Consider the following 230,686-nt stretch of genomic DNA (forward strand, 5'->3'; position numbering starts at 1 on the left):
CAAGGTCTCGAGCAGCTTCAGCACGATGACGGCGAAGAACAGCCCCCATTGCCAGACATCCACCGATGCGACGGCGAAGAGCGCGGTGCCCGGCTTGGACAGCGGATCGAAAATCAGCCCGCCGGTGATCAGCCGGTAGGGGTAGGTCGCGATGCCGTAAAGCGGGTGATAGGCGAACTTCCAAACGAAGGCGGCCGAGACGCGCGGCAAAAGCACCGGAATGATGAACAGAAGACAGTAGAAATTGCGCAGGCGTGGGCCGGCGACCTCGAACATCAGCACGCCGAGCCCGACCGCTACCACCATCGTCGCGATGACTGTGACGATCTCCCATTTCACCGAGACCCAGACGGCGTTGAGGAAGCGGCGGTCGAGGAAGAGATCGGCGAAGTTCGAGAACCACACCCAGGAATAGCCGGTCGTGCTCAGCTCGCGGTTCTGCAGCGCGATGACGATGGCATAGAGCGTCGGCACCATCGACAGCACCAGAAGGATGGCTAAGGTCGGAACCAGAAATGTGACTGGCAGGGAAGAGCGTCGGCGCATGGCCTATCCTCGGGTGTATTTGGGTCGTTGGTAGAACCCGCGGCGCGGATCCCGGCATTCCTTCGAATGCCGTGGACCGTACGCCGCGGGCGGGAGGATTACTTCTTCTTCACCAGCTCGTTGGCATAGGCCTCGAGCTCGTTGAGGCCGCCCTTGATGTCGGTCCGCGTGCCGGTGACCAACTCCTCCAGGATGATGCCCCAGCGGTCGCCGAGATCGGGCCAGCGCGGATCCTGCCAGAAGTTCACCGCGGTCACCTTGCCGGTTTCGGCCAGCGCCTGACCGAGATCGGCGCCGTAGATGTCGGCGAATTCCTTGCTGGAAAGAATGCTGGTGCGGTTCAGCTCGCCGAACTGATGCGCATCGAGCCGGCGCTTCTCGTTCTCCTTCGACGTTGCCCAGGCGATGAACAGGCCGGCGCATTTCTTAGCCGCGTCATCGGCATTGGCCTTGGTGCCGATGGCGAGCCCATGGCCATAGCCGCCGCCCGGCAACGGCGAGGGCGGCGGCAGGAAGCCGACCTTGCCGACCACCTGCGAGGTCTTCGGGTCGACCGCCATGCCCGACAGCGGCGTCGATTCGACGAGGATGGCGACCTGGCCGGAGAGGAAGGCGCCGGTCGATTCATCCCAGCTGCCGGTCTGCGTGCCGGGCGCCGAGTCCTTGAACAGCTTCAAATAGGTCTCGGTCGCCTTCACGGCGGCGTCCGAATTGAAAGCCGGCTTGTCGCCGTCGAACCACTTGCCGCCATAGGCCTTGAAGAACGGCATCCAGCGCCAGACATTGGCGCCCGAGCCGCGCGCGCCGCGCAGCGCGATGCCGTACATGCCCTTGTCGGCATTGGTCAGCTTCGGCACGTCGGCGATCAATTCGTCCAGCGTCTTCGGCGGCTGGACGCCGGCGGCTTCCAGCACGTCCTTGCGGTAGACCATCAGGTCGCCGCCGCCGGTCAGCGGCGCGAACCAGACCTTGCCGTCATAGGTGGCGACCTTCTGGCGGCCGGGATCGAAATCGGCGTAGTCGTAGTCTGCCGGGTAATAATCGGTCAGCGGCACGATCCAGCCCGAGGAGGCGAACAGAGCCACATTGGCCTCGTCGACATAGTAGACGTTGTAGTTGCCGACGGTGGAGGCATCGGCGCGCGACTTGGCGCGGCGGTCGTTCTCGTTGAGGTAGTCGATCTGGAAGCCAGCGCCGGAGAGCTTCTTGAACTCGTCCTTGGAGTCCTCCAGAAGCGTCAGGCCGTCGCGCGGCTGCGCCAGCACCTTGACCGGCGCCGAGCAGACGGGCGCCTGGGCAAGTGCTGCGGTTGACACGGAAGCGGTAAGCACGAACGCTGCGCCGAGGCTGGCAGCGAGCCGGTTTGAATTCATTGGTTTTCTCCTCCAGGAACACTCGCGAAAAGCGGCAGGTCCTTGGATTAGGCGACCCTCACCGTCGCCCGCAGGACCTTCCACCCGTCGCCAAAATGAGCAGTTGGAGAGGGCGAGGCTAGAAGCCCCGTTGCAGCAGATCTGTACTTTTATGCATTGTGCGGCGCAAAAGATGGCGCGGGCAGAGTCTGTCCGTCACACGAGTATCAGTGCCATCGGAGCATTCGGCTCTCGGCTGTCCTACGCCCTTAGCGTCAGGCGCTGCCGCGACAGCTTGCGATAGGATGACGGCGTCATCTTGTGCTTGCGCAGGAAGGCGCGGTTGAAGTTCGAGATGTTCATGTAGCCGACCTGGAAGCAGATGTYGGTGATCGGGATATCGGTGTCGGSGAGCAGCTTGCAGGCCTGCCAGAGCCTGAGCTTGGCGAGGTGGTCGCTGAAGGAATTGCCGGTGTTCTTCTGGAAGAAGCGGGAAAAACTGCTTTCGCTCATGCCGGCCAATGCCGCGACGTCCGGCAGCCTCAGGTCCTCGGCGAAATGCTGGAACAGGTAGGTCAGCGAGCGTTGCACGATATCCAGCGACTCCGCGTCGAGAAGCGGGGAGAAATCCGGCGACGACAAAAGCTGGTATTCGTCGGTGGTGGCCAGAAGCTCGAGCAGCTCGAGGAACATGCGGAACCGCGCCAGCCCATGCACCTCGCCCATCCGTTCCATCAGCTCGGCGCCGTCGAGCGCCGTCCGGCCATGGAAGACCATGCCGCGCAGCGAGCGTTCCAGGAACGGCTCCAGCTCGCGCAGTTCCGGCAGCAGCCCGGATGAACCGCGCAGCCGCTCGGGATCGAACTGCAGCACGATATCGCGGCCCTCGATCAGTTCGCCGGGCTGCACCGCCGTCACCCAGTCATGCGGCAGCCCGCCGCCGACGATCGTCAGGTAGCCCGGCCCGAACTCGCCGATATGGTCGCCGACCAGCACCACGCCGGACGATTTCCTGAGCAGGTGGATTTCGTATTCCGGATGGAAATTCCAGACATTGCGCTCCCACGGATAGTCGTCCAGCCGCCACAGGAAACTTTCGCTTGCCTCCGTCACGATGTGCTCGAAGGCAGGCGCCGTGCGCGGAATCGCGGCTGTATTTTTTCTGCGCCTGAACGGCATCATTCCTCCCGGCACGGCGCGCCTGCGCATGCTCAGGCCATCCGTAACAGTCGAAGGCCGGCAAATGAAAGGGGCGTCGCGGAATCTGGGCTCCGCCTGGATCAATCGCTGCCCGGACCTCCTCCCTTGCCAAAATGTCGCTTTTCATTCACAAGGCGACGCAAATGGCGCCATTTCGCGCCATTGTTGTGCGGCTTCCGGCCCTTTGGCCGACGCGCCGTGTTCTGAAAGAGCGGAACAATGTCTGCGATCGAAGCCGGCGCTCGCGCGCCGGAAAACCTTTGGCGTCAGGAAATCAGGGCGACGATCGCGCTCGCCTGGCCGATGGTGCTGACCAATCTCGGCCAGACGGCCATGACCGCGACCGACGTCATGATGATGGGCCGGCTCGGGCCCGATACGCTCGCCGCGGGCGCGCTGGGCTCCAACCTCTATTTCATGCCGCTGATCTTCGGCCTCGGCCTGATGCTGGCGACCTCGCCGATGATGGCGACCGAGCTCGGCCGTCATCGACACTCCGTGCGCGACCTGCGCCGCACCGTGCGCCAGGGCCTGTGGCTGGCGATCCTGATCTCGATCCCGATCTGGATCTTCCTTTCGCATGGCGAAGAGGTTCTTCTGGCCATGGGCCAGAAGCCGGAGCTTGCGCATCAGGCCGGCATCTATCTGCACTGGCTGCAATGGGCGGTGCTGCCCTTCTACGGTTATATCGTGCTGCGCTCCTTCATCTCGGCGCTGGAGCGGCCCGGCTGGGCGCTGATCATCGTTTTCGTCGCGGTCGCCTGCAACGCCTTCTTCAACTGGGTGTTCATGTTCGGCAATCTCGGCGTCAAGTCGATGGGCATTGCCGGTTCCGGCCTCGCCACCACCTTGTCCAGCACGCTKATGTTCGTCGGCCTGGGGGCGGTGGTGATGCTCGAGAAGAAGTTCCGCCGCTACCGTCTGTTCGGCCGCTTCTGGCGTTCCGACTGGCCGCGTTTCCGCGGCCTGCTCAGGCTCGGCATGCCGATCGCCGGCATCCTTGCCTTCGAGGTGACGATCTTCAACGCGGCGGCCCTGCTCATGGGCCTGATCGACGCGGATTCGCTGGCCGCCCATGCCATCGCCATCCAGATCGCCTCGATCTCCTTCATGGTGCCGCTCGGTCTCAACCAGGCGGTCACGGTCCGTGTCGGCCTGGCGCATGGCGCCGGCAATCCGGAAGGCGTTTCGCGCGCCGGTTGGACCGCTTTCGTCATCGGGGTTTCCTTCATGGCGCTGATGGGCCTGGTGATGATTCTGTGGCCGCATCTCCTGATCGGCGCCTTCATCGATCTTGCCGATCCGGCCAATGCCAGGGTGATCACGCTTGCCGTGTCCTTCCTTGGGTTCGCGGCGCTGTTCCAGATTTTCGACGGCGCCCAGGCGGTCGCCGCCGGCATGCTGCGCGGGTTGCACGACACCAAGGTGCCGATGATCTATGCGGCGATCGGCTATTGGGGCGTCGGCCTGCCGCTCGGCGTGCTGCTCGCCTTCCATTTCGGCTTCAACGGCGTCGGCATCTGGATCGGCCTGGYGTCGGGACTGGCCGTGGTGGCGGCGCTGCTGCTCGCGCGCTGRCTCAGACGCGACCGCATCGCGCCGGCGCTGTCCTTCGGGCATTGACGAGAAAGGCTGCCGGCATGACCGGCAGTCTTGAGCCGGCTCAGCGCACCGGCGCCTGCTTTTCGAGCCGCCGTGCGTATTGCGTCAGCGGAAAACACATGACGAAGAAGATCAGCGCCACCAGCCCGTAGACCTTGAACGGTTCGAAGGTCGCGTTGTTGATGGCGTTGGAGGTCCTGACCAGCTCCTCGAAGCCGATGATCGAGGTCAGCGCCGTCGATTTGATGAGCTGCACCAGGAAGCCGACGGTCGGCGCGCGGGTGATGGCGAAGGCCTGCGGCAGGATGATCAGCCTGAGTTCCTGCAGATAGTGCAGCCCGAGGCTGGCGCCGGCGTCCCATTGGCCGCGTGGCAGTGCGTCCACGCCGCTGCGCCAGATCTCGGCCAGATAGGCGCTGGCGAAGAAGGTCAAGCCCAGCGCCGCCGCGGTCCACGGCTCGATGCGCAGCCCCAGCATCGGCAGGCCGAAGAACATCAGGAAGAGCTGCATCAAAAGCGGCGTGCCCTGGAACAGCGCGATATAGCCCGAGGCGATGCGCTTCACCCATTTGTTTTTGGCGATGCGGAAGAACAGCACGACCAGCCCGACCAGCGCGCCGCCGATGAAGGCGGCGAGCGACAAGAGCACCGTCCAGCGCGCGGCGAGCAGGAGGTTGCGCACGATATCCCAGAAGGTGAACTCGATCATGACACGCCTGCTCCAAGCGCCCGGCGCCCGCTGGCGACCAGCAGCCGGCGCAGCCCCATCGACAGGCCGAGATAGACCATCGTCACCACGAAATAGGTCTCGAAAGCGCGGAAGGTGCGGGCCTGCAGCATATCGGCCTCGTAGGTCAGTTCGCGTACCGCGATCTGCGACACCACGGCCGATTCCAGCATCATGATGACGATCTGGCTGGTCAGCGCCGGGTAGATCACCTTCAGCGCCTGCGGCAGCACGATCTTGACGAATACTTGGCGGGGCCTGAGGCCGAGAGCCAGCGCTGCCTCGGTCTGGCCGCGCGGCACGGCGTCGAGCCCGGCGCCGACGATCTCGATCGTATAGGCCGCCATGTTGAGCGTCATCGCCARCATCGCGGCCAGGATCGGGTCCAGCCTGATCCCGAGCGTGGGCAGCCCGAAGAAGATGAAGAACAGCTGCACCAGGAACGGCGTGTTGCGCATGACCTCGACATAAACGCCGATGGCCAGCTGAAGCGGCTTGGGGCCGTTTCTTTTGCCGGCGGCGCCCAGGATGCTGAGGAAGGTGCCGGCGAGCGTGGTGACGGCGATCAGAAGCAGCGTCATCGCCGCGCCGCGCGCGATCACGCCCGCCGCACCCGCAAGCCAGCCGAAGTCGAGGCTGTAGCCCATGGCGATTGACCTTGTTGAAGGCGCCCGGCCTAGAGCAATTCCAGGAAAAGTGTGAAGCGGTGAGGTTCGGCTTCGCCGTAACTTTCCGTCCGGAATTGCGTGAAAACAAAGAGAAGGTTCGGCGCCCGTTACGGCGCCGAACCGATCGGCATCAATCCTTGAGGTTGTCGGGATTGAGCGGCGTCTTCAGCCAGGCCTTCGAGCTCTCGTCCAGCTTGCCGTCGGCAAGCATCTTGGCGACGGCGTCGTTCACCGCCTTCTTCAATCGCTCCTCGTTCTTGTTGAGGCCGATATGCGAAGGCGAAGTGAGCAACTGGAATTTCTGTTCGGGCTTCAGCGCATCCTGCTTGGCCAGCACCTGCGCGCCGACATCGTTGCCCACGACCATCAACTGCGTCTGGCCGGAGATGAAAGCCTGGATGACGGAATTGTAGTTGTCGAAGCGGCGGATATCGGCGGAAGCCGGCGCCGCCTGGGTCAGCGAGGTGTCCTCCAGCGTGCCGCGATTGACGGCGATCGACTTGTCGGCGAGGTCTTCCTTGCCTTTGACGGCGAGCTCGGCCGGGCCGATGACGGCGATGTAATAAGGCGCGTAGGCGGCCGCGAAATCGATCACCTCAGCGCGCTCCTTGGAGTAGCCGACGCTCATCAAGATATCGACGCGCTTGTCGGTGAGATAAGGGATGCGGTTCTGGCYGGTGACGCTGACCAGGTTGAGCTTCACCTTCAAGGCATCGGCGATCGCCTGCGCCACGTCGATATCGTAGCCCTTGATGCTCATATCGGCGCTCGCCGAGGAGAAGGGCGGGAAGTCCGAGAAGATGCCGACATTGATGGCGCCGGCCTTGGTGATGTCGTCGACGGCATCGGCCTTGGCGGCTTGGGTGGCGAGACCGGCGCCGAGCATCATGGCTGCCGCGATGGCGGATTTCAGAGCATTGCGAAGAGTCATTTTTGGGTTCCCCTGCTGGAAGCTTGTTTGTTGCGTCCGGCCGCCGGCTCCAGCGCGGCGGCCGTATTGGCTAAGCAATTCCAGGAAAAGTGTGACGCGGTTTTCCGTCCGGAATTGCGTGAAATTACGATGTCTCAACCCTTCTTGATCGCCGGGCTGAACACCATCAGGCTCAGGATCTCGAACAGGACCTGGGCGCCGACATGGGCGGTGTTCGTGGTCGCGTCATATTGCGGGGCCACCTCGACGACGTCGCCGCCGACGATGTTGAGGCCTTTCAGCCCGCGCAGCAATTCGAGCACCTCGCGCGTCGTTAGCCCGCCGACTTCCGGCGTGCCGGTACCCGGCGCGAAGGCCGGATCGATGCTGTCGACGTCGAAGGAGATGTAGGTCGGGCCGTCGCCGACGATTTTGCGCGCCTTCTCGATGATGGCCGGGATGCCGAGCCCGGTTACTTCCTCGGCATGCACGACGGTCATGCCGGACTCGTAGGTGAACTCCCACAGATATTCGGCCGAGCCGCGGATGCCGATCTGGATCGTGCGCGAGGGATCGAGCACGCCGTCCAGCACCGCGTTGCGAAACGGCCCGCCATGGTGGAACTTGGTCATGTCGAACAGCCCGCTGGTGTCGCAATGGGCGTCGATATGGATCATGCCGACCGGCGCCTTCTTGCCGACCGCCTTCAGGATCGGATGGCTGATCGAATGGTCGCCGCCGACTGAGAGCGGCAGCACGCCGGCATCGACGATCTGATTGGTGCGCTTTTCGATGTCCTCATGGCTGATCTCCAGCCGGTAGCGGCTGCGGAATGGCGTGTCGCCGATGTCGGCGACGCGAAGCTCATGCGTCGGCGCGCATTCCAGCACGTGGTTGTAGGGACCGATGCGCTCGATGGCGCGCAGCGCGCGCGGCCCGAAGCGCGAGCCGGGACGGTTGGTGACGCCGAGATCCATCGGCACGCCGATCATCGCCACCTGCAGGTCGCCGAAATCCGGGTTCTCGGCAGCGATTTCGCGATAGGGCGCGGCGAGGAAGGTCGGGATGCCGGAATAGGGGGCAAGCCGCGTGCCCGATTTGTTGAAGATCTTGTCGGYGACCTTGCGGAATTTCGGATCGAACATCTCGCCGCCATGGCTCTYGCCATATTTGCGGCGCAACGCTTCGAGCTTGCCGCGATCGTAACCCATGTCCGGTCTCCTCTGCCTGCTGCCCGCACGGACGATTTGCCAAGCCAGCCTGTTGTCAGGCCAGATCGTTACCCGCTGTCCCTTGCGGATTTTCACGTCTCTTGAAAGCTGTTCCGGACAAAAGTGTCGGGCAGCCGCATTGAAAAATCAATTGATATTGTTAGGGTCACTGCTGTGAGAAAATCTCACAAAGTAGGAGCTATCCATGGCCAAGCGCCTGCCGCCGCTGAATCCGTTGCGCGCCTTCGAAGCCGCGGCGCGGCACGCCTCGCTGACCAAGGCGGCGGGTGAGCTGAATGTCACCCATGGCGCCGTCAGCCACCAGATCAAGGCGCTCGAGCAGTCGCTCGGCGTGAAGCTGTTCGAGCGCACAGGTCAGCGGGTGAAACTGACGCCGCATGGCGCGGAGTTCCTGCCGGCGGTCTCGGCCGCCTTCGAGGGCATCGCCGCCGCCACCCAGCGCATGACCAGGCCGGCGAGTGCTGGCGCGCTCTCGGTCTCCTGCGTGCCGGCGCTGTTGCTGCTGTGGATGACGCCGCGGCTCGGCTCCTTCACGGCGCAATATCCCGACATCCAGCTGACGCTGATCCCGTCCAACGATCCCAAGGACATCCGTGCCGCGGACATCGACGTCTGCGTGCACTATGGCGACGGCGGCTGGAGCGACTGCTGGATACGCAAATGGTCGGGGCTGGAGCTCTTCCCCGTGGTCAGCCCGACGCTGATCAACAACCGGCCGATCCGCAGCGTCCGCGACCTCGCCGACCATGTGTTCCTGCATGGCGACGATGGCCGCGAATGGCACACCTGGCTGGCCGCCGCCGACGCGCTCGACCTGGAGCGCGGCCGCCGCCACCGTCTGGGTGATGCGCGCATGGCGACGGAGGCCGCCGTGCACGGCCATGGCGTCGCGCTCGGCGATTCCGTCACCGCGCGCGCCCTGCTTGCTAGGGGCATGCTCGTCGCGCCATTCACTTTGTCAGTGCCGGCGGTCGACGATTTCTACGTCGTCTGCCGCAACGAGATGCGTTCGGCGCCGATCGTCCAGTTGTTCATCGACTGGCTGTTCGCAGAGAAGGAGCAGGACGAGGGCCGCGCCGATGCCCCCGTGGCCGGCCGCATGCCGAGCCGCAGGAAACGTCCCGCGCTGAAGGTTGTCGGTGCCAGGGCCCTGTCCTGACGGCTGGACTTGCATAGCTGCTTTTTGTCGGGCCAGCTTGCAAAGCTGCAAGCGCGTTCGAAAATACAATGCTAAGAGGCATTCCCGCGGCTCGATCATGATCCCGAAAAGTGGAAACCTGTTTTCGGAAAAGATCGTGCTCCAACAGAAAGCTGGATCAGAAAGGCGATTCAACGAGACGCCATCCTGATCCGGCGAGCAACGAAAGCGCATTGAGACATGGCAAAGACCGATATAGCGCGCCGCGTCTACAACCACACCTGGAAGCTGGACCCGATCGTCCGCAGCCTGCTGGACACCGACTTCTACAAGCTTCTGATGCTGCAGATGATCTGGGGCATGTATCCCAAGGTCGAGGCCACCTTCTCCCTGATCAACCGCACAACTTCGGTGCGCCTCGCCGACGAGATTGACGAGGGGGAACTGCGCGAGCAGCTCGATCATGCTCGTACGCTGCGCTTCTCGAAGAAGGAGATGATCTGGCTGGGCGGCAATACCTTCTATGGCCGCAAGCAGATCTTCGAGCCGGAATTCCTCGCCTGGCTCGAGGATTTCCGCCTGCCCGAATACGAGCTTTCCAGGCGCGATGGCCAGTTCGAGCTCTCTTTCGCCGGCCCCTGGATGTACACGACGCTGTGGGAAATCCCGGCCTTGGCCATCATCAACGAGCTGCGTTCGCGAGCGGCGATGCGCTCCTTCGGCCCGTTCGCGCTCGATGTGCTCTATGCCCGCGCCAAGGCCAAGATGTGGGACAAGACCGAGCGGCTGAAAGCGCTGCCGGGCATCCGCATTTCCGACTTCGGCACGAGGCGCCGCCATTCGTTCCTATGGCAGCGCTGGTGCGTCGAGGCGCTGAAGGAAGGCATCGGCGATGCCTTCACCGGCACGTCCAACGTGCTTTTGGCGATGGATAACGACCTCGAGGCCTTGGGCACCAACGCGCATGAACTGCCTATGGTCTTCGCCGCCCTTGCCAACTCCGAGGAGGAACTGAGGCAGTCGCCCTACAAGGTGCTGCAGGACTGGCAGCGCTACTATGGCGGCAACCTCCTGATCGTGCTGCCGGACACGTTCGGCACCGCCGCATTCCTGCGCGATGCGCCGGACTGGATTGCCGACTGGACCGGCTTCCGCCCCGACAGCGCGCCGCCGATCGAAGGCGGCGAGAAGATCCTCTCCTGGTGGCGTGAGAAGGGCAAGGATCCCAAGCAGAAGCTGCTCATCTTCTCCGACGGGCTGGAGGTCGAGACCATCGAGGAAGCCTATCGTCACTTCAAGGGCAAGGTGCGCATGTCCTTCGGCTGGGGCACCAACCTCACCAATGATTTCGAGGGCTGCGCGCCGACCGAAACCAAAAGCCTCGACGCCATCTCGCTGGTCTGCAAGGTCAGCGAGGCCAATGGCAGGCCGGCGGTGAAGCTGTCGGACAACCCCGCCAAGGCGACCGGGGATGAGAAGGAGATCAAGCGGTATCTGAGGATTTTCGGCGAGAAGGGGCGGGTGGAGCAGCTGGTGAAGGTGTGAGGCTTAAGGCCTGGACGAATGGAATTCCTGGACAAACCGAGTTCCTTCGCGCCCCCCTCTGTCCTGCCGGACATCTCCCCCACAAGGGGGGAGATTGAGCTCTCATTTCCGGTTTCGCCAATTTTCAACGCTGGAAGGAAAGAGCCGGCGCCCCATCAGCCGATCTCCCCCCTTGTGGGGGAGATGTCCGGCAGGACAGAGGGGGGCGCCGTAGAGCGCCAACCCTGGAGACTGGCGTTTCTTGCATCCACCTTCGCCTTCCTTCCCAACCCCGCCTTCGCCCACGCCTCCGATCGCGGCCATGTGCTCCTTCTCCCGACGGGCTACTACATCGCCGGCGGCGCTTTTGCCGTGGCGGTCAGCTTTCTCGTCCTGGCGTTGCTGCCGCCCGCCGCGCTCGACAGTTTCTGGCGCCGGCGCCTGTCGCTCTTCACCCTCGGCGATCGCCCGCGCACCATCGTCAGCCTGGTTTCCTTTGCCGGCTTCGCACTTCTGATCGCCGCTGGCCTTTTCGGCAGCCGCGACCCGCTCTCCAACCCGCTCCCCCTTGTCATCTGGACGCTGCTCTGGGCCGGCTTCACCCTGCTGCAAGGCGTCTTCGGCGATCTCTGGTCATGGCTCAACCCGTGGTATGGGCCTTGGCGCTTCGCCYCTCGCATCCTCGGCCTTCGCGCGGACGTCGCAAAGCCGTCACGCCTGCCGTCATGGCTCGGCTTCTGGCCGGCCTTCATGCTGTTCTTCGCCTTCGCCTGGTTCGAGCTGATCGATCCGGCGCCCGACGATCCGGCCCGCCTGGCCTTTGCCGCCGGCCTCTACTGGCTGGCGAGCTTTGTCGCGATGCTCATCTTCGGCTACGACGCCTGGAGCAAGCGTGGCGAATTCTTGACCATCTTCTTCGCCATGGTCGCCCGTTTCGCGCCGTTCGAGCGCCGCGAAGGCCGCCTCTCGCTCTGCTGGCCCGGCGCCAAGCTGCTGGCCGCCGAGCCGCTGCCGATGAGCGGCACGGCCTTTCTTCTGCTGGCGCTGTCGTCGGTGTCCTTCGACGGCCTGTCGAAAACCTTCCTCTGGCTCGGCCTGTTCGGCGTCAACCCGCTGGAGTATCCCGGCCGCACCGCCCTGATCGGCATCGGCAGCTTCGGCCTCGTGCTCACCTTTGTCCTGCTCGCGGCGGTGTTCGCGTTGRCCGTCTTTCTTGGACAGCGGCTCGCCGGCGATGCGCAGCCGTTCGGAAAAGCCGCCGGCCTGCTGGTCTGGTCGATCGTRCCGATCGCGCTCGCCTACCACATCGCGCATTACCTCGCCGTGCTTCTGGTCGACGGCCAGTATGCGCTGGTCGCGCTCTCCGATCCCTTCGCGCTCGGCTGGAACCTGTTCGGCACCGCCAACAGGATGGTCGAGGCCGGCATCGTCGCCGGCGCTCAGTCGGCCTGGTGGCTGTGGAACCTGCAGGCGGGTGTCATCATCGCCGGCCATGTGCTGGCGGTCCTGATCGCGCACGGGCTCGCCTGGCGGCTGCATCCGCAAGCCTCCCGCGCGGCGCTCAGCCAGCTTCCGCTGACACTCCTGATGATCGCCTATACGATATTCGGCCTTTGGTTGCTTGCCACGCCGACGGCGGGATGAGAGAAGGGCGCCGCTGAATACCGTTGGGGAAGCTCGCTTGCCAGCTCACGGCTTTGGTGATTTAGTTTGTACACATGCAATTTTCGCATCCTCCGCGCGAGGAGGATCGAGCCGCCTTATCGCTGGTCAAAACTGAAAAAACAGGGGAACGGACATGGCTGACAAGAACGGATTTTTCGACCTTTCCAAGACGACGCTGTCGCGCCGCACGGCGCTGAAGGGCATGGCCGCAGGCGCCGGCCTCGCGCTGGCCCCCGGCTTCGTCCGCTACAGCCAGGCGCAGAGCTCGGCGCCCATCAAAATAGGTTTCCAGTCGCACCGCACCGGCATCGGCGCCGCCTATGGCCGCTGGTACGAGAAGACCAGCGCCGCCGCCGTCAAGACGATCAACGACGCCGGCGGCATCGGCGGCCGCAAGGTCGAGCTGGTGATCGAGGATGACGGCACCGATCCGGCGCGCGGCGCCGAGGTGGTCAACAAATTCGCCAAGCAGCACAAGACCGACATCGTCTTCGGCACGCTGTTTTCGCATGTCGTGATCGGCTCGGCGCCGGCGGCCGGCGAGAACAAGATCCCCTATTTCGTGGTCAGCGAAGGCCATCACGTCGCCTCCACCAAGCTCAACCGCTACGTCTTCCAGCCCGGCATCACCGACGTGAAGAGCCAGATCCAGTCGATGGCGCCGTGGATTRCCGCCAACGCCGGCAAGAAGGTGACCCAGATCTTCCCCGACTTCGCCTTCGGCTACGACCATCGCGACTACCTGCCGCCGGCGCTGAAGGCGCAGGGTGGCGACGTGATCGCGCAGATCGCCATCCCGCCGACGGAGTCGTCCTTCACGAAATACTTCCCGCAGATCCCAGCCGAGACCGAGGTGATCTACCACGTCATGGTTGGCCCTGCGGTGCTCACCTTCGTCAAGGAGCTCGGCGAGTTCTACGGTTCGCAAGGGCCGCAGCTCTTCGGCTTCATTGACTCACTCGAAGCCGTCGACATCAACAGCCCCGGCCTCGAATTCCTCGACGGCAGCCATTTCTGGGAAGGCTCGCCGCGCTACGCGCAGGCCGACGATTCGGCCGCGCAAAAAGCCTATCGCGCCGCCGTCGGCATCGACGACAATGGCGCCGCCGTCGGCGACCCCAAGGACGTCTCCACTGCCGCCCACATGTTCGGCTGCTGGGAGACGCTCTATGTCGTCAAGAAGGCGATGGAGGATGCCGGCTACAAGGGACCCGAGGACCGCGCCAAGCTGGTCGAGGCCACCGAGGCGCTGAAGGAATTCGCCGAAGGTCCAGAGCATCCGCAGGGCCCGAAGACCTTCAACGGCAAGATCCACCAGTGCTTCGGCATCCAGAACATCTCCAAGGTCGAAGGCGGCAAACTCAAGGTTGTCCACAAGACCAAGATCGAGGACGGCCTCTACGAGCCGGAAGGGGACTACACGACGCAGGCGCTGTAGGTTCATTCCAACCAGCGTGAGCGCCCAGGCCCCCCTCTCTGTCCTGCCGGACATCTCCCCCTCAAGGGGGGAGATCAGCAGCTTGTGCGAAGGCGGCCATCTATCGGCCTTTGCGATTGGCGAAAGCGGTAGGGACAGCCAATCTCCCCCCTTGCGGGGGGTGAGGAGCGGTCCGCGCAGCGGACGGAAAGCCAATTGCTTGGCTTTCCGAGCGACGAACGCCCGGAGCGATAGCGGAGGGCCGGGCCCGGCAGGGCAGAGGGGGGTGCCTCGCGCATCCGTTCGCGTGTAATGCATTTCGGACCCCATCTCCTCCTCGCCGCTCTCGAAGGCCTCGTCACCTCCGCCGTGCTGGCGCTGACGGCGCTCGGCCTGTCGCTGGTGTTCGGCGTCATGCGCGTCGTCAATGTCGCGCATGGCGAGTTCTTCATGCTGGGCGCGGTGCTCGCTTGGGCGGTCTCGACGGCGATTTCCGGCCATCCGGCCATCGGCTTCGTGGCGGCGCTTGTGATCGCGCCCTTGCTCGTCGGGCTGGTCGCGCTCGTCGCCGAGCGCCTGGTGYTGCGCCGGCTGAACTACAATCCGGAAGGCACCATCGTCGCCACCATCGGCATGCTCTACATCATCCAGCAGCTGGCGCTGACCTTCTACGGCCCCGAGGCCCGCCCCGTGGAGCCGCCTTTCAGCTACCGCATCCTTTTGCCGTGGTTCGGCTATTCCGGCTACAAGCTGTCGGTGGTCGCGGCCTCCGCCATTCTGCTCGTCATCACCTGGCTCGTGCTGACCCGCACGAAGATCGGCCTGATCATGCGCGCCACGCAGTATGACCGCGAGACGGCGCAGGCTTTCGGCATCCCGGTCGAGCGCGTCTATGCCGGCGTCTTCGCCGTCGGCGCCATGCTGGCGGCGATCGCCGCCGTGCTGATCGTGCCGATCAGCCAGGCGCATTACCTGATGGGGCAGGACCCGCTGCTGCTCTCCTTCATCGTCGTCATCATCGGCGGTCTCGGCTCGTTGCGCGGCACCGTGGTCGCCGCCGTCCTGATCGGCCTTTCCGACGGCATCGTCTCGATGTTCTTCTCGCCGACTTTGGCCAAGATCATCGCCACGCTGGTGGTCGCCATGGTGCTGGTGTTCCGGCCGCAAGGGTTGTTCGGGACGACGTCCAGATGAGGGATGCTTCGCCGGCAACGACCTATGCCTTGCATATCGGCGTCATCGCGCTTCTCTTCGCGCTGAACTTCGTCCTGCCGGATTACCACCAGGGCCTCTTCGCCCGCATCATGGCGCTGGCCGTCTTCGCGATGGGCTACAATCTGCTCTTCGGCTATGTCGGCCTGCTCAGCCTCGGCCACGCCATGTTCTTCTCCGCCGGCCTCTATGGCGCGGGCCTAACCGTCTACCACCTCGGCTGGGGCGTCCCGGAAGCTTTTGTCGCCGGTGTCGCCTGTGGCGCGCTGCTCGCCTTGGTCATCGGCCTGCTCGCGCTGCGCACTTCGGGTGTCGCCTTCATGATCGTCACCATGATGTTCGCCCAGGTCTTCTATCTGCTGATTCTTTACTTCGCCGCCTGGACCGGCGGCGACCAGGGCTTGGTCATCCAGCAGGCATCGCGGGTTGTCGCGATCGGCGGCGCCTCCTTCGACCTGACCGATCCGACCGTGCGCTACATGAGCGCGCTGGCGTTGTTCGCGGTCGTGCTCCTCATCACTTTGGCCCTCGTCCGCTCCCGCTTCGGTCGTGTCCTGGTCGCCATCCGCGAGAACGAGGAACGGACCAAGATGCTGGGCTACGACACGGTCGCCAACAAGCTTGCCGCCGTCGTTGCTTCCGGCACCATTTGCGCGGCGTCGGGCGCCGCCTATGCGCTGCTGTTCGGCTATGTCGGCTCGAGCTTCGCGTCCGTGCAATATTCCATCCTGCCCTTGCTCTGGGTGCTGCTCGGGGGTGCCGCGACCACGCTCGGTCCGCTGGTCGGCACGCTGTTCATGTACTATGTCACCGACATCACCAGCGGCTTCACCTCCGCCTATCTCCTGATCGTCGGCGTGGCGCTGATCCTGCTCGTCCTGTTCGCCCCGAAAGGCATTATGGGCAGCATCCGCGAGCGCTGGCTGGGATGGCTGCCATGACGCCGCTGCTCACMACCAAGGGCCTGTCGCGTAATTTCGGCGGCCTGCGCGCCGTCGACGGCGTCGACTTCGCGCTCATGCCCGGCGAGATACGCGCCATCATCGGCCCCAATGGGGCCGGCAAGACCACCTTCGTCAGCCTGCTCTCGGGCCGTATCCGGCCGTCCTCCGGCATGATCGTCTTCGACGGCGCCGACATCACCGCGATGCCGGCTTATAAACGGGTTCGCCTTGGCGTCGCCTATACGTTCCAGATCACCAGCGTCTTCGCCAACCTTACCGCCTTCGACAATGTCGCGCTGCCGGTGCAGCGCACGCTGACCGACGGCCGCTCCAAGGGGCAGGTGAGAAGCGGCGTCATGGCGGCGCTGGAGCGCACCGGCCTTGCCGACCGCGCCGGCACTTTGGCCGCACACCTTTCCTATGGCCATCAGCGCCTGCTGGAAGTGGCGATGGGCCTGGCGCTGAAGCCGCGTTTGCTCATCCTCGACGAGCCGACGCAAGGCCTGGCTGACGGCGAGATCGACAATTTCATCACTTTGGTGCGCGAGATCGCCAAGGACGCCACCGTGCTTTTGATCGAGCACAACATGCCGGTGGTCATGCAGCTTGCGAACCGCATCACCGTCTTCAATTCGGGAAAGATCCTCGCCGAAGGCACGCCGGGTGAGATCCGCGCCGATGCCGAAGTGCAGGACGCCTATCTCGGAGCGACTCATGGCTGAGYCGGTTGGAACCGATGGCGGACTGCTCACCATCTCCGGCCTCGACTGCTTCTATGGCGAGGTGCAGGTGCTGTACGGCCTCGACCTCGTCTTGAACAAGGGCGAAGTGCTTTGCCTCTTCGGCCGCAACGGCGCCGGCAAGACGACCACGCTGAAGGCGATCGTGGGGCTGGTGCCGGCATCGGCCGGCTCGATCAAGCTGGACGGCAGGGAACTGACCGGGCTTGCCGCGCATGACGTGCCGAAGGCAGGCGTCGCCTATGTGCCGCAGGGCCGGCGTCTGTTCGCCGAGATGAGTGTGGCGGAAAACATCGAGATCGGYTTGATGGCGCGGGGCAAGGGCAAGCAGGCGCGTGAAAACGTCCTCGACCTTTTTCCTTTGCTCAGGGAGCGGCTGAAGCAGCGTTCCGGCACGCTGTCCGGCGGCGAGCAGCAGATGCTGGCGATGGCCCGCGCGCTCTGCCTCGAACCGCAAGTGCTCTTGCTCGACGAGCCGACCGAGGGGCTGATGCCGTCGATGATCGCGAAGATCCGCGAGACGGTGGCCAAGCTGCGCGAGCTAGGCGTCTCCACCATCCTTGTCGAGCAGCGTGTCGATGCGGTGCTATCGGTGGCGGATCGGGTTTGCTTCATCGAGAACGGCCGCAACCGCGAAACGGTCGATGTCGAGGCGTTGCGGGCGGATCCGTCGGCGGTGCGGAGATATGTGGGTGTTGGCTGAGGATTACCCTCCCCCTTTGTGGGGAGGGTCGCTGCGAAGCAGCGGGGAGGGGGCAGCGCCGACCCCCACCCGGACCTGCGGTCCGACCTCCCCACAAGGGGGAGGTAAGGCTCCGCGCCGCCTCAGTTGAAAAACAAAAACCCTGCGATCAGAAACGTCGGGATCAGCACCGCACCCGACCACGCCATATAGCCGAAGAAGCCCGGCATCTTGAAGCCGCGATGCCTGGCGATGGCGAAGACCATGAAGTTCGGCGCGTTGCCGATATAGGTGTTGGCGCCCATGAACACGGCGCCCGCCGAGATCGCGGCCAGCGTCGAGGCTGCCTCAGTCATCAGGTGCTGGGCATCACCGCCGGCAAGCTCGAAGAACACCAGATAGGTCGGCGCGTTGTCGAGGAAGGAAGACAGCGCCCCGGTCAGCCAGAAATAGGCGAGATCGTTGGGCTGGCCGTCGGCGGAGGTGACAAGCGCCACCAGCGGCGCCAGCGCGCCGTCATGGCCGGCCCGCAGGATGGCGATGACCGGCACGATGCAGATGAAAATGCCGGCAAACAATTTCGCCACCTCGGCGATCGGCCCCCAGGTGAAGCCGTTGGCCTCGCGGTGGCTCTTGTAGGAGACGCGAAGCGAGAGAAACGCCAGCGCCAGGATGACGGCGTCGCGCACCAGGTTCTGCAGCTCCAGGCCGACGCCGAAAATCGGGATGCTGACGCCCGGCTTCCAGCCCGCCGAAAGTAGGATCGCGCCGATCACGCCGGCGAGCAGCGGCAGGTTGGCGAGCCCGCGCAGGCGCACCTTTGTATCAGGCGTCGGGTCCTTGATCTTCGGCATGCCGCCCTCGCGCCGGTGCAGCACGATATCGAGCGCCAGGAAGACGATGAGCACCAGTCCGCCGGTGAACAGCGTCTCGCGCCACAGGTTAGCGGTGGTCCAGAAGAAGTCGACGCCGCGCAGGAAGCCGACGAACAAGGGCGGGTCGCCGAGCGGGGTCAACGAACCGCCGATGTTGGACACCAGGAAGATGAAGAAGATCACCACATGCGCGTTGAACGGCCGGTTGTCGTTGGCGCGCAGCATCGGCCGGATCAGGATCATCGAGGCGCCGGTCGTGCCGATGACCGAGGCAAGCAGCGCCCCGATCAGCAGCAACCCGGCATTGACGAGCGGCGTGCCATGGATGTTGCCGGCAAGCAGGATGCCGCCCGAGATGGTGTAGAGCGCGAACAACAGGATGATGAACGACATGTATTCGGTCAGCAGCGTGTGCAGCACGGCCTCGCCTGCCGTCGGAATGCCGAAGGCGACCGCCAGAGGAACCGCGACCAGCGCCGCCCAGGCGGCGGCGATCTTGCCGTAGTGATGCTCCCACACATGATGAAACAGCAGCGGCCCAGTCGCGATCGACAAGAGCAGGCCGGCAAAGGGCAATCCCCACCAGAGCGACATGGCGGCGCCCGGCAGTTCGTGGATCTCGGCCGCAAGAGCCTGGGCTGGGAGTAGTAGCAATACGGCAAGCGAAGCGAATGAGAAGAAACTCTTCATTCGGCCGCCGCGCGCCTTCCCCTTCTCCCCTTGTGGGAGAAGGTGGATCGGCGCGTAGCGCCGAGACGGATGAGGGGTGCTCCAGCGGAGTGAGACGCTGGCTTGCCCTGGAGCGCCCCTCATCCGTCGCCTTCGGCGACACCTTCTCCGACAAGGGGAGAAGGGGGAGCCCGCAATCCGGGTGAGGGGGACCTTCCCCACAGTCCGGTCAATCCGCCGAATGATCTTCGAGCCTCACGCCGGCCTCGCGCATGCGCTTCAGCATCGCCTCGACCGAGCCGTTGAGGTCGATGCCGCGGCAGGCATCGAGCCGCACCGTCGTCTTGAACCCCTGCTTAACCGCATCGAGCGCCGAGAAGGCGACGCAGAAGTCGGTGGCCAGCCCGACCAGCGTGATTGTGTCGATGCCGCGTTCCTTGAGATAGCCGCCAAGGCCGGTCGGCGTTGTGTGGTCGTTCTCGAAAAAGGCCGAATAGGAATCGATCGCGGTACGAAATCCTTTGCGGATCACCAGCTCCGCCTTCGTCCAGGCGAGCCCGGAATGGAAATCGGAGCCGAGACTCCCCTGGATGCAATGATCCGGCCACAGCGTCTGCGGCCCGTAAGGCATCTCAATGGTTTCGAAGGCCTGCTTGCCGGGATGGCTGGAGGCGAAGCTCGAATGTCCGGCCGGATGCCAGTCCTGCGTCAGGATCACATGCTCGCTGCGCCGGATCAGGTCGTTGACCAAAGGCACGATCTCGTCGCCGCCGGCGACCGCCAGCGCGCCGCCCGGGCAAAAATCGTTCTGCAGGTCGATGACGATGAGCGCTTCTTCGGCCATGCGGCTTCCTCTCGTTCGGCCCTCTGGTTCAGCATCGGGGCTGCAGTCAAAAGCCGCTGACGCGACCGGAGAGGGAACCTTGACCAGATGGCCGGCGGCGTCAACCTCCGGCGCCATAACAATCGCGTTCAGGTCTTCGCGGCGCCAACTCCGGCCCAACTCCGGCTTTGACAATTCCGACCGGCCTGATATCATTTGCATACGAATGAATTTGACCGGTGTGAAACCGGCGGAAAGCTCGAAGCCAGGTGCTTTGGGAGGGCCAAGTGGGAATGGTCCGTTTCTGGGAAGGTTCTGGAAGGCAAAGCGTGATCCGTTACGCGAAACCCACCACGGTCGACGAAGCGCTCGCTCTGCTCGGCGAGGACCGCTGGCGCATTCTGGCCGGCGGCACGGATTTCTATCCGGCGCAGGGCGCGAAACCTTTCCGCGACAACATCCTCGACATCAATGGTCTCGCTGAACTGCGCGGCATCGCCGAGACCGACGAGCATTGGCGGATCGGCGCCCGCACGACCTGGACCGACATCGTGCGCCAGCCGCTCCCGGCCGCGTTCGAGGCGTTGAAATCGGCCGCGCGCGAAGTTGGCTCGGTGCAGATCCAGAATGTCGCCTCCGTTGCCGGCAATCTCTGCAACGCCTCGCCCGCGGCCGACGGCGTGCCGGCGCTGCTGACGATCGACGCCGATATCGAATTGCGCTCGCTGAAAGCCATCCGCCATCTGCCGCTTGGCGCGTTCATACTTGGCAATCGCCGCACGGCGCTGCAGCCGGGCGAGATGGTCACCGCCATTCGCGTGCCGAAGCGTTCCGCAGCCGGCGCCTCGGCTTTCGTCAAGCTCGGCGCACGGCGCTATCTCGTCATCTCGATCGCCATGGCGGCGGCGCGCCTCGTGGTCGAGAACGGCGTCGTCGGCGATGCCGCGATCGCCGTCGGCTCCTGCTCGGCGGTCGCCCGCCGTCTCGCCGGCGTCGAGGCGGCCTTGCGCGGCCAGCCGGTCACGTCCGCGCTCGCCGATGCCGTGCTGTCGGCGCCGTTCGATGAATTGTCGCCGATCGCCGACGTACGCGGCAGCGCCGAGTACCGGCAGGACGCGGCGCGCGAGATCGTCGTCCGCGCCGTGCGCGATGCGGTCGGCCTCAAGCAAGGCAAGGTGGCGGCATGAGCATGGCCCAATCCGGCATGGCCCAATCGGGCATGCAGCGCGCCGACATCGCCTTTGAGGTCAATGGCGCTGCCGTCAGCGTGTCGGTGCCGCCGGTGCGGCGCCTGTCCCAGGTTCTGCGTGACGAGTTGCGGCTGACCGGCACCAAGGTCGGCTGCGATGCCGGTGATTGCGGCGCCTGCACGGTGCTGGTCGATGGCAATCCGGTCTGCGCCTGCCTGATGCCGGCGGCCTCGGTGTCTGGCGCTTCCGTCACGACCGTCGAAGGCCTCGCCAATGGCCGGCTTTCGGCCTTGCAGGCGTCCTTCCTCGAACATGGCGCCGCGCAATGCGGCATCTGCACGCCCGGCCTGCTGGTCGCGGCCACCGCGCTCCTGGAACGCAATCCCACGCCGAGCGAGGCCGAGACGCAGGACGCGCTGGGCGGCGTGCTCTGCCGCTGCACCGGCTACAGGAAAATCGTCGCGGCGGTGATGCAGGCCTCGCGGCATACGAACGGCGTCGACCTTCGCCTGCCGGAAGCCGGCAACGCGGTCGGCGCCTCGCCGATCCGCCTCGACGGCGTGCCGAAAGTCACCGGCGACGAGAAATTCGGTGGCGATTCCTTCCCGGCCGACGCGCTGGCCATACTTGTCGTCCGCTCGCCGCATTATCATGCCGGCTTCAGCTTCGGCGATCTCGATGCGTGGACGAAAGCTCACGCTGGCATAACCGGCGTCTTCACCGCCAGGGACATTCCGGGCCACAACTGCTTTGGCGCGATCGGACCGTTTGCCGATCAGCCGGCCCTCGCGGAAGGCTTCGTCCGTCTGCGCGGCGAGGCGGTGGCGCTGGTGGCGGGCGAGCGCGAAGCGATCCTCGATCTCGACCTGACGGATTTTCCGATCACCTGGACCGAGCTGCCGCATATGCTGCAGACCGGCGAGGCGAAGGCCGAAGGCGCCGCGCTGATCCACGGCCACCGTCCGGCGAACCTGCTCACCTCCGGCCTGGTTGAGCGCGGTGACCCGGAAGCAGCGCTTGCAGGCGCGGCCGCCACAGTCTCCGGCGCCATCGAGACCTCGTTCGTCGAGCACGCCTATATCGAGCCGGAAGCCGGCTACGCTTATATGGATGGCGACACGCTGGTCGTCGTCGCCTGCACCCAGGCGCCTTATATGGACCGTGACGAGACGGCAAAGGTGCTGGGCCTTGCCGTCGACAAGGTGCGCATCGTGCCGACCGCCACCGGCGGCGGCTTCGGCTCGAAGCTCGATGTCTCGCTGCAGCCGCTTATTGGCCTCGTGGCGATGAAGACCGGACGRCCGGCGGCACTTGCCTACACCCGCAACGAATCGATGATGTCGACCACCAAGCGCCATCCCGCCGAGATGAAGGCGACCATCGGCGCCGATGCCGAAGGCCGCATCACCGGCATGGTCTTCGAGGGCGATTTCAACACCGGCGCCTATGCCAGCTGGGGGCCGACGGTCGCGAACCGCGTGCCGGTGCATGCCTCCGGTCCTTATCTCACGCCGAACTGCCGGGCGACCGGCTACGCCATCCACACCAATGGCCCGATCGCAGGCGCCTTCCGCGGCTTCGGCGTGCCGCAGTCCACCATCATGCAGGAAACGCTCTATGACGAGCTCGCCGGCAAGCTCGGCATCGATCGGCTCGATTTCCGGCTGAAGAACTGCCTGCGCGACGGCTGTGAGACGGTGACCGGCCAGCGCCTGGAATCGGGCGTCGGCATCGGCGAATGCCTGGAGCAGCTTCAGCCGCATTGGGCGCGCGCGCTGGCGGACGCCGAGGCGTTCAACGCGACCCATGCCGCGAGCAAGCGCGGCGTGGGCGTCGCCTCCTGCTGGTATGGCTGCGGCAACACTTCGCTCCCCAATCCTTCCACCATCAAGGTCGGCATCTCGGCCTCCGGCGAGGTCATCCTGCATCAGGGCGCGGTCGATATCGGCCAGGGCTCCAACACGGTCATTACCCAGATCTGCGCCGACGCACTCGGCCTGCCGCTGGACAGGTTCAAGCTGAAGAGCGCCGACACCGCCATCACGCCCGACGCCGGCAAGACATCCGCCTCGCGTCAGACTTTTGTGACAGGCAAGGCGGCGGAGAAGGCAGGCCGCGCGTTGCGCGAGAAGATCCTGCGTTTCGCCAATGTCTCGGAGCAGGCGACGATCGCGCTCGAAGGATCGARCCTGTCGATCCGTGAAGGCGACGCGGCGCGGCGCATCGATCTGGCTGCGCTCAAGGCCGATGACGGCGGCTTGGTGTTCGTCGCCGAGGAAACCTACGACCCGCCGACGCTGCCGCTCGACGCCAAGGGCCAGGGCAAGCCCTACGCGGTCTACGGCTATGGGGCGCAGATCGCCGAGCTCGAGGTCGACCTCAAGCTAGGCACCGTCAAGCTGATCAAGATCACCGCCGCGCATGACGTCGGCAAGGCGATCAACCCGGTTCTGGTCGAGGGCCAGATCGAGGGCGGCATCGCGCAAGGCATCGGCATGGCGCTGATGGAGGAATATATCCCCGGCCGCACTGAGAATTTGCACGACTATCTCATCCCGACCATCGGCGACGTGCCGCCGGTCGAGCACATATTGGTCGAGGTTCCGGATCCGGAAGGACCTTTCGGCGCCAAGGGCCTGGGCGAGCATGTGCTGATCCCGACAGCGCCTGCGATCCTCAACGCCATCCGCCATGCCACGGGCGTCCTGGTCACCAAGGTGCCGGCGACGCCGAGCCGCATCCTGGCGGCGATCCGCGAGAAGGAGGCGCGCCGATGAGCGAGCTTGCCGAACGTTTCGAAACCCACGATCCCGGCGAGAAGCAGGTGGCGGAAAAGATCCGCTGCGATGCCTGTCCGGTCATGTGCTACATCGCCGACGGCCGCACCGGCGCCTGCGACCGCTACGGCAATGTCGGCGGCCGCATCGTGCGCATGGACCCGCTGACCATTCTCGACCACGCGGCCGAGACCGGCGGCGCGGTCGTGCCTTTCGTCGCCGAGGGCGAAGCCTGGAACGGCGAGCTGGTCAACACCGGAAGGCGTTTCGTCACGGCAATCGGCGCCGGCACCACCTATCCGGATTACAAGCCCGCGCCCTTCATCGTCAGCCAGGAAGTCGAGGGTGTCGATCTCGTCACCGTCGTCACCGAAGGCATTTTTTCGTACTGCGGCGTCAAGGTGAAGATCGACACCGACCGCCACATCGGCGACGAGACGGCGACGGTGCGTTCTGAAGGCGAGGCGATCGGCCATGTCACGACCGGCGAATATGGCTCGCAGATGCTGTCGCTCGGCGGCGTCCATCACCTCACCGGCGGCTCGAAGCAGGAAGGCCGTGCCACCTGCGACGCGCTGCTCAATCTCTGCAACAGGAAGCCGGTCGAGCTCACCATCGATGGCGGCGCGACGGTCATCGTCGAGGCAGGCAAGGCGCCGGTCATCGACGGCAAGGTCGAGCACCGTATGCGCGTCGGCTGTGGCTCGGCAACCATCGGCATGTTCGCCACGCAGTGGCGCGGGCTGGTCGACGAGGTGGTGGTTGTCGATGACCACATCACCGGCGTCGTCTCCGAGCATCAGGCCGGCAAGGTGCTGGGCTGGGAGGATACCGGGATAAAGATCGTCGGCCGGCGTTCGACGCCCGGCCGCTACTTCAAGGTGTCGGAGCCCGGCCTCGGCTGGGGCGGCACGACGATTTCCGACCCGCTGTCGATCCTCGGCGACTGGAACGCCAAGAAGGGCGCGCGCCCCGGCCTGTCGCTGCTGATGGTGTCGACCACCGGCGAGCAGTTCGCCTATTACGAGCTGGACGACCAGTTGAAGCCGGTCGAAAAGCCGTTCCCGGATCGGCTGCAAAAATCCGTCGGCCTGATCGAGGACAATTGCGAGCCGGCTTTGTGCACGGTTCTCTTCGTCGGCGGCGCCGGCGGCTCGCTGCGCGCCGGCGTCACCGAAAACCCGGTCAACCTCACCCGCTCGGTACAAGGCCTGAGGACCTATGTGACCGTCGGCGGCGCGCCGGTCTATGTCTGGCCGGGCGGCGGCATCACGCTGATGGTCGACGTCACCCGCGTGCCGGAAGGCGCCTTCGGCTATGTGCCGACGCCCGCCTTGGTGGCACCGATCGAATTCACCATGCGCCGCGACGACTATGTCCGGCTCGGCGGCTATGAGAACGAGATACGCAGCGTCGAGGACATCCTCGCCAAGGGCGGCGAATATCTCAATCCGCGCAGCAACACCGGCGCGCCCGCCGGCAATCCCTGGCCGCCGCTGGCGCAACTGCGGCGCGCGGCGGCGAACGGTGCCGGCTGATGAACGGCCCGCAGGCGCATTGGCTAGCCGACGGCCGGCGGCTTCATCTCAATCATGGGCCGATCGATCTGATTGTCGAGGCCTTCGGCGGGCCGGAGGAGTGCCGCGCCGCTTACGAACAGGCTGTCGCCCGCTTTCAGACGATCCTGATCGAGGTGGTCGAGGAGCTGCCCGAGTTGCGCTTGCCGGCCTTCTTCCTGGCGCCGCGCGACTTCGCCGGCCCGACGGCCCGCCGCATGGAAGCCGCCGTCATGCCGTTGGCGGAATGCTTCATCACACCGATGGCCGCCGTTGCCGGTTCGGTAGCCGACGAAATTCTTGGCGCCATGCTCGCCGGCCGCCGGCTCGACCGCGCCTACGTCAACAATGGCGGCGACTGCGCTCTCCATCTTGGCGTCGGCCAGTCGATGACGGTAGCGATCGCCGGCACCGGCAATGACATGGCCGATCGCGTCGCCATCCGTTCTGAAGATGGCGTGCGCGGCGTCGCCACCAGCGGCTGGCGCGGCCGGTCGTTTTCGCTGGGCATTGCCGACGCCGTCACCGTGCTTGCGCGAACCGGCGCGGAGGCCGACGCCGCGGCGACGCTGATTGCCAACGCTGTCGACCTGCCTGGACATGCTGCCATCGCCCGCGCCGCTGCGCGCGACCTCGCGCCTGACAGCGATCTCGGCGAGCGGCTGGTGACGCAGGGCGTCGGCGCGCTCACGCCCGGCGAGGTGGCGCGGGCGCTGGACAACGGCCTTGCCGTCGCCGAAGATTTTCGCCGGCGCGGCCTGATCGCCGCCTCGGCGCTGTTTTTGGCGGGCGAGGCCCGCATCAGTGGCTCGGTGACGCTCGCCGCGCCCAACAAGGATGCACAGGAGGAATTTGCCGATGCCTGAGTTTTCGATCCGCAAGATCGCGGTCCTGACGGCCCAAGACATCAAGGCATGGGATGGCCTCAGATGAGCGGCGAGGACAATTTGCTGCGGCTGGTCGAGGCCGAAGACGGCGACGAGAGCAACTATCACCTGCAGGACCAGGTCGGCTTCATCCTGCGCAGGGCGCATCAGCGCCATGTCTCGATCTTCGCCTCGCATATCGGCGACCTGACGCCGCCGCAATTCGCCGCTCTGGCCAAGCTCTACGATATCGGCGAGACCTCGCAGAACCAGTTGGGAACGCTGATCGCCATGGACGCCGCCACCGTGAAGGGCGTCATCGACCGGCTGAAGGCGCGCGGGCTGGTCGAGGTCTCCAAGCATGAGGTCGACAAAAGGCGGCTGCTGGTCAACCTGACGCCGGAGGGCCGCCAGGCGATCGAGTGGCTGATCCCGCTGGCGCGCGCCATCACCGAGGAGACGCTGGCGCCGCTGACGGCCAAGGAGGCCGCGACGTTTTTGCGACTGCTGGCGAAGCTGGCGTAGAAGCCGCTTTCGACAGGGTGATATCGTTAGACGCTGGCGGGACAGCACCCCCCTCTGGCCTGCCGGCCATCTCCCCCGCAAGGGGGGAGATTGGCAGTTCCAGCGCCGGCGCATCTCTTCCATCGTTGGCGATTGGCGAAAGCGGCGGCGACATCCGATCTCCCCCCTTGCGGGGGAGATGCCCGGCAGGGCAGAGGGGGGTTGGCGGGAACTCGACCTGGGGCTTTGGCTTGGGTCGCGGCCTATCCGCCTACATGTCCACCCCGAACATCTCCCTGGCCTGCTCGGCCGTATAGTAGCCGAGCCTGATGTCCTCGGCGACCTGCTTCGGATCGCGCTCGCGCGGATCGCCATAGCCGCCTCCGCCTGGGGTGCCGACCCGCACGCGGTCGCCGGCCTTGAGCGCGATGTCCTGCTCCTTGGAAAGATGCGGCGGCACATGGGCTTCGCCACCGCGGAACACGGTCACGCTGTTCGGCGCGCCGTCCCGGCCGCCCAACGCACCCTGCGGACCGAAACGGCCGTGATCCATGACGAAGGACGCGCGGGCTTCACCCCGCAATATCTCGACCTCATAGGCAAGCCCGAAGCCACCGCGATGTTTTCCCGCGCCGCCGGACCCCTCGCGCAGGGCGTAATGCCGGTAGAGCACCGGAAAAGCCTGCTCCATGATCTCGACCGGCGGCGACTTCGAGATGCCGATGGTCGAGCAGCCATTGCTCAGACCGTCATGACCGGCATTGCCGCCATAGCCGCCGCCGGAGATCTGGTACATCACATAGTCGCGGCCGCGCGCCGGATCGTTGCCGCCGAGCGCGAAATTGCCGCTGGAGCCGGCGGGCGCGGCCGTCACCTTTTCCGGCAGCGCCTGCACCATCGCCGCGAACACCGCCTCGGCGATGCGTTGCGAAACCTCCGCCGCGCAGCCCGACACGGGCCGGGGATATTTTGCGTCGAGGAACGTGCCTTCCGGCCGCTTGACGTGCAGCGGTTCGAAAGCGCCGGCGCTGATCGGTACTTCCGGAAAGATATGGCGCATGGCGAGATAGACCGACGACAAGGTCGTCGCCAGCACGCTGTTCATCGGCCCGGCGCATGGCTTCGACGAGCCGGCGAAATCGAAAGTCAGCGTGTCGCCCTTCTTCTCGACGGCGAGATTGATGGTCAGCGGCTCGTTCACCACCCCGTCGGAATCGACGAAGGCCTGCGAGCGGTAGACGCCGTCGGGTATGGCGGCGATCGAGGCGCGCATCTGCTCGGCGGCGCGGCGGCGCAGCTCAGYGATCGCCTCGACGACGGTTTCGTCGCCGTAACGATCCAGGATTTCATTGAGCCTGTCCTGGCCGATCAGCAGCGCGGCGGCCTGCGCGCGGATATCGCCGATGCGCTGGTCGGCGACCCGGATGTTCGAGCAGATGATGGCGTAGATCTCCGGATCGAGCACGCCCTTCTTGAACAGTTTCACCGGCGGCAGCCGCAGGCCTTCCTGCTCGACAGCGGTGGCCGAAGCAGAGAAGCCTCCCGGCACCGAGCCGCCGATGTCCGGCCAATGGCCGGTGTTGGAAAGCCAGCAAAAGATTTTTCCGCCCCGATAGACCGGCATGACGAAGCGCACATCCATCAGATGCGTGCCGCCGAGATAGGGATCATTGACGATGTAGATGTCGCCGGGCTCCGGCGGCAGGCATCGGCCGTCGGCGATCATCTCGATCACCGTCCTGGTCGAATACTGCATGACGCCGACAAACACCGGCAGGCCCTGGCTGCCTTGCGCGATCAGCGAGCCGTCGACGGCCGAATAGATGCCGTCCGAGCGGTCGTTGGCTTCGGCGATGACCGGCGAGAAGGCCGCGCGGGAAAACGTCAAATCCATCTCGTCGCAGACCTGCTGCAGGGCCGCCTGCAGCACCGAAAGCGTGATCGTGTCGAGGTTTGCCATCTTAGGCCTCGCCGATGTCGATGATGATGTTGCCGTCCGCGTCCGAGCGGGCGCGGTCTCCGGGTTCGAGCACCGTGGTGGCGTCCATCTGCTCCAGGATCGCGGGGCCTTCGATTGTTGCGTCGAGCGGCAGCTTTTCGCGGGCATAGACCGGCGTGTCGTGCCAGGCGCCGCTATACCAGACCGGCCGGATCTCGCGCCGCGCCTCTTCGAGCGTCGCCGCGCGCCCTGCCGGGTCGATCAGCCGCGACAGATCGATCTGCGGCCGCACGCCGGTGACCGAGGTGTTTAGGTTGACGAGGTTGGCGCGGATTTCCGGCAGCTCGACCTTGAAGCGGGCGAAATAGGCCTTTTCGAACAGAAGCTGAAGTGTTTCTCGTGAAACCGACGAGGAAGGCAGCGGCACGTTGATGATGTGTGTCTGGCCGACGAACTGCATGTCGGCCGAGTGCGTCACGCGGATCGCGTCCGGCTTCACCGCTTCCTTGGCGATCAGCGTCTCGCCTTCGTTTCGGTGCCGTTCCAATACATCGCGAAGCGCAGCTTCGTCGAGGCTCGCCACGGGCTGGTTGATCGTGTTGACGAAGTCATGGCGAAGGTCCGCGACGACGCAACCGAGCGCGTTTGTGATGCCCGGGCGCGCCGGCACCAGCACCCTCGGCAGGCCGAGCTCACGGGCGAGCGCCGTCGCATGCAGCGGTCCGGCGCCGCCAAAGGCGAACAGCGCGAAATCGCGCGGGTCGTGGCCGCGCGACACCGACACCATGCGGATGGCGCCCGCCATCTTCATGTTGCCGAGCCGAAGCACGGCGCCCGCGGCCTCGACCCCGGAGAGGCCGGTGCGCTTGCCGATCTTGTCCTCGAAGATCGAGGTGACACGCTCGACGGTGACGGGATTGTCAACCGAGAGCAGCTTCTTCGGCGCAAGGCGGCCGAGCACCAGATTGGCGTCGGTGATGGTCGGCTCGGTGCCGCCGCGCCCGTAGCAGATCGGGCCGGGATTGGCGCCGGCGCTCTCGGGGCCGATCTGGATCAGCCCGGCCGCATCGACGCGCGCGATGGAGCCGCCGCCGGCGCCGACCGTGTGCACCGCCACCATCGGCACATGGATCGGCATCGCATATTCGATCTCGATCTCGTTCGAGACGGCGGGTTCGGCATTGCGGATCAGCGCCACGTCGGTCGAGGTGCCGCCCATGTCGTAGGTCACGAGGTTGCCGAAGCCGGCGCGCTTTCCCGTATAGGCGGCGGCGATCACGCCCGACGCCGGGCCGGACATCACCGTCTTGGCCGATTCCAGCGTGACGAAGCGGGCCGAGATCATGCCGCCATTGCCGTTCATGATCAGGAAGTCGCGGGCGTAGCCCTTTGCCGCCAACTCCTTGCGCAGCCGTTCGACATAGCGCTCGAGGATCGGCTGGACCGATGCGTTGACCGCCGCCGTCACGCCGCGCTCGAACTCGCGCGCTTCCGAAAGCAACGCGTGTCCGGTGGTGATGTGGCTATTCGGCCAAAGCTCCGCCGCGATCTCGGCCGCGCGCCGCTCGTGCGACGGGTTGGCGTAGGAATGCAGGAAATGGATGACAAGCGACTCGCAGCCGGCGGCGAGCAGCCGCTTCACCGCGTCGCGCATCTCGTCCTCGTCGAGTTGAATGCGGACAGTGCCCGACGCCTCGACCCGCTCCGACACTTCGAGCCGAAGGTCGCGGGGAATGACGGGGACGAAAGTGCCCGTCATGCCGTAGGCTTGCGGCCTTGTGCGCCGGCCAAGCTCGATCACGTCGCGAAAGCCGCGCGTGGTGATCATGCCGGTCCGCGCCAGCCGGCGTTCCAGCACGGCGTTGGTCGTGGTCGTCGTGCCGTGCACGATGAGGTCGATGCCGTCGATCGGGAAGCCGGTGGCGCCGAGCGCCGCGACGACGCCGAAGGCCTGGTTTTCCACCGTGGTCGGCGTTTTGGCGATATGGACTTTCCCGCCCGCCTTGCCGTCGATCAAGAGCAGGTCGGTGAAGGTGCCGCCGACATCGATGCCTGCTACGACGCTTCCCGCGGACGCCGAAAATTTCTCATTCATTGCCGAAACCCGAAACAGCAGGACTACGGATATGCCTTGGTTTGGAAAGGCATTTTACGTCGCCATCTTGACCTCGAGATCATTTGTATACTAATAAGTTTCGGACACAAGAGCTTACCGCTTGGCAATATGCAGCGGGCACGTCGGAACCTGACCGTTCGGACGCGCAGGAGAAAGTTTGGCGCCCAGTGCGTTTGTCTGGGCCGGAAAGTTGGGTTTGATGAACACGACATCCGCGTTGAACACCGCCGGTGCAAGGCCGCTGCAGTTCCCGATCCCAGCCAATGTCTATGCCGAGACCGTGGTGTCGGTGAAGCATTACACCGACCGGCTGTTCTCCTTCCGCATCACCCGCCCGCAGTCGCTTCGCTTCCGCTCCGGCGAGTTCGTCATGATCGGTCTGCCCAATGCCGAGAAGCCGATCTTCCGCGCCTATTCGGTCGCCAGCCCCGCCTGGGATGATGAGCTCGAATTCTTTTCGATCAAGGTGCCGGACGGCCCGCTGACCTCCGAGCTGCAGAAGATCCAAGTCGGCGACACCGTCATCATGCGGCAGAAGGCGACCGGCACGCTGGTGCTCGACGCGCTGACGCCCGCCAAGCGCGTGATCATGATCTCGACCGGCACCGGCATCGCGCCCTTCGCCAGCCTGCTGCGTGACCCCGACACCTACGAGAAGTTCGACGAGGTCATCCTCACCCACACCTGCCGCGACAATGCCGAGCTTACGTACGGCCAGGAACTGGTGGCGGGGCTCGAGAGCGACCCGCTGATCGGCGAGCTGACCGGCGGCCGTGTCACGCTCTACAATTCGACAACGCGGGAAGAGTCGGCGCGCATGGGCCGCATCACCGCGCTGATCGGCTCCGGAAAATTCTATTCCGACCTCGGCATCGACAAGCTCAATCCCGAGACCGACCGCATTATGATCTGCGGCTCGATGCATATGCTGAAGGACGTCAAGGAGCTTGCCGAAAGCCTCGGCTTCCAGGAAGGTTCTTTGAGCCATCCGGCAAGCTTCGTGGTCGAGCGCGCCTTCGTCGGCTGAAGGTATCGCAGCCCGCTGGTCTGTTGCAGGCGTCAAGATTAGCGACGACATTCGAGCTTCGTCATTCTAGGGCGGAGCAAGGAGCGGAGCGACGCGCGCAGACCCTAGAATCCATGCCGTTACGTTAAAGCGTTGCAGCGGTTATAGAATTCTGCACCGTTGCATTCTGCCGCAGAGGTCACGGCATGGATACTCGGGTCAAGCCCGAGTATGACGAAGCGATGGGCGTTTCGGCCAATCTCCAACGCTGGGAGAGTCTACTCAGCATGATGTTTTGACCATGCGGTCAAAAATCTGCTGCCTGAGCTGGCTTTTTCCGTTATGACGCTTTGAAAGACTCGTGAAGCGTCGCTTCACGGGCTATCTTCATGCTCGTCGCCCAACGACACGCATGAAGGCAAACGAAAGGGCAGGAGATGAGCAGCACGATCCGCGAGGCTGGTGCAGGCGCAGGCGCGTCCAAGGTGATGCCGCTGCCGGCGCGCGCCGCCGCCAACACGCCGCTGCCGCTGGAACACGGCATTGCCCGCAATTCCGGCATGAAGCTCGATCTCGGCTTTCTGGAATCGGTGCGCAGCGTCAACCGCTCGGCGCTGGAGCGTCGCGTCGCCACGCTCACCAAGCGGCGCTCGATCAAGGCCGACAACCAGGCCGCCTGGCTCCTGCGCGCCATCGCCTGCATGGACCTCACCACACTGAATTCCAACGACACCGACGAGCGCGTGCGCCGGCTCTGCGCCAAGGCGATCAATCCGCTGCGCCGCGATATCGTCGAGGGTCTCGGCATATCGGGCGAAACCATCCGTCCGGCGGCGGTCTGCGTCTACCATCCCTTCGTCGCCACCGCGGTCGATGCCCTGCGCGGCACCGGCATCCACGTCGCGGCGGTCTCCACCGCATTCCCGCATGGCTTGACGCCGCTGTCGACCCGCCTGCAGGAGATCGAGGCCTCGGTCAAGGACGGCGCCGACGAGATCGATGTCGTCATTCCGCGCGGCCTGGTCTACGGCGCAAAATGGCGCGAGCTGTTCAACGAGATCGTCGCCATGCGCGCGGCCTGCGGCGATGCGCATCTCAAGGTCATCCTCGGCACCGGCGACCTTTCCACGCTGCGCAATGTCATGCTGGCCTCGATGGTGGCGATGATGGCCGGCGCCGATTTCATAAAAACCTCGACCGGCAAGGAAAGCGTCAACGCCACGCTTCCCGTCGGCCTTGCCATGGTCCGCGCCATCCGCGCCTATTTCGAGGAGACCGGCCATCTGATCGGCTTCAAGCCGGCCGGCGGCATTTCGACAGCCAAGGTCGCGCTCGACTGGCTGGTGCTGATGAAGGAGGAGCTCGGCCGGCCCTGGCTGGAGCCGGACCTGTTCCGCTTCGGCGCGTCGAGCCTGCTCACCGACATCGAACGCCAGCTCGAGCATCATTTGACCGGCCACTATTCGGCCAACCATCGCCACGCGATGGCTTGAGCACCCACCCCCCCCTTGTGGGGGGGTCGCCGCGCAGCGGCGGGGTGGGGGTCGAAAGAACAAAACAGCCTGTCCCTATGAACAAGTCCATCAGCCACTTTCCCCCACCCCGATCGGCTTCGCCGATCGACCCTCCCCACAAGGGGGAGGGTAAAGGAGGCGCCCCATGAACATCCTCGAACGCTATCACGCCATGGAATACGGTCCGGCCCCGGAAGCCCGCAACGAGGCCGACGCCTGGCTGGCCTCGCGCGATTTCTCCAAGGCCCTGTTCATCGACGGCGCCTGGAAAGCGGCGGCCAGCGGCAAGACCTTCGACACCTCCGAACCGTCCTCCGGCAAGCTGCTGGCCAAGGTCTCGGATGCAGGCGCTGCCGATATCGATACTGCGGTCGCGGCCGCCGCTAAGGCGCTGCCGAAATGGAGCGCCAGCTCGGGCTATGCCAGAGCCAAAGTGCTCTACGCCATCGGCCGCGCCATGCAGCGCCATCAGCGCCTGTTCGCGGTGCTGGAATCGATCGACAACGGCAAGCCGATCCGCGAGAGCCGCGACATCGATGTGCCGCTGGCGATCCGCCACTTCATCCACCACGCCGGCTGGGCGCAGACGCTCGACAGGGATTTCCCCGACCACAAGCCGGTCGGTGTCGTCGGCCAGGTCATCCCGTGGAATTTCCCGCTGCTGATGCTGGCCTGGAAGATCGCGCCGGCGCTTGCCGCCGGCTGCACGGTGGTGCTGAAGCCGGCCGAGTTCACGCCGCTTACCGCCATCCTGTTCGCCGAGATCTGCGAGCGTGCCGGCGTGCCGAAGGGTGTCGTCAACATCGTCCAGGGCGGACCGGAGGCGGGTGCTGCGATCGTCAATCATCCCGGCGTCCAGAAGATCGCCTTCACCGGCTCGTCGGAAGTCGGCAAGATCATCCGCAAGGCCACCGCCGGGTCGGGCAAAAAACTGTCGCTGGAGCTCGGCGGCAAGTCGGCCTTCATCGTCTTCGAGGACGCTGATCTCGACAGCGCCGTCGAAGGGTTGGTCGACGGCATCTGGTTCAACCAGGGCCAGGTCTGCTGCGCCGGCTCGCGGCTCCTGGTGCAGGAAGGCATCGCGGAAGCCTTCATCGCCAAGGTCAAGGTCAGGATGAGCCGGCTGCGCGTCGGCAGCCCGCTCGACAAGAACACCGATATCGGCCCGTTGGTCGACCGCACCCAGCTCGATCGTGTCAAGGGCCTGATCGCCGAGGGCGCGAAGCAGGGCGCCGTCTGCTGGCAGCCGGACGCCGCCTTGCCGGCGACAGGTTACTACCACTTGCCGACGCTCGCGACCGCTGTTTCGCCGGCTAATATCTTGGCGCAGGAAGAAGTCTTTGGCCCGGTGCTGGCGACGATGAGCTTCCGCAACACCGAGGAAGCGATCGAGCTCGCCAACAACACGCGCTACGGCCTAGCCGCTTCCGTGTGGAGCGAGAACGTCAACCTTGCGCTGCATGTCGCGCCGCAGCTGAAAGCCGGCGTCGTCTGGGTCAACGGCACCAACATGTTCGACGCCGCCTGCGGCTTCGGCGGTTATCGCGAGAGCGGCTTTGGCCGTGAAGGCGGTCGCGAAGGCATGTTCGAATATCTCGCCGCCAAGCTCCCCGTCGGCCCCGCTATCAAACCGGCCGCGGCCGGCTCGGCGCAGCCGGTCGAGCAGGCCGACGGCACGGCCGTCGACCGCACGGCAAAGCTGTTCATCGGCGGCAAGCAGGCGCGGCCGGACGGCAACTATTCTCTGGCCGTCGCCACCGCCAAGGGCAAGCTGGCCGGCGAAGTCGGCCTCGGCAACCGCAAGGACATCCGCGACGCCGTCGCCGCTGCCCGCGCCTGCAAGGCCTGGCCGGATGCGACCGCCTATAACCGCAGCCAGGTGCTCTATTATTTCGCCGAGAACCTTTCGGGCCGCGCCGATGAGTTCGCCGCGCGCCTCGTCCAGCTCACCGGCGTCACCGCCAAGGCCGCGCGCGAGGAGGTCGAGCAGTCGATCGAGCGGCTGTTCCTCTATGCCGGCCTCGCCGACAAGTTCGAGGGCCGCGTCCATCAGCCGCCGGCCCGTGTCGTGACGCTTGCGCTGCATGAGCCTGTCGGTGTCGTCGGCATCGTCGCGCCGGACAACCAGCCGCTGCTCGGCTTGATCTCGCTGCTGGCGCCGGCGCTCGCCATGGGCAACACCGTGGTCGCCGTTCCGTCCGAGCGGCATCCGCTTCTTGCCACCGACCTCTACCAGGTGATCGAGTATTCCGACATTCCGGCCGGCGCCATCAACATCGTCACCGGTCGCAGCGCCGAGCTTTGCGGCGTGCTGGCCAAGCATGACGATGTCGATGGGCTCTGGGTGTTCGCCGATGCCGACACCTGCGCGAAGGCGGAGGCCGACTCCACTGGCAATCTCAAACGCGTCTGGACCGGCAATGGCCGCACGCTCGACTGGGCCTCGAACGAGGCGGCCGGCGAGGCCTTCCTGCGCCGTGCCATCGAGGTCAAGAACGTCTGGGTGCCTTACGGCGACTGATGCCTCGAGGCGTGTCGCGTCCGGTTGAGCCAGGCAGCGTGACCTATTGTCCTGTTGTCATACAAGCTGTTGCATCCGGGCTGGCGATATGCATTAAAGCAGCCGCGAAGATGATCGCGTTCGGGCTTGACGCTCGTCGGCGTGTTCTTTAACGAGAAAAAACATCTTCATCTGTGAACCGGGAATCTGACCGCACGATGCCGTCTGTCTGGCACACGACGCTGGGGTCAGCCCTCGATAGAGGCGGATGCGCGAGAGCAATTCCAGGAAAAGTGTGAGCGGTTTTCCGCCGGGAATTGCGTCGGACAAGGAGATAGAGCGGTTCGCCGTTTCCGTGAAACAGTGAGACGCTCCGGGCAGGCGAGGAGAAAAACATGGCGGATTTGGCAGGCAAGGTGGTCGTCGTCACCGCGGCGGCGCAAGGCATCGGCCGGGCGAGCGCGCTGGCTTTCGCCAAGGCGGGCGCCACGGTTCATGCCACCGATATCAATGAGTCGCTGCTGGCGGAGCTGGGCAAGACGGCCGGCATCAAGACCCGTAAGCTCGACGTCCTGAACGACGCGGCTGTCGCTTCCGCCTTCGCCGAGATCGGCCGGGTCGATGTGCTGTTCAACTGCGCCGGCTTCGTCCATGGCGGCTCGATCCTCGAGATGAAGGACGAGGATCTCGACTTCGCGGTCAACCTCAACGTCCGTTCGATGATCCGCACCATCCGTGCCGTGCTGCCGGGCATGCTGGAACGCGGCGACGGCTCGATCATCAACATGGCCTCGCTGGCAAGCTCGCAGAAGGGCGTGCCGAACCGCTTCGTCTACGGCCTGACCAAGGCGGYCGTGGTCGGCCTGACCAAAGCGGTCGCCGCCGATTATGTCGCCAAGGGCATTCGCTGCAACGCCATCTGCCCCGGCACGGTCGAAAGCCCGTCGCTGCAGGACCGCATGCATGCCCAGGGCGACTATGAGGCTGCCCGTGCGGCCTTCATAGCCCGCCAGCCGATGGGCCGGCTTGGCACGCCGGAGGAGATCGCCGATCTCGCCGTCTACCTTGCCGGCGCGACTTACACGTCAGGGCAGGCCTACAATATTGACGGCGGCTGGTCGATCTGACGAAAGGCTCGGACATCGGGGCTATCGGATCGAAACGTCTGAAAATCTCGACGATTTGGCCTGCATGGCAGCAAGACTCGCTTGTCGCCGGTGTGGTCGGCGACTAGGGTCCGCGGGCTTTGATGGGAATTTGCAAAACCGGCCCCTGGCCGTAAGGTGGAGAAAGTTGAGATGAAGTTGTTGCGCTATGGCGAAGCTGGCAGCGAGAAGCCCGGCCTGCTTGATGCGGATGGGAACATTCGCGATCTTTCCGCTCATGTCGCCGACATCGCCGGCACGGCGCTTCATCCGGCCTCGCTGGAGATGCTTTCGAAGCTCGATCCGAGGTCGCTGCCGGTGGTCTCCGGCAAGCCGCGTCTGGGCGCCTGCGTCGCCGGCACCGGTAAGTTCATCTGCATCGGCCTGAACTATTCCGATCACGCCGCCGAGACCGGCGCCACCGTGCCGCCGGAGCCGATCATTTTCATGAAGGCAAGCTCGGCGATCGTCGGGCCCGATGACGACGTGCTGATCCCGCGCGGTTCGGAAAAGACCGACTGGGAAGTCGAGCTCGCCGTCATCATCGGCAAGACGGCGAAGTATGTCTCGCAGGACGACGCGCTGGATTATGTCGCAGGCTACGCCGTCGCGCATGACGTGTCGGAGCGCGCCTTCCAGGCCGAGCGTCAGGGCCAGTGGACCAAGGGCAAGTCCTGCGACACGTTCGGCCCGACCGGCCCGTGGCTGGTCACCAAGGACGAGGTCGCCGACCCGCAGAACCTAAAGATGTGGCTGACCGTCAACGGCAAGACCATGCAGAACGGCTCGACCAAGACCATGGTCTATGGCGTGAAGTATCTGGTCTCCTATCTCAGCCAGTTCATGTCGCTGCATCCCGGCGACATCATCTCCACCGGCACCCCGCCCGGCGTCGGGCTCGGCATGAAGCCGCCGGTGTTCCTGAAGGCCGGCGACGTGGTGGAGCTCGGCATCGAAGGGCTGGGTCAGCAGAAGCAGACGTTCAAGGCGGACGAGTAAGCACAGACCTCCCCTTCCCCCCTTGTGGGGGAAGGTGGCCGCGAAGCGGCCGGATGAGGGGTGCTGGAAGGATCTCGGTGCAGCAGGATTAAGCGCCTGGAATCCATCAATCTTCGAGGCAGTACTCCGCTGGAACACCCCTCATCCGTCTCGGCGCTGACGCGCCGATCCACCTTCTCCCACAAGGGGAGAAGGAAAAAGGCGTTCTATTTCAACACTCTTCCATCCGCGCCGAACCGGTACGTCTTCGCCGCATCCGGCGTCGCGTAGAGCGTCGCACTCGGCTCGGCATTGTAGACGCCGAAGATGCGCACGGTGATCAGCCCCGCCTTCTCGCAGTCGAGATAGAGATTGGTGTCGGCGCCGAGATGCTCGGCATGCACCACCGTGCCTTTCCAGGCGCCGGACTTCGCGTCGACGGTGAGGTGTTCCGGCCTCACGCCGATGGTCTTGGCGGTTTCGCCGAGCCTGGCGCCGTCGATGAAATTCATCTTCGGCGAGCCGATGAAGCCGGCGACGAATTCGTTTGCCGGCGCATTGTAGAGCTCCATCGGGCTGCCGATCTGCTCGATGCGGCCGGCATTTAGCACCACGATCTTGTCGGCCAGCGTCATCGCCTCGACCTGGTCGTGCGTGACGTAGATCATCGTCGCCTTCAGCCGCCGGTGCAATTGCGCGATCTCCAGGCGGGTGTTGACGCGCAGCGCGGCGTCGAGGTTCGACAGCGGCTCGTCGAAGAGAAACAGTTTTGGCTCGCGCACCACGGCGCGGCCGATGGYGACGCGCTGGCGCTGGCCGCCCGACAGCTCCGCCGGCCGGCGTTCCAGATAGGGCTCGAGCGACAGCATGGCGGAAGCGATCTTGATGCGCCGCTCGATCTCGGCCGCCGGCGTGCCGGCCTGCTTCAGGCCCAGCGCCATGTTGTTCTTCACCGTCAGGTGCGGGTAGAGCGCGTAGGTCTGGAACACCATGGCGATGCCGCGCTTCGCCGGCGGCGTGACGGAAACATCCGCGCCGTCGATCAGCACGCGGCCGGAGGTCGAATCCTCCAGGCCGGCGATGACGCGCAGCAGCGTCGATTTCCCGCAGCCGGAGGGGCCGACGAAGACGACGAATTCGCCATCCGTCACTTCGAGGTCGATGCCCTTCAGCACCTCGACCGGCCCGAAAGCCTTCTTCACATTCTCGATCTTCAGCGAGCCCACGGCTTCGTTCCTGTTCTAGAGTTTGACGGCGTTGCCGCTGCGCACGCTCTCGTCGGCGRCAAGGCAGACGGCGAGCGATTTCACGGCATCGTCCATGTGGCGGGTGAGGTCGATACCGTCGCKGATAGCCTTGAGCAGGAAAGCCTGCTCCAGGTCGCAGAGCTCCTGGTGGCCCGGCTCGCCCTCCATCGACAGCAGCTGGTCTTCTTTTGTGAACTTGCCGTCCGGCCCGGTTGCCGCGCTGTGCAGCCGGATGGTCGAGGTCTTGGTGTGGGTGTCGATGTCGTCGGACTTGACGCCCTCCTTCATCACGATCGAGACGCAGCCCCTGGGCGACATCACGTCCTTCACGAAGAAGGCCGTCTCCGAGATCATCGGCCCCCAGCCGGCCTCGTACCAGCCGACCGAGCCGTCCTCGAACAGCACCTGCAGGTGGCCGTAATTGTACATCGAGGGTGCGATCTCGTCGGTGAGGCGCACGCCCATGCCGCGCACCTCGACGGGTCTTGCGTCGGTGATTTGCAGCATCACGTCGAGATAATGCACGCCGCAATCGACGATCGGCGAGGTCGTCTGCATCAGCTGCTTGTGCGTCCCCCAGGTATGGCCGGAGGACTGCTGGTTGAGATTCATGCGAAAGACATACGGGCCGCCGAGCTTGCGCGCCTCGGCGATGAGGCGGATCCAGGACGGATGGTGGCGTAATATATAGCCGATCACCAGCTTCCTGCCGTTGGCCTTGGCGGCGTCGACCACGCGTTGCGCGTCGGCAACCGTCGTCGCCAGCGGCTTCTCGACGAAGACATGGCAGCCCGCCTCGAACGCTCGCACCGCGTAGTCGGCATGGCTGTCGGAATAGGTGGCGATCGCCGCCACGTCCGGCTTCTCGTCGCGCAGCGCGTCCTCGAAGGAGCGCCGGATGCCGTAGCCGGAAAGCCCTTCCGGCAGCGTCACGTCGGACCGGTTGACCAGCGCGGCGATCTCGAAGCCGGGATTGGTGTGATAGGCCAGCGCATGGCTGCGGCCCATATTGCCGAGCCCGGCGACGACGACGCGAAGGGGTTTATCGCTCACGGACTGCTCCACTTTCTCTCGAAACGGTGTCACCCCACCCGGCGCTACGCGCCGACCTCCCCATCAAGGGGAGGTAAGGCGTTGGCGCGAAAATCCCCACCGCCAAAGAAGCGGCCCTGAACCGAGGACCCAGGCGGTCGAGAATAAAGCGGCGACCTCCTACCTCCCCTCGATGGGGAGGTCGGCGCGAAGCGCCGGGCGGGGTGAAGCGCCGACCGAATGCGATTAGCAACCCCCCGCTCACTTCACCGCTCCCGACGTGATGCCGCGGATCAGCTGCCGCGAGAAGATGACATAGAGGATAAGCACCGGCAGGATCGCCAGCGACAGCGCTGCCAGGATCGCGTTCCAGTTGGTGACGAACTGGCCGAGGAAGAGCTGGGCGCCGAGCGTCACGGTCTTGGTCTCTTCCGAAGGGGCCAGGATCAGCGGGAACCACAGGTCGTTCCAGATCGGAATCATGGTGAAGACCGCGACCGTCGCCATGGCCGGCCGCACCAGTGGCAGCACCAGCCGGAAGAAGATCGTGTATTCGGAAAGCCCGTCGATGCGGCCGGCATTCTTCAGGTCGTCGGACACCTGCTTCATGAATTCCGACAGGATGAAGATGGCCAGCGGCAAGCCCTGCGCGGTGTAGACCAGGATCAGCGCCGCCAGTGTGTTGACCAGCCCTGTCGCCACCATCAATTGCAGGATGGCGACGGTGCCGAGGCGGATCGGGATCATGATGCCAAGCGCCAGGTAGAGCCCCATCAGCGTGTTGCCGCGGAAGCGGTATTCCGACAGCGCGAACGCCGCCATCGCCCCGAACAAAAGCACGAAGAACAGCGACAGCACGGTGACGACGAGGCTGTTCTGGAAATAGTGGAAGAAATCGCCCTGGCCGAACACCGTCGTGTAGCCGATCAGGTCGAAGGTCTTCGGCGTCGGCGGCGTCAGCGGCGCGCCAAAAATGCCCGCGCGCGACTTGAACGAGTTCATCACCACCAGGATCACCGGGAACAGCGCGATCACCGTGTAGGTGATAAGGATCGCATGCGCGCCGATGGTGCGGGGAAGCGAACGGGTAGCTGTGCTCATGGCGCGCCTCAGAACTGGTAGCGACGCAGGCGCGTCTGCACGAGGAACAGGTAGACGCAGACGCCGGCGAGGATGATCAGGAACATGATCGTGGCGATCGCGGCGCCCATATTGGGATCGCCGACCTGCAGCTGGAAGCCGAAGAAGGCGCGGTAGAGGAAGGTGCCGAGGATGTCGGTCGAATAGTTCGGCCCGGCGAGCGCCCCTTGCGCGGTGTAGATCAGGTCGAAGGCGTTGAAATTGCCGACGAAGGTCAGGATCGAGATGATGCCGATGGAAGGCAGGATCAGCGGCAGCTTGATCTTCCAGAACTGCGCCATGCCGGTGACGCCGTCGCATTCGGCTGCCTCGATCACCTCGTCCGGGATCGACAGCAGCGCCGCGTAGATCAGCATCATCGGGATGCCGACGAATTGCCACACCGAGACCAGGCTGAGCGCGGTGAGCGCATACTGCTCCTTGCCGAGCCACGGCGTGAAGAAGCTCTTCAGCCCGACGAAATCCATCAGATGCGGCGCCACGCCCCAGATCGGCGACAGGATCAGCTTCCAGGCGAAGCCGACGATGACAAAGGACAGGATCGTCGGCACGAAGATCGCCGTGCGATAGAAGGCGGTGAAACGCAGCCTGGGGCTGGAAAGCAGCGCCGCGAGCAGGATGCCGATCGGGTTCTGCACCAGCATATGGATGATGAAGAACCAGACATTGTTCCTCAGCGCATTCCAGAAATTCACCGACCAGTTCGGATCGCCGAACAGCGTGCGGAAATTGCCAAACCCGACAAAGACCTGGGATTGCTCGATGTTGCGGAACAGGGAAAGCTGTAGCGTGCCGAACAGCGGCAGGATCATGAATGCGGTGTAGACCAGCACCGCCGGTGCCAGGAAGACGCCGACATGCCAGCGGATCGGTCTTTTCGCTCGCGTTTCTGCAGCCATGGTTTCGGTGTCCATGAGTTCGGTTCCCCGCGGTCTCTGGGTTCCAGTTCAGGTGATGCTAGCTGATGCCTCGATGCACGGCCTGGCTGTCCCCTCGGGGAAAGACAAGACCAGCGACAGATCGGCTCCGTCTTCCCCGTGGGATCGAGGGTAAGACCGGGAGGCTGCGCCGACAATCGCTATCTGGAGCTTGTTCGAACGCCGGCCGGGCCTGGGCCCGGCCGGCATCGCGATCGATCTGCTTACTTCGCCGGCTTGTACCAGCTGTCGAGGCCGTCCTGCAGCTTCTTGGCCGCGGCCTCCGGCGTGTCGGTGCCGTTGATCACGTTGGCCGATTCAACCCAGGTCTCGTTCTCGAGGTTCGGCGTGCCGCGCGACAGGATCTGGTAGGTCGAGCGGATCGTCGACTTGCACTTGCCGCGCCAGGAGACGAATTCCTGCGCCAGCGGGTCTTCCATCTTCACCGGCGAGGAGTTCAGGCTGAAGAAGCCCGGCAGCGCGTTGGCGTAGATGGCGGCGAAATCCGGCGAGGCGACCCAGGAGAGGAACTTCTTGGCCTCTTCCGAATGCTTCGACGCCGCGTTCAGGCCCATGCCGATGTCGGTATGGTCGGAGATGTAGCAGGTGTCGCCGGCTTTCTCGACCGGCGGCGGGAAGGCGCCCATCTTGAACTGGGCCTGGGTGTTGAACAGGCCGATTTCCCACGAGCCGGCCGGGTAGATGGCGGCGCGGCCGAGCGTGAACAGGTTCTGGCTGTCCGGATAGGTCTGCGCCTCGAAGCCGTCGCCGAGATAGGGCTTCCACTTGGCCAGTTCCTCATAGGGCGCGACCCAGTCCTTGTCGGTCAGCTTCTGCTCGCCCTTGATCAGGGCGGCGCGGCCTTCCTCGCCCTTCCAGTAGTTCGGGCCGATATTCTGGTAGCCCATGGTCGCGGCTTCCCAGAGGTCCTTGGTGCCCATCGCCATCGGAATGTAGGTGCCGTCGGCCTTGATCTTGTCGAGCACGGCGAAGAACTCGTCGCGGGTCGTCGGCACCTTGAGGCCGAGCTTGTCGAACGCGTCCTTGTTGTAGATGAAGCCGTGGATGACCGAGGCCATCGGCACGCAGAAGCTCGACTTGCCGTCATCGGTCTGCCAGGCGGACTTGGCGACGGGCGAGAAGTTCTCCATGCCCGGCAGCGAGGTCAGGTCGGCGAGATTGCCCTTCTTGAACAGCTCGAGCGACTTGTCGAACGGGCGGCAGGTGATCAGGTCGCCCGCAGAGCCGGCGGCGAGCTTGGCGCCAAGCGCTGCGTCATACTCCGTCGGGGCCGAAGGCGCGAACACCACCTTGATGCCGGGGTTCTTGGCCTCGAAGGCCGGGATCAGCTTGTCCTTCCAGATGGTCAAGTCGTCGCCGCGCCAGCTTTCGATGTTGAGCGTCACGTCCTCGGCCAGAGCCATCCCGGTCGTGCCGAGAATGCCCGTGCCGAGAATGCTTGTGCCGAGCAGAAGGGCCGTCAGTAGTTTGGTCTTCATCTTCAGTCTCCCTGTTGACCTTTTTCAGGTTCGGTTCTGATGAGAACAGAGGCTCAGCGCCCCTTGCTCCCCTCGCAAGCCCGTTTCACCCCGATGGAAATCGGGATGAAACAAGCCCTACTTCCTTGTCAGGGCATGATCTTTTCCGAAAAGCGGGTTTCACTTTTCGGGATCATGCCCCAGCGCGGAAAGCGCCGGCCGAAGCTTCTGGCCGGCTCCTTCCAGTATCTTCTCGGCCGCGTCGGCGTTGGCGGCGCCCGCGGCGAGCAGAATGGCTGTCTTGACGACACCGCCGCTTTCCTCGAGCAGGCGGGCGGCGTCCTCGCGGCTCTTGCCGCTGATGGCGGCGACCATGCGCACGGCGCGGTCGCGCAGCTTGATGTTGTCGGCGGTGAGATTGACCATGTAGCCGTCATGGACATGGCCGAGATGGATCGCGGTCAGCGTCGACAGCATGTTGAGCGCGATCTTCTGCGCGGTGCCCGCGCCCATGCGTGTCGAGCCGGCGATCAATTCCGGCGGGGTTTCGAGCAGGATGGCGACGTCGGCCTGCTTGAACAGCGCGGCGCCCCGGTTGTTGGCGATGGCGATGGTGGCCGCGCCGCGGCTGCGCGCGTCCTGCAGCGCCTGGACCGCGTAAGGCGTCGAGCCGCTGGCGGAGATGGCGATCAGGCAGTCGCCCTTGCCGATGGCAGCCGCGGCGACGGCTGCCGACGCCTCCTCGGTGTCGTCCTCCGGTCCGCCGGCCAGCGTGCGGAAGGCGTCGTCGCCGCCGGCGATCAGGATGGCGATGCGGTCACGGGCGATGCCGAACGTGCCGGGCAATTCCAGCGCGTCGGCCATGGCCATCAGGCCGGAACTGCCGGCCGCCGCATAGGCGAGCCTGCCGCCGCTTTTCAACTGCTTCGCGATGAGTTCGGCGGCGGCGGCGATCGCCGGGATGGCCCCGTGCACGGCCTTCGAGGCCTCGATCTGGGCATTGGCCAGGAACRCCAAAATGGCGTCCGGGGACTGGACATCCAGCCCCTCGGCATTCTGGTGGAGCGCTTCCGTGCGCGTCTCGGCCATGCATTTTCCTCCAACTGAACGAACAATACCAAAAAAATACCACTTGTCCACACGCATTAACGAATTTTGGGCTACGGACCTAGCTTGCCGGCAAATTACCGTTGGTTTTCAATAAAATACGGCTTAATCTTTTTTGAGCTGAAATTAACCCTTGGCTATTGGTATTTTATTGGTATTATCCGGGCCGAGGAGAAAATCGCGTGAAATTCGTGCTTGGCATCGATGGCGGCGGCACCAGCTGCAGGGCGGCCCTTGCGACCGTCGACGGCTCGGTCGTCGGCCGCGCCAAGAGCGGCGCCGCCAACATCCGCACCGACCTCACGGGCGCCCGCGCCAACATCGTCGAGGCGGCCAGGCAGGCTTTCCTTGCCGCCGGCCATGATCCGGAGCTGATCCCGCAGACGCCTGCCATCCTCGGCCTCGCCGGCGCCAATGTCGGCACCTACCGGCAGCAACTCGAGGCGATCCTGCCCTTCAGCCGGAGTCGCGTCGAAACCGACGCCGAGATCGCGCTCGAGGGCGCGGTCGGCTCCGGTGACGGCGCCATGGCCATTCTCGGCACCGGCACCGCCTATATGGCGCGTAAGGGTGGAAAATCGCGCGCCATCGGCGGCTGGGGTTTCCAGGTCGGCGACCAGGGCAGCGGCGCCCGCATCGGCCGCGACCTGCTGGAACAGACGCTGCTCGCCTATGACGGCATCCGTCCGGGCTCGCCCTTGACCGACGCCATGCTCGCCGTCTTCCGCAACAATCCCGAAGACGTGGTCGAATTCACCACCAACGCCAAGCCGGGCGATTTCGGCGGCTTCGCGCCAAAAGTCTTCGAGCATGCCGAAAAGGGCGATCTTGTCGCCAACTTCATCCTGGACAAGGCTGTGGCCGATGTCGAGGCCTCGCTCGGCGCGCTCGATCTTGCCGACGACGCTCCGCTTTGCCTGCTCGGCGGCCTGGCGCCGCTTTACGCGCCGCGCCTGTCGGCGCGTTATCAGGCGCTGCTGAAACCTCCACTCGACGACGCGCTGGGCGGCGCCGTGCAGATGGCCGTGCGCCTCTTCGCCAGCGGTTCGGAGGCGTCGCGATGAGCGTCGCCGACCAGATCTTCGCCATGCTGCCGGAGGCGTCGCGATGAGCGCCGCCGACCAGATCTTCGCCATGCTGAGAGAGTCGTCGCAGAGCGGCGCGCCGCTTTACCTGCAGCTCAGGCGCAGCATCGAGGAAGCGGTCAATCGCGGCCTGATCGGCCCCGGCGACGCGCTGCCCTCCGAGCGCGACATCGCCAGCAAGGCCGATATCTCGCGCGTCACCGTGCGCAAGGCGGTGCAGGACCTGGTCAAGGGCGGCATCCTCGTCCAGCGTCACGGCTCGGGCACCTTCGTTGCGCCGCGCATGGAGCGCGTCGAGCAGTCCCTGTCGCGGCTCACCTCCTTCACCGAGGACATGGCGCGCCGCGGCATGAACGTGCGCTCCGTCTGGCTCGACCGCGGCCTCTATGCGCCGTCGCCGGACGAAATGATGGTGCTTGGCCTTTCCTCGACCGAACTGGTGGCGCGCGTCGCGCGCCTGCGTATCGCCAACGACACGCCGCTGGCGATCGAGCGCGCGGCGCTGTCGGCCAGCGTCCTGCCCGATCCCGAAGCGATCGGCTCCTCGCTCTATGCGGCGCTGGGCACGACCGGCAATCGCCCGGTGCGCGCCGTGCAGCGCATCTCGGCCACCAACCTCGGCGATGCCGATGCGCGCCTGCTGGAAGTGCCGCCGGGGGTTGCCGGACTGCAGATCGAACGCATTTCCTATCTGGCGAGCGGCAAGGTGATCGAGTTCACCCGCTCGGTCTACAGGGGCGACGCCTATGATTTCGTCGCGGAACTCCGGCTGACCGGGCCGGGAGAGGAGATCCGGCCATGAGCGCCAACACCACCACCCATATGCGGCGCGAGATCGACGAGATCCCGGAAGCCGCCGCCCGCCTTCTCGACGGCTCGGCCTCGGCCTTGGCCGAGGCAGGGCGCGGCCTGCGCGAGCGCGACCCGCAATTCGTCGTCACCGTGGCGCGCGGATCGTCCGACCATGCCGCGACCTTCATGAAATACGCCGTCGAGCTGACAGCGGGTCTGGCGGTCGCTTCCGTCGGGCCGTCGATCGCGTCCATCTACGGCGCGAAGCTGAGACTCCGCGGCTCCGCCTGCCTGGCGGTCTCGCAGTCGGGCAAGAGCCCCGACATCGTCGCCATGGCCGAAACGGCAAGGGCCGGCGGCGCGCTCACCGTGGCCATCACCAACACGGCCGACTCGCCACTCGCGCGGGCTTCCGATTACGCCATCGATATCCTCGCCGGGCCGGAACGCTCCGTCGCGGCCACAAAGACCTTCGTCAATTCGGCCGTCGCCGGCCTTGCGCTGATGGCGCATGCCACCGACGACCAGGCACTGCTCAAGGCGCTCGCCGGCCTTCCCGGCCATTTCGAGAAGGCGATCGCCTGCGACTGGATGGCGCTCGCCGGCGCTTTGGAGAACCCGCAATCGCTGTTCATCCTCGGCCGCGGCCCGTCCTTCGCCATCGCCAGCGAGGCGGCGCTGAAGTTCAAGGAAACCTGTGCCATGCATGCCGAGGCCTACAGTGCCGCCGAGGTCATGCATGGCCCGCTGGCGCTGGTCGGACCGGGTTTCCCGGTGCTGGCGCTCGCCGCGCGTGATGCGTCGGAACCCTCGGTCGCCGAGGCGGCTGATGGTCTGACGGCCAAGGGCGCCGCCGCCTTCATCACCTCCGACAAGGCTAAGGCCGCGAGGCTTCTTCCGCATGTCGCAACCGGCCATCCGCTGACCGATCCGCTGCCGCTGATCGTGTCCTTCTACGGCTTCGTCGAGGCCTTCGCGCGCCATCGCGGCCTTGACCCCGATACGCCGCGCAACCTGCGCAAGGTGACGGAAACCGTATGAGCGACCGTTTCGCACTCACCGGCGCCCGCATCTTCGACGGCGCCGACTGGCACGACGATGCCGCCCTCGTCGTCAAGGGCGACGTGATCGAGGCGATCCTGCCCGCAGGCGCCATTCCGTCCGGCGTTCCGGCGGTCGAGACCGGCGGCGGGCTGCTTGTGCCGGGTTTCGTCGACATCCAGGTCAATGGCGGCGGCGGTGTCATGCTCAACGACCATCCCGATGTCGCCTCGATCGAGACCATCTGCCGGGCGCATGCGCCCTTCGGCACCACGGCGCTGCTGGTGACGCTGATCACCGACACGCCGGCGATCACTGCCGCGGCCGTTGCCGCCGGCGCCGAGGCTGCGCGGGAAAAGGTGCCGGGCTTCCTCGGCCTGCATCTGGAAGGTCCGCATCTCTCCATAGCCCGCAAGGGCGCGCATGACCCGGCGCTGATCCGCCCGATGACCGACGCCGACCAGGCGGCGCTGATCGCCGCGCGTCGGGAGCTTCCCGTGCTGCTCACCACGATCGCGCCGGAATCCGTGCAGCCGGGTCGCGTCACCGCGCTGGCCAAAGCCGGCGTCGTCGTCAGCCTCGGCCACAGCGACACCGATTACGCGACGGCGAGCGCCTTCGCCGGGGCCGGCGCCACGGTGGTCACGCATCTCTTCAACGCCATGAGCCAGATCGGCAACCGCGAGCCGGGCCTGGCGGGCGCGGCGATCGACGCCGGCGGTCTGTATGCCGGGATCATCGCCGACGGCATCCATGTCCATCCGGCGACGATGACCCTCGCGCTGCGCGGCAAGCAGGGGCCAGGCAAGATCGTGCTCGTCACCGACGCCATGGCGACAATCGGCACGGACATGACGTCCTTCACGCTGAACGGCCGCACCATCTACCGCAAGGACGGGAGTCTCAGGCTCGCCGACGGCACGCTGGCCGGCGCCGATCTCGACATGATTTCCGCCATTCGCTACGTCCACCGCGTCGTCGGCCTGGAGCTCGACGAGGCGCTCCGCATGGCCTCGCTTTATCCGGCCGAGGCGATCGGCCAGGCGCACCGGCTCGGCCGCTTCGCCAACGGCACGGCCGCCGACATTGTTGGGCTGTCGGAGGGGCTGGATGTCAGGAACGTCTGGATCGGCGGTGAGAAGGTTTTTGCCGGCTGAGATTTCCCGGTGCTGCAGCGGTGGAGAAGCTTTGAGACGCTGGCGGGACAGCACCCCCCTCTGTCCTRCCGGACATCTCCCCCGCAAGGGGGGAGATCGGACGTCACCGCGGCTTTCGCCAATCACCAACGTCGCAGAATTGAGCGAGGCGCGGAAGCTGCCAATCTCCCCCCTTGCGGGGGAGATGGCCGGCAGGCCAGAGGGGGGTGCGAAGGATCACGACGGATCTCACCCTTGCATCGCCTTCTTCTCCGAATGCCATCCAGYGTCAGCCGGCTTTGCCGGCGTACATATCCTTGTACGTCTCGCGCAGCACGTTCTTCTGCACCTTGCCCATCGTGTTGCGCGGCAGCTCGTCGATGAAGATCACCTGCTTCGGATGCTTGTATTTCGCCAGCCGTTCGGCGATTGCCGCGGCAATGTCGGCGGCGCTGATCGCCGATCCCGGCTTGCGCACCACGACCGCGGTGACGCCTTCGCCGAAGTCGGGATGGGCGACGCCGATCACCGCGCTTTCGGCGACACCGTCAAGCGCGTCGATCTCGCTCTCGATCTCCTTCGGATAGACATTGTAGCCGCCCGAGATGATGAGGTCCTTGCCGCGCCCGACGATGTGGACATAGCCGTCGGCGTCGATCAGGCCGAGGTCGCCGGTGATGAAGAAGCCGTCGCCGCGGAATTCGGCTTTGGTCTTCTCGGGCATGCGCCAATAGCCGGCAAAGACGTTCGGTCCCTTCACTTCGATCATGCCGATCTCGCCTTGGGCCAACGGCTTGGCCGTCTCGGGATCGGTGATGCGCAGCGAAACGCCGGGCAGGGGAAAGCCGACCGTGCCGGCGCGCCGCTCGCCGTCATAGGGGTTGGACGTGTTCATGTTGGTCTCGGTCATGCCGTAGCGCTCGAGGATGGCGTGGCCGGTGCGCTCGCGCCAGGCCTTGTGCGTCTCGGCGAGCAGCGGCGCGGAGCCGGAGATGAACACGCGCATGCCCTTGGCCACATCCTGGTTCAGCCCCTCCTGCTGCAGCAGCCGCACATAGAAGGTCGGCACGCCCATCAAGGCCGTCGCGCGCGGCATCAGCGACAGGATGCGCGCCGGATCGAATTTCTGCTCGAAGAACATTTTCGCGCCGGCCATCAGGATGACGTTGGTGGCGACGAACAGGCCGTGCGTGTGGAAGATCGGCAGCGCGTGGATCAGCACGTCGTCGGCGCCGAAGCGCCAGTGCTCCACCAGCACGCGGGCATTGGACGCAAGGTTCTCGTGGCTGAGCATCGCGCCCTTGGAACGGCCGGTGGTGCCGGAGGTGTAGAGGATCGCGGCAAGATCGTCCGACCCGCGCGCGACATCGCTGAACTCCGTCGCTTGCCGCGAAGCCTGGACGGCCAGCGTTCCCTGCCCGTCGCGGCCGAGCGTCAGCACCGTCGCGCCGACCGCCGCGGCAAGCGGTTCGACGCCGGAAAGACGGTCCGGATCGCACACGATCAGCTTAGGCTCGGCGTCGCGGAAGAAATAATCGAGCTCGGGCAGCGTGTAAGCGGTGTTGAGCGGCAGGAAGACCGCGCCGGCGCGCAACGAGGCGAGATAGAGCAGCGCCGCCTCGGGGCTCTTCTCGACCTGGACCGCGACGCGGTCGCCGGGCTCGACGCCCGCCTGCGCCAACGCATGCGCCAGTTGCGCCGACTTTGCCAGCATGTCGCCATAAGTGATCGAACGACCGTCATCCGTCTCCATCAGCAGCTTGCCGGGTGCCGGCATGCGGGAACGGAAAGCGCTGAAGAGATGATTGATCATGAAACGTCCTCAGGGCGCACCGGCGGCACAGCGCCGTGCTCGGCCGAGCGCATATCAGATTTCAGCAAAACTGCGCACCGCTTTTGCGTCCGCTATCTGCGGCCGCGTTTGGACTTGCCGGCCCTCGGGTCATAGCCCTGGGCGAAGCGTTCCATGCACATCGCCGCGGTGAGGCGGTAATGGTTGAGAAGCGCCTCGACCGCGCCGTCGGCGTCACCGTCCAGCGTGCGCTCGGCGATGATGCGGTGCTCGCCGAGATCGTCACGCCCCGTCCCCGGCGCGCTTTGCGAGATCAAGCGGTAGCGCGAGGCCTGGTCGGAAAGCTGGTCGCAGAAGCCGATCAGCCAGTGCGACCGGCATGCCGCGATCAGCGCGCGATGAAAGGCGCGGTGCAGCTTTTCCCACTCCGGATTGTTGGTGGCTGGGTCATCCGGCAGGCGGCGCTCGGCGCGCGCAAGGCGATGCAGCGCCAGCACCAGCTGCTCTTCCCATTCGGCGGTGCGGTGAGCGATGGATTCGCGCAGCGCCCGCTCCTCCAGCCAGCAGCGCGTGCGCGTCAATTCCTCCAGTTCCGCGGCACTGACCGGCATCAGGAAGAAGCCGCGCTGATCGTGACGGCCGAGCAGGCCCTCGGCGGCCAGGCGGTTGAGCGCCTCGCGCACGGGCGAGGCGCCGGCGCCATAGCGCGAAACGACCCATTCCACACGCAGCTTCGTTTCGGACTCCAGAGCGCCGCGCAGCAGGTCGTCGCGCAGTTGCTGGTAGACCGAGCTCGCAAGCGTGCTTTTGCCGCCCTTGCTTTCGCCCGGCTCGGTGTTTCCGTTTGTCAATCGAACTCCTGTCGCTTGCCCCTGTTGTGCCAGGGCCCCTCGGCGAAGCAATTCCCGTACATGTATCATACAGCCGGGCAGTGGCGCCTCAAGCGGAAGATTGCGATATTCGACTTTAAGACAAGATGGGCTGTTTATTTATCGGGCAAAGTAGAATCTCGACAAAAAGCTGATATTTCTACACTGCTTCACATATTGAACAGTCGTTCAATCTCTATCGAGGTCGTGCAACTTACGCGAGAGATCGGACGGCTACACGTTCAACTGGCGGTGCTGTCGGCAGCAGTGCGAATTGCTTCGATATTTGCCCTATAGGCTTCGACGTTGCCGCCCTTGAAGACGGCGGCGCCCGCCACCAGCACATTGGCGCCGGCCGCGGTCACTAGCGGCGCCGTTTCGGCCGAGACGCCGCCATCGATCTCGATATGGATTGGCCGGTTGCCGATCAGCGCCTTCACCCGCTTCACCTTGTCGACGATCGCCGGGATGAAGCCCTGCCCGCCGAAACCCGGATTGACCGTCATGATCAGGATCAGGTCGAGCCGGTCGAGCACATATTCGATCGCCGTTTCCGGCGTTGCCGGATTGAGCGAGACGCCGGCCTTCTTGCCGAGGCTCTTGATGGTCTGCAACGAGCGGTCGAGGTGCGGGCCCGCCTCGGCGTGCACCGTCATGCCGTCGCAGCCGGCTTCGGCGAAGGCCGCCAGGTAAGGATCGGCCGGAGCTATCATCAGATGGCAGTCGAAGAAGGCCTTGGTGCGGTTGCGGATCGCCTTGATCACCGGCGGGCCGAAGGTGATGTTGGGCACGAAATGGCCGTCCATCACGTCGAGATGGATCCAGTCGGCACCGGCCGCCGCGACAGCCTCGACCTCATCGCCCAGCTTGGAGAAATCCGACGCCAGCACCGATGGCGCGATCAGGGTCTTCTTGCTCATGGCGCAAATTCTCCGTGCAGTCCTGGGCGCGCGGCCGCGCGCCTGTCAGGGCGATTGCCTAGACCATGATCCAGCCGAGGGGAAGCATGTTTTCGGCAGGCCGATTGGCCTGCCTGCTCACCGGGCTGCCTTCGATGTGGAAAAGAAAACCCGCCGGATCGCTCCGGCGGGTCTGGGTCTTCAGCCACAGGATTACGGCTTGAAGTTCTGGATGTTGGCGCCCGCCGGATCCTGCAGCACCCGTCGCGGCTGGCGCTGCGGCACCAGTTGCTGCAGCACGTTCGGGTTGAGCAGGATGCCGGGGTTGATCTCGACGCCCGGCCGCCTGCGCATCGGCGTGCAGTCCGGGAACCGGCCGGTCGTGCCGACGGGGCAGCGCCGCCGGGTGAAGACCGGCTGGCACTGTCCGTCGATGAACTCCGCGCCCGGCGCGCATTCCACTTGCGGCTTGCGGCAGGCGCCGTTGCGAACCTCGGTCCCGCGCGGGCAGACGCAGTCGCCCCGCTTGTTATGGACCTGGCCGCGGATGGTGCACTGCTCCTGCTTCGGCTTTGGCGGCCTGCAGGCCTTGCCCTGCACCTCCAGGCCGTCCGGGCAGGCGCAATTGCCGTTGGCGTCGCGCACCTGGCCGCGGACCGGGCACTGCTTCGACACGATCGGCCGGCAGGCGCCACCGCGCACCTCCGTGCGGCTCGGGCAGACGCAATCGCCGTCGGCATTGCGGGACTGGCCGCGGATACGGCACTGGGCGGGCGGCTGCTGGTCTGGCGCGCAGGCCTTGGCCGCGCGGTCGAAATGCGTGCCGTCCGGGCAGGTGYAGCCGTTGGCTGTCGGCACCGCGCCACGGATCGTGCACCTCGGCGGGACGACCTGGCACACGCCGTTCACCAGCTCGCCGCGGCGGCAGACGCAATTGCCGTCCTGGTCGSGGTACTGGCCGGGACGCAGCGTGCATTGCGGCTCCTGCGGCTCTTCGCCCTTGACGCACTTGCCGTTTTGCAGCTCCGTGCCGCGCGGGCAGACGCAACGTCCGTCCGCCGTCCGGATCTGGCCCTGCAGCAGGACGCAGCGCGGCGGCACCGGCAGCGGCACGAGCTTGGTGCCTCCGCCACCCGAACATTGGCCGTCACGGAAGGTGGTGCCTTCCGGACAGACACAGCGGCCGGCCGAGCTTAGCACCATTCCATACAAGCACTGGTCCTTGACCTTTCGGCTGATGGTGAAGGGATGGCACGCATAGGCCTTGCCGCGATCGCCCTGGACGGTGGCCAGGTCGCGCGACAGCACGTCGCCGCCGCCTTGCACCGGCGTGTTCGGGGGAAGCACGCCGACACAGTTCTGGCCGTCGACCGTGCCCTGCAGATCGGCAAGGCGCGCATCCTCGGGAAGGATCACGGTGACGTGGTGGCTGTGGCTTTCGCCGGCGCCCAGCGTCAGGTTGGCGATGCAGGACAGAGGCAGCGTCGTCGGCTCCGGCGAGCAGCCGAAGGGCGGGTCGATCGAGGTGATCCGAACGCCTTCCAGCCGCCCGAGACCTTCCACGCCGATCGCATCGCCGATGCGGACCGGACCGGAGAAGGGGTTCGGCCCATCGTTCGTGATGGTGATCTCGAACGAGCAGGGTTCTCCCGGCTGGCACTCGGCATCGCCGGTCTTCTCGACGCGGATGGTCGAGGCCCCGCCGCCTTTCGCGCAGGCCTGGCCGATCGGATAGACGATATCATCACCCGGCGCCGGCCCGAAGGAGCCGCGCGCGCAGTTCTCGAACGCGCCATTGCCGCTTACCGTCACGTCGAAGTGCCTGGAGGTTCCTGGCGTCATCGCGGCGCCGGGAATCTGGCACGACAGCGTGTCGGCGGGCACCGGTCCGCAAGCCCAGTCCGCACCGTCAGGGGTGACGGTCTGGATTTGCACCGGCGCGCCGCCCGACACCAGGGTCGCGGCATCGCTCACCCGCACCGGACCGGTGGGGGCGGCGGTGCCGGCATTGGTGATGCTGATGCGGCAGGAAACAGCCGCGGCACCGGCCAGCGAGCCGTCGCAGGTCTTGGTGATGCGCATGCCGGGCTGGCCGCCATGCGGATGGCGGATGCGCTCGGTGGCGCAGGCCTTGTTGTTGGCAAGGTCGACCTCGCCGGGAATGCCTTTCACCTCGGCGCAGTTCTCCACCGTGTCCGGCCGGTAGTTTGCCGGCATCACCGCCTTGACCACGATCGCCGTCGAGGCGCCCGGAGGCAGCGCGATGCCGGCATTGTCGCAGCGGAACTGTCCAGGCCCGTTCGGTCCGCAAGCCCATGGCGGGCTCGGCCCGAAGGTCGACGAGGCCGGCGCGCCGCCGGGGTAGTTGTCGATCACCGTCAGCGGCCCGTTATAGGTGCTGGTGCCGTTGTTGATGATGTCGATCACGAAAGAGCAGACGCCGTCCGGCGTGCAGACCGGGCTGCGGGCCCGCTTCTTCAGGATCAGGTCGACCTTCTTCTCGACAGGCGGATTGCATTGCGGATCGCGATCGCCACGCCGGCAGATCGCAATCGAGGCGCAGCCGCGGTCGTTCTGCTGGCTGCCGAACAGCGGCTTGCCGCTGGCGTCGTAATCATAGGCGGCGCAGTTGCGCAGCACGCGGCCCTGCCAGCCGCCCGCCGGCTTGAAGCCGAGCTTGAGGTCGACGGAGGCGCCGGGGTTGAGCGTCGTCGCCGGATAGGTGCAGGTCATCGGCGTCGTGCCGGGCACGCAGACCCAGGGCGCGTTCGGCCCGGAGGTCAGCACGGAGCCGGCCGGCAACGTGACTTCGTCGAGCACGATCTTGCCGTTATAGGGCGCGTCGCCGACATTGGTGACGGTAATGGTGAAGTCGCAGCCGCCGGCCATCGTGCAACGCGGCACGTCGGCATGCTTCTCGACCTTGAGGTCCGGCTCCTTGTCCTTCGGCGGGCATCTCAAATCGCGCGGGATGACGATGTCGATCACCTGCGTGCAGCAGAGTCCCCAGCCCTCCTTCGGTCCGGCATAGGTCTCGATGCCGGTGACGATGAGGTGGATGGTCTCGCCGGGCGAGGCGCCGATGATCTTCCAGTTCAGCACGCCGCCGCCGACCGGCACCTTCTGCGTGTCGGGAACGATGCTGATGCCGGTGGTGGTGGTCGACACTTGCACCCATTTGCCACCCATCTCCGGGCCGACCGGCATATGGTAGATGAAGGCGCCGCCGCCGGGCACGCAATCGACCGTGCCGCGCTCGACCTTGAAGCATTCCTTGCTTGGAGGCGGAGGCGGCGGGTTGCATTTGGTCGGGTCGATCCCGATCGAGGTTTTCACCCCGGTGAGGAAATCGCCGTCGTCTGGCTTGTCCGGATCCTGCGAGGGGATCGTCGTTGCCGGCCCGCCCCGCAGCGAGACCTTGATCTCACCCTGGTTGTCGACCGTCGTCGGCACGGGAAAGGTCGCGTGGTCTATCTTGGCGGTGATGCGGAAGGTGATGACGCGTTCGTTCGCGGCGCYGACGCCGTCGAGGTTGGCAGCGCTGATGCGAAAGTTGGAGACGCTCGCCGTGTCGTTCGGGCCGGCCGACGTGCCGATCGAAGCAGTGGGCAGCGGTCCGCCCGAGGCGCTGGTGCCGTCGCCGGCGACATCGACGCTGACGATCTGCAGGCCGTGCGGCAGCTGGTCCCTGAAATCGAGCCTTGTCGCCTTGAGCAAGGCAGCCACGCTTGGCCGGTCGAAGTCCTGCGGGTCGCCATGGATGYCGAAGCTCAGGACATACTCGACGGAATCGCAGCTTCTCTGGCCGCCTTTCTTGGTGAAGAACGGCACGATCCGCGCAAGTTCCGCATTGATGCCGCGTGACGCTGGATTGGCGGCCTGGTCGGTCGCGGCCGGAGCCTGGTCCTGGGCGAGCGCCGGCAAGGCCGGCATCATGGCGACCGCGATACCGGCCGCCATCAGCCAGCGCGCGCCGCGCCTGGCATATGACAGTGGTTTCATGATCGTCTCCATGACGGTTTTGCGCGAGGCGGGGCGGGAATGGGCGAGATCGCTCATCTTTCCCTCCTCGGCGCTTCGCAGTCGACGGCTGGCGTTCTGAGCGGCAGCGTCATCTTGCAGCAAGGGTAGTAGCCACCCTTGTCCTGGTCGGACTTGCGGTAGAAGCAGAGGCCAACATTGACGGTGTCGCCGGGATTGTGGCCGGTGATGTCGACCGTGTAGGGCTTGCCCGGGACATGCGACATGGGGGTGGTCACCCCGACGCCGGACGTCCTGGACTGCGCCTTGATCGAATCGCCGCCGAAGCCGGCATGGTCATGGAGAGTGAGTTCGGCCCGCAGACCGCGCGGCGTGCAATAGTAATGCACGTCCTCGACGTCCACGCAGGGCGGCAGGTTGCCGGGCGGCGGGAAGTCGGGCGGATAGAACGGAGGCAGATAGCCGCCGGGGATTTCCTCGTAATAGCCGGCGCGGCCCTCGCAGGGGCGCCAGACCCTGACGTCGCCGACATGGCCCTGGACGTCCGGGTCTTCGAAATAGCCGTCGAAATCGACGAACCAGGAGCCGAAAGGCGGCACGTTGGCCGGCTTGACCAGCGCGCTCGGCGTCAGCTGCACGCCATGCACGGCAAGCGGTCCGCCGGCGGCGAGCCGCTCGGCGAGCTCGGGATTGTCGCGCAGCTTGTCGCCGGTGTTGACGACAGTGTCGGTGCAGACGGACGTGTCGAGATTGCCCTCGGCGTCATAGCCATATTGCAGGTCGACGCCGCCGGCCGACTGGCGGTTGCCTTGCGGGAAGCCGATCGCATATTCCTCTGGAACCTTGACCCAGCCCGATTCCGTTGCCGGATCGTCAGGGTCCTCGCGCCAGTAACGGATCAACTCGCCTTTGCCGGAGGAGGCGAAGCGGCTGTAATCGTAGCGGTTCTCGACCGGGCCGCGCTGGGCGAGATACACGAAGCCCTTATTGTCGAAGGCGATGTCGGTGACGGCATAGTCCTGGTCCGCCTTGACCGTCAGTTCCCAGCGCGGATCGCCGGCAAAGCTTCCGTCGCTCGCAATGCCGACCGACCAGATTTCGGCCTTCTCGCCGACGGAATAGTAGAGCCGGCCGCCATGATAGGCGACAGCCCAGACGCGGCGCGCATCCTGCGTATAGCCCCAGGTCTCGGGGGCTTCGCTATCGAAAGCGGCAGCCTGGATGTCCATCGCGGCGCCGTCGTCGGCGACGGGCTCTAGCCCATGCGCCGGGCGTCCGGCGACGCCATGGTCGAAGCTGTCGATCAGATGGCCCTCGATATCGATGCGGTGAATGAGCCCCGTGTCGAGATCCGAAGCGAAGAACTCGCGATGGGTAGCATCGAAGGCGAGGTTGCCGATGCCCGGCCCGCTGTTGGTGTCGATGTCGGCGAATTTGGAGACCGCGCCCGTAATGCCGTCGATCTTCCAGATCGTGCCTGGACCGCCGCCATTCTCGGTGCCGAACTGGCCGTCCATGAAGACCGCGCCCGCGGCGCCGCGGCGCTGCCGTTCCGGCCTGCCGTCATTGTCGGCGTCCGGCGTGACGATCTCGATGCCGTGCAGCGAGGTCGCGGCCGCGTAGAGATTGGGAACGCCCGAAGGCACCCCGTCGCGCATGCCATCGTCATAGGCGAGGCCGAACACCTCGCCGATCTGGCCGGCGGTCACCTCGAAGGGCGGCGGCGTGTTGACCAGTTGGCCGGAGGCCGGCCCGCTGAGATTGGAAACGTTGAAGACGCGCAGGGATGCGCGAGACGTGTCGATGAAGGTCTCGTCGATGGGGTCGACGCCGGGCGGCAATCCCCCCTTTTCGGAATCGGGAGAGTCGAAATCGGGAATGGTGGTGCCCGGAAAGCCTGTGACCGCCATCGAGCCGGGATAGATGATCTGGGTTTCCTGTGCCTTCGCCACGCCGCCGAGCCACAGGCCGGCGGACAGCGCCAGGCCGAGAATTCCGCTGCTTGTCGCGATTGCGCGGCGCAAACGGCCGCCACGGGAACGCAGGAACGAGCCGCGAACGCCAGACATTGAACTCCCCCCGAAGCCGCTGGAAGGAGCGTCCGCCTCGACCGCGCCAACCGGGGCAAGGGGCGGCGTCGCGGCACGTTCTTCCCCAGCTGAATTGTCCGCCTTTGTCCGAGCGACGATACGCCTGCGCCGGGGAGGGGTCAACGGAATCAGCCGGAAGCCCAGCGCATCGACGCCATCGCGCGGGCGATGGTTGTGCCGGGCGCACGTCGTTCCTTGAACCCTCGGAATCTCTGGAGTTCTGATCATTGAGGCCTTCCTCCGTGCCGCATCATTGCGGCGCCAGACCGTCAGTCGCGGATCAGAGCGGAAAGGTTCAATGCGGCGGATGCGAGGCGGCAGAAAAGTCGGCCGTACGAGGCGATCACCAGAGCCAGTCGCCGCGCCCAAGCGCCGAAACCGCCTCGACGATGCGGCTGAAGCTCGTCCGAGCCCGGCCGACCATGTGCCGGGCCCTGAGATAACCATGCACCAGCCCCGGCTCCTCGAACCAGGTGGCGCGTCCGCCGGCCGCGACGACGCGGTCGCGATAGGCCTCGCCGTCGGAGGACAGCGGGTCGCATTGCGCGGTGATCAGCACCGTCGGCGGCAAATTGGCGAAATCGGCATCGGCGAGCGGGTAGAGCGTGATGTCGCCGGTCATGTCGACGCCGCCGGTGCGGACATGCTTGTAGAAGTCGAGGTCGCGCACCGTCAGCATCGGCGCCTCGGCATGCGTAACGTAAGAGCCCTTCGAGTGGTCGCCGCCGAGGCCGGGATAGATCAGCACCTGGCCGGCCGGCTTCTTGGCATGGCCGCGCGTGGCGTGAGCGACTGCGGCGCAGAGATTGCCGCCAGCGCTGTCGCCGCAAAGCAGCACGGGGCGGTCATAGGTCTTGGCGGCCCATTCGAAGGCGTCCATGGCGTCATCGAAGGCCGCCGGGTGCAGATGCTCCGGCGCCAGCCGATAATCGAGCGAGACCACCTCGAAGCCAGTGCGGGCGCAAAGCTCGGCGCAGACGTCGTCATGGCTGTCCAGACCGCCAAGGATGAAGCCGCCGCCATGGATATAGAGCACCATCGCGGTCTTGTTCGGCGCCGCGTTGCGGTAGATGCGGACCGGGATGCTGTTGGTCGGTGCGGCAACGACAGTCGTCTCCGCCGTCACGCCTTGCGGATAGCCGGCGAAGAACTCGCGGCACATCCGGTCGTAGATCGCACGCTGCTGTTCAATCGTGTAGTCGATCGTATCCGGCGGGTAGTAGGAGTTGGTCTTCTCGATGAAGGCCCAGGTCTCGGCGTCGATGAGGGTTTTGTAGTCGGTCATAGCGGTTGGACCGATTCCGAAGGCCGAGCCCAGGCACCCCCCTCTGTCCTGCCGGACATCTCCCCCGCAAGGGGGGAGATTGGCAGCGTCGGACTCGGCGCCTTTCTTGGAACGTCGAAGATTGGCGAAAGCCTTCGCGACATCTGATCTCCCCCCTTGCGGGGGAGATGGCCGGCAGGCCAGAGGGGGGTGTGAAGGAACGCCATCGTCCGCGAGACTATCGTCCTTTCCACACCGGATCGCGCTTTTCCGCGAACGCCCGGAACCCTTCCATATTGTCTTCCGACCCGTAGAGCTTGTCGACCGTCGGCAGTTGCCGGCGCGTCACCTTGTTCATGGCGTCCTGGAAGGTCAGCGCCTCGGCAACCCGCGCCGTCTCCTTGATCGAGGCGAAGACCAATGGCGGGCCGCTGGCCAAAAGCCTCGCGATCTCCCAGACGCGCTCCTCGAGCTTCTCCTTGGGCAGCACCTCGTTGACCAGGCCCCAGCGATGCGCTTCGGCAACGTCCATCCAGCGGCCGGTGAACAGGAGGTCCATGGCGATGTGGTAGGGGATACGCTTCGGCAGCTTGATGGTCGCCGCGTCGGCCAGCGTGCCGGCACGGATTTCGGGCAGCGCGAAGGAGGAATGGTCCGAGGCGTAGATCAAGTCGCAAGACAGCGCCAGCTCGAAGCCGCCGCCGACCGCCATGCCGTTGACGCAGGCGATCACCGGCTTGTTGAGGTCGCGCAGCTCCTGCAGCCCGGCAAAGCCGCCGACGCCATAGTCGCCGTCGACCGCGTCGCCGGCGGCGGCCGCCTTCAGGTCCCAGCCGGCGCTGAAGAACTTGTCCCCGGCCGTCTTGACGATGGCGACGCGCAGGTCCGGATCGTCGCGGAACGCCTTGAAGGTCTCGCCCATCAGCCGCGATGTCTTGAGGTCGATGGCATTGGCCTTCGGCCGGTCGAGCGTGACTTCGAGGATCGCGCCTTCGCGGCGGGTGGTGATGACGTCAGCCATTCTTCTTCTCTCCAAGCACCAGCAGGGCGTCCGCGATCCAGGCGCCCTTGCCTTCGGCGCAGACGATCAGCGGGTTGATGTCGAGTTCCTCGATCTCGCCTTCGTTCTTCTGCACGAAGTCGGCGATACCGGCGATGGCGTCGATGGCGGCGTTGACGTCGGCCTTCGGCCGGCCGCGATAGCCTTCGAGGAGAGGATAGAGCTTGAGTCCACGCAGTGCCGCCTCGATGTCGTCGCGCGTCGCAGGCAGCATGAGCGTCACGCTGTCGCGCAGCAGCTCCACCAGCACGCCGCCGGTGCCGAGCGTCATCACCACGCCGAACATCGGATCGCGGGTGAAGCCGACGATCAGCTCGGCGACGCCGTCGCGCACCATGCGCTCGGCATAAAGTCCCGTGCCGAGCGGCAGAAGGTCATGCGCGGCGGCGCTGACGGATTCGGCATCCTTGAGGTTCAGCCTGACGGCGCCGACTTCCGACTTGTGCGTGACGCCCAGCGCCTTCAGCGCCACCGGAAAGCCAAGCGTCATCGACGAGATCACCGCCTCGACCGCATTCGAGGCGCGCTCGCCCTTCGGCACCGGCAGGCCGGCCTTGATCAGCCTTTCCTTGGCTTCAGCCTCGTCCGGCGTGACGCGCGTGGCTTCGGACGCGCCTGCCGCCGTCGTGTCGACCGGCTGCGCCTGCGGCTCGCGCCAAGCCCAGCCGATGAAGGCGGCGGCCTGGGCGGCGTCCATGGCCTCCGAAATGCCGAACAACGGCACCATGCCGCGCGCCATCAGGCCGGCGGTGTACTCCTCCGGCAGGTTCTCCGGCAGCGAGGAGACGATCGCGCCTTGCGCCTTGTTGGTCTTCAGCGCCGACTCGAAGGCGCGCAGTGTCGTCCACCAGTCGACATCCGAGCAGCGGTCGGGACGCGGGAAGTCGAGCACCAGCATGTTGAGGTCGAAGCCGCCCGACACCATGGCGGTGAAGGTCGCCGTCATCGCCGGCTCGTTGTTCCAGATGAAGGTGTGGTAGTCGAGCGGATTGGCGACCGCGACCAGCGGCCCGAGCGTCGATTTCACATGCGCGCGATGCTCGGCCGTCAGCGCCGGGAAATGCACCCAGCGCCCCTCGGCGCTGTCGGCCATGACGGAGGCTTCGCCGCCCGAGCAGCTCATCGAGGACAGCTTGTAGCCGGGCAACGGCCCGGTGATGTGCAAGAGCTTCAACGCCTCGATGAAGGCGGGAATGGAATCGACGCGCGCGATGCCGAGCCGCTTCAGGAACGCGCCGGAGGCGGCATCTGAGCCGGCGAGCGAGGCGGTGTGCGACACCGTCGCCTGCCTTGCTTGCTCCGAGCGCCCGACCTTCATGGCGATGATCGGCTTCTTCAGCTCGCGCGCCCGCGCCGCCAGTCTCTCGAAGCCGGCTACGGAGTCGAACGCCTCGATATGCAGGCCGAGCGAGGTGACGCGCTCGTCCTCGATCAGGCCGAGCGCCATTTCGGAGAGCCCCGTCTGCGCCTGGTTGCCGGCCGTCATCAGGAAGGCGATCGGCAGGCCGCGCTTCTGCATCGTCATGTTGATGGCGATGTTGGACGACTGGGTGATGATGGCCACACCCTTGCCGCCTTCGGCCAGGCGGATGCCGCCATGCTGGTCGGGCCACAGCAACGCGCCGTCGGCATAGTTGATCAGGCCGTAGCAGTTCGGCCCGATGATCGGCATCTGGCCGGCGGCGGCGACGAGCTCCGCCTGCAGCCGCTGGCCGTCCTCGTCATAGGCCTCGGTCTCGAGGAAGCCTGCCGCGAAGCAGACGGCGCCGCCGGCGCCGCGCTCGGCCAGCGCCTTGATCACCTCGATGGTGAGATGCCGGTTGACGCCGACAAAGGCGGCGTCCGGCGCGCCGGGCAGGTCGGCGACGGAGCGGTAGGCCTTGCGGCCGGCGACCTCGTCCTTGGTCGGATGCACCGGCCAGATATCGCCGGCAAAGCCCATCTTGATCGATTGCGCCACAACGGCGGCGGCCTGCGCCCCGCCGAACACGGCGATCGATTTCGGGCGCAGGAGACGTTCGAGTTTATGCATGGTCATCTTTTCGTTTGAGCGCGATCTTCCCCAAAGCCGTATCCCGGCTTTGGCGCATCATGCTCTAAGCTCCGAACGGACGCAGCAGCGCCCGCGAAATAATATGTCGCTGAATCTCCGAGGTGCCTTCCCAGATGCGCTCGACGCGGGCGTCACGCCAGATGCGCTCCAGCGGCAGGTCGTCCATCAGCCCCATGCCGCCATGGATCTGGATGGCTTCGTCGGCGACGAAGGCCAGCATCTCGGTGGCCTTGAGCTTGGCCATGGCCATGTCCTGGTCGGTGACGGTGCCCTGATCGTATTTCCAGCCGGCCTCGAACACCATCAGGTCGGCGGCCTTCAGTTCCGTCGCCATGTCGGCGAGCTTGAACGAAACGCCCTGGAACTTGCCGATCTGCTGGCCGAACTGCTGGCGCTGCGCGGCGTATTCGATGGCGTGCGACAGCGCGCGCTCGGCGCGGCCGAGGCAGGTGGCGCCGACCTGGAGACGCGTGGCGCCGAGCCAGGAATTGGCGACGTCGAAACCCTTATGCACTTCGCCCAGCACTTGGCTCGCCGGCAGCCGGCAATCGTCGAATTCGAGGATCGAGTTGGTGTAGCCGCGATGCGAGACGTTGCGGTAGCCGTCACGTACCGTGAAACCCTTGGTGCCCTTGTCGACGAAGAAGGCGGTGATCTTCTTGCGTTTTCCACGCGGCGTCTCTTCCTCACCTGAGGCCATGAAGACGATGGCGAAGTCCGCGAGATCGGCGTGCGAGATAAAATGCTTGGTGCCGTTGAGCACCCAGTCCGAGCCGTCCTGCACGGCGGTCGCCTTCATGCCGCGCAGGTCGGAGCCGGCGCCCGGCTCGGTCATCGCCAGGCAGTCCCACTTCTCGCCGCGGATGCAGGGGAAGAGGTATTTCTCGCGCTGCTCCGGCGTGCCGGCGAGCAGGATGTTGGATGGGCGTGCGACGCAGGTCCAGTGCAGCGCGTAATTGGCGCGGCCAAGCTCCTTCTCGTAGAGCAGCCAGCTCACCGTATCGAGGCCGGCGCCGCCGACATCGGCCGGCATGTTGGCCGCATAAAGCCCGGCCTCGATCGCCTTGGCCTTCAGCTCGTCGATCAGCTCGCGGCGCAGCTCGCCGGTGCGCTCCACCTCGCGCTCATGCGGATAAAGCTCGTTCTCGACGAAGGCGCGCGTCGTCTCGACGATGAGCTTCTGTTCTTCCGAAAGACCGAAATGCATGGATCAGCCCTTCTTCTTGCTCTTCTTCGCCTTGTCGGCCTTCCCGGCTTTTGTCGGCTTTTCAGCCTTTGCCGGCTTGGCTGCCTTCTTCGCCGGCTTTGCCGCCTTGGTCTTTGCAGTGGGCTTGGCCGGGGTCTTCTTCGCCGCCAGCTTGGCGAGCTGCCTGGTATAGTCCTTGTGCAGCGCGCCGGCGCCCCAGCCCTTGCCCTTGTTCTGCCTCGACAGCGCTTCCATGATCGCGACCAGATTGTCGTCGCGGATCTTCTCCAACTCGCGGATCGACAGTCCGTGCGCCTGTTCGTCCGACTGCGTGGCGATCAGGTCGACCAGCTCGTCGTTGAATTCCGGCACGTCCATCAGCTTGGTCCACGGCCATTTCAGGCACGGCCCGAACTGCGCCATGAAGTGGCGCATGCCGGCCTCGCCGCCGGCGACGCGGTAGACCTGGAACATGCCCATCTGCGCCCAGCGCAGGCCGAAGGAGTAGCGCATGATGTCGTCGAGTTCCTCGACGGTGCAGATGCCGTCCTTGACCAGCCACAGCGCCTCGCGCCAGGCGGCCTCGAGCAGGCGGTCGCCGACAAAGGCCTCGATCTCCTTGCGCACCACCACCGGCTTCATGCCGATCGAGGCGTAGAGCTCCTTGGCGACCTCGATCGCCTCCGGGAAAGTCTGCTCGCCGCCGACGATCTCGACCAGCGGCAAGAGATAGACCGGATTGAACGGATGGCCGACCACCAGCCGCTCCGGATGTTTCTTCATCGCCACCTGCATGTCGGTCGGCTTGATGCCGGAGGTCGAGGAGCCGACGATGGCGTTGGCCGGCGCATGCGCGTCGATCTCGGCCAGCACCTTGTGCTTGAGGTCGAGCCGCTCCGGCACGCTTTCCTGGATGAAATCGGCATCGGCCACCGCTTCGGCGATGGTCTTGGCGAAAGTGAGCTTGCCTTCCTTGGGCAGGCCGCCGGGCAGCATCTGCTTGTAGGCGCGGCGCGCGCCCTTCATCACCTCGCCCACCTTGCGCGACGCTTCGGGATCCGGATCGAAGATCGACACGTCGATGCCGTTCAAGAGCAGCCGCGCCACCCAGCCGGCGCCGATGACGCCGCCGCCGATGGCGGCCGCCTTGTTGATGATGCTCATGGTCAGGCTCCGGTTCTCGTCTTGGCTATATCGGGGTTGGTGAGGGCCACGCGCTCGCCGGCGCGGATCACCGCCGGGTCGTAGGCCTTGCGGGCGAAGACTTCGAGCACGAAGGGCCGGAAGAACCCGACCGGCAGCGTTTCGTAGTCGGGATCGAAGCTCGACTGGTCCCAGCGCTCGCAGAACTGGTCGCAATCGTCGAAGTAGAGGTGGCCGGCGAAGCGGTCGCGGGCATGCCGGTTGCCGCCCAGGTGATGCGCGTAATAGAGGCGCTGGAAATCGCCGTGCTTCTCCACCACCCAGGTGCATTGCTCGCGCACGAAGGGCTTCAGGATCGTCGCAGCATATTCGTCGTGATTGTAGGGCGCGTAGATGTCGCCGATGTCGTGCAGCAGCGCCGAGACGATCCAGTCGGTGTCTGCGCCGTCCTTCCAGGCGCGTGTCGCCGCCTGCAGCGAATGGCCAAGCCGGGTGATCTTGTAGCCGGAGAGCCCTTCATCCAGCTGCACGAGCGCGTCGAGCAGCCGGTCGCCGGTCCTGGCGGCATAGTCGATCTCATGGGCGGTCAGGAATTCGTAGTCTTCCCTATCGCCATCCTTCATCGCGGTGAATTTGACGGTAGCCATGGTGTGCTCTCCCGTCTTACGCCGCGGCTGCGATCGGCGCCCGCTTGGTCAGGTTGAGCTTCTTGCGCACTTCCTCCGGCCCGAGGATACGGGCGCCGAGATTGGTGACGATGCTGGCCGCGCGCTCGACCAGCTGGGCGTTGGTCGCCAGCACGCCCTTGTCGAGCCACAGATTGTCTTCCAGGCCGACGCGGACATTGCCGCCGGCAAGCACCGCAGCCGCGGCATAGGCCATCTGGTTGCGGCCGATCGAGAAGGCCGACCAGTTCCAGGTCGAGGGCACGTTGTTGACCATCGCCATGAAGGTGTTGAGGTCGTCCGGCGCGCCCCACGGCACGCCCATGCAGAGCTGCACCAGCGCATCCGGGTTGAGGACCTTCTCCTCGACCAGCTGCTTGGCGAACCACAGATGTCCGGTGTCGAAGGCCTCGATCTCCGGCTTCACGCCCAGCGCCGTCATCATGCCGCCCATGGCGCGCAGCATGCCGGGCGTGTTCGTCATCACATAGTCTGCCTCGGCGAAGTTCATCGTGCCGCAGTCCAGCGTGCAGATCTCCGGCAGGCACTGGCGCACATGTTCCATGCGGTTGGTGGCGCCGCCCATGTCGGTGCCTTTCTCGTTGAGCGGCAGCGGCGCCTCGGGCGAGCCGAACACCATGTCGCCGCCCATGCCGGCGGTCAGATTCAGCACCACGTCCACGTTCGCCTCGCGGATGCGCTCGGTCACTTCGCGGTAGAGATGCACATCGCGCCTGGGCTTGCCGGTCTCGGGGTCGCGCACATGGCAGTGGACGATCGCGGCGCCCGCCTTGGCGGCGTCGATCGCCGAATCGGCGATCTGCTTGGGCGAGCGCGGCACATGCGGGCTGCGGTCCTGCGTTCCGCCGGAGCCGGTCACGGCACAGGTAATGAAGACCTCGCGGTTCATCGCAAGCGGCATCGTCTTTCCTCCCAAATTCAATCAGCCATTGACGTCGACCAAAAAGCCGGAAACCGGCTTTGCTATGACGACATGCGCCGAAGCTGGCCAAGAATGACCGACTTGCCGGAAACTGTTTTGCGTTTTACGAAGCTCTCATGATCAAAAGCGAAAAGCCGACCATCTTTCGCTCCGAACGCGAGACGCTCAAGGTGACGTTCCTGGTGTTCTCCGGGTCGTCGATCATGTGCGTCGCCTCGGCCGTCGATCCGCTGCGCGCCGCCAACCGCATCTCGGGCGAGACGCTGTTCGATTTCAAGCTGGTCTCGGTCACCGGCGAGGCGCCGGTCACCACGTGCGGCCTTCCCGTAGCGGTCAGCGGCCGCTTCGACGCCGCCGAGCCGACCGACATGCTGGTGGTCGTCGCCGGCTTCGGCACGCAGAACTACGCCACGTCGGCATTGTTGGCTGGCCTGCGCAGGGCGGCGCGGGCGGCCCGCGCCTGCGGCGGTGTCGAGGCGGGCACCTGGCTGGTGGCGCGCGCCGGCCTACTCGAAGGCCGCAGCGCCACCACGCATTGGGAGGACATGGAGGATTTCTCCGCCGCCTTCCCGGGCGTCGACGTGCGGCCGGACCGCTATGTCATCGACGGGCCGGTCTTCACCTCCGGCGGCGCCTCGCCGACCTTCGACCTGATGCTGCATCTCGTCCGCACAAGGCTCGGCATGGCGGCCGCGCTCGATGTGGCGAGCGTCTTCATCTACGACCAGGCCCGCGCCGCGACCGACGCGCAGCCGCTGGTCTCGCTCGGCCGGCTCGACGGCTACGACCCCAGGCTCGCCCAGGCGATCCGGCTGATGGAAGCGCATGTCGACCAGCCGCTCACCATCGACGCCGTGGCCAAACGCGCCGGCGTGACGGCAAGGACGCTGGAAAGCATCTTCCGCAAGTCGATCGGCGAGACGCCCGGCGCCTATTATCTGAGGTTGCGCCTCAGTGCCGCCCGTCGCCTTGTGGTCGACACACGCATCGCCATGGCCGATATTGCCGGGCGCACAGGCTTCTCGTCCGCCGCGGCATTTTCCAGGGCATTTTCAAGAGCGTTCGGCGATGCGCCGGTCAGGCTGCGGCGCGGTTGAGTATCCAATCGGCGGCGGCGGTGAGATCGTCTACCAGCGCAGTCGGAGGCGGCTCGAAGCGCGTTTCATCGTTGGGACGGTACTTGCCGGTCCGCACGAGCAGCGCGGCGCCGAGCCCGGCGCGCAATGCACCGGCGACATCGCTCTCCGCGTCGTCGCCGACCATGACCGCATCGGCCGGCGGACAACGCAAACCGGCAAGCGCCGACAGGAAGAAATCGGGCGACGGCTTGCCGAGCACGACAGGGCTGCGGCCGCTGGCGAATTCGAGCGCCGCGACGAAGGCGCCGGTGTCGAGGCTGAGCAGTCCGTCGGCATCCTTGAACGTACGGTTGACCGCAAGCGCCACGAAATCGGCGCCGGCAACCAGTTCGCGGAAAGCGCGGTTGAGGCTGGCGTGGTTGAACGCCTCGCCGGCATCGCCGACGACGACGGCTTTATCGCTCCGGCCCTCCACTCCGGAAAACTCGGCCTCGAGGTCGGGATGGACGAGCAGATGCGGCCGGCGGCCGTGCTTGCGCAGCCATTCGACGGCTGCGCGCGCGGGCGTCAGCAATTCCTCGTCCTCTACCTTGATGCCCAGCCCGGCAAGTTGAGCGATGATCGTACGCGTGGGGAGCGTGTCGTGTTGCTGACGAAACGAAGCGGCAGCCCGGCGCCGCGCAGACGCTCGATGGCCGCCGCGGCGCCCGCTATCTGGACGTCGCCATCGTAGACGACACCCAGAAGATCGAGCAGCACCGTGCGTATCATCGATGCAGGATGGAGAAACAGTCTCCGTTCGTCAAACCAGGGTAGAAATGGGCCAAGGAAGAATCAGGCGGCGTCGCGGCCTTCACCGACGATGCGCGAGCGCATGCTCCTGGCCAGCGCCGTTTCGAGCCGCGCGGCGACCGCGCGATCCCATTCATTCGGCTCGCGGGCGCCGTCTTTCGAATGCGGCAGCGCCATCAGCCGATCGATGATCGAACCAGCCTCACCGGAAGAGAGCAGGGCGTCGATTTCGCGTTCGTGCTGCATACGTTTCGCCTCCTTCTTTCCTTCCCGCCACAGGAGCCACGTTTATACGAGTTCCGTGACGGCTGTTTGAAGGCAAGAACGAGGTGATTGAGGGGCAGCACGGGGCAAAGTTTTGTCGCGTGATTCTGCCCTCCCGAATGCAATTTTCAGGCCTGCCCCGCGTCCCGATTGTTCGGGCGCGAGGCGGCCTGCCGTTCTTCAGACATACCGGTTAACGATATTCTCCAGCAGCTCCTGCCGGCCCGAGCGCGGCTGCGGCTCGATCTTCTCCTTCACCACGCGTTCGGCGATCTCCTCCAGCGTGCGCTCGCCCGAAAGCATCGCCTTGCCTTCGGCGGTGTTCCAGCCGGCATAGCGTTCGGCCAGCGGGTCGGACAGCGCCTTGTCCTCGATCATCTTCGCCGCCGCCTTCAGGCCGCGCGCGCAGGCATCCATGCCGCCGATATGGCCGATCAGCAGGTCGTCGGGGTCCAGCGACTGGCGCCGGAGCTTCGCGTCGAAATTGGTGCCGCCGGTCTTGAAGCCGCCGCCCTGCAGCACCTGGTAATAGGCCAAAGCCATTTCCGGCACGTTGTTGGGGAACTGGTCGGTGTCCCAGCCCGACTGGTAGTCGTTGCGGTTCATGTCGATCGAACCGAAGACGCCCAACGCATTGGCCAAAGCCAGCTCATGCTCGAAGGAATGGCCGGCGAGGATCGCGTGGCCCTGCTCGATGTTGAGCTTGACTTCCTTCTCCAGCCCGAAGCGCTTGAGGAAGCCGTACACCGTGGCGACATCGTAGTCGTACTGGTGTTTTGTGGGCTCCTGCGGCTTCGGCTCGATCAGGATCGTGCCCTCGAAGCCGATCTTGTGCTTGTAATCGACGACGAGGTTGAGGAAGCGGCCGGCCTGCTCCTGCTCGCGCGCAAGGTCGGTGTTGAGCAGCGTCTCATAGCCTTCGCGCCCACCCCACAGCACATAGTTCTCGCCTTTCAGCTTTTTGGTGACGTCGATGCATTTCTTCACCGTCGCCGCCGCATAGGCAAACACATCCGGATCCGGATTGGTGGCCGCGCCCGACATGAAGCGGCGGTGCGAGAACAGGTTCGCCGTGCCCCAGAGCAGCTTGACGCCGGTCTCTTTCATCTTGGTCGCGAAATAGTCGGTGATCTCGTCGAGGCGCGCGGCACTTTCGGAGAAATCCTTGCCTTCCGGGCGCACGTCCGCATCGTGGAAGCAGAAATAGGGCGCGCCAAGCAACGAGAACATCTCGAAGGCGACGTCGGCCTTGAGCCTGGCCAGCTCCATCGTGTCGACGCCGCCCGGCTTGGCGAACCAGGGCCGGTCGAAGGTTTGGCCGCCGAAGGGGTCGCCACCCGGCCAGGCGAAGGAATGCCAATAGGCGACGGCGAAGCGCAGATGGTCTTCCAGCCGCTTGCCGGCCACCACCTCGTCCGGATTGTAGAAACGATAGGCCAGCGGATTGGTCGAATCCGGCCCCTCATATTTGATCTTCTTGATGTCGCCGAAAAATCCGCTGCTCATGGTTTCCTTCCTCTCCAAGTGCTTTGCCCGATTACCTCAGGCGTAATTGGTTTCGCTCTTTCGCAGGGCCAAAAAGGTCATGTCGAAACGATCCAACGAAGGAGCATCGCAATGACCGACCTCAACACGATCGCCCGCAATTACATCGCCGCCTGGAACGAGAGCGATGCGGCCCGCCGCAAGGCGCTGCTCGAAGCCACCTTCACCAAGGATGTCAGTTATCGCGACCCGGTCATGCAGGGTGACGGCCATGCTGGCGTCGCCGCGCTGATCGACGGCGTGCAGCAGCGCTTTGCCGGCTTCCGGTTTTCGCTGAGGGGTGTGCCCGACGGTTTCGCCGATCGCATCCGCTTCTCGTGGAACCTTGGGCCGGAAGGCACGGAGTCGGTCATCGAAGGCACCGACATCGGCATCATCGAGAACGGCCGCCTGAAGAGCGTCACCGGATTCTTGGACAAGGTGCCGGCGCAGTGAAGATAACTGGGGAGGGGTGGCGCGAGGCCCCCCTCTCTGGCCTGCCGGCCATCTCCCCCTCAAGGGGGGAGATCGGATGTCGCTTCGGCTTTCGCCAATCGTCAGCGTCGCAGGAATGAGCGGGGCGCCCCAACTGCCAATCTCCCCCCTTGAGGGGGAGATGCCCGGCAGGGCAGAGAGGGGGGCCTCGCGCCCACTCACGCGGCTACAGGGTGCCTCGCTCCTGCTCACGCAGTTACAGCCCTGATCGCAGGATAAAGCGCGCGATATCTCTGATAGGCATCAGCAAAAGCCCCACCAAGCCCGGCATCCGGCTCAACCGTCGCATCCGTCGCCGGCGCCGTGCACACGGCAAGCGGATCAGCCCCCGTCGCGGCAATCAACCCCAGCCTTGCCGCGCCAAACGCCGCGCCGAAATCGCCGTCGGCGGGAATCTCGACCGGCACCTGCAGCGCGGTGGCGATCGCCTTCAGCCAGTAGCGCGAGCGCGAGCCGCCGCCGATCGCGGTGACCCGGCTCAATGTCGTGCCAGCCGTCTTCAGCGCTTCGAGACTGTCGCGGAAGGCGAAGGCGACGCCTTCGAGCACGGCCTGCGTCAGCACGGCCCGGCTCGATTGATGCGCAAGCCCGGTGAAAGAGCCGCGAATGGCCGAGTCATTGTGCGGCGTGCGCTCGCCCGACAGATAGGGCAGGAAGGTGACGCCCGTCGGCGCCTTGAGCGTGTCGCCGAGCTCGCCGGTCAGGTCGCCGGCGCTCTTTCCGGTGATTTCGGAGAGCCAGTTGAGCGAATCGGTCGCGGACAGGATCACGCCCATCTGGTGCCAGGTGTTGGGCAGCGCGTGGCAGAAGGTGTGCACCGCGCTTTCCGGATTGGGCAGATAGGAGGCGTTGGCCGCAAACAGCACGCCCGACGTGCCGAGCGACACGAAGGCGTGGCCGGCGCCGACCGTGCCCATGCCGCAGGCCGAAGCCGCATTGTCGCCGGCGCCGCCGGCAACCGGGATGCCCGCCGCGATGCCCCATTTGGACGCGAGCTCGCCACGCAGCCCACCGGCCTTGGCCGTGCCTTCGACCAGCGACGGCATGTGCTTTTCGTCGAGCGATGTCGCCGCCAGCAATTCGGGCGCCCAGCGCCGCTTGCCGACATCGAGCCAGGACGTGCCGGCCGAATCCGACATTTCCGATATATGCTCGCCGGTCAGCCAGAGCCGCAGGTAATCCTTGGGCAGCAGCACCTTGGCGACCTTGGCGAAGATTGCAGCCTCGTTGTTCTTCACCCAGGCAAGCTTCGGCGCGGTGAAGCCCGGGAAAACGATGTTGCCGGTGAGCTTGCGGAAGCGCGGATCGGCATCGAGCGCCGCCGCCTCGACATGGCTGCGCGTGTCGTTCCACAGGATGCAGGGCCGCAGCACCTTGTCCGATTGATCGAGCAGGGTGGCGCCGTGCATCTGGCCCGAAAGACCGATTCCCTTGACCGCCGCCAGCTCTTTCGGATGCGAAGCCTTGAGCTCGGCAATTGCTGCCTCGCAGGCCTCGATCCACTGCGCCGGATCCTGCTCCGACCAGCCGGGATGCGGCCGCGAGACGTCGAGCGTGCCATGGCCGGAACCGATCACTTTCTGGCTGTCGTCGATCAGCAGCGCCTTTACGCCCGAAGTGCCCAGGTCGAGGCCGAGATACATGATTTCCTCCCATTGCCATTAATTTTTTCGGATCTCGAAAAAATCTGGCTTGGCCGTTTTTAGGGCAAGATCCGCTTCGGGTCAATTCTCAGACAAATCGAATGCGCGCCGTGAGAACAGCGCCGACAACGGGCTGTCCGGCCGCGCCAGCTGCCGTTCGGCGGTAAGCGCCCGTGCGAGCGCCGTATCGCCGGCGCGCAGCGCGGCCTCGATCAGCGTCAGGTCGATCACGTCGCGCTGCGCGTGACTGCCGCCGAAACGGTGCGCGATCGAGCGGATCGGCCGGATCAGCCGCACGGCCTCGTCGTGATTGCCCTCGCCGAAGGCCTTGATCGCGAGCGTCAGCGGGTGGCCGACATCGCGCGTGAAGGCGGCGTTGTCGTCGCCGCCGCGCATCGCTTCGCGCTGCGCCTCGAGCAGCGTCTTCGCCGGCGCCTCCAGCCCGGCGCCAACAAAGGCCATCATCGCATGCGCGTCGTTGAAGGCGTAATTGCCGGCGGCGGCTTTCGGGACCCAGTTGGCGGCGAGTGCCGTCCAGCGGTCGCCGACATCGACGCCGCCCAGAGTGAGGCGCCAAAGGATCGCCGACGCATCGACCATGTTGAGCGCCAAGGTTGATCGGTCGCCATAGATAGGCCCGTCATAGAGCCGGAGCACCTCGTCCGTCTCGCCGAGATCATAGTGGAACAGCGCCAGGTGCCACCAATTGTGGATCTTGAGGAAGCTCTCCTTCGTCCACGCTTCCGGATTGGCCCGCATCCAGGCGATGCCGTCTCGTTGCCGGCTTTGCATTTCCATGACATGCGCGACCGCATGCTGTGCCCAGCCATCGCGCGGCTCGATCTCGACAGCTTGCCGGCCGAAGGACTCGGCGCGGGCATAGTCGCCCATTTCCTCCAGTCCGAAGGCCTGCATGCCGAGAATGGCGTGGTAGCCCGGCATGCCCTTCTGCCAGGCCGGCAGCGCCCGGCCGATGCGGTCGCGCAGCATGCGCGCATTGCCGGTGAAGAAATCGATCTGATGCCCGACCTGCAGCGCCAGCGCGTCGCGCGGATTGTCGATCGCGATATCCTCGAGGATGCGCGCGGCTTCATGCCAGCGCCCGTCGGCAAGATGGCCAAGCGCCGCGACATGCGCCTGTTCGCGCGCGGTGGCGGCAAGCGGCAGCGCCGCCTGATRGCTCGATCGGGCAACCGCCGTCGCGTCCCGTTCGGTGGCCAGGCCGAACAGATAGCCCTTGAACACATGCGCCATGACGAAGGCCGGGGCATCGGCAATGGCGCGGTCGATGGAACCCACCGGATCGCCGATGAAGCATTGCAGCTCACGCACGGCGCGGGCGTAGGACGACAACCCGGCTTCGGTCGCGCCCGAGTAAGCGAGGCCGAATGCGTCCTGCAGCGTCATTGAGTATCCTTAGACGATCGCGAATTGCTGTTCGGGGCCGATCCTAAAGCAATTCCAGGAAAAGTGTGTATCGGCGATCCTGTGAAACGCTGGATCGCTCTGGAGCATCGGCGCGGCGCGCGCCAATAGCAGCCTGGTCCAATCAATACTATAGCCGATTCAGTTCACTTTGCAGTTTATCAACCATGCAACCCAGAATAGGCTTTGTAAAATTTTCCGAATTGTGTCTTCATTGCGGCGCCGGGCGGGGGGATAAAAATCGCGAATTGCGAGGACGCGATGCGGCGCTTTGGAAATTCTCTTCCGAGACTCTTCTCGGAAGGAAAAATTATATCAGAAAATGTTGATCGACTAATAAATGGCTTGGAGCATCCTTGGATGCTTGGCCTTCTGGCATCGACAGCACTTACATTGCTGCCTGGCTCTCAGGCTTTTGCCGCGTGTGTGCTGAGCCCGCCCGCCGGCAATACGGCCTATGTCTGCGACAGCGGCGATTTCGGCGGCAGCCTCACTGACACCAGCGGCGACAACACGCTGACCTTCCCCGCCGGCGGCAGCGGCCAGATCAGCGGCAACGTCACCTTCGGTCCCGGCAGCGATCGTATCGACATACAATCCGGCGCCATCACCGGCACGGTAGACCAGGGCGACGGCGCGGATTCCTTCATCATCGGCGCCGGCACCGTCGCCGGCAACGTCCAGCAGGGCGCCGGTATCGACGATTTCAACATGAGCGGCGGCCAGATAGGCTCGCTCAACCAGGGCGATGGGCTCGACACGTTCACCATGAGCGGCGGACGCATCGTCGATTTCTTCGACGACGGCGACCATGCGGTAATGACCGGCGGCCGCATCGGCCGCGTCAACATGAAGCTCGACCAGAACTACTTCAACATGTCGGGCGGCATCATCGACCGCAACCTCGTCACCGGCTTCGACAAGGACACCATCATCCTTTCCGGCGGCACCATCGGCGGCAACATCAGCGTCAGCGGCGGCAACGACAGTGTCACGATCACCGGCGGCACGGTCGGCGGCGACGTGCTGATGAGCTTCGGCTCCGACAGTTTCGTCTGGGACGGCGGCGGCATCATCTATGGCAATGTCGATCTCGGCGCCGACAATGACACCGCCAAGCTCAGCAACCTCACCAACGCCAATCTCGGCGGCACCAAAACGCTCAACGGCGGTCTCGGCACCGACACGCTCACCTTCGACAACGTCAAGCTGGACGGCATCGCCAGGGTCCAGAACTGGGAAACCATCGACGCCACCAACGACACGCAATTGACATTGGACGGCAACCTCGTGCTGGGCGACTCGGGCACTGGCACCGGCAAGATCAACGTCGACCAGGCAAGCACGCTCTATGGCGGTGGCTTCAATGCCTCGATCCAGGCCTTCACGTCGGGGCAGCTGGCCGAGGTCTTCAATGCCGGCCGCATCGATCTGACCAACGGCAACACGGGCGCCACCGACCGGCTGACCATCAACGGCAATTATACCGGGCTCGGCGGCCTGCTGCTGATCCAGACTGAGCTTGGCGACGATTCCTCCGCCTCCGACAGACTCGTGCTGTCGGGCGGCGCCGCATCCGGCTCCACCGGCATCGCCGTCGTCAATGTCGGCGGCGCCGGCGCCGAGACGACGGCGGACGGCATCATGGTCGTGCAGGCAGTCAACGGCGCCACGTCGAGCGCCAACGCCTTCGCGCTCGACGCGCCGGTCGCGGCCGGCGCCTTCGAATACTACCTGTTCAAGGGTGGCGTCAGCGCCGGCAGCGCGGAGAACTGGTATCTGCGCTCCGCGCTGATCACGCCGACATCGCCGGCTGCCGCGCCTGGAGCGCTGGAGCCGACGTCGCAACCGGAGCCCGTGGCGCCGGAAACCGAGCCGCCGCCGCCGCCGTCGGACCTGCCGCCGGTGCCGGTGCCGACCGATGGCGATGCCAACAATCCGCCGGTCGATCCGACGCCGCCGGTGCAGGCCAGCGATCCCGAACCCGAGGCACCGCCAGCTCCGCCCGAGGCGCCGCCGGCCGATCCGCCGCCGCCACCGCCCCCGGTGCCGACCGCCGTGCCCGATCTGCCGACGCCGGCGCCCGGCCAGGAAATCCTGCTTTATCGCGTCGAAGTGCCGGTCTATTCGGCCGTGCCGCCTGTCGCGCAGCATCTGACGATGGCGACGCTCGGCACCTTCCACGAACGCCGCGGCGAGCAGAGCTTGTTGTCGTCCGACACCGATCTGCAGCCGGTCTGGGGCCGTATCTTCGGCCAGGACGCCAAGATGGGCTGGTCGGGAACGGTCTCGCCCTCCTTCGACGGCACCTTGTTCGGGCTTCAGGCCGGGGTCGACCTTATCGGCCGCGAAACCGCCTCAGGCTCGGTCGACCGCGCCGGCCTGTTCCTTGCCTATGGCAGCATGAACGGCGATCTGCGCGGCCAGGCCCTGGGTCAGGACGGTCTCGCCGTCGGCAACCTCGACGTCAGCGGCACCAGCGTCGGCGGCTACTGGACACGGCTAGGCAAGTCCGGCTGGTACCTGGACGGCGTGCTGATGGCGACCTTCTTCGGCGGTTCGGCTTCATCGTCGCGCGACATCGGCATCGATGTCGGCGGAACCGGTGTCACCGCATCGCTCGAAGGCGGCTACCCGGTCGCGCTCGGACAAGGCTGGACGCTGGAGCCGCAGGCGCAACTGGTCTGGCAGCATCTGTCGCTCGACGACGCCAAGGACCGGTTCTCCTCGGTATCGTTCGATTCCGACGATGACGTCGCCGGCAGGATCGGATTGAGGCTGCAAGGCGAGACGATCCTCGACGGGACGCCGCTGCAGCCCTACCTCAAGGCCAATCTCTGGCACGATTTCGGCGGCACCGACCGCGTCGATTTCGAGGGCACCGATATCTCGACCGAGAGCCGGTCAACGTCCTTCGAATTCGGCGGCGGCGTGGTCGCCAAGGTGACCGACAAGGTCAGTGTCTTCGCCACCGGCGACTACACCACCAATCTCGGCGGCGACAAGCGCCGCGTGCTGGAAGGCAATCTGGGCGTGAGCGTGAAATGGTAAGGCCGACAGGCCTTACCATTCGCTAGGCTGATCTCAATTCCCCGACCGCATCGCCACCGTGGCGATGCCGGCGCCGACCAGCAGCGTGCCGCCGGTGCGGTTGAAGATGCGGATCGCCTTAGGGTTACGCACGATCGCGCGGGCCCTGGATGCGATCAGCGCGTAGCCGAAAGCGTTGAGGAAGGCCAAAGTCAGGAAGGTCGTCTCGAAGATCAGCATCTGCGTCCAGAAGTCGGCGTGACGGTCGAGGAACTGCGGCAGGAAGGCGACGAAGAAGGTGATGCTCTTCGGGTTGAGCGCCGTCACCAGCCAGGCATGCGCCATCATTCTTGCCGCCGAGACCGCGTCGGTGCGGGGTTCCGCCTTCAGCGCGCCGCCGGCGCGGAACAGCTTTATGCCGAGATAGATCAGATAGCCGGCGCCGATCACCTTGAGCACGGTGAACACCGTCGCCGAAGCCGCGAGCAGCGCGCCGATGCCGAGCATCGACAGCGTCATGGCGGTGAAGTCGCCAAGCGCAACGCCCACCGCCATGGGCAGGGCGGTGCGCCAGCCCTGGCCCAGCGCATAGGAGACGACCAGGAGGATCGTCGGGCCCGGAATGACGAGAAGGATGGAAGAGGCGGCGGCGAAGGCGGCCCAGTTTTCGAAGGACATTTCCCTGCTCCTTGAGCGCAAAGAAAAGGATAAATCCTGGCGTCGTCGGGAATGTAAAGGGGCCGCTGGAAAAATCTTCGGCACCTGGGCCGGGGCCCGTCGATCGCCGCAACGATCCGTTAGGGTTAAGCCGGGTTCCCGCGCTTTCACCCTTTTTCAACCATGACTGGTGAAAATGCCTGCGATCCGGCCGGACCGTGCTTCCCGCCGGCAGCGTAGGGTTTGGTGCATGCGCGAGTTGCCGCAAAGTCTGACGCCGCCTTCCAACGGCGCCGCAATCGATACCGAAATTCAGCTTTCCCGCCGCGCCGTGCTTTCGGGCGCCGGCGCCATGGCGCTGCTCGGCCTTGCCGGCTGCAGCACCACCGACACGCTCGACCTGCCGCAGATGCAGCTCGACAACACCGTCACCGGCTCCGTGCCGCCCATGCGCCCGGCGATCAGCGTCGACAAGAACATCACCGGTCCCGACGTCATGTACGCCTCGCTCACCGATGGCGGCTTCAACGTGCCGGCCGTGCCGTGGCAGAAGGTCAAGCCGCAGTTCCGCCGCCAGATCGTCGTCGACAAGACCGGCGAGGCGCCCGGCACCATCGTCGTGCATCTGCAGGAACGCATGCTCTATCTCGTCCAGCCGGGCGGCGACGCCATCCGCTACGGCGTCGGCATCGGCAAGGACGGCTTCCGCTGGTCGGGCCGCGCCAACATCCAGTATGGCCGCGAATGGCCGGTCTGGACGCCGCCGCCGGAAATGATCCAGCGCAAGCCGGAACTGGTGAAATGGCAGGGCGGCCAGCCCGGTGGCCTCACCAATCCGCTGGGCGCCCGGGCGCTCTACATCTACCAGAACGGCAAGGACACCGGCTACCGCATCCACGGTTCGCCCGAATGGTGGAGCATCGGCCAGGCGATGTCGTCGGGCTGCGTGCGCCTGATCAACCAGGACATCATCGACCTCTACTGCCGCGTTTCCAAGAAGAACCCGGTCGTCGTGGTCTGATCGGGTCCGAGGCTCACTCTTCCGTTGCGCGATGCCGCAAGACAGGCGAAGGTGCCTTCAAAACCTTCGTCCCGGGAGAGAAAAGCATGGCTGGAACCTTCGTCATCGCGCAAGGCGGCGGCCCCACCGCCGTCATCAACCAGACGGTCGTCGGCGCCACGCTGGAAATCCGCAAGCGTCATCCAGGCGCCAAGGTGCTGGGCTCGATCCACGGCGTACGCGGCATCCGCGACGGCAACTATGTCGACCTCTCCGCCATTCCTGAGGACCGGCTGCGGCTGATCGCCGGCACGCCGAGCGCCGCCCTCGGCTCGACCCGCGACAAGCCGGACGCCGCCTATTGCGAGGTCATCCTCAACGGCCTGAAGAAGGCGGGCGCCGACGCCTTCATCTATATCGGCGGCAACGACACCTCGGGCACCCAGCAGATCCTGACCGATGCCGCCGGCGGCTCGATCGCCTTCGTGCATGCGCCAAAGACCATCGACAACGATCTCGAGGAGAATGACCACACGCCGGGCTTCATCTCGGCCGCAGAATTCGTCGCCGGCGCCTTCCTCTCGGTCGATCTCGATTTCCGCGCCCTTCCCGGCATCTATGTCGGCATCGTCATGGGCCGGCATGCCGGCTTCCTGACCGCCGCCGCGGCCGCATGGCAGCTCGATCCCGACAGCGGCCCGCATCTGGTCTATGTGCCGGAGCGCGCCTTCTCGGCCAAGCGCTTCATCGATGAAGTGCGCGAGAAGCTCGATCGCCACAAGCGCTGCATCGTCGCCGTATCGGAAGGCGTCAGCACCGCCGACGGCAAGGCGCTGGTCGAAAGCCTGGTGCCGCCGGACAAGCTCGAGCGCGACCAGCACGGCAACGTCAAACTGTCGGGCAGCGACCTGCCGGCGGCGCTCGAGCAGGCCCTGGCCGAAGGCCTGCCGGGCAAGCGGGCGCGGGTCGACGCGCTGGGCTACATGCCGCGCGGCTATGTCGGCGCCATCAGCGCCGTCGACGCTCAGGAGGCCTTCGACGCAGGCGCCTTCGCGGTTGCCGTCGCCGGCGAAGGCGGCGGCTCGGTCGCGCTGCAATATGACGGGTCGAAGACGGTGTTGAAGAAGGTGCCGCTGAAGGCGGTGGCCGGCAAGACGCGCCATATGCCCGACGATTTCATGCAGCCGGATGTCAACCAGCTTTCGGAAGCCGGCATGGCCTATCTGAAGCGGCTGGTGCCGGAAAAATACAAGGTCGGGAAGCCCTTCGTCTGATGGCCGGCGGCCCGAAGCCCGAGCTTGAGATTGGTGACTGGTTCGGCAAGGCGAAAGTCGATGCCGCCACCACGATGCTGACYGAGCCCTTCGTGCATGATTTCGTGCGCGCCAACATGTGGCATTTGAAGGGCCGCGACGCGGACCTGCTGGTCGACACCGGCATGGGCATCCGTCCGCTGGCGCCTGAGATCGACACGCCGCCCGGCAAGCCGCTTATCGTTGTCGCCACGCATATCCATCTCGACCATGTAGGCTCGCTGCACGAATTCCCGCTGCGCATGGGGCCGAGGATAAGCGCGGCTAAGTTCGACGACATGGATGATGCCGTTACCTACGCGTACATGTTCCACAATCTCGATGGAGCCGTCTCGAAGCTGCCGGCGCCGGACTGGAAGGCGGCCGATTACCGCATTCCGTCCGCGCCGCTGACTCGTGCGCTCGACGAGGGCGACATCGTCGATCTCGGCGACAGGAAATTCCGTGTGCTGCATCTGCCCGGGCATTCGCCGGATTCGATCGGGCTTTTCGACGAGGCCGACGGCCTTTTCTTCGCCGGCGACGCCATCTATGACGGCATGCTGATCGACGACCTGCCGGACTCGGACCGCATGGCTTACTGCCATACCATGCAGCGCCTGCTCGACCTGCCGATCCGCATCGGCCATGGCGGCCACGGCCCAAGTTTCGACCGCGCCAGAATGGGCCAAATCGCCTCCTCTTACCTGCGCCGTCGGCAGCGGTTCGTAAGCGCTTCCTGAATTAAATCTTTGTAAGGTCATCCAAAGGCCCTGATTCAGGCCATTCCGCGTCCTAAATCTTGACTGTCGATCCGGCCGGCTGCCATGCGCGGCGAGGCAGGCATTYCCGGTCGCCGACACGTCGACGGGCGCTCCTCCAGAAGCGCCTGCGGCGCTGGATCAACCACTCGCCCGGACAGAACGACCATGTCACCATCAAGCATTCTTCGCAGACATCGCGTCGCCGCCCTGCTGGGCGCCGCGCTGATCATTTCTCCCGTCGTCGTTTCCTTTGCCCAGAACAATGCCGGCCTCAGCACCGTGGCCGCGACGACGCAGACGCCCGTTGCCGGCATCACGGCCCCGAACGGCTCTTTCGCTCCGGTCATCGCCGTCACCAAGCCGGCGGTCGTCACGATCACCTCGATCATGAAGGCGCAGCCACAGGTGGGTGATGACGGTTCGCCCCTCGGCGGCAATGTGCCATTCGACCAGTTCTTCCAGCAGTTCTTCGGTGACCAGGGCATGCCGATGCCGCGCACGCCGCCGCAGCAGCAAGGCCCGCGCTCCGAGGCGCTCGGCTCGGGCTTCATCGTCGGCGCGGACGGCACCATCGTCACCAACAATCATGTCATCGATGGCGCGAGCTCCATCAAGGTGACGCTCGACGACGGCACCGAGCTTCCCGCCAAGCTTGTCGGCCACGACGCCAAGAACGATCTCGCGGTGCTCAAGGTCAAGGCAGACAAGCCTCTGCCGACCGTCAAATGGGGCGATTCCAGCAAGCTGATGACCGGCGACCAGGTGCTGGCGATCGGCAACCCGTTCGGCATCGGCACCACCGTCACCGCCGGTATTGTCTCGGCGCGCGGCCGCGACCTGCATAGCGGGCCGTTCGACGATTTCATTCAGATCGACGCGCCGATCAACCACGGCAATTCCGGCGGGCCGCTGGTCGATGTCAACGGCAATGTCATCGGCATCAACACCGCCATCTATTCTCCCAATGGCGGCAGCGTCGGCGTCGGCTTTGCCATCCCGTCGGATCAGGCACAGAAGGTTGTGGCCAAGCTGATGAAGGGCGGCGACATCGAGTACGGCTATCTCGGCGTGCAGATCCAGCCGGTCACGCCGGATGTCGCTAGCGCCATCGGTCTCGATCATCCGGGCGGCGCGCTGGTCTCCCAGGTCACCGAGGGGTCGCCGGCGGCCAAGGCCGGCATCGAGACCGGCGACGTCATCACCGGCTTCGGYGGCCAGGAGATCAAGGATCCCAAGGATCTGTCGCGCGCCGTCGCCGACGTGTCGCCGGGCGCCAAGGAAACCGTCAATATCTGGCGCAAGGGCAAGGCGATGCAGATCTCCGCCGATGTAGGCCGCAACGCCGAAGATCAGAAGATGGCGTCGAACGGCAATGAAGGCCGCAGCCCGTCGGCCGAACAGGGGCTGCGCGTTCCCACGCTCGGCCTCGGTCTGACCGATCTGACACCTGATATCCGCGACCAGCTCAACCTTTCCGAGAACCAGCGCGGCGCGGTGGTCGAGCGGGTCAATCCCGACAAGGCGGCTTCGGCGGCCGGCATCCAGCCCGGCGACGTCATCGTCGGCGTCGACCAGACGCCGGTGAAGACGGCCAGGCAGGCCAATCAGGCGATCGCCGAGGCCGGAAGGTCCGGCAAGAAGTCGGTGCTCCTGCTGATTGATCGCGGCGACGCGCAGATCTTCGTCGCCGTTCCGTTCGCCGCCGGCTGAGAAAAGCTCAGGCGGAGCCCGTCGGCCTTCCCGGCGGGCTCCGTCCTCAAGATTCCTGTTGCCCGTAGAGGCATATTCGAGAACACTGCCCGCATCGTTCCGCCGATGCAGGAGGCGTCTCAATGGTCACGCGCGGCTTCTTCTCCGGACGGCGTCCTCCTTCCGACACCGACGCGCGCATTCCGCCGGGCCAGTACCTGGAACAGGGTTTTCCGGTTCTCTCGGCCGGGCCGACGCCGCGGGTGCGCACCGAGGACTGGTCGTTCACCCTCAAGCAGGGGCCGCGGCCGATCAAGAAATGGAACTGGGCCGAATTCAACGCCTTGCCGCAGAGCAAGATGACGCGCGACATCCACTGCGTCACGGCCTGGACCAAGTTCAACACGCCATGGCAAGGCGTGATGATCGACGACATCCTTGCCGACGCCGGGATCGAGCCGCCCACGGCCTACACGCTGGCGCTGTCCTTCGACGGCTATTCCACCAATGTGCCGACCAAAGACCTCGTCACCGGCAAGGCGATGGTGGCGCTGCTTTACGAGGGCAAGCCGATCACACCGGATCATGGCGGGCCGGCACGGCTATTGGTGCCGCATCTCTATTTCTGGAAATCGGCCAAATGGGTGAACGGGCTGCAGTTCACCGAGCGCGACGAACCAGGCTTCTGGGAACTGCGCGGCTATCACATGTATGGCGACCCTTGGCGCGAACAGCGCTATTCCAGTGACCCGTGAGGGGCGATCCGTGAGCAGCAATCGATGACCGCCGAGCCGTCGCCGCAATCGCCCTGGCAGGCAGCCACGATCACCCGCATCGAAAAGCGCACGCCGCGCGTCACCAGCTTCTGGTTCCGGCCGTCGCGGCCCTTCGCCCATCTGGCCGGACAGCATGTCGACATCAGGCTGACTGCGCCGGACGGCTATCAGGCGCGCCGTTCCTATTCCATCGCTTCGGCGCCGGAAACAGGCGGCGGCGTCGAGCTGGCGATCGAGCGGCTCGACGACGGCGAAGTCTCGCCCTTCTTCCACGACGTGGCCGCCGTCGGCGACGAGATCGAGCTGCGCGGGCCGCTCGGCGGCCATTTCATCTGGGAGGAGAGCGACGGCGGGCCGATCCTCTTGGTCGGCGGCGGCTCGGGCGTCGTGCCGCTGATGGCGATGGTGCGCCATCGCACGCTGCGCAACAAAGCGGTGCCCGTTGCGCTGGTGTTCTCGGCGCGGGTCTGGGACGAGGTGATTTTTCGCGACGAGCTGATAGGCCTCGACGATCGTCGCGACGGGTTCGATCTGGTGCTGACGCTGACCCGCGAGCCGGCGAGGCGGCCCTCCGACTATTCCCGGCGCATCGACGTTCGTATGATGGCGCAGGCCGTCGAGCGCCTGCCGAAGGCGCCAAGGCTCGCCTATGTCTGCGGCTCGAACGCGTTCGTCTCGGCCGCCGCCGATGCCCTGATCGGGGCCGGCGTTCCGGCGGGGCTGATCCGCACCGAGCGTTACGGGGTTTGAATTGCGATTGCGAACTGTTGAAATTCGATCCAGAAGGTAATACCTTACGTGCGTCTGGTATTACCAAGCGGGCGAAGATGGCCACCACCGTTACAGCAAAAGGGCAAGTGACCATCCCGAAACCGGTCCGCGACCTGCTGGGGATCGTTCCGGGAAGCAGGGTCGATTTCAGGCGCGCTGCCGATGGGAGCGTGGTGCTGGCTCGTGTCGACAGAAAGCAACCGGCGAGCCGCTTTGCCAAGTTGCGTGGCCATGCCGGCGAGGGGCTCACGACCGACGCGATCATGGCGCTGACCCGTGGCGAAGCGTGACGCTCATCGATACCAACGTTCTGCTCGACCTCGTTACGGACGATCCAAACTGGGCGGATTGGTCGGTTGCGCAGCTTGAGGCTGCGAGCCTCAATGGACCATTGTTGATCAAAGACGTGGTCTATGCCGAGCTTGCCGTTCGCTACTCTCGCATCGAGGATCTTGACGCGTTTCTCGAAGCGGCCGGTCTTGAAATGGCGCCCATGCCGAGGGCAGCTCTTTTCCTTGCTGGAAAGGTATTTACGCAGTACCGCCGATCAGGAGGACAAAAGACTGGCGTTCTGCCGGACTTCTTCATTGGTGCTCATGCTGCGGTCGGCCGGCTCCCACTTCTGACCCGCGATGTCGGCCGATATCGGACCTATTTCCCCTCCTTGAAGCTGATCACTCCGGACTCCTGAGCAGCTGCCAGGCTTCCTTCGCCGAGCCGTCGACACGGTAATCAACGCCGGCGTTCCGCCAGGGCTCAGCCGGTCGGAGAAAATTTTGCCGAAACGAGCTGGAAAGGCAGCGCGCCATAGGTGGCGACGGCCTGTTCGTCGTCCCAGACGCGAAACTGCCGCGACGGCCGCGCCTCCAGCACCAGGACTTGTCCCGTCCGGTCGAGCTTCAGCTTGCCGCGAAAGCGCAGCATCCGCTCCCCGCCCGAGCGGCTGATCGTCATCGAGCGCAGCCGGGCCACATGCCGGTCGCCTGCATTGATTTCCATCTCGATGCGCCGCCTGACCGGAGGAACGACGATGCGCACGACGAGATCGAGCATCATCTCGTTGGTTTCGCCCTGTGGTTCATCCAGGGTTTGCGAGAGCACGAAAGATGCCGGTTCTCCGGTTGCCTTCGCGGCCATGGATTTGCCGCGCCACACGGTGTCCGGCTCGGTCTGTTTCAACCGGCCTTTCTTGCGCTGCAGGCGCAACTGCTTCGCAAATCCCCGCGATAGCCAGGTCAGCGCGCCGAAATCGGTGCGCGGCTTGGCCTGCAGGACCGATGACAGGCGCGCCGCGCCGCGCCGGTCGGCCATGTCCACCACCTTGGCCAGGACGGCTTCCGGCACCGCGATGCCGATCTCCAGCGCAAGGTAGGAAAGCGCCACCGCCGCGGCGACGGCGAGGCCGCGTTGAGCGACGATATCGAGGAATATGGTCCAGTCCACAACGCCGCCTTCGATGGCGACGGTGCAGTCGACCAGCCAGTCGCTATGCGCATGCGCGTCGAGGCCGCCATGCGCGATGGCCAAAGCGATGCGATCGGCCGGCGAGGGGACGACCACGCCGACGTCGCTGAATTTGGCGGCGATCGCGCGGCGCCAGATCGCCAGGTCGTCCTCGGCATTCTGCTGCGAGCCGTCGTAGGCGAGCTGATGCAGGTCGATGTCGCCGTAATTGCCCTTGAAGAAGTTCATCGAGCGCAGCGACGCCAGCCTTGCGCGCAGATATTGCGGGGAAACGCCGGTGGCGATCTGCCAGCCGCGGTCGTGCAGCACATCGAAAGCCGGCTGCATATCGCCCGGCCGCACCAGGATGTCGATGTCGTGCGCCACGCGCCCGCGCTGCGCGGCGGCATCGAGCGCGATGCGGCTGGCGCCCTTGATCAGCATCACCGTGCAGCCGGCATCGACCATCGCCGTCAAGGCCGGCTCGGCCTCGCGCATGGCCATGCGCGACTTGGTCCACAGCATCTTCTGCAGGCCGACCAGGCGCGGATAGGCGGCGTGGCCGGCAATCTTGCGTCCGAACCTGTCGGAAATCGCGGCAAGCAGCCGGTGTTCCCGGAAAGAGACGTGGTCGATGTCGTTCTCGTCCAGCCAGCTTTCAGCGCAAAGGCGCGCCGCTTCTTCGTCGGGCAGAAGCGCTGCCTTGAGCAATTGGTCGAGCGACCCGGTCGGCCAGGACCAGCCATAGTCGGGAAAACGCCTGCCGATGCGACGGATATTTGCCATCAACTGGAGCTGGCCTTGCTTTGCGCCCGCCGCAGCATGGCTAGCCGCGCCACTTCCAGGTAGCCGCGGTCGCGCGTCGCGTCGCGCCCATAGGACAGGCTTCCCGGCCTGATGCGCCGCAGCGCCAGGATGTCAGGCATCATGTCGAGGACAAAGCCGGCCTCGCGGGCCCGGGCGATCCAATCGATCATCTCGCCCCGGCCGCCCGGCGGGTCGACCATCGGGCCGACGCTCTCCACGGCCGCTCGGCGCATCAGCATCGTCGAGCGCGACCAGCCGGGCATCGCGGTCGGGGCCACCGCATCGGGCTCGCCGTCGCGGAAACTGCGTATATGGGTGAAGACACCGGCCGTGCCGGGAAGCCGGTCGAGATGGGCAAGCTGCGCCGCGATCTTTCCAGGCAGCCAAAGGTCGTCGGCGTCGAGCGTGGCGATGAAGCGCGTCGACAGCGCGGCGATGCCGCGCGTGGTCGCGCTGCCCGGCCCGGCATTGTCCTGGCGCAGAAGCCTGAGCGGCAAGTCGATGCCGGCGATCGCGGCGGCAAGATCGTCGGTCGAACCGTCGTCGACCACCACGACCAGCTCGGGCCGCAGCGTCTGGGCCGCGACCGATCGCAGCGTCTCCGCGATCGTGGCGCTGGCATTGTAAGCCGGAATGACGACGCTGTATCCGCTCATCACATGAACCGCCAGTCCGCGAGTTTCTTCAACTCGAATATGCCGTCGATCGGCTTGAGCGACGGATTGGCCCTGCGCCGCTTCATCGATTTATAGATCGCGCGCAGGAACTCGCGCGACTGCACGTCTTCCTGCCTTGTCATGTTGCCGGCGTGCCGCCGGTAATAAAGCGCCAGCGTGTCCGGGAGCACGTAGCGGGGGCCAATTTCGAAACCGCGCAGCAGGAAGTCCGTATCCTCGGCCTGGACGAAATCCTCGTCGAAACCGCCGATCCGGTCGACCAGACGACGCGAGAAGATCGCGGACGACAGATGGATGCCGCGAACGGTGATGCTGTTGCTGTCCGGGGTCGGCTCCAGCGTCTCGTCATCGATCCTGTCGACCAGCATCATCCGGGAATAGGTCAGCTCGAGCGAGGGATCGCGCCTGAAAAGGTCCAGATCCGCCGCGAAACGCCCGGCCGGCGAGGTGTCGTCGGAATCGAGAAAGGACACCAGTTCGGTTCCCGGCTCGAGCCGCCTGAGTCCGCTGTTGCGTGCCCGGGTCACGCCCATGTTCTCCTGCTGGAACAGCCGGATGCAAGGTGCTTCCTCCATCATGGCGCGCACAGCTTGAGCCGAACCGTCGGTCGAGCCGTCATCGATGACGATGATGTCGAGATCGGCGGCGTCGCGCTGCCTCAGCAGCGAGCGTAGCGCCGCGCGCACATAGGTCTCGCGGTTGTGGACCGGCATGATCACGGAGAGCCTCATCCGTGGCTCCGGAATAGTTTTGTGCGATTCAGCCCCCCGGCTTCCATCACATGCCCTGCCAGTCCGGCGGGCTCTTATACTCGAAGAAACCCGGAGCCTCGCGCCGCGACGGATCTGCTTTGCGCCGTCGCATCGATTTGTGGATCGCCCGCAGATGGTCGCGGAGTCGGCCGTCATTCTCCCGGGTGGCGTTCCCCGCGTGGCGCCGGTAGTAGATCGCGACGCTGTCCAGGAGCTCGTAACGGGGGCCCGTTTCGAAGACGCGCAGCAGATAGTCTGTGTCCTCGGACAATTCGAACTCCTCGTCGAACCAGCCGACGCGATCGACAAGCGCCCGGCTGAACAGAGCGGTGCTCAGGGAGAGCCCGCGAAGCGTCATCATACGGCTGTCCGCCGCCGGCTCCAACGTCTCGTCGTCGATCCGGTCGACCAACGTCATCAGCGAATAAGTCAGATCGAGGTCGGGATGCGTTTCGAAGTGGGCGAGATCCGCCTTGAACCGACCGGCAAGCGAAATGTCGTCGGAATCGAGGAAGGACACGAAACCGGCATCCGCCGGCAATTGCCGCAGCCCCGCATTACGGGCAGCCGCAACGCCCATATGAGYGTGCCGGAACAGGCGGATGCAAGGGTTCTCGTCGGCCATGGAGCGAACCGCCTCGGCCGATCCGTCCGTCGAGCCGTCGTCGATGACGATGATGTCGAGGTGGGCGGCGTCGCGCTGCCGCAGCAGCGAGCGCAGGGCCGGGACGACGAAGCGCTCGCGGTTATGGACCGGCATGATCACGCTCAGCTTCATCGGGCGCCCGCGCAAGGAAATCCGCAATCGTACCGGCAATCTCCTCCGGACGCGTCCCGAGGAAAAGCCGGTAGCACGGCAAAAGGCGTGTGAGATCGCTGAAGAAGCGAAAGCCGCTTTCCCGCTCGCCAGGCATCTGCGCGATACCGGACGACGCCAGCGCGATCATTGCATCCTTGCGCGACATCGGCACGATCGAACTTGCCTCGCCGTCACCGATATGTGGCACCATCAACATAAGGATGTCCAGGGTTGCAGGTACCGGCCGCGGCGCGATCTCGTCAATGTGAAAGATATGTTTTCCTTGCCAGTTGAGCGGGCGGTCGGTGCCCAGCCGCCTTTCCAGTCCGAGTCGGGCAAAACCCTTCGGGTCCTGCTTCAGGATGGAAAACAGCGGTCGCGCGGTCACGCCGTTCTCGAGGTCGATGAGCACATAGTCGTCGCCAACGCTGTCCAGCCCGTTGAGCAATCCCGCAACGACGGTTCCGGATTTTCCCGCGCCGCCGGCGCCGGCCAGCAGCACACCCTTGCCATCGATTCCCAGCGTGCCGGCATKGGCAAGGCGCATGCCGCGCGCGGCATATTCCCAGTGCAGGACGGCGCGCAGCGGCGCTCCCTGCTCCCAGGGTGGAAACGCGTCGGCCGAGCGCATCAACTGGACGCCGACGCGCCGTCCGGGGTCGTAGATCTGCCAGAAGTCCAGATCGTGGAAATGATGGCCGCGCAGCCCCGCCTCGGCGAGTTTTTGGGCAAAGCCGTGTTCGGTGAAATGCGCATCGCCCCAGCTTGCCGGCACCGGCATGTCGCCGATACCTGGATGGCCGATGAAGATATGGCATTGACGGGAGTCCAGCCGATCGCCGTTGGTTCCGATGAAAGCCTGGTCCATGGCATCCGCCAGCGCGCCGGCATCGAGATGCGCGGTCAAGTCCAGCCCGGGAAGGCGGACTGCCCGCTGGACCGGGAACTGACCGGCCGCGCTCTCGGCGGCGGCGAGGAGGAAGCGGGCGTAATCCGGTAAAGTCTCGAGCGTGACGCGTGGCATGGTCCGTTCCAGCCTGGCCCGAGCCGTGGCCGCTCGCTCAGGATACCTGCTTGACGGCCGGCCAGCCGAGCGGCTCCTCGACCTCGTGGATCGGGTCGACGGTGATGAGGTCGGCAAGATCATCATGGACGCTGACATCGAGCGGCTCGCTCGCCGCCGCCAGGGCCGCCGGCAAATCGTCCGAAGAGGGCAGCGGCGTTGCGCCGGAGGGGGCCAACAGCCCAAGCTCGACCAGCCGCGCGATGAAAGCCTCGAGTGCATCGGCGCTGATCATCGCGGCGCCCGCGGCCGATCGGATCAGCGCCTCGGTGCCGACACCCGAGGACAGTGCCTGCCACACCTTGCTGCCGGAATCGGAGAAGCCGAAATACTTGCCGTTGGAGAGGTCGAGCACGACAGCTTCGCCGTCGAAGGATTCGAACACGATGTCCTTGCTCGCAACGGCATAGACCTCGGAAAGAGGCATGTTCCTGACCCCGCTCTGCAAGCCGGCTGCTGCCGGCCGCATCCTTGCCTGACCCCTGAACAATGCCTGTAAACGCTCGATCCTTGCTTGGCAAGGCAAGGCGCGCAGGCGCCATCGCGAACCACTTTAGGTTTTAATTCGCGGTTCAAGCCTCGATTTTCACCCCCGACGAAGAGCGGCTGGGACCCTTTCCGGCACGAACGCTCCTTGGCCTTGAGCCTGAACGTAGTTCTGAAAGCGAGCCGAATCGCCCTTCGGACAGAGGTAGAATGGTTAACAGTATCGAAAAGTGACTATTAGGAGATTCTAAAATCGAACTGAACGGTTCGTTTCTGTTGACGGTGCGTGCAGGACGCTGTGAACGGCGGCGCTCCGATACACTTGGTGAGCCAACTGTCAAATCGATATAAGCCATTGATAAAGTTCAGAAAAAATAAAGTCATAGGCATGCTTATCAAAACTTCAAGATGCGGATTCATGGTCCAGACGGAAAAACTTCGTGATTGGAATCCGGCAGTCGGCTCACCCAAATCACCGTTGTCCGAACGACGCGATTTCATTCCCAAGGCACGCCGCTAGACGGACGGAATAAAGATACTGGAGTAGCAAAAATGAAAAAGATTGTTCTCACTGCCGCAGCCCTTCTGGCAATTTCCGGCAGCGCCTTCGCTGGTAGCGACCATTACAACCCGAATGAAGCCAATCAGGCGTCGGCTAAGGTCGACTCGTCCTACACGGCTTCGGTCCACCAGTCCGCGCCTGCCACTCAGCAGTCCGCCACGACGGGCGCCGACCACAACCTTTTCGGCAACAACTAACAGCCGACCTCGACCCGGCGGCAGGTTTGCCGCCGCATCGGTCGGACCATAGAATTCAGGAGCATTGAAATGAAGAAGATCGTACTTGCCACGGCCGCCTTGTTGGCCGTTTCCGGCGCTGCTTTTGCCGCGGAGAGCGGCCATACCGGCGAGGTCCGCGTCAACCAGCCGGCTACCGCCGTGGACACCACGCGCACGTCGTCGATCAACACTGACTCGACGGTTTACAAGCTGTTGAACTCGTCGAACGACGTTCACAAGCCCGCCTCTCAGGGCAGCGACCGTAACCTCTTCGGCCGCTAATAGCCTTAGACGGTATGAACAAGAAAAGCGGCGGGCCCTGGCCCGCCGCTTTTCTTTTCCACGATGACTTCGTGGATGACTTCGTGTCCGTCGGAGCGCTTGAACCTCAGGCCGCTTTCGCTTCCTCGCGATGCAGCGTGAAGGAATGGCCGTCGCCATCGAAGATATGCAGATCGCCGGCGCTGGCGTTGAGCCGCAGCGTCTCGCCGCGCTTGACTTCGACATTGCCTGGCAGCTTGGCCACCAGCGGCAGGTCGGTGCGGCCGATATCGACATAGACGAGCTGAACCTCGCCGAGCTGCTCGATATAGTCGACCTTGCCTTCGAACAGATAGTCCGCGCCGGTCGCTATGGCGAGATCCTCCGGCCGCACGCCGAAGCTGACCGCGGCGCCATTCGCCGAGGCGGGCGTTGCGATCGGCACCGTCGCCTTGCGATCGCCGACATGGCTGACCACGGTCGGATTGCCGGCCTTCTCGATCTTTGCCGGCAATATGTTCATCGCCGGCGAGCCGATGAACTGGGCGACGAACAGATTGCCCGGGCGCTTGTAGAGCTCCATCGGCGTGCCCACCTGCTCGACGCGGCCTTCCTTCAGCACCACGATGCGGTCCGCCAGCGTCATCGCCTCGACCTGGTCGTGCGTGACGTAGATCATGGTGGTGTTCGGCATCGATTCCTTCAGCTTGGCGATCTCGATGCGGGTGGCGACGCGCAGTGCCGCGTCGAGGTTCGACAGCGGCTCGTCGAACAGGAACACTTTCGGGTTGCGCACGATGGCGCGGCCGATGGCGACGCGCTGGCGCTGGCCGCCCGACATCGCCTTGGGCAGGCGGTCGAGATATTTGGTCAGCTGCAGGATCTCCGCCGCCTGGCGCACGCGCTTGTCGATCTCGGCCTTGCTTTCCTTGCCGATCTTCATCGAGAAAGCCATGTTGTCGTAGACCGTCATATGCGGATAGAGCGCATAGGACTGGAACACCATGGCGATGCCCCGCTTCGACGGCGGCACGTCGTTCACCACCTCGCCGTCGATCTTCAGCTCGCCCGAGGTGATCTCCTCGAGGCCGGCGATCGACCTCAGCAAGGTCGACTTGCCGCAACCCGATGGCCCGACAAAAACGATGAACTCGCCCGATTTGATGTCGAGGTCGATGCCGTGGAGAATGTTGAGGTTGCCGTATGATTTCTTCACCTGGTTGAGCGTGACATCGGCCATGTTTTCTTCTCCCGTTGATCTCTGTTTGCAAGTTCAGTCGATGCGTCCGAACCAGGCGCCGTAGCCGCCGAGGCGGACCGGCCCATTGCCAGTCTGTCCCGAAAAGCCATGCCCGGGCAAGGGTTGCAGCGCGCCTTTGCCGAGATCGACCTCGGCCGRCTTGTTGCCCAGGTTGAAAGCGCAGACGATCCGCTCATTGCCTTCGCGGCGGGTGAAGGCGACGGTGTCGCCATCGCTTTCGATGAAGTCGATGTCGCCCTTGGCCAGCGCCGGATGCTGGCGCCGGAAGGCGAGGAAGCGGCGATAGTGCTCAAGCAGCGAGCTTGTATCGCCCTGTTGCACATTGACGGCCTGCGACAGGTGCTTGCCCGGCACCGGCAGCCAGGGTTTTGCGGTCGAGAAGCCGCCGTTCTTGGCCGCGGCATCCCACACCATCGGCGTGCGGCAGCCGTCGCGGCCCTTGAACTCCGGCCAGAAGCGGATGCCGTAGGGATCCTGCAGGTCCTCGAACTTCAGCTCCGCTTCGCCAAAGCCGAGCTCTTCGCCCTGATAGATGCAGACAGAGCCGCGCAGCGACATCAGAAGCGCCGAGATCACCTTGAGATAGGCGGTCGGATTGGCCTCGTTGGCGGCCCAGCGCGAGGCGACCCGCATCACATCATGATTGGAGAAGGCCCAGCAGGACCAGCCGTCGCTGGCGACCCGGCCGAAGGCTTCCAGCACCGCGCGCACTTTCGCCGCGCTGATCTTCTCCGGCGCCAGGAAGTCGAAGGAGTAGCACATATGCACGCGCTTGCCGTCGGCGGTGTAGGCGGCGACCACTTCGAGGCCGCGCTGCGAGTCGCCCACCTCGCCCACGGCGGCCTGCGCCGGATATTCGTCGAGCAGCGCCCGGAAGCGCTCGAGGAAACCGAGATTCTCCGGCCGGCTCTTGTCGTAGAGATGGTCCTGGTAGTTGTAAGGGTTGACCGCGGGTGCGGTCTGGTCGTTGCGCTGTTCCGGCGGCAGCGGCGGATTGTCCTCAAGCCCCTGGCTGTGGAAGTAGAAATTGATCGTGTCGAGCCGGAAGCCGTCGACGCCGCGTTCCAGCCAGAAGCGGGTGATGTCGAGCAGCGCGTCCTGGACTTCGCCGTTGTGGAAATTGAGGTCCGGCTGCTCGGCCAGGAAATTGTGCATGTAGTATTGCTGGCGGCTGGTGTCCCACTGCCAGGCTGAGCCGCCGAAGATCGACAGCCAGTTGTTGGGCGGCGTGCCGTCGGGCTTGGCGTCGGCCCACACATACCAGTCGGCTTTCGGGTTGGTGCGGCTGGAGCGGCTTTCCTTGAACCAGGGGTGGATGTCGGCGGTGTGAGACAGCACCTCGTCGATCATCACCTTGAGGCCGAGCCGATGAGCTTCCGCCACCAGCGCGTCGAAATCGGCGAGCGTGCCGAACATCGGGTCGACGTCGCAATAATCCGACACGTCGTAGCCGAAATCCTTCATCGGCGATTTGAAGAAGGGCGAGATCCAGATGGCGTCGACGCCGAGCGAAGCGATGTAAGGCAGGCGCTGAACGATGCCCTTCAGGTCGCCGATGCCGTCGCCGTTGGAGTCTTGGTAGGAGCGCGGATAGATCTGGTAGATCACCGCGCCGCGCCACCAGTCGCGATCGATCGCAGGGTCTGGTCTCGAAGTCGCCTTCAAAGCCGATTGCATGTCTTCAACCTCCTTTCACGGAGCCGGCAAGCAGCCCGCGGACGAAATAGCGCTGCAGCGAGAAGAACACGATCAGCGGCACGATGATGGTGATGAACGCCGATGTCGTCAGGATCTCCCAGTTGCCACCCCGCGAGCCGAGCAGCGCGTTGAGCTTGGCCGTCAGCACGATCTGATCGGGCGCCGTGCCGAGGAAAACCATCGCCACCAGGAGATCGTTCCATACCCACAGGAACTGGAAGATGGCGAAGGAGGCAAGTACCGGGAAGGACAGCGGCAGCACGATCTTGACGAAGATCTCGAAGTCGCTGGCGCCGTCGATGCGCGCCGATTCCATGATCTCGCGCGGCAGGCCGGCGATGTAGCTCCTGAGCAGGTAAATGGCGAAGGGCAGGCCGAAGCCGGTATGCGCCAGCCAGATGCCGAGATAGGTCTTGGACGGCACGCCGAAGAAGCTGCCGACGCCGTTATAGAGCCTGAGCAGCGGGATCAGCGACATCTGCAGCGGCACCACCAGAAGGCCGATGATGACCGCGATCAGCAGCGCCCGGCCGGGAAAGCGCATCCAGGCCAATGCGTAGGCCGCGAAGGCGGCGATCAGGATCGGGATTACCGTCGCCGGAATGGTCACCGTCAGCGAGTTCATGAAGGAGCGGCCGATGCCTTCCGAAAACAGCACGGTTCTGTAGTTCTCGGGGGTGAATTTCGGCGGCGCCGACGAGGCGAAATAGACGCGCTGACCGCGGTCGCCCTCGAAGGCTTTCGGTGAAGACAGCACGAAGCTGCCATCGGCGTTCATCTGCAGGGTGACGCCGTCATTGAGGTCGGCGACCGATCCCGCCTTGTACTGCGTCGGCGCAGAAGATTTTACGCCGAAGGCGCTGATCTCGCGCTTGGGACCGTCGCCGAAGATGTTGCCCTCGATGACGTATTTGCCGTCCTTCTGGGTTTGCGCCGACGCCCCCGGCAACCGTCCCGCCTCGCTCTGGCTGGAACTGGCGAAGGCGTTCCACCAGCCCGACGCGACGATCTGGTCCTTGTCGCGCAGCGAGGAGACGAGGATGCCGAGGGTGGGGATGGTCCAGATCGCCACGAAGACGAGCACGGCGATGTGGACGCCGAAACGGCCGATGAAGGATTTTCCGGTCTTGGTCGGCATCTCAGTGCCCTCCCGTCTCTTTGTTGGCCTGGCGGATGTTCCAGACCATGATCGGAATGACCGCGATCATGATGATGATGGCGATGGTGGCGCCGCGGCCGAAATCGCCGCCGCCGCGGAACATCCAGTCGAACATCAGATTGGCGAGCACCTGGCTGTTCCACTGGCCGTTGGTCATGGTCAGCACGATGTCGAACACTTTCAGCACCAGGATGGTGATGGTGGTCCAGACAACCGCGATCGTGCCCCAGATCTGCGGCACCATGATCTTCCAGAAGATCTGGAACGGGTTGGCGCCGTCGATCACTGCCGCCTCCAGCGTCTCTTCCGGGATGCCGCGCAGCGCCGACGACAGGATCACCATGGCGAAGCCGGTCTGGATCCAGATCAGGATCACCATCAGGAAGAAATTGTTCCAGAACGGCAGCGATATCCACACCTGCGGCTGGCCGCCGAAATACTGGATGATGGCGTTGAGCAGGCCGATCTGCACCTGGCCTTCGCCGCGATACTCGTAGATGAATTTCCAGATCACGCTGGCGCCGACGAAGGAGATCGCCAGCGGCAGGAAGATCAGGCTCTTGGCGATGGTGCCCCACCAGATCTTGTCGGTGAGCACGGCGATGATCAGGCCGAGGAAGGTGCAGGCGGCCGGCACCACGGCCAGCCATAGTATGTTGTTGAAGATCGAGTTGCGCAGATCGTGGTCGCCGGCCGCCCATTCATAATTGGCGAGCCCGACGAAGCTGGTGCCGCCGCGGTCGAAGAAGGAGAGCCATAGCGTCGCGATCACCGGGTAGATCAGGTAGACGGCAAGGATGATCAGCGCCGGGCCGACGAACAGCCACGGCCGCACATAGCCCTGCCGGCGCAGATTGTTGATGGCGGCGGCGCCGGATACCCCGCGTGAGGGCAAGATGAGGTCGAGCAGTCTGTTGGCGCCCCAGAAATAGGCGACACAGCCGCCGACGCCGATGATGATGACGAATATGGCCGAGAAAATCTGAGCCGCCATGGGTCCCTCTCCCTGCGCATGACCGGTCAGCCGAGGCTGGCGATCGGATGCACCGACTTTCGGTTATTCGGAACAATCGAAACGCGAAGGCTTCCGGCGTTGGCCGCCGGTCGGACCCGGGCCGTAGCCCGGATCCAGGTGGAGGATGAGGAGGATTTCAGGACGCTTACTTGATGCCGTCCCAGCTTTTCTGGATGTCGGCGGCGACGTCCTGCGCGGACTTGCCGCCGACCAGGTCGACCATGCCGGTCCAGAACGAGCCCGCGCCGATCTTGCCGGGCATCAGGTCGGACCCGTCAAACCGCACCGTCGTGGCGCCGACCAGGATTTCGCCCTGCTTCTTCAGCGCCTCGCTGCCATAGGCCTCCTTGTTGGCCGCCTTGAACGGGGTGACGAAGCTCTTCTGCGCCATCCACAATTCATGCGCGAGCGGCATCTCGAGGAACTTGATGAACTCGCGCGAGGCCTTGGAATCCTTGGTGATCATCACCAGCGTTCCGGCCACTTCCAGCGGCGTGCCCAGTTCCGGCTTGGAGGCGTAAGGCGGATAGGGGAAGAAGTCGGCGTCCTGGCCGAGCTTCACATTCTCCGGGAAGAAGGACGGGATGAACGACGCCTGGTGGTGCATGTAGCACTTCGGCGGCACGGTGAAGAGGCCCTTCGGGCTGTCGCGGAAGTCGGTCGCCGCGACCGCCTTGGCGCCGCCGTCCACCATCTTGTCGTCGGTGGCGATCTTGCCGAAGATGTCGATGGCGTTGACCACGGCCGGGTCGGTGAACGGGATCTCGTTCTTCACCCACTTGTCGTAGACTTCCGGCGGCTGCGTCCTCAGCATGATGTCCTCGACCCAGTCGGTCGCCGGCCAGCCGGTGGCGCCGCCGGAGCCGAGCCCGATGCACCAGGGCTTGCCGCCATCGGCGATGATCTTCTTTTCGAGGTCAGCGAGCTCTTCCTGGGTCTTCGGCACCTTGTAGCCGGCCTCGTCGAAATTGTCGGGCGAGTACCAGACCAGTCCCTTCACGTCGATCTTGTAGGGGAAGGCGTAGAAACCGGGCTTGCCGTCCTTGCCATTATAGGTGCCGAGCTTGGCCCAGGAGTCGCCGGCGGCGTAGTTTTCCTTGATCCAGGCGGCGACGTCGTCGCCCAGCGGGGTGAGCACGCCCTTGGAGGCAAGATCCTGGATGAGGCCGGGCTGTGGCAGGACGGCGATGTTCGGCGGGCTGCCGGCCTGGGTGTCGATGACGATCTGCTGCTCGTAATTCTCCGACGAAGAGTATTTGACGTCAGCGCCGGTCGCTTCCTGGAAATAGTCGAGAACCGAACGCACGAGCGTCTCGTCTTCGCCGCGCCACGGTCCGAAGATCGTCAGCGTCTCGCCCTTGAGATCGACCTTCTTGAGGTCGTCGTAGTTCGACCAATGAAATTTCGAATCCTCGCCCGGCTTGAACTTCAGTTCGGCTTGCGCCGGCAGGCTGAGGGTGAGTGCCGCGAACGCCGCACCCAAGAGAAGCATTTTCTTCATCGCAAGTCCTCCCAGTGGTCACAAACAGGACGAAACCTCCATTTCGTCCGCCGACGCCCGCGGAACTGTGACTCAGCGAAAGGGCAACCGCAACCTTTCGAAGAGACTTCCAAAGCGCTTTGGCTATTTCGATCTCGCCATTGAATCGCTTGAGAGTCAAGTGGGCGCGTTCATTAATCGATTTAAATTCCTCGGGATCGGGTAGCAAAACTGCACTGCAGCATGCTTTTTTGGCGCTGCAGCAGCAATTTTGCTTCAAACGACGCCGGCAGGGCTTTAAGGTCCGCTTGTGCTTGGCGGCCTTGCCAACAATCATCGGATCGATTCAAATTTGAAAGCGCTTTGAGACTGGAGGCCTCCGATGAACCTCAAGCAACTCTCGCATATGCTGTCGCTCTCGCAGACCACGGTGAGCCGGGCGCTGAACGGCTATCCCGAGGTCAATGAGGAAACCCGGCGCCGGGTCATGGATGCCGCCAAGCGCCATGGCTACAGGCCGAACCCCAGCGCGCGCCGGCTTGCCACCGGCAAGTCGGGCATGATCGGCTATGTGCTGCCGACGGGTGCTGCCGTCGACATCGATCCGCATTTCGTCGAATTCCTCTCCGGCCTCGGCGACTATGCCCGCGCGCATGAGCTCGACCTCGTGCTTTCGCCCGCCGATGCAGACGACGAGGAAACCACCTACCGCCGCATCGTCGCCAACCGGCAGGTCGACGCCGTCTACATCTCCTCGCCGCGTCCGGCCGACAAGCGGCTGGCGCTGGTCAACACGCTGGGCATCCCCTTCATCGTCCATGGCCGCAGCGAGGGCTTCGACTTCGACTATCCCTTTCTCGACATCGACAATGAGGGCGCCTTCCACGAAGCGGCGCGGCTGCTGATCCAGCTCGGCCACAAGCGCCTGGCGCTGATCAACGGCAACGAGCGCGAGACCTTCGCCATCCACCGCGAGCGCGGCGTGCGCCGCGCGCTCGCCGCGAGCGGGCTGACGCTTGGCGAACGCAACATCCGCTCGGTGACCATGACCGAGGAGAACGGCTACCGCGCCGCCCGCCGCCTGCTCGAAGAGGCCGAGCCGCCGACGGCGATCGTCTGCTCCAGCCTGATCATGGCGCTGGGCGTCGTGCGCGCCGTGCGCGATCTCGGCCTGACCATTCCGGGCGACCTCTCGCTGGTCGCCCATGACGACGTCTTCCCCTGGCTGCGGCCGGAGAATTTCCCGGTGCCCCTGTCGACGACACGCTCGTCCATCCGGCTTGCGGGAGCGCGTGTCGCCGAGCGCCTCGCGGCGCGCATATCGGGGCTGGAGGAGGGCGCGCGAGGCGAGGTTTGGCCGGTGGATCTGGTGGTTCGGGGATCGGTGGCGGGTGCGCCGGTCTAGGGTCGGCCCGACAGCGTCGTCGACCGCCTCCTTTCGGGTGCCTTTGCTGTCGTGGGACAACGTTCCGCCTTCGACTGCTCCTGATGTTGGACGCCGACAGCCGGTAAGCCAGAACCGTCAACCAGTCGTCCAGAGTGCGCCATTTGCCGACATTCCCGTTTACCGAAGCGGATCCGATCCAACACGGCGGGCCGCCGCCCAGAGACTCCGAGGTGGTGATCGTCGGTGGCGGTGTCATCGGCGTAACGACGRCGCTTTTCCTTGCCTCCCGGAACATCCCGGTGACGGTGCTGGAAAAAGGCCGCGTCGCCGCCGAACAGTCCTCGCGAAACTGGGGCTGGATCAGAAAGCAGGGGCGGGACGCCGATGAGCTGCCGATCGTCATCGAGGCTTGTCGCCTGTGGCGGCAACTGGCCGATGAGTGCGGCGAAGACATCGGGCTGAACCAGACAGGCGTGACCTATCTGGCGAACGCCGACAAGGACATGGCCAAGTTCGAAGAGTTCATGAGGGTCGCCGCGATCCATGAGCTCGACACGCGCCTCCTGGACGCCGAGGAGACCGCAAAGCTCATCACCGGCATGTCGCGCAGGTTCGTGGGCGCGATGACGACATCCTCCGATATGCGCGCGGAACCTTGGCTGGCGGTGCCGGCGCTCGCCAGGCTTGCCGTGCGAAAAGGCGCCAGGATCGTGGAGAACTGCGCGGCGCGAACTCTCGATATTGCGGCCGGCAAGATCAAGGGCGTGTGGACCGAGGGTGGATATATCGAGGCCTCCACCGTGCTGGTCGCGGGCGGCGCCTGGTCGTCCCTGTTCCTGGCGAGGCACGGCGTATCCATCCCCCAGCTCAGCGTCCGGGTCACCGCGGCCGCAACGGAGCCCCTGCCTGAAGTCTATCCGGGCGCGGCCGCCGACGATCACATCGCCTTCAGGCGCAGGCAGGATGGCGGATACACGCTTGCCGCGGGCGGCAGCCACCTGCTTTATCTGGGGCCTGACGCGTTCCGGCACTTCACCCAATATCTTCCCGCCCTCAGGGACAATCCGTACGGAACGCGCTATTTCCCCTTCGCTCCGTCGGGCTACCCCGATGGCTGGTCGACGCCGCGCGATTGGGCGCCGGATTCAGAGAGTCCGTTCGAGAGAATGCGGGTGCTCAATCCCGCTCCTGAGCCGGCAAAGCTTCGTTCGATCGAGCGCAATTTCAAACAGCTTTTCCCGCAATTCGAAACAGTTCGCTTGAAGGCCGGCTGGGGCGGTATGATCGACGCCATGCCCGACGTCGTCCCCGTCGTGGATCAGGTGCGGGCAATCGGCGGTCTTTTCGTCGCGACGGGAATGTGCGGCCACGGCTTCGGGATTGGGCCCGGCATAGGCCGCGTCGTCTCCGACATGATCCAGGGGAATGAATCCGGGCACGACCTCAGCCGCTTCCGACTGTCGCGTTTCTATGATGGAAGCCCGGTACGGTTGGGTCCGGCGCTTTGAATGGCCGCCGGCGGTCCTCCCCCGCAAGGGGGAGATCAGCGGTTTCAGCGCCGGCCCAACTTCTTCAGCGTCGATGACTGGCGAAGGCGGTGGCGACGTCTAATCTCCCCCCTTGCGGGGGAGATGGCCGGCAGGCCAGAGGGGGGTGCTGTCCCGCCAACAAAACAGATATGAGCCGCTACTCCTTCGCCGCTCCAGCCGCCTTGATGTCCAGCAACCCGTAGCCGAAATCATTGTCCCGCCCCTTGGGCCCGAGATCCTTGGCTGTGGCGGCAAGCGCCTTCTCGATCTCGTCAGCCGAACGATCGGGCGCGGCGTGGATCAGATTGGCGATGGCGCCGGATACGATCGCGGCCGCGAAGGAGGTGCCGGTCACGACGTCGGAGCCGGCGCCGCTCGGCGCCACCATCTCGACGCCCGGCGCCGAGATGAAGACATAGGCGCCGCGATTGGCCTGCGGCATCAGCCCGTCCTTGGCGTCGGTGGCGGTCACCGCGATCACGCCGTCGAAGGCGGCCGGATAGCCATAGGGCGCCTTCGGGCCATTGTTGCCGGCGGCGGCCACCAGCACCATGCCCATCGCCCGGGCATTGCGGCAGGCGGTRCCGAGCAGGTCGTTCTTCGGGCCGACGAAGCTCATATTGATGATGCGCACATTCTGCTCGGCCGCCCAGTCGAGCGCCGACAGGATGACGTCCATGGTCGACTTGCCGTCTTCGAAGGCGCGCGCATGGTAGATCCTGGCGCCAGGCGCCATGCCTTCCAGCGGACCGACGCCGGCGATCAGCCCGTCGACCGAGGTGCCGTGATCGCGCTTTTCGATCGGCACGTTGGGCATGGCGTCATATTGGTCGGCAATGACGCCGGCGAGCGCGGGATTGGTGTCGTCGATGCCGGTGTCGATAACGGCGACGCGCACATTCTCGCCGCTCGCTTGGCCAGCATCGAGCGCGATGCGGTCGAAGGCATAGTTCACGATGCCGGCCGCCTGCTGCAGCGAATAGATATGGTTTGGCTCGCGCCGCTGCGTGCGGCCGTCGGCGGCAAGCTGCGCCAGCACCACGCCGACGGGCCGCCCGTCGGTGATGCCGAAGCGCACCAGCGTGGTGCCGAGCAGTCGCGACTGGCGCTGCGAGCGCACCTGCAGGCCGAAGGAATTGGCGATCTGCCGCACCACGCCGGGATCGCCGTCGACCGTCACCAGCACCTCGTCGGGCACGAATTCGCCGACGACCGCGCGCGGCGGTTCGGCCAGGTTGAGGCCTTGCGGCACCGTGACCGGACCGCTCGGCGTTGGCGCGGGCGGTGGCGCGCTGTTGGAACCGTTCGATGACGATGTCCCGTTGGACGGTGCGGGCGTTTGTGGGGCGGCGGGCGCCGGCGAGTTCGGAAAGAGATCGACGATCAGCGCCGGCAGGAACACCGCGCCGCTCGTGGCCGCGCCGGGCGTTCCTGCGCCATTCTTGGCGCCGCCGTCCTTGTCGCAGCCGCCGCCGGCCGCCGTCGTACGGTTCAAACAGTCGATCTGCTTTTGTGACAGGTTCGGGTCGTTGGTCTGCGCGAACGCAGGCGCGGCGACAAATGCCACCGCGAGCACTGCCACGCGAAGAATGACCGCCTTAGCCGCCATCGGCCGGTTTCCTTCCCTGCACCACAGCATCCGCGAAAGGCTGGGCGGCAATAAGGCCGACGAGCCTGTCGTAATCGGCTGCCGTGCTCGCCGGAACCGTCAGGTGGAACACGCCGTCCGCGGTCGGGCCGCCGGCGATCTTCAGCCCGTTCTGGCCGAGGAAGGCGGCGATATCGGCCATCCTGGCGTCCGGCTTGAACTTCACCAGCGCGAAAGGCAGCTTCGCCAGATCGTCCTGGGCGCCGGCCACTTCGAAGTCGTTGCCCTTGCCGCCCGGCTGTTCGAAGGACTGCACGATGACCAGCGCAAGCAGCGCTGCGGCTGCCGCCCAGGCGACGCCGGCGGGCATCGCCGTCACCCGGCCGAAGATCTTCGCCAGCCAGGATTGGCCGGGCGCGCGCACGGGGCCGGCCTCGGCGTCGAGCGCCCTGGTGAAACGGCTCAGCGCATCGGCCGGCGGGCGGATCGCCTCGTTGGCGGCGGCGGTGCCGGAAAACTCGGCCTCAGCCTCGCCAAGGGCGGCAAGCGCCGTCGGATCGGTGGCCAGCCATTCCTCGACGGCCTCCAGCTCGGCGCCTTCCAGAGAGCCGTTCAGATAGAACGGCAGCAGCGTCTCCATCTCGTCGCGGCGCGACATCTTTTCAGCGGCGCTCATGGCCACCCCCTGTCGTAACCGGCGGCCTTGAGGGCTTCGCCGAGTTTCTTGCGGGCGTAGAACATCCTGGTCTTGACGGTCGCGACCGGAATGCCGAGCACCTCGCCGATTTCGGTCACCGACTGGCCGTGGTAATAGGCAAGGTCGATCACCGTGCGGTGCTCTTCCGGCAAGGCATCGACGAAGCGGCGCAAGGCGGCGGCCTTGTCCTCTTTCATGGTGACGACTTCGGGCGTGTCGGCGCCGTCGGGAACCTGCGCCGCGTCGTCGTCGTCGATCCAGTCTTCCTTCTTCTTACGCAGCGAAGACAGCGCCTTGAAGCGGGCGATGCCGAGCAGCCACGTGGAAACTTCGGAGCGGCCCTCGAAGCTGGGCGCCTGCTTCCACAGCTCGAGAAAAACCTCGTTGGCGATATCGTCGGCCATCATTTCCGATCCCGTCTGGCGCGCCACGAAGCGGTAGACCCGCGCGTGGTGACGCATGAACAGGAGCCGAACGGCGGCCCGGTCGCCCTTCGCGACCCGGTCTACAAGCGCGCGATCGGTTTCGGTCGCCGCGTTCATGGCCGGTCGAGCCGCCTGGCTCCTCGTAGCTCTGTCGCTGATCGGTCCAAAAAGGTTCACCCTCCGCCAAGGATTTTTCGGAGGCTAACCGAAGAGCGGGGAGGTTGCCAGTAGGGGCGCTTTCCTTCTCCCTTTGTGGGGGAAGGTGGATCGGCGCGATAGCGCCGAGACGGATGAGGGGTGTTCCAGCGGAGTGAGACGTTGGCTTTCCCTGGAACACCCCTCATCCGTCGCCTTCGGCGACACCTTCTCCCACAAGGGGAGAAGGGGGAGGCGCGCTTACCCCAAAAAAACCTTCGCCTTCATCGTCTCGGGTATTTCCACGCCGAGCCGGCTCAACACCGTCGGCGCGAGCTGCAGTTGGTCGAGCAGCGTGTCGGCTTCGGGCCCTTTCGCGGGTCCGAAATAATAGAGCGCGAAATCCTGCATCTCGTCGTCATGGCCGCCATGGTGGCCGCGGTCGGTCTGGCCGTGGTCGGCCGTCACGATCACTTCATAGCCGGCTGCGCGCCATTGCGGCAGGAAAGCCGCGAGCATGCCGTCCATGGCGTAGCAGGCATGGTCCATCTCGTGGCAGTCGTGGCCGAAGCGATGACCCATGGAGTCCAGCGTGCAGGTGTGCAGGATGCCGTAGTCGATGCCGTGCCGCTTCGCCAGCATGGTCAGCGTCGCGAACAGGTCGACGTCGCTCGGTGTCATCTGGTTCTTGAGATTGTAGCCGGTCATCGTGTGGAAGCGGCCATGCGTGATCGGCCCGCTTGGATCGTCGAACTCCATGTCCTCGACAAGGTCGAACGGGTACGAACGGAAGAATTCCGACCAGTAGGAATGGGTCACCGCGCCCGTCTTGCCGCCGGCCTTGCTCACTTCCGAGAAGATATCCGGCTGCCTGACGCGAAAGCGGTTCTCGTTGGAAAGGATGCCATGCACCTGCGGCGTCACCCCGGTGTGGATCGAGGCGTAGCAGCAGGCCGAGGTCGACGGCAGCACCGAGCGCATCTTCCACACCTGCGCCTCGCCCGACTGCGCCCAGCCCTCGAGATTGCCCATCAGCCGGCGCCAGTTCCGGTAGGGCACGCCGTCGAGGATGATGAGCAGCAGTTTGGATTTGAGCGCCACGGAAGGTTCCTGTTCTTCGAAACGAAAGCGCCGCGTGTCGCGCGGACACGCGGCGCTTCTTTGGATAGCCTGACATCAGGCGTTCAGCCAGCACTCGCAGAGCGCATAGCCGTCCATCATCTCGCCATTGGGGTTCTTCACCCAGCCGCTGAGCTTCTTGGTGTTGGCGGCGTCGACGAACTGGTTGAAGAACGGCACGATCAGCCCGCCTTCGTCGCGCATCAGCATCGCCATGTCGCGATAGATCGCCTTGCGCTTGGCCTGGTCCAGCTCGGCGCGCGCCGTGTAGAGCATCTTGTCGAATTCGGGCCGCTTGAAGCGCGTGTCGTTCCAGTCGGCGGTCGACAGATAGCCGGTGGAATACATCTGACCTTGCGTCGGCCGGCCGCCCCAATAGGAGAGCGAGAAGGGCTGCTTGTTCCACACTTCCGACCAGTAGCCGTCGCCGGGCTCGCGCTTGATCTCTATCTTGATGCCGGCCTTGGCGCAGCTCTGCTGGTAGAGCTGCGCTGCGTCGACCGCGCCGGGGAAGGCGACGTCGGAGGTGCGCAGCAGGATCGAGCCGCTATGGCCCGACTTCTTGTAGGCCGCCGCCGCTTTTTCCGGATCGAACTTGCGCTGCTCGATGTCGGTGGAAAACAGCGGATAGGCTTCGTTGATCGGGAAGTCGTTGCCCACCGACCCGTAGCCGCGCAGGATCTTGTCCAGCATCTCCTCGCGATCCATGGCGAGCTTCAGCGCCATCCTGAGGTCGTTGTTGTCGAAGGGCGCGGTGTCGCAGAACATGTTGAACGGGTAATAGCCGCGCCCCGCCACGTTCTCGATGCTGACGCCCGGCATGCGCTTGACCAGATCGACCACCTTGGGCTCGACGCGGTTGATGAGATGCACCTGGCCGCCCTGCAGCGCGGCAAGCCGGGCCGTCGGGTCGTTGATGACGACGATCTCGATCTGGTCGGCGTGGCCCGCCTTGTCGCCGCGCCAGTAATTGGCGAAGCGCTCGCCGCCATGCCTCACGCCGGGCTGATTGACGGCGACCTTGTAGGGCCCGGCGCTGATGCCGGCATTCGGGTTGTCCTTGCCGCCATTCGGCTGGATGACGAGGTGGTAGTCGGCCATCAGATAGGRGAAGTCGGCATCGGCGTCGCCGAGCGTCACCACCACGTCCTTGCCGTCGGCCTTGATGGTCTTGATGTTCTTCAAAATGCCGAGCGCGCCGGATTTCGACTTTTCGTCCGCATGGCGCTCGAGCGTGGCGACGACGTCTTCCGCCGTCACCGTCTTGCCGTTGTGGAATTCGATGCCGTCGCGGATCTTCATCGTCCAGGTCTTGGCGTCGGCCGAGGCGCCGATCTCCTCGGCGATCAGGTTCTCGACGCCGCCCTCGGGCGTCAGCCGCACAAGGAATTCGCCCCACTGCTTGCAGAAGTTGTAGGTCACCTGGCTGAGATTCAGCGCCGGGTCGAGGCTGTTGGTCGATTCACCCCCCTGCAGGCCCGCCTTGATGATGCCGCCCTTCACCGGGCTCGCGGCGAAAGCCTTGCCGGCCAGCGTCGTTGCCAGCGCCGCCGAGGCGCCGAGCGCCGCCGCGCGGCCGAGGAAATCGCGGCGAGAGATCCTGCCCTTGCCGGCGAGCGCGGCGAGATGGTCGAATTCCGTCTGCATGTCCTGCCCCCTTTTTCGAGATTGATTTCGGTGCGAGCCCTACCCGCCCGCAGCAATCTTTCCCGTTCCCTGTTGCAGCCACATGACAGCCGCCGCCTCGGAGGCAGACTTCGTGGGCTAATTTCCGGCGCTTTCCATGCGCCGGCCCTTGATCGCCTTTTCCAGCCAGCCGATTTCCATTTCCGGCACGGAGGACAACAGCAGGTCCGTATAGGCGTCGAAGGGCGGCGTCAGCACCTTGCTCTTGGAGCCGTAGCGCACCACCTCGCCGCGATACATGACCGCGATCGAATCGGCGATCGACTTCACCGTCGCCAGGTCGTGGGTGATGAACAGATACGCGACCTTTTCTTGGCTCTGCAGGTTCAAGAGCAGCTTGAGGATGCCGTGGGCGACGAGCGGGTCGAGCGCCGAGGTCACCTCGTCGCAGATGATCAGCTTCGGCTTGGCGGCGAGCGAGCGCGCGATGCAGACGCGCTGCTTCTGACCGCCGGACAGCTCGGCCGGATAGCGGTCGACAAAACCCTTGCCCATCTCGATCTCGTCGAGCAACTCGGCGACGCGCTTGTCGCGCTCGCGCCCTTTCATGCCGAAATAGAATTCCAGCGGCCTGCCGATGATGGTGCCCACCGTCTGGCGCGGGTTCATCGCCACGTCGGCCATTTGGTAGATCATCTGCAGCTGGCGCAGATCCTCCTTCGGCCGGTCGGCCAGCCTGTTGGCGAGCGGCCTGCCGTCGAAGGTGACGGTGCCCTCCTCGGGCGGCAACAGGCCGGTGATGGCGCGCGCCAGCGTCGACTTGCCGGAGCCGCTCTCGCCGACGACGGCGAGCGTCTGTCCCGGATAGATGTCGACCGAGACGTTCTTCAGCACCTTGACATGGCCGCCGCCATAGGCGGCGGTGACATTCTTCACCGACAGGAAGGGCGTCGCGCCTGGCTGCTGTTCCTGGTGCTCGATCTCATGCACCGAAACCAGCGCGTTGGTGTATTCCTGGCGCGGCTCCTTGATGATCTGCCGCGTGCCGCCCCATTCCACCAGCCGGCCATGGCGCAGCACCATGATCTCGTCGGACACCTGGGCGACGACGGCAAGATCGTGGGTGATGTAGAGGGCCGCCACATGCGTGTCGCGGATGGCGTCCTTGATCGCGGCAAGCACGTCGATCTGCGTCGTCACATCGAGCGCCGTGGTCGGCTCGTCGAAGACGATCAGGTCGGGCTCCGAGCAAAGCGCCATCGCCGTCATCACGCGCTGCAGCTGACCGCCGGAGACCTGGTGCGGATAGCGCTCGCCGATCGTTTCGGGATTGGGCAGGCTGAGCTTCTTGAACAGCGCGACGGCCCGCTTCTCGGCCTCGGCGCGGGTCGCGGTGCCATGCAGCATGGCGGCCTCGACCACCTGGTCGATCAGCTTGTGCGCCGGATTGAAGGCGGCCGCCGCCGACTGCGCGACATAGCACACCTCGCGTCCGCGCAGCGCCCGCACGCCCTTGGGGCCGGCTTTCAGGATGTCGCGGCCGTTGAGGATCACCTCGCCGCCGGTGATGCGCACGCCGCCGCGGCCATAGGCCATGGACGACAGGCCGATGGTCGACTTACCGGCGCCGGATTCGCCGATGAGACCGAGCACCTTGCCCTTCTCAAGAGTCAGCGAAACGTCATGGACGAGCGTGATCGTCTTCGGCGCTTCGCCCGGCGGGTAGACGGTCGCCTCGATGCGCAGGTTGCGGATATCGAGGAGCCTGCCTGAATTTGCCTTGCTGTCGGCCATCAGCCGCGCCCTCCCTTCAGGCTCGTCGTGCGGTTGAGCACCCAGTCGGCGACGAGGTTGACGGAGATCGCCAGCACCGCGATCGCGGCCGCCGGGATCAGCGCCGCCGGAATGCCGAAGACGATGCCGTCCTTGTTCTCCTTGACCATGCCCCCCCAGTCCGAATCCGGCGGCTGCACGCCGAGCCCAAGGAAGGACAGCGCCGACAGGAAAAGCACCGCGAAGATGAAGCGCACGCCGAGCTCCGCCACCAGCGGCGACAGCGCATTGGGCAGGATCTCGCGGAAGATGATCCAGGCCTTGCCTTCGCCGCGCAGCTTCGCCGCCTCGACGAAGTCCATGACGTTGATGTCGACGGCGACGGCGCGTGACAGGCGGTAGACGCGGGTGGAATCCAGGATGCCCATGACCAGGATCAGCGTCAGCGTGTTGGTTGGCAGCACCGACAGCACGACGAGGCCGAAGATCAGCGTCGGGATCGACATCAGAAGGTCGACGAAGCGCGACAGCAGCGTGTCGAACCAGCCGCCGAAGACAGCCGCCGTGAAGCCGAGGATAGAGCCCAGCGAGAAGGACAGCGCCGTCGCCGCCACCGCGATCTCCATGGTGATGCGCGCGCCGTAGATCATGCGCGAGACAAGATCGCGGCCGAGATTGTCGGTGCCCAGCCAGTGCGCCGCCGACATCGGCTCCCATACGTCGCCGACGATCTCGCCATTGCCATGCGGCGCGACCCAGGGCGCGAAGATGGCGCAGAACGCGAACGCGCCGGTCAGGATCAGCCCGATCCAGGCGGTGACTGGGATTTGTCGTAGCGCCATTCGCCTCAGTTCCCCTTCTGGTCGTCTTGCATCCGGCCCGTCACTTCAGATGTTTTTGTCATTTCGGATGCCGCAGCCGCGGGTTGGCCACGATGGCGGCGATGTCCGCGACGATGTTGAGCGTGATGTAGACCGCGGCGAAGATCAGGCCGACCGCCTGCACCACCGGCACGTCGCGCTTGGCGACATGGTCGACCAGATATTGTCCCATGCCCGGATAGACGAAGATCACCTCCACCACCACGACGCCGACGATGAGATAGGCGAGGTTGAGCATGACGACGTTGACCACCGGCGCGATCGCGTTCGGGAAGGCATGCTTGCGGATGATGTCGAAGGGCCTCAGCCCCTTGAGCTCGGCCGTCTCGATATAGGCCGACTGCATGACGTTGAGGATCGCTGCGCGCGTCATGCGCATCATGTGGGCGAGCACCACCAGGGTGAGCGCGGTGGCCGGCAGCACCACGGCCTGCAGCCTTTCGAGAAAAGGCGTGGAGTCATCCACCGTCGAGATGCTCGGGAAGATCTGCCAGTGCACGGCGAACACGAAGATCAGCACATAGCCGATGAAGAATTCCGGGAACGACGTCGAGGCCAGCGCCAGGCCGGAGATCAGCTTGTCGACGAAGCCGTTGCGATAGCGCACGGCAATGAGCCCGAGGATGATCGCCAGCGGCACCGCGACGATTGCCGCGCAGGCGGCCAGGAAAAGCGTGTTCTTCAGCCGGGTGCTGATCGAGGTGGCGATATCGAGCCCGCTTGACTGCGCCGTGCCGAAATCGCCATGCAGGACGCCCCACAGCCAGTGCACGTAGCGCAGCCACGCCGGGTCGTTGAGCCCGAGCTGCTCGCGCAGGTTCGCCAGCGCCTCCGGCGTCGCCGACTGGCCGAGGATCGCCTGGGCGACGTCGCCCGGCAGGATCTGCGTGCCGGCGAAGATCAGCACGGAAACGGCCAAAAGAAGAACCAGGCCCAGCAAGATGCGCTGAGCGACCAATCTCAGGATCGGAGACGACATCGGCTACCCGCAATGGTGAAGAAGGGATGATACCCGCCTTTACGGGCGGGCCATGAAAGCCGGGAAGGGCCGACTCGCGCCGGCCCTTCCTTTGTCCTTCGTCAAGCTTGCAGCCAGCACTCGATCAGGGCATGGCCGTTGCTGAGTTCCTGCGCCGGATTGTCGACCCAGCCTTCGACGCCCTTGCCGGTCGCGTCGACGAACTGGTTGAAGAACGGCACGATCAGGCCGCCTTCGTCGCGCATGATCTCGCCCATGTCGCGGTAGATCTTCTTGCGCTTGGCCTCGTCCAGCTCGCCGCGCGCCGCAAGCACCATCTTGTCGAAGTCAGGGCGCTTCCAGCGGGTGTCGTTCCAGTCGGCGGTCGACAGATAGGCGGTCGAGTACATCTGGTCCTGGGTCGGTCGGCCGCCCCAGTAGGAGAGCGAGAAGGGCTGCTTGTTCCAGACTTCCGTCCAGTAGCCGTCGCCGGGCTCGCGCTTGATCTCGATCTTGATGCCGGCCTTGGCGCAGCTCTGCTGGTAGAGCTGGGCGGCGTCCACGGCGCCCGGGAAGGCGACGTCTGAGGTGCGCAGCAGGATCGAGCCGCTATGGCCCGACTTCTTGTAAGCCGCGGCCGCCTTTTCCGGATCGAATTTGCGCTGCTCGAAATCGCCTGCAAACAGCGGGTAAGCCTTGTTGACCGGCATGTCGTTGCCGACCTCGCCGTAGCCGCGCAGGATCTTGGTCAGCATCTCCTCGCGGTCCATGGCGAGCTTCAGCGCCATCCTGAGGTCATTGTTGTCGAAGGGCGCGGTGTCGCAGAACATGTTGAAGGGATAGAAGCCGCGGCCAGAGGCGGCGCGGATGGTGACGCCGGGCAGCCGCTTGACCAGATCGACGATCTTCGGCTCGACGCGGTTGATCATGTTGACTTGGCCGCCCTGCAGCGCGGCCATGCGCGCCGTCGGGTCGTTGACGACGAYGATCTCGACCTGATCGGCATGGCCGTATTTGTCGGGCTGCCAGTAGTGGTCGAAACGCGCGGCGGTGTGCTTCACGCCGGGCTGGTTGCCGGTGATCTTGTACGGGCCGGTGCCGATGCCGGCATCCGGCTTGTCCATGCCGCCATTCGGCTGGATGATCAGATGGTAGTCCGCCATCAGATAAGGCATGTCGGCGTTCGGGTCCTTCAGCGTGACCACGACATTGCCGCCATCGACCTTGATGGTGTCGATGCTCTTCAGGACGCCGAGCGCGCCCGACTTCGACTTCTCGTCGCTGTGGCGCTTCAGCGTCGCCACGACGTCGTCCGGCGTCACTTCCTTGCCGTTGTGGAACTGGACGCCCTTGCGGATCTTCATCGTCCAGGTCTTGGCGTCCTTGGAGCTGCCGATCTCCTCGGCGATCAGATATTCAACGCCGCCGCCCGGCGCGAGCTCGACCAGCGTCTCGCCCCAGCATTTGCCGAAGGCGAACGGAACCTGGCTGAGGAAGGTCGCCGGATCGAGGCTGTTGGTGGATTCGCCGCCCTGCAGGCCTGCCTTCAGCGTGCCGCCCTTGACCGGGCCGGCAGCGCGCACGGCGCTGGAAAGCATCGAGTTGGCGACGGTGGCGGCGACGCCGAGCGCGGCGGCGCGACCAAGAAAATCGCGACGGCTGAGTTTTCCGGCCGCGACTCGCCGGCTGAGATAGTCAAGTTCGTTGGACATTATGGTTCCTCACTCTGGGTATGCGACCTTATGGTCGTTTCTTAGTATTGGAGGAGATAATGACCGTAAGGGAAAGCGGCAGGCAAGACCGAATGCGACATGCGGTGGCGTAAATCGCACGTCGCATTTGGACCAATCTTGCCGGGGCTCAGAGGAGCGCGCGGGGAATCGCGTGCTCGAAATGGCGTTCGAAGACCAGCTTTTCGCCCTCATAGGCTTCGATTCTGGCGCTGACGATGAAGTTTGCGGCGTCCGATCGCATCTGGGCAAAGGTTTCTGTCCGCACCGACCAATCATTCCGCGACAAGGTCTGCGTCCAATGCGTGGCTCCGGTGGCCGACAGCGGGTCGTCGGGATGGATCATCCATGTCTCGCGCACGATGCTGCCATTGACCAGCCCGTGGTCGAGGTCGCGCACCGCGCCGAAATCGTCGGTTATGGAAAGCGTGACGAGGCCGGTCTTCTCGTCGCGGTCGACATGGCGTTCGGAATTCGCCGGCCGGATCGTCTCGGTCGCCCAGGGAGTCGCGCCTTCCGGTTCAGGGAACGAGACTTCATTGCCTTTCGCCGGCGGGCGCAGCGGCAGCTTCAGCGTCGCCTTCGCGAGATCGAGCCGCACCGGCTCCGGCGAGGGCCAGATCATCGGCCAGTAGGCGGTCGAGACGGCGATGCGCAATTTATGGCCGGCCGGCACCCGGTAGGCGCACTGGTCGAGCACCACGCGTGCCGAAACCGTCTCGCCGGGAACCAACGGCTCGGGGAATTCGTGCGAGTTGCGGTGGGTTAGGTTAAGCACACCATAGGAGATCAGCTCCGAGGCGCCGTCGGGATGCACGTCGCAGAGGCGCACCGCGATGTTGGCCTGGGGCCGATCGGCGGCAACCCGGATTTCGAGCTCCGGCGCGCCGACGATGTCGATCTCCGCGCCGAGCACGGGCTGGTCGAAGCACACCGACAGCGCGTCGTCGGGGCGTTGGTCGCCGGGCAGTTCCGGCCCGAAGGTGAAGGGAAAATACTCTCCGCCGGCAAGGCCGCAGGTCTGCGGCGAAGCGACGATGGAGGGCTTGGCGCCGTCGGTGATGAGTCCGATCGCCTCGATCCTGATATTCGGTGACGGCCATTCCTGGTCCGCCACCCAGCGGCCCGGCCGCTCGGGATGCCAGCGCGCCGGCCGCACGCTGTCCATCACATAGGCGCGATAGGCCGGATCGGCCTCGACGCCGGTCGCAGCGCCCTTGAGCCAGCGGTCCCACCAGCGCAGCGCTTCCTGCAGGAAGCCGATGGCCGGATTGGGCCCGGCGTAATGCGGGTATTTGTGGATCCAGGGGCCGACGATGCCTTTGACCGGCGACTGGATGTTGGTGACGAGGTGCGAGATCGTGTTGCGGTAGCCGTCATGCCAGCCGCCGATAGACAGCACGGCCGCCTTGACCGCCGAAAAATTCTCGCAGATCGACCCACGTTTCCAATAGGCGTCGCGATGCTGGTGGCTGAGCCATAGCGGCAACAGGAAAGGCTGGTTCTCCAGCCGGCTGAGCCACAAGTCGCGCCAGCGATTGCCGCCGGCGATGGCCGGGTCCGGCGGCCGCGACGAATAGGACAGCATTGTCGAGGCCCAGCCGAAATTTTCGAGCAGCAGGCAGCCGCCCTTGTAATGGATGTCGTCGGCATAGCGGTCGAYGGTCGAGCACAGGCTGATCACCGCCTTCAGCGCCGGCGGCTGCTTCGCCGCCGTCTGCAGGCAGTTGAAGCCGCCCCAGGAAATACCCATCATGCCGACATTGCCGTTGCACCAGGGCTGCGCCGCCGCCCAGGCGATGACGTCGCAGGCATCCTGCAATTCCTGCTCGGAATATTCGTCGTCCATCAGCCCTTCGGAATCGCCGTTGCCGCGCATGTCGACGCGGATCGAGGCATAGCCGTGGCCGGCGAAATAGGGATGGGTGAGYTGATCGCGAAAAATGGTGCCGTCGCGCTTGCGGTAGGGCAGGTGCTCGAGGATCGCCGGCACCGGACTGTCCGTCGCATCCTCGGGCATCCAGACGCGCGCCGACAGCCGGCAACCGTCTGGCATGACGATGCCCATATCGGGAAATTCGACGACCTTGCGGGGAAATTCGGTGATGGTTTTCATGGGGCGCATAACGCTCCGCGTCATGGCGACTTTCAATCGCCAATCGCGACTGGAGCATCAAAAAATGCGACCTGGGTCGTTAGCGCAATTCGTCAAGCAGTTCGGGGTGCTTTTCCAGCAACGTCATCAGTTGAATGGTCGGGCCGCTCGGCTCGATCAGGCCCCTTTCATATTTGTCGAAGGCGTTCTCGCCGACCTTGAAAAGAGAGCCGGCCTCACGTTGCGACAGCTTGAGCTTTGCGCGCATGCGCCGGATAGTTTCTGGCGCCGGCACGCCGTCGATCTTTTCCTTGAGAACGCGCAGGGCGGCATCAACGCCAGCCATGTCGTCTCCGACATGCACGCCGTCTCCGTCCGAAGCCGGATAATAGCCCGGCAGGTCGACAACCATGCTCTCGCCTTTGTAGGTCACGGTGAACGGACGCACCCCGCGCGTTAGGATCTCTCCGGTTTCGGGAGAGATCATGGTTTCACTGGTTTCTCTTGCCATTATCATTTCTCCTTGAATGCCATGACCGTGAATTCGGTCACGACATCCGCCTGGAATTTCACATAGAGAACGATGTCGCGCGCCGGCACGTAGTAAACGTCCTGCCAGACCCGGTGATCCGCGAAAGTCGTCATCGACTTCACGAACATCTTGCGTGTCATGCCGCCGATCACCTCGACAATGCCGGCACGATCGAAGCCGAGGCCAATTGCGTCCCGCAGGGCTGACGTTGTGATGGCCAACGTATCGACAGACCCGAACGTCGCCTTGATTGCATCGAGATCGTAGGTGGGCCTGCGTTTCTCCATGACCAAATATGCCACCATAAAGGTGGCAATTCAAGATGACCAGTTGCCGAGGACCGGCTCAGATCATTCGGCTTTCAACTTGCGCTGTCGCGCTAATTTATGTATTACGTTTATTCACGTGGCCCGACGCAGACACAGTGGATGATCTCGCCTGAAAATCGTTTGGGATGAGCCAAAACGGGTGACGAACCTCGAAAACCGAGGTCTCGACTTCGCCGATCTCGATATCGAGTTTTTTGCCACGTCAATTGTCCTCCTGGCCAAGGCCGGTCGGCTCAAGGCAATTGGAGAATTTGGAGAGATCATTCTCGCCGTGATCTTCAAGCCGCTTGGTTCTGAAGCGATCTCGATGCGTCGTGCCAGCCGAAAGGAAAGGTCCGTGTATGAGCAACACTAAGTCACGTATTCGGCGGCTTACCGATGCCGAGGAAGCCGAAATTCAAAGACAGATTGCTGCTGATCCTGAGGATGGGGAGGCGACCGACGAACAGCTGGCCCAAGCCAAGCCTTTCGCGGAAGCGCTCCCGGAGCTTTTCGAGAGTATAAGGCGCTCCCGTGGCCGGCCGGCCCTGGAGAAACCAAAGCAAGTCGTCTCCATCCGCCTGGACCAGGACGTTGTCAGAAAATTCAAGGCGACCGGCAAAGGCTGGCAGGCGAGGATAAATGAGGTGCTGAAAAACGCGAAGGTAAGGTAGGCAATCCGCGTCAGTTCAGCGGAATGTCGTTCTCGGCCTTGCTCGCCTGATAGACGCCCGACAGCTTGTTATAACGCGCCTCAATTCTGCCGATCCGAGCCTCCAGCCGCTTGCGCTCGGCTTCGGGCAGCGCCCGCACCAGCCTGCGAATGGAAAAACTCTTCCAATAGGCGTTCTCGGCATTGTAGCCGCCGGGGTCGAGAGTGAAGACCTCTTTCAGGATTTTCAGATCATGCGGGATAGCAAAACTGTCGCGCGAATCCTCATGGCTGAACAGGTAGTAGAAATTGTCGAAGCCGGTCCAGGTTATCGCCGACAGGCAGAGCGAGCAGGGCTCGTGCGTGGCGATGAACAGCGCATCCTTGGTGTCGACGCGCTCGGCCTTGGGCATCTCGTAGAAACGCTTCAGGCAATGCACCTCGCCATGCCAGAGCGGGTTTTCCATCTCGTTGTTGGTCTCAGCCAGCACCAGCGAGCGGTCGTCTTTCCTCAGGATCGCGGCGCCGAACAGCTTGTTGCCATGGGCGACGCCCTCAGCCGTCTTTGGCACGATGTCGTGCTCGATCACGTCGAGCAGGCGGTCGATCAGCGAAACGTCGGTCATGTCAATCGCAAGCTTTCAGGGGAGGTGGATCTCGTAGGGGTGCGAGAAATAGAACTCTTCGAGATTGGAGCCGTCGCCGCCGCGGTCGACGATGATAAAATCCTGTTCCTCGCCGATCGGCGTCAGCACGCCGTGCCAGAGGTTGCGGCGGTAGTTGATGCCCTGTCCGGGGCCGGCGAGAAAGGCATGCGGCTCTCCGGGGCCGTCCTGGGTGTCATGGCAGACGACCACCAGGAACGGCCGCGGTGACAGCGGGATGAAGGCCTGGCTGCCGAGCGGATGGCGCTCGACCATGGCGAGCTTTAGCGGCATCTCATAGGGCGTGCCGCGCACCATGGAGATCAGCACGCGCGCGTTCGGGCCTGTAGCCTCGGCGGTGGCGAGGTCGTGATAGCGCATCGCCCGGCCGCCGTTGATCGGGTAGCGGTTGTCGCCGCTCATGTCGATGACGTCGCCGAAGGGCGCGAAACTCTCGCGGGTCAGCGGCTTGGCGACAATGCGGCTCACCGCGCCTTGCCCTCGAGATAGYCGCCCCCAAGWTAACCGCCCCCAAGATAACCGCCAAGCCTGGCGTGACGATTGACGTCCTTGTAGAGCAGGTAGCGGAAATTGCCGGGGCCGCCGGCATAGCAGGCCTGCGGGCAGAAGGCGCGCAGCCACATGAAGTCGCCGGCCTCGACCTCGACCCAGTCCTGGTTGAGGCGGTAGACCGCCTTGCCTTCCAGCACATAGAGCCCGTGCTCCATGACATGGGTTTCGGCGAAGGGGATGACCGCGCCCGGCTTCAGCGTGACGATGGTGACATGCATGTCGTGGCGCATGTCGGCCGGGTCGACGAAACGGGTCGTTGCCCAACGCCCTTCCGTACCCGGCATCGGGCTCGGCGCCACATCCTGGTCGCTCGAGAAGAAGGCTTCCGGCACGTCGAGGCCGTCGACGGCCTCATAGGCCTTGCGGATCCAGTGGAAGCGAACGGCAGCGCCGCTCTCGTTACGCACAGTCCAGCCGCTCGCCGGCGGCAGGTAGGCGAAACCACCTGGGGTAAGCAGGTGCTTTTTGCCGGCAAGCGATACGGTGAGTTCGCCCTCGACGACGAACAGCACGCCTTCGGCGCCGGCATCGAGTTCCGGCCGCTCGCTGCCGCCACTAGGCAGAACCTCGACAATGTACTGCGAGAAGGTCTCGGCGAAGCCGGACAGCGGCCTTGCGATGATCCAGGCCCTGGTCTTGTCCCAGAAGGGCAGCGGGCTGGTGACGATGTCCTGCATCACGCCCCTGGGGATGACCGCATAGGCCTCGGTGAAGACGGCCCTGCCGGTCAAGAGCTCGTTCTGGCCGGAATGGCCGCCCTGCGGCGCGTAGTAGGTTCGCTCGGCGGTCTTGATCATATCCATGGGGTCCTGACCCTCAGAGCAATTCCAGGAAGAGTAAGCGGTTTTCCGTCGGGAATTGCGTCAACAAAAAACGACAAACATTAGAGTGGGAGCATGTCTTTCAGGCGAAGCAGTGCGATGCGCTCGACCTGTTTGCAGGCGGTTTCGAACTCGGTGCCGCGGCTGTTGCCGATCCGCGCCTCGAACTCCGCCAGGATTTCGTCCTTGGTCTTGCCCTTGACCGCGATGATGAAGGGGAAGCCGAAGGTGGTGACATAAGCGGCGTTGAGTTTCGAGAACAGCTCGCGCTCCTTGTCGGTTAGCGCGTCGAGCCCGGCGGAGGCCTGCTCCCTGGCCGATTCCGGCGTCAGCCGCCTGGCCGCCGCCAGCTTGCCGGCAAGGTCCGGGTGAGCGTTGAGCACGGAAAGCCGTTCGGCCTCGCTCGCCGCGCGGAAGACGCGGCAGAGCGCGTTGTGCAGGCCGCCGGCGCTGTCATGCGCGGGCCCGAGTTCCAATTCGTAGGCGCGCTCGGCGATCCAGGGCGAATGCTCGAAAACGCTGCCGAAGGCATGCACGAATTCTTCGAACCCCATCCGCGACGGGCGCAGCGCCGGCGCCTCGTAGGGGTGCGTTTCGCGCCAGTGCTTGGCGATGTCGATGCGCCGCGTCAGCCAGACCTTGTCATGCGACTTCACATAGTCGATGAAGCGCTTCAGTGCCGCCACGCGGCCCGGGCGGCCGACCAGCCGGCAGTGCAGGCCTATATTCATCATGCGCGGCCTGCCCGCTTTGCCCTCGGCATAAAGCGTGTCGAAACTGTCCTTCAGATAAGCGAAGAACTGGTCGCCGGAGTTGAAGCCCTGCGGCGTCGCGAAGCGCATGTCGTTGGCGTCGAGCGTGTAGGGGATGATGAGCTGCGGCTTCTCCAGCCCGTCGCGGTCGAACCAGTAGGGCAGCTCGTCGTCATAGGTGTCGGAGATGTAGTCGAAGCCGCCCTCCTCGGCGACGAGCCGCACCGTGTTGACCGAGGTGCGGCCGGTGTACCAGCCGGTCGGCCGCGCGCCGGTCACGTCGTAATGCAGCCGGATCGTCTCTTCGAGATCGCGCCGCTCGTCCTCCGCGTCATGGTCGCGATAGTCGATCCATTTCAGCCCGTGCGAGGCGATCTCCCAGCCGGCCTCCTGCATCGCCGTGACCTGATCGGGCGAGCGGGCGAGCGCGGTGGCGACGCCGTAGCAGGTCACCGGCACCTTGGCTTCCGTGAACAGCCGGTAGAGCCGCCAGAAGCCGGCCCGGGCGCCGTATTCATAGATCGATTCCATGTTCCAGTGGCGCTGGCCGACCCAGGGCGCCGCACCGACGATCTCGGACAGGAAGGCTTCGGAAGCCTTGTCGCCATGCAGCACGCAGTTCTCGCCGCCTTCCTCGTAGTTGACGACGAACTGCACCGCGACATGCGCGCCGCCGGGCCATTTCGGATCCGGCGGATTGGCCCCGTAACCGCGCATGTCCCGATCGTAACGCATGGCTGCTCCTGCCCTTGTTGCACTGAAGATATCGAAAGGAGTGCTGCAGCATTCCCCCGAAAATTTTTGAAAGTGCTTTTTGCCGCACTCCGCTCGACCGGGGCTTATGCATCGCCTTTAATTGGCGCAGAATTGACCTGAAACTGTACCGGCCAATCGGTCGTGCTGGAAATGGGAGGCCGCCAGTGGCAGAGACGTCGAAAGCCGATGGCGGGCGCCTGACGACCCATGTGCTCGACACGGCGACCGGCCGGCCGGCAAAGGGCCTGTCAATCGGGCTTTTCCGCATCGAGGGCCAGCACCGCGCGCATCTCAAGACGGTTGCCACCAACGACGACGGCCGCTGCGACGCGCCGCTGCTCGCCGGCGCCGAGTTTCGCATTGGCGAATATGAGCTGGTCTTCGCCGCCGGCGACTATCTGCGCGGCCAGGGCATCAAATTGCCGGAGCCAGCTTTCCTCGACATCGTGCCGATCCGCTTCGGCATTGCGGAAGCGCGGCACTACCACGTCCCGCTCTTGATTTCGCCCTATGGTTACTCGACCTATCGGGGGAGCTGAGACATGGCAGAGATCCGCAACGAGATACGCTTCATCCTGAACGGCAGCGACGTGGCGCTGAGAGACGTCGCGCCCGATGCGACCCTGCTCGACTGGCTGCGGCTCGACCGCTCGCTGCGCGGCACCAAGGAAGGCTGTGCCGAGGGCGACTGCGGCGCCTGCACGGTGCTGGTCGGCAAGCTCTCGGCCGACGGCCTGGTCTATGAAAGCGTCAATGCCTGCATCCGCTTCATGGGCTCGCTCGACGGGACGCATATTGTGACCGTGGAACATCTGCGCGGCGAGCCCGGCAAGCTGCATCCGGTGCAGCAGGCGATGGTCGATTTCCACGGCTCGCAATGCGGTTTCTGCACACCGGGCTTCGTCATGTCGCTCTATGGGCTCTGGATGAAGACGCCCGATCCGTCCAACGCGGCGATCGAAAAGGCGCTGCAGGGCAATCTCTGCCGTTGCACCGGCTATGAGGCGATCATGCGTGCCGCGCATGCCATTTCGAGCTACGGCAAGGCCGCCAAGGACCCGCTGGCGGTGGAGCGCAAGGACGTCACCGCGCGGCTGGAAGCACTGCGCGACGGCGCCAGGGTCGAGATCGGGTCGGGCAAGGCGCGATTGGTTGTGCCGGCCGATGTCGACGATTTCGCCGCCGTGCTCGAGAAGGAGCCGGGCGCCACCATCGTCGCCGGCTCGACCGATGTCGGCCTCTGGGTCACCAAGCACATGCGCGACATCTCGCCGGCGATCTTTATCGGCGGTCTCGAAGGCTTGCGCACGATGTCGGAGAAGGATGGCGTGATCACCATCGGCGCCGGCGTCACTTACACCGAAGCCTTCGAGACGCTGCAGAAACGCTTCCCGGCGCTGGGGCCGCTGGTCGACCGCATCGGCGGCGAGCAGGTGCGCAACATGGGCACGATCGGCGGCAACATCGCCAACGGCTCGCCGATCGGCGACACGCCGCCCCCGCTGATCGCGCTCGGCGCGCAACTCACCCTGCGCAAGGGCAAGGCCCGTCGCACCATCCCGCTCGAAACCTTCTTCATCGCCTATGGCAAGCAGGACCGTCAGCCCGGCGAGTTCGTCGAAGCAGTCCATGTGCCGGTGCCGGAGAGCGGCAAAAAATTTGCCGTCTACAAGGTCACCAAGCGGCAAGACGAGGATATCACGGCGACGCTGGGCGCCTTCTGTCTGACGCTGGCCAAGGATGGCACCGTGGCCGACATCCGCATCGCCTATGGCGGCATGGCGGCGACGCCGAAGCGCGCCACTGCGGTCGAGAAGGCGCTGATCGGCAAGGTCTGGAACGAAGCGACTGTGGAGACCGCGATGGCCGAATACGCCAGTGACTTCACGCCGCTCACCGACATGCGGGCGACTGCCGAATACCGGGCGCTGGCGGCGAAGAACCTCTTGCTGCGCTTCTATATCGAGACGACCGGAACGAAGGCGCCGTTCCAGGTGTCGCGCGACGAGGCGGCCTGATGAACAAGCACGCTCCAGCCAATCTCAAAGCCGAGAAGATTGTCGGCGGCGTCGCCACCGACCAGCGGCATGATTCCGCGCACAAGCATGTCAGCGGTACCGCCGTCTATATCGATGACATGCCTGAGCCAGCCGGCACGCTGCATGTCGGTCTGGGCCTCTCCAAGATCGCGCACGGCACGCTGAAAAGCCTCGACCTGTCGGCCGTGCGCTCGGCGCCCGGCGTCGTCGATGTGCTGACCCATGCCGACGTGCCCGGCGAGAACGATGTTTCGCCGAGCAACATGCATGACGATCCGGTGCTTGCCGAAGGCAAGGTCGAGTTTTACGGCCAGCCGATCTTCGCCGTGGTTGCCGAGACGCGCGAGGAAGCGCGCCGCGCTGCGCGTCTGGCCAAGATCGACTATGACGAGCTTCCGGCCGTTATCGACATCTGGGATCTCGATCCCGTCAAGGACAAGCAGGTCACCACGCCGCTGATCCTGAAGCGCGGCGATGCGGCCGCTGCGATCGCGGCGGCTCCCCGCCGCATCAAGAACCGCATGTGGCTTGGCGGCCAGGACCATTTCTATCTGGAAGGCCAGGTGTCACTCGCCATCCCCGGCGAGGATGACGAGGTCACCGTCTATTGCTCGACGCAAGGGCCGAGCGAGACGCAGCATCTGGTCGCGCACACGCTCGGCGTGCCGAGCCATGCGGTCACGGTCGAGGTGCGCCGCATGGGCGGCGGCTTCGGCGGCAAGGAAACGCAGGCAAACCAATGCGCCGCGATCGCCGCCATCGCAGCCAAGAAGCTCAAGCGCGCGGTGAAAATCAGGCTCGACCGCGACGAGGACATGACCGCCACCGGCAAGCGGCACGACTTCGCCATCGACTACGAGGTCGGCTTCGACGACAAAGGCAACATCCTGGGCGTCGACTTCACCTACGCCTTGCGCTGTGGCTTTTCCGCCGACCTGTCCGGTCCGGTCGGCGATCGCGCGCTGTTCCATTGCGACAATGCCTATTTCTATCCGGCGGTGCATGCGAAGTCGGCGCCGCTCTACACCAACACCGTCTCCAACACCGCCTTCCGCGGCTTCGGCGGGCCGCAGGGCATGGTGGGTGCCGAGCGCGTCATCGACGAGGTGGCCTTCGCGGTCGGCAAGGACCCGCTCGAGATCCGCAAGCTGAACTTCTACGACCCGATGGAGGCGATCGGCGATCGCAGCGTCACGCCCTACCACCAGAAGGTCGAGGACTGCATCATCCAGCGCATCGTGGCCGAGCTGGAGGAAAGCGCGAACTATGCGCGACGCCGCCGCGAGATCAGCGCCTTCAACAACAACAGTCGCTTCATCAAGCGCGGCCTGGCGCTGACGCCGGTCAAGTTCGGCATCTCCTTCACCAAGACCGAGGCCAACCAGGCCGGCGCGCTGGTGCATGTCTATGYCGACGGCTCGGTGCATATGAACCATGGCGGCACCGAGATGGGCCAGGGCCTGCACCTCAAGGTGGCGCAGGTCGTCGCCGAGGAATTCCAGATCGACCTCGACCGCGTCAAGATCACCGCGACCACCACCGCCAAGGTGCCGAACACCTCGCCAACGGCTGCGTCCTCCGGCGCCGACCTCAACGGCATGGCGGCGCAGGATGCCGCCCGCCAGATCCGCAAGCGGCTGATCGACTTTGCCGCCGACAAATACCAGGTGCCGCACGACCAGGTGGTGTTCCTGCCGAACCGGGTGCGCGTCGGCAATCAGGAAGTGGCCTTCAACGACTTGGTCAAGCAGGCCTATATCAATCGTGTCCAGTTGTCGGCGGCCGGCTTCTACAAGACGCCGAAAATCCATTGGGACCGTGCCAAGGGCCGCGGCCACGCCTTCTACTATTACGCCTATGGCGCGGCCTGCTCGGAAGTCTCGGTCGACACGCTGACCGGCGAATATGTCGTCGAGCGCACCGATATCCTGCACGATTGCGGTCGCTCGCTGAACCGGGCGATCGATCTCGGCCAAGTCGAGGGCGGCTTCATCCAGGGCATGGGCTGGCTGACCACGGAGGAGCTGTGGTGGGACAATAGCGGTCGGCTGCGCACGCACGCGCCGTCGACCTACAAGATCCCGCTGGCGTCCGACCGCCCAAAGATCTTCAACGTGAAGCTGACCGACTGGTCGTCGGCCTACGAGCCGACCATCCATCGCTCCAAGGCCGTAGGCGAGCCGCCGCTGCCGCATGGCATGTCGGTGCTGCATGCGCTGTCGGACGCGATTGCCAGCGTCGCCGACAACAAGATCTGCCCGCGCCTCGATGCTCCGGCGACGCCGGAACGGGTGCTGATGGCGATCGAGCGATTGAAGCGGGAAGCCGCGAAGCCGGCCTGAATTCGGCCAAACGTGCAATTCGGGACGAAAAACGCTATATTTCCAATGTGGAAATGCAGACGATGAACTCGAAAGTGCAAAGCCTGAAGGCGTTTCTCGGCCAGGCTGGCCGGGTTGCCCTCGTCGAGGTGGCGGCCACGAAAGGCTCGACACCGCGCGAGGCCGGCGCCTTCATGCTTGTCTCGGCATCGGCCATTTTCGGCACCATCGGTGGCGGCCAGCTCGAATATATGGCGATCGACAAGGCGCGGCAGATGCTGGGCTCCTCACCCTCCCCCTTGTGGGGAGGGTCGGACGACGAAGTCGGCCGGGGAGGGGGGCGCGGCGTCGCCGTGTCCCCACCCCGAAGAGCAAACGCCGCTTCGCGCCGCCTGCTCTCCGACCCTCCCCACATGGGGGAGGGTAAAGAAACCCGCATCGAGGTCGATGAGGTCTGCGCCACGCTTGATGTCCCGCTCGGGCCGGAGATCGGCCAATGCTGCGGCGGCCGCGTCGAGGTGTCGATCCGCCTTGTCGACGCGACAATCGAGGAAAAGCTGATCGCCGACGCTGAATCGGAAGAAGCGCATCTGCCCCATGTCTATCTCTTCGGCGGCGGCCATGTCGGTCAGGCGCTGGCTGCGTCGCTGGCGCTGCTGCCGATCCACGTCGTCGTGGTCGAGACCCGATCCGAAGCGCTGGAAGGCATGCCGGAAACGGTCGAGACGCGGCTGACGCCGATGCCCGAAGCCGTGGTGCGCGAGGCGCCGGCGGGATCGGCCTTCGCCATCCTCACCCACGATCATGCTCTCGATTTCCTGATCGTCGCCGAGGCGCTGAAGCGCGACGACACCGCCTATGTCGGCATGATCGGCTCCAAGACCAAGAAGGCCACCTTCAAGAGCTGGTTCCTGAAGTCGGCCGAGGGCAGCGAAGCGCAGTTCGATCGGCTCGTCTCGCCAATCGGCGGCAATGCTGTGAAGGACAAGCGCCCGCCGGTGATCGCAGCGCTCGCCGCCGCCGAGATCATGACGGCGCTGGTGTCGCATGCCGTGGAGGCGCCAAGCTCAGCCAGCGCTGACAAGGCGATGGCCGGCTGATCCAGCCGGCCACGTGGGCAGGGCAATCGCATATGGCAGCGCTGCCCCCTCTCCGTCCGCTGCGCGGACACCTCTCCCCCATTTTATGGGGGCGAGGAAACGCCAACCGCCAAAGTCGCCGCCTTTGCAAGCCTGGGTTCCTCGCCCCCGCAAAGCGGGGGAGAGGTGTCTCGGCGAAGCCGAGACGGAGAGGGGAGCGCCATATGCGATTGCCCCGTCCATGTGAGAACGGGCAACCGCCTGACTATTCCTTCTCCTGCGTGTGCGCTTCGAGGAACCACAGCAATTTGTCCAGCGAGCGCGAATAGGCGGTGAAGATGTCGGCGGTGTCGGCATCGCCGGCGTCGTCCGCTTCGTCGATCGCTTCACGGGCGAGCTTGGCGGCCGTGGCATAGCGGTCGATCAGCGCCGCCAGATGATCCTTGGTCTTGTGGATGTCGGTCGGATAGGGTTTCAGCTTCGTCGCCTTCGACACGTCCTGCGAGGTGCCGTGCGCGGTGCCGCCGAGCTGCACGGCACGCTCGGCGATGATGTCGATATGGCCGTCGATCTCCTCGCGGAATTCGTCGAGCATTTCATGGATGGCGATGAATTGCGGGCCTTTGACGTTCCAGTGCGCCTGCTTGGTGATCAGCGCCAGGTCGATGGCGTCGGCAAGCCTGGCGTTGAGCAGATCGATCGATTCCTTCTTGGCATCGGATTTGAGGTCGTTCTTGGTGACGATGGCGTCCATGGCCGGCTCCTGTCGCGCTGCTGATTGCTGAGAGCTGAAAGGCGGCCCGGGTGGCCGCCAACCGTCAGAACGGCGATGGGCCGGATTTCGTTCCGCAATGGAATGAAGCACACGACTCCGATCGCAGATGTGACTGGCGCTCACCGCTGCTCGGCGCTTTCTTCATTTCCCAAAGCGGCCCGGAACGTGTTTGTTGCGCCTCACGGATAACGGGGCCAGGACCATGGATGTACTGAAGATCGCAGCCTTTTCGGACGGGAACACCGGCGGCAATCCGGCCGGCGTGGTGATCGGCGAGGCCTTGCCGGATGCGGCCGCCATGCAGCGCGTCGCGGCCGAAGTAGGCTTCTCGGAAACCGCCTTCGCCGCGCCTGAAGGCGTTAGCTGGCGCGTGCGCTATTTTTCGCCGGAGTCGGAAGTGCCGTTCTGCGGCCATGCCACCATCGCGCTCGGCGCGGCGCTGGTCAGGAAATTCGGCGACGGCATTTTCGAGCTGACGCTCAACCAGGCCAACATAACCGTGGAAGGATTTCGCGACGGCGCGAACTTTGCCGCCGCCTTGCAGTCGCCGCCGACGCGCAGCCGGCCGGCCTCGTCGGAACTGGTCGGCGAGGCGCTCTCCCTGTTCGGCTATCAGCCGGGCGACCTCGATCCCGCCATTCCGCCGGCGTTGATCCATGGCGGCGCCGATCATCTCGTGCTGGCGCTAAAGTCACGCGAAGCGCTGGCCGCCATGGCCTATGATCTCAAGAAAGGCCAGTCCTTCATGCGCCGCGAAGGCCTGGTCACGATTTTGCTCGGCTATGCCGAGACGCCGCGCCTCTTCCATACGCGCAATCCATTCGCCTCCGGCGGGGTTTATGAGGACCCGGCGACAGGCGCAGCCACCGCGGCCTTTGCCGGCTATCTGCGCGATCTCGGCTGGCCGCATGGCGGTGCGATCGACATCGTTCAGGGCGAAGACATGGGCATGCGCTCACGCCTCCATGCCGACATTTCGTCGGCGCCTGGCAGCTCGATCAGGGTGTCGGGGACGGCGCGGCTGATGGATTAAAGCCCTTAAGCCGGCCGCTTCAGGCCGAGATGCTCGCGCAGCGTGCGGCCCTCATAGTCCTTGCGGAACAGGCCGCGCCGCTGCAATTCCGGCACCACCAGCGTCGCGAAGGCGTCGAGCTCGCCCGGGAACCAGGACGGCATCACGTTGAAGCCGTCCGCCGCGCCGCCTTCGAAGCGCGCCTGCAATTCGTCGGCGATCTCTCCGGCCGTGCCGACGATGCGCCAATGGCCGCGTGCGCCGGCAAAGTACCGCGCGAGGTCGCGGATCGAGAGCCCGTCGCGGCGCGCCTGCTCGATCACCAGCGCCTGCCGGCTCTTCATGCCTTCGCTTTCCGGCAGTTCGGGCAGCGGTCCGTCGATCGGATAGCGGCCGAGGTCGGAGATGCTGAGATAGCTGGAGAGCAGGGCCACGCCGACATCGTCGGGGATCAACTCCTGCAGCGCATCGTATTTCGCCTGCGCCTCGGCTTTCGTTGCGGCCACGATCGGCGCGACGCCGGGCATGATCTTCACATCGTCTGGCTGGCGGCCATAGGCGGCGAGCCGCGCCTTGAGGTCGTCATAGAAGGCCTTGGCTTCCTCGAAGGTCTGTGCCGCCGAGAACACGACATCGGCGGTGCGCGCCGCAAGATCCTTGCCATCGTCCGATGCCCCGGCCTGCACCATCACCGGCGCGCCTTGCGGCGAGGGCGGGATATCGAGCGGATCGCGCACCGAGAAGCTTTCGCCGTCATGGCCGGCCGGGCGCCGGTTCCACAAGCCGGTGATCACCGTGGCGAACTCGCGCGCCCGCGCATAACGGTCCGCGTGCGGCCGCAGACCCGTTGCGCCGAAATTCGCCGCTTCGACCGGGCTTGCCGAGGTGACGAGGTTCCAGCCGGCCCGCCCGCCACTCAGATTGTCGAGCGAGGCGAACATGCGCGCCAGCCCATAGGGCTCGTTGTAGCTGGTCGATGCCGTGGAAACCAAGCCGATGCGCTCGGTCTGCGCGGCCAGCGCCGACAGCAGGCTGATCGGCTCGAAGCCGATCGAGCGCGAGGTCTGGCTGGCAATGTTGACATTCGCCTCGCGCAGGCCGGCCGCGTCCTCGCAGAACACCATGTCGAACTTCGCCGCTTCCGCCGTACGGGCAAGCGCGATGTAATGATCGATGTCGATGCCGGCCCTCACATGTGCGTCCGGATGCCGCCAGGCCGCTATGTGGTGGCCGGTCGCCCACAGGAACAGGCCGAGCTTCATCTGACGCGCGCTCATTTTGCGCCTCCATCGCCGAGCCCGAGGTGGGCACGCAGCGTCGTGTCGGCATAGTAAGCAGAGCGGTCAGAGTTTCGACGGCGCAATTCTGGCACGATGCGATCGGTGAAACCGTTGATCGCGGAAAGATCAGCCGGGAAAGCGAAGATGAGGCCATCACAGCTTTCTGCGTCCAACCACGCCTCCAGCCTTGCAGCGGTGAGATCGGGCGCGAAAACTGTCGTCAGCACTTTCAGGGCGTCAGCCGTTCGTCCGGCGGTCAGCACCCGTTTCTTGAGATCGTCGCAGGTCGCTCTAGCGCCTTCCGGCGATGGCTCCTCAATCGCTATGACATCGGCGACGCCGGCGGCGAAATCGAAGTCGGCCCCGGCGAGGCCGGACATGGCCAGCACCGGCATGTCCTGCGGCGAGCGCGCGACATTGAGCGGCCCGCGCACCGCGAAGAACTCGCCCTTATGGTCGAGGACATGCATCTTGGCGGGATCGTGGAACCGTCCGCCCGCCTTGTCGAACAGCAAGGCGTCCGCGTCCCAGCCTCGCCACAGCCCTTGCACGATGCCGATGAATTCCTCGGCGCGTCGTCGGAAGTCATCGTTCGGAATGCCTGCCGGTCGGCTGAAATTGGCCGCCTCGAGCGAGCTCTGCCGCAGTGTCGCGTTCCAGCCGACGCGGCCATGGCTGATGATATCGAGGGATGCAAAACGTCGCGCCAGGTTGTAGGGCTGGTGTGCAAGCGTCGAAGCACTCGCCACGAGGCCTATCTTCTCTGTTACGGTGGCCAGTGCGGCAAGAAGGGTCGTCGCTTCGAACGGGCTGGTCGATGGCTCGCCGCTCGTCAGCGAGTCGGAAATGATGACCATGTCGACACCGGCCGCCTCCGCCTGCTGGACGAAAGTGCTGATCTGGCCGAAATCCAGGGCTTCTTGTCCTGTGGCTGCGATGTTGAGCGAAACGGCGAAATGCATGTGGGGCCCTTCGGCTGCCCTGAAAGCGGGCAGACGTCTGGTCACCAACCTAGGCCCCTCTTCGCGCATGGCAACGGGATCGAGTGGGCCACCAGCCTGTCACTTGCCGGCCAGCCTTCTTCTGCCTCGAGGCAGAGATCTTGGCCCGAATGTCGTCTTGGCGGCGACATACTTCGACGATTAGCGCGAACGCCCCTCGCGGTCGTCATTCTATGGCGGAGCAAGGAGCGAAGCGACGCGGCGCAGACCATGGAATCCATCCCCTGACTTCGAAGCGCCGCCCTACGATGCAGAATTCTGCGCCGCTGCGCCATACGATTAAGGTCACGGAATGGATCCTCGGGTCTGCGCGCCGCTTCGCGTCGCTCCGCACGTGGATGACGATATCGCGGAGGCTTCGGCCAAACAGCGACGGAGCGCTGCCGCCCCTACTTCCCGGCCAGGATATCCTTGATCAGCCGCTGGCAGCGCTCGGCCATGAAATCGAGCAGCAGCCGCACCTTCGGGTCCTGCAGCTTCTTGTGCGGATAGACGGCGGCGAACTGCACCGCGGTTGGCGGCGTCTGCGGCAGAATCACTTTCAGCCGCTGGTCTCGGATGAATGGCTCGACCTCGAAACGTGGCTTGTTGATGATGCCGCGCCCCGACAGCGCCCAGCCGGTCAGAACGTCGCCATCATCGGTGTCGTAGGGGCCGTGCACCTCGAACTTCTGCGGGCCGCCCGGCGTCTGTAGCGTCCAGACATATTCGCGCGCGCCGGCATAGCGCAGCATCAGGCAGTCGTGCTTCTTGCCGACCAACTCCTGCGGCTCAACCGGTTCGCCGCGCGCTTCCAGATATTTCGGCGCCGCCACCAGCACGCGCTCGCACTCCATGATGCCGCGCATCCTGAGGCTGGAATCCTCGATGATGCCGAGGCGGAAGGCGACGTCGATGCCCTCCTTCATGATATCGACATTGTGGTCGGAGAGCCTCAGCCGCACCTCGATATCGGGGTATTTGTCGTGGAAATCAGGGATACCGGACGCGATCAGCCGGCGGCCGAGGCCGAGAGGCGCCGTAACCCTGATGGTGCCGCGCGGCTGGCCGGAAAGGGCCGCGACCGCGGCTTCCGCCTCGGTGATCGCATCCAGCACCTGCTTGGCACCGGTGTAGAACACCGTGCCGTGCTCGGTCGGCATCAATTGACGGGTTGTACGGTTGAACAGCCGGACGCCGAGGTGCTTTTCCAGTTCCTTGATGCGGTTGGAGGCGACCGCAGGCGAAATGCGCATGTCGCGCCCCGCCGCCGACAGATTGCCGAGCTCGACGACGCGGACGAAGACGGCGATGTTGTCGAGATAGGCCATGCGGGTGTCGTGGCTCTCAAACGGCTGCGAAGGGCAAGCCTAGTATTTTCCATTTTTTTTTGAAAGTCATCGCGCACCTCGCCTCTTTTCGTTTGCGCGCCAGACCGTAAAGTCGCTCTCATCGGCAGGGACGAATGCAATGATGGATTTCGCGATTTTCTGGGACTGGCTGAGTTTTGCGGTCCGCTGGCTGCATGTCATCACCGGCATCGCCTGGATCGGCTCGTCCTTCTATTTCGTCGCGCTCGATCTCGGCCTGCGCCAGCGCCCCGGCCTGCCCGCCGGCGCCTTCGGCGAGGAGTGGCAGGTGCATGGCGGCGGCTTCTACCACATTCAGAAATACCTTGTGGCGCCCGCCGAGATGCCGGAGCACCTCACCTGGTTCAAATGGGAATCCTACGCCACCTGGCTGTCCGGCTTCGCCATGCTCTGCGTGGTCTATTATGCCGGCGCCGATCTCTTCCTGATCGACCCCAATGTGCTCAACATTTCGGTGCCGGTCGGCATCCTCCTGTCGCTGGCCACCATCGGCGTCGGCTGGATCGTCTACGACCTGCTCTGCCGCTCGCCATTGGGCAAGAGCGACACCGGGCTGATGCTGGTGCTCTACTGCGTGCTGGTCTTCATCGCCTGGGGGCTGACGCATCTCTTCACCGGCCGCGCCGCCTTCCTGCACCTCGGCGCCATCACCGCCACGATCATGTCGGCCAACGTCTTCATGGTCATCATCCCCAACCAGAAGATCGTCGTCGCCGACCTCATCGCCGGCCGCAAGCCCGACCCGAAATACGGCAAGATCGCCAAGCAGCGCTCGCTGCACAACAACTACCTGACCTTGCCCGTCCTGTTCCTGATGCTGTCGAACCACTATCCGCTGGCCTTCGGCACGCAGTTCAACTGGGTCATCGCCTCGCTGGTCTTCATCATCGGCGTCTTGATCCGGCACTATTTCAACACCGTGCATGCCAGGAAAGGCAGCCCGACCTGGACCTGGCTGGGTGCGGCTGTGCTGTTCATGATCATCATCTGGCTGTCGACCGTGCCGAAGGTGCTGACCGGCGAGCCGAAGACCTCCGTCGCCTCCTCGGCCGCGCAGGTCTATATGGCCTCGGCGCATTTCCCGGCGGTGCGCGACACCGTGCTTGGCCGCTGCTCCATGTGCCACACGCAAGAGCCGGTCTATGAAGGCATCTACCATGCGCCGAAGGGCGTGCTGCTCGACACCGACGAGCGCATCGCCGAGCATGCGCGCGAGATTTACATCCAGGCCGGCCGGGCGCACGCCATGCCTCCGGCCAACGTCACCCAGATCACCGACCAGGAACGGGCCCTTCTGGTCGCCTGGTTCGAAGGCGCCGGAAAGTAAGCATGACAGCGAAAATTCTGCGCGGCCGCACGCTCTCCTTCCTGCGCTGGCCCGAAACGATCGACGACCATTCCGCCTGGCGTTTCGAGGAGGATGGCGCCCTGCTGATCGACAATGGCAGGATCGTCGCCGCCGGTTCCTATGCCGAGGTCGCGAAGAAAGCGGGCGCGGGCATCGAGACGGTCGACCATCGCCCGCACCTCATCCTGCCGGGCTTCCTCGACGCCCACGTGCATGTACCGCAGATGCAGATCATCGCCTCCTACGGCGCCGAGCTGCTCGACTGGCTGAACAAATACACGTTTCCGGAAGAGTCGAAATTCCAGAACGCGCAACATGGCCGCCGCATCGCCAGGCTCTTCCTCGACGAAATGCTGCGCCAGGGCACGACGACGGTCGTCGCCTATTGCTCGGTGCACAAATCTTCCGCCGAGGCCTTCTTCGCCGAGTCGCATGAGCGCAACATGCTCAATATCGCCGGCAAGGTGATGATGGACCGCAACGCGCCGGACGGCGTGCTCGACACGCCGCAGACCGGCTATGACGATAGCAAGGCGCTGATCGCCGAATGGCACGGCAAGGGCCGCCAGCTTTATGCCATCACGCCGCGCTTCGCCATCACGTCGACGCCGGAGCAGATGGAGACGGCCGGCGCGCTCTGCCGCGAATATCCCGATCTCCACATGCAGACGCATCTGTCCGAGAACCATGCCGAGATTGCCTTCACCCAGGAGCTCTATCCCTGGTCGCGCGACTATACAGACGTCTATGAACATTACGGCCTGCTGGGCAGGAAAAGCCTGTTCGGCCACTGCATCCATCTGTCGGAGCGCGAGGCCGATGCGCTGTCGCAATCGGGCTCGGTGGCGGTGTTCTGCCCGACCTCAAACCTTTTCCTCGGCTCCGGCCTGTTCGACTATCAGCGCTACCGCCGGCGCGAGAAGCCGCTCAGGATCGCCGCGGCCACGGATGTCGGCGGCGGCACCAATTATTCGATGCTGCGCACCATGGACGAGGGTTACAAGGTGATCGCGCTGAACGGCGAGAAGCTCAACCCGTTCCAGTCCTTCTGGCAATTGACGCGCGGCAATGCCGAGGCACTGTCGGTGGCAGACAAGGTCGGCACGCTGGAGGAAGGCACCGATGCCGATATCGTCGTGCTCGATGCCCATGCGACGCCTGGCATGCGGCTCAGGATGGAAACGGTCGAGACGCTGGCCGAGGAGCTGTTCCTCTTGCAGACGCTGGGCGACGACCGTGTGGTGCGCGAGGTCTATGTGGCGGGTCGGCCGGCGAAGAGCGCCATTGTGGCGTGAACCCCCTCACCCGGATTGCCAACCGAATTGCGAAGGGCAATTCGGGGCAATCCGACCTCTCCCCGAGGGGAGAGGAGGTCGCGGACGTTGGCGCCAGTCTCTTCTCCCCTTGGGGAGAAGGTGGCCGCGAAGCGCCGGATGAGGGGGCGTCCGCGACGAATGCTTGACCAGACAGAGCTTGTCGTACAAACGACGGTGGAATTTCGGAGAAAACGCCATGGCCACCGCCGACGACATCGCTCTGATCAAGAAACAGGAAGCCACGCTGGTCTTCCCGGCCTTCGACGAGGCCGTTGCCTTCAAGATCGGCTCCGCCATCAGGGACAGGGCTCTGAAAGAAGACCTGCCTATTATCGTCGACATCAGGACCTTCGACCGGCCGCTCTTCTATGCCGCGATGCCCGGCTCCAACGCTTCCAATCCGGACTGGGCGCGGYGCAAGATCAATGTCGTGAAGCGATATCTCAGAAGCACCTATCGCCTGGTGCTGGAACAGCAGCGCCCGGACCGCACGTTCAAAATCGGTGAAGGCCTGGACATTGCCGACTATGTGCTGGCCGGCGGCGGCTTTCCGGTCACCGTCAAGGGCGCAGGCGTGATCGGGGTCATCGCCGTTTCGGGCCTGCCGGAGCGCGAGGATCATGGCGTCGTCGTCGATGCGCTTTGCGCGCATCTGGGCGTCGATGCGAGCAAGCTCAGGTTGCCGCCGGAAGACAAATGACCGATCCAAAAACCTTCCTCACCTCGATCTTCAACGCCGCCGTCGCCGCCGCCGACCCGGAAAAGACGATCCGCAATCATTTGCCGGCAAAGCCGAAGGGCCGCACCATCGTCATCGGCGCGGGCAAAGGCTCGGCGCAGATGGCGGCGGCCTTCGAGAAGGTCTGGGACGGTCCGATCGATGGCCTTGTCGTCACCCGCTACGGCTATGGCGCCAGCTGCGAGCGCATCGAGATCATCGAGGCGGCGCACCCGGTGCCGGACGCCGCCGGCCTCGAGGGATCGCGCCGGCTGCTGGAGAAGGTGCGGGGCCTGACCGCCGACGATCTGGTCGTGGCGCTGATTTCCGGCGGCGGCTCGGCCCTGCTGCCGTCGCCCGCGCCCGGGCTGACGCTTGCCGATGAGATCGCCGTCAACGAGGCGCTGCTTGCCTCCGGCGCGCCAATCGCGGCGATGAACACCATCCGCAAGCATGTCTCGACCATCAAGGGCGGACGCCTGGCCGCCGCGGCGCATCCGGCGCGGGTGGTGTCGCTGGTCGTCTCCGACATCCCCGGCGACAATCCGGCGCTGGTTGCCTCGGGTCCGACCGTTCCCGACACCGGCAGCCGCGAGGACGCRCTGGCCTCGATTGCCGCTTATGGCATGAAACTGCCGGCCTCGGTCATGGCGCATATCAATTCGCCGGCCGCCGATGCTCCGCGCCCAGACGATCCGTGCTTTGCCGGCAATGAAGTGCACCTGACAGCCTCTGCCGGCGTGTCGCTGGAAGCGGCAGCCGCCGAAGCCAGGCGGCGGGGCATCGAGGCCGTCATCCTGTCGGATGCGATCGAAGGCGAGGCGCGTGAGGTCGGTGGCGTGCATGCCGCGATCGCGCGCGAGGTTGCGACGCGCAATCGCCCCTTCGCCAAGCCCGTCCTGATCCTTTCCGGCGGCGAGACCACCGTTACACTCCGCGCCAAGGGCAAGGGCGGCCGCAATTCCGAGTTCCTGCTCGCCTTTGCTATCGGCATCGAGGGCGTGAACGGCATCCATGCCCTGGCCGCCGATACGGACGGCATAGACGGCTCGGAGAACAATGCCGGCGCCTTCGCCGACGGCTCGACTGTGTCGCGCATGCGGGCGGTAGGCGTCGATGCCAAGGCGATGCTTGCCGGCAACAACGCCTGGACGGCGTTCAATGCGGTCAGGGATTTGTTTGTGCCGGGACCGACGGGGACGAACGTCAATGATCTGAGGGCAATACTCGTTCGATAGCGCGGAGCCCCACAGAGGTCGTCATTCCAAGGCAATGCAAGGAGCGTAGCGACGCGCGCAGACCCTGGAATCCATGCAATTGCCTCGGCCGTGGAGTGCAGCGGAGCAGAATTCTGGACCGTGGCGGCGCGTTGAAGTCACGGCATGGATCCTCGGGTCTGCGCTGCGTCGCTTCGCTCCTTGCTCCGCCCGTGGATGACGACCTGACGGGCGTTTCGGCTAATCTCCGGGGTCATGCGATCGATCAAGCAGCCATCAACTTCCTTACTTTCCTCATATCCTGCAAAAACCGCTCCCGCTCGGCTTCCTTATCCTCCTGCTCGCGGATGCGCAGAATGAAGGACGGGTGGATGGTGAGGAACACCCGCAACCCATCCTCGCGCTCGACCACGTCGCCGCGCATCTTGGTGATCGGCACCGCCTTGCCGAGCAGCGACTGCGCCGCCGTCGCGCCGAGCGCCACGACGAGGTTCGGCTTGACGAGATCAAGTTCCTTGTCCAGCCACCAGCGGCAGGCCTGAATCTCGCCGGCATTGGGCTTGGAGTGGATACGCCTTTTACCACGCGGCTCGAATTTGAAATGTTTGACCGCATTGGTCACATAGACCTTGCGGCGGTCGATCGCGGCATCGTCCAGGATGCTGTCGAATATTCTGCCCGCTGGCCCGACAAAGGGCTTGCCGGCCAGGTCCTCCTGGTCGCCGGGCTGCTCGCCGACGAAGATCACATCGGCATTCTCCGGCCCCTCGCCGAAGACAGTCTGGGTCGCATCGCGCCACAACGGACAGCGGCGGCATCCTTTCGCCTCCTCGCGCAGCTCCGGAATATCGTCGGCCTCTGGCGCCACAACATCGGACGGCTCGGGCGTCGGCCAGTGCTTGGCCTTCACCTTGGCATGGTGCGGTGCTGGGGTGGTTGGCATCCGGGCGATCATGTCTGATGCGGCTCTGTCCGCTCCTGCTATCAGATCTGGAATGAGCGAGGCCTCGGGAAGGTTCCGCCAATATTTCTTCGGCATCTCCCTCTGCATCGCCTTCACCTTGAGGCGGGCCGGGTTGAAGATGTTTTCGAAATAGGTCCGCCACAGCGCCTCGGCATCGTCTTCCGCCGGCGCGTCGCGCTTGGCCGCACCTGGGCCGATCGCCAGACGCTCGCCGTCCCAGTCGGCTGAGGCATGCGGGGTCAGGATCGTCCAGCGCATGCCGGTGAATCGGCGCACGAAGAAATCGGCATTGCGCTCGACGATGAAATGATCGGGCTCGAACCACGCGACATAGCGCTCGTCCGGGCCTTCGCCGATTTTTCGGAAGCGCACGAAGGCGCGCATCTTGTGGATGTCGCGATGTACCGCCTTCTCCATCGCCTCCAGCCGCCGGATATCGGGATCGGTGGCGATCGAAAGCAGCTTCGGCTCCGAACGCAACCGCCAGAGCAGCCGGTAGAGAAAGCTGAAGCGCTCCGGATCGGAATGGCAGATCACAGTCTCGGCGCGCTCGATGAAGTCGCGCGRCACGACCAGCCGCGCATCGGCTTGCGCAGGCGGCAAATCGCTGGCGCAACTTTCGCGATCCGGTTCGACCTGCCACGCAACATCTTCCGGCGGAATATCGTTCGTCGCCAGCCGGCGCGCCGCATCCCGCCAGCCGGCGAAATCGGTCTGGCTTTCGAGCCGGACGAGATGAGCGGCGAGGTTGAGCTGAGTTCTTGTCATGGTCAGAACAATGAAAGCTGCTCGCAGGAGCGGGTGATCTCCTGGCGCAAACCGGCCTTGTCGGTCAACGCTCCCGGCGACCAGCCTTCCGCGATGATGAAAGGCCGCACCTTGGCGACCGAATGACAGAGCCGGCCGACATCCTCGAGCCGCAGCCGGCGGTGGCGGCGTGTCTCGATGATCCGGTCGATGACCTTGGTGCCGAGGCCGGGAACGCGCAGCAGCGCTTCTCGCTCGGCGCGGTTGACGTCGACCGGAAAGCGGCCCCGGTTGCGCAGCGCCCACGCAAGCTTGGGGTCGATGGCAAGGTCGAGCATGCCGTCATTGCTGCCGGCGAGGATCTCCGGTTGCGAGAAGCCGTAGAAGCGCATCAGYCAGTCGGCCTGATAGAGCCGGTGCTCGCGTATCAGCGGCGGTTTCTGCAATGGCAGGGACGACGACGAATCCGGGATCGGGCTGAAGGCGGAGTAATAGACGCGTCTGAGGCGATAGCTGCCGTAAAGCCGGGCGCTGGCACGCAGGATGCCGTCATCGGACGTCTTGTCGGCGCCGACGATCATCTGCGTCGACTGGCCGCCCGGCGCGAAGCGCTCGCGCCTGCGGCTCTGCAAAGTGGGCTCGGCCTTCTCCTCGATCTTGCGGCGCAGTTTGGCCATCGAAAGCCGGATCGTTTCCGGCTTCTTCTCCGGCGCCAGCTTCTTCACACCCTCGTCGGTCGGCAGCTCGACATTGATCGACAAACGGTCGGCATAAAGCCCTGCCTTCTCGATCAGCTCGGCCGACGCCTCAGGAATTGTCTTCAGGTGGATATAACCGCCGAACTTCTCCTCGATCCTCAGCCTGCGCGCTACCTCGACCATCTCGCCCATGGTCTCGTCGGGCGAGCGGATGACGCCTGACGACAGGAACAGGCCCTCGATGTAGTTGCGCCGGTAGAAATCCATGGTGAGCTTCACCACCTCCTCGACGCTGAAGCGGGCGCGCCGCACATTCGAGGACGAGCGGTTGATGCAATAGCTGCAGTCATAGATGCAGAAATTGGTGAGCAGGATTTTGAGCAGCGAGATGCAGCGCCCGTCCGGCGCGTAGGAATGGCAGATGCCGGAACCCTCGGTCGAGCCGATGCCGCCCGATCTCAGCGAGTCTCGTTTTGCCGAGCCGGACGACGCGCAAGAAGCGTCGTATTTGGCGGCGTCCGACAGGATCGCCAGTTTCTCGCGGATGGAAAGCACAGCCATTTGTTCATGATATGTTCCAAAGGTGCAATTGGCTATAACTTTTGATTGCCGCTGGCAAAACGTGATCGCCGCGCCTGTCGTGCCAGCCTTAGACCTCGTGCAGGTAGAGGTGATAGTCCAATTCGCTGACGGTCCGGGCAACCCGTAGATATTCAGCCTGCTTGATCGCCACGAAGGTGCGGTGCAGGTCGGGGCCGAGCGCCGACTTCAGAAAATCGGAGGCACGGGCCGCTTCGATCGCGGCGCGCCAGTCGGCAGGCATCGCCGATTTCTCCGTCGCCTGCTCGTAGCCGTTGCCGGTCGTCTCGGGACCGGGATCCAGACCTTCATCCAGGCCTTTGACGATGCCGGCCAGCACTGTTGCAGCGATCAGATACGGGTTGGCGTCGACGCCGGAGGGCCGGTGTTCGATGCGGCGGTTCCTGGTATCGCCCGCCGGCACGCGCAACGCCACCGACCGGTTGTTGACGCCCCATGTCGGCGCCACCGGCGCGTAGGATTGCGAGACGAAGCGCCGCCATGAATTGGCGTGCGGCGCAAACACCAGCATCGATTCCGCCATGGTGTGGATCAAGCCGCCCAGCGCGTTGAGCAGCTTGGGCGACCATTTCTCGCCGGTTGCCTCGGTGAAAACGTTGCGGCCGGAATCGTCCTGCAGCGAGACGTGGAAATGCATGCCGGAGCCGGCATAGGCCTCGATGGGCTTGGCCATGAAGCAGGCGGTGACGCCGTGCCGGCGCGCTTGCGCTCGCACCAGCCGCTTCAGCATCACGAGGTCGTCCGCCGCGCGCATCACGTCCTTGCGGTAGTTGAGCGTCAGCTCGTACTGGCCGGGCGCGTATTCGGAAATGACCGTTTCGGCCGGGATGCCTTGCGCCTTCGCTGCGGCGTAGATGTCGGAAAACAGCGGCTCCATGCCGTGCAGGTGGTCGACCGAATAGACCTCGGTCTTGGCCGAGCGGCGGCCGTCGAGCACCGCGCGGGCAGGCTGCACCTTGCCGTCCGCGTCGCGCTCGTTGGACAGCAGGAAGAACTCCAGCTCGAAGGCACCGGCCGGATGCAGGCCGCGCGCGGCGAGCAATTCCACCTGCCTTGCCAGCACCAGCCGCGGGTCGGAGGTCATGGGCTGGCCGTCGAGATGGTACATCGACATCAGCATCTGGCCACGTGGCGGGCTGGTGCCGAAGAGCGGCGCCAGCGTGCCCGGGATCGGCCATGCCCTGAGGTCGCCGTCGCCGGTGTCCCACACCAGGCCGGTCTCGTGCACGTCCTCGCCGGTGATGTCGAGGCCGAGGATCGAGATCGGCAGATGCCGGCCGCTCTCGAAAATGCCCATCAGCTCGTGCCGGCGCACGATCTTGCCGCGGCCGATACCGTTGGCGTCGGTGAGCACGATGTCGAAAGCCTCGATGTCGGGATGGGCGTCGAGAAAGGCTTTTGCCTCGGCCGGTGTCGAGCCGGAAGGCGAGGTGGTTACGGCGTTCGGATTGTCCATAACTGCTTGTCTCACGCCGCAAGTTTGCCCGCAACCGCGGCGAAGGCGGCGATCAGCCGCCTCACTTGTGCGGACGTTGTGACCGGCGATATCAGCATCATGTTGTGGAACGGCGCGATCAGCACGCCGCGATTGACCAGCGCGACATGGATGGCGGCTTCGAGTTCCGGCGCATGCGCCTTCTCCGCCTCGCCACCATTGTGCAACGGTCCCGGCGCGCAGATGAATTCGACGCGCGCGCCGACCCGCGCGACATGCCAGGGCAGCTTGTTTCGCTGGATGACGGCGGAGAGCCCCGCATCGAGCCGGCGCGCCAGCCGGTCCATATGCGCGTAGGCCTCCTCGGTCATCACCTCTTCCAGCGTCGCGCGCATCGCCGCGAATTGCAGCGGATTGGCCGACAATGTTGTGCCCATGCCGGAATAGCCGGGCTCCTTGGTCCGGTTGTAGGCGCCGTAGCGCGTGGCGACCTCCTCGCTCATGCCCCAGATGCTCGCCGGCACGCCGCCGGCCACCGGCTTGCCGAGCACGAAGAAATCCGGCTCCAGCCCGTGCTTCTTCGTAAAGCCGCCGGAGCCGGTGGAGATGGTATGCGTCTCGTCGATCAGAAGCAGCGTGCCGGCCGCGCGGGTCAGCTGCCGCAGCGCGTCGTGGAAGCCGGGTTCCGGCAGCACCATGCAGGAATTGGTCAGCACCGGCTCGGTGATGACGCAGGCGACGTCGCGGTCCGCAAGCGCTGCCTCCAAGGCTGGGATGTCGTTGAATTCGACGATCTTGGTAGCCCGCGTGAGATCGCGGAACTCGCCCGCGAGCCCAGGCCGGTTCACCGGCTTGCCGTCGATCAGCCGCACCATCGTCTCGTCGACCGAGCCGTGATAGCAGCCGTTGAAGACCAGGATCTTCTCGCGTCCCGTCACCGCGCGGGCGACGCGCAGTGCGAAGCGGTTGGCGTCCGTGGCGGTGGTGGCGATCTGCCAATAGGGCAGGCCGAAGCGCTGCTGCAGGAGGGTGCCGATCGCCAGCGCGTCCTCGCTGGGCAGCATGTAGGTCAGGCCGCGCGCGGCCTGCCGGCGGATGGCGCGCGCGACCGCAGGCGGCGAATGGCCGAGCATCGAGCCGGTGTCGCCCAGGCAGAAATCGTCGAGCCTGTTGCCGTCTATGTCGGTGATGGTGGCGCCCTTGGCGCCGTCGACCAGGATCGGGAACGGCGTTGGCCAGTCGGTCATCCAGTGCATCGGCACGCCGCCGAGGAAACCGGCAATGCCGTTGCCGAGCTTCGCCTCGGATTTCGGCCGCGCCTTGCGGAAGGCGGCCGCCTCTGCCTCGCGCAACGCTGCGATGCGGGCGATGTCGATGCCGCCGATAGAAGTCCCGTCGGTTGAATGCATGAGCCCCCCTGAGGCAGTAGGCAGTAGGCAGTAGGTGCCGTCACCTAAGCCCTACTGCCCAATCCCTACTGCCTATGCTGTAATATCGATGACGCCGCAATCGCCGGCGGTGCTTCCGAACACGATGCGGCGCTCTTCCTTGTCCCACGTCATCGACGTGATGGCGCCCTTGCCGGGGCGGCGTAGCAGCACTTCCTTGGCATCGGCGAAGCGCGCCGCGATCACCATGCCGTCCTCATATCCGATGGCCGTGACGTCCTGGCTCGGATGGCAGGCGACGCAGGTCACCATCGTGTTGCCGCGCGTGCCGAGCTCCAGCGGCGCCTTGCCCATCGGCCCGTCCTTGGCTTGGAACGGCCAGACGATCGCCGCCGGCGCGCCGGAGCTTGCCAGCCATTTACCCTTCACGCTCCAGGACAGGCTTTTCACCTTGCCGGGATAGCCCGACATGCGCATGTGCTTGCCGTCGGCGAGCTTCCAGCCATGCAGCGCATTCTCCTGCATGGTGGTGACGAGGAAGGCGCCGTCCGGCGAAAAGGTGATCCCGGTATGGGCGCCAGCCCATTCGAGCTCCACCGGCTTGCCCTCGGCGGCCGGGAAATGCAGCGTCGCGCCATTGTAGCGGGCGACGCCGAAACGCATGCCCTTGGGCGAGAAGGCCAGCCCCTCCACAGAACGCGGATGGGCAAATTCCTTGATCCTGCCGTCGGCGAAACGCACGAACGCGGTCTTGCCGGAGGCATAGGCGATCGCGCCCTGCGGTCCGGCAGTGACGCTGGTGACCCATTTCTTGCCGACGCTGGCGAGTTCGCTCACCTCGCCGCCGGCCTTGACAGCAAACACCTTGCCGTCCTCGCCACCCGTGATCAGCCGGTCGTTGGCCGCGTCATGGAAGGCGGAAAGCAGGCCGTCATTGGCCTGTATCGTTTTCTGCCCGTTGTCCAACCGGTGGATCGCGCCGTCGGCCAAGGCGAAATGCGGCACGTCGTTGAGGAAGACGGCGGCGACGCAATGGCCTTCGAGATCAAGCGGGGCGACTGTGGGCATGGCTTCCTGCGTGAGCGAGATTTGGATTTATCTGGCGGCTTACTCGACGTTTCCCGCATCGGCAACCATAGGAACCGGCAGCGGTCCCTCAAAGACAGGGTGGGAAGGCATCAAAGCAGCCCCTTTGCCCGCAACTCCGTCGCAAAAGTCGCAAGCGGCATCACCAGTGTCAAAGGTTGGCCTTGAAGAGGCTCGGCACCGTAGCTGGTGTACCATCCTGCTGCCCGCTCACTCTTGGCGTCAATAATGAGCAGGACGCCGCCGCCCTCGCCAGCGAGGCGCAAGCAGCGGAGCGCGGCGGCGGCAAGCAACTGACCGCCAAGCCCTTGCCCTGCAACGCGGCGATCCGTCGCGAGACGGGCAAGCTTGAAACCGGAAACTTCGTGCCGCGCCAAACCCCTCGTCATGGCCGCGGGCACGGTTTCGTGAGCGAATGCAGACGGCGCGATTGTATAAAAGCCGAGAATCCGCTCGGTATTCGCGTCGTCGATTGCACAGAAGGTCTTGGCGGCATTTTGTTCGTGGCTCTGTCGCGCGAACCGCCGCAAAAAGTCATTCATCTGTGCGTCGCCGCAGTCGAACGAGGCCCGATCGTGCTGTTTCGCAATCGGCTGCTCGTGCCAGGACGGCAGTGTCACAGTGTTTCCGGTAAGGCCGCGATCGCCGCTCGCAGTTTTGCATTGGGTCTCGGCGGATTCTCCAGCAGGTCGAGTATGCGTGTGAAATTACGGTCGGATACTTTTGTGACCTCCGCGGCTTCGATCACAGCCTGCGCCTCGGGAACGACCTTGTTGAGGATGAAGTCGGCAACGTCCTGATGCGAGAGTGCAGCCGCGCGCGCGATCATCGCCTTCTGCGCGGGCGCAATGCGAATTTGATAGCGCTCAGTCTTCTGGTCGGAGGGCCGCGACATAGGGTGTCTCCCAGGCTTCATGTACACATGGTATGTGTACATGAAGCCGCAATCAATCCTATGGGATAAACAATTTGGCGTTTAGGCCGCCTGGCAGGCCTCAAAACTCTTTCTGAGCCGCTCGGCGTCGAGATCGCGGCCGATGAAAACCAGCCGGCTTTCATGCTTTTCGCCGTCCTTCCAAGCACGCTGGTGGTCGCCCTCGAGGATCATGTGCACGCCCTGCAATACATAGCGGTCCTCGTCGCCCTTGAGCGCGATGATGCCCTTCAGCCGCAGGATGTTCGGCCCTTCCATCTGGGTGACCTTTTCGATCCAGGGGAAGAACTTCTTCGGATCCATCTCGCCGCCCCRCAGCGACACCGACTTCACCGTCACGTCATGGATGTCGGACGCATGGTGGTGATGATGATCGTGACCGTCGTGATGATGGTGGTCGTGATCGCAATCCGGGCCGCATTCATGGTCGTGATCGTGGTCGTGCGCCTCGAGGAAATGCGGGTCGTTCTCCAGCGCCCGCGACAGGTCGAAGGCGCCGCGGTCGAGCACTTCGTCGAGCGCCACGCCGGACCGCTGCGTGCGATGGATCTTTGCCGCCGGATTGATGGCGCGGATGGTCGCTTCGACCTTTTCGAGCTCTTCCGGCGTGACGAGGTCGGTCTTGTTCAGCACCACCACGTCGGCGAAGGCGATCTGGTCCTCGGCTTCCTTGGAATCCTTGAGGCGCAGCGGCAGGTGCTTGGCGTCGACCAGCGCCACCACAGCGTCGAGCTTGGTCTTGGTGCGCACGTCATCGTCCATGAAGAAGGTCTGCGCCACCGGCACCGGATCGGCGAGGCCCGTGGTCTCGACGACGATAGCGTCGAAGCGGCCGGGCCGGCGCATCAGGCCCTCGACGACGCGGATCAGGTCGCCGCGCACCGTGCAGCACACGCAGCCATTGTTCATCTCGTAGATTTCCTCGTCGGATTCCACGATCAGGTCGTTATCGATACCGATCTCGCCGAACTCGTTGACGATGACGGCGTAACGCTTGCCGTGGTTTTCCGACAGGATGCGGTTGAGCAGCGTCGTCTTGCCCGCGCCGAGATAGCCGGTGAGAACGGTTACGGGGATTTGCGTCTGTGCATCGCTCATGGTTTGCCTCGAAGATCTTGGCCTCGAAAATCTGGGATTGTCGGCCTCATATAGGATGGGTGCCACGCTTTTGCACGCGCCAAACCGATAGGCCAGGCGGAGCTCCTGACCGGCGGGCGCCGAGGGACGGATTGGCGGCGGCCGGGGCAGGCAGAACGGAGGGGCCACGAGAGTGGCCAGAGGTCATTGCCGGCCTCCGTTGTGAATCTCGTCGGTTCAAAAGTCGTTTGTCATCTAACTGAAATAAACATCTGGCATCACCTGCGCGGGCACCGCAATGCTTGCCGGCAAAGCGTTCCGCAAGCCGGTTCTTAGAGATCGTCATTTGCCAACCGTCGGGCGGCCTCTATGCTGGCCGCGCCGGTTCGGCCGAAGAGGGAACGACCATGGCCAAGGCGGACAAGACAGCGACCATGAGCCGGCTGCATTCGGCGGCGAGATTGGCGCGCACGGCGCTCGCCGCGCGGCTTCTGGCGCATGGTTTTTATGCCGGCCAGGACCAGATCATGCTGGCGCTCGACCGCGAGGACGGCCAGACTCCCGGCAATCTCGCCGGCCGGCTTGGCGTGCGGCCGCCGACCATCACCAAGACCATCAACCGGCTGCAGGCGCAGGGTTTCCTCGAAAAGCGCGCCTCCAACGCCGATGCCCGCCAGGCCCATATATTCCTCACCGAGTCCGGCCGCGAAACCATCCGCGCCATCGAGAAGTCGGTCAAGAAGACCGAGAAGCAGGCGCTGAGGGGCCTCGACAAGAAGGACCAGAAGGCGCTGTTCAAGTTGCTCGCCCGCATCGAGGCGAACCTGTCGAACGAAGATCTGGTCCTGTTGGACGACGACGCGGAGCTGGATGAAGCGTAAGCGCGATGCGAAGCATCGTCGCTTCACTCACCCACGTCGACATTGTTCCGAAAGCGTGACGCGCAGCGTCATCGCTCAACCGCGAGGCGTTGGTGACAGACGCGCGATGCGAAGCATCGTCGCGCAACCGTGGATCAATGCATCGGCGGCTTAGAGGAAGGGCGACGACGCTGCGCGTCGCGCCTAAGCGCCATCATCGGGCGTCTCGCGGTTAGCGACGATGCTGCGCATCGCGCCTACGCGTCGCGCACAAGCGTCGCCCAGCGCCCCGGCGTCATGCCGAACGCCTTCTTGAAATGCCGGTTGAAATGGCTCTGGTCGCTGAAGCCGGCGCCGGCGGCGATCTCCGCCAGCGACTCGCCCTCGGCGATCATGCGTCGCGCTCTTTGCAGCCGGCGCATCAACAGGAAGCGATGCGGGCTGGTCGAATAGGTGGCGCGAAAATGGCGCGACAGCGCGTAGCGGTCGAGGCCGGTGACGGCCTCCAGCTCATCGGAATGCACTGCACGCTCGGCATTCTCTTCCAGATAGTCGCGCGCAAGCGCCGCTGCGCGCCAGGCGGTCTTGCTCGCTGACTTTGCCGGCTTTCCCGCGTGGCGTCTCAGATGCTGCGCCAGTTGCGCGACGAAATCCGCCACGAACAGGTCGCAGAGCTCTTCGTTCAGCGGCGCCAGCGCCGAGAACAGCGTGTCCCGTAGCGCCGGATCGTCGACAACGGCGCCATGGACGAAGGGCAGCGGCTCGCCGCCGAGGCAGTCGAGCAGCAGGGACGGCTCCAGGTAGAGGATCCTGTAGCGCAGCCCGTCTTCCGTGCCGGCGCCGCCATCGTGCAATTCGTCGGGGTGCAGCACGATCGCCTGGCCCGGCAGGCTGTGCTGCAGCGCGCCGCGATAATGGAAGCGCTGCACGCCGTTGAGTGTAACGCCGATCGCATAGGTGTCGTGCCGGTGCAGCTCGAAGGCGTTGCCGTGGAAGCGCGCCTCGATGCGTTCGAGGCCAAGCCCGCCCGGCGCCGAAACGATGCGATCGCCGTTGGCTGCATCCGCGCACGAACGTTCAAGACCTTCCGTCGCTTCCGCGCCTAGAGCCTGCGCCATCGCCCTGTTCCGCCCGTCATGGGCCATCTCGGAGTATCAATCTTGGTGTTCGATACGAAAATTGCAATTGTCCTGAGAGAGGATCTGCCGGTGTGGCAGAAGCTCAACGTCACCGCGTTCCTGACCAGCGGCATCGTCGCGCAGTTTCCCGAAATCATCGGCGAGCCCTATCGCGACCGCGCCGGCAACCTTTATAACCCGATGTCGATCCAGCCGGTCATCGTCCTGTCGGCCGATGCAGCGACGCTGGGCACGATCCATCGCCGGGCCTTGGAGCGCGGGGTGACGACGTCCGCCTATGTCGAGGAGATGTTTTCGACCGGGCACGACGTCGCCAACCGCGCCGTCTTCGCCGAATTCGCGCCGGACGACGCCAGGATTGTCGGCATCGCCTTGCGCGGCGACAAAAAACTCGTCGACAAGATCACCAAGGGCGCCCGCATGCATGGTTGATTTTGTACCGTCTTGAACGTTCGGGATTGGCTGCAACCTCGCGACCTCGTCATCCTCGGGTCTGCGCGCGTCGCTTCGCTCCTTGCTCCGGCCGTGGATGACGACCCGCGAGAACCGTTCGAACCAATCGCCGACGGCAATCCGCTCTAAGCCTGTCCGGCGCGCTTGTTGGGCCAGTCGCTTTTGGCTTGCTGGCCAGCGGCGATTGCCGCAGAAGGGTAATGTCTATCTTCCTTCGGCCCGACCTTGAGCATTCCCAAAAACACCGACGACAGCGCAACGCCGCCCGCGGCGATGCTTCTGATGCTTTGCGTCTATGTCTGCTTCACCTTTCTGGACACCTCCAGCAAATATCTGGTGCTGGCCGGCGTCTCGGCGCTGATCGTCGCCTGGACCCGCTTCGCCGTCCATGTCCTGCTGGTCGGCCTCTTTCTGCGCGGCTGGCGCGAGCCGAGGCGTTTTCGCGCCAACAACCTGCCGGCGCATATATTGCGCGGCTGCATGCTTTTCGGCTCCACCATGTTCAACATCCTGGCGCTGAAGACACTGCAGCTCGCCGAAACCACCTCGATCTATTTCTTCGGCCCGATGGTGATCACCGCTCTTGCCGGCCCGCTGCTTGGCGAATGGGCCGGCTGGCGGCGATGGCTCGCGATCCTCACCGGCTTTGTCGGTGTTCTGATCATCACCCGGCCGGGCGTCGGCGTGTTCGGCATCGGCCATCTCTTCGCGCTGGGCTCGATGCTGTCGAACAGCTTCTACGTCATCATGACGCGGCGCATGTCGGCGACGGAAACCTCCGAGAGCCTGATATTGTTCTCGGCGCTGGCGCCGTCGGTGCTGCTGGCCCCGATGCTCGCCTTCTCGCCCGCGCTGCCGCACGGCGGCATCCAATGGTTCGTCGTCCTGATGCTGGGCGTCTTCGGCGCCGGCGGGCACTATCTGCTGGTCCGCGCCTATCGTCTGGCGACCACGACGCAACTGGCGCCGTTCCCCTATTCGCAAATGGTGTGGATGATCATCTCCGGCTGGGTGATCTTCCACCAGTTCCCCGACCGCTGGACGTTGCTCGGTGCGGCCATCATCGTTGCCAGCGGGCTCTACATCATTCACCGCGAGCACCGGCTTCGCGTCCGCAACTCCGCTTCGCTCGACACTGAGGCCGAGGCGCTGGCGAAAAAACTTTGATTTGCTCCCGATCGATGGCATAAGGCCGAATTTAAACAGTTTAAAGACCCTGGGGAGCGAAGGGCCTGGCACAGAAGATCAAGCTTTCGACAATCGCGGATGCGCTCGGCGTCTCCACGGCAACGGTATCGCTGGCGCTGCGCGACAGCCCGCTGGTGGCCGGCGCCACGCGCGAGCGCATCAAGGAACATGCCCGCGCCATCGGCTATATCTACAACCGCCGCGCCGCCTCGTTGCGCACCTCGCGGTCCGGTATTGTCGGCGTCGTCGTTCACGACATCATGAACCCGTTCTTCGCCGAGATCCTGCGCTCGATCGAAAGCGAGCTCGACCGCAGCCGCCAGACCTTCATCCTCTCCAACCATTACGACCAGTTGGAAAAGCAGCGCACCTTCATCGACACGCTGCTGCAGCTCGGCGCCGACGGCGTCATCATGTCGCCGGCCATCGGCACTCCGGCCGAGGACATCATCATGGCCGAGGAAAACGGCCTGCCGGCGGTGCTGATCGCGCGCACCGTGGCCGGCGCCGACGTGCCGGTGTTCCGCGGCGACGATGCTTATGGCACCGCATTGGCCACCAATCATCTGATCTCGCTCGGCCACAAGCGCATCGCCATGGTCGGCGGCACCGACCAGACCTCGACCGGCCGCGACCGCTACCAGGGCTATCTCAACGCGATGGAGGCGGCCGGCCTGGAGGTGAAGCCGTCCTGGCGCATTCCGGGGCCGCGCACCAAGCAGGCGGGGTTCGAGGCCGCGGGGCAGTTTCTGGCGCTGAAGGACAAGCCCACCGCCGCCTGCTGCTGGAACGACCTGGTCGCGATCGGGCTGATGAACGGCATCGCGCGCGCCGGCCTCGTGCCGGGCGTCGATATCTCCGTGACCGGCTATGACGATCTCGAGGAGGCGGCAATCGCGACGCCGGCGCTGACCACGGTCTGGAACGGTCAGCGCGAGGTCGGCCGCCGCGCCGCGAGCGCCTTGCTCGACAAGTTGAACGGGCAGGCGGTGCGGCCCTCGCAGGAACTGATCAAGCCGGAACTGCATCTGCGGCAGTCGACCGGGAAGCCGGTGGAGCGTGCATGACCAAGCCCGAAGGAGGATTGCCGGTCGCCATCCTGGTGCCCGCCGATTTCAACGATCATGCCGTCAGCCGCATCGACAAGGCGTTCAGGCCTGTGCGGATCGAACGCGCCGATCCGGCGCTGGTGACGGACGAGATGCGCGCGACGGTGCGCGGCATCGCGTCCTACGCAGGCATCAGCGCGGCGATGATCGACGCGCTGCCCAATCTCGAGATCATCGCCAGTTTCGGCGTCGGCTACGATTCCGTCGACGCCAATCACGCGGCCAAGCGCGGCGTCATGGTCACCAACACGCCCGACGTCCTGACCGAGGAGGTCGCCGACACCGCCATTGGCCTGCTGATCAACACCGTGCGCGAGCTCTACGCCGCCGAGAAATGGCTGCGCGACGGCGACTGGGCGGAGAAGGGCAATTATCGCCTGAGCCGGCTTACCTTGCGCGGCCGCAGCGTCGGCATTTTCGGCATGGGCCGCATCGGCCGGGCCGTCGCCCGCCGCATCGAAGCCTTCGGCCTGCCGATCGCCTACCACAACCGCCGCAGGGTCGAAGGCCTGGCTTACGGCTATCATGCCACTTTGAAAGGGCTTGCCGAAGCCGTCGACACGCTGATCTGCGTCGCTCCGGGCGGCGCTGCCACGGAGAGGGCGATCAATGCCGAAATCTTGTCGGCGCTGGGTCCGAACGGCGTTTTCATCAATATCGGCCGCGGCTCGACGGTCGACGAGGCGGCGCTCGCCGCCGCCCTCGAAAGCGGCGCCATCGCCGCCGCCGGGCTCGACGTCTTTGCCGAAGAGCCGAACGTGCCGCGGGCCCTGCTCGACGCCCCCAACACCTCGCTTCTGCCGCATGTCGGCTCGGCGTCGGTCCACACCCGCCGCGCCATGGCGGATCTCTGCGTCGACAATCTCGTCTCCTGGTTCGCCGAGCGCCGGCCGCTGACGCCCGTGCCGGAGACCATCAACATCAAGGCGCGCGGCTAGAGCGCCTTCAGGCAGGTATAAGGCGGTCTTCCCTCCATCGAACGTTGAACCGCTCCAGGCGCTTTCGCCACATTTGTTAATGCTTTAGCAGCCCCATTAACTCCCACTTAACGCTTTGAAATCATTTTCCATGCTGGTTGAGCGTGGAGAAGCGGCGTGAAGCTGTTCGTCGGGTTGGTTGTGTCGGTTGCGTTGTTCGGGGGCGCGCATGTCCTGTCTGGCGGCGAGGGCCAAAGCACGGCTGTCGAGACCGCCTCCTCGAGCACCTATCGATTGACGGCCAATGGCGACGAAGCCGCCTGCGCCGTGCAGCGCGGAGCTCCGGTCTCGGACGGCCTGTCGCGGCTCGACGTCGCCCCGGACTGCCGCAAGCTGATGCCCGGCATCGAGCGCGTGAGATTCTGGCGCGAGCAGGCGGACGGCTCGGTCGCTTTCAGCGAGAATGGCGTCGATCCGATCGTCACCTTCGAGGTCGCCGATGGCGACGGCTACGAATCCTACGCGCCGGTCGCGCCGCTTCTCGCGCTGAACAGCGACAGCAGCAACTGAATATAAGCGAAGTGTCTATTCCGCTGCGGCCCTGGCACCTGCCTTCGCGGCCGCGTGCAGCCGCACGGCATCGCCGAAGGCCTTGAAGATCTTGGCGGAATTGCTGTCCGACTTCACCCAGTATTCGGGGTGCCACTGCACGCCGACCGCGAAGGCTCGCGCATCCTTGACCGAGACCGCTTCGATCGTGCCGTCGGTGGCCAAGGCCTCGACCTGGAGCCTGGAGCCCAGCAGGTCGATCGCTTGGCGATGCAGGGAATTCACCTTGATCTCGCCGGCGCCGAACACGCCGGCAAGGCAGCTTCCGGGCTTGATCGAAACCGTCTGATGGATGGCGAAGCGCTCCTCCTGATTGTCGCTCACCGGCGCGCGGTGGTCGAGCGAGCCTTCGCGCTCCTGGATTTCGGTGYCCAGCGTGCCGCCCAGCGCGACGTTCAGCTCCTGGATGCCGCGGCAGATCGCAAGCAGCGGCACGCCGCGCTCGATCGCCTTGCGGATAAGCGGCAGCGTGGTGGCGTCCCGCGCCGGGTCGTAGGGCCCGTTGGCCTCACTCGGGTCCCCGCCATAGAGCGAGGGATGCACGTTGGACTTCGACCCGGTGACCATGACGCCGTCGACGGACGACAGCAATTCGTCGAGGTCGAGCCGGTCGCCGAAGGACGGCACCAGGAGCGGGAACACGCCGGCGCCGGCGACCGCCGCCTCCAGATATTGCTGGGGCGCTGCGTGCCAGGTGTAGTTGTCGAACTGGCGGACGTCGGTCGAGATTGCGACGAGCGGCTGCTGCATTTTGGGTTTGGTTTCCATCAGGCCAAGGATTTGTTCTGCCTATAAAATAAGCGATCCGTCGCGGCTTTTCCATGGCAAGTTTCGCCGCCTCGCATGGGCCAGACGAGAGGATGTTAGACTATAGTTGCAGTGGGCCGCTGAATGGCTGCAAGCTTGGCCGGCGGCGCTGGACTCGACTTCTTGCCCGTGTATGTTTCTCCCCCAACCGGTTCGGACACCGAGGATGTCCTGCATCGGTCAGCTGATCCGCAAGGGAGGAAACTTAATGGATCGTCGTTCGTTCATTCGCAAGGCCGGTGCCTCCGGCGTGGGTGCCGCCGCAGCGGCAGCGGCACTCGCCACGCCGGCCATTGCCCAGTCCAACCCGAAAGTGACCTGGCGGCTGGCGTCGTCCTTCCCGAAGTCGCTCGACACGATCTATGGCGGCGCCGAAGTCTTCTCCAAGATGCTGTCGGAAGCGACCGACGGCAATTTCCAGATCCAGGTCTTCGCTTCGGGCGAACTGGTGCCCGGCCTGCAGGCAGCCGACGCCACCGCCGCCGGCACCGTCGAAGCGGCCCATACCGTGGCCTATTATTACTGGGGCAAGGATCCCACCTGGGCGCTCGGTGCGGCCGTGCCCTTCTCGCTCAACGCGCGCGGCATGAACGCCTGGCACTATCATGGCGGCGGCATCGACCTGTTCAACGAATTCCTTGGCACGCAAGGGTTGTACGGCCTGCCGGGCGGCAACACCGGCGTCCAGATGGGCGGCTGGTTCCGCAAGGAAATCAACAGCGTAGCCGATCTCTCCGGCCTCAAGATGCGCATCGGCGGCTTTGCCGGCAAGGTCGTCGAGAAGCTCGGCGTGGTGCCGCAGCAGATCGCCGGCGGCGACATCTACCCGGCGCTGGAAAAGGGCACCATCGACGCCGCCGAATGGGTCGGCCCCTATGACGACGAGAAGCTCGGCTTCTACAAGGTCGCGCCTTATTACTATTATCCCGGCTGGTGGGAAGGCGGCCCGACCGTCCATCTCCTGTTCAACAAGGCGAAATACGAGGAGCTTTCGCCGACCTACAAATCGCTGGTGCGCACCGCGGCGCAGGCCGCGGACGCCAACATGCTGCAGAAATACGACTATGTGAATCCGCCGGCGGTGCGGCGGCTGGTGGCTGGCGGCGCCAAGCTCAGGCCGTTCAGCCAGGAGATCATGGCCGCCTGTTTCGAGAAGGCCAACGAGGTCTATGCCGAGATGGAATCCAACAACGCGCCGTTCAAGAAGATTTGGGAATCGATCAAGGCCTTCCGCAAGGAGCATTATCTCTGGGCTCAGGTGGCCGAATACAATTACGACACCTTCATGATGGTGCAGCAGCGCAACGGCAAGCTGTAGGCTGGGCCTTACCTTCTCCCCTTGTGGGAGAAGGTGGATCGGCGCGCAGCGCCGAGACGGATGAGGGGTGTTGGAAGGAATGAGGCGTTAGCATTCCCTGGAGCACCCCTCATCCGTCGCCTTCGGCGACACCTTCTCCCACAAGGGGAGAAGGAAGATCCGCACTTAGCCTCAACCCGGCACCACCAGAACCTTGACTTCGCCCGGCGCCGGCGGGTTGGCGATCACGTCCGGTGCGTCTTGCAGGCTGACTTGCCTCGAAATCAGCCTGTCGATCTCGATCGCGCCCGAGGCGATCAGCTGCGCCGCCCTTCCATGCGTGAACGGGTTGAGGAAGGAGCCGAGCACCTTCAGCTCGCGAAACAACAGATCGAACGGCTCGATTTCCACCTTCATGCCTTGTGGCACCACGCCGACGATCACCACCGTGCCGCCCGCCCTCGCCATGCGCAGCGATTGCTCGACCGTGTCGCGCACGCCGGCGCATTCCAGCACCACGTCAACGCCGCCCGGCGCCAGGCCATTCGCGCCGGCGACGGCCGCGATTGGGTCGCCGGCGCTAGGATCGATCGTCGCGGTCGCGCCGAGCTCCTTGGCAAGCGCGCGGCGCGAGGCCTGTCGGGTCGACAGGATGATGGTCGCGGCGCCCGCGAGCTTGGCCAACTGAACGACGAGCAGGCCGATGACGCCGCCGCCGAGCACCACCACCGACGCGCCCGGCCGGATCGCGGCAAGGTCGACCCCGTGCAGGCAGCAGGCGAGCGGCTCGCAGAAGGCGCCATGCGTAGGCTTGAGGTTTGCGGGCAGCCGGAAGGCTTGGCTTTGCGGCATCAGCACATAATCGGCGAAGCCGCCGTCGCGGTGGATGCCGATGGCGCTCAGATTGCTGCACAGATTGATGCGGCCGGCATGGCAATGGGCGCAGCGCCCGCAGGCGATGTTGGGATCGCCGGTGACACGGTCGCCTACGGCAATGCCGGACACCGCCGCGCCCACGCCTTCGACGATGCCGCAGAATTCATGGCCGAGCGTCACCGGCGGCGTGCAGGGAAACTCGCCATGGAAAAGGTGCCGGTCGGTGCCGCAGACGCCGCAGGCCTCGATCCGCACCAGGACATCCTCCGGCCCCGGCGAAGGCTTGTCCACCTCGCGAAGCGCGATGCTGCCGATTGCTTCGAGCCGGACTGCTCGCATGGCTGTCACCTCAATTGAAACTCGGCGGCTTCGAAAGGTCGGGCGCCGGCGCCGCCGGCTTGGCAGGCGCGGCATCGCCGAAATTCGGCGGCTGCGACAGGTCGGGCGTGCCGGGCGCGGCAGGTGCGGCGGCGCCATTGGCCGGAGCCGCGCCATTGTCCGCCGGCGGCGTGCCGAGCGGCGACAGCGAAGGCATGTCGGGCAGCTTGAGGTCGATCGTGCTTGGCTCCACCGCGGCGCCCTTGTAGCGCATCACCATCTGCGGGAAGGCGATGGTGAGCCCGATCATGATCACCTGGATGCAGACGAACGGCACGGCGCCCCAATAGATCTGCCCGGTGCTGACCGGCGCGATCTGCTTGCCGGTGATCCTGTCGAGGTAAGGCACGCGGGCCGCGACCGAACGCAGGTAGAACAGCGCGAAACCGAAAGGCGGATGCATGAAGCTGGTCTGCATGTTGACGCCGAGCAGCACGCCGAACCAGATCAGGTCGATGCCGAGCTTGTCGGCGGCCGGCGCCAAGAGCGGCACGATGATGAAGGCGAGCTCGAAGAAATCGAGGAAGAAGGCAAGCACGAAGACCAGGATGTTGACGCCGACAAGGAAGCCGGTCTCGCCGCCGGGCAGCGAGGTCAACAGGTGCTCGACCCAGATATGGCCGTTGACGCCGTAGAAGGTGAGCGAAAAGACGCGCGCGCCGATCAGGATGAACAGCACGAAGGAGGAAAGCCTCGTCGTCGAGGCCAGCGCCTGCTTGATTACGTCGAGCGAAAGCCGCCCCTTCAGCCCTGCCATGATGAGCGCACCCACAGAGCCCATGGCGCCGCCTTCGGTCGGCGTGGCGATGCCGAGGAAGATCGTGCCCAGCACCAGGAAGATCAGCGCCAGCGGCGGGATCAGCACGATCACCACCTGCTGTGCCAGTTTGGACATCATGTTCAGTCCCAGCCGCTGATCGATGATGGCCACGACATAGATGACGATGACGCCGACGGCGAAGCCGAGGATGTCGGCATTGTCGCCCTGCGTCGGCGCAAGATAGCGATAGGCGCCATAGGAGATGGCGCCGGTGACGAGCAGCGCCACGATCAGCGACAGCACGCCGTGGCCGAGCGTGCGGGCCTCCAGCGGCAGCGCCGGCATCGAGTTCGGCCGGACGATCGACATGATCAGGATGTAGAGCATGTAGATGCCGGTCAGCACGAGGCCGGGGATCAGCGCGCCGGCATACATGTCGCCGACCGAGCGTCCGAGCTGGTCGGCAAGCACGATCAGCACCAGCGAAGGCGGGATGATCTGGGCGAGCGTGCCGGAGGCGGCGATGACGCCGGAGGCGACCCTGCGGTCATAGCCGTAGCGCAGCATGATCGGCAGCGAGATCAGTCCCATGGCGATGACGGAGGCCGCCACCACGCCGGTCGTTGCGGCAAGCAGCGCGCCGACGAAGATCACCGCATAGGCAAGCCCGCCGCGTATCGGCCCGAACAGCTGGCCGATCGTGTCGAGCAGGTCCTCGGCCATGCCTGAGCGCTCGAGCACGATGCCCATGAAGGTGAAGAAGGGTATCGCCAGGAGCGTGTCGTTCGACATCACCCTGGTGCCGTAGAAATTGTCCGGCAGCGCGTGCAGCAGCGGCCAGGCAAGGTTGATCGACCCGCCGGAATAGGGCGAGACCAGCACGCCGATGAAGAAGAACAGCAGGCCGTTGGCGGCGAGCGAGAAGGCGACGGGATAGCCGATCAACAGGAAGATGATCAGCGAGGCGAACATGATCGGCGCCATGTTCTGCGCGATGAATTCGATCATGGGCGGGCCTCGCCCGCGATCGCCTTGGCTTCCTCGGCCAGCGCCTTGGCCTCGAGCTCGGCCTGCTCATGCGCCGACACGAAGGGATTGGGATCGTCCATGTCGCCGCGCATGATGGCGATCTTCTTGACGATCTCGGAGACGCCTTGCAGCGCGAGCAGGAAGAAGCCGACCAGCAGGATCGCCTTGGCCGGCCACACGATCAGGCCGCCGGCATTGGTCGACATCTCGCCGCTACGGAAGGACAGCGACACATAGGGCACGAAATAGATCACCATCAGCACGACGAAGGGCATCAGGAAGAAGAGGTGGCCGAGGAGGTCGATCCAGTGCTGCACGCGCCGCGGGAACATGCCGTAGACGATGTCGATGCGGATATGGTCGTTCTGCTTCAGCGTGTAGGCGGCGGCCAGCATGAAGGCGGCGCCGAACAGGTACCATTGCAGCTCCAGCCAGGCATTGGAGGAGGTGTCGAACACCTTGCGGATGACGGCATTGCCGGCGCTCACCAGGATCGCGAGCAGGATCAGCCAGGAGACCCAGCGGCCGATGAACTCGTTGATGCGGTCGATCGTCCTGGATAGAGCGAGCAGCCCTGCCATGCATATCCTCCCTGACCATGCGGCGCGCCCGATTCCCCCTCCGGTGTCGCGCCGCTTGGCCCAACGATATGCAGCGCGTGGTCCGGCAGGTCAACATGACAAAGCCGCGGCAAACGGATCGGCACGCTGGACAGTGGCGGAATACCGCCGCCTGACGATGCGTCATGCAACGAAAGTCTTGGGGGCAACGAAAGTCCGGGGATCAGGCGATCTTGGCCTGGTCGCGCCCGGCGCCGATCAGCACCAGCATGGCGACAAGGAAGAGGTAGATCCAGGCGTCGCGCCATTCGAGCGGGAAGTAGCCGGCCCAAAGCGATTCCGCCATGCCGAAGGCCGCTGCGCCGAGCGCCGCCTTGAGCGGCGACAGATAGCCCCCGACCGCCGTCACGAACAGGATCTTGAGGCCGTAGATCAGCCCGGTGCCGAAGGAGACATTGCCGTAGTAGAGGCCGGCAAGCACGCCGGCCAGGGCGGCGCAGAGGCCGCCGAACAGCACGGCGCGGCGGAACACGGCGCGCACATCGACGCCGCACATCGCCGCCGCTTTCGGGTCGTCGGAGACGGCGCGCCAGGCGCGGCCGAAGCGCGAATGCGAAAACAGCCAAGCTGCCAGCGCCACCAGCGCGATGACCGCCGCGCAGTCGAGCAGCTGGATGACGGTAAGCGTGACCTTGAAGCCGTCGCCCTCGGCGAAAATGACGGGGGTGGCGAGCATCGGCGGCAACCACAGATCATGCGTGTCGGCGGCGATGCGGCTCGCCTCCGACAGGAAGAGCAGGATGCCGAGCGTCGTCACCACGATGGCGTTGGGCGAGCGGTCGGCAAGCCTCTCGAAAACGCTGCGCGACAGGACGTGGCTGATCAGCACCGCATAGAGAATGGCGGCGGCCACGCCGAGCGCCACCGCGGCGGCAAGCGTCAGCCACAGCGCCTGGTAGCCGAAGGCGGCGGTCAGGATCATCGTCTGGCCGCAGAAGGCGAACAGCGCGCCGTAAGCCAGGTTCGTGCGATGCAGGATGCCGTTGGTCAGCACATAGCCGAAGGCGAGCAGCGCATAGAGCGCGCCCGAATGCAGCCCGTTCAGCACCTGCTGGAAGAAATAGAGCATGCGATATCCCGCGGGTCGTGTGACGCGACCTTGGCGAACCGTTGCATTCGGAATCTAACTTGTCAAACACGTTTTATCGGTTAGATTTCTGTCCATGACGGTTTCCTGGACCCCGCACCGCTTCACCGGCGGCATCCTTGCGCTCGATACGGCGAACACCGTCGTGCTGCGCAACGATCCGCAAAAGTCCTTCGACCGCTTCGACGACCCGGCCGAGATCGTCCGCTTCGCCGAGGCGGCGAGCGGTTTTCGCGCGACCGAACTCGGCGGCCGGCGGCTGCGGGCGTCGGAACCGGGCGAGATAAAACCGACCGTCATCTCGATCCGCGAAGCGACCGATCGCCTGTTTCGCCATGCCGTGTCGAACGGCGCGCTCGCGACCAGTCTCCTGCCGGATTTCCTCACGGCCTGCGCCGGTGGACTGTCCGGGAATGCGACCGAGATCGGGATGCCGGGCCAGCCTTTCGGCGATCCGGCAACGCCGATTGCCTTCGAGGCGGCCTTGGCCGTCTCGGCGCTGTCGCTGCTGCAGGGCGAAACGGTGGCGCGGCTTCGGATCTGCCCCAATTGCAGCTGGCTGTTCGTCGACCGCAGCCGCAACGCCAGCCGCTTATGGTGCGACATGGCCGTTTGCGGCAATCGCCAGAAGGCAAACCGCTATTACCGCCGCCGTACGGCAGCGAGGGAGGTTCCCAATGTTTAGGAAATTGTCGCGTTCGGCTCTGGTCGGTGCCGCCCTGGCCGCCGCTGTCGCGCTCGGCGCCTGCCGCGACACCGGCAAGGACCAGCTCTTTGCTATTTCCGGCAAGCTGTTCGAGTTCAACTACCGGCTGGCCATCGCCACCTACGTCATCACGCTGAAGCCGCTGCGGCCGATGGTCGACGGCCAGGTTGCGGTGGTGAGCTTCCAGAACCCGGCCGGCGGCGACCCGCTCGTCGTCAACCAGAAGATCTGGCCGAAGTTGCCCCACATCACGCTGACCAGCCCGCCGCTCTCCTGCGTGGTCAAGGACAAGCCCTATTCCGTCTCGATCCGCATTGAGGATTCGAGCGGCACATTGCTGCAAAGCATCGACACCACCATGACCTCGTCGGAGGACCAGACCATGCTGCCGGACCGGCCGCTGGTGATCGGCCCGAAATACGAGCTCAATCCTGACCTTGCCGGCCACCCGAACGGCAAGCTGCCCGACGAGCAGAAGCCGGATTGCTCGAAAGCGACCTGAAACGCAGGCGTCAAAGCAATCCCAGGAAAAGTGTGAAACGGCTTTCCGCCCGGAATTTTGTCGAACAAAAGCCGCGCCATCGCGAAATTTTTGTTCCTCGCGAAGCGGTTAGCGTGATCTTGCATGCGTCGCCGGCCACTCGCCAGACCGTTTGTTGCGTGTTATCTGGCCCCTGCGATTTTGTTTGACCTCATCGCCAAGGGACGAAAGACTGCGGCGTCCCACTCCGACGTTGGCTGCCTGATTTGGGCCGCCTCCGCAGAGGAAATGCCTGATGACGCTGCACGACGTCGCGCTCGACGACAAGTTCGACCTTGGCAAGGAGCGCGTCTTCCTATCCGGCGCGCAGGCGGTCGTGCGCATGCTTCTGATGCAGCGCGAGCGCGACCGCCGCGCCGGCCTCAACACGGCAGGCTTCGTTTCCGGCTATCGCGGCTCGCCGCTTGGCGGCCTCGACATGCAGCTGTGGCGGGCGAAGAAGCAGCTCGCTCAAGCCGATATCGTCTTCCAGCCCGGCCTCAACGAGGAGCTCGCCGCCACCGCCTGCTGGGGTTCGCAGCAGACCGAGTTGCTGGGCGAAGGCACGCATGACGGCGTCTTCTCCGTCTGGTACGGCAAGGGGCCGGGCGTCGACCGGTCCGGCGACGTCTTCCGTCACGCCAATCTTGCCGGCTCGTCGAAACATGGCGGCGTGCTTGCCCTGATGGGCGACGACCACATGGCCGAATCATCGACCAACGCGCATGCCACCGAATTCCTCTTCGTCGACACCATGGTGCCGATCCTCAATCCAGCCGGCGTCCAGGAGATCATCGACTACGGCCTTTACGGCTTTGCCATGTCGCGCTTCGCCGGCACCTGGGCGGCGATCAAATGCGTCAAGGACAACATCGAATCGACGGCCTCGGTCGACGCCTCGATCGAGCGCCTGGGCATCGTCATTCCCGAATTCGACATGCCGCCGGGCGGCCTGAACATCCGCCACGAGATCGACATGCTCGGCCAGGAAGAGCGGCTGCACGAGTATAAGCGCGCCGCCGCTTCCGCCTTCATCCACGCCAATGGCCTCAACCGCATCGTCTATTCCGGCGGCCGCAATCCCAAGCTCGGCGTCATCACCATCGGTAAGAGCTATCTCGACGTCCGCCAGGCGCTGGAGGATATCGGCATCGACGAGCAGGCCGCCAACCGCATCGGCATCCGCCTGTTCAAGGTCGGCTGCCCGTGGCCGCTCGATTTCCAGCACATCGCCGAGTTCGCCCGCGGCCTCGACACCATCGTCGTCGTCGAGGAGAAGCGCTCGCTGATCGAGGTGCAGCTGCGCGAGAACCTCTACGGCACCGCCGTCCAGCCAGTGATCGTCGGAAAGAAGGACGAGCGTGGCGACTGGCTGTTCCCGGCCAAGGGCGCGCTCGATCCGAACGAGATCGCCATCGCGCTCGGCGAGCGCATCCTGCGCACCATCGGCCCGTCGGAAGAGATCGCGGCGCGGGTGGCGAAGCTGCGCCAGTTCCAGGCGATGCTCGCCGACACCGTCGATATCGGCTCGCGCACGCCTTTCTTCTGCTCGGGTTGCCCGCACAATTCCTCGACCAAGGTGCCGGACGGCTCGCTGGCCGCCGCCGGCATCGGCTGCCACTTCATGGCGCTGTGGATGGACAGGAACACTGTCGGCTTCACCGCCATGGGCGGCGAGGGCGCGCAATGGGTCGGCCAGGCGCCGTTCTCGAAGCGCGACCACATCTTCCAGAATCTCGGCGACGGCACCTACAACCATTCCGGCTTGCTGGCGATCCGCTTCGCGCTGTCGAGCCGAGCCAACATCACCTACAAGATCCTTTATAACGACGCCGTGGCGATGACCGGCGGCCAGCCGCATGAGGGCGGCCTCACCGTCGACATGATCGCGAGACAGGTGCGCGCCGAGGGCGTCGACCGTATCGCCGTCGTCACCGACGAGCCTGACAAATATGCCGGCAAGGCGGATTTCCCGGCCGGTATCAGCATTCATCACCGTGACGACCTCGACCTCGTCCAGCGCGAATTGCGCGACGTGAAGGGTGTTTCGGTGCTGATCTACGACCAGACCTGCGCCGCCGAGAAACGCCGGCGCCGCAAGCGCGGCACCTTCCCCGATCCCGACAAGCGCGTCTTCATCAACGAACTGGTCTGCGAAGGCTGCGGCGATTGCGGCGTGCAGTCCAACTGCGTCTCGATCCAGCCGGTCGAGACCGAATTCGGCCGCAAGCGCCGCATCGACCAGTCGAGCTGCAACAAGGATTTCTCCTGCCTCAACGGTTTCTGCCCGTCCTTCGTCACCGTGCATGGCGGCAAGATCAGAAAGGCCGAAGGCATTGCCGGCAGAGCCGATCCTCTCGACGGCGTGCCGGCGCCGGTTGAATTCGGCATGGGCAACCAGGGCTGGGCGGGAATCATCGACGGGGTCGGCGGCACCGGTGTCGTCACCGTCGGCGCGGTGCTCGGCATGGCCGCGCATCTGGAAGGCAAGGGCTGCGGCATGATCGACATGGCCGGCCTCGCCCAGAAGGGCGGCTCGGTCTTCACCCATGTCCGCATCGCCCCGACACCCGAGGACATCCACGCCATTCGCGTTTCGGCCGGCAAGGCCGATCTTGTGCTCGGCTGCGACCTCGTCGTCTCCGGCGCCAAGAAGGTGCTGGGCGCGGTGCGCGAGGGCCACACGATCTTCCTCGCCAACACCGCCGAGATCATGCCCGGTGAATTCACCCGCTCCGCCGACTTCTCGCTGCCGGTCGAGCGGCTGAAGAAGGCGATCCGGGCGGCCGCCGGCGACGACAAGGCGCATTTCTTCGACGCCACCCGCACGGCGACCGCGCTGTTCGGAAATTCGCTCGGCGCCAACATGTTCATGCTTGGCTTCGCCTTTCAGCATGGCGGCCTGCCGCTTTCGGCCGAAGCCGTTGAAAAGGCGATAGAATTGAACGGTGAAGCGGTGGCGATGAATATTGCGGCTTTCCGCTGGGGCCGTCGCGCCGCGCATCAGCCCGATTTCGTGCGCGGCCTGGTCGCCCAGACCGGCAAGCCGGCGTCGAAGCCCGCCGAGACGCTGGACGATGTCATCGCCCGCCGTGTGGCCTTCCTCACCGCCTATCAGAACGCTGCCTACGCCAGGCGCTACGCCGATCGTGTGGCGATGGCGCGCGCCGCCGAAGCCAAGGCCGTGCCAGGCTCGACCGCGGTGACCGAGGCAGCCGCCAGGAACCTCTTCAAGCTGATGGCGATCAAGGACGAGTATGAGGTGGCGCGGCTCTACACCGACGGCACTTTCGCCGCCGACCTCGCCAAGCAGTTCCAGAGCTATGACAAGCTCGAGTTCCATCTCGCGCCGCCGATCCTCGGCCGGCGCACCAATGACGGCAAACCCCGGAAATCGAGTTTCGGCCCGTGGATGATGAAGGGTTTCCGGCTGCTGGCAGCAATGAAGGGCCTGCGCGGAACCGCCTTCGATCTTTTCGGCTACACGGCCGAGCGGCGCATGGAGCGCCAGTCGCTGAGAGACTACGAGGCCGATCTCGACCTGATCGCCAAAGCGTTGGCGCCGGGCAGGGTGGAGGCTGCGACGGCCCTGGCCTCGGTGCCGTCGCTGATCCGCGGCTATGGCCATGTCCGGCAGGCCAGCGCCGCGAAGGCGGCGGGCGAGCGTGCGCGGCTGATCGAGCGTCTGCAAAGACCGCTGGCAAGCGAGGAATTGCAAGCGGCCGAGTGATCGATACGCCTTGTTTACCTGAACGAGCGTTTCATCAGCTTCCGCAACGTCAATCGACTTGGCTGGAAGGCCCGAAAGCTCTCTCTAAAGCTTTCTTAAGGCGAATATGACACTGCTTGGCTCCCAATGATTGGGATTCAGGCGTGAAACTGAGAAAAAAGAGCGAGATCCCGGTCGACGTCTACATCCCGTTCGTGGAAACCTTGTTTCGCGACGGCCTGACGCTTTCCATCGGTTTCTTCGCGCAGACATTGCTGGTCGTCCTGGTCTACTGGAAGACAAAGGACCCAACCTACATAGCTGTTGCAGCTGGACTGCTGACAGTTGCATTCCTGCGCCTGCGCAACATCAGGAAGTACCGCAACGCGCCGTCACCAGCGAACTGGGAGGAGGCACGTCGCCGCGAGAACGATTACATTCTCTACGGTTCCATGCATGGATTCATGCTGGGTGCCTTTTGCTTTGTCGGCATCTATCTGGCGCACGACAACTTCGCAGAAATCGCGGCCGTTTGTGTGACGTTAGCCTCCGCCACCTCGATCGCTGGCCGCAACTACGGCTCGCCCAGGATGGTGATGATCTTCATCATGACCATGACTTGGCCGATCTCACTGGGCTTCATCTTACGCGCCGACCCCTACCATTTCATCCTCGGCCTTTTGTCGGTGCCGTTCCTGTTCGCAATCAAGCGCTTCGCGGATCTTGTCCGCGAGGTGCTTTTTGCGGCCTTGTCGGAAGAGAAGAAGGCCAACCGCCTCGCCCAGCGCTTCAACCGGGCACTCAATACCATGTCGCATGGCCTAGTCATGCTCGGCCCGGATGGGCGCGTCGCGGTGGCCAATGCCGAGGCCGCCCATTTGATGTCGCTGAAGTCGGCCGACTCGCTGCTCGGCCGGTCGATCCACGGTCTTCTGATGCGCGGCGTCGCCGGCGGCATGCTGGCGCCGAAAGACTGCCGCTACATCGAGGCGCAACTGACGCGCGCCCTGCGCGAAGGCCGCGACCGCAAGGTGCTGGTTTCCCTCGCCAACGGCCAGCACTACGAATTCTCGGCCCGCGAAGGCAGCCAGGAACTGGGCGTCATCACTTTCGAGGACGTGACGGCGCGCGTCGAGGCGGAGGAAAAGATCCGCTTCATGGCGCGCTACGACAATCTGACCGGCCTGCCCAACCGCGCCTATTTCCACGAGCTGGTCGGCGAGGCCATGGCCTCCGGCGACCAGGACCGGCTCTGCGGCCTCGCGGTGCTCGATCTCGACGACTTCAAGAGCGTCAACGACACGCTCGGTCATCCGGTCGGCGACGGGTTGATCTATGCCGTGGCCGAGCGCCTCGCCGCGATTGCCGGACCCGGCATCACCGTCAGCCGCTTCGGCGGCGACGAGTTCATGGTCTTCTTCGACCGCGTCGAGGACGAGAGCCACCTCAGCACCCTGCTTGACCAGATCTTCGCGGACCTGCAGGGCGAGGTGGACGTCGCCGGCCACGGCTTGCGCATCCAGGCCAGCGGCGGCGCGGTGCTTTCCAAGGTCAGGGACACCGACGCGGACGCCATGATCGTCAAGGCTGACCTTGCCCTCTACAAGGCCAAGGAGCTCGGCAAGAACAGCTGGCGGCTGTTCGAGGCGGCCATGGATGCCGCTTTCCGCAATCGTCAGCTGATGAAGGCCGATCTGCGCAATGCGGTGCAGGCCAGGGATTTGCGCGTGGTCTATCAGCCCATCGTGGCCGTCAGCACCATGCGCATCGCCAGTTGCGAGGCGCTCTGTCGTTGGGACCATCCCGATCTCGGTCCGATCTCACCCAGTATTTTCATTCCGTTGGCCGAGGAGATGGGCATCATCTCCGACATCAGCACTTTCGTGCTGCATGCGGCCTGCGCGGAGTGCGCCAAATGGCCGGCGCAGACCAGCGTTTCTGTCAATCTCTCGGCAAAGGATTTCCGCAACCGTGACGTGGTCCAGAAGGTACGCGAAGCGCTGGCGGCATCGGGACTTGCGCCGGGACGCCTCGAAATCGAGGTCACCGAGACCGCGCTGCTCGATGACAAGTCGCTGACCAGGCAATATCTCGAGGAATTGAAGCAACTCGGCGTGCGCATAGCGCTCGACGACTTTGGCACCGGCTATTCGAGCCTCAGCTATCTTCACAAGCTGCCGCTCGACAAGATTAAGATCGACCGCTCGTTCCTGATGGACGTCACCCAGAACCGCCGCTCTCTGGAGCTGTTGCGAGGCATCATCAATATGTCCCGGCCACTTGGCCTGTCAGTGACTGTCGAAGGCGTGGAGACCTTTGAGCAACTCAAGATCCTTGCGCTGGAGGTCAACCCGGATCTGGTACAAGGCTTCTTGTTCGGTTCGGCGCTGACTGCCTCTGGTATCGAGACGATGTCAAACACCGTCTGGCCCTTCGCCGAGGAAATCAAGACAGTGGAGAAGGCGGCTCGGCGTTAAATTCTGCCCGCCACGTGCGGCTTTTTAGTACAATTTTACCGATTATTAACCTTAACGCTCGGTAAACAACCTCGATCCGATTTTCATCTTTACATCTGGTGGCCTTGACGTACGGTTGCGATGCGGCTGGTTACGAGGTCAGTAAATGAGTGCGCAGTTGATGGCGCTTCGTCAAAGGGCGGGCGCGGATGGAGTAGATGCGCCAGATCACGCGTCGAATTTCGCTCGCCACGTATACGAAATGCTGGAGCGCACCGAGTATCGCCGATGCGACAAGGGCGAAGATCTCGAGGATATCTACAGGTTACGCTATAAGTCCTACCGCCTGAGCGATATGGTTCCGGAAAATCCCAGCCACATCGTCCATGATGATCTCGACGAAGCGGCCAATTGTTCCAAGTTCGGCATCTATATCGACGGCACGCTGGTCAGCACGCTGCGTATACATCACGCCAGCAGCGCTACGCCGCAGTCACCATCGACGATGGTGTACGGCGACATACTGCGTCCGATGCTGGCGGCGGGTGCGCATTTCGTTGACCCGAGCCGTTTTGCGGCCGACCCGGAATGGTCGCGTGTTTATCCGCTGATTCCCTATCTGACGCTGAGGCTCGCCGGCATGGCCTGCTTCTATTTTGAAGCGCCCTATTGTCTTTCGACCATTCGGCCTGAGCATGCCGGCTTTTACCGCCGCATCTATTGCTCCGAGCAGATCGGTGAGATACGTGATTATCCGGGGCTAAACTACCAGGTAGTGCTTTATCGCGCCAATGTCGCGGCCATCCGTCAGCGGTCTTTCTCGCGCTTCCCCTTCTTCCGCTCCACGCCGATGGAGCAGCGCATGCTGTTCGAGGTGCCCAGTGCCGGGGAGCTTGCGCCGCTGACCATCCTGCCGACGGCCAAATATTATCACGAGGCGGCCTGACGCTTCGCTGGGCCGGCGGAGCTTTTTCACGCCATTCGCGTTGAGGTGGTCGAATGACCTTGGAGCAACGCGAAGAGGATCTCCGCATGACCATCCACTCGCTCGCGCTGACGCCGCTGATCTCGCTGATCGCCGGCGTGCTGATCCTGGTGATGCCGCGGCTCCTCAACTACATCGTCGCGCTTTACCTGATCGTCGTCGGCCTGCTCGGCCTTTTTCCCCATCTCGCCGGCTGAAATCCCCCCTCGCGGCGCGGACGAAGGCATGGCGTTCAATTTCAACTTTCGTTTGAGGCTGTTGTCGCAGGCCGTGCGGCAATAGCGCCATTGCTCTTGGTTCGGCTTTTCGCTATGTGCCTCACAGGCATTTTCGAAGGGGTACTTCCATGGCAGATCACTCGCCGACCGGTCCTGTCGAGCTTGGCGCGCAGATGGACTATGCCGAGCACGAGCGTACCTACAAGGCCTTTCTCGGCCTGGCCAAATACGGCTCGCTGGTGTGTGCCGCCATTCTTATTGCGATGGCCTTCGGCTTCTTCGTCGGCGGCTTCTTCTCGGGGACCATCCTGTTCATCCTGATCATGGCCATCGGCGCCCTCATTCTGCGGTAGATTTCCCAAGCCAATTGCACTTGACGTCACCGGACGTCCCGGCTGACGCTTTGCGCAATCAAGGTTCCAGCCGAAAGGATCATCCGGTGGGACAAATCGTATTCATCCCTCGTGAGGTTGACCCGAACGAGCCGCGCGTCGCGGCCTCGCCCGAGACGGTCAAGCGTCTGGCGGGTCTAGGCTTCGACGTGATCGTCGAGAAGGGCGCCGGCCTCGGCTCCCGCATCCCCGACCAGGACTTCACCGCTGCCGGCGGCGCGATCGGGACGGCGGTCGACGCCAAAAAGGCAGATGTCGTGCTGAAAGTGCGCCGTCCGACGGATGCGGAGCTGAAGGGCTACAAGTCGGGCGCCGCCGTCATCGCTATCATGGACCCCTATGGCAACGATGCGGCGGTGGCGGCGATGGCCAAGGCCGGGATCACCGCCTTTTCCATGGAGTTCATGCCGCGCATCACCCGCGCGCAGGTCATGGACGTGCTGTCGTCGCAAGCCAATCTCGCTGGCTACCAGGCCGTGATCGACGCGGCGGGCGAATATGACCGCGCGCTGCCGATGATGATGACCGCCGCGGGCACGGTGCCGGCCGCCAAGACCTTCATCATGGGCGTCGGCGTCGCCGGCCTGCAGGCGATCGCCACCGCGCGCCGCCTCGGCGCGATCGTCACCGCCACCGACGTGCGCCCGGCGGTGAAAGAGCAGGTGCAGTCGCTCGGCGCCAAGTTCCTGGCGGTCGAGGACGAGGAGTTCAAGGCCGCCGAGACGGCCGGCGGCTACGCCAAGGAGATGTCGAAGGAATATCAGGCCAAGCAGGCGGCGCTGACTGCCGAGCACATCGCCAAGCAGGACATCGTCATCACCACCGCGCTTATCCCCGGCCGCCCGGCGCCGAAGCTGGTGTCGGCGGCCATGGTCGCCTCGATGAAGCCGGGTTCGGTGATCGTCGACCTTGCGGTCGAGCGCGGCGGCAATGTCGAGGGCGCGGTGCCGGGTAAGGTCGTGACCACCGAGAACGGCGTCAAGATCGTCGGCCATCTCAACGTGCCGGGTCGTGTCGCGGCATCCGCCTCGCTGCTCTATGCCAAGAACCTCTACGCCTTCCTCGAGACCATGGTCGACAAGACGACCAAGACGCTTGCCATCAAGCGCGACGACGAACTGGTCAAGGCGACGATGCTGACCGATGCTGGCCAAGTCGTGCATCCTGCCTTCGCCAAGGCGGCGGAAGAGCCGCGCACCGAGCCGGCGGCCATTCCGGCGACGACCATGGTTGCCGATGCCGCCGACGCGAAGCCGGCTACGAAGAAGAAGTCCGCAGCCAAGCCTAAGGGGACCGCGTGATGGACGCCTTGCAGAAAGCTCTCGATCAGCTCGATCAGGCGACCGCCGCCGTACGGCTCGCGGTTCAGGATCTCGCCAACAACGCGCCGGGCGCGGCCGATGCCGCTGGCGGCGCGGCGCACGCGCTCTCGGGCGGCGCCATCGATCCCTTCGTCTTCCGCTTCGCCATCTTCGTGCTGGCGATCTTCGTCGGCTATTATGTCGTCTGGTCGGTGACGCCGGCGCTGCACACACCGCTGATGGCCGTCACCAATGCAATCTCTTCCGTGATCGTCGTCGGCGCGCTGCTCGCGGTCGGCATCGCGGCTTCCGGCCTTGCGGCGGGCTTCGGCTTCGTCGCGCTGGTGCTGGTCTCGGTCAATATCTTCGGCGGCTTCCTGGTCACCCAGCGCATGCTTGCCATGTACAAGAAGAAGGAAAAGTGACGTGACCGTCAATCTCGCTTCCTTCCTCTATCTCGTCTCCGGCATCCTGTTCATCCTGGCGCTGCGCGGCCTATCGCATCCGACCACCAGCCGCCAGGGCAATCTCTACGGCATGATCGGCATGGGCATCGCCATCGTCACCACRCTGGCGCTGGCAACCCCGTCGGCCGGCCGCTTCGGCCTGATCGTGCTCGGTCTCGCCATCGGCGGCGGCATCGGCGCGGTCACCGCGCGCCGCATCGCCATGACCTCGATGCCGCAGCTCGTCGCCGCCTTCCACTCGCTCGTCGGCTTCGCCGCGGTCATGGTCGCGGYCGCCGCGATCTACGCACCGGAAAGCTTCGGCATCGGCACGGCGGGCGACATCCATGCCCAGGCGCTGGTCGAGATGAGCTTGGGCGTGGCCATCGGCGCCATCACCTTCACCGGCTCGGTCATCGCCTTTCTGAAGCTCGACGGCCGCATGTCCGGCAAGCCGATCATGATCGGCGGCCGCCACCTCATCAACATCGTCCTCGGCGTCGCCCTGGTGGTGCTGATCGTGCTTCTGGTCACCACCGAATCCAAGCTTATCTTCTGGTTGATCGTCGCCGCCTCGCTGGTGCTGGGCGTGCTCTTGATCATCCCGATCGGCGGCGCCGACATGCCGGTCGTGGTGTCGATGCTGAATTCCTACTCGGGCTGGGCGGCGGCGGCGCTTGGCTTCACCCTCGGCAATCTGGCGCTGATCATCACCGGCGCGCTGGTCGGCTCGTCGGGTGCGATCCTGTCCTACATCATGTGCAAGGGCATGAACCGCTCGTTCATCTCGGTCATTCTCGGCGGCTTCGGGGGCGAGACGGCGGCAGCAAGCGACGACGGCATCGAGCGCACCGTCAAGCAGGGCTCGGCCGACGACGCCGCTTACCTGATGATGAACGCGCAGAAGGTCATCATCGTGCCAGGCTACGGCATGGCGGTCGCCCAGGCGCAGCATGCGCTACGTGAGATGGCCGACAAGCTCAAGGCCAACGGCGTCGAAGTGAAATACGCCATCCATCCGGTGGCCGGCCGCATGCCCGGCCACATGAACGTCCTTTTGGCGGAGGCGAACGTCCCTTACGATGAAGTGTTCGAGCTCGAGGACATCAACTCCGAATTCGCGCAGGCCGACGTCGCCTATGTCATCGGCGCCAACGACGTCACCAACCCGTCCGCGCGCGACGACAAGTCCTCGCCGATCTACGGCATGCCGATCCTCGACGTCGACAAGGCCCGCACCTGCCTCTTCGTCAAGCGCTCGCTCGGCTCCGGCTATGCCGGCATCGACAACACGCTGTTCTACAAGGACGGCACCATGATGCTGCTCGGCGACGCCAAGAAGATGACCGAGGAAATCGTCAAGGCGATGGATCACTGATCCAGCCCCAGTTCCTGCAATAGAAAAGCCCGCTCGATGCGGGCTTTTTTATTTGCGGAAACTGTCGGCCAGGCCGCGCTCAGATATCCAGGTTAGCCACCGACAGCGCGTTGTCCTGGATGAACTCGCGCCGCGGCTCCACCTCGTCGCCCATCAGTCGCGAGAACAGCGAGTCGGCGTCGGTCGCGTCGTTGACCTTGACTTGCAGCAGCGAGCGCACATTCGGGTCCAGCGTGGTTTCCCACAGCTGCTCGGCATTCATCTCGCCGAGGCCCTTGTAGCGCTGCATGGTGAGGCCCTTGCGGCCGGAAGCGAACACCGCGTTGAGCAGCGCCAACGGCCCCGAAAGCAGCTCCGAGGCTTCCTTGCGGCGCAAGCTGGGCTGTTCGCCATAGACTTCCGAAAGCCGCGGCGCATAGCGGTCGAGCTGGCGCGCATCGGCCGAATTGATCAATCCGGCATCGAGCTGCACCACATCCTTCACGCCGCGCACGGTGCGCTCGAAGACATAGCCGCCCGAGCTGTCATTGGAAGTCGAAAGCCGTCCGGTCCAGCCGCGCTCGGTCTCCTCTGCGATCATGTCCAGCCGCTTCGCGACACGCTCGGCCATCGCGGTGGCGCGRCCGAGATCGGCAAGCACGTCGGCGTTGAGCGCGCCGGCGATTGCGGCCTGTTCGACGACGTCGCGGTTGTAGCGCGTATGCAGCCCGTTGATCAGCTGGCGCACCGCCAGCGCGTCGTCGACGGAGGCGCGCAGGTCCTGCCCGACCCGCACCTCGCCGGAGGCAAGCACCAGCGAAGCCTCGTCCAGTCCTGACTCGATCAGGTATTCCTCATAGGCGCTCTCGTCCTTGAGATATTGCGAGCTCTTGCCCCGTGTCACTTTGTAAAGCGGCGGCTGGGCGATGTAGAGATGGCCGCGTTCGATCAGCTCCGGCATCTGCCGGAAGAAGAAGGTGAGCAAGAGCGTGCGGATGTGGGCGCCGTCGACGTCGGCGTCGGTCATCAGGATGATCTTGTGGTAGCGCAGCTTGTCGGCGTTGAATTCGTCCTTGCCGATCGAGGTGCCGAGCGCGGTGATCAGCGTGCCGATCATGTCGGAGGAGAGCATGCGGTCGAAGCGGGCGCGCTCCACGTTCAGGATCTTGCCGCGCAGCGGCAGGATCGCCTGGTTCTGGCGCGAGCGTCCGCCCTTGGCTGAGCCACCGGCCGAGTCACCCTCGACGATGAAGATTTCCGACTTCGCCGGATCGCGCTCCTGGCAGTCCGCGAGCTTGCCGGGCAGCGAGGTGACGCCGAGCGTGCTCTTGCGCGTGATGTCGCGCGCCTTGCGCGCGGCCTCGCGCGCGGCGGCCGCCTGGATCACCTTCTCGACCACGACCCTGCCTTCGCTCGGATGCTCTTCGAGCCAGGTGCCCAGCGCCTCGTTGACCAGGCTCTCCACCACCGGACGCACCTCGGAGGAGACCAGCTTGTCCTTGGTCTGCGAGGAGAATTTCGGGTCCGGCACCTTGACCGAGAGCACCGCGGTCAGGCCTTCGCGGCAGTCGTCGCCGGTCAGCGAGACCTTTTCCTTCTTGGTCTGACCCGACGATTCGCCATAGCCGGTGATCTGCCTGGTCAGCGCCGCGCGGAAGCCCGCCAGATGCGTGCCGCCGTCGCGCTGCGGGATGTTGTTGGTGAAGGCCAGCACGTTCTCGTGGTAGCTGTCGTTCCACCACATCGCGACTTCGACGGTGATGCCGTCGCGCTCGGCGCGGATGGCGATCGGCGCCTCGATCAGCGGCTTCTTCACCCGGTCGAGATATTTGACGAACTCTTCCAGGCCGCCGTCATAGTGCAATTCATGGCGCACGAGATCGGCATGGCGCGCGTCGGTCAGGATGATGCGCACGCCGGAATTGAGGAAGGCAAGCTCGCGCAGGCGATGCTCCAGCGTGCCGAAATCGAATTCGATCATGCTGAAGGTCTCGGCCGACGGGAAGAAGGTGATCTCGCTGCCGCTACGGCCCTCATAGGTGCCGGGCTGCTTGTCCTGCACATAGGTGCCGGTGACCTTAAGCGGCGCGTCGGCATTGCCATGCGTGAAGCTCATCTCGAAGATTTCGCCGTTGCGGCGGATCTTGAGCCTTAGCCAGGCGGAAAGCGCGTTGACCACCGAGACGCCAACGCCGTGCAGGCCGCCGGAGACCTTATAAGAGTTCTGGTCGAATTTGCCGCCGGCATGCAGCTGCGTCATGATCACTTCGGCCGCCGAAACGCCCTCCGAGGGGTGGATATCGGTCGGAATCCCGCGGCCATTGTCGATGACTGTCACCGAACCGTCGGGGTTGAGCGTCACCGAGACGAGGTCGGCGTGGCCGGCCAGCGCCTCGTCGATGGCGTTGTCCACCACCTCATAGACCATGTGATGCAGGCCCGAGCCGTCATCGGTGTCGCCGATATACATGCCCGGACGCTTGCGGACAGCATCCAACCCCTTCAAAACCTTAATGGAATCGGCGCCGTACTCGGCTTCCACGCCAATGGCGCTTTCGGTCTGGTCGCTCATGAATACCTGTCTGATTGATGTCGATGGTCCGGCGCGGAAAAATGGCCGCGAATCGCGCCGTTTTGATGTCCTAGATATAGGCGCAAACGGTTGCTTTTCCAAGGTTTGCGGCCATTTTGCCGGCTTGGCGAGCGGTCTTTCCACGCCGGCGCGAGATGCTGGCCTGTTGAGGCGGGGATTCGATCGCGAAAGCCGCGCCGAAACGCGGCCTCGCAAGTGCAGTCGAGGAGGATTCCGTGCCTATGCGGCGGCCCGCAATGCCTTCAGCGCCTCGCTCCAGCGGGACAGTTCGTCGAGCATGGTCTTGGCGCCTCCCTGCACCTGCTCGCTCGGGTGAAAGGCGCGGTCCTGGTCGAGCAGCGTCGCATAGGCCGGCAGCGCCACGCCTTCGGGGATCGGCATGACGCCGACGGAGGTGAGCAGCGGCTTCAGCGATTGCGCCGCGCGCAGGCCGCCGGACACGCCGCCATAGCTGAAGATCGCGGCCGGCTTGTAGCGCCATTCATGGACCAGATAGTCGATCGCGTTCACGATCGCCGGCGCCACGAAATAGTTATACTCCGGGGCGACGAACACGAAGGCGTCGGCGGCATCGATCGCCTTCGACCAGGCCTTGGTGTGGTCGTTCTCGTATTTACGCAGGCGCGGATGGTGCGGCTCGTCGAGCATCGGCAGGTTGAACGCCGCGATGTCGGTCAGCACCGGCTCGAACTTGCCGTGCTCGCGCGCGAAGCCTTCCAGCCATTCGCCGAAAATCGGCCCGGCGCGTCCCGGCCGCGTGCTGCCGATGATGATGTCCAGACGATGCTTCACGGGGAACTCCTTGCTTGGCGGTATCCGTTGGTGACTAACGTAAGGTTCCGCCGGCAACAAGCAGCTACCGGCTGATGTCGGTCACATTCCGGCGACATGTGGCGACCGCGCGCTGCCGTCCGGCCACATGGACGCCGGTCTCGTCGGGCACTACATTCGGCGCTGACAGCGGAGCATGCTTCATGGACACCAAGCCCGCCCCCTTCGTGCCGCCGGCGCCTACGCCGCGCACAAAGCCGCCTTCGACGCTGGAGATGATGCGCATCGTCTACCGCAATCCGCTCGAGCTGTGGGGCGAGCACACCTACAACGAGCCCTGGATCTCGGTGACCGGCATCGGCGGCCCGCTGGTGATCGCCAACGATCCTGGTCTGATCCGCCATGTGCTGATCGATAATGCCAAAAACTACAAGATGGCGACGGTGCGCCAGCTGATCCTGCGCCCGATCCTGCGCGACGGGCTGCTGACCGCCGAGGGCGAGGTCTGGAAGCGATCGCGCAAGGCGATGGCGCCGGTATTTACGCCGCGCCACATCTTCGGTTTCGCCGAGCCGATGCTGAAGCGCACGCTGGAGTTCGTCACCCGCTACGAGGCCGGCGGTACGACCGATGTCGCCCACGACATGACGCTGCTCACCTATGACATCCTGGCCGAGACGCTGTTCTCCGGGGAGATCGCCGGCGAGCAGGGCAGTTTCGCCACGGAGATCGACCGCCTGTTCGAGACCATGGGCCGCGTCGATCCGCTCGACCTTCTGCGCGCGCCGGAATGGCTGCCGCGCCTGACCCGCATACGCGGCCGCAAGACCATGGCCTATTTCCGCGACATCGTCGCCGGCACGGTGAGGATGCGCGAAGAGCGGATGAAGCGCGATCCGGGTGGCGTGCCGCAGGATTTCCTCACGCTTCTGCTGCGCGCTGAGGGGCCGGATGGGCTGACCCGCGCCGAGGTCGAGGACAACATCATCACCTTCATCGGCGCCGGCCATGAGACGACCGCGCGGGCGCTGGGCTGGACGATCTATTGCCTGGCCGAAGCGCCCTGGGAGCGCGACAAGGTCGAGCAGGAGATCGACGCCGTGCTGGCGCGCGAGCCCGATCCGACGAAGTGGCTGGATGCCATGCCGCTTACCCGCGCCGCGTTCGAGGAAGCGCTGCGGCTCTACCCGCCGGCGCCCTCGATCAACCGCGAGCCGATCGAGCCGGAGACCTGGAACGGTCTCTACATTCCGAAATACGCCGCCGTGCTGGTGATGCCCTGGGTCGTGCATCGCCACCGCAAACTATGGGACAGGCCGGACGCTTTCCTGCCCGAACGCTTCCATCCGGAAAACCGCGACAGGATCGACCGCTTCCAGTACCTGCCCTTCGGCGCCGGCCCGCGTGTCTGCATCGGCGCCAGCTTCGCCATGCAGGAGGCGATCATCGCGCTGGCGATCCTGTTGTCGCGCTTCCGCTTCGACGCGACGTCCGAGACGCGGCCATGGCCGGTGCAGAAGCTCACCACGCAGCCGCAGGGCGGCCTGCCGATGCAGGTCTCCCGGCGGGCGTAATCAATGCATGTCGCCCAGAAGTGTGCAGCGGTTCTGGGATAACGACATGTATCAAAACTCAGAATCTTCTAACGGTCGGCGATCGGCCGGCGCTGCTGGAACTGGCCGGCGGCGCGGAAGCGCCAGAGATAGCTGGGCAGGATGGTGGCGATCGCCTGCGGCTGGATGCCCAGCCCGGCAAGCGTCCTGCCGGCCTTGGCGGCTCCGTCCGAGACCACGTTGTGCTCGCGCAGCTGCAGCACCTGGTCCCTGGTCAGGAGCGGATTGGGCAGCAGCTGAAGGATCGACGCCTGGATGTTCGCCACCCACCACGGCACCGGCACCAGCAGGCGCCTGCGGTCGATGACCGCGAGCAGCTCCTCCATGCATTCCTTGAAGGTCAGCACCTGCGGGCCGCCGAGCTCGTAGATCTGGCCGCCCTTGACCTCGCCGTCGACCGAGCGCGCGATCGCTTCGGCGACGTCGCCGACATAGACCGGCTGCAGCTTGTTCTGTCCGCCGCCGATCAGAGGCAGGACGGGTGAGAGGCGCGCCATGCCGGCGAAGCGGTTGAAGAAGCGGTCCTCCGGTCCGAAATTGATCGACGGCCGGAAGATGACGGCATCGGGAACCGTCTCGAACACTGCTTTCTCGCCGAGCGCCTTGGTGCGTGCGTAGGCCGAAGGCGAATTGAGATCGGCGCCGAGCGCCGAGATCTGGGTGAGGCCGGCGCCGACCGAGCGTGCCGCCTCGGCGACAGCGCGCGCGCCGAAATCGTGCACGGCGCCGAATTTCTGGCGGCCGGTCTCATGCAGGATGGCGACCAGGTTGACGACATGGTCGGCGCCCTGCACGGCGCGGTCGACCGACCAGCGCACGCGCACATTGGCCTGCACCGGCTGGATCTGGCCGACATTGCCGAGCGGCTGCACATGGCCGGCAAGGTCGGGCCGCCGGCAGGCAACCCGGATGCGATAGCCGCGCTTGGCGAGCGCCCGCACGACATGGCGACCGACGAAGCCCGAGCCGCCGAAGACGACAACGAGCTTGGGGGTCTGCAGGATTTCGGTCATGATTGGCTCCGCGCGCGTGCTTGGCTGAAGCCGTTTCTTAATCCGTTTCTCGCCAAAGGCAAAGAGCGACCGGAGGTCGCCATTGCCTTGTTTCGCATCGAGGTTCAGGCGGCTCAGAAAGCCCGGCCGATGCGAGCGTCGACCGAATGCCGATTGCCGCCGCGGATGACGAAGAAGGCGAGGATCGCCGCCCAAAGCAGCGATTTTTCGGCGCCTGAAAAACCCTCCCCCATGGTCACCCAATGGAACCACACGGTGACAAGAAGCACGATCAGGCCGGCGAAAGCGGCAGGACGGGTGAAGAGGCCGAGGGCGATCAGGATGCCGCCGAAGAATTCGGTGCAGGCGAGCAGCGGCGACCAGAACGCGCCGGGATAGAAGCCCAGCCCCTCGACCATCTCCGTGGCGCCGAACGGATTGACGATCTTTTGCGAGCCGTGGATGGCCAGGAAGCCGCCGGCGACAGCGCGCAGCAGGGTTTCGCCGGCGGCATGCAATGCCGAATAGAGACGGCCAAGCGCCGGAATGATCAGATTTGCGCGGTCGGTGGTCGCGGACATCGTAGCTCCTGTTTGTGGCAATACAGGCAGACGCCCGACGGCTCCGGGCAAGTCAAGTTAACAAAAGTTAACCATTGAATTTCGAGTGGCTGACGAACAAACGCAGAAAACCCCGCCGAAGCGGGGTTTTCCGGGCAGTGTCCACGCCGAAGCAGGGTCCAACGAGGCGGCCTGACCTGAGACGGTATCAAGGTGGCGTGAAGCAAGCACGCCCGCCCCGCCCTGAACGCCCGGCGCGGCGCCGCCAACCGCGAGCCGGACGAAGCCAACCAAGGCGGCTCGCGGCGTGGGGTGCCGCGGATGCGTCGCGTCAGGTCGGGAAAAGGTTCAATCGCGCGGGAAAAATCAGGCCGAATAACGCTCGGCGAATTCCGAAATGCGCTGCACGACCGCCCTGGACGTGGTGATGCCGCGCGCCTTTGCCTTCTCGGCGGCCTCGGCGCGGGAGCGTCCGGGAATATGCACGCCATAGCGCCGCCGCAGCCGGTCGAGCTGGTCCTTCATGCGCTGCTCGAAATCCGGGTCGAGCAGTTTTGGCTCTATGGCCAGGACGAAAAGGCCGGTTCCGGGGCTGTCCGGCCCGCCGGTGAACCATGGCGCGTCGAGCGACCAGTTGGCGCCGGAAATGCCCGCGGCCAGCACCTCGACCATAAGGGCGATGTTGGCGCCGCGCTGGCCGCCAAAGGCAAGCATCGCGCCCTTCATCGCCGCCGCCGGATCGGTGGTCGGGTTGCCGCTGGCGTCCAGCGCCCAGCCTTCGGGTATCTTCTTGCCGTCCTCGGCCGCCTTGCGGATGTTGACGAAGGCGGTCGCGCTCGACGACTGGTCGATGACCAGCGGCGGTCCGTCGGCGGCGGGCGAGGCAAAGGACATCGGATTGGTGCAATAGACCGGCTTGACCGAGCCTGAGCCGGCCAGCACCGCCGGCCCGTTGGTGGCGGCGAAGGACACCAGCCCCTGTTCGGCCAGCCGCCCGGTGAAATAGCCGAGCGCGCCGCAAGTATAGGCGTTCTTCTGCGAGAAGATCGAGACGCCGAACAGTTTCGCCGCCTTGACCAGGTCATCGATCGTGCGGTCGAAACCGGTATGGGCAAGCCCGCCGCCCGCATCCGAAAGATAGACGGCGAGCGCCGGCCTGGTGATCACCGGATCGGCATTGCCGTCGATGCGGCCGGCTTCGAGTGCCTCCAGATAGTCGATGAAATGCGATAGCCCGACCGTCGACAGGCCTTCGGCCTCGGCCGCGATGATGGAAGCGGTCAGCGACTGTGCCGCCTCCTCATTGGCGCCGGCGCCGAGCGCCGCCATCCGGCATAGGCCTGTTGCCTGGTCGAGGGTGAGTTGCATCAGAGTTGCCCTGCAGCAAGTAGCGAATAGGGAATAGCGAGTAGGGGAGATAAAGGAACTACTCGCTATTCGCTACTCTCTATTCGCTAACCGATTTTGACCGGAATCCGCGCCTCGATCCGGCTGAAGACGAAGACCAGGATGCCCGTGATGGTCATATAGATCAGCGCCAGAAGCAGCAAAGGCTCGTAGGTCAGATAGGTGTCCTGGCGCACCTTGGAGGAGACGGCGAAGATGTCGATGACGCTGATCGTCGCCACCAGCGGTGTCGACTTCAGCTGCAGCACCGTCTCGCCCGTCAGCGTCGGCAACGCCCGGTAGAAGGCTTGCGGCAGCCAGATGCGGCGGAAGATTTTCCAACGGCTCATGCCGAAGGCGCGGGCGGCCTCGAGCTGGCCTCTCGGCACGCCGGCAAAGGCGCCGCGCATCACCTCGCCCTCATAGCCCGCGAAGGAAAAGGTCAGTGCCACCACGGCATAGGGCCAGGCCTGCCTGAGATATGGCCACAGCCAGGATTCGCGGATCCACGGATATTGCGGGAAGATCGAGCCGAGACCGTAATAGAGCAGCCAGAGCTGCAGGAGCAGCGGCGTCCCCCGGATGATGGTGCAGAAGGCCTTTGCCGGCGCCGAGAACCAGATCGGTCCGCCGGCTTGGGCGAGGCCGAGCGGCACGGCAAGCGCAAAGCCCAGCGCGCAGGTGACGGCGAGGATCCAGAGCGCCCGCCAGATGCCTATCAGGCCCATTTCCCAATATTGCGGCAGCCAGTCCCAGCGCATGAAGAAGGCTGCGCAGAGCACCAGCGCCAAGGCGATCAGGATGAGCACGATGCGGTGCGGCTTGAGCCAGATTGAGGCGCGCGCCGCCATGTTGATCGCGGTGGCTTCGGCCGTCATCAGCGCGCCTCCTTGACGGAGGGCATGCCGCGCCGCGACCAGGCCTCGACGCGGCCGATGATCAGGTTCGAGAACAGCGTGAGCGCGAGATAGAGCGCGCCGGCCGCGAGATAGAAGAGCAGATAGGCCTTGGTGACGCCGGCCGCCTGGCGCGTCGCCAGCGTCAGTTCGAAGAAGCCGACGACGGCAAGCAGCGCGGTGTCCTTGGTGGCGATCAGCCACAGATTGGCAAGGCCGGGAATGGCGAAGGGCAGCATGGCCGGCAGCGTTATACGCCGCAGCATCAGGCCGGGCGGCATGCCGTAGGCTCGGGCAGCCTCGATCTGGCCTTGCGGGATGGCGAGGATGGCGCCGCGGATGACTTCGGTCGAATAGGCGCCCTGGACGAAACCCAGCACGAAAATGCCGGCCGCGAGCCCGCTGATGTCGACGCGGCTGTAGCCCATCGCCGTCAGCACCTGGTTGATGAGGTCGGTGCCGGCATAATAAAGCAGCAGGATCAGCACCAGTTCCGGCACCGCGCGGACCACCGTGGTGTAGACGGCCAGAAGGTCGCGCGTCACCGGGCCGCCATAGAGCTTGCCGAAGGCGCCGGCGGTGCCGATCATGAGTCCGAGGCAGGTGGCGCCCACGGCGATCTCGATCGAATGCAGCAGCCCGACCAGCAGCGTGCCGCCCCAGCCGGGCGCCACGGGTGACAGGAGTTCCATGATGCCGGCCGCGGAGGCCGGAAGAAAGGCGTCGATCAGCTTCGCCCCCGGATTGCTGGGCTAGAGAGTTTCACCGTTCACGGAAACGGCGAACCACTCTATCTCTTTGTTCTCACGCAATTCCGGACGGAAACCGCTCACACTTTTCCTGGAATTGCTCTAGCCGCCGATCATCGGGTCAGCGACTTGCATGCGTGGCAAGGTTGGGCATGGCGTTGGCGCCATGCCCACACTCATTCGCGAGAGGGCTCAGTTCGACTGTGTGGCGCCGCCATAGATGTCGAAGTCGAAATACTTCTTCGAGATCTCGTCATATTTGCCGTTGGCGCGGATCGCCTTGATGCCGGCGTTGAACTTTTCCTTGAGCGCGGTGTCTTCCTTGCGGATGCCGGCGCCGACGCCCGGTCCAAGCACTTCGTCGTCCGGGGCCACCATGCCCTTCAGGTCGCAGCAGGCCTTGCCCTGGTCGGTTTTCAGGAATTCGCCGAGCGCGATCGAGTCGGCCTGCACCGCGTCGATACGGCCGGCGGCCAGATCGTTGTTGGCTTCGTCCTGCGTCTGGTATTCCTTGATTTCCTGCGCGCCGGTGAAGTGCTTCTTGGCGTAGACGGCATGCACGGTCGACACCTGGACGCCGATCACCTTGCCCTTGAGGTCGTCCGGCGTGGCGCCGAATTTCTGGTCCTTCGGCCCGATGATCGCGGTCGGGGTGTTGTAGTACTTGTCCGAGAAGTCGATCGTCTTCTTGCGCTCGTCGGTGATCGACATCGAGGAGACGATGGCGTCGATCTTCTTGGTGGTCAGCGCCGGGATGATGCCGTCCCAGGCGACCGGCGTGATGACGCAGTCGAGCTTCTCTTCGGCGCAGACGGCGTCGACGAAGTCGATCTCCCAGCCCACCCACTTGCCGGTGGCGTCGGGCGAGGTGAACGGCGGGTAGGGCTCGGCGGCGACGCCGATCTTGACCTGCTCGGCCTTGGCCACGCCACCCATCGCCGCGACGCCGAGAAGCAGCGCCGCCGCGAATGTCTTGAGAACAGTCTTCATGTCAGGACTCCCAGTTTGTTGTTGTTCCCGGTTTTTCGCTCCGCGTGATGCCGGCGCCTAGCCGACATTGCGGAGGAATTGTTTGAGCCTTTCGGATTTGGGCGCGCCGAACAGCTGTTCCGGCGGACCCTCCTCCTCGACCAGCCCGTTGTAGAGATAGACGACATGCGTCGCGACCTCGCGGGCGAACTTCATTTCATGCGTCACCAGCACCATGGTGCGCCCCTCGCGCGCCAGGTCGCCGATCACTTTCAGCACTTCGCCGACCAGTTCCGGATCGAGCGCGGAGGTCGGCTCGTCGAACAGCATGACGCGCGGGTTGATCGCCAGCGCCCGGRCGATCGCGGCGCGCTGCTGCTGCCCGCCGGACAGGAAGGCCGGATAGACGTCGCGCTTGTCCGCCAGCCCGACGCGGGCGAGCAGCTTCTCGGCCTGGGYGATCGCCTCGTCGCGCTTGACGCCCAGCACATGCACCGGAACCTCGATGACGTTCTCGATCAGCGTCATGTGGCTCCACAGGTTGAAATTCTGGAACACCATGCCGAGCCTCGAGCGGATCCGCTCGATCTGCCTGCGGTCGGCCGGAACGGTGTGGCCATGGCTGTCGGCCTTGAGCTTGATCTCCTCGCCATTGACGCGAATGATGCCGCTGGTCGGATTTTCCAGGCAGTTGATGCAGCGCAGCAGCGTCGACTTGCCGGAGCCGGAGCCGCCGATGATGGCGACCACCTCGCCGTCGCGCGCCGACAGCGAAACGCCCTTCAGCACGTGCAACTGGCCGAACTTCTTATGCAGGTTCTCGACATGGATGGCTTCGGCGGCGCCGCTTTGCGCCTTGCCGGATTGGATGGCTGCAGCGTCCGCCACGCTCACCGGGCGACCTCGAAGGCAGTTCGTCGAACGTCCATCCGGCTAACCAACATACGCTGTAATACCCGCTCCGAGCTTCAGCATGGACTCGACAGCGCGAGCCCGTCAATCCCGCTCATTACGGCACTTGCGGCGTTGTTGTGCAAGTGTATAAATAGCCTCTCATGAAATTTTTTCGCTTTTTTTCATCTTAGAAGGGCATCGATGAGCGCTTTCGGATCACAGTCCATGGCGGCGCCGCTGCGGCGCGTGCTGATGCGTTCGGCGGCCAACGCCATGCGCGACGCCGACAGGGCTCAATGGCACTATGGCCCGGGGTTCAACCCGGCGAAAGCTGCCGCGCAGCATGCGCTCCTTGCCGATCTCGTGGCGGCTTCCGGCGCCGAGATCGAATGGATCGAGGACAAGGCCGACGGCCTTTCGGATTCGGTGTTCACGCATGACCCGTCGTTGATGACCGACCGTGGCGCGCTGATCCTGTCCATGGGCAAGCCCTTGCGCGCCAAGGAGCCCTCGCTGCATGAGGAAACCTACAGAACCCTGGGCATTCCGATCCTCGGCCGCGTCGAGGCGCCCGGCCAGGTCGAAGGCGGCGACTGTGTATGGCTGGATGCCCGCACGCTGGCGATCGGGCGCGGCGGGCGCACCAACCAGGAAGGCATCCAGCAGGTTGCCAACCTGCTGACGCCGCTCGGCATTTCCGTCTACGGTTTCGATCTGCCGCTGTGGCAGGGCGAAGAGGCATGCCTGCATCTGATGTCGGTGATCAGCCCGTTGGCCGACGACCTTGCGCTGGTCTATTCGCCGCTGTTGCCGGCCCCGTTCTACCAGATGCTGAAGGGGCGCGGCATCCGCCTGGTCGAAGGCGACCCGCAAGAGTTCGCCGCCTCCAATGGCCTCAGCCTGAACGTGCTGCCGACCAGCCCGCGCAAGGTCATCGCCGTGGCTGGCTTTCCCAGGACCAAAGCTGCCATGGAAGCCGCCGGCTGCACGGTCGAAATCTTCGAGGCGGATGCGCTCTGTATCGCCTGCGAAGGCGGCCCGACATGCCTGACGCGGCCGATCCTGCGCCAATGAATGCGCGCCGCAAGTTCCGCCGCGAGGGTGAGGAGCGGCGGCGGCAGGACCTGATCGATGCCACCCTGGACAGCGTGGCCGAACACGGCCTCGAGGGCGCCACCGTGCGCACCATCGCCTTGCGCGCCGGCGTCACCGCCGGGCTGATCCGGCACTATTTCCCCGGCAAGGAGGATTTGCTGCAGGAGGCCTATGCAGCATTGATGAGCCGCATGACCGAGCAGGCGAAAGCGGCATTGGCCATGGAAGATGYCTCGCCGCGCCAGCGCCTTGCCGCCTTCGTCACCGCCAATCTCAATGCGCCGATCATCGACCAGCGGGTGTTCTCGCTCTGGGCGACCTTCATCGGCCGCGCCGGCGCGGATCCGACGCTCGCCCGCGCCCATCGCGAAGGCTATCTCGGCTTTCGCAACGAGGTGGAAGCCGTCGTGGCCGAGGTGCTCGCCGCCGAGCGGCGCAAGCCGGACGCGGCCGAGCTGYGCCATCATGCCATCGCCATCAACGCGATCATCGACGGGCTCTGGATCGAAGGCTGCCTGGCCGGCGAGATGTTCTCGCCCGGCGAATTGGCGGCGATCGGCATCAAGGCCGTCGAGGCCGAGCTCGGCCTCGTGCAGGAAAGGGGAGAAGATCAATGACCACCGTCGGCGAAGCGCTGATCACCCTGCTCGAGGCGCATGGCGTCGACACTGTCTTCGGCATTCCGGGCGTGCATACCGTCGAGCTCTATCGCGGCCTGGCGCGCTCGAAGATCCGCCATGTCACGCCGCGCCACGAGCAGGGAGCCGGCTTCATGGCCGACGGCTATGCGCGCGCCGGCGGCCGGCCCGGCGTCGCCTTCGTCATCACCGGGCCGGGGCTGACCAACACCATCACCGCCATGGGTCAGGCGCGCGCCGATTCAGTGCCGATGCTGGTGATCTCCGGCGTCAACGCCACCGATACGCTGGGCAAGGGGCTGGGCTTCCTGCATGAGCTGCCCGACCAGCGTGGTATGATGGAAAAGGTCGCGCTGTCTTCCGAACGCATCAGCGAGGCCGGGCAACTGCCGGGCGCTCTCGCCCGCGCCTTCACGGTTTTCTCCTCGTCACGCCCGGGCCCGGTCCATATCGAGATTCCCACCGATGTCATGGTCAAGCCCGCCGACGGCATAGCGGCGGCGCTGAGCAACGCCGCGCCGCCCGCTCCGGCCCCTGCGGCGATCGCCGAAGGGGCGAAGCTCATCACGGCGGCGCGCCGGCCGCTGATCCTTGCCGGCGGCGGCGCCAGGAAGGCCGACGCGGCGCTGCGGCGTCTGGCCGAGACGCTTGGCGCTCCCGTGGTCGAGACGGCCAACGCGCGCGGCCTGCTGCACGGCCACCCGCTCTGCGTGCCGGCCAGCCCCAGCCTGAAGGCGGTGCGCGCGCTGATGGCGGACGCCGATCTGGTGATCGCGGCCGGCACCGAATTCGGCCCGACCGACTATGACGGCTATGGCGACGGCGGCTTCGTGCTGCCCAGGAACCTGATCCGCATCGATATCGGCGCCGACCAGATCGCGCGCCGGCCGCTGACGGTAGGCATCCAGGCCGATTGCGCCGAAGGCATCGAGGCTTTGCTCACGGCAATCGGGCCGGGTCATCCTGCAGCCAAAGACGGCGAAGCCCGCGCGGCCGCCGCGCGGAAGGCAGCGCGGGCCGAGCTGAAGCCCGAGTACCTGGCGCAGGTTCATGCCGTGGAGATGATCCGCGACGCGCTGCCGAGCGCCATCATCGTCGGCGACTCGACCCAGCCGATCTACGCCGCCAACCTCTATTACGACCACGACCGTCCCGGCGGCTGGTTCAACGCCGCGACCGGTTTCGGTGCGCTGGGCTACGGTCCGCCGGCGGCGATCGGCGCGGCACTCGCCGTTCCGCAAGCGCCCGTGGTGTGCCTCACCGGCGACGGCGGCTTCCAGTTCACCCTGCCGGAGATCGGCGCCGCGCTCGATGCCGAAACGCCGGTGATCTTCGTCGTCTGGAACAATCGCGGCTATCGCGAGATCGAGACCTCGATGCTCGATGTCGGCGTCGAGCCGGTCGGCGTGTCGCCGGCACCGCCGGATTTCTGCAAGCTCGCCGAGGCCTACGGCATCGGGGCCGAGCGCTTGACCGGGGTTGGCGGTCTTGCCGAGGCGCTGAAGCGCGCGCGCGCGGCCGCCAAGCCGCGCGTCATCGAAATCGCCGTCGACTGACCGTTGTTTGGACCATGCGCTGCCCGGCAATTGGCGTCGCCCGCCGTGGTCCGACGCATGCAAAGACGCTGCGCCAGCCATGTCGATATTTCAATTGAGTGACAGCGCGAAAGGCGCGACGTTCGAGCCTGGGGCGGCATAACCCAAGATATAATCATAAAAAAATGACAGGAGCGGTCTAAGTATGACGGAAACGCTGAATGGCAGGCATGTCGTGGTGACGGGCGGCACTGGGGCGCTCGGCGGCGCGGTTGTCGGCAGGTTGCTGGAGCAAGGCGCGATCTGCCACGTGCCCAATGCCCACGCGGCGGCCCCGCCGCATTTTCCTTACGCGGCTCATGCCAGCGTGCATCTGGCGCACAATGTCGACCTGTCGGATTCGGCCAAGGTCGAAGCTTTCTACCATCAGGTGCCCGAGCTCTGGGCCTCTATCCATCTTGCCGGCGGCTTCACCATGGCGCCGGTCGAGAAGATCGAGTCGGCTTCCTTCGCCGAGATGATGGACACCAACGCTCGCACGGCCTTCCTGTGCAGCCGCGCCGCGGTGCGCTCGATGCTGGCGTCCAACACCGCCGGCCGCGTCGTCAACGTCACCGCGCGGGCGGCGCTGGAACCGCGCAAGGGTTCGGGCATGGTCGCCTATACGGCGAGCAAGGCGGCGGTCGCGGCCATGACCGTGGCGATGGCCGAGGAGTTGAAGCACAAGGGCATCCTGGTCAATGCGGTGGCCCCCTCGACGCTCGACACGCAGGCCAATCGCGACAGCATGCCGGACGCCGATTTCAGCAAATGGGTCAGCCTCGAGGCCGCGGCCGAAGCGATCGCCTACCTCGCCTCGCCTGCCAACCAGGCCATGAGCGGCACGCTGGTTCCGCTCTACGGCCGCGCCTGACGGCTATCTCTTATCTTACGCAATTCCGGACGGAAAACCGCTGACACTTTCCTGGAATTGCTCTGATATCCCGACAAAGAAAAACCCCGCCGGATCGCTCCGGCGGGGTTTTTGTTGTTCGGCTGGAAGAGGCTTGGCTTAATTGCCCTGCTTCTTCAGCGCCGCGCCCAGGATGTCGCCGAGCGACGCGCCGGAGTCGGTCGAGCCGTACTGGGCGACCGCTTCCTTCTCCTCGGCGATTTCCAGCGCCTTGATCGAGACCTGCAGCTTGCGGGTCTTCTTGTCGAAGGCGATGACACGGGCGTCGACCTTCTGGCCGACGGTGAAGCGCTCGGGGCGCTGCTCGTCGCGGTCGCGCGAGAGGTCGGAACGCTTGATGAAGGTCTCGATGCCGCTGTCGACCAGCCGCACGTCCAGACCGCCATCCTTCACGCCGATGACCTCGCAGGTGACGACGGCGTTCTTGCGCAGCTCGCCGCTGTTGGCCGCTTCGCCGACCGTGTCACGGGCCAACTGCTTGATGCCGAGCGAGATGCGCTCCTTCTCGATGTCGACGTCGAGCACCTGCGCCTTGACCATGTCGCCGCGATTGTACTCTTCGATGACCTGCTCGCCCGGACGGGTCCAGTCGAGGTCGGAGAGGTGCACCATGCCGTCCACGTCGCCTTCCAGGCCGATGAACAGGCCGAACTCGGTCTTGTTCTTGACCTCGCCCTCGACCTGGCTGCCGACCGGATGGTTGCGCGCGAAGGCTTCCCACGGGTTCTCCAGCGTCTGCTTGAGACCGAGCGAGATGCGGCGCTTGGCCGGATCGACCTCGAGCACCACCACGTCGACTTCCTGCGTTGTCGACAGGATCTTGCCGGGGTGCACGTTCTTCTTCGTCCACGACATTTCCGAAACGTGGATGAGGCCCTCGATGCCCGGCTCCAGCTCGACGAACGCGCCGTAGTCGGTGATGTTGGTGACGGTGCCCTTGATCTTCTTGCCGATCGGGAACTTGGTGCCGATATCCGACCACGGATCCGACTCGAGCTGCTTCATGCCGAGCGAGATGCGGTGGGTTTCCTGGTTGATGCGGATGATCTGCACCTTGACCGTCTGGCCGATGTTGAGGATCTCGGTCGGATGGTTGACGCGGCGCCATGCCATGTCGGTGACATGCAGCAGGCCGTCGATGCCGCCAAGGTCGACGAACGCACCGTAATCGGTGATGTTCTTGACCACGCCTTCGACCACCTGGCCTTCCTCGAGGTTCTGCACGATTTCCGAACGCTGTTCGGCGCGGCTCTCCTCGAGCACGGTGCGGCGCGACACCACGATGTTGCCGCGGCGGCGATCCATCTTGAGGATCTCGAAGGGCTGCGGGTTGTGCATCAGCGGGGTGACGTCGCGGATCGGGCGGATATCGACCTGGCTGCGCGGCAGGAACGCCACGGCGCCGTCGAGGTCGACGGTGAAGCCGCCCTTGACCTGGTTGAAGATGACGCCTTCGACGCGCTCACCCTTGGTGAACTTCTCTTCGAGGCGCACCCAGCTCTCCTCGCGGCGAGCCTTCTCGCGCGACAGCATGGCTTCGCCAAGCGCGTTCTCGATGCGCTCGACATAGACTTCGACGGTGTCGCCGACCTTGAGGGAGGAGTCCTTGCCCTTGGCGCCGAATTCCTTCAGCGGCACGCGGCCTTCGACCTTGAGGCCGACGTCGATGATGGCCATGTCCTTTTCGATCGCGGTGATCGTGCCCCGGACAACCTGGCCCTCGCCGGAATGGCCGGCGGTGAATGATTCTTCGAGCATGCTCGCGAAATCGTCGCGAGACGGATTAGCTACTGACATTGTTTCTCCTGGAATGCTCCGCGCGCTGGCGGAGCGGGCGCCGTGGGTTAGCGTTGCGTGAGCCTGCCGGCGTTCCGGGCTGAAGAGCCCTTGGCCGCTATCGGAGCGGCAAGTCCGGCGCATGAAGAATGCTGGCAGGCTGGTTCATGCCCGATATGGGTATTTTCGCCGCCGACGGCAACCGAAAACGCCTGATCAGGCCTTGTTTCTCTTGGCAAGGGCCTCGTCAACGATCGCCATCGCCGCCAGAAACGCGGCCTCTATAGCCATTTCGCTGGTATCAAGCAAGTGCGCGTCCGCCGCCGGCTTCAACGGCGAGTCGGCGCGGCCCATGTCGCGTTCGTCGCGCCGCTCGATGTCGGCGAGGATGGTGGCGAGGTCGGCGCTGCCGCCCATGCTCTCGATCTCGGCCAGCCGGCGCCGGGCACGCACCTCGGCGCTCGCTGTGACATAGAGCTTGATGTCGGCGTCCGGGCACACGACCGTGCCGATGTCGCGGCCGTCGAGCACGGCACCCGGCGGCGCCTTGGCAAAGGCCCGCTGCTTCTCGACCAGGATGCGCCGCACCGTGGGAATGACCGCGACCTTCGAAGCCGCTTCGCCAACCGCATGTGCAGAAAGCACAGTGCGGTCGAGGTTCGAGAGGTCGACCTGGCGCGCCGCGGTTTCCGCCGCCGAGACATTGTCGAGCGGCAGGCCGAGTTCCAGCAGCTTGTGGGCCACGGCGCGGTAGGTGAGGCCGGTGTCGAGCAGGTTCAGGCGATAGTGGTCGGAGAGCCGCCGGGCAAGCGTGCCCTTGCCCGCGCCTGCGGGTCCGTCGATGGCGATGGTGAAGGTGTGGGTCATTGGCAGTTCGCCTTTGCCGAAAGGAGCGAGCGCCGCGTTCCTTCACACCCCCCTCTGTCCTGCCGGACATCTCCCCCGCAAGGGGGGAGATTGGCGGTTGCCGCGCCCTGCTCAATCCTGCGACGTTGGCGATTGGCGAAAGCCCGCGTGCCGGCTGATCTCCCCCCTTGCGGGGGAGATGTCCGGCAGGACAGAGAGGGGTGCTGTCCCGCCAGCATCTCAGTTCGGCTCCAACCCATCGACAATCACTCGATCTCCGCGCCCAGCCCCTTCATCAGCCCCATGAACTCCGGAAAGCTCGTCGCGATCATGTTGGCGTCGTCGATGGTCACCGGCTTTTCCGTCGCCAGCCCCATAACCAGAAAACTCATGGCGATGCGGTGATCGAGATGCGTCTTCACCACTGTGTCCTGGCCGTTCGGATGAGCGCCCAGGCCCTTGCCGCCGGGCTTGCCGCGCACGGCGAGCGAAGCCTCGCCCTCGGTGCAGTCGACGCCGTTGAGCTTGAGCCCGTTGGCGACCGCCGCGAGCCGGTCGGATTCCTTGACGCGCAATTCCTCCAGCCCCTGCATCAACGTCTCGCCCTCGGCGAAGCTCGCGGCCACGGCCAGCACCGGGTACTCGTCGATCATCGACGGCGCCCGCTCGGGCGGCACCACCACGCCTTTCAGCTCTGAATAACGCACACGCAGGTCCGCCACGTCCTCGCCGCCGGCATTGCGCGGGTTGAGGATGTCGATACGCCCGCCCATTTCCTGCAGCGTCAGCAGCAGCCCGGTGCGGGTCGGGTTCATCAGCACGTTCTCGATTGTAACATCCGAGCCCGGCACGATCAGCGCCGCGACCAGCGGGAAGCCGGCGGAGGAGGGATCGCCCGGCACGGCGATCGTCTGCCCGGTGAGCTTGCCCTGGCCCTCGATGAAGATGTGGCGCACGCCGCGCTCATCGGTCTCGACGGTCAGGTTGGCGCCAAAACCTTTCAGCATCTTTTCGGTATGATCGCGCGTCATCACTGGTTCGATCACCGTGGTGATGCCCGGCGTGTTCAAGCCGGCAAGCAGGACCGCCGACTTCACCTGGRCCGACGCCATCGGCACGCGATAGGTGATCGGCGCGGCGTGCTTCGGGCCGCGCAGCGTGATCGGCATGCGGTCGCCCGGCGCCGCCTTCAGCACCTGCACGCCCATCTGGCGCAGCGGGTCGAGCACGCGGCCCATCGGCCGGCCGGAGAGCGAGGCGTCGCCAATGAAGGTGGTCTCCATGTCATAGGTGCCGACGAGGCCCATGGTGAGGCGCGAGCCGGTGCCGGCATTGCCGAAATCGAGCGGGCCTTCCGGTTGCAGCAGCGCGCCGTTGCCGGTGCCGCGGATCACCCATTCGCCGTCCTTCTTTTCGATATGTGCGCCCATCGCCTTCATGGCGGCCCCGGTGCGCATCACGTCCTCGCCTTCGAGCAGGCCGGTGATGCGCGTCTCGCCGGAGGCAAGGCCGCCGAACATGAAGGAGCGGTGCGAGATCGATTTGTCGCCCGGCACGCGCGCGGTGCCGGCAAGGGCAGGGGATTTGCGGGCCGTGGCTGGTTTAGCGGCGGCGGAATGAGACATTTTGTCGTCCAAATGAAATGCCGGCTGGCCGGCCCGGTTCGTCATGGTGCGGCGGTCTCGTATCACGGCGCGCGGCAATGGTCATCCCCTTGGCGCAAGCCTTTGAAAAGCGGGTTTCGCGCACATGTCTTTTGGCTTTGACAGCGCGGAAAACTGCGGTTATGGGGACCATTCTTTTTTTGACGAGGCCTGCTGTGGCAAAAGCTGAACTTGGCACCAAGCGTGTCGACCCCGAAACGGGTCGGAAATTCTACGACCTGAACAAGGACCCGATCGTTTCGCCCTACACCGGCAAGAGCTATCCGCGCTCCTATTTCGACGAAGGCAAGATTTCCGCCCTCGAGGAAGATGAGGAAGTCGCCGACAAGGAACTGGACGGCGACGAGGAAGAAGGCGCCGAAGTCGTCTCGCTCGAAGAAGCCGATGACGAGGCCAAGGGCGGCGGCGACGATCTTCCCGATCTCGGCGACGATGAGGATGACGATGTCGATCTCGGCGACGATGACGACGACACCTTCCTTGCCGACGAAGAAGAAGAAGACGACGACGTCTCCGACATGATCGGCGTCGGCGACGACGAGGACGAGGTCTGATTCTGATTGTTTGCCGGCCATTTTCGCCTGTGACGAAAAAGCGGTCTTTCAAGGCTTGATCTTGACCGAAGGCGGCGCTAGAAGCCGCCAGCACTAAACAACGGCGCGGTCCCAACCGTGCCGGATCTCTTCGCCGGAAACGGCGCCGGCTGACTGCCGGGAGTGGGGCCATAGCTCAGTTGGGAGAGCGCTTGAATGGCATTCAAGAGGTCGTCGGTTCGATTCCGATTGGCTCCACCAAACAGTCCTTCTTGATCGAAGTTTCGTATAGCCGAAGTCACCGCTGTTCACGCTGAGCGGCGCCCCAGCCCGTATGACGGGCCTTGACGCGAAGGCATCTTGTGGCCGGTGCAGCCTGACGCAGGAACCCGGTCAACTGGTCCGCTCCTCGTCCTGCAACTGCGGCTAACCGCGCTCGGCGCGGGTTCTGGCTGCCTTGCGCGCCGCTGCCGATCGTCCGGCAGCGCCTTTGGTCTGCGCGGCTTTCCTGGCCGCCGCCGATCGCTCTGCGGCCGTGCGGCTGGATGCGGCGCTCTTGGTCTGTCGCGACAGGGCCTTGCGGGAGACGGTGCTTTTCGGCTCGTCCTCGAGSACTTTCGACACCGCCTTCGAGACCTTCGGCTGGCGCTTCGGCTTGCGTTCGCCCTGGCCTGCCTCGTAAGCGTATTTGGCGCTCTTGCGCGTGGTTTCCTTCACGTCGCCTTTCTTGGGGGGCGGCAGGTCGACACCCGCGCGACGCGCCTCCGAAAGGCCGATGGCTATCGCCTGCTTGGTGGAGCGGGCGCCGTGCTTGCCTTGGCGGACTTTGTCGATTTCTTCGTGAACGAATTCGCCGGCCTGCGTGCTTGCCGATTTGCCTTCGCGCTTGTCCTTGCGCGCCTTTTCAATGGTTTTCTTGTCCGGCATTGTTTTTCTCCCTATGCGAACGGGGCATGAGCGAACGCCGAAAGCCGCTTCAGCTTGCGCATCAGCGGCTTTCATATGTGCCGACGAGGTCGGCGGTGGCGATCGTACGCGGCCCCGCATGGGCCAGAAGATCGGCTATTCCAGTTTCTCCGCCGGTTTCCAGCGTCTCCACGTCGAGGGCTGAAAGGCGGAAGTGATAGTGATGGACGCCATGGCCTTTCGGCGGCTGGGGGCCGTCGTAATGAGCATTGCCGAAGTCGTTCACGCCTTGGCTGAAGCTTTCCGGCCCGGCGGTGCCCTCCGGCAGGCGATCCCGCCCGGCGGCGATGTCATAGACCGCCCAATGGCGAAACAGGCCGCGTGGCGCGTCGGGGTCCTCGACGACAAGCAGGAAGCTTCTGGTGCCGGCCGGCGCGTTCTTCCACTGCAGCGGAGGAGACAAGTTGCCGCCGTTGCGGACATAGGGCTCGGGAATGGTCTGCCCGTTTTCAAAGGCTGGACTCTCAAGCGTGAAAGCCATGGTTGGAACTCCGTGCTCTATCGCGTTCTTCCCGAAGGAATTCACGGACGATCCTTCCTCGGATCGGTGGAGCGCAATCGCTGCTGGTTTTCATGGGAACGCGGGGCATCCGCGGGGGTTCCAGCCTCGACGGATGTTCGCAAGCGAAGCTATCGTCCCCGGAAAGGGCTGCGCGGACGGATACGACGCAGGTCGTGTCCGGCGAAGATACCGGCAGGTCGGCGTGGAAGCCGTCGACGCGGAACTGGAGGTCTCGAGGATTTTACCGGCTGCATTTTCGGGGCAACGGGTAATAGCCGACGGCACGTCGGCTCGATAGACGGAGTGTCCGTCTCGCGAGCGCGTTCGCCTGAAACGGCTCTAACATTCCTGTGATGGATTCCCCGTTGACAACGAACATGGCTTCGTGTGAAACGGTGAGAACGTTCTCAGAGAACGTTCTCACCTGCAGCTGCGACCTTACCTTGGGAGGAGGTATGAGCACCGACGAGACCCGGCTAGCCGTCCGCATCGCCAAGATCGCGAAGTCCTACGGGCCGACCGTGGCGCTCGATTCCGTTTCCATCGATCTGCGCCCGGGCGAGGTCCATGCGCTGCTGGGCGAGAACGGCGCCGGCAAGTCGACGCTGGTGAAGATCCTCAGCGGCGTGGTGAAGCCGGACAGCGGATCAATGTCGATCTTAGGCTYGCCCTACACGCCGCACGGCATCGTCGATGYGCGCATGCAAGGCGTGGCGACGGCTTTCCAGGAGCTCAGCCTGCTGCCCAATCTCAGCATCGCCGAGAATCTGATGCTGCCGAAAATGCCAAGGGGCATGCTCGGCCTCGCGTCGCATCGCTCGGCCATGGCCGCCGCCGGCAGGATCCTCAGCGATTATGGTCTCGCGCATTTCGATCCCGACACGCCGGTGGGCGTGCTCTCGCTGTCGGACCGTCAACGGCTCGAAATCGTCCGCGCCTTCACCCATGCCGCGAAATTGCTGATCCTCGACGAGCCGACGGCGGCACTGGCCGACGTCGAATGGCTGTTCGAGCTCGTGCGCCGGCAAAAAACCCTGCAGACCGCCATCCTCTACATTTCCCATCGCCTCGGCGAAGTGCGCACCTTGTGCTCGCGCGCCACCATCCTGCGCAACGGCCGCAGCATCGGCACCGTCGAGCTTTCGGGCGCCTCGGACGAGAACATCTTCGAGATGATGGTCGGCCGCAGCGCGCGTGAGACGATCAATGCGCTGCCCAAAACCGGTGAGGCTGCGCCCGTCGCGCTCGGCGTCAAGGGCCTCTCGGGCGGCATCCTGAGCGACGTGTCGTTCGATGTCAGGCAGGGCGAGATCGTCGGCATCGCCGCGCTCGAAGGGCAGGGCCAGCGCGATTTGTTCAGGACGCTGATCGGACTTGCCAAGGCCAGGGGCGGAAGCGTCGAGATCGACGGCGTGCGCGCCCAGATCTCCAGCCCGGGCGCCGCGCTCCATTTCGGCAACGGCCTCGCCTACCTGCCCGAGGACCGCAAGTCGGAAGGCATCCTCGCCGGCCTCACCACGGCCAGCAACATGGTGCTGCCGATCATCTCCCGCATCGCGCGCGGCGGCATCGTCTGGCCGGCCGGCGAGCGTCGCGCCGCACGCGAAACGGCGGCCGTGGTCGACCTGCAGGAACGCTATCTGCATTTCAAGATCGACGAGTTGTCCGGCGGCAACCAGCAGAAGGCGCTGCTGGCGCGCGTCATCATGACCGGCGCGCGCACGCTGCTGCTCTTCGATCCGACGCGCGGCGTCGACGTCGGAACCAAGCAGTCGATCTACGAGGCGATCCGCAAATTCGCCGCCGATGGCGGCTCCGTGCTCTTCTATTCATCCGAGTTGCCGGAACTCGTCCACCTCGCGCATCGCTGCATCGTGCTCTATGGCGGCCGTATCTTCGCCGAGTACCAAGGCGACGCCATCGACGAGCAGACGATTGTCGGCGCGCTGATCGGCCACGCCCGCGGCGCGAAGACGGGAGTGGCGGCATGAGCGCGATCGCTGCAAATCCGGCGCCCCGCCGTTCGCCCTTCTGGCGCGCCGTCATCAGCGGCACCGGCATCGTCGCGCTGATCTATGTGCTGCTCTACGCTCTTTATGCGTTCTGGCAGCCCGATGCGCTCTCGGTCTACACATTCACCGACCTCGTCAACAATTCGACGCCGCTGGCGCTGGCTGCGGCGGGCGAGACGCTGGTCGTCATCAGTCGCGGCTTCGACCTGTCCGTCGCGGGCGTCGTCTCGCTGACCAACGTGCTGATGGCCGTCTATCCGCTCGACGGCCCCGGCGGAGCGCTGGTCAGCCTCTTGATGTGCTGCGCCATCGGCGCCGTCGTCGGCATGATCAACGGCATTCTGGTCGCCAGGCTCGGGCTACAGACCATCGCGGCGACGCTGGGCACCATGATCGTCTGCCAGGGGCTGGCGCTGGTCATTCTCGACGCGCCCGGCGGCATGGTCGCCGACTTCGTCACCTACACCCTGACCGACACGCTCTTCGGCGTCGTCCCGATCGCCGGCCTGTTCCTGGTCGCCGCCATCGTGCTGTGGCTGGCCTTCCGGCGGACCAACACCGGCATCGGCCTTTATGCCATCGGCGCCGACGAGCAGTCGGCCCGTTTCTCCGGCGTCGCCGTCTCGGGCGTTCGCATCACCGCCTTCGTCGGCGCCGGCATCCTCTATGGCGTCGCCGGCTTCATGCTGAGCGCCCAGACCGCCACCGGCAATCCGACTGCGGGCACGCCGTTCCTGATGCTCACCTTTGCCGCCGTGGCGCTCGGCGGCACGCCGCTCAGCGGCGGCCGCGGCAGCCTCGTCGGCTCGATCCTCGGCGCCGGCACGCTCATGCTTCTGCAGAAGGTGCTGTTCTCGGGCGGCGTGTCGTCTTTTTACACCGGCATCTTCCAGGGCTTCGTGCTGGTGCTCGCGATCGTCTTCGGCAACACCGTGGCGCGCCTGCTCAGGAAGGACGACGCCCGGTGAACGCGCACAAGGACATAGCGATGCCATCCGAGGCCTCTTCCGACCAGCGCGGCAGGCAGAAGCTCGACCGGGAAACGGTGAACACGCTCGTCGTGTTCGGCTTGAGCATCGTGCTCATTGTCTGCTCGCGCTTCATCAGTCCGGCGCTCGGCTCCTGGAGCCAGGTGCTCACGGTGCTGATCCTCGCCTCGTTCCTGATCATCCTGTCCTTCGGGCAGGGCCTCGTCATCCTGATCGGCGGACTGGACCTCTCCATCCCGGCCCTCATCACGCTTGGCGGCGTGCTGACCACGACCTGGGTTGGCACGGGCGATGCCGGCGTCTGGTACATGTTGCCGGCAATCCTCGCCATCTGCGCCCTGGTCGGCGCGGTCAGCGGCATCGGCATCGTCTGGTTGAAGGTGCCGCCCTTCATCATGACGATGGCGACCTCGATCGTCGTCGCCTCGGTCGCGCTCGGCTATACCAGCGGCACGCCGCGCGGCGGTTCGCCATCGGCCCTCCTGTGGCTGATGAAGGCATGGTTCCTCGGCGTGCCGGTGGTCATCTACTTCACCCTCGCTTTCATCCTGTTCGGCTGGCTCCTGCAGAACTTCACCGCGCTCGGACGCCGGCTTCGCGCGCTCGGCACCAACAGGAACGCAGCACTTATCGCCGGCGTCGGCGTCAACCGGCTCGAACTCGTGCCCTATGCGGTCAGCGCCGCCTGCGCCGGCTTCGTCGGCATGATGCTGGTCGGCTATTCGAACGGCGCGACGCTCAGGATGGGCGACAGCTACATGCTGCCCTCGATCGCCGCGGTCGTGATCGGCGGCTCCTCGATCCTCGGCGGCAGCGGAACCTTCATCGGTACGGTCGGCGGCGCGATCCTTTTGACCACGCTGGGCACCATGATCTCCGCCATCGGGCTGAGTGAAGGATGGCGCACCATCATCGAGGGTGGAATCATCGTCGGAGCGCTGCTGGTGCTGCGCGGCGAGTTCCTGACCCACATCGGAAACCGGATGCTGACGCGAGGAAAATGACCATGCGCCCGCATGCCAATGATTTTTGTCCAATTGTGAGAACGTTCTCACAAGCTCTGGTCCGGCACCTGAAAGGGCCAAATTCCAAAGGGAGGTTGATGGAAATGAAGCTGTTGAAAAGACTGGGACTGGCCGCGTCGCTGACGCTTGCCACGACCGCGGGCGTCGCGACGGTCGTCGATCATGCCGAAGCGCAGGACAAGAAGCTCAAGGTCTACCTGTCGCTGAGCTACAGCGGCAACTCGTGGCAGTCGGAGGCCGCGAACATCGTCAAGGCGCTGGCGCAGACGCCGCCCTACGACAAGACGGTGGAACTGAAGGAGGTGATCTCGGGCACGGATCCGCAGGCGCAGATCTCCGCCTATGAAAGCATGATCCAGGATGGCGCCGACGGCATCATCAGCTTCCCGATCTCGTCGACGGCGCTGAACCGCACCATCCATCGCGGTTGCCAGAAGGGCGTGCTCTTCTTCATGTATGACGCGACGGTCACCGAGCCCTGCGCGTACAATGTCAGCTACATCACCGCTGGCTTCGGCGAGAACACCGCCCAGGCGCTGGTCAACATCCTCGGCGGCAAGGGCAACATCTTCCTCAGCCGCGGCGTTCCGGGCAACTCGGTGGACAAGCGCCACACCGACGGCGCCATGCACATCTTCAGCCAGTATCCCGGCATCAAGGTGGTCGCCGAATACTATTCCTACTGGGATGACCGCACCACGCAGCAGGAGACGGCCAAGGCGCTCGCCGCGCATCCGGACGTCGACGGCATCTGGGCCCAGGCCGGCGAATACGGCGCCATCCAGGCGCAGCTCGACAAGGGCAACAAGCTGGTGCCGATGACCGGCGAGAACTCCGATGGCTTCCGCCTCGGCCTGGCCGATCCGAAGATGCAGGGCATGGGCCTCAAGGGCGTCTCGGCCGGCTCGCCGCCCGCCACTTCCGGCTACGCCTTCAAGCTGATGATGGAGATCCTGACCAAGAAGCGCGAGCTGAAGCCGATGAACATCGAGTACCCGCTGCCGTGGGTGCCTGCCGATCAGGTCAAGCCTTGCAAGGGCGATACCTTCGCCGACGGCTGCAATGTCTTCCCGACCGACAAGGTGCCGTCTTCCTTCGTCACCGAGGTCTTCAATCCCGAGCTTCTGCCGGAACTGTCGCTGCAGTCGGCGCTGGAAGGCAAGCCGACGCCCGGAGCGACCATCCAGCCGCTGCCGGCGGATGTGAAGCAGGCGCCCGACGCGCCCGGCATCAACTGCTCGTCCTGCAAGGCCCCGGCCGACGAATACAAGCTCACCAAGATCGAGCCGACGGTTAAGCCCTGACGATCAGCAATGCGACAGATGGACGGCATCCTGCCGTCCATCCCACCCAAGACAAGGATGAGAAAATGCCGACCTTTCTGAAGCGGGGCAGGGATCCCGAAGCCGTCGCCCAGGGCGACGCGGTTGTCCGCACGACCGTCGAGACGATCCTCGCCGATATCGAGAAACGGGGCGACGCCGCCGTCCGGGAATTGTCGGAGCGTTTCGACAAGTGGTCGCCGGCAAGCTTCCGGCTGAGCGACAGCGACATAGAAAAGGCCATCGCCAAGGTCTCGGCGAGGGATCTGGAGGACATTCGTTTCGCCCAGGCGCAGGTGCGCAATTTCGCCGAGAAGCAGCGCGCCTGCCTGCAGGATCTCGAGGTCGAAACGCTGCCGGGGGTCGTGCTTGGCCATAAGAACATCCCAGTCGAGACGGTCGGCTGCTACGTGCCGGGCGGCAAATATCCGATGGTCGCCTCCGCGCATATGAGCGTGGTCACCGCGAGGGTCGCCGGCGTGAAGAAGATCATCGCCTGCGCGCCGCCGTTCCAGGGCGGGCCCCATCCGGCCATCGTCGCCGCCATGCATATGGGCGGCGCCGACGAGATCTACGTTCTGGGCGGCATCCAGGCCGTCGGCGCCATGGCGCTCGGAACCGAGACCATCGGCCGCGTCGACATGCTCGTCGGCCCCGGCAACGCCTTTGTCGCCGAAGCCAAGCGCCAGCTCTACGGCCGCATCGGCATCGACCTGTTCGCCGGTCCGACCGAAACGCTGGTGGTCGCCGACGACAGCGTCGACGGCGAGATCTGCGCGACCGACCTGCTCGGCCAGGCCGAGCACGGCCCGACGAGCCCGGCGGTGCTTCTGACCAATTCGGAAAAGCTCGCCCGCGACACCATGGCGGAGGTCGAGCGCCAGCTGAACACCCTGCCGACGGCCGAGATAGCCGCCAAGGCCTGGGCCGACTATGGCGAGGTGATCGTGTGCGATTCCTACGAGGAGATGGTCACGGAAGCCGACCGGATCGCCTCCGAGCACGTGCAGGTGATGACGCGCGATCCGGACTACTTCCTGAACAACATGCGCAACTACGGCGCGCTGTTCCTGGGGCCGCGCACCAATGTCGCCTATGGCGACAAGGTCATCGGCACCAACCATACGCTGCCCACCAAGAAGGCGGCCCGCTACACCGGCGGTTTGTGGGTTGGCAAGTTCATCAAGACCTGCACCTATCAGCGCGTCCTGACCGACGAAGCGAGCGCCATGATCGGCGAATACTGTTCGCGCCTGTGTGTCCTCGAGGGATTCTACGGGCATGCCGAGCAGGCCAACATCCGGGTCCGCCGCTACGGAGGTCGCAACGAGGCCTAAGGCCGCGCGCCAACGGAGTTTTCATGTCGATCGTCGYCCGCAACAAGAACAGCAAGCCCCGCGTGACCRTAAAGGATCTGGCGCGCGATCTGGGCATGTCTGTTTCGACCGTCTCCAGGGCTTTTCACGCCGATGCCGTGATCGCCAAGGACACGCGGGACGTGGTGCTGAACCGCGCCCGGGAGATCGGCTATTCGCCGAATCCTTTCGCGCGCAGTCTCATCACCAAGAAGACGCGCATCGTCGGCGTGGTCGTGGCCGACATCACCAACCCGTTCTATCCGGAAGTGCTGACCCGGCTCACCACCGAGCTGCGCGCCATCGACATGAACGTGATGCTGGTCGCGGCCGACCAGTCGGGCGAGGTCGACCAGGCGCTGCGCCTTCTCCTCAATTACCAGCCCGACCTCGCCATCATCCTCGCGGCGACCTTGTCCTCGGAAGCCGCGCAGGAATGCCGCAAGGCCGGCACGCCGGTGATCTTCTTCAACCGGCTGTCGGCCGACGACCACGCCTTCGGCATCTCCTGCGACAACATCCTCGGTGGCCGCAGCATTGCCGATTATCTGGTCGACACCGGCCACCGGCGCCTGGCCTATATCGCCGCGCTGGCGGATGCCTCGACCAATGTCGCCCGTCACCGCGGCTTCAGCGAGCGCGCGGTCGAACGGGGCCTTGCCGCGCCCGTGGTCATCGAGGCGGGGCAGTTCAGCTACCACGCCGGCTACGAGGCTGCCCGCAAGCTGCGCGACCTCAAGGAGATGCCCGACGGCGTGTTCTGCGCCAACGATATTCTCGCCATCGGCTTTCTCGACGGCGTGCGGCGAGAGCTCGGCCTCGGCGTGCCGGACGACATCTCGATCGTCGGCTTCGACGACATCGAGATGGCTCACTGGCCCTCGCATGGGCTGACGACGGTCCAGCAGCCCATCGAAAAGATGCTGGAGGCGACGGTCTCGCTGGCCAAGGAGCTTGGCACGAATGCCGGCAAGGAGCCGGTCGTGCAGATGATTCCGCCGGGCTCCGTGATCGAGCGCGCGACGACGCGCCGGAGGCATCATGGCTGAGATGTCGGGGAAACTGTTCTTCGAGCGCGCGGTCACCGTCCACCGCTACGATTGCGAGGTGATTGCGTCGCCGCCGTCGGACGTCGAAGGCGGGGAAACCAGGCAGGCCGTCGAGAACGATCCTGCAGCCGACGAGGTCGTCGTCCGCTACGTGGTCGCCTGCCGCCCCGTCTATGACGGCTTGCGCCGGCTGATCGGACAGGTCGCCGGCCTGCTGGTCCTGGCCGAGGCCGGCGGCCGCCGCGACGTGCTCGACCTGCCGGATATCCCGGCGGCACGCGAACGCTGGGCCGAGGTCGAGCAGCGGCTTCGCGCCTTGCAGGCGCCGAGCGGCCTGGAGGGTCATCTCGACCGCCTTGCGACCGCGCATGCGACGCTCGGCGAAGTGCTCGAGGATTTCGGTCTGGCCCGGCTGCAGCGCGACTGGCAGCAGCATCTCGACCGGGCGGGAGACAGGATCAAGCACGCCTATGCCTGGCTGCAGGCGGCGTCGGAACCACGCGCCGGCATGACGCCGGTCGACTTCAATCACGCCTGCTGCAGTTGTGCGCAGCGCTGGCGACATCAGGGAGGAAACGATGGGCCAATATTCGATCTGGGTGCTTGAGTACAGCTACGTCACCAACTACCACAAGAGTGGCGTGCTCTACGGCGCCCACAACCAGGGCTACGTCAAGCTTCCCTATTGTTATGCGCTGATCAAGGGCAACGGCCACGTCGCCATGGTCGATGTCGGCTACAACAACAAGGATTACGGCAAGCATCTCGGCGACAAGTTCGGTGTCGAGAACTGGCATTCGCCCGAGACCGTCCTCGGCGAGATCGGCCTGGCGCCGAAGGACGTCGACACGGTCTTCATCACGCACGCCCATTTCGACCATTTCGGCAATGTCGAGGACTTCCCCAAGGCAACCTTCTACATCCAGGAGAAGGAGATCGCGAAATGGGTCTGGGCGATGTCGTTGCCGGACCGCATGCGCTGGATGAACGTCGCCGTCGATCCGGGCGATATCGTGCGCGGCGTCGACCTTGCCCGGCAGAAGCGGCTGGTGACGCTCGATGGCGCCAAGCAGGACGTGCTGCCGAATGTCGATCTCAATCCCGCCTTCGACAGCCACACCTATGGTTCGATGTGGGTCACCGTGCGCAACGGCAAGGAAGACACCTGGGTGCTGGCGGGCGATCTGGTCTATGTCTTCGACAATATCGAGGGCTCGGGAGCCGCCGTCGATATCGAGACGCTCTATGTGCCGGTTGGGCTTGCGGTCGGCAGCCAGACCAATCTCGTGCTGGCGACCGAGGAGATGATGAAGCAGGTGAATTACGAGGCGCGCCGCGTCATTCCCATCCACGAAGAACGGCTGAAGGACCGCTTCCCGTCGCGCATCACCAAGGATGGCCTGCGCATCACTGAAATCTGCCTCGCGGACGGCGAGAAATCGCGGGTGCAGTAATGGATGTAATCCGCAAGGTCGCCATCGTCGGGGCGGGGCTTGTCGGCCGCGGCTGGGCGATCGTCTTCGCCCGGGCGGGGCACGACGTGGCCATCTACGATGGCAGCGCCGATATCCGCGCGGCGGTGATCGAAAGCATCCGCGCCAGTCTCGCCGACATGCGGGAAGCCGGGCTGGTCGACGCCATCGATCTGGTCCTGCGGCGGTTGCGCRTGGTCGACACGCTGGAGGCTGCGGTCGCCGGCGCCGACTATATCCAGGAGTCGGTGCTCGAACGGCGCGATGTCAAGCAGGCCGTCTGCCTCGAAATCGACCGGGCGATGCGGCCGGACGCGGTCGTGGGCAGCTCGAGCTCGGGCATTCCGGCCTCGGCTTTCACGGAGGGATGCGTCAACCGGGCCCGCTTCCTCGTCGCGCATCCCGTCAACCCTCCGCATCTGATCCCGCTGGTCGAACTTGTTCCGGCGCCATGGACCGACGCCGGCATCGTGCCGTGGCTGCGGGCGCAAATGGAGCAGGTGGGCCAGGCCGCCATCGTCGTGCGCAAGGAGGTCGACGGCTTTGTCCTCAACCGGCTCCAGGGGGCGTTGCTCAACGAGGCCTGGGCCTTGCTGGAGGAGGGCGTCGCAAGCGCCGCCGACATCGACCTGACCGTGTCGCACGGGCTCGGCTACCGCTGGTCCTTCATGGGTCCGTTCGAGACGATCGACCTCAACGCGCCGGGCGGGATCGCGGATTACGCGCGGCGCCTGGGGCCGCTCTACCATGCGATCGCGCTGGCAAGGCGCGACCCGGCTCCGTGGTCCGAAGCGCTTATCGCCAAGGCCGAAGCCGAGCGCCGCGCGAAGCTGCCGGCATCCGACTTGAGCGAGCGCAGCGCCTGGCGCGACCGCAATCTCATGGCGCTGGTCGCCCACAAGCGACGCACCGGCGTCTGACACGGAGACCGTCATGGCGGCAATGCTGCAAGACAAGGTTGCCCTGGTGACCGGAGCGACCGGCGGAATCGGGGCGCAGATCGTGTCCAGGCTCGCGCAGGAAGGTGCCTCGGTCGTCGTCGGCTACAACAGCTCGCGCCAGGCGGCCGAAGCGCTGGTCTCGACGCTGGCGCCCGGCGATCACATGGTCGCCGAGGCGGCCGTCACCGACAGCGGCTGCCTTGCGCGGCTGGCCGGCCAGATCGGGCAAAGGTTCGGCCGGCTGGACATCCTGGTCAATTGCGCCGGCATAACCCGCTTCGTGCCGCATCCGGACCTCGATAGCCTGGATGACGCTTTGATCGACCGCATCCTCAGCGTCAACGTACGCGGCGTCATCGCTGCGACGCGGGCGATGCGGCCGCTGCTCGACCGCACYGGCAACGGCATTGTCGTCAACATCTCGTCGATCGCGGGCGTCACCGCCATGGGCAGCAATATCGCCTATTGCGCGTCCAAGGCCGCGGTCGACAATTTGACCAAGTCGCTGGCGCGCGCGCTCGCGCCGAAAATCAGGGTCGTCTCCGTTTCACCAGGCGTCGTCGACACCGATTTCATCAAGGGCCGCGACGAATCCTGGCGCGATGAACAGGCGAGCCGGACGCCGCTCGGGCGATTGGGCACGCCCGACGACGTCGCCGAGGCGGTTCTGGCGGCCGCGGCGCAGCTTCGCTTTGCGACGGGCGTTATCATTCCGGTCGACGGCGGGCGGCCTTTGGCGTGATTGTGTCTTCAACGCCCGTACGGCCCCTGGAGAGAACCGAATGACCGCAACCATTGCCATCACCGTCGGCGATCCGGCGGGCGTCGGACCCGAGATCGCGCTCAAGGCCGGTCGGCATTTCGCGCCGCAACTCGAGACCGGCGCCTTTCGGCTGCGCCTCATCGGGTCGCTGGCGGCGTTGGGCGAAGTGGCCCGGTCGCTCGACTTGCCGTTGCCCGCCGTCGCGCAAGCGGACGAGCCGCTCGGCGTCTGGCCGATCGAGGGCTCCGCCGTCGCGATCGGCCAGGTGTCGGCGGAAGGCGGCAGCCAGGCCTACAAGGCCGTCGCCGAGGGCGTGCGCCGCACGATGGCGGGCGAGGCGTCGGCCATCGTCACCGCGCCGCTCAATAAGGAATCGCTGCACCTGGCCGGTCATCGGTTCCCGGGCCATACCGAGCTGCTGGCGGCGCTGACCGGGGCGCGTGACAGCGCGATGATGCTCGCGCACGGGTCCTTCCGCGTCAGCCATGTCACCACGCATATCGCGCTCGAAGATGTGCCGAAGCGGGCGACGGAGCCGCGTATGCGCCGGGTGCTCGACCTGACGATCGAAGCCTTGAAGCATCTGGGGATCGCCGCCCCCCGCGTCGCGATCGCGGCGCTCAATCCGCATGCCGGCGAAGGCGGCATTTTCGGCACCCACGATATCCGCGTCACGGAGCCGATCGTCGCCRACTACCGGGCGCGCGGCCATGATGTTCATGGTCCCGTCCCGGGTGACACCGTTTTCGTGAAGATGCGCGGCGGCGCCTATGACGCGGTCGTGGCCATGTATCACGACCAGGGTCATATTCCGGTGAAGCTGCTCGGCTTCCAGATCGACCCGCAAACGGGGAAATGGCTCGGCCTGAGCGGGGTCAACATCACGCTCGGCCTGCCGATCGTGCGGACCTCCGTCGATCACGGCACCGCCTTCGACATAGCCGGCCGCGGCATCGCCCGCGAAAGCAGCCTCATCGAGGCGATCGACTACGCCTTGTCGCTGACCGCGGAGAAGGCGGCGTGAAGCTTGGCCCGATCGGGCGCGGCGTCGGCCAGGATGTCCTGATCGTCGCGGACGACATCACCGGCGCGCTCGACGCGGCCGGCTATTTCGCCACGCCCGAAAATCCGATCCAAGTCTGGTTCGATCCGCCGCCCGCCATTTCCGGCGGCAATGCGATCGACCTMGATACACGCGATCTCGACGAGGCGGCGGCTTCTGGGCGTGTCRCCGATATTTTCGCCGGCCGCGAACGAGGCGTGCTGTCGTTCAAGAAGATCGACAGCGTCATGCGCGGCCACCCGATCGCGGAGGCCGCCGCCGCCTTTCGCGCCGGACGGTTCAGCCGGGCCCTTCTTGCTCCCGCATTTCCGGCAATGGGCAGGGTAACGGTCGACGGGCGGCAGCTTGTGCTCTCGCCGGACCGCAAGGCGCAGCAGGTCGGGCCGGCCCTGGTCGATGCATTGTCGCGCCAAGGCATCCCGGCCGCGATGCTGGGCAAAGGCGCTGCGCCGGGCGGATTTGTTGTCGCCGATGCTTCCAGCGACGCCGAGCTTGCGGATGCTGTCGCTGCGTTCGGGACGGGCGACGACGATCTCTATATCGGCACCGGCGGACTGGCCTCGGTGCTCGCTGGGCGGACTCCTCCCGGTTTGCGGCCGCCGGCGCTCGATCTGGCGATTTGCGGTACCAACCATCCGGCGACGCTGAGCCAGATCTCGGCGGCTCCCAGATTGCGGACGTTGGTGATGGACGGCGGCAGTGCCATGCAGATCGAACCGCCGGTCGTGCTGGTCRCCCCCTCCAATGTGGTCTCGGTTCCGGAGGCACGCGCCATGATCGAGCGTTCACTCGAACGGCTGGTGGCCGCCACGCCGCGCCCGCGGGCCGTGCTGGTGACGGGCGGATGGACCTTGCGGCTGCTGGTCCGCATTTGCGCTGCCTCCCATCTTCTCTGCGAGGGGCTCCACGAGCCAGGCGTTGCGATGAGCCGGATGGTCGCGGGCGCATGGGACGGAACCGCGATCATCTCGAAATCCGGCGGGTTTGGCGGCGATACGATTCTTGCTCGACTGTTCTTTCCGGAGCAGGAGGCAACAATCCACCAAAACAATTGGGGGCGTGGACAGGAATGACGCTTCCTGTCCACAGTCGCCGCCTACTGGAGGCAAGCTGTTGGCGATCGTCGCTGTTTGTCGATCCGGCACAGCGCTTCGAATGACCCGCTGATTCGTCAGGCCCGGTCGGTCTGATTGGTTTCTGCGGGTCGTGAGCGACGGCGCCCCGCTTCTCCCGGCYGGCGGTTCCACGTTTCTAATGGCCGTAGCCGAAGAAAGTCATCAACTCGCGGGCCTCGCCTGTGGCGAACCGCTCTTCCATCCCCTGAGGAAGGTTGGTTCGCCAGATGCCCCTGTAATCGGTGATCGGCTGGTTAACTTGCGACCATCGCCGCAAGGAATGTTCCGTTCTCACAGATCGCTGGCGACCCCAGATCACCGGCTTTTCGTGATAGTCCAACATCTCTGGGCGGAACGTCACGCCGATGAAGTCGCACACGGACCGAAGGGAGTCCGGTGGGTTTGAGATGAAGTCCTCGTATCGCCAAACGAGGCTGTCGCCGCGCTCGATGCAGCTTTTGGACGCTGCAGTGTCCCGCACCCACCTTGCAAAAGACTTTTCCGGGTCGTCATATCGCTTGTTGAGCGATGCCACCACGTCCCGCCCGTCGCGTGTCGAGATGATAAACCGCGCGCCCGGCATGGTTCGCCGAATCTCCTCGGTGTAATTTACATGGCCAGGGCTCTTCTCAACCCAGATGTTGCGTCCGGACGCGGCGACCTTTGCAAGAGTGATGACCACCCTATGCCATTTCGGCCATCCGTTTTCCCAAGCGAAGGCGCCTGTTTCATAGGGCAGGCTGAATATATCTGGATGCGTTGCCAGTATGCGGGCCAAGAGGCTCGACCCGGTATGGCCACATCCACAGATGAATACGGATGTTCCTGGCTTCGGCATTAGCCGAACGATAGCCCGCATGCAAATTCCCCCCAATGAATCTTAAAACGCTTTTTGCAATCGATGTAAATGGCTTTGCTTTCCCAGAAGTGGCCAGGATGACAGGAGCGAAACCGGAGGTGACCYCACGTCCGCTCGGCAAGCACCGGCGAGGTTCATTGGCGCCGATGAATGGGTGCCGCCGTTGCAGCAACTGGGCCCGGCCGCGGACGAAAATCGAAGCCCGCTGACTCTACGTCAATATCTGGAAAACGGCCCATCCGGTCTTGTGGGGTCGAAGGCGCGCTTGGTAGTCTCCATCGTCTTGCAAGAAGGCTCCTGTGAATGACATTCGATAAGTCGTCGGTTCGATTCCGATTGGCCCCAAACAGTCTCTGGCTCACGCTTGGCGTCGCGTTATTAGCGCTTGTTGCTTGCCAATCGACTCCGGACACGCAGCCTGTTGCTAACTCGCAACCTGTTGCCGACCCGCAACCTGCTCCGGCCGCTGCTCCCGCCCCGGCCTCGCCGAATTCGGCGGTGCTGGATCAGACGGTCGCTGTCGTCCCGCCCGGCAAGGGCGTTCCGGCCAGATACGCCRCATTCTCCGGCATATGGGCCGGACAGCTCAACGGCATGTATGACGGCAAGCTCGCGGTGCTGACCGTGTCCTCGGGCGGGCAGGTGACGGCGAGCTACGCATGGGGCGACCTTGCCGACAACAAGCCGGGCGTCGCCGACGGCTCCGGCAGGATTTCCGGCAATACGTTGAAGCTCGGGCGCCTGCCGAACGGCGCGGACATCACCGCCACGATGCCGTCGCCGGGAACGCTCAACCTCACCTACGCGCTTGCCGGCCAGACCTATACCGGCTCGTTCGCCCGGGTCAGCCAGTGAGCAACGCGAGCTGCTAGGATTGGAGCGGGTCCCGCGTGATCCGCACGCACATCGGCGTCCCGATCTCGATGGCGTGGCCGGTATCGGCCAGCCGGCCGCTCTGCTCGTCGCGGGCGAAGATCGAGATGCGGTCGGCATTCTGGTTGGCTGAAAACAGATGCTTGCCGGACGGTGTCAGCGCCAGGTTGCGCGGCGTCGCGCCGCCGCAGGGCGTGAAATCGACCGTTTGGAGCTTTCCCGATTGCTGGTCGACGGCGAAGATGGCGACGCTGTCATGGCCTCTGTTGGAGCCGTAGAGGAAGCGGCCGTCGGGCGAGATCTGGATGTCGGCGCAGTGATTGTGCGCGCGCGCCTCGCCGGGAATCGCCGGCTTGGTGTCGATGAGCTCCAGCCGACCCGAGGATTGATCGAGCGCCAGCGACACCACCGTCGAGTCCAGCTCGTTCATGACGAAGACGAAGCGGCCGTTCGGATGCAGCGCGACGTGACGCGGCCCGGCGCCGGGCGTGAGCGCCGAGGAGGCGAGCTTCACCAGCGCGCCGTCGGTCTCGATGCGGTAGGAGACCAACTGGTCGATGCCGAGATCGGCAACGATGGCGACGCCGCCCTGGATGGTCTCGGTGACGCTGTGCGCATGCGACCGCTCCTGCCGCTCGGCGTTGGGGCCGGTGCCGGAATGCGCCACGCTCGCCAGCGGCGCGGTCAGTCCGCCATCGGCCGCAAAACCGAACACTGAGACCGCCTTGTCGGGCCCGCCGCTGCCCATGCCGTAATTCGCCACCAGCAGCTTGCTGCCGTCGCGGGTGATCGCGTTGTGCGCGGTGATGCTGCCGAGCGAGGGCTGCTTGTTGATATAGGCAAGCGAATTGGTGGCGCGCTCGAGGCGATAGGCCGTGACCGTTCCCTCGCGCCAGGCGAAGACTTCCGAATTGGCATAGATGCGGGAGCCATCCGGCGTCACCGACAGGAAGGTCGGATTGTCGACCTCATTGGTCTCGGCCAGCTTCTGCACGGCGAGCGTCGCCTCGTCGAAGGCATAGACGCCGAGGCCGACGCCGCGCGCGCCCTGGAAATAGGGCGCCTCGCGGTTGAGGCTGCCGACAAAGACAAGACAGGCGCTTTGCATCGATCTTCCTCCCACCTCCGGCGGCTCTTCCGCCTCTGCCGGCTTTCCAAAAATTTCGCCGATCATCGCTTGCAAGGCAATCCCATATGTGAAAATATTATTCACAAAAGAAAATTGACGGGAGGAAAGCGATTATGCGTCTCGCCATCCGGCATCGTGCCCGGAACCGCCTTGCAGGCCGCGACGGAAGCTCCCGGAGAGGATCATGAGCGCGTTCTCGCCGACCGTCGGTGTCGCCTCGACGCATCCTGCCGACATGCCTGAGGCGCATGCGGAGATCCCTGTCTGGAATTCGGAGAACTGGTTCTACGAGGATTGGCAGCCCGGCCACAAAATCCGTTCGCTCCGCCGCACCATCTCCGAGGGCGAAAGCCATATGTTCAATACGCTGGTGCTGGATATCCATCCTTACGTGCAGGACCAGATGTTCGCCGAGAGGGAAGGCATCTTCGGCCGGCGGCTGGTGGCCGGCGCCTTCGTGTTTTCGGCTGGGCTCGGCCTCGTCGCCACCAACTGCCTCAACGCCTTTTCCTATGGCTACGACAAGCTTCGCTTCATCAAGCCGGTCTTCATCGGGGACACCATCTATTCGATCCGCACCAACCTCGACAAAAAGCCGCGCTACCAGGATATGGGCCTGATCCGCGCCAGCTATGAAGTCTTCAAGGGTGAAGGAGAGCTCGTGCTCTACTGCGAGCATCTGCAGACGGTGAAATACAAGAACCCGGCCGATTTCGTCGGCAAGACAGAGAAGTGAACCGTGGCCGCTGACAAAGAACTTCCGCTGACCGGCCTCGTCGTCGTCGACATGAGCCAGTTCCTGTCGGGCCCCTACTGCTCGCTGCGCCTGCTCGACCTCGGCGCGCGCGTCATCAAGATCGAGCGGCCTGACGGCGGGGACCTCTCGCGCCGGCTCTATCTCAGCGACACTGAGATCGGCGGCGATTCAACCATTTTCCACGCCATCAACCGCGGCAAGGAGAGCCTCGCCGTCGACCTCAAGAACGACGCCGATCTCGCCATGCTGCGCGCGCTGATCGCCAAGGCCGACGTGCTCGTCCAGAACTTCAGGCCGGGCGTTATCGAGCGGCTCGGCCTCGACTACGAGCATGTCAGCACGATCAATCCGCGGCTGGTCTACGCCTCGATCAGCGGCTATGGCGAGGACGGCCCCTGGGTGAAGCGCCCTGGGCAGGACCTGCTCGCCCAGGCGCGTTCCGGCGTCATGTGGCTGAACGGCGACGAGGAGCAGGGGCCGGTGCCGTTCGGCCTGGCCATCGCCGACATGCTGGCAGGCGCGGCCTGCGCGCAGGGTATCCTCGCCAAGCTGGTCCGGCGCGGCATCACCGGTCAGGGCGGCCATGTCGAAACCAGCCTGCTCGAGGCGCTGGTCGATTTCCAGTTCGAGGTGCTGACCACGCATCTCAATGACGGCCGCCGCCTGCCCAAGCGCTCGTCCTTCCGCAGCGCGCATGCCTATCTCTCGGCGCCTTACGGCGTCTATCCGACCAAGGACGGCTATCTGGCGATCGCCATGACGCCGATCCCAAAGATTGCCGATCTGCTCGAACTGCCCGAGCTCGATCCGTTCCGCGACAAGCCCGCGACCTGGTTCACCGCCCGCGACGAGATCAAGGCGATCATCGCCAGGCGCATCGCCGAGAAGACCATCGACGAATGGCTGGCCGTGCTCGAGCCCGCCGACGTCTGGTGCGCCAAGGTGCTGACATGGCCGGAGCTGATGGAGAGCGACGGCTTCAAGACGCTCGACATGCTGCAGACCGTGACGCGCGAGGACAATGTCTCGATCCTCACCACACGTTCGCCGCTGCGCGTCGACGGCGCGCGCGCCAAGGTGGATCACGCTGCCCCGCGCATCGGCGAGCACAGTGAGAAGATCCGCGAGGAGTTCGGCCTGTGAGCGGCGTTTCCTTGAAAGGCATGACCTGGAGCCATCCGCGCGGCTACGACCCGATGGTGGCGTGCTCGGCGCTTTGGCAGGAAAAGACCGGCGTCTCGATCGAATGGGAAAAGCGCTCGCTGCAGGATTTCGAGTCCTTCCCGGTGGAGGAGCTCGCCCGCGCCTATGATCTGATCGTCATCGACCACCCGCATGTCGGCCAGATCACCGCCGAGAAATGCCTGACGCCGCTCGATGTCCCCGGACGCGAGGCGGAGCGCGAGGCGCTGGCCAGGGGAAGCGTCGGCAAATCCTATCCGAGCTACACATGGCAGGAGCGGCAATGGGCTTTCCCGATCGATGCCGCGACCCAGGTTCAAGCCTGGCGGCCTGATCTGATCGAGGCAGCGCCCACGATCTGGACCGAAGTGCTGGCGCTTGCCGAGCGGGGCCGGGTGCTCTTGCCGCTCAGGTCGCCGCATTCGCTGATGTGCTTCTACACCCTTGCCGCCGATCTCGGCCGGCCCTGCACGGTCGACGGTTCTGCCGACCTTGTCGATGGCGAGACCGGCGAAACCGCTTTCGAGATGCTGCGGGAGATCGCGGCGCTCGTCGATCCCGCATGCGTGACGATGGATCCGATCGCCGTGTTCGAGAAAATGGCCGAGCCCGGTTCGCGCATCGCCTGCGCGCCGCTGATCTACGGCTATGTTCCCTATGCGGTGGCGGGCTTCCGGCCGCACCGCCTCGCCTTCGCCGACATGCCGGTCGCCGGCGGCAACGGCCCGCTCGGCTCGGCGCTCGGCGGCACCGGCATTGCCGTCTCCGCCTTTTCCGCCGCGCGCGAGGCGGCAATCGACTTCGCCTACTGGATCGCCAGCGGCGACGTGCAGCGCGGGCCTTACGCTGCCGCCGGCGGCCAGCCCGGCCATGCCGCGGCCTGGGAGGATGACGCCGTCAACGCCGCGACCGGAGACTTCTATCGCGCCACGCGGGCGACGCTCGAAGGCGCCTGGGTCCGACCGCGCCATGACGGCTACATGGCGTTCCAGCAGCAGGCCTCCGATCGGATCAATGAAGGTCTTACCGGTCGGCAGGACGCCGGCCAAGTCGTCGCCGACATCAATCGCCTGTTCAGGGAAAGTTTCGCGCCGGCCGCCGCCGGCTAGTTCCAGTGCACCAAGGGAGGAAAAAATGACCAGCCTGATACGCGGYCTGCTCGCCGCAACCGCCTTAGTCTCGATCCCGTTCGCCGCCCATGCCGCCGACGTGAAGTCGGTGATCGACGGGCTGCCGGATGTGCTGAAGGCGCAATATGACGGCGCGCCGCAGAAGGTGCTGCCCTCGGCCTGGGACAATTTCACCCCGCCGCCGAAGCCGTGGAAGTGGTGCCATTCGGAAAGCTACCAGGGCAATCCGTGGCGCGTGTCGGTCACCAAGGAACTGAAGCGGCTGGTCGACGGCCTCATCGCCGACGGCACGGTGTCGAGCTTCGAAGTGTCGGATTCGAACAACGACCCGAGCCAACAGATCAATCAGATCCGCGCCTTCATCTACAAGAAATGCTCGATCATCACCTCGATCCCGGGCTCGGCGACGGCGCTCGACGACGCCGTGGATGCCGCGGCCAAGGCGGGCATCCCCTTCATCACGGCGGCCGGCTCCGTCACCAGCCCCAATGCCATCAATGTCGATTCCAACTATGCCCGCTGGGGCTATGACATGATGACGGCGATCGGCAAGGCAAAGCCCGATGCCAGCGTGCTGGTCGTCGAAGGCATCGCCGGACATCCGATCGTGGTCCAGGAAAAGCAGGGCGCCGACAAGGCGCTCGCTGAGAACAACGGCCTCAAGGTCGCGCGCACCGTCAACGGCAACTGGACGGCCAACGTCACCAAGACGGTGGTGCTGCAGGCGATCGCCACCAATCCGGCGCCGATCGACGCGGTGTGGACGACAGGCAGCGAAAGCCGCGTCGTGGCCGAGGCCTTCGCCGAAGCCGGCCGCCCGGCGCCGCTGATCACCGGCTCGATCACCGGCGATGCGCTCGGCTACTGGAAGGCCAATCCCGACAAGTACCGCTTCGAGGGCCATGCCGTGCTGCCGGGCTGGACGGCRCAGACGCTGTTTCGCGTCGGCGAGCGCATGCTCGACGGCCAGAAGCCGAAGCTCAACACGCTGCTGATTCCGATCCCGCCGGTGCATGCCGCCGAGCTCGACAAATGGTACAAGGACTGCATGACGCCGGACGCCGTTTCGGTCTTTCCGGTGCCGCCGACGGACCCGATGCCGGAGGACGTGCTCGACGCCTATTTCGCCAATCCCGCGCCGACCAAGGGCTGGGATTATTCCAAGGTGCCGGACGCCTGCGCCAAGTGATGTCACGCGAAGCCGGTTATTCTTGAAGCGCCGGCTTCTCCGATCCGGGAAGAAAAATGCTTGAGGTCCAAGGCGTTTCCAAACGCTATGGCGAAACCGTCGCGCTGGCGGAGGCGTCGATCGCCTTCCGTCCCGGCACGATCCATACGATCCTGGGCGAAAACGGCTCGGGCAAGAGCACGCTGGTGAAGCTGTTGTCCGGAATCGTGCAGTCGGATGACGGCGCGATCCTGCTCGACGGCAGGCCGTTTTCCGGCGCGCAGCCCGCCGCTTTCCAGGCGGCCGGCTTCGCCACCGTTTTCCAGGAGGTGCTGGTCGCGCCCGATCGTTCGGTGGTCGACAACATCCTGCTTGGCCTCGACGGCCTGTGGCGACGAGGTGTGCCGCGCGGCGAGCGGCGCGCCCGGGCGCAAGCCGCGCTTAGCCGCTTCGCGGTGACGCCGATCGATCTCGACCGGCCATGCGGCGAGCTGCCGCTTGCCGCAAGGCAGCTTGTCGTGCTCGCCCGCGCGGTCATCCGCAACCCGCGTGTCCTGATCCTCGACGAGGTGACGGCGGCGCTCGACTTCGCCGATCGCGAATCGGTCTTCGCGCTGATGCGCGCAATGGCTGGCGCTGGCACGCTGATCCTGTTCATCACGCACCGCATGGATGAGGTGATGGCTTTGTCCGATCGCATTTCCATCCTGCGCGCCGGCCGCGTGGTGAAGACCGAGGAGCGCGGCGCCTCGACGCCGGCCGAGCTTCTGGCGGCGATGGCGCCGCAAACGGCCGCGGAGTTGGCGCATGGCTGAGGCAAATTCTCTTCATGTGCGTGAGCTTGTCATCGCTCCCGGCGTCGATCCGATCAGCCAGACCATCGCGCCGGGCGAGATCGTCGGTCTTGCCGGTCTCGACGGCCACGGCCAGGAACGTTTCCTGCGCGCGCTGGCCGGGCTCGAGCGGCCGGTTGCCGGCGAGATCGCCGTCGCCGGCAAGGCAGGATCGATCACCAGCTTCCGCAAGGCCGTTGCCGGCGGCATCGCCTATCTGCCGCGCGACCGCCGCTCGACCGGCATTTTCCCGACACAGTCGGTGCTCGACAATTTCGCCATCTCCACCGTGTCGAATGACCGCCGCTTCGGCCTTCTCTCCTTCGCGGCACGGCGCCGGCGCTACGAGGCTTACCGGCAAAAACTCAGCATCGTCGCGCCGCGCCCCGACGCAGCCATAACCACGCTGTCCGGCGGCAACCAGCAGAAGGTGCTGCTCGCCCGGGCCCTCGCGCTGGAACCGAATTTCCTTCTGCTCAACGATCCGACGCGCGGCGTCGACGTGGCGACACGACATGTTCTCTACGACGTCTTCCGCGGCCTCGCCGCCGAGGGCATGGCGCTGGTGATCCTGTCCAGCGAGATCGAGGAGATATTGCTTCTCTGCCACCGCGTGCTGGTGTTCCGCGAGCAGCGCGTGTCGGCCGAGTTCTCGGGCGCGGAAATGACCACCGACACGGTGATCGCCGCCATGTTCGGACGCGCCGCATGAGCCCGGTCCTTCGCAAATTGCGCGGCGTCAGCTTTGCCGTCGTGATGCTCGTTGTGCTGCTCGTGCTCAACGTCGCGCTCAATCCGGCGCGCTTCCAGCCGTCGTCCTGGGGCACGCTGCTCGGGCTGGCCGCACCGCTGATCGGCGCGGCCGTCGCCTCGGCGCCGGTCATCCTTGCGGGGCGCGGCGGCATCGACATCTCCGTCGGCCCGCTGATGGGTTTCGTCAACGCTCTCATCCAGCTTCTGTTCCTCAACCTCGGCATCACGTCGCCGTGGATCATCGTTCCGGCAGCGCTGCTGGTAGGGGCGGCGGTCGGCGCCGCGAACGGCGTGCTTGCCACCATCGTCCGCATCCAGCCGATCGTGGCGACGCTCGGCACCTACCTGATCCTGACCGGCATCACGCTCACCATCCTGCCGGCGCCGATCGGCCCAGCGCCGGACTGGCTGAAGGCCATGGCGGGGCCGCTCTCGATCGTGCCGCTGGCGCTGATCGGCCTATGCTGGCTGCTCATACGCCGGACACCCTATCACGACCTGCTGATGGCCGTCGGCAGCGACGACCGCGCCGCCTACACGGCCGGCGTGCCGGTGACCAAGGTGCGGCTCATCGCCTATGTCCTGACCGGGATCTTCGCCGCCGCCGCCGGGCTGATGCTCACTTCACTGATCGGCTCGGCCGACCCCAATATCGGCCCGACCTATACACTGATCGCGATTGCCGCGGTGGCCCTCGGCGGCGTCAGCCTCGCCGGCGGGCGCGGCGGGCTTGGCGGCGCCGCGATCGGCGCCATCGACATCTTTCTGCTGCAGAGCCTGCTCACCACCTTCAACGTCTCAACCTATGTGCTGCAGATCGCCTATGGCCTGATCCTCGTTATCGCCGTGGTGCTGACGGCGGTGCAGGAGCGGCTGTCGAGGCGGAAAGGCTGACGGGATGACAAGCAACTGGTTCCAGTCCACCAACGCCCGCATCGCCGGCGCCTTCCTGATGGCGCTGCTTTTGCAGATCGTCGGCACGCTGCTCATCCCCGGCTATTCGGCGCCCTTCGCCATCCGCGCGCTGCTGGTCATCGCCTCGCTGCTGGCGGTGGCTTCGATCGGCCAGACGCTGGTCGTCATCATCGGCGGCATCGATCTTTCCATCCCCTTCGTCATCGGCTTCGCCAATGTCGTGGCGGCGCAGCTTTACGGCCAAGGCTGGAACTTCGCCCTGGTCTGCGGTCTCGTCGGCATCCTTGCCATCGTGATCGGCGTGCTCAACGGGCTGATCTCGCGCGGGCTCAACATCCATCCGCTGATCGTCACGCTCGGCATCGGCATGGTCGTCCAGGGCGCCGTGCTGTTGTGGACGGGCGGTTTTCCGTCAGGCTCGGCGCCGGAAGCCGTGTCCAGCTTCGTCTCGATCGGCGGATCGGTCGGTCCCTTGCCCGTGCCCTTGCTGGTGCCATGCCTCGTGGTGCTGACGGCGCTGATCGTGCTGCTGCTCGCCCGCACGCCCTACGGGCGCCGCCTCTATGCGGTCGGCAGCAACCCGGAGGCAGCACCTCTGGCGCTGATCGATCCGCTGCGCATGTGGATCGTCACCTATGCGGCGAGCGCGTTCTTCGCGGCGGTTGCCGGCGTGCTTTTGCTCGGCTTCACCGGCTCGGCCTATGGCGATGTCGGCCAGCCCTATCTCTTCCAGACGATCGCTGCCGTCGTGGTGGGCGGCGCGGCGCTTGTCGGCGGCCGCGGCAGCTATCTCGGCACCATCGCCGGCGTCCTGGTGCTCACCGAAATCAACACGCTGCTGATCGGCCTCGGCTTCCGCCCGTCGACGGTGCAGGCCGCGCTCGGCCTTGTCATCCTGCTGCTCGTCTCACTCTACGGTCGCGAGCGCCACGTCCGCACGACGATTTAACTACCCTAACCGCCATAGCCGGCGCGCATTGCCCGAAAACAGGCGCGCCCGTTCCGACTCGCTCGCGCCGGCCAGCAGCGCATGCGTCGCGGCAATCCACGTCGTCAGCCCGCCGCCCAGCGTACAGACCGGCCAGTCGCTGCCCCAGATCACCCGGTCCCAGCCGAACGAACTTATCGTGTGCTCGACATAGGGCCTGAGCGTCTCGACCGTCCAAGTCGCCGGGTCGGCATAGGCGACGACGCCAGAGATCTTGCCGACGACATTCGGACGCTTGGCGATGGCTTCCATATGCTCGCGCCACGGATGCTCGGCATTGCCCTTGATGTCGGGCACGCCGCAATGATCGAGGACGAACTGGACGTCGGGCGCGAGATCGGCAAGCGCCATCGCCTTCGGGATCTGATGCGGCAATACCACCAGGTCGAAGGTAAGGCCGGTGCCGGCCAGCCGTTTGATGTTCTGGCGAAACAGCGCCCCTTCCGAGACATCGTCGGGCACGACATGCAGCACGCGGCGGAAACCCTTGACGAACGGCTCGGCCTTGACCGTTTCCAGATAGGCCTCGAAACCGGCCTCCTCCGGCCGGCAGGCGGCGATCGCTCCACGAAGCAGGCTACCTGGACGACCGGCGACCGACTTCACATAGGCAGTCTCGGCGGCGATGTCGGCAGGATCGACATCGACCTCCATATGCAGGACGCCTTCGACACCTGAGCGCCGCGCGTCGGCGGCGTATTCCTCATAGGGGAAATTGCGGTTCAACGCCGGCGCGCCGGCCAGCCATGGATAGCGAAGCGCGCTCTGGTCGACCAGATGCAGATGCGTGTCGATGATCATGGCGGCGTCTCCTCCGTGGCCCTGAAGAATGATCCCGAAAGTTGCAGACTTTTTGGACAGGATCATGCTGCAAAAAGCAAAACCTTAGAGCGGGATGACCGGCTGCTTTGGGTTCATCCTGCTCTAAGCCACTATCTCGCCGAAAAATCCATTATTCAAATAAGAAATTACGACGATTGCGGCACGTCGGATCCGGCAAGCTGCGACAGCCTTGCGGCGGCGCCCTGCAGATGCCGAATCGTCAGCGTGATGTCCGGCGCCTTGGGGGCGTTGACCAGCGTGATGTAGGGGATGGTCAGCGCCGCGATGGCCCTGCCGTCGGGTCCGAGCACCGGCGTCGAGAGATTGTAGACGCCGGCGGTCTGCAACGATGCCATCATCTCGTAGCCGCGGTCGCGCACTTGGTCGAGGCGGGCGAAGAACTCCGGCGTCAGCGCGAACTGTTCGTTGCTCTGCAGGTGCTCGGCGATCATCATCTTGCGCTCTTCCGGGGAGCGAAAGGCGAGCAGCACATGGCCGGAGCCGGTGTCGAACAGGCTGATATGCGAGCCGACGCGGATCGAGATGCCCCAGTAGCGCGGCGCTTCCTGCTGGGCGATGACCACGGCGGCGCCGCGGTCGAACACCACCAACTGGTTGGCCTGCCATGACGTCTCGGCCAGTTCCCGCATGATCGGCGTCGCGTAGGACACCAGCCGCCGCACTGGCGCGTGCAGTTGCGCGAGGCCGAAAAGCTTGAGCGTCAGCGAATAGCGGTCGCCGTCGATTTTGGTGACATAGCCACGCCGCACCAGGCGGTCGAGCATGCGGTAGAACTCGTTCGGGCTGCGGTCGAGCCGCTTGGCGATCTCCGCCTGCGTCAGCCCGCCGTCCACGCTCGACAGCAATTCGAGAATGTCCAGTCCCTTGTCCAGCGCCGGCGCGCGGTAGCGGTCCCCATCTTCTTCTTCGGCCACCAGCCCCTCCAGTGAATTTCGCTCTGCATATATGCATGAACTTCATTCGCCTGAAAGCATAATCGCCTTGACCCGGGAATGAAAATGCTATTTKCATATGAATGAAGCTTAAGCGATCGGTCGCGCAGTCGGCGCGCTGTCGCTGCGAGCCCATGGGAGGAGAACATGACGAGACTGGTTCTAGGCATTTCCGCCGGCCTGGCTGGCCTGTTGCTGAGCGGCACCGCTTTTTCGGCCGATCTGCCCGGCAAATTTCCGGGCGTGACGATCGACGTGAAGCTGATCGGCGGCCAGCAGTATGAAAAGCTCTACGAGCGCATCCCCGAATGGGAGAAGGCGACCGGCGCCAAGGTCAACATCCTGACCAAGAAGAACGGCTTCGACATCGACAAGGAACTGAAGTCCGACATCGCCTCGGGCAGCACCAACTGGTGCGTCGGCTGGAACCATTCGTCCTTCGCGCCGCAATATACGAGCCTGTACACCGACCTCAGCAAGCTGCTTCCAAAGGAAGAGATCGACGCTTTCGTGCCGTCGACCATCAAGGCCGCGACCATCGACGGCAAGCTGGAGATGCTGCCGCGCGCCCAGTTCGACGTCTCGGCGCTCTACTACCAGAAGAGCCTCTACGAGAACGCCGACAACAAGACCAAGTTCAAGGCCAAATACGGCTATGACCTCGCGCCGCCGGATACCTGGAAAGAGGTCACCGACCAGGCCGAGTTCTTCGCCAATCCGCCGAATTTCTACGGCACGCAGTTCGCCGGCAAGGAAGAGGCGATCAACGGCCGTTTCTATGAGATGGTGATCGCCGAGGGCGGCGAATACCTCGACAAGGACGGCAAGCCCGTCTTCAACTCCGAGGCCGGCATCCGCGCGCTCGACTGGTTCGYCAACCTCTACAAGGCCAAGGCCGTGCCGGCCGGCACCACCAACTATCTCTGGGACGATCTCGGCCAGGGCTTCGCCTCCGGCACCGTGGCGATCAACCTCGACTGRCCGGGCTGGGCCGGCTTCTTCAACGACCCGAAGTCGTCGAAGGTCGCCGGCAATGTCGGCGTCAAGGTCGCGCCCAAGGGGTCTGCCGGGGTGCGTACCGGCTGGTCGGGTTTCCACGGCTTCTCGGTGACCGAGAACTGCGCCAACAAGGAAGCCGCGGCCTCGCTCGTCTGGTGGCTGACCAATGAGGACAGCCAGAAGCTGGAAGCCGCCGCCGGCCCGCTGCCCACCCGCACCGCGGTCTGGGACTGGGACCTGAAGCAGGCCGAGAACGATCCTTACAAGAAGGAGGTCCTCGCCGCCTTCCAGGAGGAAGCCAAGCACGCCTTCGCCGTGCCGCAGACGCCTGAGTGGATCGAGATCTCGAACGCCGTCTACCCCGAGCTGCAGGCGGCGATCCTTGGCGACAAGACGTCCAAGCAGGCCCTGGACGAGGCCGCCGCCAAGGCGACGCAGATCCTCCAGGACGCCGGCAAGCTCTGACGATAGCTTTCAAGGCCGCCTCCCCCGTCGCGAAATGGGGGAGGCGACTTGCCGCTACCGGCCTTTCCGTTCCGGCCGGGCTTTGCCCATGGCGGAACGAAGTTTGATGCAAAACCTCACAGGATCCTGATGAAGGGCTTCAAGCCATCCGCGCCGTTCCTGCTGCTGCTCCCGGCCATCATCGTGCTGGCGGCGGTCGTGGTGCTGCCGTTGATCCTGTCGCTCTATTCCAGCTTCACGCCGTTTCGCCTGACGCGGCCTGAGACCTTCTTCGTCTTCGTCGGCTTCAGGAACTATCTCTCGATCCTGTCCAATGCGGATTTCTGGTGGGCCTTCGGCCGCACCGTCTTGCTGCTCACCATCGCGCTCAACCTCGAAATGCTGCTCGGCCTCGGCCTGGCCATGCTGGTCGAGAAGGCGACGCGCGGCCAGCGCATCCTGCGCACGCTGATGATGTTCCCGATGATGTTCTCGCCGATCCTGGTTGGCTTCCAGTTCAAATTCATGTTCAACGACAATATCGGCCTGGTGAACAACGCGCTGCAGTCGCTGGGCATCACGCAGGATGCCATCCCGTGGCTGATCGAAGGCCATCTCGCCTTCATCGCCATCTCGATCGCCGAGATCTGGTCGTCGACCTCGATCTTCGCCATCCTGATCCTGGCCGGACTGCTCGCCATGCCCAAGGAGCCGATCGAGGCGGCGCGCGTCGACGGCTGCACGCCCTGGCAGACCTTTCGCTATGTGACCTGGCCCTTCGTCATGCCCTTCGCCTACATCGCCATGACGATCCGCTCGCTCGACGTCGCGCGCGCCTATGACATCGTCAAGATCATGACCGATGGCGGGCCTGCCGGCCGCACCGAGCTGTTGTGGACGCTGGTGGGGCGCACCGCCTACAGCGACGCCCGCATGGGCCTCGCCAACGCCATGGCCTATTTCTCGATCCTGCTGTCCATCGCCTTCACCGTCTATTTCTACAACAAGCTCGCCGCGGCGCGCGCGCAGATCGGCGCGGAGTGGTGAGAATGGACGAGAACGCCTCCGCCCGCCTCACGCGCCGCGCGCTGACCGTCGCGCACCGCGTCGGCCTGTTCCTCGCCATGCTCGTCATCTGCCTGCCGGGTATCTGGATCGTGCTGTCGTCGCTCAGGCCCACGGTCGAGATCATGGCGAAGCCGCCGGTCTGGATTCCGCAGGAACTGTCTTTCGACGCTTACATCGCCATGTTCAGCGGCATCGGCAAAGGCGGCATTCCGGTGCTCGACTATTTCCGCAATTCGTTGATCATCTCGGTCACCTCGACGGTGATCGCGGTGGCGATCGGCATGGCCGGCGGCTACGCCTTCGCGCGCTACCGCTTTCGCGGCAAGTCGGGCATGTTCCTCGGCCTGATGCTGACGCGCACCRTGCCCGGCATCGCGCTGTCGCTGCCGCTGTTCTTCCTCTATGTGCGGCTGGGCATCATCGACACCCATATCGGCATGATCCTCGCCTATGTCGCGCTCAACGTGCCTTTCACCATCTGGCTGATCGACGGCTTCTTCCGCCAGGTGCCGAAGGACTTGGCTGAGGCCGCGCAGATCGACGGCTGCACGCGCTGGCAGGCCTTCTGGCAGGTCGAATTCCCGCTGGCGCGTCCCGGCATCGCCTCGGCGGCGATCTTCGCCTTCCTCACCTGCTGGAACGAGTTCGCGCTGGCTTCGCAACTGACTCGCTCCGTCAACTCCAAGACGCTGCCCGTCGGGCTGCTCGACTACACGGCCGAGTTCACCATCGACTGGCGCGGCATGTGCGCGCTGGCCGTGGTGATGATCATCCCGGCGCTGACCCTCACCTACATTGTCCAGAAACACCTCGTCGGCGGCCTGACCTCCGGCGCGGTGAAAGGTTGAACTGCATGGCAACGGTTTCGCTGAAAAAGCTCACCAAGCGCTACGGCAACATGGAGATCGTGCATGGCATCGATCTCGAGATCGCCGACCGCGAATTCATCGCGCTGGTCGGCCCGTCCGGCTGCGGCAAGTCGACGACGTTGCGCATGATCGCGGGGCTGGAGGATATCAGCGGCGGCAACATCGACATCGGCGGGCGCACGGTCAACGACCTGCCGCCACGCTCGCGCAACATCTCCATGGTGTTCCAGTCCTACGCGCTCTACCCGCATATGACGGTGCGCGAGAATCTCGGCTTCTCGCTCAAGATCGCGGGAGCGGCCAAGGACGACATGGATCGGCGGGTGGCGGAGGCTTCCACCATCCTTGGTCTCGACGAACTGCTCGAACGCCGCCCCTCGCAGCTTTCCGGCGGCCAGCGCCAGCGCGTCGCCATGGGCCGCGCCATCGTGCGCGATCCGGATGTGTTCCTGTTCGACGAGCCGCTCTCCAACCTCGATGCCAAGCTGCGCACGCAGATGCGCACCGAGATCAAGAAGCTGCACGCCAAGGTGAAGTCGACGGTCATCTACGTCACTCACGACCAGGTCGAGGCGATGACGCTCGCCGACCGCATCGTCATCATGCGCTCAGGCCATATCGAGCAGGTCGGCACGCCGGACGAGGTGTTCAGCCGTCCCGCCACCCGCTTCGTCGCCGGCTTCATCGGCTCGCCGCCGATGAACCTGCACGAGGCGACGGTCAGCGACGGCAAGCTGGTCTTCGGCGGCGGCGACAGCCTGCCGCTGCCCGGACAGTTCAAGTCGAAGACGGCTGCCGGCGACAAGGTCGTGTTCGGCATCCGCCCGGATGATTTCTATCCCACCGGCCATGGCTTGAGTTCCGGCGGCGAAACCGAGGTCCACCGGGTCGAGCTGCCGGTCAGCATCACCGAGCCGCTCGGCAACGAAACGCTGGTCTTCGCCGAGTTCAACGGCGCCGACTGGGTTTCGCGCATGCTCAATCCGAAACCGCTGAAAGCCGGCGACAGGATCGGCATGAGCTTCGACTTGAGCCGCGCGCATCTGTTTTCCGCCGAAACCGGCAAGTCGCTGAGGAGCTGAACATGGCGAAAATCGAGAAAATCGAACTGCGCATGGTCGACCTCGTGCCGAAGGTCAAGCGTACCGACGCCATCCAGAGCTTCGTCAGCCAGGAGACGCCGATCGTCACCATCACTGATTCCGACGGCGCGACCGGCACCGGCTACAGCTACACGATCGGCACCGGCGGTTCCTCGGTGATGCGGCTTCTCGCCGACCATCTCGCGCCGCGCCTGATCGGCCGCGACGCCGACCAGATCGAGGCGATCTGGCACGAGCTCGAATTCGCCACCCACGCCACCACGATCGGCGCTATGACCGCGATCGCGCTCGCCGCGATCGATACGGCGCTTTGGGATTTGCGGGCAAGAAAACAGAACCTGCCGCTCTGGAAGCTCGCCGGCGGCGCCAAGGACCGCTGTCCGCTCTATACGACAGAGGGCGGCTGGCTGCATATCGAGACGCAGGCACTGGTCGACGATGCGCTGGAAGCGAAGGCCAAGGGCTTTACCGGCTCGAAGGTCAAGATCGGCAAGCCGCATGGCTCGGAGGATTTTTCGCGGCTGTCGGCGGTGCGCAAGGCGCTCGGCGACGGCTATGAGATCATGACCGACTGCAACCAGGGCTTTTCCGTCGACGAAGCGATCCGCCGCGCCGAGCGGCTGCGCGAGCTCGATCTCGCCTGGATCGAGGAGCCGCTGCCGGCCGACGACATAGACGGCCATGTGCGGCTGTCGAATTCGACCGCGACGCCGATCGCGGTCGGCGAGTCGCTCTATTCGATCAGGCATTTCCGCGAGTACATGCAGAAGGGCGGCGCCAGCATCATCCAGGTCGATGTCGGCCGCATCGGCGGCATCACGCCATGGCTGAAAGTCGCGCATGCGGCGGAAGCCTTCGACATGCCGGTCTGCCCGCATTTCCTGATGGAGTTGCATGTCAGCCTGGTCTGCGCCATCCAGAACGRCAAATATGTCGAGTATATTCCGCAGCTCGACGAGTTGACGGGCGCCAAGATGCGCATCGAGAATGGCCATGCGCTGGCGCCCAGCGAGCCCGGCATCGGCATCGACTGGGACTGGGACGCGGTCAAGGCAAGAAGCATCGCCGAATTCACCACGGCGATCGTGAAATAGGGAGGCGGATATGCAGCGCATGGGAATGGTGCTCGGGCTGAAGCCCGAGAAGGTCGAGGAATATGTCCGCCTTCACGCCGCCGTCTGGCCGGACGTGCTGACCATGATCTCGGCCTGCAACATCAAGAACTATTCGATCTACCTAAAGCGGCCGGAGAACCTGCTGTTCTCCTATTTCGAGTATCACGGCAGCGACTACGCCGCCGACATGGCCAAGATGGCCGCCGATCCGAAGACGCAGGAATGGTGGTCTGTCTGCATGCCCTGCCAGGAGCCGCTGGAAACGCGCAAGCAAGGTGAGTGGTGGGCGACGATGGACGAGGTCTTCCATCATGACTGACGCCTTCGATCCGGCATCACTGGTACAGTCCTGGCCCAAGCCCTCGAAGCCGCGTCCGATCGTCACTTTCGGCGCCGGCTCGATCGTCGGCGACGCCCATTTTCCCGCCTACAAGAAGGCTGGATTTCCGGTTGCCGGCCTCTACGATCCGGACCAGGCCAAGGCGCAAAAACTTGCCGAGACATGGGGCGTCACGGCATTCCGTTCGGTCGAAGAGGCAGCGGCGGTGAAGGACGCAATCTTCGATCTCGCGACGCCGCCGGGCCGGCATGCCGARGTGCTGAAGGCGCTGCCCGATGGCGCGGTGGCGCTGATCCAGAAGCCGATGGGCAATTATCTCGGCGAGGCGACCGAGATCCTGGAAATCTGCCGCGCCAAGCAACTCAAGGCGGCGGTCAATTTCCAGCTCCGCTTCGCGCCGATGATGCTGGCGCTGAAGGATGYCATCGCCCGTGGATGGCTGGGCGAGGTCGTCGATTTCGACGCGCTTCTGGCGCTCGACACACCCTGGCAGCTTTGGGAATTCCTGCTCAAGGCGCCGCGCGTCGAGATCGCCATGCACTCGATCCACTATCTCGACCTGATCCGCCAGCTCCTCGGCAATCCGCTCGGCGTGCATGCCAAGACGCTCGGCCATCCCAACCACAAGGTCGCGCAGACCCGCACCAGCGCCATCCTCGACTATGGCGACACGGTGCGCTGTGGGCTGTCGATCAACCACGACCACAAATTCGGCCGCCGCTACCAGGCCTGCGAGTTCCGCATCTGCGGCACAGAGGGTGCTGCCTATGTCAAACTCGGCCTCAATCTCGACTATCCGCGCGGCGAGCCGGACATTCTGGAAATCCATCCGAAAGGCGGCTCGGAGTGGGTCACCGTTCCGCTCGCCGGCGAGTGGTTCCCCGATGCCTTCGTCGGCCGCATGGCCAACGTCCAGCGCTTCGCGTCCGGCGAGGACAGCGAGCTGATCAGCTCCGTCGAGGACGCCTGGCACACCATGGCTCTGGTGGAAGCCGCCTATAAATCGAGTGCCGCGCCTGCGACGCCGCTGGCCGCAAAGCCGTAAGGCAGGACATGGAACAGACCACCTATTTCGAGGATTACGAGATCGGCTCGTCGCGCCTCACCAGCGGCCGCACCATCACCGAGACCGACTTCGTCGTCMATGCCGGCCACACCGGTGATTTCTTTCCGCATCACATGGACGCCGAGTTCATGAAGACGACGCCCTTCGGCCAGCGCATCGCGCATGGCACGCTGGTCTTCTCGGTCGGCGTCGGGCTGACGGCGAGCGTCATCAACCCGGTCGCCTTCTCCTATGGCTATGACCGGCTGCGCTTCATCAAGCCGGTCTTCATCGGCGACACGATCCGCACGCGCACGACGATCGCCGTCAAGGAGGATGACCCGAAACGGCCCGGATCGGGTCGCGTCATCGAGCGCGTCGAAGTTCTAAATCAGCGCGACGAGGTCGTGTTGGCGGCGGATCACATCTACATCGTCGAGCGACGGCCCGGCTGAACACGGAGACAAGAACATGGCTGACATCACAGGCAAGGTCGTGGTCGTCACGGCGGCCGCGCAGGGCATCGGACGGGCAAGCGCGCTGGCTTTCGCCAAGGCGGGCGCCATCGTCCACGCCACCGACATCAACGAGACGGCCCTGGCCGAGCTCGCCAGGACGCCCGGCATCACGACGCGCAAGCTCGACGTGCTGAACGACGGGGCTGTGAAATCCGCCTTCGCCGAGATCGGCCAAGTCGACGTGCTGTTCAACTGCGCCGGCTTCGTCCATGCCGGCTCCATCCTGGAGATGAAGGACGAGGATCTCGACTTCGCCTTCAACCTCAATGTGCGCGCCATGATCCGCACCATCCGCGCCGTGCTGCCCGGCATGCTGGAGCGCGGCGACGGCTCGATCATCAACATGGCCTCCGTAGCCGGCGCGCCAAAAGGGGTGCCAAACCGTTTTGCTTACGGCGTGACCAAGGCCGCCGTCATCGGCCTGACCAAATCGATTGCCGCGGATTATGTCGCCAAGGGCATACGCTGCAACGCCATCTGCCCGGGCACGGTAGAGAGCCCCTCGCTTCAGGGCCGCATGCAGGCGCAGGGCGACTATGAGGCGGCCCGCGCCGCCTTCATCGCCCGCCAGCCGATGGGCAGGATCGGCACGCCGGAGGAAATCGCCGACCTTGCCGTCTATCTCGCCGGCGCCACCTACACGACCGGGCAGGCCTATAATATCGACGGCGGCTGGTCGATCTAAGCGGGGGAGGCTGGTGGCAATTCAGTCACGAGGCAGAGAATGACGAAAATCACGGACCTCAGAACCTTCGACCTCCGCTTCCCGACATCGCAAAGCCTCGACGGCTCCGACGCGATGAATCCCGATCCGGACTATTCGGCGGCCTATGTCATCCTCGACACGGATCGCCCGTCGCTGAAAGGCCATGGCCTCACCTTCACCATCGGCCGCGGCAACGAAATCTGCTGCGCGGCGATCGAGGCGCTGCGCCATCTCGTCGTCGGGCTCGATCTCGACTGGGTGAAAGAGGATCCCGGCCGCTTCTGGCACCATGTGACCGGCGACAGCCAGTTGCGCTGGATCGGCCCCGACAAGGGCGCCATGCATCTTGCGGTCGGCGCGGTGGTCAACGCGGTGTGGGACCTGTGGGCCAAGGAAGCCGGCAAGCCGGTCTGGCGCCTGGTCGCTGAGATGAGCCCGGAAGAGATCGTCAGGATCGTCGACTTCCGCTACCTCACGGATGCCATCACGCCGGCCGAGGCGCTGGCGATCCTGAAAAAAGCCGAGGCCGGCAAGGCCGAGCGCATCGCCACGCTCGAGCGCGAAGGCTATGCCTGCTACACCACCTCGGCCGGTTGGCTCGGCTATCCCGACGACAAGCTCAGGCGCCTTTGCCAGGAAGCGGTCGACGATGGCTTCAACCACGTCAAGCTCAAGGTCGGCCGCGACCGCGCCGACGACGTCCGTCGCTTGAGGATCGCTCGCGAGGTCATCGGCCCGGACCGTTACCTGATGATCGACGCCAACCAGGTCTGGGAGGTCGACCAGGCGATCGACTGGCTGAAGGACCTCGCCTTTGCGAAACCCTTCTTCATCGAGGAGCCGACCAGCCCGGACGACGTCGCCGGCCACGCCAGGATCCGCAAGGCTGTCGCGCCGATCAAGGTCGCGACCGGCGAGATGTGCCAGAACCGCATTATGTTCAAGCAGTTCATCGTCGGCGGCGCGATCGACGTGGTGCAGATCGATTCCTGCCGCATGGGCGGTCTCAACGAAGTGCTGGCGGTGCTTCTGATCGCCGCCAAGTTCGGCCTGCCGGTCTGGCCGCATGCCGGCGGCGTCGGCTTGTGCGAATATGTCCAGCACCTGTCGATGATCGACTATGTCGCGGTGTCGGGCAGCAAGGACGGGCGCGTCATCGAATACGTCGACCACCTGCACGAGCACTTCCTCGAACCCTGCGTGATCCGCGACGCCGCCTACATGCCGCCCCAGGCGCCGGGCTTTTCGATCGAGATGAAGGCCCAGTCGATCGAGGATTACCTGCATCGCGCCTGACATCGGTGCCCTGACCGCAATGGTGCCGCTGGGCCGACCGGCCGCGAATCGGCTATGCCTGCCGCATGCAGGAAACCTCCCTCTACGAGCCGGTGAAGCGGTTCCTCGAGAGCATGGATTTTGCCGTCAAGGGCGAGATCGGCGGCTGCGACGTGGTCGGCGTGCGCGCCGGCGAGCCGCCGGTTGTCGTCATCTGCGAGCTGAAGCTGCAATTCAACCTCGAGCTTGTTCTCCAAGCCGTCGACCGCGCGGCGGCCTGCGACGAGGTATGGCTCGCCGCCTATATGTCGGCGCGCGGCAAGGGCCGCGAGCACGACCGCCGTTTTCGCGCGCTCTGCCGCCGTCTCGGCTTCGGCCTGTTGGGCGTCGGCAAGAAGGGCGAGGTGGAGCTGCTGCTCAGTCCGGCCGCCTTGCCGCCGCGCCGCGATCCCAGGCGGCGCTCGCGTCTGGTCGAGGAGCATCACCGCCGCAAGGGCGATCCGTCCATCGGCGGAAGCACGCGCAAGAAGCCGATCATGACCGCCTACCGGCAGGAAGCGCTGGCCTGCGCCGCCGCCATGGCCGACGGCCCCAAGCGGCCGCGCGACCTCAAGGCGCTTTCGCCCCGCGCGGCGAGCATCCTGCAGCATAATTACTATGGCTGGTTCGCCCGTGCCGAGCGCGGCATCTACGCGCTGACCGAAGCCGGCCTCGCAGCGATCGCACCCGCGGCGGCGGCCCTATAAACCATTGCGTGACGAAAAATTCACCGGCTTACCACTCGGCAAACGAACCGTCCTTGTGGCGCCAGACCGGGTTGCGCCAGCGATGTCCTTCCCTGGCGCGCTCCTTCACATGATCCTCGTCGATCTCGACGCCCAAACCGGGTCCGTCGGGTATTGCGACATAGCCGTCCTGGTAGCGGAAGACATCTTTGTTGGCGGCGTAGTCGAGCAGGTCGTTGCCGGCATTGTAGTGGATGCCGAGGCTCTGCTCCTGGATGAAGCAATTGTAGCTCACGGCGTCGAGCTGCAGGCATGCGGCCAGCGCGATGGGCCCGAGCGGACAATGCGGCGCCACAGCGACGTCATAGGCTTCCGCCATCGCCGCGATCTTGCGGCATTCGGTGATGCCGCCGGCATGCGACAGGTCGGGCTGGATGATGTCGACGACCGCTTCCTCGAACACCGGCTTGAAGTCCCAGCGGCTGTAGAGCCGTTCGCCGAGCGCGATCGGCGTCGAGCCGAGCGCGGCGATCTCCTTCAGCGCCTCGCGGTTTTCGCTGAGCACCGGCTCCTCGATGAACATCAGCCGGTAGGGCTCCAGTTCCTTGACCAGGATGCGCGCCATCGGCCGGTGCACGCGGCCGTGGAAATCGACGGCGATGCCGATATTCGGGCCAACGGCCTCGCGCACCATGGCGACCCGCTCGACCGCGGCGTCTATCCTGTCGTGGCTGTCGACGATCTGCAGTTCCTCGGTGCCGTTCATCTTGAGCGCCTGGAAGCCGCGCGCCACCACATCCTTGGCACCGGCGGCCACTTCCGCCGGCCGGTCGCCGCCGATCCAGGAATAGACCTTGATCGTCTCGCGCAGCTTGCCGCCGAGCAATTCATGCACCGGCACGCCGAGCGCCTTGCCCTTGATGTCCCACAGCGCCTGGTCGATACCGGCGATCGCGCTCATCAGGATCGGCCCGCCGCGATAGAAGCCGCCGCGATGCATGACGGTCCAATGGTCCTCGATCAGGCGCGGATCCTTGCCGATCAGATAGTCGGCCAGTTCCTTGACCGCGGCTTCGACGGTCAGCGCCTTGCCTTCGACCACCGGCTCGCCCCAGCCGCTGATGCCGGCGTCGGTCTCCACCTTGAGGAACAGCCAGCGCGGCGGAACGATATAGGTGGTCAGAGCGGTGATCTTCATGCGGTCGGCCGGTCTCAGTTGTTTTTCAGTTTCTTGGCGCTGACGAGGTCGCGTGCGGCGAGATCCAGGATCTTGTCGGCCGCGTTTCGCGCGGCGACAGCGTCGCGCATGCGCAGCGCCTCGACCACCTCGCCATGCGCCGCCGCCGCTTCTCTGCGCCGGACCGGAGAGATCGTCGCGGTGGCTTCCAGCGAAAACAGYAGCGCCGTGTCAATCAGCTTGCCGATCTGGCGGAAAATCGGGTTGTGGCTCGCGCCATAGACGATCTGGTGGAAGACGATGTCGGAGCGCGAGAACTGCGTCAGGTCTTCGCCGGCGCCGGCCATGCCCTGCCAGGCCGCTTCGAGGTCGGCGATTTCCTGCAGTGTCGCGCGCGTCGCCGCGAGTTCCGCGACCAGCGGCTCGATGGCGCGGCGGGTTTCCAGGATCGCGTCGAACAGCTTGTCGTCCAGCGCATGCGGCGCATGCCAGGCCAGCACCTGCGGATCGATGATGTTCCAGTTGTCCTGGTCGCACACGACCGTGCCGACGCGTGGCCGGGACAGCACCAGCCCCTTGGCCGCCAGCACTTTCAGYGCTTCGCGGATGACGGTGCGGCTGACGCCGTATTCGATGCCGAGATCGTTCTCGGTCGGCAGCGACGAGCCGGCCGGATAGCGTCCGGAGAAGATATCGGAGGCGATCGCCTTGGTCACGTCGGGCATGACGCGCGGACGACGCGCCGTCTCGCGCGTTTCCGTGTCTTCGTCAGCCTTCTTCGGTGTCTCGTTCACCTCAGCCCCTCCTCCAAGGCAGCGAACCCTTCGGTTTGCGCGCAATTGGTCCGGCCTTAGCGGATGCGAGTGATTTGCGCCAGCGACTACTTATCGGACTACCTATCTCATTTATCATACCAGATCAATTGACGGGTATGATAAAATTGACTACACACGACCAATCCGGGCTGAGCGCCCGGCCGTTTGCTGGGAGGTAATCATGCGACTTTTGAAAACCGCGCTCGTCGCGGGTGCTCTCGCCGTCTTGTCGGTCACCACGATCGCGTCGGCCTACGCTCAGGACACCAAGATCGGCTTCATCGTCAAACAGCCGGAGGAGCCCTGGTTCCAGGATGAATGGAAGTTCGCCGACCAGGCCGCCAAGGAAAAGGGTTTTACACTCGTCAAGATCGGCGCCGAGGACGGCGAGAAGCTGATGTCGGCGATCGACAATCTGGGCGCTCAAGGAGCGCAGGGCTTCGTCGTCTGCACGCCGGACGTGAAGCTCGGCCCGGGCATCGTCGCCAAGGCCGCCGCCAACAATCTCAAGCTCATGACGGTCGATGACCGTCTCGTCGGCGCCGACGGCAAGCCGCTGGAAGATGTGCCGCATATGGGCATCTCCGCCACCAAGATCGGCGAGGCGGTGGGTCAGGCCATCATCGACGAGATGAAGGCGCGCGGCTGGAAGATGGACGAGGTCGGCGCGATCCGCGTTTCCTACGACCAGCTGCCGACCGCCGTCGACCGCGTCGAGGGCGCGATCTCGGTGCTGAAGGCCGCCGGCTTCAAGGCCGAGAACATCTTCGACGCGCCGCAGGCCAAGACCGACACTGAAGCCGCGCTCAATGCCGCGACCGTGGTGCTCAATGCCCACGCCGGCATCAAGAAGTGGATCGCCTTCGGCCTCAATGACGAGGCGGTGCTCGGCGCCGTGCGGGCGTCCGAAAGCGTCGGCATTCCGGCCGACGGCATGATCGGCGTCGGCATCGGCGGCGCGGAATCGGCGATCAACGAGTTCAAGAAGCCCACCGCCACCGGCTTCGTCGGCACGGTGATCATCTCGCCCAAGCGCCACGGCTACGAAACGGCGCTGAACATGTATGACTGGATCGCCAACAACAAGGAGCCGGCCAAGCTGACGTTGACCGCCGGTGCGCTGGCCAAGCGCGACGACTACCAGAAGGTGCGCAAGGAGCTCGGCATCGAATAGTCCTCCCTGTACAAGCGGCGGCGGCTTGATGCCGCCGCCGCTTGGCACGCTCAAGAAGGATCGAGGCCCCGTGTCCTTTCTCGAATTCTCCAACATCACCAAGACCTATCCGGGCGTCAAAGCCTTGTCGGATGTGTCGTTCGACGTCGAAAAGGGCGCCGTGCACGGGCTGATGGGCGAGAACGGCGCCGGCAAATCGACGCTCATCAAGATCCTGTCCGGCGACCAGCATGCCGATGCCGGCGCAATAAGCATCGACGGCAAGGTCCAGGCCTATGCCTCGACCAGAGACGCCTTCGACAATGGCGTCATCGTCGTCCATCAGGAATTGCAGCTGGTCCCCGAGCTGACCGTCGCCGAGAATCTCAGCCTCGGCCGGTTTCCGGCGAGCGGAGGCGTCATCGCCCGCCGCCGCATGCTCGACGATGTCGGCGCCAAGCTGAAATCGGCCGGCATCGACATCGACATGCGCCGCAAGGTCAAGACGCTGTCGATCGGCGAACGCCAGATGGTGGAGATCGCCAAGGCGGTGATGCTCGACGCCCGCGTCATCGCGCTCGACGAGCCGACCTCGTCGCTATCCTCGCGCGAAAGCGGGATTCTGTTTAAGCTGATCGACCGGCTGCGCGGCGAGGGCAAGGTCATCATCTATGTCTCGCACCGCCTCGACGAGGTCTTCCGGCTCTGCGACAGCCTGACGGTGCTGCGCGACGGCAAGCTCGCCGCGCATCATCAATCGCTCAAAGGCGTGACGCGCGATCAGGTCGTGGCCGAGATGGTCGGCCGCGAGATTTCCGACATCTGGGGCTTTCGTCCGCGCAAGGCGGGAGAGGTTCGCCTCAAGGTCGATGGCTTGAGCGGCGCCAGGTTACGGACGCCGGCGAGCTTCGAAGCCCGCGCCGGCGAGATCGTCGGCTTCTTCGGCCTCATCGGCGCCGGCCGTTCCGAGCTGATGCGGTTGGTCTTCGGCGCCGACTCGCGCTCGGGCGGCACGATCGCGGTCGACGGCAAGACGGTTGCCGCCGCCAGCCCGCATGACGCGATCCGGGCCGGCATCGTGCTCTGCTCGGAAGACCGCAAGCATGACGGCATCATCCAGGGCCGTTCGATCGAGGAGAACATCAACATCTCCTCCAGGCGCCATCACACGCGCTTCGGCGTGTTGAGYCGCGCCAGCGAGATCGCGACGGCCGAAACCTTCATCAAGAAGCTCAAGGTGCGCACGCCCTCGCGCAAGCAGGACATCGTCAACCTGTCCGGCGGCAACCAGCAGAAGGTCATCCTCGGCCGCGGGCTGTCGGAGCAGGACATACGCGTGCTCATCGTCGATGAGCCGACGCGCGGCATCGATGTCGGCGCCAAGTCGGAGATCTACGAGCTGCTCTACCAGCTCGCCGAGGACGGCATGGCGATCATCGTCGTCTCCTCCGAGCTGCCGGAAGTGATGGGTATCTGCGACCGCATCCTGGTGATGTGCGGCGGGCGCATCAGCGCCGAGCTTACGCGCGGCCA

At 64.9% G+C, this 230,686-nt stretch carries 207 protein-coding genes and 2 tRNA genes (2 of these 209 only partly in view); 108 read left to right on the forward strand and 101 right to left on the reverse strand.

What is annotated here, in order from left to right:
* From LCM4577_RS02240 to LCM4577_RS02250, 3 genes are all read right to left on the reverse strand, one after another.
* On the reverse strand, positions 1-546 hold the 5' portion of the coding sequence (locus tag LCM4577_RS02240; RefSeq protein WP_041009099.1) for a carbohydrate ABC transporter permease. Its footprint begins 321 nt before the window's first position; only the first 546 of its 867 coding nucleotides appear in the window; its start codon is at positions 544-546; its stop codon lies beyond the left edge, outside the window.
* 98 nt (positions 547-644) lie between these two features.
* The gene (locus tag LCM4577_RS02245) at positions 645-1,919 is read right to left on the reverse strand and encodes an ABC transporter substrate-binding protein (RefSeq protein WP_071069372.1); all 1,275 of its coding nucleotides are present in this window, start codon (positions 1,917-1,919) and stop codon (positions 645-647) included.
* Positions 1,920-2,159: 240 nt separating this feature from the next.
* Complete coding sequence (locus LCM4577_RS02250; protein ID WP_071069857.1) at positions 2,160-3,077, reverse strand: AraC family transcriptional regulator; 918 nt, start codon at positions 3,075-3,077, stop codon at positions 2,160-2,162.
* A 240-nt stretch (positions 3,078-3,317) separates the two neighbouring features.
* Here LCM4577_RS02250 and LCM4577_RS02255 point away from each other — a divergent pair, with 240 nt between their 5' ends.
* Positions 3,318-4,721 carry an MATE family efflux transporter gene (locus LCM4577_RS02255; protein WP_071069374.1) on the forward strand — a complete coding sequence of 468 codons (1,404 nt, stop codon included), beginning with the start codon at positions 3,318-3,320 and terminating at the stop codon, positions 4,719-4,721.
* A 40-nt stretch (positions 4,722-4,761) separates the two neighbouring features.
* On the opposite strand, the gene LCM4577_RS02260 is transcribed toward LCM4577_RS02255, so the two are convergent.
* The 4 genes from LCM4577_RS02260 to speB form a co-directional block, all read right to left on the reverse strand.
* Positions 4,762-5,409 (reverse strand): amino acid ABC transporter permease, encoded by a 648-nt coding sequence (locus tag LCM4577_RS02260; protein WP_071069376.1) that lies wholly within the window; start codon positions 5,407-5,409, stop codon positions 4,762-4,764.
* The gene (locus tag LCM4577_RS02265) at positions 5,406-6,074 is read right to left on the reverse strand and encodes an amino acid ABC transporter permease (protein WP_040987022.1); all 669 of its coding nucleotides are present in this window, start codon (positions 6,072-6,074) and stop codon (positions 5,406-5,408) included. The genes LCM4577_RS02260 and LCM4577_RS02265 overlap by 4 nt, the downstream gene beginning before the upstream one ends.
* Positions 6,075-6,225: 151 nt before the next feature.
* Entirely contained in the window at positions 6,226-7,026 is an 801-nt protein-coding gene (locus LCM4577_RS02270; protein ID WP_071069377.1) for a transporter substrate-binding domain-containing protein, read from the reverse strand.
* Between the two features lie 134 nt (positions 7,027-7,160).
* Complete coding sequence (speB, locus tag LCM4577_RS02275) at positions 7,161-8,216, reverse strand: agmatinase (protein WP_071069379.1); 1,056 nt, start codon at positions 8,214-8,216, stop codon at positions 7,161-7,163.
* A 205-nt stretch (positions 8,217-8,421) separates the two neighbouring features.
* Between speB and gcvA the strand changes: the two genes are divergently transcribed.
* The 8 genes from gcvA (at position 8,422) to LCM4577_RS02315 (ending at position 17,580) form a co-directional block, all read left to right on the forward strand.
* Positions 8,422-9,396, forward strand: a complete 975-nt coding sequence (gene gcvA, locus LCM4577_RS02280) for a transcriptional regulator GcvA (protein WP_071069380.1) — start codon at positions 8,422-8,424, stop codon at positions 9,394-9,396.
* 219 nt (positions 9,397-9,615) lie between these two features.
* Positions 9,616-10,920, forward strand: coding sequence for a nicotinate phosphoribosyltransferase (pncB, locus tag LCM4577_RS02285; RefSeq protein ID WP_071069382.1), 1,305 nt, complete (start codon positions 9,616-9,618; stop codon positions 10,918-10,920).
* A 183-nt stretch (positions 10,921-11,103) separates the two neighbouring features.
* Entirely contained in the window at positions 11,104-12,543 is a 1,440-nt protein-coding gene (locus LCM4577_RS02290) for a hypothetical protein (protein ID WP_071069859.1), read from the forward strand.
* A 154-nt stretch (positions 12,544-12,697) separates the two neighbouring features.
* Entirely contained in the window at positions 12,698-14,002 is a 1,305-nt protein-coding gene (locus LCM4577_RS02295) for an ABC transporter substrate-binding protein (protein ID WP_071069384.1), read from the forward strand.
* Between the two features lie 291 nt (positions 14,003-14,293).
* A complete protein-coding gene (locus tag LCM4577_RS02300) occupies positions 14,294-15,175 on the forward strand; it encodes a branched-chain amino acid ABC transporter permease (RefSeq protein WP_071069386.1) in 882 nt (293 codons plus the stop codon).
* Positions 15,172-16,134, forward strand: coding sequence for a branched-chain amino acid ABC transporter permease (locus LCM4577_RS02305; RefSeq protein ID WP_071069388.1), 963 nt, complete (start codon positions 15,172-15,174; stop codon positions 16,132-16,134). The genes LCM4577_RS02300 and LCM4577_RS02305 overlap by 4 nt, the downstream gene beginning before the upstream one ends.
* Positions 16,131-16,859, forward strand: coding sequence for an ABC transporter ATP-binding protein (locus LCM4577_RS02310; protein WP_041004052.1), 729 nt, complete (start codon positions 16,131-16,133; stop codon positions 16,857-16,859). The genes LCM4577_RS02305 and LCM4577_RS02310 overlap by 4 nt, the downstream gene beginning before the upstream one ends.
* The gene (locus LCM4577_RS02315; RefSeq protein WP_071069390.1) at positions 16,852-17,580 is read left to right on the forward strand and encodes an ABC transporter ATP-binding protein; all 729 of its coding nucleotides are present in this window, start codon (positions 16,852-16,854) and stop codon (positions 17,578-17,580) included. The genes LCM4577_RS02310 and LCM4577_RS02315 overlap by 8 nt, the downstream gene beginning before the upstream one ends.
* A gap of 122 nt (positions 17,581-17,702) precedes the next feature.
* Here the strand turns inward: LCM4577_RS02315 and LCM4577_RS02320 are convergent, their stop codons facing one another.
* Together LCM4577_RS02320 and pncA are read right to left on the reverse strand one after the other, a co-directional pair.
* A complete protein-coding gene (locus tag LCM4577_RS02320) occupies positions 17,703-19,124 on the reverse strand; it encodes a sodium:proton antiporter (protein ID WP_071069392.1) in 1,422 nt (473 codons plus the stop codon).
* 208 nt (positions 19,125-19,332) lie between these two features.
* Positions 19,333-19,947 (reverse strand): bifunctional nicotinamidase/pyrazinamidase, encoded by a 615-nt coding sequence (gene pncA, locus LCM4577_RS02325; protein WP_071036613.1) that lies wholly within the window; start codon positions 19,945-19,947, stop codon positions 19,333-19,335.
* A gap of 308 nt (positions 19,948-20,255) precedes the next feature.
* On the opposite strand from pncA, the gene LCM4577_RS02330 reads away from it, so the two are divergent.
* The 5 genes from LCM4577_RS02330 to LCM4577_RS02350 all read left to right on the forward strand — a co-directional run bounded on the left by LCM4577_RS02330 (position 20,256) and on the right by LCM4577_RS02350 (position 26,840).
* On the forward strand, positions 20,256-21,113 hold the full coding sequence (locus LCM4577_RS02330; protein WP_071069861.1) for a xanthine dehydrogenase family protein subunit M: 858 nt from the start codon (positions 20,256-20,258) through the stop codon (positions 21,111-21,113).
* The gene (locus LCM4577_RS02335; RefSeq protein WP_071069393.1) at positions 21,110-23,893 is read left to right on the forward strand and encodes a molybdopterin-dependent oxidoreductase; all 2,784 of its coding nucleotides are present in this window, start codon (positions 21,110-21,112) and stop codon (positions 23,891-23,893) included. The genes LCM4577_RS02330 and LCM4577_RS02335 overlap by 4 nt, the downstream gene beginning before the upstream one ends.
* Entirely contained in the window at positions 23,890-25,431 is a 1,542-nt protein-coding gene (locus LCM4577_RS02340) for a hypothetical protein (RefSeq protein ID WP_041003849.1), read from the forward strand. Before LCM4577_RS02335 ends, LCM4577_RS02340 begins: the two co-directional genes overlap by 4 nt.
* Entirely contained in the window at positions 25,431-26,315 is an 885-nt protein-coding gene (locus LCM4577_RS02345) for a UPF0280 family protein (RefSeq protein WP_071069396.1), read from the forward strand. Before LCM4577_RS02340 ends, LCM4577_RS02345 begins: the two co-directional genes overlap by 1 nt.
* 63 nt (positions 26,316-26,378) lie before the next feature.
* Positions 26,379-26,840 (forward strand): MarR family winged helix-turn-helix transcriptional regulator, encoded by a 462-nt coding sequence (locus LCM4577_RS02350; RefSeq protein ID WP_071069397.1) that lies wholly within the window; start codon positions 26,379-26,381, stop codon positions 26,838-26,840.
* 250 nt (positions 26,841-27,090) lie between these two features.
* Here LCM4577_RS02350 and LCM4577_RS02355 read toward each other — a convergent pair whose 3' ends face one another.
* Both LCM4577_RS02355 and LCM4577_RS02360 read right to left on the reverse strand, forming a co-directional pair.
* Positions 27,091-28,779: a hydantoinase B/oxoprolinase family protein gene (locus tag LCM4577_RS02355; protein ID WP_071069399.1), complete on the reverse strand. Its 1,689-nt coding sequence runs from the start codon at positions 28,777-28,779 to the stop codon at positions 27,091-27,093.
* Position 28,780: 1 nt separating this feature from the next.
* The gene (locus LCM4577_RS02360; protein ID WP_071036608.1) at positions 28,781-30,853 is read right to left on the reverse strand and encodes a hydantoinase/oxoprolinase family protein; all 2,073 of its coding nucleotides are present in this window, start codon (positions 30,851-30,853) and stop codon (positions 28,781-28,783) included.
* 220 nt (positions 30,854-31,073) lie between these two features.
* On the opposite strand from LCM4577_RS02360, the gene LCM4577_RS02365 reads away from it, so the two are divergent.
* The 5 genes from LCM4577_RS02365 to LCM4577_RS02385 all read left to right on the forward strand — a co-directional run bounded on the left by LCM4577_RS02365 (position 31,074) and on the right by LCM4577_RS02385 (position 38,038).
* Positions 31,074-31,901: a ferredoxin--NADP reductase gene (locus tag LCM4577_RS02365; RefSeq protein WP_040987056.1), complete on the forward strand. Its 828-nt coding sequence runs from the start codon at positions 31,074-31,076 to the stop codon at positions 31,899-31,901.
* 416 nt (positions 31,902-32,317) lie between these two features.
* Positions 32,318-33,373, forward strand: coding sequence for a deoxyribose-phosphate aldolase (deoC, locus tag LCM4577_RS02370; protein WP_071069401.1), 1,056 nt, complete (start codon positions 32,318-32,320; stop codon positions 33,371-33,373).
* 166 nt (positions 33,374-33,539) lie between these two features.
* Positions 33,540-35,915 (forward strand): aldehyde dehydrogenase family protein, encoded by a 2,376-nt coding sequence (locus LCM4577_RS02375; protein WP_071069403.1) that lies wholly within the window; start codon positions 33,540-33,542, stop codon positions 35,913-35,915.
* 374 nt (positions 35,916-36,289) lie between these two features.
* The gene (locus tag LCM4577_RS02380; RefSeq protein ID WP_071069405.1) at positions 36,290-37,021 is read left to right on the forward strand and encodes an SDR family oxidoreductase; all 732 of its coding nucleotides are present in this window, start codon (positions 36,290-36,292) and stop codon (positions 37,019-37,021) included.
* Positions 37,022-37,192: 171 nt separating this feature from the next.
* Positions 37,193-38,038 carry a fumarylacetoacetate hydrolase family protein gene (locus LCM4577_RS02385; protein WP_071069407.1) on the forward strand — a complete coding sequence of 282 codons (846 nt, stop codon included), beginning with the start codon at positions 37,193-37,195 and terminating at the stop codon, positions 38,036-38,038.
* Positions 38,039-38,244: 206 nt separating this feature from the next.
* On the opposite strand, the gene LCM4577_RS02390 is transcribed toward LCM4577_RS02385, so the two are convergent.
* The 6 genes from LCM4577_RS02390 to LCM4577_RS02415 all read right to left on the reverse strand — a co-directional run bounded on the left by LCM4577_RS02390 (position 38,245) and on the right by LCM4577_RS02415 (position 44,920).
* Entirely contained in the window at positions 38,245-39,243 is a 999-nt protein-coding gene (locus LCM4577_RS02390; protein ID WP_071069409.1) for an ABC transporter ATP-binding protein, read from the reverse strand.
* A 15-nt stretch (positions 39,244-39,258) separates the two neighbouring features.
* Positions 39,259-40,317: a Gfo/Idh/MocA family protein gene (locus tag LCM4577_RS02395; protein WP_083354607.1), complete on the reverse strand. Its 1,059-nt coding sequence runs from the start codon at positions 40,315-40,317 to the stop codon at positions 39,259-39,261.
* A gap of 240 nt (positions 40,318-40,557) precedes the next feature.
* Positions 40,558-41,397: a carbohydrate ABC transporter permease gene (locus tag LCM4577_RS02400; RefSeq protein WP_040979939.1), complete on the reverse strand. Its 840-nt coding sequence runs from the start codon at positions 41,395-41,397 to the stop codon at positions 40,558-40,560.
* Between the two features lie 8 nt (positions 41,398-41,405).
* Positions 41,406-42,335 carry a carbohydrate ABC transporter permease gene (locus tag LCM4577_RS02405; RefSeq protein WP_040979955.1) on the reverse strand — a complete coding sequence of 310 codons (930 nt, stop codon included), beginning with the start codon at positions 42,333-42,335 and terminating at the stop codon, positions 41,406-41,408.
* Positions 42,336-42,577: 242 nt separating this feature from the next.
* A complete protein-coding gene (locus tag LCM4577_RS02410) occupies positions 42,578-43,852 on the reverse strand; it encodes an ABC transporter substrate-binding protein (protein WP_071069412.1) in 1,275 nt (424 codons plus the stop codon).
* Between the two features lie 159 nt (positions 43,853-44,011).
* Entirely contained in the window at positions 44,012-44,920 is a 909-nt protein-coding gene (locus LCM4577_RS02415; RefSeq protein ID WP_071069414.1) for an N-acetylmuramic acid 6-phosphate etherase, read from the reverse strand.
* Positions 44,921-45,120: 200 nt separating this feature from the next.
* Here LCM4577_RS02415 and LCM4577_RS02420 point away from each other — a divergent pair, with 200 nt between their 5' ends.
* The 4 genes from LCM4577_RS02420 to nagA are packed head-to-tail and all read left to right on the forward strand — an operon-like array spanning position 45,121 to position 49,013.
* Entirely contained in the window at positions 45,121-46,002 is an 882-nt protein-coding gene (locus LCM4577_RS02420; RefSeq protein WP_040979935.1) for an N-acetylglucosamine kinase, read from the forward strand.
* 43 nt (positions 46,003-46,045) lie between these two features.
* Positions 46,046-46,825, forward strand: a complete 780-nt coding sequence (locus LCM4577_RS02425; RefSeq protein WP_040979934.1) for a GntR family transcriptional regulator — start codon at positions 46,046-46,048, stop codon at positions 46,823-46,825.
* The gene (locus LCM4577_RS02430) at positions 46,822-47,856 is read left to right on the forward strand and encodes an SIS domain-containing protein (protein ID WP_040979932.1); all 1,035 of its coding nucleotides are present in this window, start codon (positions 46,822-46,824) and stop codon (positions 47,854-47,856) included. Before LCM4577_RS02425 ends, LCM4577_RS02430 begins: the two co-directional genes overlap by 4 nt.
* Positions 47,853-49,013 (forward strand): N-acetylglucosamine-6-phosphate deacetylase, encoded by a 1,161-nt coding sequence (gene nagA, locus LCM4577_RS02435; protein ID WP_071069416.1) that lies wholly within the window; start codon positions 47,853-47,855, stop codon positions 49,011-49,013. Before LCM4577_RS02430 ends, nagA begins: the two co-directional genes overlap by 4 nt.
* A gap of 268 nt (positions 49,014-49,281) precedes the next feature.
* Here nagA and LCM4577_RS02440 read toward each other — a convergent pair whose 3' ends face one another.
* The 12 genes from LCM4577_RS02440 to LCM4577_RS02495 all read right to left on the reverse strand — a co-directional run bounded on the left by LCM4577_RS02440 (position 49,282) and on the right by LCM4577_RS02495 (position 66,916).
* Entirely contained in the window at positions 49,282-50,805 is a 1,524-nt protein-coding gene (locus tag LCM4577_RS02440; RefSeq protein WP_071036596.1) for a malonyl-CoA synthase, read from the reverse strand.
* Positions 50,806-50,897: 92 nt separating this feature from the next.
* The gene (locus LCM4577_RS02445; protein WP_071069418.1) at positions 50,898-51,635 is read right to left on the reverse strand and encodes a GntR family transcriptional regulator; all 738 of its coding nucleotides are present in this window, start codon (positions 51,633-51,635) and stop codon (positions 50,898-50,900) included.
* 260 nt (positions 51,636-51,895) lie between these two features.
* Positions 51,896-52,573 carry a ribulose-phosphate 3-epimerase gene (gene rpe / locus LCM4577_RS02450; protein ID WP_071069420.1) on the reverse strand — a complete coding sequence of 226 codons (678 nt, stop codon included), beginning with the start codon at positions 52,571-52,573 and terminating at the stop codon, positions 51,896-51,898.
* Between the two features lie 192 nt (positions 52,574-52,765).
* Positions 52,766-56,611 carry a hypothetical protein gene (locus LCM4577_RS02455; protein WP_071069422.1) on the reverse strand — a complete coding sequence of 1,282 codons (3,846 nt, stop codon included), beginning with the start codon at positions 56,609-56,611 and terminating at the stop codon, positions 52,766-52,768.
* Positions 56,608-58,602 carry a hypothetical protein gene (locus tag LCM4577_RS02460; RefSeq protein ID WP_116389958.1) on the reverse strand — a complete coding sequence of 665 codons (1,995 nt, stop codon included), beginning with the start codon at positions 58,600-58,602 and terminating at the stop codon, positions 56,608-56,610. Before LCM4577_RS02460 ends, LCM4577_RS02455 begins: the two co-directional genes overlap by 4 nt.
* A gap of 364 nt (positions 58,603-58,966) precedes the next feature.
* Positions 58,967-59,908 (reverse strand): alpha/beta hydrolase, encoded by a 942-nt coding sequence (locus LCM4577_RS02465; RefSeq protein ID WP_071069424.1) that lies wholly within the window; start codon positions 59,906-59,908, stop codon positions 58,967-58,969.
* Between the two features lie 217 nt (positions 59,909-60,125).
* Positions 60,126-60,908, reverse strand: coding sequence for a carnitinyl-CoA dehydratase (locus LCM4577_RS02470; protein WP_071069426.1), 783 nt, complete (start codon positions 60,906-60,908; stop codon positions 60,126-60,128).
* Complete coding sequence (locus LCM4577_RS02475) at positions 60,901-62,979, reverse strand: acetate--CoA ligase family protein (RefSeq protein ID WP_071069865.1); 2,079 nt, start codon at positions 62,977-62,979, stop codon at positions 60,901-60,903. The genes LCM4577_RS02470 and LCM4577_RS02475 overlap by 8 nt, the downstream gene beginning before the upstream one ends.
* A 64-nt stretch (positions 62,980-63,043) precedes the next feature.
* Complete coding sequence (locus LCM4577_RS02480; RefSeq protein WP_071069429.1) at positions 63,044-64,207, reverse strand: acyl-CoA dehydrogenase family protein; 1,164 nt, start codon at positions 64,205-64,207, stop codon at positions 63,044-63,046.
* Positions 64,208-64,210: 3 nt separating this feature from the next.
* Complete coding sequence (locus tag LCM4577_RS02485; protein ID WP_052467846.1) at positions 64,211-65,350, reverse strand: carnitine 3-dehydrogenase; 1,140 nt, start codon at positions 65,348-65,350, stop codon at positions 64,211-64,213.
* A 2-nt stretch (positions 65,351-65,352) separates the two neighbouring features.
* Complete coding sequence (locus LCM4577_RS02490) at positions 65,353-65,976, reverse strand: HD domain-containing protein (protein WP_041007543.1); 624 nt, start codon at positions 65,974-65,976, stop codon at positions 65,353-65,355.
* A 16-nt stretch (positions 65,977-65,992) separates the two neighbouring features.
* Positions 65,993-66,916: a 3-keto-5-aminohexanoate cleavage protein gene (locus LCM4577_RS02495; protein ID WP_040979910.1), complete on the reverse strand. Its 924-nt coding sequence runs from the start codon at positions 66,914-66,916 to the stop codon at positions 65,993-65,995.
* Between the two features lie 137 nt (positions 66,917-67,053).
* Here LCM4577_RS02495 and LCM4577_RS02500 point away from each other — a divergent pair, with 137 nt between their 5' ends.
* Positions 67,054-68,034: a GlxA family transcriptional regulator gene (locus LCM4577_RS02500; protein ID WP_041007540.1), complete on the forward strand. Its 981-nt coding sequence runs from the start codon at positions 67,054-67,056 to the stop codon at positions 68,032-68,034.
* Here the strand turns inward: LCM4577_RS02500 and LCM4577_RS02505 are convergent.
* The 4 genes from LCM4577_RS02505 to xylA form a co-directional block, all read right to left on the reverse strand.
* Complete coding sequence (locus tag LCM4577_RS02505; RefSeq protein ID WP_338012023.1) at positions 68,015-68,590, reverse strand: HAD hydrolase-like protein; 576 nt, start codon at positions 68,588-68,590, stop codon at positions 68,015-68,017. The genes LCM4577_RS02500 and LCM4577_RS02505 overlap by 20 nt on opposite strands.
* A gap of 11 nt (positions 68,591-68,601) precedes the next feature.
* The gene (locus LCM4577_RS02510) at positions 68,602-68,787 is read right to left on the reverse strand and encodes a hypothetical protein (RefSeq protein WP_320411890.1); all 186 of its coding nucleotides are present in this window, start codon (positions 68,785-68,787) and stop codon (positions 68,602-68,604) included.
* Positions 68,788-68,850: 63 nt separating this feature from the next.
* Positions 68,851-69,054: a hypothetical protein gene (locus LCM4577_RS02515; RefSeq protein WP_040979903.1), complete on the reverse strand. Its 204-nt coding sequence runs from the start codon at positions 69,052-69,054 to the stop codon at positions 68,851-68,853.
* A 198-nt stretch (positions 69,055-69,252) separates the two neighbouring features.
* Positions 69,253-70,578: a xylose isomerase gene (xylA, locus tag LCM4577_RS02520; protein WP_071069431.1), complete on the reverse strand. Its 1,326-nt coding sequence runs from the start codon at positions 70,576-70,578 to the stop codon at positions 69,253-69,255.
* A gap of 111 nt (positions 70,579-70,689) precedes the next feature.
* Between xylA and LCM4577_RS02525 the strand changes: the two genes are divergently transcribed.
* Entirely contained in the window at positions 70,690-71,052 is a 363-nt protein-coding gene (locus tag LCM4577_RS02525; RefSeq protein ID WP_071069434.1) for a nuclear transport factor 2 family protein, read from the forward strand.
* 227 nt (positions 71,053-71,279) lie between these two features.
* Here the strand turns inward: LCM4577_RS02525 and xylB are convergent, their stop codons facing one another.
* The gene (gene xylB, locus LCM4577_RS02530) at positions 71,280-72,734 is read right to left on the reverse strand and encodes a xylulokinase (RefSeq protein WP_071069436.1); all 1,455 of its coding nucleotides are present in this window, start codon (positions 72,732-72,734) and stop codon (positions 71,280-71,282) included.
* A gap of 81 nt (positions 72,735-72,815) precedes the next feature.
* Complete coding sequence (locus LCM4577_RS02535) at positions 72,816-74,141, reverse strand: tetratricopeptide repeat protein (protein WP_071069439.1); 1,326 nt, start codon at positions 74,139-74,141, stop codon at positions 72,816-72,818.
* Positions 74,142-74,519: 378 nt separating this feature from the next.
* Between LCM4577_RS02535 and LCM4577_RS02540 the strand changes: the two genes are divergently transcribed.
* A complete protein-coding gene (locus LCM4577_RS02540) occupies positions 74,520-77,210 on the forward strand; it encodes an autotransporter outer membrane beta-barrel domain-containing protein (protein WP_071069440.1) in 2,691 nt (896 codons plus the stop codon).
* A gap of 33 nt (positions 77,211-77,243) precedes the next feature.
* Here LCM4577_RS02540 and LCM4577_RS02545 read toward each other — a convergent pair whose 3' ends face one another.
* The gene (locus LCM4577_RS02545; RefSeq protein ID WP_041003905.1) at positions 77,244-77,867 is read right to left on the reverse strand and encodes a LysE family translocator; all 624 of its coding nucleotides are present in this window, start codon (positions 77,865-77,867) and stop codon (positions 77,244-77,246) included.
* A gap of 331 nt (positions 77,868-78,198) precedes the next feature.
* On the opposite strand from LCM4577_RS02545, the gene LCM4577_RS02550 reads away from it, so the two are divergent.
* The 8 genes from LCM4577_RS02550 to LCM4577_RS02585 all read left to right on the forward strand — a co-directional run bounded on the left by LCM4577_RS02550 (position 78,199) and on the right by LCM4577_RS02585 (position 84,829).
* Positions 78,199-78,867 carry a L,D-transpeptidase gene (locus LCM4577_RS02550; protein ID WP_244508214.1) on the forward strand — a complete coding sequence of 223 codons (669 nt, stop codon included), beginning with the start codon at positions 78,199-78,201 and terminating at the stop codon, positions 78,865-78,867.
* Between the two features lie 86 nt (positions 78,868-78,953).
* Positions 78,954-80,120 (forward strand): diphosphate--fructose-6-phosphate 1-phosphotransferase, encoded by a 1,167-nt coding sequence (locus LCM4577_RS02555; RefSeq protein WP_071069442.1) that lies wholly within the window; start codon positions 78,954-78,956, stop codon positions 80,118-80,120.
* Entirely contained in the window at positions 80,120-80,881 is a 762-nt protein-coding gene (locus LCM4577_RS02560) for an MBL fold metallo-hydrolase (RefSeq protein WP_071069444.1), read from the forward strand. The genes LCM4577_RS02555 and LCM4577_RS02560 overlap by 1 nt, the downstream gene beginning before the upstream one ends.
* A gap of 186 nt (positions 80,882-81,067) precedes the next feature.
* A complete protein-coding gene (locus tag LCM4577_RS02565) occupies positions 81,068-82,612 on the forward strand; it encodes a DegQ family serine endoprotease (protein ID WP_071069446.1) in 1,545 nt (514 codons plus the stop codon).
* A gap of 122 nt (positions 82,613-82,734) precedes the next feature.
* Complete coding sequence (locus LCM4577_RS02570; RefSeq protein WP_041003913.1) at positions 82,735-83,346, forward strand: sulfite oxidase-like oxidoreductase; 612 nt, start codon at positions 82,735-82,737, stop codon at positions 83,344-83,346.
* A gap of 24 nt (positions 83,347-83,370) precedes the next feature.
* Positions 83,371-84,117, forward strand: a complete 747-nt coding sequence (locus LCM4577_RS02575) for a ferredoxin reductase (RefSeq protein WP_040979881.1) — start codon at positions 83,371-83,373, stop codon at positions 84,115-84,117.
* 77 nt (positions 84,118-84,194) lie between these two features.
* Positions 84,195-84,428 (forward strand): AbrB/MazE/SpoVT family DNA-binding domain-containing protein, encoded by a 234-nt coding sequence (locus LCM4577_RS02580; RefSeq protein WP_040979879.1) that lies wholly within the window; start codon positions 84,195-84,197, stop codon positions 84,426-84,428.
* Entirely contained in the window at positions 84,425-84,829 is a 405-nt protein-coding gene (locus LCM4577_RS02585; protein ID WP_071036576.1) for a type II toxin-antitoxin system VapC family toxin, read from the forward strand. The genes LCM4577_RS02580 and LCM4577_RS02585 overlap by 4 nt, the downstream gene beginning before the upstream one ends.
* Before the next feature lie 65 nt (positions 84,830-84,894).
* Here the strand turns inward: LCM4577_RS02585 and LCM4577_RS02590 are convergent, their stop codons facing one another.
* Genes LCM4577_RS02590 through LCM4577_RS02615 form a run of 6 tightly spaced genes read right to left on the reverse strand, consistent with a single transcriptional unit; the run spans position 84,895 to position 90,106 of the window.
* Positions 84,895-86,367: a nucleotidyltransferase family protein gene (locus tag LCM4577_RS02590; protein ID WP_071069447.1), complete on the reverse strand. Its 1,473-nt coding sequence runs from the start codon at positions 86,365-86,367 to the stop codon at positions 84,895-84,897.
* Entirely contained in the window at positions 86,367-87,044 is a 678-nt protein-coding gene (locus LCM4577_RS02595; RefSeq protein WP_071036574.1) for a glycosyltransferase family A protein, read from the reverse strand. Before LCM4577_RS02595 ends, LCM4577_RS02590 begins: the two co-directional genes overlap by 1 nt.
* Positions 87,044-87,796 (reverse strand): glycosyltransferase family A protein, encoded by a 753-nt coding sequence (locus LCM4577_RS02600; protein ID WP_071069449.1) that lies wholly within the window; start codon positions 87,794-87,796, stop codon positions 87,044-87,046. The genes LCM4577_RS02595 and LCM4577_RS02600 overlap by 1 nt, the downstream gene beginning before the upstream one ends.
* A gap of 46 nt (positions 87,797-87,842) precedes the next feature.
* Positions 87,843-88,595 carry a glycosyltransferase family A protein gene (locus LCM4577_RS02605; RefSeq protein ID WP_071069867.1) on the reverse strand — a complete coding sequence of 251 codons (753 nt, stop codon included), beginning with the start codon at positions 88,593-88,595 and terminating at the stop codon, positions 87,843-87,845.
* Positions 88,564-89,640: a serine kinase gene (locus LCM4577_RS02610; protein ID WP_071069451.1), complete on the reverse strand. Its 1,077-nt coding sequence runs from the start codon at positions 89,638-89,640 to the stop codon at positions 88,564-88,566. The genes LCM4577_RS02605 and LCM4577_RS02610 overlap by 32 nt, the downstream gene beginning before the upstream one ends.
* A gap of 37 nt (positions 89,641-89,677) precedes the next feature.
* Entirely contained in the window at positions 89,678-90,106 is a 429-nt protein-coding gene (locus LCM4577_RS02615; protein WP_041004069.1) for a PqqD family protein, read from the reverse strand.
* 611 nt (positions 90,107-90,717) lie between these two features.
* Here LCM4577_RS02615 and LCM4577_RS02620 point away from each other — a divergent pair.
* Together LCM4577_RS02620 and LCM4577_RS02625 are read left to right on the forward strand one after the other, a co-directional pair.
* Positions 90,718-90,924 carry a DUF680 domain-containing protein gene (locus tag LCM4577_RS02620; RefSeq protein ID WP_040979868.1) on the forward strand — a complete coding sequence of 69 codons (207 nt, stop codon included), beginning with the start codon at positions 90,718-90,720 and terminating at the stop codon, positions 90,922-90,924.
* Positions 90,925-90,993: 69 nt separating this feature from the next.
* A complete protein-coding gene (locus LCM4577_RS02625) occupies positions 90,994-91,227 on the forward strand; it encodes a DUF680 domain-containing protein (protein WP_041007501.1) in 234 nt (77 codons plus the stop codon).
* A gap of 106 nt (positions 91,228-91,333) precedes the next feature.
* Here the strand turns inward: LCM4577_RS02625 and LCM4577_RS02630 are convergent, their stop codons facing one another.
* The 5 genes from LCM4577_RS02630 to LCM4577_RS02650 form a co-directional block, all read right to left on the reverse strand.
* Positions 91,334-92,446, reverse strand: a complete 1,113-nt coding sequence (locus tag LCM4577_RS02630; protein ID WP_071069453.1) for an ABC transporter ATP-binding protein — start codon at positions 92,444-92,446, stop codon at positions 91,334-91,336.
* A gap of 33 nt (positions 92,447-92,479) precedes the next feature.
* Positions 92,480-94,144 (reverse strand): alpha-glucosidase, encoded by a 1,665-nt coding sequence (locus tag LCM4577_RS02635; protein ID WP_071069455.1) that lies wholly within the window; start codon positions 94,142-94,144, stop codon positions 92,480-92,482.
* Between the two features lie 4 nt (positions 94,145-94,148).
* A complete protein-coding gene (locus tag LCM4577_RS02640; protein ID WP_071069456.1) occupies positions 94,149-95,303 on the reverse strand; it encodes a carbohydrate ABC transporter permease in 1,155 nt (384 codons plus the stop codon).
* Position 95,304: 1 nt separating this feature from the next.
* The gene (locus LCM4577_RS02645; RefSeq protein WP_071069458.1) at positions 95,305-96,318 is read right to left on the reverse strand and encodes a carbohydrate ABC transporter permease; all 1,014 of its coding nucleotides are present in this window, start codon (positions 96,316-96,318) and stop codon (positions 95,305-95,307) included.
* A 166-nt stretch (positions 96,319-96,484) separates the two neighbouring features.
* Positions 96,485-97,840 carry an ABC transporter substrate-binding protein gene (locus tag LCM4577_RS02650; protein ID WP_041003933.1) on the reverse strand — a complete coding sequence of 452 codons (1,356 nt, stop codon included), beginning with the start codon at positions 97,838-97,840 and terminating at the stop codon, positions 96,485-96,487.
* A gap of 361 nt (positions 97,841-98,201) precedes the next feature.
* Between LCM4577_RS02650 and LCM4577_RS02655 the strand changes: the two genes are divergently transcribed.
* Together LCM4577_RS02655 and LCM4577_RS02660 are read left to right on the forward strand one after the other, a co-directional pair.
* On the forward strand, positions 98,202-99,224 hold the full coding sequence (locus LCM4577_RS02655; protein WP_071069460.1) for a substrate-binding domain-containing protein: 1,023 nt from the start codon (positions 98,202-98,204) through the stop codon (positions 99,222-99,224).
* Positions 99,225-99,367: 143 nt separating this feature from the next.
* On the forward strand, positions 99,368-100,714 hold the full coding sequence (locus LCM4577_RS02660) for an FAD-binding oxidoreductase (RefSeq protein WP_071069869.1): 1,347 nt from the start codon (positions 99,368-99,370) through the stop codon (positions 100,712-100,714).
* Between the two features lie 178 nt (positions 100,715-100,892).
* Here the strand turns inward: LCM4577_RS02660 and LCM4577_RS02665 are convergent, their stop codons facing one another.
* The 12 genes from LCM4577_RS02665 to LCM4577_RS02720 all read right to left on the reverse strand — a co-directional run bounded on the left by LCM4577_RS02665 (position 100,893) and on the right by LCM4577_RS02720 (position 114,581).
* On the reverse strand, positions 100,893-102,344 hold the full coding sequence (locus LCM4577_RS02665; protein ID WP_040979849.1) for a S8 family serine peptidase: 1,452 nt from the start codon (positions 102,342-102,344) through the stop codon (positions 100,893-100,895).
* Positions 102,334-102,999, reverse strand: a complete 666-nt coding sequence (locus LCM4577_RS02670; protein ID WP_116389976.1) for an anti-sigma factor — start codon at positions 102,997-102,999, stop codon at positions 102,334-102,336. The genes LCM4577_RS02665 and LCM4577_RS02670 overlap by 11 nt, the downstream gene beginning before the upstream one ends.
* Complete coding sequence (locus LCM4577_RS02675; protein WP_041007304.1) at positions 102,996-103,562, reverse strand: sigma-70 family RNA polymerase sigma factor; 567 nt, start codon at positions 103,560-103,562, stop codon at positions 102,996-102,998. The genes LCM4577_RS02670 and LCM4577_RS02675 overlap by 4 nt, the downstream gene beginning before the upstream one ends.
* A 279-nt stretch (positions 103,563-103,841) precedes the next feature.
* A complete protein-coding gene (locus LCM4577_RS02680) occupies positions 103,842-104,681 on the reverse strand; it encodes an alkaline phosphatase family protein (RefSeq protein ID WP_071036562.1) in 840 nt (279 codons plus the stop codon).
* Between the two features lie 75 nt (positions 104,682-104,756).
* Positions 104,757-106,346, reverse strand: a complete 1,590-nt coding sequence (locus LCM4577_RS02685; RefSeq protein ID WP_071069462.1) for an ABC transporter substrate-binding protein — start codon at positions 106,344-106,346, stop codon at positions 104,757-104,759.
* A gap of 117 nt (positions 106,347-106,463) precedes the next feature.
* Positions 106,464-108,119 (reverse strand): ABC transporter ATP-binding protein, encoded by a 1,656-nt coding sequence (locus tag LCM4577_RS02690; protein WP_040979841.1) that lies wholly within the window; start codon positions 108,117-108,119, stop codon positions 106,464-106,466.
* On the reverse strand, positions 108,119-108,940 hold the full coding sequence (locus LCM4577_RS02695) for an ABC transporter permease (RefSeq protein WP_040979838.1): 822 nt from the start codon (positions 108,938-108,940) through the stop codon (positions 108,119-108,121). Before LCM4577_RS02695 ends, LCM4577_RS02690 begins: the two co-directional genes overlap by 1 nt.
* A gap of 58 nt (positions 108,941-108,998) precedes the next feature.
* Positions 108,999-109,958, reverse strand: coding sequence for an ABC transporter permease (locus LCM4577_RS02700; protein WP_071069464.1), 960 nt, complete (start codon positions 109,956-109,958; stop codon positions 108,999-109,001).
* A 101-nt stretch (positions 109,959-110,059) separates the two neighbouring features.
* On the reverse strand, positions 110,060-111,649 hold the full coding sequence (locus LCM4577_RS02705) for an ABC transporter substrate-binding protein (protein ID WP_071069465.1): 1,590 nt from the start codon (positions 111,647-111,649) through the stop codon (positions 110,060-110,062).
* A gap of 148 nt (positions 111,650-111,797) precedes the next feature.
* Positions 111,798-113,783, reverse strand: coding sequence for a CocE/NonD family hydrolase (locus LCM4577_RS02710; protein WP_071069467.1), 1,986 nt, complete (start codon positions 113,781-113,783; stop codon positions 111,798-111,800).
* A gap of 79 nt (positions 113,784-113,862) precedes the next feature.
* Positions 113,863-114,273: a type II toxin-antitoxin system MqsA family antitoxin gene (locus LCM4577_RS02715; RefSeq protein WP_071069469.1), complete on the reverse strand. Its 411-nt coding sequence runs from the start codon at positions 114,271-114,273 to the stop codon at positions 113,863-113,865.
* A 2-nt stretch (positions 114,274-114,275) separates the two neighbouring features.
* On the reverse strand, positions 114,276-114,581 hold the full coding sequence (locus tag LCM4577_RS02720) for a type II toxin-antitoxin system MqsR family toxin (protein ID WP_071069871.1): 306 nt from the start codon (positions 114,579-114,581) through the stop codon (positions 114,276-114,278).
* Positions 114,582-114,732: 151 nt separating this feature from the next.
* On the opposite strand from LCM4577_RS02720, the gene LCM4577_RS02725 reads away from it, so the two are divergent.
* Positions 114,733-114,978, forward strand: coding sequence for a BrnT family toxin (locus tag LCM4577_RS02725; protein ID WP_071069470.1), 246 nt, complete (start codon positions 114,733-114,735; stop codon positions 114,976-114,978).
* Positions 114,965-115,276: a BrnA antitoxin family protein gene (locus LCM4577_RS02730; RefSeq protein ID WP_071069473.1), complete on the forward strand. Its 312-nt coding sequence runs from the start codon at positions 114,965-114,967 to the stop codon at positions 115,274-115,276. Before LCM4577_RS02725 ends, LCM4577_RS02730 begins: the two co-directional genes overlap by 14 nt.
* Positions 115,277-115,286: 10 nt before the next feature.
* On the opposite strand, the gene LCM4577_RS02735 is transcribed toward LCM4577_RS02730, so the two are convergent.
* The 4 genes from LCM4577_RS02735 to puuE all read right to left on the reverse strand — a co-directional run bounded on the left by LCM4577_RS02735 (position 115,287) and on the right by puuE (position 118,779).
* Complete coding sequence (locus LCM4577_RS02735) at positions 115,287-115,880, reverse strand: nucleoside deaminase (protein WP_071036552.1); 594 nt, start codon at positions 115,878-115,880, stop codon at positions 115,287-115,289.
* A gap of 15 nt (positions 115,881-115,895) precedes the next feature.
* Positions 115,896-116,387: an ureidoglycolate lyase gene (locus LCM4577_RS02740; protein ID WP_071069475.1), complete on the reverse strand. Its 492-nt coding sequence runs from the start codon at positions 116,385-116,387 to the stop codon at positions 115,896-115,898.
* Positions 116,384-117,274 carry a bifunctional allantoicase/(S)-ureidoglycine aminohydrolase gene (locus tag LCM4577_RS02745; protein WP_071069477.1) on the reverse strand — a complete coding sequence of 297 codons (891 nt, stop codon included), beginning with the start codon at positions 117,272-117,274 and terminating at the stop codon, positions 116,384-116,386. Before LCM4577_RS02745 ends, LCM4577_RS02740 begins: the two co-directional genes overlap by 4 nt.
* Before the next feature lie 80 nt (positions 117,275-117,354).
* Positions 117,355-118,779 (reverse strand): allantoinase PuuE, encoded by a 1,425-nt coding sequence (gene puuE, locus LCM4577_RS02750; protein WP_071069479.1) that lies wholly within the window; start codon positions 118,777-118,779, stop codon positions 117,355-117,357.
* A 185-nt stretch (positions 118,780-118,964) separates the two neighbouring features.
* Here puuE and uraH point away from each other — a divergent pair, with 185 nt between their 5' ends.
* The 4 genes from uraH (at position 118,965) to xdhC (ending at position 124,260) form a co-directional block, all read left to right on the forward strand.
* Positions 118,965-119,339, forward strand: a complete 375-nt coding sequence (gene uraH / locus LCM4577_RS02755; RefSeq protein ID WP_071036548.1) for a hydroxyisourate hydrolase — start codon at positions 118,965-118,967, stop codon at positions 119,337-119,339.
* 3 nt (positions 119,340-119,342) lie between these two features.
* Positions 119,343-120,818 (forward strand): xanthine dehydrogenase small subunit, encoded by a 1,476-nt coding sequence (gene xdhA / locus LCM4577_RS02760; RefSeq protein WP_071069482.1) that lies wholly within the window; start codon positions 119,343-119,345, stop codon positions 120,816-120,818.
* Complete coding sequence (xdhB, locus tag LCM4577_RS02765) at positions 120,818-123,181, forward strand: xanthine dehydrogenase molybdopterin binding subunit (RefSeq protein ID WP_071069484.1); 2,364 nt, start codon at positions 120,818-120,820, stop codon at positions 123,179-123,181. Before xdhA ends, xdhB begins: the two co-directional genes overlap by 1 nt.
* Before the next feature lie 62 nt (positions 123,182-123,243).
* Positions 123,244-124,260: a xanthine dehydrogenase accessory protein XdhC gene (gene xdhC, locus LCM4577_RS02770; RefSeq protein WP_071036814.1), complete on the forward strand. Its 1,017-nt coding sequence runs from the start codon at positions 123,244-123,246 to the stop codon at positions 124,258-124,260.
* 244 nt (positions 124,261-124,504) lie between these two features.
* Here the strand turns inward: xdhC and dps are convergent, their stop codons facing one another.
* Positions 124,505-124,993, reverse strand: coding sequence for a DNA starvation/stationary phase protection protein Dps (dps, locus tag LCM4577_RS02775; RefSeq protein WP_071069485.1), 489 nt, complete (start codon positions 124,991-124,993; stop codon positions 124,505-124,507).
* 223 nt (positions 124,994-125,216) lie between these two features.
* On the opposite strand from dps, the gene LCM4577_RS02780 reads away from it, so the two are divergent.
* A complete protein-coding gene (locus LCM4577_RS02780; protein ID WP_041007284.1) occupies positions 125,217-126,047 on the forward strand; it encodes a PhzF family phenazine biosynthesis protein in 831 nt (276 codons plus the stop codon).
* 5 nt (positions 126,048-126,052) lie between these two features.
* Here the strand turns inward: LCM4577_RS02780 and LCM4577_RS02785 are convergent, their stop codons facing one another.
* From LCM4577_RS02785 to LCM4577_RS02795, 3 genes are all read right to left on the reverse strand, one after another.
* Entirely contained in the window at positions 126,053-127,303 is a 1,251-nt protein-coding gene (locus LCM4577_RS02785) for an LLM class flavin-dependent oxidoreductase (RefSeq protein WP_071069487.1), read from the reverse strand.
* On the reverse strand, positions 127,300-128,268 hold the full coding sequence (locus LCM4577_RS02790; RefSeq protein ID WP_071069489.1) for an LLM class flavin-dependent oxidoreductase: 969 nt from the start codon (positions 128,266-128,268) through the stop codon (positions 127,300-127,302). Before LCM4577_RS02790 ends, LCM4577_RS02785 begins: the two co-directional genes overlap by 4 nt.
* A 428-nt stretch (positions 128,269-128,696) precedes the next feature.
* A complete protein-coding gene (locus tag LCM4577_RS02795) occupies positions 128,697-129,617 on the reverse strand; it encodes a LysR family transcriptional regulator (protein ID WP_041007278.1) in 921 nt (306 codons plus the stop codon).
* A gap of 139 nt (positions 129,618-129,756) precedes the next feature.
* Between LCM4577_RS02795 and LCM4577_RS02800 the strand changes: the two genes are divergently transcribed.
* The 4 genes from LCM4577_RS02800 to LCM4577_RS02815 all read left to right on the forward strand — a co-directional run bounded on the left by LCM4577_RS02800 (position 129,757) and on the right by LCM4577_RS02815 (position 134,276).
* The gene (locus tag LCM4577_RS02800) at positions 129,757-130,983 is read left to right on the forward strand and encodes a urate hydroxylase PuuD (protein WP_071069491.1); all 1,227 of its coding nucleotides are present in this window, start codon (positions 129,757-129,759) and stop codon (positions 130,981-130,983) included.
* 2 nt (positions 130,984-130,985) lie between these two features.
* Entirely contained in the window at positions 130,986-132,299 is a 1,314-nt protein-coding gene (gene guaD, locus LCM4577_RS02805) for a guanine deaminase (protein WP_071069493.1), read from the forward strand.
* Positions 132,300-132,516: 217 nt separating this feature from the next.
* Positions 132,517-133,020: a heme-degrading domain-containing protein gene (locus LCM4577_RS02810; protein WP_071069495.1), complete on the forward strand. Its 504-nt coding sequence runs from the start codon at positions 132,517-132,519 to the stop codon at positions 133,018-133,020.
* Positions 133,017-134,276, forward strand: coding sequence for a glycerate kinase (locus LCM4577_RS02815; RefSeq protein ID WP_071069497.1), 1,260 nt, complete (start codon positions 133,017-133,019; stop codon positions 134,274-134,276). The genes LCM4577_RS02810 and LCM4577_RS02815 overlap by 4 nt, the downstream gene beginning before the upstream one ends.
* A 244-nt stretch (positions 134,277-134,520) precedes the next feature.
* On the opposite strand, the gene LCM4577_RS02820 is transcribed toward LCM4577_RS02815, so the two are convergent.
* The 8 genes from LCM4577_RS02820 to LCM4577_RS02855 all read right to left on the reverse strand — a co-directional run bounded on the left by LCM4577_RS02820 (position 134,521) and on the right by LCM4577_RS02855 (position 143,205).
* Positions 134,521-135,987, reverse strand: coding sequence for a UdgX family uracil-DNA binding protein (locus LCM4577_RS02820; RefSeq protein ID WP_071069499.1), 1,467 nt, complete (start codon positions 135,985-135,987; stop codon positions 134,521-134,523).
* A 2-nt stretch (positions 135,988-135,989) separates the two neighbouring features.
* Positions 135,990-137,225 (reverse strand): putative DNA modification/repair radical SAM protein, encoded by a 1,236-nt coding sequence (locus LCM4577_RS02825; RefSeq protein WP_071069502.1) that lies wholly within the window; start codon positions 137,223-137,225, stop codon positions 135,990-135,992.
* An 88-nt stretch (positions 137,226-137,313) separates the two neighbouring features.
* The gene (locus LCM4577_RS02830; protein WP_071069505.1) at positions 137,314-138,720 is read right to left on the reverse strand and encodes a glutamine synthetase family protein; all 1,407 of its coding nucleotides are present in this window, start codon (positions 138,718-138,720) and stop codon (positions 137,314-137,316) included.
* Positions 138,721-138,731: 11 nt separating this feature from the next.
* Positions 138,732-140,108, reverse strand: coding sequence for an aspartate aminotransferase family protein (locus LCM4577_RS02835; protein ID WP_071036534.1), 1,377 nt, complete (start codon positions 140,106-140,108; stop codon positions 138,732-138,734).
* 72 nt (positions 140,109-140,180) lie between these two features.
* Complete coding sequence (locus LCM4577_RS02840) at positions 140,181-141,155, reverse strand: WD40 repeat domain-containing protein (protein ID WP_071036533.1); 975 nt, start codon at positions 141,153-141,155, stop codon at positions 140,181-140,183.
* Positions 141,156-141,265: 110 nt separating this feature from the next.
* A complete protein-coding gene (locus LCM4577_RS02845) occupies positions 141,266-141,793 on the reverse strand; it encodes a GNAT family N-acetyltransferase (RefSeq protein WP_071036532.1) in 528 nt (175 codons plus the stop codon).
* A complete protein-coding gene (locus LCM4577_RS02850) occupies positions 141,790-142,068 on the reverse strand; it encodes a DUF1778 domain-containing protein (protein WP_040988913.1) in 279 nt (92 codons plus the stop codon). Before LCM4577_RS02850 ends, LCM4577_RS02845 begins: the two co-directional genes overlap by 4 nt.
* Positions 142,069-142,149: 81 nt before the next feature.
* Complete coding sequence (locus LCM4577_RS02855; RefSeq protein ID WP_071069507.1) at positions 142,150-143,205, reverse strand: GTP-binding protein; 1,056 nt, start codon at positions 143,203-143,205, stop codon at positions 142,150-142,152.
* Positions 143,206-143,591: 386 nt separating this feature from the next.
* Between LCM4577_RS02855 and LCM4577_RS02860 the strand changes: the two genes are divergently transcribed.
* Positions 143,592-144,065, forward strand: coding sequence for a MarR family winged helix-turn-helix transcriptional regulator (locus tag LCM4577_RS02860; RefSeq protein WP_071036813.1), 474 nt, complete (start codon positions 143,592-143,594; stop codon positions 144,063-144,065).
* Positions 144,066-144,301: 236 nt separating this feature from the next.
* Here the strand turns inward: LCM4577_RS02860 and LCM4577_RS02865 are convergent, their stop codons facing one another.
* Positions 144,302-145,162: an AraC family transcriptional regulator gene (locus LCM4577_RS02865; protein WP_071069509.1), complete on the reverse strand. Its 861-nt coding sequence runs from the start codon at positions 145,160-145,162 to the stop codon at positions 144,302-144,304.
* Between the two features lie 45 nt (positions 145,163-145,207).
* Between LCM4577_RS02865 and LCM4577_RS02870 the strand changes: the two genes are divergently transcribed.
* From LCM4577_RS02870 to LCM4577_RS02890, 5 genes are all read left to right on the forward strand, one after another.
* Positions 145,208-145,615, forward strand: a complete 408-nt coding sequence (locus LCM4577_RS02870) for a DUF2000 family protein (RefSeq protein WP_040988983.1) — start codon at positions 145,208-145,210, stop codon at positions 145,613-145,615.
* Positions 145,616-145,918: 303 nt separating this feature from the next.
* Positions 145,919-146,803 carry a DMT family transporter gene (locus LCM4577_RS02875; RefSeq protein WP_071069873.1) on the forward strand — a complete coding sequence of 295 codons (885 nt, stop codon included), beginning with the start codon at positions 145,919-145,921 and terminating at the stop codon, positions 146,801-146,803.
* A 65-nt stretch (positions 146,804-146,868) separates the two neighbouring features.
* Positions 146,869-147,891 (forward strand): LacI family DNA-binding transcriptional regulator, encoded by a 1,023-nt coding sequence (locus LCM4577_RS02880; RefSeq protein WP_071069511.1) that lies wholly within the window; start codon positions 146,869-146,871, stop codon positions 147,889-147,891.
* Entirely contained in the window at positions 147,888-148,871 is a 984-nt protein-coding gene (locus tag LCM4577_RS02885) for a 2-hydroxyacid dehydrogenase (protein ID WP_071069513.1), read from the forward strand. The genes LCM4577_RS02880 and LCM4577_RS02885 overlap by 4 nt, the downstream gene beginning before the upstream one ends.
* A 156-nt stretch (positions 148,872-149,027) precedes the next feature.
* Complete coding sequence (locus LCM4577_RS02890; protein ID WP_071069515.1) at positions 149,028-149,420, forward strand: hypothetical protein; 393 nt, start codon at positions 149,028-149,030, stop codon at positions 149,418-149,420.
* A gap of 15 nt (positions 149,421-149,435) precedes the next feature.
* Here LCM4577_RS02890 and LCM4577_RS02895 read toward each other — a convergent pair whose 3' ends face one another.
* Complete coding sequence (locus tag LCM4577_RS02895) at positions 149,436-150,209, reverse strand: gamma-glutamyl-gamma-aminobutyrate hydrolase family protein (protein ID WP_071069517.1); 774 nt, start codon at positions 150,207-150,209, stop codon at positions 149,436-149,438.
* A gap of 265 nt (positions 150,210-150,474) precedes the next feature.
* On the opposite strand from LCM4577_RS02895, the gene LCM4577_RS02900 reads away from it, so the two are divergent.
* Positions 150,475-151,584 (forward strand): TRAP transporter substrate-binding protein, encoded by a 1,110-nt coding sequence (locus tag LCM4577_RS02900; RefSeq protein WP_071069519.1) that lies wholly within the window; start codon positions 150,475-150,477, stop codon positions 151,582-151,584.
* A 171-nt stretch (positions 151,585-151,755) separates the two neighbouring features.
* Here the strand turns inward: LCM4577_RS02900 and LCM4577_RS02905 are convergent, their stop codons facing one another.
* From LCM4577_RS02905 to LCM4577_RS02920, 4 genes are all read right to left on the reverse strand, one after another.
* Entirely contained in the window at positions 151,756-152,778 is a 1,023-nt protein-coding gene (locus tag LCM4577_RS02905) for a zinc-dependent alcohol dehydrogenase family protein (protein ID WP_071036524.1), read from the reverse strand.
* Between the two features lie 10 nt (positions 152,779-152,788).
* Positions 152,789-154,585 carry a TRAP transporter large permease subunit gene (locus tag LCM4577_RS02910; protein WP_071069520.1) on the reverse strand — a complete coding sequence of 599 codons (1,797 nt, stop codon included), beginning with the start codon at positions 154,583-154,585 and terminating at the stop codon, positions 152,789-152,791.
* Positions 154,582-155,187 (reverse strand): TRAP transporter small permease subunit, encoded by a 606-nt coding sequence (locus LCM4577_RS02915; protein ID WP_071036522.1) that lies wholly within the window; start codon positions 155,185-155,187, stop codon positions 154,582-154,584. The genes LCM4577_RS02910 and LCM4577_RS02915 overlap by 4 nt, the downstream gene beginning before the upstream one ends.
* 202 nt (positions 155,188-155,389) lie before the next feature.
* On the reverse strand, positions 155,390-156,295 hold the full coding sequence (locus LCM4577_RS02920; RefSeq protein WP_071069522.1) for a branched-chain amino acid ABC transporter permease: 906 nt from the start codon (positions 156,293-156,295) through the stop codon (positions 155,390-155,392).
* 94 nt (positions 156,296-156,389) lie between these two features.
* On the opposite strand from LCM4577_RS02920, the gene LCM4577_RS02925 reads away from it, so the two are divergent.
* The 10 genes from LCM4577_RS02925 to LCM4577_RS02970 all read left to right on the forward strand — a co-directional run bounded on the left by LCM4577_RS02925 (position 156,390) and on the right by LCM4577_RS02970 (position 168,424).
* Positions 156,390-156,998, forward strand: a complete 609-nt coding sequence (locus LCM4577_RS02925; RefSeq protein WP_071036520.1) for a CGNR zinc finger domain-containing protein — start codon at positions 156,390-156,392, stop codon at positions 156,996-156,998.
* Positions 156,991-157,521 carry a hypothetical protein gene (locus LCM4577_RS02930; protein ID WP_071036519.1) on the forward strand — a complete coding sequence of 177 codons (531 nt, stop codon included), beginning with the start codon at positions 156,991-156,993 and terminating at the stop codon, positions 157,519-157,521. Before LCM4577_RS02925 ends, LCM4577_RS02930 begins: the two co-directional genes overlap by 8 nt.
* Positions 157,522-157,795: 274 nt before the next feature.
* Complete coding sequence (locus tag LCM4577_RS02935; RefSeq protein WP_071069524.1) at positions 157,796-161,269, forward strand: indolepyruvate ferredoxin oxidoreductase family protein; 3,474 nt, start codon at positions 157,796-157,798, stop codon at positions 161,267-161,269.
* Between the two features lie 143 nt (positions 161,270-161,412).
* A complete protein-coding gene (locus LCM4577_RS02940) occupies positions 161,413-163,725 on the forward strand; it encodes a bifunctional diguanylate cyclase/phosphodiesterase (RefSeq protein ID WP_041001066.1) in 2,313 nt (770 codons plus the stop codon).
* Between the two features lie 145 nt (positions 163,726-163,870).
* Positions 163,871-164,650, forward strand: a complete 780-nt coding sequence (locus LCM4577_RS02945; protein WP_040988898.1) for an N-acyl amino acid synthase FeeM domain-containing protein — start codon at positions 163,871-163,873, stop codon at positions 164,648-164,650.
* An 86-nt stretch (positions 164,651-164,736) separates the two neighbouring features.
* Positions 164,737-164,886: a DUF3096 domain-containing protein gene (locus LCM4577_RS02950; RefSeq protein WP_023729728.1), complete on the forward strand. Its 150-nt coding sequence runs from the start codon at positions 164,737-164,739 to the stop codon at positions 164,884-164,886.
* A 149-nt stretch (positions 164,887-165,035) separates the two neighbouring features.
* Positions 165,036-165,260, forward strand: a complete 225-nt coding sequence (locus LCM4577_RS02955) for an aa3-type cytochrome c oxidase subunit IV (RefSeq protein WP_071036515.1) — start codon at positions 165,036-165,038, stop codon at positions 165,258-165,260.
* An 86-nt stretch (positions 165,261-165,346) separates the two neighbouring features.
* Positions 165,347-166,600 (forward strand): Re/Si-specific NAD(P)(+) transhydrogenase subunit alpha, encoded by a 1,254-nt coding sequence (locus tag LCM4577_RS02960; protein ID WP_071069526.1) that lies wholly within the window; start codon positions 165,347-165,349, stop codon positions 166,598-166,600.
* On the forward strand, positions 166,600-167,025 hold the full coding sequence (locus LCM4577_RS02965; protein ID WP_041000216.1) for a proton-translocating transhydrogenase family protein: 426 nt from the start codon (positions 166,600-166,602) through the stop codon (positions 167,023-167,025). Before LCM4577_RS02960 ends, LCM4577_RS02965 begins: the two co-directional genes overlap by 1 nt.
* 1 nt (position 167,026) lies before the next feature.
* Positions 167,027-168,424 (forward strand): NAD(P)(+) transhydrogenase (Re/Si-specific) subunit beta, encoded by a 1,398-nt coding sequence (locus LCM4577_RS02970; protein ID WP_071069528.1) that lies wholly within the window; start codon positions 167,027-167,029, stop codon positions 168,422-168,424.
* Positions 168,425-168,503: 79 nt separating this feature from the next.
* Here LCM4577_RS02970 and gyrB read toward each other — a convergent pair whose 3' ends face one another.
* On the reverse strand, positions 168,504-170,975 hold the full coding sequence (gene gyrB, locus LCM4577_RS02975; RefSeq protein ID WP_041001073.1) for a DNA topoisomerase (ATP-hydrolyzing) subunit B: 2,472 nt from the start codon (positions 170,973-170,975) through the stop codon (positions 168,504-168,506).
* 240 nt (positions 170,976-171,215) lie between these two features.
* Positions 171,216-171,788 (reverse strand): NADPH-dependent FMN reductase, encoded by a 573-nt coding sequence (locus LCM4577_RS02980; RefSeq protein WP_071036511.1) that lies wholly within the window; start codon positions 171,786-171,788, stop codon positions 171,216-171,218.
* A gap of 182 nt (positions 171,789-171,970) precedes the next feature.
* Here LCM4577_RS02980 and LCM4577_RS02985 point away from each other — a divergent pair, with 182 nt between their 5' ends.
* Positions 171,971-173,341 (forward strand): cytochrome P450, encoded by a 1,371-nt coding sequence (locus LCM4577_RS02985; RefSeq protein ID WP_071069530.1) that lies wholly within the window; start codon positions 171,971-171,973, stop codon positions 173,339-173,341.
* Positions 173,342-173,409: 68 nt separating this feature from the next.
* Here the strand turns inward: LCM4577_RS02985 and LCM4577_RS02990 are convergent, their stop codons facing one another.
* From LCM4577_RS02990 to LCM4577_RS03020, 7 genes are all read right to left on the reverse strand, one after another.
* A complete protein-coding gene (locus tag LCM4577_RS02990; protein WP_040988882.1) occupies positions 173,410-174,393 on the reverse strand; it encodes a complex I NDUFA9 subunit family protein in 984 nt (327 codons plus the stop codon).
* Between the two features lie 113 nt (positions 174,394-174,506).
* Complete coding sequence (locus tag LCM4577_RS02995; protein WP_071036509.1) at positions 174,507-174,953, reverse strand: DoxX family protein; 447 nt, start codon at positions 174,951-174,953, stop codon at positions 174,507-174,509.
* Between the two features lie 345 nt (positions 174,954-175,298).
* The gene (locus LCM4577_RS03000) at positions 175,299-176,300 is read right to left on the reverse strand and encodes an Ldh family oxidoreductase (protein WP_071069532.1); all 1,002 of its coding nucleotides are present in this window, start codon (positions 176,298-176,300) and stop codon (positions 175,299-175,301) included.
* Positions 176,301-176,386: 86 nt separating this feature from the next.
* Complete coding sequence (locus tag LCM4577_RS03005; RefSeq protein WP_041007213.1) at positions 176,387-177,196, reverse strand: ABC transporter permease; 810 nt, start codon at positions 177,194-177,196, stop codon at positions 176,387-176,389.
* On the reverse strand, positions 177,196-177,906 hold the full coding sequence (locus tag LCM4577_RS03010; RefSeq protein ID WP_116389962.1) for an ABC transporter permease: 711 nt from the start codon (positions 177,904-177,906) through the stop codon (positions 177,196-177,198). Before LCM4577_RS03010 ends, LCM4577_RS03005 begins: the two co-directional genes overlap by 1 nt.
* Before the next feature lie 249 nt (positions 177,907-178,155).
* Complete coding sequence (locus tag LCM4577_RS03015; RefSeq protein ID WP_041001086.1) at positions 178,156-178,953, reverse strand: transporter substrate-binding domain-containing protein; 798 nt, start codon at positions 178,951-178,953, stop codon at positions 178,156-178,158.
* 57 nt (positions 178,954-179,010) lie between these two features.
* Complete coding sequence (locus tag LCM4577_RS03020; protein ID WP_071069534.1) at positions 179,011-179,826, reverse strand: ABC transporter ATP-binding protein; 816 nt, start codon at positions 179,824-179,826, stop codon at positions 179,011-179,013.
* Between the two features lie 201 nt (positions 179,827-180,027).
* On the opposite strand from LCM4577_RS03020, the gene LCM4577_RS03025 reads away from it, so the two are divergent.
* The 4 genes from LCM4577_RS03025 to LCM4577_RS03040 all read left to right on the forward strand — a co-directional run bounded on the left by LCM4577_RS03025 (position 180,028) and on the right by LCM4577_RS03040 (position 184,007).
* Entirely contained in the window at positions 180,028-180,900 is an 873-nt protein-coding gene (locus LCM4577_RS03025) for a dimethylarginine dimethylaminohydrolase family protein (RefSeq protein WP_071069536.1), read from the forward strand.
* Entirely contained in the window at positions 180,870-181,538 is a 669-nt protein-coding gene (locus LCM4577_RS03030) for a TetR family transcriptional regulator C-terminal domain-containing protein (protein ID WP_071069538.1), read from the forward strand. The genes LCM4577_RS03025 and LCM4577_RS03030 overlap by 31 nt, the downstream gene beginning before the upstream one ends.
* Positions 181,535-183,115, forward strand: a complete 1,581-nt coding sequence (locus LCM4577_RS03035) for a 5-guanidino-2-oxopentanoate decarboxylase (protein WP_071036503.1) — start codon at positions 181,535-181,537, stop codon at positions 183,113-183,115. The genes LCM4577_RS03030 and LCM4577_RS03035 overlap by 4 nt, the downstream gene beginning before the upstream one ends.
* A gap of 184 nt (positions 183,116-183,299) precedes the next feature.
* Positions 183,300-184,007, forward strand: coding sequence for an SDR family NAD(P)-dependent oxidoreductase (locus LCM4577_RS03040; protein WP_041001094.1), 708 nt, complete (start codon positions 183,300-183,302; stop codon positions 184,005-184,007).
* Between the two features lie 138 nt (positions 184,008-184,145).
* Here the strand turns inward: LCM4577_RS03040 and rpsA are convergent, their stop codons facing one another.
* From rpsA to aroA, 3 genes are all read right to left on the reverse strand, one after another.
* The gene (gene rpsA / locus LCM4577_RS03045) at positions 184,146-185,843 is read right to left on the reverse strand and encodes a 30S ribosomal protein S1 (RefSeq protein ID WP_040988866.1); all 1,698 of its coding nucleotides are present in this window, start codon (positions 185,841-185,843) and stop codon (positions 184,146-184,148) included.
* Between the two features lie 195 nt (positions 185,844-186,038).
* Positions 186,039-186,689: a (d)CMP kinase gene (cmk, locus tag LCM4577_RS03050; RefSeq protein ID WP_071036500.1), complete on the reverse strand. Its 651-nt coding sequence runs from the start codon at positions 186,687-186,689 to the stop codon at positions 186,039-186,041.
* Between the two features lie 245 nt (positions 186,690-186,934).
* Positions 186,935-188,293 carry a 3-phosphoshikimate 1-carboxyvinyltransferase gene (gene aroA / locus LCM4577_RS03055; RefSeq protein WP_071069874.1) on the reverse strand — a complete coding sequence of 453 codons (1,359 nt, stop codon included), beginning with the start codon at positions 188,291-188,293 and terminating at the stop codon, positions 186,935-186,937.
* Positions 188,294-188,487: 194 nt separating this feature from the next.
* Between aroA and LCM4577_RS03060 the strand changes: the two genes are divergently transcribed.
* Both LCM4577_RS03060 and LCM4577_RS03065 read left to right on the forward strand, forming a co-directional pair.
* A complete protein-coding gene (locus tag LCM4577_RS03060) occupies positions 188,488-188,886 on the forward strand; it encodes a TIGR02300 family protein (protein ID WP_071036499.1) in 399 nt (132 codons plus the stop codon).
* 164 nt (positions 188,887-189,050) lie between these two features.
* A tRNA-Ala gene (locus tag LCM4577_RS03065) sits at positions 189,051-189,126 on the forward strand.
* A 165-nt stretch (positions 189,127-189,291) separates the two neighbouring features.
* Here the strand turns inward: LCM4577_RS03065 and LCM4577_RS03070 are convergent.
* Together LCM4577_RS03070 and LCM4577_RS03075 are read right to left on the reverse strand one after the other, a co-directional pair.
* Positions 189,292-189,792 carry a DUF6496 domain-containing protein gene (locus LCM4577_RS03070; protein ID WP_041001102.1) on the reverse strand — a complete coding sequence of 167 codons (501 nt, stop codon included), beginning with the start codon at positions 189,790-189,792 and terminating at the stop codon, positions 189,292-189,294.
* A gap of 61 nt (positions 189,793-189,853) precedes the next feature.
* Positions 189,854-190,312 carry a YbhB/YbcL family Raf kinase inhibitor-like protein gene (locus LCM4577_RS03075; RefSeq protein WP_071069539.1) on the reverse strand — a complete coding sequence of 153 codons (459 nt, stop codon included), beginning with the start codon at positions 190,310-190,312 and terminating at the stop codon, positions 189,854-189,856.
* 476 nt (positions 190,313-190,788) lie between these two features.
* On the opposite strand from LCM4577_RS03075, the gene LCM4577_RS03080 reads away from it, so the two are divergent.
* The 12 genes from LCM4577_RS03080 to LCM4577_RS03135 all read left to right on the forward strand — a co-directional run bounded on the left by LCM4577_RS03080 (position 190,789) and on the right by LCM4577_RS03135 (position 203,397).
* The gene (locus tag LCM4577_RS03080; protein ID WP_071069541.1) at positions 190,789-192,324 is read left to right on the forward strand and encodes a sugar ABC transporter ATP-binding protein; all 1,536 of its coding nucleotides are present in this window, start codon (positions 190,789-190,791) and stop codon (positions 192,322-192,324) included.
* Positions 192,321-193,313, forward strand: a complete 993-nt coding sequence (locus LCM4577_RS03085) for an ABC transporter permease (protein WP_052458157.1) — start codon at positions 192,321-192,323, stop codon at positions 193,311-193,313. Before LCM4577_RS03080 ends, LCM4577_RS03085 begins: the two co-directional genes overlap by 4 nt.
* The gene (locus LCM4577_RS03090; protein ID WP_052468575.1) at positions 193,310-194,338 is read left to right on the forward strand and encodes an ABC transporter permease; all 1,029 of its coding nucleotides are present in this window, start codon (positions 193,310-193,312) and stop codon (positions 194,336-194,338) included. Before LCM4577_RS03085 ends, LCM4577_RS03090 begins: the two co-directional genes overlap by 4 nt.
* 104 nt (positions 194,339-194,442) lie before the next feature.
* Positions 194,443-195,663 carry a sugar ABC transporter substrate-binding protein gene (locus tag LCM4577_RS03095; RefSeq protein ID WP_116389977.1) on the forward strand — a complete coding sequence of 407 codons (1,221 nt, stop codon included), beginning with the start codon at positions 194,443-194,445 and terminating at the stop codon, positions 195,661-195,663.
* A gap of 65 nt (positions 195,664-195,728) precedes the next feature.
* Positions 195,729-197,018, forward strand: a complete 1,290-nt coding sequence (gene hisD, locus LCM4577_RS03100) for a histidinol dehydrogenase (protein ID WP_071069543.1) — start codon at positions 195,729-195,731, stop codon at positions 197,016-197,018.
* A 23-nt stretch (positions 197,019-197,041) separates the two neighbouring features.
* The gene (locus LCM4577_RS03105) at positions 197,042-198,085 is read left to right on the forward strand and encodes a LacI family DNA-binding transcriptional regulator (RefSeq protein ID WP_071069545.1); all 1,044 of its coding nucleotides are present in this window, start codon (positions 197,042-197,044) and stop codon (positions 198,083-198,085) included.
* On the forward strand, positions 198,078-198,692 hold the full coding sequence (locus tag LCM4577_RS03110) for a hypothetical protein (RefSeq protein ID WP_071069546.1): 615 nt from the start codon (positions 198,078-198,080) through the stop codon (positions 198,690-198,692). Before LCM4577_RS03105 ends, LCM4577_RS03110 begins: the two co-directional genes overlap by 8 nt.
* Entirely contained in the window at positions 198,664-199,539 is an 876-nt protein-coding gene (locus tag LCM4577_RS03115) for an N-acyl homoserine lactonase family protein (RefSeq protein ID WP_040988847.1), read from the forward strand. The genes LCM4577_RS03110 and LCM4577_RS03115 overlap by 29 nt, the downstream gene beginning before the upstream one ends.
* On the forward strand, positions 199,539-200,477 hold the full coding sequence (locus LCM4577_RS03120; protein ID WP_071069548.1) for a 3-hydroxyacyl-CoA dehydrogenase: 939 nt from the start codon (positions 199,539-199,541) through the stop codon (positions 200,475-200,477). The genes LCM4577_RS03115 and LCM4577_RS03120 overlap by 1 nt, the downstream gene beginning before the upstream one ends.
* A 13-nt stretch (positions 200,478-200,490) precedes the next feature.
* Positions 200,491-201,240: an SDR family NAD(P)-dependent oxidoreductase gene (locus tag LCM4577_RS03125; protein ID WP_082047155.1), complete on the forward strand. Its 750-nt coding sequence runs from the start codon at positions 200,491-200,493 to the stop codon at positions 201,238-201,240.
* 40 nt (positions 201,241-201,280) lie between these two features.
* Positions 201,281-202,285 (forward strand): 4-hydroxythreonine-4-phosphate dehydrogenase PdxA, encoded by a 1,005-nt coding sequence (gene pdxA / locus LCM4577_RS03130; protein ID WP_071069550.1) that lies wholly within the window; start codon positions 201,281-201,283, stop codon positions 202,283-202,285.
* The gene (locus LCM4577_RS03135) at positions 202,282-203,397 is read left to right on the forward strand and encodes a four-carbon acid sugar kinase family protein (RefSeq protein WP_071069552.1); all 1,116 of its coding nucleotides are present in this window, start codon (positions 202,282-202,284) and stop codon (positions 203,395-203,397) included. Before pdxA ends, LCM4577_RS03135 begins: the two co-directional genes overlap by 4 nt.
* Positions 203,398-203,575: 178 nt before the next feature.
* On the opposite strand, the gene LCM4577_RS03140 is transcribed toward LCM4577_RS03135, so the two are convergent.
* Positions 203,576-204,217: a sulfotransferase gene (locus LCM4577_RS03140; protein WP_157900446.1), complete on the reverse strand. Its 642-nt coding sequence runs from the start codon at positions 204,215-204,217 to the stop codon at positions 203,576-203,578.
* Between the two features lie 330 nt (positions 204,218-204,547).
* Here LCM4577_RS03140 and LCM4577_RS03145 point away from each other — a divergent pair.
* Positions 204,548-204,643, forward strand: a tRNA-OTHER gene (locus tag LCM4577_RS03145).
* Positions 204,644-204,796: 153 nt separating this feature from the next.
* Entirely contained in the window at positions 204,797-205,153 is a 357-nt protein-coding gene (locus LCM4577_RS03150) for a hypothetical protein (protein ID WP_244508199.1), read from the forward strand.
* Between the two features lie 13 nt (positions 205,154-205,166).
* On the opposite strand, the gene LCM4577_RS03155 is transcribed toward LCM4577_RS03150, so the two are convergent.
* Entirely contained in the window at positions 205,167-206,279 is a 1,113-nt protein-coding gene (locus LCM4577_RS03155) for a lactonase family protein (protein WP_071069556.1), read from the reverse strand.
* A gap of 205 nt (positions 206,280-206,484) precedes the next feature.
* Here LCM4577_RS03155 and LCM4577_RS03160 point away from each other — a divergent pair, with 205 nt between their 5' ends.
* The 8 genes from LCM4577_RS03160 to LCM4577_RS03195 are packed head-to-tail and all read left to right on the forward strand — an operon-like array spanning position 206,485 to position 213,987.
* A complete protein-coding gene (locus LCM4577_RS03160) occupies positions 206,485-207,036 on the forward strand; it encodes a MaoC family dehydratase (RefSeq protein ID WP_071069558.1) in 552 nt (183 codons plus the stop codon).
* Positions 207,037-207,039: 3 nt separating this feature from the next.
* Entirely contained in the window at positions 207,040-208,200 is a 1,161-nt protein-coding gene (locus tag LCM4577_RS03165; protein WP_071069561.1) for a CaiB/BaiF CoA-transferase family protein, read from the forward strand.
* A gap of 20 nt (positions 208,201-208,220) precedes the next feature.
* Entirely contained in the window at positions 208,221-209,348 is a 1,128-nt protein-coding gene (locus LCM4577_RS03170) for an extracellular solute-binding protein (RefSeq protein WP_198540355.1), read from the forward strand.
* Between the two features lie 25 nt (positions 209,349-209,373).
* A complete protein-coding gene (locus LCM4577_RS03175) occupies positions 209,374-210,558 on the forward strand; it encodes a substrate-binding domain-containing protein (protein WP_071069565.1) in 1,185 nt (394 codons plus the stop codon).
* Positions 210,559-210,614: 56 nt separating this feature from the next.
* A complete protein-coding gene (locus tag LCM4577_RS03180; RefSeq protein ID WP_071069567.1) occupies positions 210,615-211,352 on the forward strand; it encodes an ATP-binding cassette domain-containing protein in 738 nt (245 codons plus the stop codon).
* Positions 211,345-212,082 (forward strand): ATP-binding cassette domain-containing protein, encoded by a 738-nt coding sequence (locus tag LCM4577_RS03185; protein WP_041001130.1) that lies wholly within the window; start codon positions 211,345-211,347, stop codon positions 212,080-212,082. The genes LCM4577_RS03180 and LCM4577_RS03185 overlap by 8 nt, the downstream gene beginning before the upstream one ends.
* Entirely contained in the window at positions 212,079-213,017 is a 939-nt protein-coding gene (locus tag LCM4577_RS03190) for an ABC transporter permease (RefSeq protein ID WP_071036482.1), read from the forward strand. The genes LCM4577_RS03185 and LCM4577_RS03190 overlap by 4 nt, the downstream gene beginning before the upstream one ends.
* Before the next feature lie 4 nt (positions 213,018-213,021).
* Positions 213,022-213,987: an ABC transporter permease gene (locus LCM4577_RS03195; protein WP_071036481.1), complete on the forward strand. Its 966-nt coding sequence runs from the start codon at positions 213,022-213,024 to the stop codon at positions 213,985-213,987.
* Here the strand turns inward: LCM4577_RS03195 and LCM4577_RS03200 are convergent, their stop codons facing one another.
* Both LCM4577_RS03200 and LCM4577_RS03205 read right to left on the reverse strand, forming a co-directional pair.
* A complete protein-coding gene (locus LCM4577_RS03200) occupies positions 213,988-214,827 on the reverse strand; it encodes an amidohydrolase (protein WP_071036480.1) in 840 nt (279 codons plus the stop codon).
* 167 nt (positions 214,828-214,994) lie between these two features.
* Positions 214,995-215,783, reverse strand: coding sequence for an IclR family transcriptional regulator (locus LCM4577_RS03205; RefSeq protein WP_041007174.1), 789 nt, complete (start codon positions 215,781-215,783; stop codon positions 214,995-214,997).
* A 165-nt stretch (positions 215,784-215,948) separates the two neighbouring features.
* Between LCM4577_RS03205 and LCM4577_RS03210 the strand changes: the two genes are divergently transcribed.
* The 11 genes from LCM4577_RS03210 to LCM4577_RS03260 all read left to right on the forward strand — a co-directional run bounded on the left by LCM4577_RS03210 (position 215,949) and on the right by LCM4577_RS03260 (position 226,029).
* A complete protein-coding gene (locus LCM4577_RS03210; RefSeq protein WP_071069569.1) occupies positions 215,949-217,265 on the forward strand; it encodes a sugar ABC transporter substrate-binding protein in 1,317 nt (438 codons plus the stop codon).
* Between the two features lie 129 nt (positions 217,266-217,394).
* Positions 217,395-218,291 (forward strand): carbohydrate ABC transporter permease, encoded by an 897-nt coding sequence (locus LCM4577_RS03215; protein ID WP_071069571.1) that lies wholly within the window; start codon positions 217,395-217,397, stop codon positions 218,289-218,291.
* Between the two features lie 2 nt (positions 218,292-218,293).
* Positions 218,294-219,160 carry a carbohydrate ABC transporter permease gene (locus LCM4577_RS03220; protein WP_071069573.1) on the forward strand — a complete coding sequence of 289 codons (867 nt, stop codon included), beginning with the start codon at positions 218,294-218,296 and terminating at the stop codon, positions 219,158-219,160.
* 5 nt (positions 219,161-219,165) lie between these two features.
* Complete coding sequence (locus tag LCM4577_RS03225; protein ID WP_071036475.1) at positions 219,166-220,263, forward strand: ABC transporter ATP-binding protein; 1,098 nt, start codon at positions 219,166-219,168, stop codon at positions 220,261-220,263.
* Between the two features lie 2 nt (positions 220,264-220,265).
* Positions 220,266-221,378 (forward strand): mandelate racemase/muconate lactonizing enzyme family protein, encoded by a 1,113-nt coding sequence (locus tag LCM4577_RS03230; RefSeq protein ID WP_071069575.1) that lies wholly within the window; start codon positions 220,266-220,268, stop codon positions 221,376-221,378.
* 10 nt (positions 221,379-221,388) lie between these two features.
* A complete protein-coding gene (locus tag LCM4577_RS03235; RefSeq protein ID WP_041007165.1) occupies positions 221,389-221,718 on the forward strand; it encodes an L-rhamnose mutarotase in 330 nt (109 codons plus the stop codon).
* Positions 221,711-222,784, forward strand: a complete 1,074-nt coding sequence (locus LCM4577_RS03240; RefSeq protein WP_071069577.1) for a Gfo/Idh/MocA family protein — start codon at positions 221,711-221,713, stop codon at positions 222,782-222,784. Before LCM4577_RS03235 ends, LCM4577_RS03240 begins: the two co-directional genes overlap by 8 nt.
* Before the next feature lie 8 nt (positions 222,785-222,792).
* On the forward strand, positions 222,793-223,239 hold the full coding sequence (locus tag LCM4577_RS03245; protein WP_071069579.1) for a MaoC/PaaZ C-terminal domain-containing protein: 447 nt from the start codon (positions 222,793-222,795) through the stop codon (positions 223,237-223,239).
* Positions 223,240-223,255: 16 nt separating this feature from the next.
* Positions 223,256-223,987, forward strand: a complete 732-nt coding sequence (locus LCM4577_RS03250) for an SDR family oxidoreductase (protein WP_040988801.1) — start codon at positions 223,256-223,258, stop codon at positions 223,985-223,987.
* A gap of 39 nt (positions 223,988-224,026) precedes the next feature.
* Positions 224,027-225,304, forward strand: coding sequence for an L-fuconate dehydratase (locus LCM4577_RS03255; protein ID WP_071069581.1), 1,278 nt, complete (start codon positions 224,027-224,029; stop codon positions 225,302-225,304).
* Positions 225,305-225,369: 65 nt separating this feature from the next.
* Positions 225,370-226,029 carry a DUF2161 family putative PD-(D/E)XK-type phosphodiesterase gene (locus LCM4577_RS03260; RefSeq protein WP_071036469.1) on the forward strand — a complete coding sequence of 220 codons (660 nt, stop codon included), beginning with the start codon at positions 225,370-225,372 and terminating at the stop codon, positions 226,027-226,029.
* 28 nt (positions 226,030-226,057) lie between these two features.
* On the opposite strand, the gene dgoD is transcribed toward LCM4577_RS03260, so the two are convergent.
* Entirely contained in the window at positions 226,058-227,206 is a 1,149-nt protein-coding gene (gene dgoD / locus LCM4577_RS03265) for a galactonate dehydratase (RefSeq protein ID WP_071069583.1), read from the reverse strand.
* Positions 227,207-227,220: 14 nt separating this feature from the next.
* Positions 227,221-227,910 carry a FadR/GntR family transcriptional regulator gene (locus LCM4577_RS03270; RefSeq protein ID WP_082037350.1) on the reverse strand — a complete coding sequence of 230 codons (690 nt, stop codon included), beginning with the start codon at positions 227,908-227,910 and terminating at the stop codon, positions 227,221-227,223.
* Positions 227,911-228,181: 271 nt separating this feature from the next.
* Here LCM4577_RS03270 and LCM4577_RS03275 point away from each other — a divergent pair, with 271 nt between their 5' ends.
* On the forward strand, positions 228,182-229,174 hold the full coding sequence (locus LCM4577_RS03275; protein WP_071036466.1) for an arabinose ABC transporter substrate-binding protein: 993 nt from the start codon (positions 228,182-228,184) through the stop codon (positions 229,172-229,174).
* A gap of 70 nt (positions 229,175-229,244) precedes the next feature.
* On the forward strand, positions 229,245-230,686 hold the 5' portion of the coding sequence (gene araG / locus LCM4577_RS03280) for an L-arabinose ABC transporter ATP-binding protein AraG (protein ID WP_071036795.1). It continues 70 nt past the right edge of the window; 1,442 of the gene's 1,512 nt are visible here — the first part of the coding sequence; it begins with the start codon at positions 229,245-229,247; its stop codon lies off the right edge, out of view.

This window comes from Mesorhizobium sp. LCM 4577 (assembly GCF_001854795.2).
GTDB lineage: Bacteria > Pseudomonadota > Alphaproteobacteria > Rhizobiales > Rhizobiaceae > Mesorhizobium > Mesorhizobium plurifarium.

What these genes read in the sequence shown, in the direction of transcription:
- LCM4577_RS02700 (WP_071069464.1), bottom strand. Translation starts at nt 109,958, where the DNA reads ATGTCGTCTCCGATCCTGAGATTGGTCGCTCAGCGCATCTTGCTGGGC.
- LCM4577_RS03255 (WP_071069581.1), top strand. Translation starts at nt 224,027, where the DNA reads ATGACGAAAATCACGGACCTCAGAACCTTCGACCTCCGCTTCCCGACA.
- LCM4577_RS02670 (WP_116389976.1), bottom strand. Translation starts at nt 102,999, where the DNA reads ATGAGCGCCGCTGAAAAGATGTCGCGCCGCGACGAGATGGAGACGCTG.
- LCM4577_RS02465 (WP_071069424.1), bottom strand. Translation starts at nt 59,908, where the DNA reads ATGACCGACTACAAAACCCTCATCGACGCCGAGACCTGGGCCTTCATC.
- LCM4577_RS02795 (WP_041007278.1), bottom strand. Translation starts at nt 129,617, where the DNA reads ATGGCCTATCTCGACAACATCGCCGTCTTCGTCCGCGTCGTCGAGCTC.
- LCM4577_RS03235 (WP_041007165.1), top strand. Translation starts at nt 221,389, where the DNA reads ATGCAGCGCATGGGAATGGTGCTCGGGCTGAAGCCCGAGAAGGTCGAG.
- LCM4577_RS02365 (WP_040987056.1), top strand. Translation starts at nt 31,074, where the DNA reads ATGAACACGACATCCGCGTTGAACACCGCCGGTGCAAGGCCGCTGCAG.
- LCM4577_RS02340 (WP_041003849.1), top strand. Translation starts at nt 23,890, where the DNA reads ATGAGCGAGCTTGCCGAACGTTTCGAAACCCACGATCCCGGCGAGAAG.
- LCM4577_RS02915 (WP_071036522.1), bottom strand. Translation starts at nt 155,187, where the DNA reads ATGGCAGGGCTGCTCGCTCTATCCAGGACGATCGACCGCATCAACGAG.
- dps (WP_071069485.1), bottom strand. Translation starts at nt 124,993, where the DNA reads ATGGACGCCATCGTCACCAAGAACGACCTCAAATCCGATGCCAAGAAG.
- LCM4577_RS02945 (WP_040988898.1), top strand. Translation starts at nt 163,871, where the DNA reads ATGAGTGCGCAGTTGATGGCGCTTCGTCAAAGGGCGGGCGCGGATGGA.
- LCM4577_RS02730 (WP_071069473.1), top strand. Translation starts at nt 114,965, where the DNA reads ATGAGCAACACTAAGTCACGTATTCGGCGGCTTACCGATGCCGAGGAA.
- rpe (WP_071069420.1), bottom strand. Translation starts at nt 52,573, where the DNA reads ATGAGCAAGAAGACCCTGATCGCGCCATCGGTGCTGGCGTCGGATTTC.
- LCM4577_RS02920 (WP_071069522.1), bottom strand. Translation starts at nt 156,295, where the DNA reads ATGCTCTATTTCTTCCAGCAGGTGCTGAACGGGCTGCATTCGGGCGCG.
- xdhC (WP_071036814.1), top strand. Translation starts at nt 123,244, where the DNA reads ATGAACTCGAAAGTGCAAAGCCTGAAGGCGTTTCTCGGCCAGGCTGGC.
- LCM4577_RS03005 (WP_041007213.1), bottom strand. Translation starts at nt 177,196, where the DNA reads ATGACGGCCGAAGCCACCGCGATCAACATGGCGGCGCGCGCCTCAATC.
- hisD (WP_071069543.1), top strand. Translation starts at nt 195,729, where the DNA reads ATGCCGACCTTTCTGAAGCGGGGCAGGGATCCCGAAGCCGTCGCCCAG.
- LCM4577_RS02385 (WP_071069407.1), top strand. Translation starts at nt 37,193, where the DNA reads ATGAAGTTGTTGCGCTATGGCGAAGCTGGCAGCGAGAAGCCCGGCCTG.
- LCM4577_RS02885 (WP_071069513.1), top strand. Translation starts at nt 147,888, where the DNA reads ATGACCAAGCCCGAAGGAGGATTGCCGGTCGCCATCCTGGTGCCCGCC.
- LCM4577_RS02860 (WP_071036813.1), top strand. Translation starts at nt 143,592, where the DNA reads ATGGCCAAGGCGGACAAGACAGCGACCATGAGCCGGCTGCATTCGGCG.
- LCM4577_RS02305 (WP_071069388.1), top strand. Translation starts at nt 15,172, where the DNA reads ATGAGGGATGCTTCGCCGGCAACGACCTATGCCTTGCATATCGGCGTC.
- LCM4577_RS02780 (WP_041007284.1), top strand. Translation starts at nt 125,217, where the DNA reads ATGGATGTACTGAAGATCGCAGCCTTTTCGGACGGGAACACCGGCGGC.
- LCM4577_RS02495 (WP_040979910.1), bottom strand. Translation starts at nt 66,916, where the DNA reads ATGCCGCTTGCGATGAACCGCGAGGTCTTCATTACCTGTGCCGTGACC.
- LCM4577_RS03160 (WP_071069558.1), top strand. Translation starts at nt 206,485, where the DNA reads ATGAGCGCGTTCTCGCCGACCGTCGGTGTCGCCTCGACGCATCCTGCC.
- LCM4577_RS02480 (WP_071069429.1), bottom strand. Translation starts at nt 64,207, where the DNA reads ATGCATTTCGGTCTTTCGGAAGAACAGAAGCTCATCGTCGAGACGACG.
- LCM4577_RS02540 (WP_071069440.1), top strand. Translation starts at nt 74,520, where the DNA reads ATGCTTGGCCTTCTGGCATCGACAGCACTTACATTGCTGCCTGGCTCT.
- LCM4577_RS02715 (WP_071069469.1), bottom strand. Translation starts at nt 114,273, where the DNA reads ATGGCAAGAGAAACCAGTGAAACCATGATCTCTCCCGAAACCGGAGAG.
- LCM4577_RS02350 (WP_071069397.1), top strand. Translation starts at nt 26,379, where the DNA reads ATGAGCGGCGAGGACAATTTGCTGCGGCTGGTCGAGGCCGAAGACGGC.
- LCM4577_RS02260 (WP_071069376.1), bottom strand. Translation starts at nt 5,409, where the DNA reads ATGATCGAGTTCACCTTCTGGGATATCGTGCGCAACCTCCTGCTCGCC.
- LCM4577_RS02515 (WP_040979903.1), bottom strand. Translation starts at nt 69,054, where the DNA reads ATGCAGCACGAACGCGAAATCGACGCCCTGCTCTCTTCCGGTGAGGCT.
- xylB (WP_071069436.1), bottom strand. Translation starts at nt 72,734, where the DNA reads ATGTATCTCGGCCTCGACCTGGGCACTTCGGGCGTAAAGGCGCTGCTG.
- LCM4577_RS02995 (WP_071036509.1), bottom strand. Translation starts at nt 174,953, where the DNA reads ATGTCCGCGACCACCGACCGCGCAAATCTGATCATTCCGGCGCTTGGC.
- LCM4577_RS02690 (WP_040979841.1), bottom strand. Translation starts at nt 108,119, where the DNA reads ATGGCCGACAGCAAGGCAAATTCAGGCAGGCTCCTCGATATCCGCAAC.
- LCM4577_RS03195 (WP_071036481.1), top strand. Translation starts at nt 213,022, where the DNA reads ATGACAAGCAACTGGTTCCAGTCCACCAACGCCCGCATCGCCGGCGCC.
- LCM4577_RS02645 (WP_071069458.1), bottom strand. Translation starts at nt 96,318, where the DNA reads ATGGCGGCTCAGATTTTCTCGGCCATATTCGTCATCATCATCGGCGTC.
- LCM4577_RS03275 (WP_071036466.1), top strand. Translation starts at nt 228,182, where the DNA reads ATGCGACTTTTGAAAACCGCGCTCGTCGCGGGTGCTCTCGCCGTCTTG.
- nagA (WP_071069416.1), top strand. Translation starts at nt 47,853, where the DNA reads ATGAGCGACCGTTTCGCACTCACCGGCGCCCGCATCTTCGACGGCGCC.
- LCM4577_RS02410 (WP_071069412.1), bottom strand. Translation starts at nt 43,852, where the DNA reads ATGAAGACCAAACTACTGACGGCCCTTCTGCTCGGCACAAGCATTCTC.
- LCM4577_RS02510 (WP_320411890.1), bottom strand. Translation starts at nt 68,787, where the DNA reads ATGATACGCACGGTGCTGCTCGATCTTCTGGGTGTCGTCTACGATGGC.
- LCM4577_RS02850 (WP_040988913.1), bottom strand. Translation starts at nt 142,068, where the DNA reads ATGTCGCGGCCCTCCGACCAGAAGACTGAGCGCTATCAAATTCGCATT.
- LCM4577_RS02955 (WP_071036515.1), top strand. Translation starts at nt 165,036, where the DNA reads ATGGCAGATCACTCGCCGACCGGTCCTGTCGAGCTTGGCGCGCAGATG.
- LCM4577_RS03035 (WP_071036503.1), top strand. Translation starts at nt 181,535, where the DNA reads ATGACCACCGTCGGCGAAGCGCTGATCACCCTGCTCGAGGCGCATGGC.
- LCM4577_RS03085 (WP_052458157.1), top strand. Translation starts at nt 192,321, where the DNA reads ATGAGCGCGATCGCTGCAAATCCGGCGCCCCGCCGTTCGCCCTTCTGG.
- pncB (WP_071069382.1), top strand. Translation starts at nt 9,616, where the DNA reads ATGGCAAAGACCGATATAGCGCGCCGCGTCTACAACCACACCTGGAAG.
- LCM4577_RS02965 (WP_041000216.1), top strand. Translation starts at nt 166,600, where the DNA reads ATGGACGCCTTGCAGAAAGCTCTCGATCAGCTCGATCAGGCGACCGCC.
- LCM4577_RS02595 (WP_071036574.1), bottom strand. Translation starts at nt 87,044, where the DNA reads ATGAGCGGATACAGCGTCGTCATTCCGGCTTACAATGCCAGCGCCACG.
- gcvA (WP_071069380.1), top strand. Translation starts at nt 8,422, where the DNA reads ATGGCCAAGCGCCTGCCGCCGCTGAATCCGTTGCGCGCCTTCGAAGCC.
- LCM4577_RS02990 (WP_040988882.1), bottom strand. Translation starts at nt 174,393, where the DNA reads ATGACCGAAATCCTGCAGACCCCCAAGCTCGTTGTCGTCTTCGGCGGC.
- LCM4577_RS02470 (WP_071069426.1), bottom strand. Translation starts at nt 60,908, where the DNA reads ATGGCTGACGTCATCACCACCCGCCGCGAAGGCGCGATCCTCGAAGTC.
- LCM4577_RS02910 (WP_071069520.1), bottom strand. Translation starts at nt 154,585, where the DNA reads ATGATCGAATTCATCGCGCAGAACATGGCGCCGATCATGTTCGCCTCG.
- LCM4577_RS02430 (WP_040979932.1), top strand. Translation starts at nt 46,822, where the DNA reads ATGAGCGCCAACACCACCACCCATATGCGGCGCGAGATCGACGAGATC.
- LCM4577_RS02720 (WP_071069871.1), bottom strand. Translation starts at nt 114,581, where the DNA reads ATGGAGAAACGCAGGCCCACCTACGATCTCGATGCAATCAAGGCGACG.
- LCM4577_RS02360 (WP_071036608.1), bottom strand. Translation starts at nt 30,853, where the DNA reads ATGAATGAGAAATTTTCGGCGTCCGCGGGAAGCGTCGTAGCAGGCATC.
- LCM4577_RS02800 (WP_071069491.1), top strand. Translation starts at nt 129,757, where the DNA reads ATGATGGATTTCGCGATTTTCTGGGACTGGCTGAGTTTTGCGGTCCGC.
- LCM4577_RS02575 (WP_040979881.1), top strand. Translation starts at nt 83,371, where the DNA reads ATGACCGCCGAGCCGTCGCCGCAATCGCCCTGGCAGGCAGCCACGATC.
- LCM4577_RS02655 (WP_071069460.1), top strand. Translation starts at nt 98,202, where the DNA reads ATGAACCTCAAGCAACTCTCGCATATGCTGTCGCTCTCGCAGACCACG.
- LCM4577_RS03025 (WP_071069536.1), top strand. Translation starts at nt 180,028, where the DNA reads ATGAGCGCTTTCGGATCACAGTCCATGGCGGCGCCGCTGCGGCGCGTG.
- LCM4577_RS02935 (WP_071069524.1), top strand. Translation starts at nt 157,796, where the DNA reads ATGACGCTGCACGACGTCGCGCTCGACGACAAGTTCGACCTTGGCAAG.
- LCM4577_RS02580 (WP_040979879.1), top strand. Translation starts at nt 84,195, where the DNA reads ATGGCCACCACCGTTACAGCAAAAGGGCAAGTGACCATCCCGAAACCG.
- LCM4577_RS02925 (WP_071036520.1), top strand. Translation starts at nt 156,390, where the DNA reads ATGACGGTTTCCTGGACCCCGCACCGCTTCACCGGCGGCATCCTTGCG.
- LCM4577_RS03185 (WP_041001130.1), top strand. Translation starts at nt 211,345, where the DNA reads ATGGCTGAGGCAAATTCTCTTCATGTGCGTGAGCTTGTCATCGCTCCC.
- LCM4577_RS02930 (WP_071036519.1), top strand. Translation starts at nt 156,991, where the DNA reads ATGTTTAGGAAATTGTCGCGTTCGGCTCTGGTCGGTGCCGCCCTGGCC.
- LCM4577_RS02675 (WP_041007304.1), bottom strand. Translation starts at nt 103,562, where the DNA reads ATGAACGCGGCGACCGAAACCGATCGCGCGCTTGTAGACCGGGTCGCG.
- LCM4577_RS02440 (WP_071036596.1), bottom strand. Translation starts at nt 50,805, where the DNA reads ATGATCAATCATCTCTTCAGCGCTTTCCGTTCCCGCATGCCGGCACCC.
- LCM4577_RS02875 (WP_071069873.1), top strand. Translation starts at nt 145,919, where the DNA reads ATGCTTTGCGTCTATGTCTGCTTCACCTTTCTGGACACCTCCAGCAAA.
- LCM4577_RS02375 (WP_071069403.1), top strand. Translation starts at nt 33,540, where the DNA reads ATGAACATCCTCGAACGCTATCACGCCATGGAATACGGTCCGGCCCCG.
- LCM4577_RS03200 (WP_071036480.1), bottom strand. Translation starts at nt 214,827, where the DNA reads ATGATCATCGACACGCATCTGCATCTGGTCGACCAGAGCGCGCTTCGC.
- LCM4577_RS02345 (WP_071069396.1), top strand. Translation starts at nt 25,431, where the DNA reads ATGAACGGCCCGCAGGCGCATTGGCTAGCCGACGGCCGGCGGCTTCAT.
- LCM4577_RS02985 (WP_071069530.1), top strand. Translation starts at nt 171,971, where the DNA reads ATGGACACCAAGCCCGCCCCCTTCGTGCCGCCGGCGCCTACGCCGCGC.
- xdhA (WP_071069482.1), top strand. Translation starts at nt 119,343, where the DNA reads ATGGCAGAGATCCGCAACGAGATACGCTTCATCCTGAACGGCAGCGAC.
- LCM4577_RS02600 (WP_071069449.1), bottom strand. Translation starts at nt 87,796, where the DNA reads ATGAGGCTCTCCGTGATCATGCCGGTCCACAACCGCGAGACCTATGTG.
- LCM4577_RS02245 (WP_071069372.1), bottom strand. Translation starts at nt 1,919, where the DNA reads ATGAATTCAAACCGGCTCGCTGCCAGCCTCGGCGCAGCGTTCGTGCTT.
- LCM4577_RS02785 (WP_071069487.1), bottom strand. Translation starts at nt 127,303, where the DNA reads ATGAGCGCGCGTCAGATGAAGCTCGGCCTGTTCCTGTGGGCGACCGGC.
- LCM4577_RS03075 (WP_071069539.1), bottom strand. Translation starts at nt 190,312, where the DNA reads ATGGCTTTCACGCTTGAGAGTCCAGCCTTTGAAAACGGGCAGACCATT.
- LCM4577_RS03000 (WP_071069532.1), bottom strand. Translation starts at nt 176,300, where the DNA reads ATGCAACTCACCCTCGACCAGGCAACAGGCCTATGCCGGATGGCGGCG.
- LCM4577_RS02900 (WP_071069519.1), top strand. Translation starts at nt 150,475, where the DNA reads ATGGATCGTCGTTCGTTCATTCGCAAGGCCGGTGCCTCCGGCGTGGGT.
- LCM4577_RS03010 (WP_116389962.1), bottom strand. Translation starts at nt 177,906, where the DNA reads ATGGAACTCCTGTCACCCGTGGCGCCCGGCTGGGGCGGCACGCTGCTG.
- LCM4577_RS02830 (WP_071069505.1), bottom strand. Translation starts at nt 138,720, where the DNA reads ATGGACAATCCGAACGCCGTAACCACCTCGCCTTCCGGCTCGACACCG.
- LCM4577_RS02905 (WP_071036524.1), bottom strand. Translation starts at nt 152,778, where the DNA reads ATGCGAGCAGTCCGGCTCGAAGCAATCGGCAGCATCGCGCTTCGCGAG.
- LCM4577_RS02490 (WP_041007543.1), bottom strand. Translation starts at nt 65,976, where the DNA reads ATGGCTACCGTCAAATTCACCGCGATGAAGGATGGCGATAGGGAAGAC.
- LCM4577_RS02950 (WP_023729728.1), top strand. Translation starts at nt 164,737, where the DNA reads ATGACCATCCACTCGCTCGCGCTGACGCCGCTGATCTCGCTGATCGCC.
- LCM4577_RS02650 (WP_041003933.1), bottom strand. Translation starts at nt 97,840, where the DNA reads ATGAAGAAAATGCTTCTCTTGGGTGCGGCGTTCGCGGCACTCACCCTC.
- LCM4577_RS02790 (WP_071069489.1), bottom strand. Translation starts at nt 128,268, where the DNA reads ATGCATTTCGCCGTTTCGCTCAACATCGCAGCCACAGGACAAGAAGCC.
- LCM4577_RS03170 (WP_198540355.1), top strand. Translation starts at nt 208,221, where the DNA reads ATGACCTGGAGCCATCCGCGCGGCTACGACCCGATGGTGGCGTGCTCG.
- cmk (WP_071036500.1), bottom strand. Translation starts at nt 186,689, where the DNA reads ATGACCCACACCTTCACCATCGCCATCGACGGACCCGCAGGCGCGGGC.
- deoC (WP_071069401.1), top strand. Translation starts at nt 32,318, where the DNA reads ATGAGCAGCACGATCCGCGAGGCTGGTGCAGGCGCAGGCGCGTCCAAG.
- LCM4577_RS03015 (WP_041001086.1), bottom strand. Translation starts at nt 178,953, where the DNA reads ATGAAGACTGTTCTCAAGACATTCGCGGCGGCGCTGCTTCTCGGCGTC.
- LCM4577_RS02590 (WP_071069447.1), bottom strand. Translation starts at nt 86,367, where the DNA reads ATGGCAAATATCCGTCGCATCGGCAGGCGTTTTCCCGACTATGGCTGG.
- LCM4577_RS02640 (WP_071069456.1), bottom strand. Translation starts at nt 95,303, where the DNA reads ATGCCGACCAAGACCGGAAAATCCTTCATCGGCCGTTTCGGCGTCCAC.
- LCM4577_RS03040 (WP_041001094.1), top strand. Translation starts at nt 183,300, where the DNA reads ATGACGGAAACGCTGAATGGCAGGCATGTCGTGGTGACGGGCGGCACT.
- LCM4577_RS03155 (WP_071069556.1), bottom strand. Translation starts at nt 206,279, where the DNA reads ATGCAAAGCGCCTGTCTTGTCTTTGTCGGCAGCCTCAACCGCGAGGCG.
- LCM4577_RS03215 (WP_071069571.1), top strand. Translation starts at nt 217,395, where the DNA reads ATGAAGGGCTTCAAGCCATCCGCGCCGTTCCTGCTGCTGCTCCCGGCC.
- LCM4577_RS02835 (WP_071036534.1), bottom strand. Translation starts at nt 140,108, where the DNA reads ATGCATTCAACCGACGGGACTTCTATCGGCGGCATCGACATCGCCCGC.
- LCM4577_RS02625 (WP_041007501.1), top strand. Translation starts at nt 90,994, where the DNA reads ATGAAGAAGATCGTACTTGCCACGGCCGCCTTGTTGGCCGTTTCCGGC.
- LCM4577_RS02555 (WP_071069442.1), top strand. Translation starts at nt 78,954, where the DNA reads ATGGCTGGAACCTTCGTCATCGCGCAAGGCGGCGGCCCCACCGCCGTC.
- LCM4577_RS02620 (WP_040979868.1), top strand. Translation starts at nt 90,718, where the DNA reads ATGAAAAAGATTGTTCTCACTGCCGCAGCCCTTCTGGCAATTTCCGGC.
- LCM4577_RS02460 (WP_116389958.1), bottom strand. Translation starts at nt 58,602, where the DNA reads ATGTCTGGCGTTCGCGGCTCGTTCCTGCGTTCCCGTGGCGGCCGTTTG.
- LCM4577_RS02545 (WP_041003905.1), bottom strand. Translation starts at nt 77,867, where the DNA reads ATGTCCTTCGAAAACTGGGCCGCCTTCGCCGCCGCCTCTTCCATCCTT.
- LCM4577_RS02615 (WP_041004069.1), bottom strand. Translation starts at nt 90,106, where the DNA reads ATGCCTCTTTCCGAGGTCTATGCCGTTGCGAGCAAGGACATCGTGTTC.
- LCM4577_RS03110 (WP_071069546.1), top strand. Translation starts at nt 198,078, where the DNA reads ATGGCTGAGATGTCGGGGAAACTGTTCTTCGAGCGCGCGGTCACCGTC.
- LCM4577_RS02570 (WP_041003913.1), top strand. Translation starts at nt 82,735, where the DNA reads ATGGTCACGCGCGGCTTCTTCTCCGGACGGCGTCCTCCTTCCGACACC.
- LCM4577_RS03095 (WP_116389977.1), top strand. Translation starts at nt 194,443, where the DNA reads ATGAAGCTGTTGAAAAGACTGGGACTGGCCGCGTCGCTGACGCTTGCC.
- rpsA (WP_040988866.1), bottom strand. Translation starts at nt 185,843, where the DNA reads ATGTCAGTAGCTAATCCGTCTCGCGACGATTTCGCGAGCATGCTCGAA.
- LCM4577_RS02485 (WP_052467846.1), bottom strand. Translation starts at nt 65,350, where the DNA reads ATGAGCATCATCAACAAGGCGGCCGCCATCGGCGGCGGCGTCATCGGC.
- LCM4577_RS02630 (WP_071069453.1), bottom strand. Translation starts at nt 92,446, where the DNA reads ATGGCCGATGTCACGCTCAACCAGGTGAAGAAATCATACGGCAACCTC.
- LCM4577_RS02695 (WP_040979838.1), bottom strand. Translation starts at nt 108,940, where the DNA reads ATGGCGCTACGACAAATCCCAGTCACCGCCTGGATCGGGCTGATCCTG.
- LCM4577_RS02500 (WP_041007540.1), top strand. Translation starts at nt 67,054, where the DNA reads ATGATCAAAAGCGAAAAGCCGACCATCTTTCGCTCCGAACGCGAGACG.
- LCM4577_RS02475 (WP_071069865.1), bottom strand. Translation starts at nt 62,979, where the DNA reads ATGCATAAACTCGAACGTCTCCTGCGCCCGAAATCGATCGCCGTGTTC.
- LCM4577_RS02400 (WP_040979939.1), bottom strand. Translation starts at nt 41,397, where the DNA reads ATGAGCACAGCTACCCGTTCGCTTCCCCGCACCATCGGCGCGCATGCG.
- LCM4577_RS03115 (WP_040988847.1), top strand. Translation starts at nt 198,664, where the DNA reads ATGGGCCAATATTCGATCTGGGTGCTTGAGTACAGCTACGTCACCAAC.
- LCM4577_RS02840 (WP_071036533.1), bottom strand. Translation starts at nt 141,155, where the DNA reads ATGCCCACAGTCGCCCCGCTTGATCTCGAAGGCCATTGCGTCGCCGCC.
- pncA (WP_071036613.1), bottom strand. Translation starts at nt 19,947, where the DNA reads ATGGCCGAAGAAGCGCTCATCGTCATCGACCTGCAGAACGATTTTTGC.
- puuE (WP_071069479.1), bottom strand. Translation starts at nt 118,779, where the DNA reads ATGCGTTACGATCGGGACATGCGCGGTTACGGGGCCAATCCGCCGGAT.
- LCM4577_RS02425 (WP_040979934.1), top strand. Translation starts at nt 46,046, where the DNA reads ATGAGCGCCGCCGACCAGATCTTCGCCATGCTGAGAGAGTCGTCGCAG.
- LCM4577_RS02525 (WP_071069434.1), top strand. Translation starts at nt 70,690, where the DNA reads ATGACCGACCTCAACACGATCGCCCGCAATTACATCGCCGCCTGGAAC.
- LCM4577_RS03180 (WP_071069567.1), top strand. Translation starts at nt 210,615, where the DNA reads ATGCTTGAGGTCCAAGGCGTTTCCAAACGCTATGGCGAAACCGTCGCG.
- LCM4577_RS02405 (WP_040979955.1), bottom strand. Translation starts at nt 42,335, where the DNA reads ATGGCTGCAGAAACGCGAGCGAAAAGACCGATCCGCTGGCATGTCGGC.
- LCM4577_RS03190 (WP_071036482.1), top strand. Translation starts at nt 212,079, where the DNA reads ATGAGCCCGGTCCTTCGCAAATTGCGCGGCGTCAGCTTTGCCGTCGTG.
- LCM4577_RS02735 (WP_071036552.1), bottom strand. Translation starts at nt 115,880, where the DNA reads ATGACCGACGTTTCGCTGATCGACCGCCTGCTCGACGTGATCGAGCAC.
- guaD (WP_071069493.1), top strand. Translation starts at nt 130,986, where the DNA reads ATGACAGCGAAAATTCTGCGCGGCCGCACGCTCTCCTTCCTGCGCTGG.
- LCM4577_RS03260 (WP_071036469.1), top strand. Translation starts at nt 225,370, where the DNA reads ATGCAGGAAACCTCCCTCTACGAGCCGGTGAAGCGGTTCCTCGAGAGC.
- LCM4577_RS02550 (WP_244508214.1), top strand. Translation starts at nt 78,199, where the DNA reads ATGGCGCTGCTCGGCCTTGCCGGCTGCAGCACCACCGACACGCTCGAC.
- dgoD (WP_071069583.1), bottom strand. Translation starts at nt 227,206, where the DNA reads ATGAAGATCACCGCTCTGACCACCTATATCGTTCCGCCGCGCTGGCTG.
- LCM4577_RS02320 (WP_071069392.1), bottom strand. Translation starts at nt 19,124, where the DNA reads ATGAAGAGTTTCTTCTCATTCGCTTCGCTTGCCGTATTGCTACTACTC.
- LCM4577_RS03250 (WP_040988801.1), top strand. Translation starts at nt 223,256, where the DNA reads ATGGCTGACATCACAGGCAAGGTCGTGGTCGTCACGGCGGCCGCGCAG.
- LCM4577_RS03225 (WP_071036475.1), top strand. Translation starts at nt 219,166, where the DNA reads ATGGCAACGGTTTCGCTGAAAAAGCTCACCAAGCGCTACGGCAACATG.
- xylA (WP_071069431.1), bottom strand. Translation starts at nt 70,578, where the DNA reads ATGAGCAGCGGATTTTTCGGCGACATCAAGAAGATCAAATATGAGGGG.
- LCM4577_RS02865 (WP_071069509.1), bottom strand. Translation starts at nt 145,162, where the DNA reads ATGGCGCAGGCTCTAGGCGCGGAAGCGACGGAAGGTCTTGAACGTTCG.